The sequence below is a fragment of the Flavobacterium cryophilum genome (assembly GCF_048286555.1).
Lineage (GTDB): Bacteria > Bacteroidota > Bacteroidia > Flavobacteriales > Flavobacteriaceae > Flavobacterium.
The window spans coordinates 288,357-519,042 of record NZ_JBLVPZ010000001.1; the positions used below are offsets into that span (position 1 = coordinate 288,357).

Consider the following 230,686-nt stretch of genomic DNA (forward strand, 5'->3'; position numbering starts at 1 on the left):
TGATGGCATACTCAACTCTAAGATCATTAATGTAGCTAACAAATGTTTTTCCTTTATTTTCATTAATTACTTTAGACAAATATTTAGTATTCGTATTCAATTTCACGGCTGCTTTTTGAATTGTGATTGTTTTTTCTAAAAAAGCGCTATCTTTTTCAAATAAAGCTAACTTTTCAAGCAATTGCTTTACAATTTCTGATGAAATCCGTGATTGTTCCTCAGCAACAATCTCTTCTACAACTATTTTTGTATCCTCATTTTTTGGATTGTTAGTACTCTCGATCGGTACTGGAAACACAATGGCATCAAATCGTTTTCGGTATTGTTTTTTTAAATAATACTGAAAGCCTCCAAAACCACCAATGGCAATTACTAATAAAACCAAAACCAATATACCAACATAAGAAGTAGTTTGCTTTTTTTTCAAAGACTGAATCAGATTTTCTTTGTCAGCAAACAAATGAGGAGTATCATATTCTTTTAGCAAAACCTTATTTAAATGTTTGTAGTTTCTTTGCAACACACTATCAATACCCATAAACGTTGTAATGTATTGTAGCTGTTTTTCTTTATCACCTGTTTTTTTAAAATAATCAATCAAATAAGAATATCCACTTACAAACTCAGGTGTAATTCTTTTTCTAATTTTATACATCGAATCCACTTTTATAAAATTTTGAACCGCTTTTGATTTATTACCTAAACCAACATAGGCTTTGCCTGAATAATAATAAGAAGCCAAAACATTTCCTGTGTTTTTTATTTTAATTAATTCTGGTAAAGCTTTACTAATGCTGTCTAGAGCAGCAGAATAATTTTTTTTATCCACCTGATTGGCACCCTCATTCAAAGTAAACAAAAGTTGATATTCTTTATTTTTTGTAATTGAAGCTTCTTTATAGCCTAAAGTATTATAAAAAGTAGTAGAATCTGATTTTTTTAAAGCCTTATAACAATCCGCTAATCCAAAGATTATGTTTTGATAATCCCATGAATAATAATCCCCTCGATAATCTTTAGTACGATAATAGTTAAAACATTCCTGGTACAATTTTAAAGCTTCGCCGACCTCTCCTAATTCCTCAGATTTTGTTGTTCCAATAGCGTTTTGCACCACATAATAATAATCAATGTTTGTTTTTAAAGCTGCTTGTTCTGCCAAATTGAAATTACGTAAAGCTTCAGTAAACTTTCTCTGTTTCACCAATATGTCTGCCTTTTCGCAATAAGCAGCTGCGGGAAAAAATTTATTACTATTGTTTTTAGAATATTTTATGACACTATCTAAATACTTTATTGCTTTCAGAGGCTTGTCAGTATAATACAAAATAGCAACTAAATAATAACCTCTAGCTTTTCGGATCGATTTCTTATCCTTTTGAGCTTTCTCGAGATACACATTTGCCCAAGCTAATTGCTTTTGATAATTACCTTCTTCTTTAAAGTAATTATTATCTATGCTATCGTAAGGTAAAGAAGAATGTTTTGTAATAGGAGATTGCGACCATAAAAAAAGAGGAAATAGTACTAAAAAAACCGTTTTAATCGGTTGTAGGTAAATCATTGTAGTAAGGTTTTTACAAAAATACAGTATCTCAACTAAAATTGAAGTAAAAAAATACTTTTTTGAGAAATTTTCAAGCTATTAATCTTCAGTTACTTAAAAACTATATATGTCGAAATTCCTGAATTTCGATACGGAATTCGCGGAATTCCGATAACAACTGTTTGTCTACAGCCTTTTCTTACTCTAATTTTGGCATCAGAAAAATGACAAAGTTTCTTAGTAAGACGTTACTGTAAAAACGGAATCATTTTGTAAATTATAATCAGGCCGATTGTGAGGGAATAATACAGCTGTTTTGTAACCCTATAAAAAACAAAGCATGGGATTTGATAAAGCTAATTTGTAATCCTTAAAAACAAAGCAAACGGAATGCACAGCTGCCGGAATAAAGAATGTAAATAAAAAGAAAGTTCTCGAGAAACTCCTTTTGTCACAACAAAAAATGTTTAATTTTAAAAACGTAGAAAATGAATTTAAATAATATAAATTTAGTAGAGCTTAATGCTCAAGAAGTACAACAAGTTGATGGTGGTACGAATGGATTTTGGGTTGCTGTAGGTAATATACTGGGAATTATTGCAACTACTGGAGAAGCTATAAATAATCATCATAACTCAGAGATTGTAAGTAATTTTCAATCTTGTGCAGGTGGCGAAAAAATTTAAAAAAAAAATATGAAAAACCTTATCGAACTAGAAGAAAAAGATTTAAAAAAAATTAATGGTGGTCTTTGGATTGAATTGGCTATTGGAATTCTTGGTTCCGCAATATATGATGCTATTAAAGATCCAAAAGGTACTGTTGATTCAATTTCCCAAGGATTTAATTATACTCACAAACCTTCTTAATCTCAATAATTATAAGGTGTCGTTATTTACGACACCTTAACCTTTAAACGATACAATATGTTTTACTTAATTGATTTCCTTTTTCCAATTATTATACTTTTACTTCTTAGTTTAATATTTAAGAATAAACAACATAAATTATTATTTGTTGTTCTTGGAGTTCTAATTTATAATTTATTCGCAAAAGATTTAGCATTAGAAATTAGAGCTTTTAGATTTATTTCTTCTATTTTAGGAATTTTAGTGTTTTTTATTGTCAATATTTTTTTAAAAAGGAATAAAAAAATGGATTAAAAAGATTTGAATAATCAAAAGCTATCATTAACAATACTTTGGTAAAAAATAAAAAAATGGAATCAAAAAAAATCATACTATTCTATTTATCGTGGGAATAACATATTTAGTGTTGTTTTTTGATACAATTCTCTCGAAACAAAGTGAAAATTTTACGTTTTTGTCAATTGAGACATCAAAAGAGATAAATTTGACACTATTTTTTATTTTGGCTATCTTTTTGATTTATGCAAGTTTTAAACGAAAATAGGAATTAATTAATTGTATTCTCAATAGTATTATTTGGTCTTGTACATATTTCAAATATTAAAGATATTACATTGGCAACTAGCTATGTTTTATCCTTTTTATGTCCTTCCACAAATGATTAAGGGATATTTTATCACTAATTTGAGATTGAAATATGGCTTTTTGTGGGGGCTTTGATGCATTTTCAGTTTTTTTAAAATAGGTAAAATACTATAAATTACTAATTTGTCAGGTGTCTAGGATTTTGTATGCTATTCAAAAATGGTTTTTTCTTTTTTGATTTTCATAAAGAACGTTTTAATTAAATTTGAAATAACCAAAAGACATTGTATAATCCTTAAATTAATTTTAATGAAATTATCAAAAACCTTTTACCTTGTAATAGGTGTGTTGTTTACAATAAGCTTCTTTTATTCATTATTTGATCAACGTGACACCCACGAATTATTCGCTTGGGATGTCAATATTTGGGTTTATAGAATCTATAGATTAGCAATTGCATTGCTATTTATTAAACTATATTTTAAACAAAAAGAGGTAGATTCAAAAATTCAATAAATAACTCTCATCTCTGTAAAACATCCAAGCTCCATATAACAAAAAGCAAATGAACTTCAGTTAAGATTCCATATACACCCTCGAAAATTTTAAATTTCAGCAAAAAAATGAACCTAAGTTCAGACCCTATAAACACCCTAGAAAACCTAATTGCCAAAAATAAAACCAAGAGTATATCAATATACTTGGTGTTGATTTTGGCTATACTAATTTTTCTTGCACTATTGCCTGTTATCAAAATCGATATCAGCAGCCAGAGCCGAGGCATAGTGCGCAGTACTACGGATAATGTTCCCGTAACCAGCTTGGTGAATGGAAAAGTGACATTTGTCAATCTCAGGAACAATGGTATCGTGCAAAAAGGCGATACACTGGTACAACTTACACAAGAAAATCTGGATACGGAGAAAGCCACCAATCAGGAGGTTTCATCAACTGTTCAAGATCAGGTTCATGATTTGTCGCTTGTAGTTTTAGGCAGAAGCAATACGCTGAAAACACCTGCAGTACGGCAAGAGTGGTATAGCTATGCTAGCAAACAAAGTGAATTGCAAAGTAAAATTGCCCAAGCCAAAATAGGCTACGACCGCAACAAGCAATTGTATGAAAAAGGCGTGATTGCCAGAGCAGAATTCGAAAAATACAGTTTTGATTATACCTATGCTCAACAAGCACTTTCCGGATTCGAGAAAAATCAACGAAGCCTGTGGCAAAACAAAAAAAGAGAACTCGAAGAGCAACTGAAAAACCTAAACGGAACGCTCCAAAAAATAACCGTTGAATCTAAGAATTATGTTATTACCGCACCTTTAACGGGCACTATAGAAAACTTCTCGGGGATTCAAACCGGTTCTTTCCTAAATGCCTCACAACCCATTGCCACTATTTCGGCAGTAGATCAATTGATTGTAGAAAGTACAGTTTCACCAAACGATATTGGAATGATACAGAAAAACCAAAAAGTAAAATTCCAATTGGATGCTTTCAATTACAACCAATGGGGATTGCTGGAAGGAAAAGTGATCGACATAGACCGTAATATTACCATTCAAGGGGAACAAGCTTTTTTTAAAGTACGCTGTGGGCTGAATACTACCGCAATGCAATTGCAATCCGGTTACAAAACCCAAATTACAAAAGGAATGACACTCACTACACGTTACATCATAACCAGAAGAAGTTTGTATGAATTATTGTTTGACAAAGTAGATGATTGGCTCAATCCAAAACAGTTAACTCAGTAACCCCAAAAGGGAAATAGAATATAAAAACAATAATTTAATTCAGAGGAAGTCTTTTGTCTATTCTCTCCTATCCACTTTCTATTAATGGCCTCTATAAAAATAAAACAACATGATATCAAAGATTGTGGTGCTGCTTGTCTCGCTTCTATTGGCAATCATTACAAAGTTAATCTGCCTATAGCCAGAATTCGTCAATTTGCCAATACCGATAAACGAGGTACCAATGTGCTGGGGATAATTGAAGCTGCCGAAAAAATGGGTTTCTCTGCCAAGGGGGTAAAAGGAGGAATGGATGCTATTGATAAAATTCCACTTCCTGCTATTGCTCATGTGGTGGTCAAAGAACAACTGCATCATTATGTGGTGATTTATAAAGTTGAAAAGTCGAAGGTCGAAAGCCAATCGAAGATTACAGCAATGGATCCTGCTTTTGGGAAAATGCAAACCTACACTTTTGAAGAATTTCAAAAAATCTGGACTGGCGTATTGATTCTTTTTGCCCCGAATGATGATTTTAAGGAATACAACGAAAAAGTTTCTCCTTTAAAACGCTTTTGGCATTTGGTACAGCCACACAAAACCATCTTAGTTCAAGCTTTGGTCGGTGCAATACTTTTTACCGTTTTAGGGCTAGCCATGTCCATTTATATTCAAAAAATTACTGATTATGTTTTGGTGGAAGGCAACAGAAACTTACTGAATCTGCTGAGTGTTTCCATGATTTGCATCATCATACTGCAAGCCTACATCGGTTCTAAAAAGAGTGTTTTTGTTATGAAAACCGGGCAGTTGATTGATGCCAAATTAATTTTAGGATACTACAAACATCTGCTCCATCTGCCACAACGCTTTTTCGATACGATGCAAGTGGGTGAAATCACATCTCGGATTGGCGATGCCGTAAAAATTAGATCTTTTATCAATGAAGTGGCGATTGATATGATTGTCAATATCTTCATTGTAATTTTTTCCTTCACATTGATGTTTACCTATTATTGGAAATTGGCCCTGGTGATTCTGTTAGTAATTCCATTTTATGGAGCTATTTATTATATTTTAAATAAGTTCAATAAAAAAGTAGAACGCGTTATCATGGAGAATGCTGCCGAATTACAAACGCAATTAGTTGAAAGTGTCACGCATATCAGAACCGTAAAAGAATTTGGAATCGAAGACTTTTCGAATCTTAAAACGGAAAATAAATTTGTAAAACTATTATTTACCACTTACAAATCAGGTTTAAACAGTGTTTTTGCAGGGACTTCTACTCAATTTCTGGCTTCGATATTTACTGTTATTTTAATGTGGATTGGTTCGGGTTACGTGATTGACAGAGCCATTACTCCCGGTGAGTTATTTTCCTTTTATGCTTTGATTGGCTATTTTACTTCGCCAGTTGCTTCCTTGATTGGGATGAACAAAACGGCACAAAATGCACTGATTGCTGCTGACAGGCTTTTTGAGATAATGGATTTAGAACGGGAAGAAACAGAAAATAAAGTCGAATTGCAAAGAGAAAACATGGGAGATATAAAATTCGAAAATGTAACGTTCCGTTATGGCTCACGAACAGAAGTTTTCAAAAATTTTAACGCCATTTTCAAGAAAAATGAAACCACAGCTATTGTTGGCGAAAGCGGAAGTGGTAAAACGACATTGATCTCATTATTACAAAACTTATATCCCATTAAAGAAGGGAAAATTTATATCGGAGAGTACGACTCTCAATTTATTCATTATCAGAGCCTACGAAATTGTATCGGTGTCATTCCGCAACAACTCAATCTGTTTTCGGGAAATATTATAGAAAACATTGCTTTAGGTGATTCATTTCCGAACATACAACGTATTTTAGATTTGTCTAAACAATTAGGAATTACAGAGTTTGTGGAGAAATTGCCCAATGGTTTTGAAACCCAAATTGGTGAAAATGGAGCCATGCTCTCCGGAGGACAAAAACAACGTATTGCTATAGCTAGAGCCTTATACAAAAATCCGGAAGTGTTATTAATGGATGAAGCCACATCCTCTTTGGATACCAATTCAGAAAGAATTGTAAAAGAAGTGATTGACAATTTTAAATCTTGGGGAAAAACAGTTATTGTCATTGCCCATCGACTGAGTACCATAGCTAATGCAGATACTATTTTGGTGATGGAAAATGGCACTATAGTCGAGTCGGGAAACCACAATGCACTGTTAGAACAAAAAGGAAAGTATTTTGATTTATGGAATAAACAAGGATTGGTCTAATTAAAAAAATTGACTGCAAAACAAAAAAAGAGCCAACATCTGTTGGCTCTTAGAATATATTTCGAATCAATGATCTATTACCCATTCAATGCTTCCGCACCACCAACAATCTCTAAGATTTCATTAGTAATAGAAGCTTGACGTGCTTTATTATAAGTCAATTTCAATTGATTTCTCAATTCCGTTGCGTTATCAGTTGCTTTGTGCATCGCAGTCATACGCGCTCCGTGCTCAGAAGCAAATGAATCACGAATTCCTTTGTACAATTGTGTTTTTAATGATTTTGGAATCAAAGTCAACACAATTTCTTCTTTGGAAGGTTCAAAAATATAATCTCCAGTTGAAACTGCAACATCAGATTTTAATGGTGCTAAAGGCAAAAATTGTTCCGTTTGAACGATTTGTGTCGCAGCATTTTTAAATTGGTTGTAAATCAACTCAATTTTATCGTATTCACCAGAAACAAATTTCTGCGTTAACAGGTCAGCAATTTTAGCTACGTTATCAAAAGTCAAGTCGTCAAAAACAGCGCTTTGATTTTCAATCACTGAAAGCGTTTTACTCAAAACATCATTTCCTTTTTTGCCAATAGCAAAAATATCCACTTGTTTTCCTGCATAAAATTCAGCACGGCTTTTAGCTCCTTTAATTGCATTTGTATTAAAAGCACCTGCCAAACCACGATTTGAAGTTATTACAACTAATAATACTTTCTTGATCTCACGTTGTGTAGTAAACTCTCCTCCTATCTCACCGTCAAGTGTGGCAGAAAGATTTTGCAATAATTCCGTTAATTTTTCGGCATAAGGGCGCATTGCTGTGATTGCATCTTGTGCTTTCTTTAGCTTTGCTGCAGAAACCATTTTCATTGCCGATGTAATTTGCATCGTCGATGAAACGGAAGTAATTCTATTACGGATTTCCTTTAAATTTGCCATTGTTTTGTAAGTATGGAGATTTAAGTATTAAGTATTAAGTACCCAGAAAATCTTGATACTTAATACTCCTTACTTAGTACTTTTTAGTTATATTTTGCTGATAATTCTTTTGCTACAGTTTCGATTACATCTGTAATTTCGTCTGTTAATTTTCCTGCTTTCAACGCATCAAGAGTTGCTCTGTGTTTGTTGTTCAAGAATTCCAAGAAGTCTTTCTCAAATTCTCTTACTTTGTTCACAGGAACATTTCTCAATAAGTTTTTAGAACCAGCGTAGATAATGGCAACTTGATCTTCTACAGTATATGGATCGTTCAAACCTTGTTTCAAGATTTCAACGTTTCTTCTACCTTTTTCAATTACATTCAGAGTAACTGCATCTAAATCAGAACCAAATTTAGCAAACGCTTCCAATTCACGGAATTGTGCTTGATCCAATTTCAATGTACCGGCTACTTTTTTCATTGATTTAATTTGTGCATTTCCTCCAACACGAGATACCGAAATACCTACGTTAATTGCTGGACGAACTCCAGAGTTAAACAAATCTCCATCTAAGAAAATTTGACCATCTGTAATCGAAATTACGTTTGTTGGGATATAGGCAGAAACGTCACCAGCTTGAGTTTCAATAATTGGTAAAGCAGTCAATGAACCACCACCTTTTACGATTGATTTCAATGAATCTGGTAAATCGTTCATGTCTTTAGCAATTCCATCATCTGCAATTACTTTACAAGCACGTTCTAATAATCTACTGTGAAGGTAGAAAACGTCTCCAGGATATGCTTCACGTCCCGGTGGTCTTCTCAATAAAAGAGAAACCTCACGATACGCAACCGCTTGTTTAGATAAATCATCATAAACAATTAAAGCCGGACGACCTGAATCTCTAAAATATTCTCCAATTGCAGCACCTGCGAAAGGAGCATACACTTGCATCGGAGCTGGATCAGAAGCATTAGCAGCAACAATAATGGTATACGCCATTGCTCCTTTTTCCTCTAACATTTTAGCAATTCCTGCTACAGTTGAAGCTTTTTGTCCAATTGCAACATATATACAGAACACTGGTTTCCCAGCATCATAAAATTCTTTTTGATTTAAGATCGTATCGATACAAACCGTTGATTTACCTGTTTGACGGTCGCCAATAACTAGCTCACGTTGTCCACGACCTACTGGAATCATAGCATCTACTGCTTTAATACCTGTTTGTAATGGCTCAGTAACGGGTTGACGGAAGATAACTCCAGGAGCTTTTCTTTCCAAAGGCATCTCGTATAAGTCTCCACCGATTGGTCCTTTTCCATCAATTGGGAAACCAAGTGTGTTTACTACACGACCTACCATTTGTTCTCCTACTTTAAGAGAAGCGATACGTTGTGTTCTTTTAGCAGTTGAACCTTCTTTGATTCCTGTAGATGGTCCTAAAAGTACCACACCAACATTGTCTTCTTCAAGATTCAAAACAATAGCTTCTAATCCATTGTCAAACTCAACTAACTCTCCATATTGAACATTAGAAAGCCCGTAAACACGAGCAATACCATCTCCAACTTGAAGTACTGTTCCTACTTCTTCCAGTGTAGCACCAGATTCAAAACCTTCTACTTGCTTTCTTAATATTGCTGAAATTTCAGCAGGTTTGATTTCCGCCATCTTAATTTATAATTTAGACACTTAAATGTGCAATAAAACTAATTACTTAACTCTCTTTTTAATACTTGTAATCTGTTGGCTACTGAAGCATTGTATTGCTTATCGCCTATTCTTAAAATAAATCCTCCTATTATTGAAGCATCTACTATATTTTCAATTGTGATTTTTTTATCCGAAAGAGATGCAATTTTTGCTAAAACTTTAGCTTCCAAAGCTGCATCCATAGGAAAAGCAGTAGTTACTTTTGCAACTTCAATACCATTCAGTTCGTCAAACAATTTGTTGTATTCCAATGCAATTGCTTCTACAATTTCAAATCTTTTGTTTTCAAACAACAAATGAAAAAGTCCTTTGGTTACCCCATTTACATCAGCAAAAACTTCCAATAGTACATTTTCTTTAACTTCTACTTTAATGGTAGGATTTTCAATAAAAGTGTTCAATTCCTGATTCCCATTAATTGTCGAAGCAATTAAAGTCATGTCCTTGCTTACCTCATTGGTCACACCAATGGAGTCTGCCATATCCAAAATTGCTTTTGCATAACGAATTGCTGCTCTTGTACTTGCCATAATTGTTAGTTTAACTTAACGTCGCCTAACATTTTCTCAACTAATTTAGTTTGAGCTTCTTTGTTAGATAATTCGTCTTTCAATATTTTTTCTGCTATACTCAATGATAACGTTGAAACTTGTAATTTCAATTCTGCCATAGCTGCATTTTTTTCACTTTCAATTGCTGCTTTGGCTTGCTCGATCATTTTTAATCCTTGAGCTTGTGCTTCATTTTTTGCATCAGCAACCATTTTCTCTTTTATTTCACGAGCATCTTTAAGCATGTTGTCACGCTCTAATCTTGCCTCTTGTAAAATACGTTGGTTGTCAGCTTGAAGGTTTTGCATTTCTTTTCTAGCGTTTTCAGCAGATAGCAAGGCACTTTTGATTCCTTCTTCTCTATCATTAACGGCATCAAGAATTGGTTTCCAAGCGAATTTTTTTAACAAGAATATCAATCCAACAAATATTACTATTTGCCAAATAAACAAACCAAACGAAAAATCATTTATTAACTTATCCATTATATTTAATTATAAATTTTAAAGTATGAATTGCTTTTAATAGCAATTTGTAATGTTTTAATTTTAAAAATACTAGTTACAACCAACCGTTGTAACTAGTGTTTTATAAGTTTTAATTAAGATGCGAATAACGCAGCAAAACCAATACCTTCAATAAGTGCAGCTGCGATAAGCATAGCTGTTTGGATTTTTCCAGAAGCTTCTGGTTGACGAGCAATAGCGTCCATTGCTGAACCACCAATTCTACCAATACCTAAACCTGCTCCGATAACAATCAATCCTGCTCCTACAATAGTTGGAATTTCCATAATATATAAATTAAAAATTAAACACTCTTATTAGTAGTCTAAAGTTGTAACGTCTAATGTCATAAGGTCAAGCTGACTTTTAAACTTCCGACGTTTGACGTTCGACTTAATGGTGAGCTTCCTCGTGATGATGCTCTTCGTTTCCTGCTCCAAAATAAAGGGCAGATAACATGGTGAAAATATACGCTTGTAAAAACGCTACTAATATCTCAAGGATAGAAAGTGCAAATGCCAATCCAAAAGACAAAGTGCTTCCAATCCAACTTTTAAAAATAAACATTAAACCAATAATACTCATCAACACAACGTGTCCTGCCAAAATGTTAGCGTACAAACGGATCATTAATGAAAATGGTTTGATTATGGTCCCCAATAATTCAATTGGAGCCAAGATAAATTTCATTGGAGTTGGCACGCCTGGCATCCAGAAAATGTGTCCCCAGTAATTTTTATTAGCGGTAAAAGTGGTGATTACATACGTTAGCAAAGCTAATGATGCTGTGATTGCAATATTTCCTGTTACGTTAAATCCTAGCGGCGTTAATCCTAATATGTTCAAAAAGAAAATAAAGAAAAATATAGTCAATAAATAACTCATGTATTTTTTATATCCTTTTTCTCCAATGTTTGGAATGGCAATTTCGTCTCTGATGTACAGTACAAGCGGCTCAAAAAAGCGTCCAGCTCCAGAAGCTATTCCATTATTTTTACCGTACGATTTTGCTAAACCGGTAAACAATACAAACATTAAGATCGCTATTCCTAAAATACCGATAACACTTTTGGTTACCGATAAATCAAGTGGAGTTGCATTTGTAGGGTGACCGTGTTCTTCGGTTAAAATTCCATCCGCCTCCGTTTTGTATATTTTTTCGTGGTGCAGTACGTAGAAGTTTCCATTGTGTTCTGCCGTTTCTTCACCATGATGAAATTTTGATGATGAAAACACTTGCAAACCATTGTCCCAAAGGATAACAGGCAACGAAAAACCAAAATGCTCCCCTGTTTCTTCATCTACTGAAAAAGTAAAATCATGCGCGTCCAAAAGGTGATGATTAATAAATGTCTTGATTTTAGATTTTACATCCGTTGGTTCTGCATGAGCTCCTTCGATCGCCTCATGAGCAACTTCTGTTTTTACTTGCACAGGATCCTGTTCAGGATTTGCAAAACTGATTAAAGGAAGACACGCTACTAAAGTCGCTAATATAAATCTAAGTGGTTTGTTTGAAATCACCATAACAGTTAATTATCTTAATTTATTACGTTTCTGAAATTTGGTGCAAATGTACATCTTTTATTAATATGCAAAAGAATATAAAAATTTATTTTTGATGGATTTTTTCCTTGAATACTATAATTATTGCTTTTCATTTAATATACGTATTGTTAATATGGTTTCAATTGCTAAAAAGAGAATAAACATCATAAAAAAATTCTTTTTCTCTATTGCATTGTTTTGAATTGTAACCTGCAATATAGGCTTTAAAATCAGATAACAAACAATCATTTTAATACTAGTCGTTAAAAGAAATGACATCCCAACGTTATCAAAACTGCGTTCTTTAACTTTTAACAGAAGTACAAATACCATAATCGATAAAACCAGAAACAACATATATAAGGTTTCTATCGAATAATAAAAAGTGGCGTCATCTATATTTAAGAGATAAAAAGCTGCTCGATGCACCACATAAGCCAATCCGGCAAGTGCCAATAATGGCAGAAGCGGTTTGTATTTTTTTAAATTCATTGTGTTTGATTTTTGCCGCAATGGCACTGAGGTGCAAAGTTATTTTAATTTTTACGACCATTCAGACTTTTTCAGCTCGTTTTTAATCGTTTTTTCTTATCAGAGATTACTGCATTTTATTGATTTCATTTACCTGTCGTATCACATTGTATAGTGCTAGCGCGACGCCAACCATTACTAAAATTTTACTGTAATACACTTTTGGGTGTGGATGATTTTCGTCTAACCAGTCTCCAAGATAAGAAAACAGAAAGATGATGGCGCCCATTTGAATTGGAATATTAATCAGCGCAAGCCATTTATTCGCTCTTTTTTGGTTGGGATTGTTGTCCATCGGTATGGGTTATATTTTTTATAGTAGCCTTCATTGTACAGGCAGCGCTAAAATCAGCACCGGGCTCCACAGATAATTTTCCAGTGGTAACTTCTCCATGAATACTGGCTTTTGATTTTACATTCAGCACTTCAGTTACTTGAATTTTTCCGTCAAATTTTCCTTCAATGTCGGCATTTTTGCACGCAATATCTCCAATAACGCTTCCGGCAGGGCCAATGACAATTTTACCTCCAGATTGAAAATTACCTATCAAATTACCGTCTAATCTAAAATCAGCGTGCGAAATAATATCGCCTTTTATAGTAGTTCCTTCAACAATTCTATTGGTTTTTCCCAAAAGATCGGTGTAGGATTTTTGCTTTTTATCAAACATATTTATGGAATTTTTAGCGCTAAATAGATGTCCATAATTTTCTTGATCTGAATCACTTTGTAGTTCTCACCTGACACTACAATTGCAGGATCAATCATTTTATATTTTACATTTTCTTTTAATACAAATGCCATATCTTTTGCGTAAACTTCTGATTTTATTCCGTGAATCGTGATAAAATTTTCTTTTTCCGTATAAATATCAAAGGAATATGATAGTTTTTGCAGGTTTTCTGCAGAAATAAACATTTTGATTTTCTCCTCTATTGCTTTTGTATTAGTATCCTCTCGTGAACCTACACGGTATAAAATTTTCCAATTATTTGAATCTGTTGTATTCAACTCCATTTTCTCTAAAAACGGAATTTGACTTGATATTATTTCTTGGGCATTTTTGCCTTCTTCGGTGTTCGGATAGTTGTCCGCCACACCTTGCAATGCATTTTTGTACGCCGTTAATCCTTTTAGTTTTCCAATGGCATTTGCTTTAAGCAATTCGAATTTTGAAACAATTTCATCTCCTGAAAACTGATTAATCAATGCGTCAGCGTTTTCTAAAACAGTAACAAACTGTTCTTGTCGATATAATTTATACCACTTCGTATACGCACTTTCCGGGGTTTCATTTAACGAGGTTACATCTGAGCCTGTGCTGTTTATAATTTGTGCATAACGAGAATCTGGATATTGAGCCGATATTCTTTTTTTCATCGCTTCTGCTTTGGTTGCATCGGTGATTTGATATAGTTTATACAAATTATACGTCGACGGAAGAACCAGTTTTTCCTCTGGATTCTTGTTTAATAAGTGTTCCAGTTTAGCGATGGCCAAATTATTTTCTTTCAATTTTTCTTTATAAATAATCCCTAATTGGTAATAGGCAAAATTGCGTTCTTTACTAATACTATCTACCTCCGTTTGTGTTACTGGAAGTTGCTTTAAATAATAATCCGTGGTGTATTGCTCCACCATTTTCTCCACTGTTGATACCTCCTCAAGAGTTTCTTTGCCCACAATCAAAGAATCTGCCAACGTTGGATTGACAGTACCGGATGATAATCTCCAATTGCGATTGGGAGTTCTGTCGCCCCACGTTTTTTTGAATTCTAATTTTCCAAAAGCTACAGTCGTAGGATTATAAAAATAGAAAACAGTACCGCCTTGTTGTGCGGTAGCATTACTAATCACTGGTGGCATCATTGCTGATTTTTTAGCAGGTTGACCAGATTCCTGATTAAAAGCCGGATCAATAACACTCGTTGAACTATTTCTTTCTAGATTTTCTTGTTTTACTTTTCGTTTTTCTTCTTCAACTTTCTTGATTTCATCCGCTTCTTTTAATTTAATGATATACTGTTCATAATACGCTGTTTTATCACTCTCATTCAATGAAACAACATGTAAAATACTATCATTTCTTTTGGCAAGAGCCTCATATAGAATCACTTCGTCCAGATTACTTCTAATTTTTTGAATTTTATTAAACTCGCGCGTTTTGTCATTGAGTTTAACCAATGTACTGTCATAATATTTTGCCGCTGCAGGATATTCCGAATTTCTAAAATACATATTTCCTAAATTTCGATAATTGGACGCTACTAAATAGGAATCTTTTGAATTTGTTCGTAACGATAAGTTATAAAAATCTAACGCTTTCTTCTGCTCCATTTTTTGATCATAAAACACTGCCAGATGATGGAGAATTAAATCTTTATACGGGCGGTTTTCTCTATCATTTGCCAGTTTATCAAACGTTTTTGTAAAAGAATTGAAATCCCCGTTTTGGTAATCAAACAGTTCCGCTTTTTTAGCATGCGCCTGAATTACAAATTTCCTGTCCGCTTTTCGGTTCATATCGATCACTGATTGATACGCACTGGCAGCGCTGTCTTTGTATCCCAATTGTTGGTATAATTGTCCCAAAATAAAACGATATCGTACTCTTTCCTGCTTTACTTTGGTAAATGCTATGGCTAATTTTAGTGATGCAACGGCGCTGTCTTTTTCTTCTAAATTTAAGAAAGACTCTGCTAAAAGGGCATTTGCATCTGCAGCAACCTGTTTTTTTACGTCGTGGTCTTCTAATAATTTATTTATATTTTTTATTACTAAAGCATCGTTTCCTAAACGCATATTTGTTTTTTCTCGCCAAATTTTAGCCTCATAAATTTTGCTGCTATTGGGATATTTGTATAAAATATAATTGAATGCGTCGAGTGCCGGAACAAATCGCTGGTCGTAGTAACGGGATTTGCCAAGCATCAAATAGGCTTTCTCTCTTCCGCCTATGTTCATGGAGTGTTTTTGAATGGCTTTCGTCGCCTTAGCTTCTGCCAATTCAAAATTCGTGTTTTTAGGTTTTGTTGTGGAAGTGTAATCTTCTACAATTTGCATTTTTTCTATTGGCAGCTGTTTCCAGAAATCGTCATCATTGTTGGATTTTATTTCCTTTACTCCTTTGTCCAAACCTACCTGGCCGTTGTATAAAATATTATATTTTGTACTTAAAGCATGGGAATTTCTGGCCATAAAAGTATCCTTCTTAGTAGAACAGGCTACTAAAAAACCAAAAAATAAGAAGAAAAATAACTGTTTGAATCGATTGACTTTCAATGGAAAACGTTTTTATCAATTAACTTTTAAATGTGCTTTTTAGTATACGTACTGGTAAAAATACGTTTCTTTTTGCTATCGTGAAAATTATCGGGGTTTATTTGAGTCTTGCTTGCGTGAGGGCTGTAGCGGAAATCCTTTTTTATTCTTTTTTTAAAGAATAAAAAAGATTGAGAGGGAAAGCCCGACCCGGATTTTTTTCCGTGTCACGCCCAAATTAAACTTGGATAGACATGAATGTGGTACTATTTGATTTGACAGACTCAAAATAAACCGCTACTGCGTTAATTAACGCTCAAATTCAGCAATGCAATCGGCAAATTAGCGGTAAACTATTTTCTCAATACCTTAACGTTGCATTTTAGATAGCAAAAAACAATTCTAGTTCCTGCAACGTTTCTTGAGACGTTTGAATGTCTTTCACCACTTGGCCATTGTGCAAAGCGACTATTCTGTCACTCACCTCAACGGTATGCTGCAAATCGTGACTGGAAACCAGTACGGTTACTTCCGGATTATCAGCTAAATCCTTGATGATTTTCTTTAATCGAAATTGTGTGGTGGGGTCTAAATTAGCAAACGGCTCATCAAGAATAATCACTTCCGGATTCCCGATTAAAGTAGCTATTATCCCTACTTTTTTCTGATTACCTTTAGATAAATCGCGTAAATATTTTTTGTTTTTAAGAATTTCTCCGTTGAAAAATTCTTCATGCGTGGCCAATAATGCATCGACATCGGCTTTGTTTTGTCCACGTAAATCCCCTATAAAATAAAAATATTCTTCGGGAGTGAGGTATCCAATCAGAAAGCTTTCGTCCAGAAAAGAAGCCGTAAATGGTTTCCAGTTTTCGCTGGTGTTCACTTGTACATTGTTGTTGAGAATATTCCCTGTTGAAGGCTGGATTAAATCCAATAAAAGGCTGAAAAAAGTGGTTTTTCCGGCTCCGTTATTTCCCACTAATCCAAAGCTTTCGCCTTTTTTTATTTCTAAAGTATCTATTTTTAATACGGTTGTTCCGTTGTACGTTTTCGAAAGGTTATTTACTTGTATCATTTTTTAAAGTTTAATCGGTTAACTGGTTATTTTGGTTAATGTGACTGCTAATTATCCTTTTTGTTTGTAAGCCGCAATGGTTGCGTATTTTTCGGTTTTATAAATTTTTTCGATTAAGGAAAAAACTTTGTCTTTAAATGCAAATCCAATCACTCCCACTGACGCCACTAACGCTAATCCTAGATTGGCATTGCCAAATTTAGAACCTAACCAATACAGTAAAACAGGCAAAGCCAATTGGGGAATCGAAATCAGCATGGTTTTTATATTGAATGCTTTTTTATCGCCAAAAGCCCCTTTACCGGAACTTAAATCGATTGGCGTTTTAGTGTATGCACCGCCCAGCAAAACCAAATGGGAATTGAATCCAATATTATAAATAGCACCTACAACAATTGTTAAATATACCTGCCACCCAAAATAAAGATAGAAAGAAGCGACAGTCGTGGTAACTATTGTAGCAATTACCATCAGCCACCACTTCGAACTCAGATAGCCTTTGTAAGGAATATTTTGCGTCATCATTAACTGGTAATACGCACTGTCCCAACTGGGTACAAATTGTCCAAAAGTGATGAGAAATCCTCCTGAAACGAAAATCCCGGCAAAAATATGCATCACAGGATTATTGTAAGCTTCAATCCCATTGGTAAAGAAAAGCAAACCGTAAAAAAGGAACATCACGCTCAATCCCACGGTGGTTTTTGACCGTTTGTTTCTTTTGATTAATTTAATGTCATTTTTCAAGAAGGTTCCTATGGTTCCAAATTGGTTTAACCAAGTCAAATCCTCTGTATTGGCAACATCGTGTTTGTTAGACAATCCCGCATCCAGGTATAAGTTTTTTTTGAAATACTGGAATGTAACATAATATAAAACGATTAGAGCCACTACCGGAATGGCAAAAGCCCAATAGGTATTGAAAATAGCATTAAAAAATGGCGCCGTAAACTCGGTGATATTGAAAAGTCCGTAATAGTGTAATCCTCCTAAAATTGCTGCTATTCCTAAGAATATGGCAAATAAATTATCTTTATTACTCAGTAGAATATTCAGAAAATTATTGATAAATAGTAATGAAGACAGCGCAGCATACCAGAGTACCACGGACACTACATCATAGCCTTCGATAATTAATACTACACTAAAGGGAATCAATAAAAAACCATGCACCAAATTAAAGAAGGACAAAACGGTTTTCCCCAAGGAGAAATGAACAATGGTAGCTTTTTCAATTGGAAAAATCAACATCGGACGAATATTCATCACTGGGATTTTTTGCAACAGCAATCGGATGATTAAGTCCATCAGTATATAGTAAATCAGGAATTGATTCACGGTAACAATGGGGTCCATATTCATTTTCTTTAAAATATAAAAAGCCCCCACTCCTATTGCCAAGAAAATTAAAATGAAATAAATAGCCACAAAACCCATCAGGATTTTCAAAGCCAAATTAGTAGCGAAGGAAGCCGATCTAAAAAATGCTTTCCATTCGAGATAAAGGAATTTTTGAATCATAGTTTGGTTATTTTGGTTTAATAATAGGTACTTAAAAACAGGAAAACGTTACAAATTTTCTAATTTATATTCTGGGTAAGTATGTTTTAAATAGGCCTCTGCTTTGGAAGGAATTATTTTTAATACAATATAAATGGCCAAAGACATTGAGACTATAAACAGGCTCATGCAAAATAGTGCCAAGTCATTTGGATTTGTTGTTCTATCAATTCTAATGATATTAAAAAAATGAAAGGGCAAAATCATTAACCAGGGAAAAGTTCCATAATTAGAAATTATCTTTTCAAAAAGCCAAATTTTTCCCGTTTCCTGCTTACGTTTTTTCATTTTTCTGTTTGCAAAAAACAAAAAAGGCAGCATACTAACTATTAAAAAAAACATGGATATCCTAAAAATCTCTATTGTATAATATTTTTTAAGGAAATAAAACACTGCCAAAATCAAAAATACTGTCACTATAATTTTAGGTATCGTAAAAAACCTTCTAAAATGACTCCATACAATACGGTTGTATTTTTTTCCTAAAGTAATTTGCCGACTTTCCACCACATCCATAAAGCCAAAAACACCAAATTTTCTAAATTCTTTATTTAAAACTTCGTCAAAAGTTAGTTTAGGATTTTGTTCCCATTCGGTTTCAATGGCGTTTGCTAAATGATCGACTAATTCCGTTTGTAAATCGTAATATACCACATAATGCTGACGGATAAAAAGGTAAAGTTGGTCTATTTGTTGGTGGGTTAGTTTCATCTTCATAAAATTAAAATTCTAATTTTGGACTTGGGTTCACTAAACTCTGCATGTTTCGGATGAAATCTTCGAGTTCTGAGAGTCGGTTTACGGTTTCTTTCTGACCGCTTTCCGTGAGTTTATAATACTTACGCATGCGGTTATCCACTTTTTCGATTTCAACATCCAGCAAACCTTCGGCTTCCAGTTTGTGCAAGGCCGGATACAGAGCGCCTTCGGTGATGTTGAGTTCGCCGTGGGTAATCACCTTGACTTTCTGCGTGATTTCATAGCCGTACATCTTGCCGTTTTCTTCGAGCAATTTCATGATAATCGTATTCAGACTTCCTTTGTATAATTGTGAGTTTTTCATTTGCCTTTTCATTTTGAAAAACAAATATACATAAGAAACTTATACATAATTATATTAGGTATACAAATTTTCAAATAGTTTGAATTCAAAAAACCTATTCTGTTTACTATATTTGCAAAAAAAAAATCATGTCATCCTTTTTAAAATTAATCATAAAAGAAGTAAAACGCGAAACCAAAGACGCTGTTTCGATACTTTTTAACGTACCCGAGGAATTAAAACCAATCTATACTTTTATTGCCGGTCAATATATCAATTTAAAATTAACACTTGACGGTGCCGAAATTCGTCGGGCGTATTCTATCTGTTCTTCTCCGGAAAGTGGCGAGTTGCGCATTGTGGTCAAAGCAGTAAAAGACGGAGCTTTCTCCCAATTTGCCAACACGAAACTCAAAGCAGGCGATGTTCTTGAAGTTGGGCAACCCGAGGGGAAATTCACTTTTGAACCTCAAGCGGACCGACAAAAAAACTACGCGGCTTTTGTAGCTGGAAGCGGAATTACTCCGGTGCTGTCTATTCTGAAATCGGTGTTGAAAAACGAACCAAAAAGTTCTTTTATATTAGTTTACGGAAACAAAACGCCCGAAGAAACTATCTTTCATCAAGAATTACACGATTTACAATTGCAATATGTGGGTCGTTTTTTTGTTCATTGTGTTTTCAGTCAAGCCAAAATTGAACATGCTTTGTTTGGAAGAATTGAAAAATCGACGGTGAATTTTGTTTTGAATAATAAACACAAGGAATTAGAGTTTGATAAATTCTATTTGTGTGGGCCGGAAGAAATGATCAATATTGTCTCCGGTGTTTTAAAGGAACATAATGTCAAAGAAACCGTAATAAAATTTGAATTGTTCTCTACTTCTACCAAAGAGAACAAAATAGAAAAATCATTAGTCGGACATTCGAAAATCACCATTATGGTGGATGATGAGGAAACAACTTTCGAAATGTCACAAAAACAAACCGTTCTTGATGCCGCTTTGAAGCAAGGTATCGATGCTCCGTATTCTTGCCAAGGCGGAATTTGCAGCAGTTGTCTGGCCCGCGTTATCTCTGGAACTGCCGAAATGACAAAAAACTCCATCCTAACCGATAAAGAAATTGCTGATGGCTTGATTCTTACCTGTCAAGCGCATCCAACCTCAGAAACTATCTATGTAGATTATGATGATGTTTAAAAGATAAATTGCTTATGTATGAAACTTCTCTGAAAAGGGAAGTTTTTTTGTTTTTAGGAAGGTTGGGATTTGATTGTATTAGCGGAATTATAGTATGACTAACAATCACGCTGTTATTGAGTAAGTTTGATAGATTCCTGTTTACACAACTAATTTTGGGTAGCAAGTCCATAGTTACTAGCTAGTACTTTTTTACTAAACGATTAACTAATAATGAGCATATTAATGTTAAATTTTCCAAAAAAATATTTCAATTGTTACCAAATTTTGGTACTTTAGTAAAAAAGTAAAATCATGGGAAAGAACACATCCATCTCTTTAGGAAATCATTTTGAAACTTTTGTCGAAAAAAGTATTTCAAAAGGTCGGTTTCAAAATGCAAGTGAGGTAATTCGGGCTGGACTCCGCATGCTAGAAGAGGAAGAAGATAAAGTTTTACTATTAAAAAATGCCATTCAGGAAGGCATTGATAGTGGATTTGCAAAAGACTTTGATCCAAAAAAACACTTAGAAACATTACAAGCAAAGAAAAAAACAAATGGCTAAATATTATTTGACAAATTTAGCCGTTAACGACTTGACTGAAATCTGGGAGTATACTTATGAGGAGTGGTCAGAAAAACAAGCCAATAAATATTATAAACTCCTATTAAAATCTTGTCAGGAATTAGCAAATTACCCCAACTTTGGGAAAAATTATGAGTTAGTTCAACCAGATCTTTTAGGCTATAAAGCCAATCATCACATTATTTTTTTTAGAATTATTTCGGTCAAAGAAATAGAAATAATAAGAATACTGCACGAAAGAATGGATTTGAAAACTAAGCTTTAAATTAAAACCTCACACAATTACAAGCTTGTTTAGCTGAAAACAAAAGCATTTAAAATCAAGTTGTTAAAGAACTATAAAAAAGCATTCCACAAAAAAAGATTTTTTTGTCTTTTGTTTTCTTCTTTATCCTCGCCATATTTGAACCAATCCTTTGTTTTTTCTTCTATTAATCTTTTTAGTTCTTTTAAATCATAGGTTTTTTTGGCTACAATTGGTTTTATGTCGGATGCGTTACTGATTTCTAAATCTATTTTAGTAGCTATAAATGAAGTGTATAATCTTGGTATTGAAAGTCCTAAAATCATACCCGGTAAACCATTTATAGAACATGGACCGCCAGAAATGGTAATGTCGTCTGTGTAAAAAGCAAATACATACACGTCATCCATTATTTTGCCCACGGCTTTTCGGCAATTATAACCGGCTATTTCTCTATGTTCATTTGTGATTTTCCATTGTATGTTTGGTATGCTGTCTGTTATTACAAAATTAGTTCCTACTATTTGCTTTTGCATATTCATTTTTCCTGTTGTAAAATCAAAATACCAAGTGTTTTCTTCATCTGCATCTTTTTCGTGCTTTGGTATTCTTGTTTTTGGGCTCCATCTAACAAATTTATATAGGCTTTTATTCTCGGCAAAAGTATAGGTGAAATAGGATATTTTTAGGTCAGACAGGTTGTCTTTCATCATCTCATCCCAACTGTCATTGCTCATCGTTTTTTTGAGATTGGTATTTACTTCATATTCAATTACAGCTTTATCTATAAATAGTTGTGCTTTTGATGTAGTTGTAAAAATTAGTGTTGCAATAAAAAAAAGTATTGATTTCATATATAGATAACTTAGATAATTAGATTTTTTAAATGCTCATTATTATAATTCTTTGAATTTCGTTCAGGACCGTTACTGATTTACTTCTTTATTGTTTGACCTTTGTTTTTAAAATTCCAGGTAAAGCCTATCATAGCATATCTTTTGAGCCTATCATTTTGTTCCTCACCTATTATGTTTTCATAAACATATCTATTGATGCCTATATTTTGATTCAAAATATCTCGTACTAGGATATAAGCCGTAAACTCATCGTTTTTGAAGGTCCGTTGCAGCCTTGCATTCCACAATTGATTGGTAAGATTGGTTTGAAAATCGACCGTTTTTTGACGAGAATTTAAATTGTAGTCTGTGGACAGTTTCCATTTTTCCCTAAAATAAACCCCTATATCCAGGTCCAAATTATTAGTGTTAAATGATTTTACTTCATTGTTTTGAGAAGTACTGTTTCTGTTATTTGAAAATCTATTACTTAAACTAAATTCGTATTTCTTCTCTTTTGATTTATTTAAATAAATTGAAAATCCTGAATTTAAAGTATTGGAATTATTGATTTTGTTATTAATACTTAGTGCTGATTTGTTATAGTTAACAGATGGATTAAGATTAACTTGTAAATCTATTTTTTTTATCTTAAATCCATATCCAAAATAAAAATTTCCAGAAAAATTACCGTTTGTGTTTATGGGTGTGCTAATTGTTTTAGCGCTTTCTGGATCTATATCTTTGTTGTATGAAATTAAATTGGAAGTCGTTCTAAAAGAAATATTTTGGTAAAAATGCGATTCTGTCAAAATACTATAACTATTGTGTGATATGTTTACACTATTGGTAAAGGATTGCTTTAAATCTGGATTACCTAAAGTTTGATTGAAAAAATCTTGATTGTTTCTCAAAGGCTGTAATTGATCAATGGTAGGCTGTCTGGTTGCGCCTTGATAATTTAAACGCAAGTTACTGTTGCTTTTGTACTTATAAGAAAAATTTGCAGTTGGAAAAAAGTTAGTGTAGCTGCGCTTGTATTCTTTATTTAAAGTTTGATCTTGTAAATCAAACGAAGTAAAACCAAAACCACTTCCAAAGCTGTAATTTATTTTTTTGGCATTGTAACTCAGTTTTACATTGGGCTTGTTTGTCGTTATTGTCTGTTTGAACTGGTTTGATAAAGAATTTACAACCACATCATACTTGCCTGTAGCATCCGAATAATCATACGTTAAATAGTTGCTTTCACCAGTGTTATGAGCAACTTGATAGGCAAATTGCATTGCAAATTTCTTACCAATAGGCTCAGTATAGGTCACATTTACAGCAAGATTTTGATTTGTTTTTTCTCCTATTTTGTTTTGGTCTACATCATCCCTAGAGGAAAAAACACCTGCATCATAACTTTCGTTGGAAGACTTTAAGAAATTATTTGAATCTGTATTCAACGTGTTCCAACTACCGTTTACAGAAAATGTACGACGGGCTGTAGCGAATTTATGTTTATACAAAATACTGGCAGACAAGGATTCCTTATCCGAATTTGTATTAAATGTTTTTTCTTGTTTGTTTTTTAACAATCCGTCACCTCCCGTTGTCTCTCCGTTTGTAAATTCATCGCTTTCGGTATTATAAAAATTAGTTTTGGCGGTAAATTTTATCGAGTTTATAGAATCTAATTTTACATCGTAAATAGCATTTAGTTTAAAATTACTTCTGTTTACATTGCTTACCGTTGATCTGTTTTCGTTTAATTGGGTTTCTCCCACTTGTCTTTGGGTAAAACTGCTTTTATTGTTTGTATAAATTTGGTTATTGTATTTTGGTGATAGATTCAATGTTTGTTTATCATTCCACTTGTTGCTGTACTGCAATCCTGCGTTGGTGTTTTTGATAAAACCATTTTGAGTGTCAACATAAGGTTCTTCATCATTATTGCCACCTGTCCATTCATAACTTACATTTCCATCGTCATCCATGTTCATGCTTATATCATCCCGTGCTCCAAATTTTTCGCTGTCTTGCCAGCCAAGTCCATCTTGCCCCGTATTCCCATTTAATAAAAAAGCAGATAGTTTTCTTTTGCCTTTAAAACTGCTAAACATCAAATTGGTATTGTATCTGGAATCAGTATCTGTAAATGATTGATTTGCAGCATCTATCTTACCAAAATAACCTTTCTTTTTATCCTCCTTCAATTTTAGGTTAATTGTTTTTTTTGTGTCGCCATCATCAATTCCTGTAAACTCGGCTTGATCGCTTTTCTTATTAAAAACTTGTACTTCTTTTACTGCATCGGCTCGCAGGTTTTTTACCGCCATACCGGGGTCATCACCAAAAAATTCTTCGCCATCTACCAATACTTTTTCTACCGTTTCACCCATGGCTTTTATAACACCATTTTTATCAACTTGAATCCCCGGCAGTTTTTTTAGTAATTCTTCTACATTGGCATTAGCATCTACCTTAAAATCACTTGCCCTGTAACTGGTCGTATCGCCTTTAATTTTAATAGAACCCGTCTTTATAATTACTTCTCTAAGCGCATTAATTTTGCTCATTAAGGCAATTGTCCCCATTTTTTTTTCGTCTTCTTCAACAATTATGGCATCTACATAATCAGCATACTGGCTATGAGCTGTCATCAGTATGTAATTTCCTGCTTTTACATTTTTGAAATTAAAGTTCCCTTCCTTATCCGATCGGGTAAACTTGTATAAAATAGAGTCTTTGGGAGTTAATAAAGCAACAACCGAATTGTAAATGGGTTTGTTTTCGCTACCATCGGTTAAAAGACCCGAAAGGTTTGTTTTTTGAGAAAACGCTGAAAAAGAGAATAAGAACAAAATTGTAATTGTTACAGTAATTTTTGGCATAAATAGTTTCTATTTTTATTGTATTAGCATTTCAAGATTTCTAAAAGCAACTTAACTGAAAAAAACAATCCTCTTTCACCGCAAGTTTGCCTTCAGCGTAAAAATCTTATACACTTAAGCCAAAAATAGTATTATTCCCACTAAAAATTTAAAGTTATTTCGTTATTAAAATGTTAAAGTTATTCTTACATAAAAATAACAAAATCTTGAAAAAATTAAAATCCTCTACGAGGTTTAAATCTTCATTTATAGTTTGCAGGTATTTAAAACCTTTACGATAGAATCAACAGCAATCGATCGCATCGCCTCTGCATAACCTTCGACTTTTTTATTTCCATACACCGAAGTGGGTAATTTTGGAAACTGATTCCTATCCGAAACCAAAGCATTTTTTACAGGTTGATTAAACGGTGAAAATCCCGCATACGGATGCGTAGCGCCCCAAAGGGTAATCACTTTTACGCCCAACATTGCTGCAATATGCGCATTCCCGGAATCCATGGAAAGCATCACATCCAGATTACTAATGAGTTGCAATTCCTGTTGCAATTTTAATTGTCCCGCAATATTGATAACGTTTTTTTTGTTGGAAGCAAGCGAATCTAGAGTTTCGATTTCCTTTTTTCCACCGCCAAAAAGCAAAATAGTATGAGTTCTATCCAACGCTAATTTATCAATCACTTCCTGCATCAAATCCATCGGATAGACTTTAGAATCGTATTGTGCAAAAGGAGCAATTCCTATCCATTTTTGATTTTTTTCTCCAATTATCGCTAGAATTTCCGGACTCAAAACTGCTTTTTCAGGAAAAACTGGATGCGATAAATCAACTGTAAAACCGAGTTGTTCAAATACTTTGACATGCCTTGCAAACATCGAAGGCAGCTGCTTGAACACTTTGTTTTCGGGCTGGGTCAACGCTTTTTTTCCTGCTCTTCCTTTATCCACTGAAGCTACTTTCTTACCGCTTAAAGCAAAAAGATTTCGAATGATTTTAGACCGCAAGACATTGTGTAAATCGGCAAAAGCATCAATGTTTAAACTTTTCAAATCTTGGAACAAGCGCAACAATCCTAATAGTCCGTTGTGTCGTTCTTTTTCATCGAAAGCAAAAAAAGAAAGATTAGGAATTCCTTCAAAAAAAGGTTTGAAAAAAGGTCTGGAAACAACCGTGATTTTAACTTCCGGATGCTGGCTTACAAAAGCACGTAAAACAGGAACCGTCATAGCGACATCTCCCATTGCGGAAAGTCTCATGACGGCTATATGTTGGATTTTTTTTGACAATTAATTAATGTTTAAAAACCATTACTGTATTAAGGCTCATTAAGTTTTTCTTAATTTTCTTAATACGGTAATGGTTCAAAATATCTTGTTTTACTTCTTGTTTTGGTACAAAACAGGATTCAGATCATCATCATTGTACATTTTCATTTGTTTGTATACTTTCATGAATTTATTGCCATTTTCGATGTCTGTCAATAAATCATCAATAGCCAAAGACAAGTCCGTTCTTTGTTCCAATAAAATATTCAATTTAACTTGACATTTATCTCTATGCTCTTGTGAAGCTTCGGCACGATTAGCTTCCTCTTTCATGTGATAAATTTTTAATGCCAAAATAGACAATCGGTCAAAAGCCCAAGCTGGACTTTCTGAGTTGATTTTTGCATTGTCTTTTACGATCACCGGGCTGTATTTTTGAAGAAAATAACTGTCAATATATTCCACCATATCGGTGCGTTCTTGATTAGAAGCATCGATTCTTCTTTTTAAAGTCAAAGCAGCCACGGGATCAATATTTGGATCACGAATGATATCCTCAAAGTGCCATTGAACGGTATCAATCCAGTTTTTATGATACAACAAATGTTCAAATTTATCTTTTGGAAAAGGATTATTAATCGGTTGGTCTACATTATCAAACTGGTGATAATCTTTAATACTTTGCACGAATACGGCGTAAGCTAATTTTGAAAACATATCTTTATATTTTAAAGGACAAAGATACTTTTTTATACTTTTATAGATTATAAAAATATTTATAAGTTTAATACCAAAAACATATACATGCAAATTCATTATTTATCAGAAGACAATAGTATCCTAAATCATTTTTTAGGACAAATACGAAATGTACATGTTCACAATGACAGCATGCGTTTCCGAAGAAATATTGAACGTATTGGCGAAATAATGGCGTACGAATTAAGTAAAAAACTACAGTACAAAAGTGTCGAGATCCAAACGCCTTTGGGTCTTAAAAAAACAACTGAGATCAAAGATAAATTGGTTTTATGTTCCATTTTACGCGCTGGATTGCCCTTGCATTTGGGATTTTTAAATTATTTTGACAATGCCAAAAATGGTTTCGTTTCTGCCTTTAGACACCATCCAAACCAGGACGATTACTTTGATATTTTAGTGCAATACCAAGCTATTGCTGATATAAATGAAAAAAATCTAGTATTAGTTGATCCAATGTTAGCCACCGGTCAATCTATTGTTGCGGTTTTCAATAAATTGATGGAAAGAGGGACGCCAAAAGAAATTCACATTGCCGTTGTTATTGCCGCGCCGGAAGGCATTGCTTACCTTGAAAAGCATGTGCCCGAAAACTGTCATCTTTGGGTTGCTACATTAGATGAAAAATTAAATGAGCGCAGTTATATTGTTCCAGGATTGGGAGATGCAGGAGATTTAGCGTACGGTGAAAAATTATAACTGGGAGAAAAAAGCAAACAAACTACAAGCGATAAGCACAAATAGAACCATTTCCCGCTTCAACCTAAGCTGGGGTATTTCGATATGGCTCGCTGCCATTATTGCCAAAGGTGCAAATGTAAACAGTAACAAATCATTGCTTTTATCAGAAGAAATCACATATATAAGAATCCCAATAAAAAAAGAAGCAATAATTTTTTTAAAGGAAGTGTGCAACAATTGTGGCCTGCTGGATAAAGTCGCAAACATAGATACCACAAAAAACAATGCGATTGTGGCATAGATTGACAAAGCAGCATTTTGAAAATTGTTAGTGAAATAATTAATTTCAAAATTAATTTCTACACTTTTAACAATGTATTCAATGACGTTTAAATTGAAAATTGTGGCATAAAGTAAGAACATAATTCCCGCCACAAAAAAAGCAATGAAGGGTAATATCCAATTTCTATAATCTCTGGAAACATGGAAAATTATAGATATAAAAACTAGAACTATAAAGATTATACTCCAAAAATGAAATAATGCAGCCAGAAAAATCCACAATGAAGCATCAAATATTTTTTCTTTAGAAGCTTTTAGAGATTGCAATGAAATCAATCGGCGTAGCGCTAACAGAATAAAGAAATTAGACAATATCAAGCTTAAATTATCTAATACGGAAGGAAAGAAAAGCAGTAATAAAATGTAAAAAAAAAACGTGAACGTACTGTCTTTACTCAATCCGTTTTTTTTGGCAACAAAATCCGTAATAAAAACAGAAGCCAATAAAACGCAGAACAACATTGCCTTTTTTAAAATTAATAAAAAGGAATTCATCCAGGATAAATCTTGAAATTGGTATATAGAAAAGAAAACCAGCATTAAGATTACGACCAATGAAAAATTTAATGGTGTAGATTTTCTAAAAACACTTGTTATCATAAGGATATTTTATACTTTTGTGTTCGTAAATATAATACTTGTTTAAAAAGTAAACCCTGCAAGTTCAAAAAGATTCTTTTAAATAAGCGTTTTTAACACCCTGAGTTTCTTAAAAAACAATTAATAAAATTAATTTTATACATTATGAAAGCATTTTTCGAAGGAATTGAATACTTATTTGTAAATATTTTATTTGCTCCTCTAGACTTTTTACGCTCACTAGAGCTATCATCTTGGTTTGCTGCTAACACAATTAACTGGATTTTCATGATTATTTGTGCTTCGGCAATGGTATATTGGATCAGACAATTAAAGATTTTTGAAGACGCTGGAACAGAGAAGCAAGATACTACCGCTCACTCTTTCTTTAAATAAGAATTAAAAAAAAAGTGACCGATAATTGGAAACTATTTTAGGTCGTTTCCAATATCTTTTCTATAATACATCTTATCAAAATTTAGTTTCGCTATGTTTTGGTAAGATTTTTTTATGGCCTCTTCAAAATCATTTCCATAAGAAGTTACGGTTAGAACTCTACCTCCATTTGAGACTACATTTCCGTTATCCAGTTTAGTTCCTGCATGAAAAACAATGGAATCTTCAATGGTTTCTAATCCTGAAATTACTTTTCCTTTTTCAAAATCTTCCGGATATCCGCCAGAAACAACCATAATTGTAGTGGCACTTCTTTCGTCAATTTCCAAATCGATTTCGTCTAGTTTTCCATTGGCTACAGCCAAAAATAATTCCACTAAATCAGTTTTTAGTCTCGGGATAACCACTTCGGTTTCCGGATCGCCCATTCTCACATTGTATTCAATTACGATTGGCTCGTTGTTGACATTAATTAACCCAATGAAAACAAACCCTTTGTATGGAATTCCGTCTTTTTGAAAACCATCAATAGTTGGTTTTACAATGCGTGTTTCTATTTTTTCCATCAAAACCGCATCAACATAAGGAACTGGCGAAACAGCTCCCATTCCGCCTGTATTTAATCCGGTGTCACCTTCACCAATGCGTTTATAATCTTTGGCTGTTGGCAGAATTTTATAATTTTTTCCATCGGTAAGAACGAAACAACTTAATTCAATTCCGTCAAGGAATTCTTCGATAACGACTTTAGAACTGGCTGCACCAAATTTTTGATGCACCAGCATGTTTCGTAATTCTTCTTTGGCTTCTGCCAAATCCTGGATAATTAAAACCCCTTTTCCGGCGGCTAATCCATCCGCTTTCAAAACATACGGCGGTTGCAATGTTTCTAGGAATTCACATCCTTTTTCCACCGTTTCTGCAGTAAAACTATCATACGCGGCAGTTGGAATTTTATGTTTAATTAGAAATTCTTTTGCAAATTCTTTGCTTCCCTCCAGTTGCGCCCCAATTTTTGATGGGCCGATAACTGGAATATGACTTAATAAGAAATCGTTTAAAAAGAAATCGTAAATTCCTTTTACCAAAGGATCTTCTGGTCCCACCACAACCATTGCTACTTGTTCCTGAATAACAAACGATTTAATAGCTTCAAAATCAGTTGGATTAATGTCAACATTAGTAGCTATCGAAGCTGTTCCAGCGTTTCCTGGCGCTACAAAAAGTGTGTCACAAAGCGGACTTTGAAGCATTTTCCATGCAAAAGCATGTTCTCTTCCGCCAGAACCCAGTAGTAAAATTGTCATGTTTAGTTGTGTTTAGTTGTCGTGCAAAAATAGTTCGTTTTATGCTGAAATAATAATTTTTTTTACTTACTTTTAACGTTAGTAACGTATAAGATATGATAATTTCATTTGGATCTAAAGAAACCGAAAAAATATGGAATGGAATTGTTGTGAAGAAACCTTCAATAGAAATACAGCAAATTGGCAGGAGAAAATTAAGAATGTTGAACAATTCCCAGGATTTGACCGATTTAAGAATCCCTCCATCTAACCGATTAGAAAAATTAAATGGCACTTTAAAAGACTATTATAGTATTCGAATTAATAATCAATGGCGCATTATTTTTATTTGGAAAGACGAGAATGCAACTGAGGTAGAAATTATAGATTATCATTAAAACAGTAAAAATGGAAAAATTAAAAAATATACATCCAGGTGAAATTTTATTAGAAGAATTCCTTATCCCATTGGAAATAACAGCCTACCGATTATCGAAGGATTTGAAAATTCCACAAACCAGAATTTCTGAAATTACTAAAGGAAACCGACGCATTACGGCTGATACCGCTTTGCGGTTGAGTCTATATTTTGGTAATTCCGCAAAGTTTTGGTTAGGTCTTCAAAATGATTTTGATATTGAAGAAGAAAAAGAAAATAAAGCCGAAGAATTGCAATCCATCAAACGTTTTGACATTTCAAAAGTAGCGTGATGTTTCCACTATTCGACTTATCCTTGCAACTAAATGGTTTCCCAATGAAGGAAGCCAAAGCCGAATTACGGAAAATTGTAGCCTTTTCTGAAAAAGAACACGAGACTTTCGTTGAACATAAAAAATTGGAAATTGTTCATTTTCATTTGCAAAACAATACTTTTTACAAAGATTTAACCGGTGTAACAACTTTTACCCGCTGGGAAGATTTACCCGTTTTAAATAAGAAAAATTTACAGAAACCTTTATTGGATCGACTTTCGAACGGCTATTCTCCTAAAAACAGTTACGTAAATAAAACGTCCGGTTCCAGTGGAACTCCTTTTATTTTTGCCAAAGATAAATATTGTCATGCGTTGACTTGGGCTTCAAACATGTATCGTTTTGGTTGGTACGACATCGATTTTAATGCGTCCTTTCAAGCGCGTTTTTATGGAATTCCAATGGATTTTATTGGATACAAAAAAGAACGCTTTAAAGATTTTTTAAGCCATCGGTTTCGGTTTCCCATTTTTGATTTATCGGATACAGTTTTAGAAGGATTTTTGACTCATTTTCGAACCAAAAAATTCGATTACATCAACGGTTACACAAGTTCGATTGTTTTGTTTGCCAAATTTTTACAAAAGAAAAATATTGTATTAATAGCCATTTGTCCCTCTTTAAAAGTGTGTATGGTAACTTCTGAAATGCTTTTTGAAGAAGACAAACTCCTATTGGAAAAACAATTTGGCATTCCTATTGTCAATGAATATGGCGCTTCAGAACTGGATTTGATTGCCTTCCAGAACCCAAATGACGAATGGCAAATAAATTCCGAAACGTTGTTTGTGGAAATTTTAGACGACAATAATAAAGCAGTTCCTAACGGTACTTCAGGACGTATCGTCATTACTTCCTTATTCAATAAAGCGCATCCGTTTATCCGATACGACATAGGCGATATTGGAATTTTGGACGAAAAAAGCACGTTACAAAAACCAATTCTCAAAAAATTAATTGGAAGAACTAGTGATGTTGCTATTTTGCCAAGCGGAAAAAAGTCGCCTGGTCTTACTTTCTATTATGTGACAAAAAGTATTATTGAAGACGACGGAAACGTAAAAGAATTTGTTATAAAACAAACCAAAATAGATAGTTTTGAAATTGAATATGTGAGCGAAACCGAATTAAATTTGGCACAAATTAAAAAAATTGAACAAGCGATAGCTTTATACCTTGAACCAAATTTGAAATTTAGCTTTACCCGAAAAAAAGTATTAGAAAGAAGCAATCGTGGGAAATTAAAACAATTTAAATCGATTCTTTAATATTCTTGGAATAGTGTGGCTTTAGCAGTAACTGCGTAAATAAAAATCCAACCATGCAAAGTATAGAAACAACCAAATTCAACCGATGAAACATTCTATAAACGGCAAAATTGTGTTTTAACAGCTCATATTTGGATGCAGATATTGAATTCTCTCTGATTCTGTAATAAGCCAAACTTTCAGGAATAGGTTGTGCTGTTTTTATTTTTTTTAGAATGGTGAGCCATAACATCCAATCCTGTCGTTTACGAATAGACGAAATGGGTATTTTACCAAAGTAATTCACCTCATAGATTCCCGTTAGATTGCCCACGTAATTGCATAAAAATAACTGCCGGAAAGAAAGGTTTAATGGCGCTTCAATTCTTTTGTTGAGCGATTGCCCTGCTTCGTTAATACATTCGTAAAAGGAGAATGTAAAAGGAAGATTATGCACTTTTAAGAATTCCATTTGTAATTCTAACTTCAGAGGTTTCCACAAATCGTCTGCGTCAAGAAAGGCAATATATTTTCCAGTGGTTTTTGCCAAAGCGGTGTTTCTGGCAATTCCAGTTCCGGAGTTTGTATCGAGTTGAAAAAGTTTTATTCTGTTATCGTGAATGGACGCTTCTTTTATTATTGAAACCGTTTGATCAGTAGAGCAATCGTCTACAATAATCATTTCCCAGTTTTTATAGGTTTGATTTTGAACAGATTGAATCGTTTCCAAAATGAATTTTTCGGAGTTAAATGAAGGCGTAATTATGGATATGAGTGATTTTTCCATTTTAATATGCTTTTTCTTCTCCTTTAAAAATGTTGATAACCGTTTGGAAAATTATTTTTAAATCCAAAATTAAAGACCAATTTTCAATGTAAAAAACATCAAATTTTATTCTGTTAATCATATCAGCTTCTGTTTCAATTTCGCCACGAAAACCACTCACCTGCGCTAATCCCGTAATCCCTGGTTTAACATAATGGCGCACCATATATTTTTTAACTTTATTTCCATAAACTTTGTTTTGAGCCCAAAGATGCGGACGCGGACCTACAACTGACATTTCACCCAGTAAAACATTTAGAAATTGAGGCATTTCATCTAAACTTGTTTTGCGCATAAACTTCCCTATTTTAGTAACACGCGGATCGTTTTTTGAGGCTTCTATTTCTGTTGTTTTATTGATTTTCATAGATCGCAATTTATAGCAGAAAAATTCATGTTCATCAATTCCAGGCCTTCCTTGTTTGAAAAAGACAGGACCTCTGGATTCTAGTTTTATCAAAATCGCTAATAAAGGGATTAGCCAAGATAACAGAACTACAATAATTATCATGGAGAAAACAATGTCAAAAACCCTCTTAAATACCATTGTCGCGGGTTCATGCAACATGGTTTTCTTTAATGATAAAACGGGAAAAAATTCGTAATAATCAATTTTTAAATTTTTCGAAAAAATCTCTTTGCCATCTGGTATAAATTTTATCGTGATATTGTTTTCATCTGAAAAATCAATTAAATCTTGCAAATGCTCATTGGAAATTTCGTTTAATGAGCAATAAATTTCGTCGACACAATTTTCAATTACGAAAGGCTTTAATTCTGCCAAATTCCCTTTAATATTTTGATTTGATTTCTTATCTGAAAAGTAGCCTAAAAAACGATACCCATAATCATTTCTCGTTTCAAAAAGATTTTTTAATTCTATTGCCTCAGGAGTATAACCGATTATGACCGCGTTTCGATAATTACTTCCTGTTATTATTCTATATTCTTTTAAATAATAAAACAATAAAAATTTTGAAATCGTAATTAGTACTATAGCGGAAGCTATAAACAGCGCAACCACTATCCCATTAAACACAACTTGTTTTGAAAACGGAAAAAAAGCAATAGTTATTAAAAGAAATAAAACGCTCTGTTTGACTATTTTTGATATAATTTCAAGCGGAGTCGTGAAACGATATATCGCGTAGAATCTTATAAAAAAAGCAACTGTAACCCATCCAACTATTTGATAAATAAGAAAGTGCTCAATCTTAAAATTAAGGTCTTTAAAATAGAAAAACCCGAGAATCAAAATAACAATCAGATCTATTAAAATACTAATGGGTCTAATGTACTTTGAATACCTTCCTGTTTGAGATGCAGTCATAATTAACGAATGTAACCTGTTTGGTTTTTTATCGGTTTTTAAAAAAATTTCTGTTACTTTATATAACTGGAAAAATCTTTATGTTCTTCTTTAGAAAGTTCCTCTTTGGATAACGATTTGAAATAATCATAAGTAATTTTCATTCCTTCAGCACGGCCTACTTTGGCTTCCCAGCCTAGCAATTCTTTCGCCTTGGTAATATCAGGCTGACGCTGTAAAGGATCATTTATAGGCAAAGGATGATACACCACTTTTTGAGTAGTCCCCGTCAGTTTTATAATTTCATCTGCAAAATCCTTGATGGTAATTTCATCCGGATTACCAATATTTACTGGGTAAACATAATCGGAATGCAATAATCTGAAAATGCCTTCGACTTGGTCGTCGACATAACAAAACGAACGCGTTTGCATTCCGTCCCCAAAAATGGTTAAGTCTTCCCCACGAATTGCCTGACCAATAAAAGCGGGTATTACGCGGCCGTCGTTAAGACGCATTCTAGGTCCATACGTATTAAAAATTCTAACGATTCGAGTTTCAACGCCATGAAAAGTGTGATACGCCATCGTTATGGATTCCTGAAACCGTTTTGCTTCATCATAAACGCCTCTTGGTCCAATCGTGTTTACATTCCCATAGTATTCTTCGGTTTGTGGATGAACCAATGGGTCTCCGTACACTTCAGACGTAGATGCAATGAGGATTCTAGCCTTTTTAACACGTGCCAATCCTAAAAGATTGTGCGTTCCAAGAGAACCCACTTTTAAGGTTTGTATCGGAATTTTCAAATAATCGATTGGGCTTGCAGGCGATGCAAAATGCAGAATATAATCTAGTTGACCCGGAACGTGAACAAATTTGGTGATATCATGATGATAAAATTCAAAATGCTCCAATTTGAACAAATGTTCTATATTTTTTAAATCTCCTGTAATGAGATTATCCATTCCAATAACAAAATAGCCTTCTTTAATAAAACGGTCACAAAGATGTGATCCTAAAAATCCAGCGGCTCCAGTGATAAGTATTCTTTTCATATCGATTTTATAGTTTCGGAAGTATTTAAGTAATATATTAAAAAGTAACTAAATTACTTCATTAATATAACGCTCCTTCACCTCATAAAGAGGTCGCTGTCAAAAATAAACTTATCGTTAGGATTGTGAAAGAAATATAGGTAAAATATTTCTTTCATAACCGTTTATGTTCATTTTATTGGTTATGCATTACAAATTATTCCATTTTTTCTAAAACAAACACATTGTTGAAATAAGCGGTTTTATCTATTGGCAATAATAGACTGAACAGAATTCCAAAAAAGTTAAAAAAAACGATAAAAGGAATTAGAAAAACCTGTCTTACATTTTTATTATTAGGGAGAATATTCTTTATGTAATTTAAATTAAACTGAAAAATAACTTCTACGTAATTTCCTGTTTTAAAACTATCAATCACCTTAAACCCATTTTTTTGATACAAATATTTTAAAGCTGGTGTTGTATATCTTGCAAAATCATACGGCATTTCATGCTCTTCCCACATAAAAGGCGTCGTTATTAACGCTGTACCATTTTTCTTTAATACTCTATTAAACTCCTTTAATAATTCATCAATATTAAAAACATGTTCTAAAACCTCAGTACACAAAATAGAATCAAATCGTTCATTTTCAAATGGGATTTCTTTCCCATCATAATACGTATCTACTTCATTACAATTTTGTTCTCGTCCTACAATCATATAATCTACGCCAATATATTCCTTCACATTTACAAACAATTTCTTGTAAGGCTTAGTTCCACAACCAAAATCCAGTAAAGATCCAGTAAGTTTATCAGCATTATTTTTTATGGCGTTTCGAATTGATTTTCGAATCAGAAAATTATAATTAATGAAAAACCCAATGATCCCGGGATGAAATTTTTCTTTCTTAATCTTTTGTTTAATGAACTCTGTAGGCATTTATTTTTTTTTCAATTTTAATTCAGTAGCTGCTATCTCAAATATATAGATTCCAGTTCCGAAATGTTTTTTTTGATATTATAGTTTTCAGAATACGAATCAAAAGCATTTTTTGATAGGGTATCTAATAATTCTTCATCTTTCAATAAGTTCAAAATTTTACTTTTAAAACCCTTTATATCATCATTATCAACAACAAATCCATTATAATTATCAGTTATTAGATCTTTATTCCCATCGCAGTTGGAAACTACGCAAGCTTTAGATAATGCTATGCTTTCAATAATAGAATAGGGCATTCCTTCATATCTGGAAGTTGAAAGATAGAATTTAGAGTGATTAATTATATTAAAAACATCGGTTCTTTCTGTCCAATTTAAAAGCGTTACGTCAGTACTCATGTCCAATTCCTTCATCAAATTTTTAACGGATTCTAGCTGACCTGATACCGGACCAACACCCATGACGATTAAATGAATTTTCACTTCTTTTTTCACTTCGTGCAACACTTGTATCATTTGTTCAATATTTTTTTGATACGAGGGTCGACCAACTGTACAAATGTACTGTTCAGGCCACGTTTTAGGAATGGATAAGGGTTGTATTTTAGTGATTGGTTCAATACAATTGTTGAAAACTAGCACATTTTCTGGTTTATAACCAACGGTTTCTATGGCACGTTTTTTCTCGGACTCAGATGTGGCAAGAAGTATACTATTTCCATTGGAAAGAAGCTTTTCAATAGTCAAAAAAAAACTTCTTTTCAGACGGTTTTGCGTACTTAAATAGGAAAAAGCATGTGGCGTATAAAGTACTTTTATACCCAATATTTTTCCCGCAATCCGGCCTATTATGCCCCCTTTAGCGCTGTGAGCATGAATTAGATTTGGTTTTTCTTTTCTTAGAATTTTATACGTTTGAAATAACGATTTAGTATCATTTACTATTGAAATATCTCTAAAAATAGAAACGTTATATTCTTTTACTTTGTTCCCGTTTTTATCAAAAAAAGGTTTATTCGTATCTTTAGTTCCATGAATAACAATGTTTTCAAATGAAGTAGTATTCATGTTCTCTAAAACGAGTCGCAGATACACATCCACTCCACCGATCGCATGTAATAAATGAACTATCTTTTTTTTTGTCATTTTGTATGATGTAAAAGAATAATAATCATTCGTTATTCCTCCCGCACTTCGTATTAAAAGTAAATGTATCACAAATTTAATGATTCCAAAGTATTACTTTATATTATCGTATCAATACCTATTTTAAAAATATTTCTACTATAAATAACTACTATTACGTTTCTTTACATAAAAAAATACCGATTTTTACAAAAATTTAGATTTCTATACTTTAAAATAAATACAAATGAAAAAACAGTTTATGATTGCGACTCTTGTTGCCTTATTTTCATTGTCTTGTGGAAACAAGAAAGAGGAAATGACACAGCAAGATGCCATTGAAGAGGTTGCGCCTAAGGAATCTAACGAAGTAAAAGTTGAGCTAACTGACTTTGATCGATACGAAGGAAAAATAGTTCACGCTTCAACTGGGCAATGGTACCTAATTAAGGAAGGCGCCCGCTGGAGAACGAACTCTGTGGCTGCGACCGATGATTATATCAAATCGCTTCCTGCCGGTAAAGATTATGTTGTAAAAAATGTACCAATCGAAACACTGCAACAATTTTCAGAAGTTGGAGAAATTTACCCTCATTTAGAATTTAGAAAAGATGAAATTAAAACCGCTAACTAAGCGGTTTGTTTGTCATTCCAAAGAATATTATGCCGCAATCTGCTTGTTTTTTTGCTGAAGCCAATAACTGGCGAATATAGAAATCCATAGCCCGCTGAAAACAATTCCGTCAAAACGAAGGAGGAAATCATCGGTAAGGTTTGAAGTGAAAAACAAGAAAAAGAATGAAATTACAACTGCATTTTTTGTCTTAACTCCTACGTAAGCAATAAATCCAATATAAAATAAGGCTGCAATTGGTCCCAATATTCCAAATTTCAATAAATAATCTAAAAATTGATTGTGTGTTGGGAACTCATATTTTGCCAGAAATACTTGATTCGTTTCTTTAAAATACTTGACTAATTCGATCTTTCCATCCGAAGCTCCCACTCCAAAAGGAAGGTTTTTTAAGGACAATTCCCAAGCTGATTTCCAAATTGATACTCGGGTTACAAAGGAACTGTAAACGGCGATTTCCGGATGATCTATCGCGTCTAATTTTCCGACTTTATCCATATTCGCAAAAATCTGAGTCGAATACTTTTCTTTCATAAAAGGATTCTTTTGGATAAATAAAAATAAAACGGAACCTATTAAAAGCAGTATAATAATTGCTCTTTTGAAGATAATTGTAGGACTATATCTTTTGGAAATTTGGAAACAACCCACTGTTATAAATCCAACTAAAGTGGCTACTAATGCCATTCTGGTATTCACGTACAAGACAAAAAAGAAAGAGCTGATAAAAAACAATAAATCTCCTATTTTACGCCATTTATTATAATTTGTTTTTGAAGTTTTAAGCAAAAAATAAAGATTAGAAAATGCTACAAAAGCCAAGTGCATATTGAGAGCAGGCGCATGAATACCAATACTTTCAGAAAACACATAACCCATTTCCCAAAGATGAATTCCATTGAGATATTTAAAAAAATGCTCGGGATACAACACTATAAAACGAACAAAAAAGAATGCCATAATAAGTGTTGTACCAATGCAATAGGCTTTCAAAATTTTAAAAAATAGAATTCGCTGATAATTTCCAATTATAAATATTGGAAGGAAAAGTAATGATAGACTTTTTTCGAGTGATTTTAAACCGAGAGCATACGAATCATTCGTTCCAAAAAACAGCATTTCCATCAAAAACGGTGCTGCTATTACCAACACAATTGGTAGTTGGCTTTTTGATATCTTGATTTTTTTTACAAACAACAAATTGAAAACTACAAAAACTATCAAAAAAACAGTACACAGCTTTCTGAAAATCAACGTGATAGAAATTAAAAATAATAATAAATTAAATACTTTGTTGAATGTCTTTTCTGAAATTTTCATAGTACAATGCAAAATATATTAAAGGAAAAAGGCCTATTTTATGTCGAATGGAAGTGCCTAAATCCGGTTCAAATATACCTTGAACGATAAAATAAGCAAACAAAATTAATAAAGTCCACAACTCAAATTGATATTGTTTTCTGTTTTTTAAACATCTCGAAAACCTGACAATTAAAATATAAAAAATCAATAACTGCCAGATTACAAAAGCAAGTACCTGCGGGGACAAAACATGCTTGACTGCCTCAACTATAGGCACATTTACCGCCATAAAACCATAAACAATACCAAATGCTTCACCGTACCAAGTGTCTTGTGATATTGGCGATACAATTGCCGTATTTATATTGTTTTTATTACTGTTACTAATGACATAATTTTCCCTTGTTAGTTTAGAAATATACTCTCCCCTGATAACGCCATGACTCAGTGATAGAAAAATGGCAATTAATAAACCATAAAAAATAGTTGAAAAGGTTTTATTCTCAAATTTAATATACGATACTGCATACATCGCTATTGCGAATATTGGAAGCAATAAATAATAGGGCCTGAAAAACGAAAAACAAGCAATTAAAAGTAGTGACAAAATGATTTTAAATCTTGGTTTTTTATCAGATTGAAAGATAAAAGGAATGGTACAAAACATTAAAAAAGTTATAAATTCCTTTGTTGGCATAGACATGTATATTCCCGTGAGAAGAAAAGCAACATACACCAAACCATTTTTTACATTTAACTTATGGAAGTTTGACGGCACACCAATTTTATATAAAATGTAGGTAACTATAGGAAATTGAATAAGGGCAATGACAAAAAAAGGAAGATTTCGCAGTCCCGTAAGTTTGTAAAACATGATGGCAAATGGATAACTGCCAAACCAGCCGATTTCGTGGTGTTTGTCAAATACTATTATTACCGTATCATTAAAATATCTTGCAGGCAAAATAAAAGGTGTCAATAAAGCTATAATTAAAACACCAAAAAACAACCCTATAAATACCGCTTTGTTTCTTTTAATTTTTGTTTTCATATAAATGATCCTTCAATTTTAATCACAATTTCGTTTTTTTATATAATAAATTTACCTTCAAATATAAATTCATAAATTGTGGTAACACTGAAAACGGTAAAATTTTATAAAATCTATTTACTTTATTTACTGTGAGGTTTCTTCCTGAAGAGATCAAATTTTTCCAAATAGCAAGATCCTTAATAAGAACTTTTTTATTAGTTGGGGAAAGTTTATCAAGATGCATTAATACAACTACATAATAAAAAGACCAATAGTTTTTTATTGCCAATTGCAGTATGTCTTTATTATTTTTAATTTCAATTAATCCTTTTTTTACTGACATAAAAATATCTAAAACTACCTTTTCGTTAATATTAAATACTATCGAACCTGGCCTTAATTGCCTATACATATAAAATGATTTAGGATAAATACAATAGGTATGCAGGTGATTCATCAATTTAGCACACCATTCCATATCTTCACCAATTTTATCTAAAGTGAAAAACAAGCCATAGTCAATTAGTATTGATTTTTTAATTACTTTATTCCACGCACTTGCGGCATATAAATGATGATAAACCAAATCTAAAGCATCCTCTTCAAAATTTCCCGTAATTTGCTTTAATTTGTTTTGATTGTATTTACATTCTATTCTATTTATAGAAAAATATCTACTTTCTTCATGAATAATAATATCAACATTCGTTTTGTTGATTAAGTTATTAATCTCCTGTAATGCATTTTGTCCCACCCAAAAATCATCGCTGTCAACAAATATTATATATTCGCCCTTCGATTCTAACAGCCCTTGATTTCGAGAAGCGGATAAACCTTCGTTTTTTTTATTAATCAATACAACTCTTTCATCATTCTCATTGTACTTTGAACAAATAGCTAATGAGCTATCCGTCGAGCCGTCATTAATTAAAATTAATTCAAAATTGGAAAATGATTGCTCTAAAATACTATCTATACATTGATTCAAATACTCTTCAACATTGTAAACGGGTACAATTACGCTAAAAAGAAAGTCTCCATTTACCTTTTCCATTTAATGCAAAATAATTAATAGTTTATCTTTTTTATAAATAATTATTGCGGTAACCATATTCCAAAAAAGTAAACTAGACACAAAAGCAATTGCCGCTCCGGTAAGAGAATATTTTGGGATTAATATAAAATTAAGAATAAAATTAAGAAATACTGCCAAAATTAATACCATTTGAAAAATACGCTGTCTTCCCGTCATGTTCAAATAAATAGTGGTTATTCCAAATAGGGAAGCTATTAAGTGACCTGCCATTAATATTAAAAGCGCTTGTTTGGCTTGTAAATAATTAGGTCCGAAAAAATATAAAATACTTTCAGAACAAAAACAAACCACCGCAACAAGAGGCAGTGTAAGTACAAAAATTAGTCTGGAACTTTGTTTCATTGTATTTAAAAGAGCAGCCATATTATTATCTGTAAATTGTTGCGCAATTTTTAAAGAAACTGAAATATACACTGAATTATTAATCATAAACAAAATAGAAACGATCTTCATTGCAATGGCATAATAGGCAACCGTTTCATCGCCTTTAAATTTTTTCAAAAACACGATGTCAAAAGTCATCATCAAAAAAATAGCCAAACTGCTTACGGCCATGGGATACGATTTGTGAGCAATAAAGGAGTACGAAAATGAAGACGTATCATTTGAAAGTATTGAGTCCGCATTTTGTTTTTTGAAAAGTCGAAAAACAATACTTGTGGATACAATCGCCAGAGCAACAAATCCTATCAAAAAAGTATCTACCAAATAACTTTCCTGATGGTAATAATACAAAACAATAGCTCCTAAAATTACGGACACATACTTGAATGTATTTCTAAATAATTCAGCAATATAAATTTTGTCTAATGCTCGAATTGTTTCCGTATTGAACAACGTTATCGAATAAAAAAACAAAGCAATAATTGCCTTGGTCATCAAAACATAAGTGCTTTTATCGTTAAAAAATAAATTAATATTGTTTTGACCAATGTTACTAAAAACAACCAATACCAATAAACAAAGTATAAAAATAAGCAGTACAATCTTTTTATAAATCGCCTTTAATTTTTTGATTTCCTTTTTACTTTTTAGAATGCCTGTGAAATATAATATGGATTGATCCGTACCGAGAACACAGATGCTGCTTAAAACTAATAAAAGCACTCTTATAAAGTCGAATTGACCAATGATTTTTGGGTCGTAATTATGCGTTAAAAACAATGAAAACCCGAAAAGGGTACTTACACCTATAATTCGTAAGAACATTGTTTTTAAACTCTGTAAAACAACTGGATTTTTTTTTATTTTAATGCAACCCATATTGATTTGTTTTCAAAATTTCAGAAATTTGTATTTGTCGAATTAATTAAACCTCGGTGTAGTTTTTTTTAAAACGAAAGTAAGAAACAATTAAATCCTTTTTGATTTTTGCAATTGATTTTTATAAAATCCTGAAAATAAATAAATCAAAATAAATAAAAGCAAAAATAAAACAGGCAAAATCATTTTTAACTTTCCATTCACTGAGTTTGTATTTTCAATATTTAATGTTGCACTATTGTCTTTTATAATTTTATCTAATCCAACTAATTCTACTCTATGAGTTCCTTGTTCAATAATTAAAGTTTCTTTTGTTTTAATAACATCGTTAAGCTGCGTGTTTTCATTGTAATACACAAGCTTATCACTTTTTTGAGAACCATTTACCCTATCAGAAAATCCATTCAGAACACCATTTATTTGTGAAATGATGGTGTCATTTTGAATCATTTTTATTTGAATATTATTTACCGCTTCTTTTTGTACTTTTTTATAATACTCGGTATTGTTTAAATAATTTAATATAGGTTGAACCGTTTCTGTAGTGTCTGTTTGTTTTTTAGTTTTGAACCTTATCGTATGTAAAGTGTAATTCTTACTCGTTAAATTATCTTCGAGAATATTTTTTATATCGCCACCCTCTGCCATTAACTTGATTAATTCAAAGTTTTCTGTCTTATTTTCAATGAATTTATAAACATCTGAAATGGGCTTAATCTCAATTTTAATTATTTCTTTTGGCTTTTTTATTCCTAAAACGTTTTTTAGAAAGAAGGTGTCGCCTTCTTGTATTTTAGATTCAATTAAGTCAATTTTTGAATATAAATAATCAGCACTTCCAAAATTTGGACTAACTATAATTTGATGATCATAGGTTTTTTTTGTCGCATCTAAATAATATCCCAATCCCACTCCAAGCACCAGTAAAACCACAATTACAATCGCATTTTTCACGAAAAACTGAATACACCTGAACAAAAAGGTGTTAATCCGTTCAAATAATTTTATTATTTTTTTAGAAATTTGTGTTAAATCAATTTCCTGATCTTCTTGGTTATCGGGTTGGTTTTTGTTCATCCTATGTTTTTATTTTACGTTGAAGATTTGTTCCAATATTTTAATGGTAATCAAGTACGTAGGTTTTACACCAGTGGTCCCAAGTCCGCCTGAAGCTAATGTACTTCCTGTTTCCAGAGGGTTATCTGATGCATAATACGCATATCTCACTTTCACATCATGAGGTACACTCTTCCTGATTTTTGAGGCCGATTGAATGGCTTTTTGATAGTAAGAACCTTCCATTTCCAATCCAATAACTCCCCAAGTCGATTCATGGAAAAACTTCAATAATTCTCTGTTTTGCAACGAAGTTCCCAGTACAGTAACCATTGGGCCGGCAAAAACTGCAATGTCATTCCCTTCAAACATTTCAGCAGTCAATTCATTTTTAAAAAAATAATTATCCGCCGTTCCTTCATTAATATGCGCATTTGGAATCATAATATCGCCTTTTCCTCCTTCCAAAATTCCAGCTTTTCCCATGATAGAAACTGATTCTACATTAAGCAAAGTGGCTTTTTTATACGGTTTCAATAACTCATCAATGGTTTCGTACGCTTGCTCCCCAAAAGCATAGTCCATAACAATCAGCACTGGTTTTTTATCTCCGGTATTTGCCTTTGGAAATGATGTTTTGGACCAATTAATTTTAGCAGTGTCAAAAATCTGCACGTCTATATTTGTTCCTGAAGTGTCCGGTAATGATATCATCCCGTGTTTTAAAGCAACTACCGAAACTTGATTCCGAACTTCATTAGCGCCAGACTTGCTCAATTCCTCATAAATAAAGAAATCCGATTTGTCTTTAAACTTCGTTTTTAAAACCTCAGTGGCAAAAATAGAGTTCATCACGCTGTGCATATTGGCACTAATTACGTGAATGGGACGATCCAAAAGTTGATTGTCTTTCAAAACCTCCTTGATGTTAGTAGCCCAAATTTCCCCGTGAATGTGATGCCCCAATCGTTCTCTTAGAATAGGACTAAAGGTTATTGTTCTCTTATTATCGTCAACAATTTCTTCAATTGCCAGTTTCCCCAACCAAAAAATAACGTGCAAAAATCGATCTGGCGCCGCGGCTGAACCAAATGCGTCATAAATATCCAACACTTCCTCAAAGGGTCTTCCTAGAATATTCGCAGCATGTGAAATGGCTTTTTCTTTTTCTACAAGGGTCAATTTTTTCTTTTGAGATACTGCTTGTTCCAGTTTGAACCAATCGCGGGATACTTCACCAGCGTCATCGAGTAAAACTCTATTTCTAATTTTATGGGATTCAATAAAAATAAACGTCAAATGCGTTAGAATATCATAAATATCCGAGCGTCCGCGAGTGATTTCCACGTTCATTTGTTCCTCATCGATACGGTAACAATTGCGTCGTCTTTTTGGCGGAACAATCGCCTGAAAATGAGATTTTGAATACCCTTCTTCCGAAGTTAAATTGATGAATCTACATTCTTCTATTCCTACCGGAAGACGCTCTATAACATACAAAAGTCCATTTAATTCAACTTTTTCATCTGCAATATTTCCATATATTTCTGGGCTTAATGCCAATAATGCTTCTCTCAATGTATCTCCAGAAACACCCATTGGCTTATAAAATCCTCGATTGAAAAGATGACGCATAGTGATGTACAATTTTTCAATTGCTGCCGATGATTCTTGTGCTCTGGAGCGTGATATATTTTTTGTTTCTTTCATTCTTTAATTATTTTCTAACCCGTAAATGTAGTTTTTTTATATTTTAATTTGTTAAAGTAAGATTAATTGCAGGTTCTATTACTTTATTTTTATAATCATTTTCGCTAATTGATTTTTTTCTTTGAATCCATTTTCCTCCTCTATATTCAAACGTATTTTCTAAATCTACTGTATTGCAAATAATATTAGGAGCATATGCTACTTGCTCCTTTATTTTTTTTGAATTGCTTTCTTTATATTTGAATTTAAACTTATTGCTTTCAATAATCATTGATTCAAAAGCTATAAAAATTCCGTTTTTGGGAATAAGCAAGTTATGATTAGTTAAATCAATTTTATTTTCTCTTTTACCTTTTTTAACTTTTACAATAATATCTTTGTTTAATAAATCCAAACCTGGGCTACCTTCTTTATTTACTCCAAAAATTCTTAATTTGAAAGTGGCATTCTTTATTTCATTTTTTGTAAAAATAACAGCGTTTTTAATAAATGGCGTTCTTGAGAAATCATTATTATAATTAAATCGTTTGGCAAAAATCCATGGTTCTCTACCTGATAAATGTGAAGAACTTATGTTTTTAGAGTTTCCAATCTCTATTTCTATAGTGCCTCTACTTTTAGAAATAACCACTTCATCCAACTGAAAAGTTATTCTTTTTAAAACCACTTTTTCTGCGCCCGCAACTGTAACTTTCTTGGTTTCAAAACCCAAAGCGGAGAAAATCAAAACCTTATTTTGATCTGCTACCGTAATAGAAAATGAACCATTTTCCTCAGATGTCGATCCGATATATTCATTTTCAACCCAAATATTAACATATGGAATGGGTTTCTTACTTTCATCAAGCACAATCCCTTTAATTTGTGAATAAATGCAAGTACTCACTAACAATAACAACATCGTGAATTTTCTCATTTTCTAATTTACAAATTTTCTAATTGATCCACAATATTTCTGTCATTGGAAAGCCTGGGGATTTTATTCTGTCCGCCCAGTTTGCCTATCGATTTCATATAATCTTGGAATCCATTTTTAGCTACTTTGGTAACCACCACTTTACGCAACACTTTCCCCACAATCAAATCATCATAATACATGTTTTGTTTTCGCATCGCATTGTCTAACGCTTCCGCAAAAATTACACTGTCCTCCGGTTCGTTTTCAAATTCAATGAACCATTCGTGATACGGTAATCCTTCTACTGGCGTGATTTGTGGCGCCACCGTGAATTCATTGATGCGGATATCCGTTCCAAGAATTGCTTCCTGCAAGGCACTTTCCACTTCTTTACCAATCACATGTTCTCCAAAAGCCGAAATATAATGTTTGATTCTTCCAGATACTATGATTCTGTATGGTTTTAAACTGGTAAATTGAACGGTATCGCCAATATTATAGCCCCAAAGCCCCGCATTGGTAGAAATAATCAAAACGTAATTCAAGCCCAATTCCACTTCGCCGATGGTGTATCGTTTTGGGTTTTCAGAATGAAATTCGTCGTTTTTTATAAATTCATAAAAAATTCCGGAGTTCAAAAGCAGTAACATTCCTTTTTCCTTTTGTGAATCCTGGTACGCAAAAAATCCTTCCGAAGCCGGAAACAACTCAATACTGTCTACTTTTCGCCCTATCAAATTTTCAAATTTAGCGCGGTACGGTTCATAATTTACACCACCGTAAATAAATAAATTGAAGTTTTTGAAGAGTTCCCCAACAGGCTTCCCTCCTTTTTGATGTAATTTCTCAAAATACATTTGTACCCAGGAAGGAATTCCAGAAATCACAGCCATGTTCTCGTTGATTGTTTCCTCGACAATGGCATTCACTTTGGTTTCCCAGTCTTCGATACAATTAGTTTCCCAAGAAGGCATTCTGTTTTTTTGAAGGTATTTTGGAACAAAATGCGCCACAATTCCAGACAATCTTCCTAATTTAATTCCATTTTTTTCCTCTAACATTGGACTTCCCTGCAAAAAAATCATTTTGCCATCAACAAAATCAGCCTTTCCAGTTTCGTGAATGTAATGTAGAATTGCATTTCGAGCAGCCTCGATATGAAAAGGCATGGATTCTTTCGTCAGCGGAATATATTTGGCTCCGGAAGTAGTTCCGGAAGTCTTAGCAAAATAAAGTGGTTTTCCTTTCCAAAGGATGTTTTCAGCACCGTTCACCACTTGATCAATATAAGGTTTCAACGCTTCATAATCCCGAACAGGAACTTGTTTTGCAAAATCCTTTGCTGTTTTTATTTGGTCAAAATGATGATTAATCCCAAATTGCGTTTTCTTCGCTTCTTTGATTAATTTTTGTAAAACCTTCTGTTGCGTTTCAATAGGATTAGTAGCCCAAAGCTGTGTTTTCTGGTATATTTTTTTTGCAAATAATTTTGCAACACTTGATTTTATTGACATTTTTATCTTGATATTTTACTTTTTTGAGTTTCGACTCCCTCCCCTTCGGGGAGGGTTGGGGTGGGGATTTTCCTCTTTCACTACTTGTTCTCTCAATTCCAATTCCTGTTTTGATGCCGATAAATCAGCTGGATTAGACACTTCATCCGCAGCCGATAGTATTGAATCTTTATTGAATTTTGCATAGTCTAACTCTCCTGTCAACACTTTTTGAATTGATTGGATATAAGCTTCGTTTTTATTTAAAGCTCTTGACAAAGAGTCTGATTTTAAAGCCAGTTCCATTGCATCCATTTTTAATTTTGACGAAGAGTAACCGGGTATGAATTCTCGTAAAGGAGTAAAAGCGATAATAAAAGTAGTGACAAATGTAATAAGTATTGCTCCTAGAGTTGCCACCACAAAAACATTCATTAAGGTAAGTTTCAGTGAAAAAGTTTCTTCTAATGTGTCTTCGTTTAGGATTATTAAACGTAATTTATTGAATAATTTTTCTTTGATTTTGCGCCGTTTTAGCCTTTTTTTAGACATACTTTTTTATTATTGAACAAATATAACAATTATTGTCATTGATTGTATTTGCTTGTCTTAGTCAACTATTCCCCTCTTAAATATATTTTTAATAAATTTTTAACGCTTTTCAAACCAAATTAATGCAACAAAAAGAGTTTCCGTTCACTAATTCTATATACCTTTGCTTTAAGGTTTATTAGAAATTTGCTTCGGCAATAAATTATTCAATCATGGGAAGATTTGGTGTTACAGAAATCCTTGTTATATTAGCGATTGTTTTATTACTTTTTGGAGGTAAAAAAATCCCAGAATTAATGAAAGGTTTAGGAAGCGGATTAAAAGAATTTAAAAACGCATCCAAAGACGGTCAGCCAGCTGATAAAAAAGAAGAAGAAGAAATTAAATAAAAAAAATGCTTTTCGATTGAAAAGCATTTTTTTTTGTTTTAAATAATCATACTCAACTGAATACGTTTTCTATCTTCGTCCACTTCAGTGACTTTGACTTGAACATGCTGGTGTAATTTCACCACTTCATTCACATCGCTCACAAAACCTGCTTTAAGTTGTGAGATGTGAACTAAACCACTTTCCTTCACACCAATATCAACAAAACAACCAAAATTGGTAATGTTATTTACAATTCCAGGCAGTACCATTCCAGTTTTTACATTTTTGATCGTTTTTACATTGGGGTCAAATTCAAATACTTTGACTGATTTTCTGGGATCTAATCCAGGCTTTTCGAGTTCTTTTATAATATCTTTCAATCCCAAGAGACCTATTTCTGGTGTAGTGTAATTTTCTGGTTTTATTAAAGCCGTTTTTTCTTTATTTGCAATTAAATCATGCACCGCCAATTTCAAATCTTTGGCCATTTTCTCCACAATTCCATACGATTCAGGATGCACCGCTGAATTATCTAACGGGTTTTTAGCATTTGAAATTCGGATAAAAGCAACGCCCTGCTGATATGCTTTTTCGCCCAAACGAGGTACTTTTTTGAGTTGTTTTCGATCTGTAAATGGACCATTTTCAGAGCGATATTGTACAATATTTTCGGCTAACTTCTCTCCTATTCCACTCACATAACTCAATAAATGTTTACTTGCCGTGTTGATATTTACGCCGACCGAGTTCACGCAACGAATCACCGTATTGTCTAATTCTTCTTTCAACTTATTTTGATCCACGTCATGCTGGTATTGGCCTACGCCAATGGCTTTCGGATCAATTTTAACTAACTCCGCCAATGGATCTGAAAGTCGTCGCCCTATTGAAACCGAGCCTCGAACCGTGACATCGTAATTAGGAAATTCTTCTCGGGCAATTTTTGAGGCGGAATAAACGGATGCGCCAGCTTCAGAAACGATAAAAACTTGAACCGGTTTATCGAAAGCTATTTTCTTAATAAAAAATTCCGTTTCGCGCGAAGCGGTTCCATTTCCTATAGAAATCGCATCAATTTTATAGGAATTCACCATCGAACGGATTTTTTTCATTGCCATTGCTTCCTCTTTTTGAGGCGCATGTGGATATATGGTTTCATTGTATAACAAATCGCCTTTTTCGTCCAAACAAACAATTTTACATCCGCTTCTAAATCCGGGATCAATCGCCAAAATTCGTTTTTCACCCAAAGGCGGAGCCAATAATAACTGACCCAGATTGTTCGCAAAAACCTGAATAGAATTGGCATCAGCCTTCGCTTTGGCTTCTTGCAAAGCTTCGTTGGAAATCGCCGGATTTAGCAATCGTTTGTAACTGTCTTGAATAGCTAGTTGTACGTGCGGCGTTGTTTTATTTTGACTTTTTAAAACTAAAGCAGCTATAATATCATACGCTTCATTACTATCAACTTCAATCTTGAATTTAATAAAACCTTCATTTTCAGCACGAAGCATGGCTAATAATCGGTGCGAAGGTGCTTTAGTCAATAGTTCCGACCATTCGAAATACTGATTGAATTTCTGCGCCGCTTCAGTATCCTTTTTTGTTTTCACTACTTTGGTGGTAATGGTGGCTTTGCGTTCGTACAATCTTCGGAGTTGCTTTCGAACATAAATATTTTCATTGATCCATTCAGCAATAATATCTCTGGCTCCTTGTAACGCCGCTTCTTCATTACTAGTATTTTCATTCAAATACTTTGTGGATATTAAGTCAACATCATCATTATTTTGCGCCATGATGATTTTTGCCAACGGTTCTAATCCGTTTTCACGGGCAACATCCGTTTTTGTTTTTTTCTTTTTTTTGAAAGGCAAATAAAAATCTTCCAATTCTTGCAAATCAAAACTTTGCTGGATTTTTTTGGCTAATTCTGGACTAAGTGCATTTTGTTCCTGAATCGATTTTAAAATTGCTTCTTTGCGTTTTACGATAATTCCATACTCTTTTTGAAATTTGGCAATTTGCTCTATAAAAACCTCGTCCAGATTTCCGGTTGTATCTTTTCGATACCGCGAAATGAACGGAATGGTACAATCTTCCTGTAGTAATTGAACTGTGTTTTGAATATTAATTGCTGCTGTAGCAACATATTTTGAGATATATTGTATGTTGGTCATTTTAAATATAGGATTACAAAGTCATGTTGCTAAAATAGTATCTTTGAGTCAAAAATCCTTATTTATGTCTTTTTTATTCTGGTATTTTACCCTTATTAACGTGGTTGCTTTTTCAATAACAGGACTAGATAAATGGCTCTCCGTACAACAAAAATGGCGCATTTCTGAACGTAATTTATTGCTCACAAGTGTAATTGGCGGAACAATTGGTGCTGGATTAGCGATGCTTTTTTTTCGTCACAAAACGTCAAAAATGTCTTTTCTATGGACGTTTTTTTTAATTGGTGTGCTGCAGGTTTTTATCATTTATTTCTATGTTATAAAATCTAAATAATTATTCTTACTTATAACTTCAAAAGTGGCTTCCGGATACGCTTTTGCGAAAGCGGCGGGAATTTTGACCTTTTTGGTTTCACTCCACTTAAACTCAAATCCCGCCAATTCTTCTCCTTTTTCTTCAAGCCAATCCAGTTCTTGCTGATCATAAGTACGCCAGAAATAATTATTGGTTTTTATTTTTAGGTAATTTTGCTTTTTAACGCGTTCTACTGCCAAGTAATTTTCCCATAAATCGCCCACATCTGTCCTGGAATCTAATCGATTAAAATTATTGATAATGCCGTTTCGTATGCCATTGTCATAAAAATACCAATGACTGGATTTCACAATTTCCTTGCGAAGATTGCGACTGAATCCTTCAACTTTAAAGATAATAAACACTTTAGAAAGTAAATCTAAATAAGTAGCAACTGTATTTTTAGACATTTGCAATTGATTTGCTAATTCCTGCAGTGAAACTTCTTTTCCTACTTGATAGGCTATCAAACGCAGTAAATCATATATTTTATCGGCGTGTTTTATTCCTTCAAATACTAAAATATCTTTCAGTAAATACGAATTGATGATTTCATACAAATACTCTTTCTTATTCTCCCAATCAGGATATTGAATCAGTTCCGGATAACTTCCAAAAAGTAATCTCTCCTCTAATTTTTCTGTAGTTTGTTTGTAATTTTCGTATTGGGAATATTCCATTTGTGCCAATGGAAAAAGAAATAAGGTGTTTTTTCGTCCCACTAATGGTTCGCCAAGAGTATTGTTTAAATCAAATATAGAAGAACCTGTCGCAATGATTTTGATTCCTTCAATAGAATCTACAATTAGTTTTAGAATAAGTCCAATATCAGGAATCGTTTGGGCTTCGTCGATAACCAATAAATCAATGTTGAGTAATAATCGCTTGTAATTCGCTACAGAACGTTCTTTAAGTAAATTAGCGTCATTGATATCTTCTCCATTCAATTGTAAATAAGTCCCGTCAGGAATAGTTTGAAGGTAGTTTTTTAGTAGTTCGGTTTTTCCAACACGACGAGCACCCAGTAAAATCAATACTTTGTTAGGAAGTACTTTTTTACCAAAATCTTGAAATAGTGCTCTTTTTAAATAATTTTCCATTCTATTTGATTTAGAAACCTAAACCAAATATAATCAAAAAATAGTAATTCAGTCAATGTGTTGACTGAATTTACATTAATTCAGTCAACGTATTGACTGAATTAATGTAAATTTAGTCAATATAAAAATTCTAACAAGAAATTTTATCCACTCTTGTTTGATGTCTTCCGCCTTCAAATTCAGTACTTAAGAACGCTTCAACCATTTCTACTGCTTGTGGAATTGAAGTGTAACGAGCGGGAATACTAATAATATTTGCATCATTGTGTTGGCGAGCCAAAACTGCGATTTCTTTTATCCAGCATAAAGCCGCACGCACTTTAGACTGTTTATTCACTGTCATGGAAATTCCGTTACCGCTGCCGCAAATAACGATTCCGAAATCAGCTTTTCCCTCACTAACATCTGTAGCAACGGGGTGACCAAAATCTGGGTAATCAACACTCTCTGATGAATCGGTTCCATAATTAGTTACCTCATGTCCTTTTGCTTTAAGCATTTCAACAATTGCCTTTTTATAATCCGGGCCTGCGTGATCGTTTCCTATGGAGATTTTCATAATATAGGTATAAGTTGTGTGGTACAAATTTAATTAAAGTAATCTAGTTTTACAGAATTTTAATTTCGTTCCTGAAATTGATTATTACAATTGAAATATAGTACTAAAAATTAATATGCTTGTCTTATAAAAAAGCAATTAAAAATTGGTGTAATTCGTGTTAAAAAAATATTTAAGTTATTTACATAGAGGCAAAAAAAGGAACGTTACTACTATATTTTATAATTATCATAACACCAATACATTAGCAGTTATTAACAATGCTGTCACATCTGTAACTAACTGTAAATGACCGCAAGATTTATATTTAAAATGTTAAAAATTTACATTGTTAATAGCGAAATGCAATGGCTTGATATTCAGTTAACTTTAAATTAACATATACTGTTCATAACTTTAGATAGAATATTAGAAGTTTTTTTGGGTTGTATCGAAAAAATAAGTAATCCAAAACCCACATTAGAAATCCAAATTTAGTTGGATGAATTTTTAGAATAGTTATTAATATTAAATTATAGTTTATCAACAAATTTTTAAAAACTACTTATTTACAAATTCAATTCATTTTAGATTATTAACCGTTGTTAACTAAAATTAGAAAATACTTCACAACGAGCACTTTACTATAAAAAAACTATGTTGATAAGTCCGTATAACATCTTTTAACTTGATTTCAATACATTTTAAAATAAATTTATTGCGACTATCAACACACTATAATAACAACCAAGAAAGAATTTAAATTTAATTTTTCTTTTTGTTTATTTAAATATATGTTGACAACTTTCAAAAATTTAAACTTTCAAAAATAGATTTTAAAGATCTAATTTATTTTAAACAATCTTTAGATTGTTATTCAAGTCGTCTAAAAATCCTTGTACCTTTTCAAAATCGCTGATGTGAATTTTAAGTTTGATTCCACCATATGCAAAACTCCCAAATGGATCAACGGAAACTAAAGTTTCGTTTTCAAAATAATAATTAATTTTTTCTTGTTCCAATAAATGCTTCAGCACTACAATTTCATGCGAATAATTAAAAATTGCAATTGTTTGAAAGTCTTCCATTTTAATTGTTTTTATAAAGATACAATTATTCTTTAAAGTTATATTTTCTTTAAAACTGCTACTTCTATACCAAAAACAGTTAAGTATTTTGTAATTTTAACCTTTTAAGAACAGACATATGAGTAAAAGATTAAGAAAGCCGATAAAAAAAGAGAAAGATTACTCTGATAAAATAATAAAAATATTATCGCAAAGTGCTAATAAAGCATTCAATTATAAACAAATAGGAGCAAAGCTCGAGTTGGACGATACGCAAAGCAGAAATCAAATTATCAAAGATTTAAAGATTTTGGCTTCTCAAAATAAGATTATCGAATCAGAACCAGGGAAATATTTAGTAAAAGCAATAAGTAAAGACTATTACGAAGGTAAAATTGACATGACAGGACGTAAAACAGCTTATTTTGTTTGTCCTGAAATGGAAGAAGATGTTTTTATTCCTACCAATAATTTGAACCATGCTTTAGATAAAGATATTGTCAAAGTGTATGTTTATAATCAAAGAAAAGGTAAAAGACCGGAAGGTGAAGTGATTGAAGTAATTGAAAGACATAAAACCGACTTTGTTGGTGTTATTGACATTCAAGCTAATTTTGCTTTCGTTTCTACCGCAAATCCAAAAATGTATACCGATATTTTTATTCCCAAGGATAAAATAGGGGAGGCGGAGCAAGGCGACGTTGTTTTGGTTCATATTGAAGATTGGCCGGCCAGAGCCGATAGTCCTTTTGGTTCCGTAATAAAAGTTTTAGGGAAACCAGGAGAACACGACACTGAAATTCACGCTATTTTGGCTGAATACGGATTACCCTCAGAGTTTCCTATAGAAGTAGAAACGTTTGCACAAAAAATTGATACCTCGATAGCAGAAGAGGAAATTGCCAAACGTCGCGACATGCGAGATACGTTGACGTTTACAATTGATCCAAAAGATGCCAAAGATTTTGATGATGCACTTTCATTTAAAAAATTAGAAAACGGCAATTATGAAATTGGTATTCACATTGCCGATGTTTCGTATTATCTTCAGGAAGGAACAATCCTAGACGATGAAGCGTATCAAAGAGCGACTTCGGTTTATTTAGTAGATCGAGTAGTACCAATGTTACCGGAAGTATTGTCAAATTTTGCGTGTTCTTTACGCCCAAATGAAGAAAAATATACGTTTTCGGCCATATTCGAAATCACCGAAACATCGCAAGTAGTTAATCAGTGGTTTGGACGAACAGTAATTTACTCCGACCAACGATTCTCGTACGAGGAAGCACAATATATCATAGAAACGAAGGACGACGTTATTCCCGAAGAAATTTCAATAACTGGAAGTTCGTATCAAGTTTCTTCAGCAATTGTCGCTGCTACGCTTAAAATGGACGAATTAGCTAAAATTTTCAGAAAAAGGCGCATGGCGGATGGTGCCATTTCTTTTGATAAAGTAGAAGTCAAGTTCAATTTAGATGAAGCGGGTGAACCGCAAGGAGTTTACTTTAAGGTTTCTAAAGATGCGAATCATCTGATTGAAGAATTTATGCTTTTGGCGAATAAAAAAGTAGCAGAATTCATTGGAAAACAAAAGAAAACCTTCATTTACAGGATTCACGATGAGCCAAATGAGGATAAACTTTTTGCGATGCAAGCTGTTATTGCCAAGTTTGGACATAAAATTGATTTTAAACAAGGTTCTATTTCACAAGCTTTAAATAAATTAATGGAAGATGTAAATGGTAAAAAAGAGCAGAATTTAATTGATACACTTGCGATTAGAAGTATGAGTAAAGCCAAATATTCTACGGATAACATAGGACATTATGGTTTAGCTTTTGAGTATTATTCGCATTTTACCTCACCAATTCGTCGTTATCCGGATGTAATGGTGCACCGATTATTGCAGCATTATCTGGACGGAGGAAAATCTGTGGATGAAGAAACGTATGAAACGAAATGTGTTCATTCGTCCACTATGGAAGGATTGGCGACCAATGCGGAACGTGATTCTATTAAATACATGCAGGTAAAATACATGCAAGATCACCAGGATCAGGAATTTTTAGGCGTAATTTCGGGTGTTACTGAATGGGGAATTTATGTTGAAATTATTGAGAACAAATGTGAAGGAATGTGCAGAATCCGAGATATTAAAGACGATTATTACACCTTTGACGAAAAACAATATGCATTAACTGGCGCAACTTCTGGTAAATTATTACAATTAGGAGATGAAATTTACGTTAAAGTAAAAAATGCCGATTTAGTTAAAAAACAACTGGATTTTAATTTTTTAAGAAGAGTTGAAGAACCAATTATATAAATAAAATGAAGAATTTAGTGATTATTGCCTTAGTATTTTTAAGTCAATTAATAAATGCTCAGGTAAATAGAAATTTAGGAGATTTTGATCAAGTAAAAGTTTTTGATAAAATTAATGTAAAATTAATAGCAGCTTCAGAAAACAAAATTGTTATAAGCGGAGCGCGCGCTGATGAAGTAGAAACGGTAAATAAAAATGGCGAACTGAAAATCAGAATGCCATTTCCACAATTATTATCAGGTGATGCAATTACAGTTAAATTATATTTTAAAGATATTACAAGTATAGCCGCAAGCGAGGGAAGTTATGTTTCAAGCGAAACTGTTTTTAAACAAACACTATTGGAGTTGAATGCAAAATCTGGAGCGGAAATTAACATAGAAACAGATGTTGATAAAGTGAATGTCAAAGCAAGTGCAGGTGGAATAATTGATATTTCTGGTACAGCTACAAATCAGGAAGTTGTTATTACTTCAGGCGGAATCCTCAAAGCAATTGATTTACATACAAAACAAACAACGATAAGCGTTGCTGCAGGAGGAAAATCTGAGATATATGCCACTACATTGGTTGATGCCAAAGTGAAAGCAGGAGGCTCTATTTTTGTATACGGTAAACCAAAACAGCTTAATACGGAAGTTTTCATTGGCGGTACTATTTTAGAAAAAAATTAGTACTTTGGTTTAGATTTTATGGTATTAAATTTAGATTATTAATGATAAACGATATTTTATCTGGTATTCCTTGGGGAATTTTCCTAAGTTTTATGATTGGTCCTGTTTTTTTTATTTTACTCGAAACGAGTATTATAAAAGGATTTAGAGCTGCAGTAGTATTTGATTTAGGAGTAGTTTCCGGAGATATTGTTTTTATTGGAATTGCTTATTTAGGCAGTTACAGATTAATTCAAAGTTTAAAAGATCAACCGGCACTTTTTATTTTCGGCGGCGTACTTATGTTCGTTTATGGTATAATTTCGTTCATACAATTAAAAAAAGAGGAAAAGATAAATACAGATATTATTGATAGTGAAATAGTGAAAAAAAACTATTTGAGCCTTTTTATAAAAGGATTTTTGTTAAACATTATCAATATTGGCGTTTTAGGTTTTTGGTTGGCCATTATTATTTCAGTAGGACCAAAACTAGAAATGCAAACCTCTAGAATGATAACTTTTTTTATATCAGTAGTTGTTTCTTATTTGTTTGTCGATTGTATTAAAATTTTATTAGCTAAACAATTAAAAACAAAACTAACACCGGTAAACATCCTTAAAATTAAAAAAGGAATTAGTATTGTAATGATGGTTTTTGGAATGGTTTTAATCACTCAAGGTTGGTTCCCGGAAGAAAAAGCAATGGTTAAAAAAGCATTTGAAAAAATAGATAATTAACAGATTATAATTTTATAAAATAGTAAAAGCATTGACCATGAATTAATTATGGTCAATGCTTTTTTTATTTAAATATATAAGTTTTTTAAACCATTAAGGAATTAAGTTTCATTAATATTTAGACTTAATTTATCTTAATTCCTTAATGGTTTAAAATAGAAACTTCTTTAATTTTCCTAAAATTAGACATTTAAAAACCTCCAAATTGCTTTGAAAGTTTTAGAATATTGTCTGGATTCGAATCCTACTTTACTTAATTTTTCTTAAAAATTGGACACAAAAAAAACCTCCAAATTGCTTTAAAGTTTTTTGAATATCGTCTGGATTCGAATCCTACTTTACTTAATTTTTTTTAAAAATTGTACATAAAAAAACCTCCAAATTGCGTTGAAGTTTTTTGAATATTGCCTGGATTCGAATCCTACTTTACTTAATTTTTCTTAAAAATTGGACACAAAAAAAACCTCCAAATTGCTTTGAAGTTTTTGAATATCGTCTGGATTCGAACCATACTTTACTTAATTGTTCTTAAAAATTGGACACAGAAAAACCTGCAAATTGCTTTGAAGGTGTTTGAATATTATCTGGATTCGAACCATACTTTACTTAATTTTTCTTAAAAATTGGACACAAAAAAAACCTCCAAATTGCTTTGAAGGTTTTAGAATATTGTCTGGATTCGAACCATACTTTACTTAATTTTTCTTAAAAATTGGACACAAAAAAAACCTCCAAATTGCTTTGAAGGTTTTAGAATATTGTCTGGATTTGAACCATACTTTACTTAATTTTTCTTAAAAATTGGACACAAAAAAAACCTCCAAATTGCTTTGAAGGTTTTAGAGGCATCGTCCGGATTCGAACCGGAGTAGGAGCTTTTGCAGAGCCCAGCCTAGCCGCTCGGCCACGACGCCATTGTTAAGCGGATGGCAAAAGTACTTAAAAAGTTTAAAGTTTAAAAGATTAAAGATTAAAATTTTTAAAAAATATTTTTTTACACTTTTTCAATATTTCTTATTCAGCTTCTATATTCTTCCATTTCTATAGTAACTGCTTCAACATCACCACCAATAGGAGGGTTTAGTTTTGAAACGGCAACAATAATTCTGGAAACCTCAGGAATTTCTTCAAAAATGCGCGATATGATTCGGTGTGCCACATGTTCTAATAAGTCGGAACGAATCGCCATTTCCTCCACAACAATACTATTTAAAAGCACATAATCCACTGTATCTTTCAAATCATCGGTTAGACTGGATTTTCTAAGATCAGTCTTAATTTCTAAATTTACGGTATAGTCAGACCCAATTTTACCTTCCTCGAGTAAACAACCGTGATAGGAAAAGGTTCTGATATTTTTAAGTTTTATAATTCCCATTTTTATTTCTGTTTAATGTTTTAGGATTAAGGTGGTGGCACTATATTGTAATTTTTTACAGGTTTCTAGCGAACTTTAAACCTTTAACCTTAAACTTTTTTTATCTTTGCTAAAATAAAACAAAAAAATGTCAACTGAAGAAAAATCACTCCATTTTATAGAACAAATCATTGAAGACAGTTTATCAAACGGTTTTCCCCAAGATAAATTACGGTTCCGTTTTCCACCAGAACCTAATGGATATTTACACATTGGTCATGCTAAATCGATTTGCTTGAACTTTGGATTAGGATTAAAGTACAATGCGCCCGTTAACTTGCGTTTTGACGACACAAATCCAGCTAAAGAAGAGCAGGAATATGTTGATGCTATAAAAGAAGATTTGAAATGGTTGGGGTTTAATTGGTCGGAGGAATTATATTCTTCTGATTATTTTCAGCAATTATATGAATGGGCAGTTTTGATGATTAAAAACGGAAAAGCGTACATAGACAGTCAATCTTCTGAAGATATGGCGCTTCAAAAAGGAACGCCAACACAGCCTGGATTTGATGGACCTTATCGAAACCGTTCCATTGAAGAAAATCTTACTTTATTTGAAGGAATGAAAAATGGAGATTTTCCAGAAGGTAGTCATGTTTTGCGTGCCAAAATTGATATGACTTCCACTAATATGTTGATGCGTGATCCATTGATGTATCGTATTTTACATCGTCATCATCATAGAACAGGGAATCAATGGAATATTTATCCAATGTACGATTATGCACATGGGGAAAGCGATTATATAGAGCAAATTTCACATTCTATTTGTACGTTAGAATTTGTAATGCACAGAGAATTATACAATTGGTTTTTAGACCAAATCGATGATGACTCAAAAGTAAGGCCCCATCAATATGAATTTGCGCGTTTGAATTTGAATTACACCGTAATGAGCAAGCGAAAATTGTTACAATTGGTGCAGGAAAACATTGTAAATGGTTGGGATGATCCTAGAATGCCAACTATTTCAGGTTTGCGAAGACGAGGCTATACCGCTGCTTCTATTCGTAAGTTTTGTGATAGCATTGGTGTTGCCAAAAGAGAAAACATTATTGATTTTTCACTTTTGGAATTTTGCTTGCGCGAAGATTTGAATAAAACGGCTCCTAGAGTTATGGCAGTTTTGGACCCAATAAAATTGGTCATTACAAATTATCCGGAAGGTAAAGAAGAATGGTTGGAAGCCGAAAATAATCAGGAAGATGAAAGCGCAGGATTTAGAAAAGTCCCTTTTTCGAAAGAATTATTTATTGAAAGAGAAGACTTTTTAGAAGAGGCTCCAGCTAAGTTTTTCCGATTGAGTTTAGGTAGAGAAGTACGTTTGAAAAATGCCTACATCATCAAAGGAGAAAGTGTTGTTAAGGATGCTGCAGGAGCCATTATTGAAATTCATGTAACGTATGATGAAGATAGTAGAAGTGGAAGTGGGAGCGAAGCCAGTCAACGCAAAGTGGCCGGAACCTTGCATTGGGTTTCTATAAAACATGCGCTGGAAGTAGAAGTTCGTCTCTACGATCGCTTGTTTATTGATGAAGCGCCCGATAGTCATAAAGAGAAAAATTTCTTAGAGTTTATGAATCCTAGTTCGCTGCAAACTGTAAAAGGATTTGTAGAGCCTAGTTTAGCAACGGTTCAGTCTGGAGAGAAATTCCAGTTTCAACGCTTGGGATATTTCAATGTGGATAAAGATTCAACTAAAGGCAAAATTGTCTTTAATAAAACCGTTGGATTGAAAGATGCTTGGGAAGAAAAAGGGAAAAAAGAGGAAAATTTATTGATGAATACCCAAAAAGAAATCAATAAATATGTAAAAGAAAAAGACGAAAACAATGCCAATTTGATCTTAAACGGTATTATTGTTAACATAAAGAGTATTGATAATTACAGTTTAATCGTTCAGACTATTGTCAAAAACAGTAAGAATGATAATAACTCGTTGTTGTTTGCGAATTTAATTTTACATCATTCAGAAAAAGTACAAGTAAAAGATATTGAAGAAGAGGCCTTGAAAAAATTATACACAATGTCCTTAAAAAGTCAAATGGCGGCTGTTAGAATTTTGGCAATTGAAAATTTACAAAAGAATACAAATAATTTTAGACTTTTCGAAATTCAACTTTCAGAATTAAAAATGAACGAAAAAAACGAAAAGGTGTTGCAATTGTTAAATGAACTTACACTATAAAATTTATTTTTTAAATAGATTTTAGCAATTAAAAGCTCTCTTAAATGAGCGCTTTTCTTATTATTGTAATCACTTATAGTTTTATTGTTTTTAATATTTTTTTTCAATCGAAAACGACATTCATAGATTAATTTTAAGAAACAGTTAAAGAATATACAGTTGTACGTGTAGAATTTAAATAACTGTGCAGCAGCTTGCTTTTATATGTCTTTTATCTTGTAAAATTACACTTTAACGAGTTGTTAACGGGTTGCTGTTAATAAATCTGTATCTTTATGAAACAAACATTTAAAATAAAGAATCATGTCGAATAATTCAGGAAATACATTATTGGCTCTTTTAACAGGAGCAGCAATAGGAGCTGGAATAGGAATATTATTAGCACCTGATAAAGGTTCAGTAACGAGAGAGAAAATTAAATATGGTTTTGAGGATGTTAAAAACGAATTAAAATATAAACTTGAGAATGCATCTTTAGAAATGAAAGATAAATTTTCAATCGCAAAATTTGACTTAGAGGAAACGTACCAAGAGCTGGTTTCAGATATGAGTTACAAGACCGAGGATGTAATTTCCTTTTTAGAAGAGAAATTAGCTGAATTAAAGCGACAGAATGCTAAATTTCATAAATAATTTTGATTAAACAATTTATTAAATTCTAAAAATAAATCCATGGCTTTTGAAGAACTTAAAGAAAATACAGAAAACATTCAAGAACAAGCCAAAGCTTATTTAGAAAGCACTGCGGCATATTATAAATTACGGAGTTTTAAGGTTGCCATGAAATCAACCACCATGATTCTTAAGTTTACGTCGATTTTTATAGGTTTTAGCATGGTTTTATTATTTTGTTCTATTGCCGGAGCTATGGCAATTGGGAATTATTTTGATAATTATCCGTTAGGATTTTTAATTATTGCAGGAGGCTACCTTGTCTTGACAGGTCTTTTATTCACAATCAAAGATCGGTTTTTTGAAGGGTCAGTATTAGAGAAATTCTCTGAAATATTTTTTAATGACGACTAAACCATGGTAACAAAAAAATACTCATCTTATGCTCAGATTGACAGGGAGCTGGAAATATTAAAAATTGAAAAAGAAATCAGTTATCAAAAACTGGTTTTCGGGATCAAAAAAACCAAAGAAAGTTTTACACCGCAACATATTGTTAGTGGTGTGATAGGCTCTTCGCTGAATGCTTTTTCGGGTAAATACGGAACGTTAATAAATCTTGCAATTCCATATGTGAGTAAAGCAATTCCTTTTGTTTCTAGGACTTTTCCGAAGGTTATCAAATGGGTATCAAAATTAAAAAGAGGCTTTTAAGCCTCTTTTTTTATGAATTCAACTAACTTATTCTTCGATCTCCGGAGTTTCTGGAGCGTCTGGATTTTCAGGTATTTCTGTAATATTTGCTGCTCTTCTTGAAGCTCCCTTAGCATTTCTTTTTTTCATCAGTTCACCCACTTGATTGGAAGCACTGAAGGAAGCAATCATATTATTAAGCATGTCACTTCCAGCTTGTGGAGAATTAGGCAATAAAATCAGATTTGAATTTGCATCAGCGCCTATAGCTTGAAGCGTATCATAATGTTGTGTAACTACAATCAATGCTGAAGCTTCCTGCGAGTTTATTCCAACTCTGTTTAAAACATCGACACTTTCTACTAAACCTTTGGCAATTTCTCTTCTTTGATTAGCAATACCTTGTCCTTGCAATCGCTTGCTTTCTGCTTCTGCTTCGGCTTTGGCTACAATTCTAATTCTTGATGCTTCAGCTTCAAATTCAGCAACTGTTTTTTCTCTATCAGCCGCATTAATTCTATTCATAGCATTTTTTACTTGAATATCCGGATCAATATCCGTTACCAAAGTATTGATAATCGTGTATCCATAAGTAGTCATGGCTTCATTCAATTCTCCTTTTACAGCAATGGCAATATCATCTTTTCTTTCAAAAACATCATCCAGTTTTAGTTTTGGAACTTCGGCACGAACAACATCAAACACATAAGAAGTTATTTGATCGTGTGGATATTCCAGTTTATAAAAAGCATCATAAACAGTCTCTTTGATAACCATAAATTGTACTGAAACTTTTAGTTTTACAAAAACATTGTCTTTCGTTTTTGTTTCAATGATGACATCTAATTGTTGGATTTTTAGATTAACACGTCCTGCAATTCTGTCTATTAAAGGAATTTTCAATTGCAAACCGGATTGTCTGATACTTAAAAATTTTCCAAATCGCTCTACAACAACTGCTGTTTGTTGTTTTACCGTAAAAAATGAAGACAGTAAAATGAAAACCCCAAATACTAGTAGTATAATTAATGCAATATTCATATTATTATTTGTTTTTAGTTAAAAATTATCTCACAATTTACAAAAAAACTTTAGGTTTGTACTAGTAAATTTCAATTATGAGAAAGATAGCGCTTACTTTATTTTTAATTTTCGTTTCCATGGCCGCTTTTTCCCAATATAAATATAGGGATTCAAATAGGATAGGAATTAGTTTTGGGATCAATCAATTTACATTAAACACTGATAATTTCCAAACAAAACCTGATTTAGGTTGGAATGCGGGACTCTCAATGCGGGGAAATTTCTATAATAACTGGGACATGTTGTACACGATTCAGTTTAGCGAAAATAATTTTTCTGTTGCAACGAATACTTTGACTATGGCACAGGAAGATGTCAATTATAAATTAGCGTCGGCTCAAGTGTCTTTACAGTTGAGTTACAGGCTTATTGAAAATCATTTGAGTATTGAATTTGGACCCATTCTTCAAGTAAATGGAAAATTAAATATCGATAACACGGAGGAAAACAATGTTATTTCTGGAACAACTTTATTAGCCAAAGATATTAGGGAGATTTCAAATTTTAATTTTTATCCAACGGTTGGAATCACTTTTGGAGTTCGTCATTTCAGAGCTAATGTTTCCTATCAATATGGAGTCAATAACATGCTTGAAAACTTGAATAACAAGAATTTAGGAGTCGATTTCAAGGGAAATCCTGGAATATTAAATGGGAATTTGATAATTTATTTATAAAAAACCACAGAAATAGATAAGTAAGAAGGCTCAAAACGCACTAAAAATCATAGTGTACTTTGAGCCTTTTAGGTGAACTTTATGTTTTAAAAAATTATAAAGTCGCTATAGCATTTTGAATTCTGTTAATGGTTTCCTCTTTTCCAATTACTTCAACGATATCAAATAGGTGAGGCCCTTTCAGTGCGCCAACCAAACTCAAACGAAACGGTTGCATTACTTTTCCCATTCCAATTTCATTTTTCGTCATCCAGTCTTTTACGATTGTTTCGATATTCATTGAAGTGAAATCGGTAATTTCCTCTACTACAGCTATTAATTCCTGCATTAATGTTGGTGTTTCGGCTTTCCAATTTTTGCTGGCTTTTTCATCATACGTTGTTGGAGCCACAAAAAAGAAATCACTCATTTCCCAAAATTCAGAGACAAAGTGCGCACGTTCTTTGATTAAAGAAACCATTTTTGTTACAACACTTTCATCAACAGAAAACCCTTTTTCAGCTAAAATAGGAGCGTAGGCTTGCGCCAAAGTTGCATCGTCCTGTTTGATTAAGTATTGGTGATTGAACCATTTATTTTTTTCCGGATCAAATTTAGCTCCAGCTTTATGAACTCTGTTCAGGTCAAATGATTCCACTAATTCTGTCAGCGTGAATAATTCTTTTTCGGTTCCATCGTTCCAACCTAACAAGGCTAAAAAGTTGATTACGGCCTCTGGGAAAAATCCTTTCTCTCTGTAACCCGATGAAACGCCGTCGGCTGTTTTCCAATCCAATGGAAATACTGGAAATCCCATTTTGTCACCGTCACGTTTGGATAATTTTCCATTTCCAATCGGTTTCATAATCAAAGGCAAATGTGCAAATTCCGGGGCTTCCCAACCAAATGCTCTGTACAATAAAACGTGCAAAGGCATCGACGGTAACCATTCTTCACCACGAATTACATGCGACGTTTCCATTAAATGATCATCCACAATGTTAGCCAAATGATACGTTGGCATTCCGTCACTTTTAAACAATACTTTATCGTCTAAAAGATTCGTTTCAAATTTCACAGCACCACGGATGATGTCATGCAAATGCAACGTTTCATTCACTGGAGTTTTAAAACGGATCACATACTGTTCTCCAGAAGCAATTCTTTTAGCAGTTTCGTCAGCAGAAATTACTAATGAAGTGTCCAGTTTTTCTCGGTTATGGTGATTGTATATAAAGGTATTTCCTTGCTCTTCTTCTAATTTTCTTGCTGTATCCAAGGCTTCGGCTGTATCAAAAGCATAGTACGCATTTCCGGAATGGATTAATTTATCCGCATATTGTTGGTACAAATCTTTTCTTTCGCTTTGACGGTATGGACCAAATTTCTCGTTTTTACCTATAGTTTCGTCTGGCGCAATTCCTAACCATTCCAGTGCTTCCATGATATATTCTTCGGCACCGGGTACAAAACGGTTTTGATCCGTATCTTCAATTCTAAGGAAGAAAATGCCATTGTTTTTTTTGGCAAACAAATAATTGAATAATGCGGTACGAACGCCGCCAATATGTAAAGGTCCCGTTGGACTTGGTGCAAAACGCACGCGAACTTGTTTAGACATTGCTGTAAATTTTTTGCGAAGATACAAATTCGATTACTCAATTGGATTATTCAAAAAGGAGAATATAAGTTTGAAGAGTTTTAACATTTCTTTATTCATATAAATTATTACTTTTAATGGTTACAAAAATTAAAGCGTAAATTTTGGAAAATCGAGAATTTATTTATCAAAAATTAGAAGCTTTCATTAGGAAGTTTTATACCAACGAATTGATACGGGGAACTATTTTCTTTATCGGTTTAGGATTGTTATATTTCCTTTTTACGGTTTTTATCGAGTTTTTTCTTTGGCTTAAGCCAATGAGAAGAACCATTTTATTTTGGACTTTTATAGGAGTAGAACTGTATTTGTTGTTTCGTTTTATTTTATTTCCGCTTTTTAAATTATTTAAACTTAAAAAAGGAATCGATTACAGCCAGGCGTCAACTATTATTGGAAATCATTTTAAGGAAGTGAGTGATAAGTTGACGAATTTCCTGCAATTAGCAGATTCTGATATTCATCAAAATAAATCGGAATTATTAGCCGCTTCGATTGAACAAAAAGCAAATGCGTTGCAACCAATACCTTTTGGAAATGCTATAAATTATAATGGAAATAAAAAGTATTTTCCTTTGGCTTTAATTCCAATGCTGTTATTTGCTGTCTTTTATCTTTCTGGAAACAGCAGTATAATTTCTCAAAGTTTGAACAGAGTAGTGCATTTTAATTCCGCTTTTTTGCCGCCAGCTCCTTTTAAATTCGTTGTTTTAAATTCGAATTTGGAAACGGAACAAGGAAAGGATTTTATACTTCGAATTAAAACTGAAGGCAAGGTAGTTCCTGAGAATGCGATGATTTTTATTGATGGCGAAAGTTATTTTATGGAATCCTCTAAAGCAGGTGAATTTCAATTTAAAATTGTGAAGCCGTCAAAAAATAGTTTGTTCCACGTGGAGGGAAATGCTATTTCTTCGGTGGATTATGAATTAAAAGTAATAACCGTTCCTTCGATTGCAAATTTTCAAATGCAGTTGAACTTTCCTTCTTATTTGAATAAAAAAGCAGAAACTTTAAATGGAACAGGAAATGCAGTAATTCCGGAAGGAACGAGTGTAACTTGGAAAATAGAAACTCAAGCGACCCAAAATGTTACGTGGATGGATGGGATTTTAAAAACTTCTTTTTCAAAAAGAGGAGATACCTTTATTTTATCGAAAAGTATAGTTCAAAATACAGAGTATCAAATTCTCACTTCAAATGAGAAGGTTCAAGACTATGAGAAACTTAATTATCAGCTTACTATTATTAAAGATCAGTTTCCAACAATCAGCGTAGACAATGCACCTGATAGTTTAAAGGTCGGTAAGAACTATGTGTTAGGACAAATTTCAGATGATTATGGTCTGTCTAAACTTCAAATTGTATATTATGAAAGAGAGAAGCCACGATCCGCTAAAAAAGGAACAATTGCTATTAAGAAAAGTGCTTTTGATCAGTTCGTGTTTTCTTTTCCAAGTAACCTTCCTGTAGAGCAAGGGGTTTCTTACGATTATTATTTTGAAGTTTTTGACAATGATGGAATACATAATTTTAAAAGCACGAAGTCTTCCGTTTTTTCCAATAGGGTGGCTACAAACGAAGAAAAAGAGGAGCAAATCTTGGATCAACAAAATGATAATATTAATAGTTTAGAGAAGTCTTTAGAAAAGCAGGATAAGCAAATTTCTGAAATGGAGAAGTTGCAAAAAACCGGAAAAGAGAAAGAAAATCTGGATTTCAAAGATCAGCAAAAAGTAAATGATTTCATCAAACGTCAGATGAAACAAGAAGAGATGATGGAGGAATTCACAAAAAAAATGAATGATAACTTGGAGCAATTTAAAACCGATAAAAAGGATGAATTAAAAGAAGCGCTTCAAAAGCGAATGGATAAAGCAGAAAAGGAATCGGAAAAAAACCAGAAGCTTTTAGAGGAATTAAAAGAACTCAACGATAAAATTCAGAATGAAGAACTGCTGTCTAAGTTGGATAAATTTAAACAAAACAGTAAAAACCAAAGTAAGAATTTAGAACAGTTGGTGGAATTGACGAAGAAGTTTTATGTAGAGAAAAAAGCAGAGCAATTGGGAGACAAACTGGACAAGCTTTCTGAAAAACAAGATAAATTATCCGATGATGAAAAGGAAAATAAACTTGATAAACAGGAAGACATCAATGCTGAGTTTGACAAAATTCAAGAAGATTTAAATGATTTGGAAAAAGAAAACAAGGAATTAAAATCACCTTTGGATTTACCAAAAGACGATGCTAAAGAAAAGAGTATTGACGATGATTTAAAGAAAGCTTCTGAGGAATTGAAAAAAGACAAAAAAGATAAAGCGAAGCCAAATCAAAAAAGTGCTTCTAAAAAAATGAAAGAGATGTCGCAAAAAATGGCACAAACTTTGGAGGAAGGTGAGATGGAACAGTTGCAGGAAGATGTTGCAATGTTGCGACAAATTCTGGACAATTTATTGGCGTTTTCTTTGTCACAGGAAGACTTGATGAACCAGTTTAAAAAGCACAATTCAGGATCTCCGTCATTTAATAAAAACATCAAAATTCAACAGGATTTAAAGCAGCAGTTCAAACATGTTGACGATAGCTTATTTGCGATGTCACTGCGGAATCCAAAAATTGCGGAGGAAATCACAGAAGAAATTGGCAATGTAATTTACAACGTTGATAAGTCGTTAACCAGTTTAACTGACTCTCAAGTTCCAAAAGGGTTGTCGCACCAACAATACACTATCTCAGCCGCTAACAAGCTAGCAGATTTTCTTAGTAACATGCTTAACAATATGCAAATGCAAATGTCAGCAATGGGTTCTGGGAAACCAAAACCGGGTCAAGGACAAGGAATGCAATTGCCTGACATTATTAAAAAGCAAGAAGGTCTTGGTGAGAAAATGAAAGGCGGAATAAAAAAGGGCGAGAAAGAGGGCGATGGTCCAAAAGGGCAAAAGGGCAAAGAAGGTAAGCCTGGTGAGTCGGGTCAAGATGGAGAGGGTGGTGAAGGAGATGCGCAAGCTATAATGGAAATTTACAAAGAGCAAAAACAATTGCGCGAAGCATTGGAAAACGAACTTACTAAACAAGGATTAGGAGGCAATGGACAAAGTGCGTTGGAACAAATGAAGCAAATTGAAAAGCAATTATTGAACAAAGGTTTTAAGAATGAAACGCTCCAAAAGATTTTGAACGTGAAGCAGGAATTGCTGAAATTGAATTCAGCCATTCAACAGCAAGGAGAGGAAAATAAACGTCAGTCAGAAAGCAATAAAAAGGAGTTTAATAATCGATCTAATGCGCTGCCAGCTGCTTTATTAGATTATTTGAATAGCATAGAAATATTAAATAGACAATCCTTACCTTTGCGCTCGAATTTTAATCAAAAGGTTCAAGAATATTTTAAAATAAAATGATCAATTTTAATTACGAAACCGATTTCAATTTAGAAAACGAAGAAGCTACTGCCGCTTGGCTGGGTACTGTTATTACATCGGAAAATAAGAAAGAAGGGGAGATAAATTATATCTTTTGCGACGATGAATATTTGTACAAAATCAATGTGGAATATCTGCAACACGATACATTAACGGATATTATCAGTTTTGATTATTCGATGGGCAATGAATTGCACGGAGACATTTTTGTTTCGATCGAAAGAGTAAAAGATAATGCTGCCGACTTTAATGTTTCTTTTGAGGAAGAATTAAAGCGCGTTTTAGTACATGGTATTTTACACTACTGCGGCTATAAAGACAAAGGCGAAGCTGAGGAATTCTTAATGAGATCCAAAGAAGATGAAAAAATCGCTATGTTTCACGTGGAACAATAGTGGGTTGTAAACATTTGAAGTGTTTCACGTGGAACACCGATAGTTTGTTAAATAATTTCTTTACACTGTTTCACGTGGAACAAAAAAATACAGAATACAAAATTACACTCCTTAATTAGGATTAAATTATAAAAGAAGATGTTTCAAAATGAATACGATGTAATAGTGGTTGGCGCGGGACATGCCGGTTCTGAAGCCGCTGCTGCCGCTGCAAATCTAGGTTCAAAAACGCTGTTGGTTACCATGAGCTTGCAGAATATTGCCCAAATGTCCTGTAACCCTGCAATGGGCGGAATTGCCAAAGGACAGATTGTACGTGAGATTGATGCCTTGGGTGGGTACTCTGGAATTGTTTCTGACAGGACTGCAATTCAGTTCAAGATGCTGAATAAATCTAAAGGGCCTGCAATGTGGTCTCCGCGTGTTCAAAGTGACCGTATGCGTTTTGCTGAGGAGTGGAGAATGATGTTGGAAGGAACTCCAAATCTTGATTTTTACCAAGAAATGGTAAAAGGTTTGATTATTGAAAACGGAAAAATAAAAGGAATCCGAACATCCCTTGGAGTAGAGATTCGATCTAAATCAGTTGTGTTGACTAACGGAACGTTCCTAAATGGTTTAATTCATATTGGTGAAAAACAATTTGGTGGCGGCAGAGCAGGCGAGAGTGCTGCGTATGGAATCACCGAAGATTTAGTTGCTGCTGGTTTTCAATCGGGTCGTATGAAAACGGGAACACCTCCCAGAGTCGATGGACGTTCTTTGGATTATTCTAAAATGAATGAAGAAAAAGGAGATGCCAAACCGGATAAATTTTCCTATTCGGATGTAACGTCGCCGTTGATTCATCAGAAGTCGTGTCACATGACGTATACCTCTCTTGAGGTTCACGATATTTTAAGAGAGGGTTTTGATCGTTCTCCAATGTTTAATGGAAGAATTAAAAGTCTTGGACCTAGATATTGTCCATCAATTGAAGATAAAATTAATCGTTTTGCTGATAAGGAAAGACACCAATTGTTTGTTGAGCCGGAAGGATGGAATACGTGCGAAGTGTATGTGAATGGATTTTCCACATCACTTCCTGAGGATATTCAATTCAAGGCATTGAGTTCTGTTGTAGGATTTGAGAAAGTCAAATTCTTTCGTCCGGGCTATGCAATCGAATATGATTATTTCCCGCCTACGCAATTGAAACATACTTTGGAAACAAAACTTATTGAAGGATTGTATTTTGCCGGACAAATAAATGGCACTACTGGATATGAAGAAGCGGCTTCGCAAGGATTGATGGCTGGAATAAATGCGCATTTGAAAGTACATGAAAAAGCGCCGTTAATTTTAAAAAGAGACGAAGCATATATCGGAGTTTTGATTGACGATTTAATCACGAAAGGAACAGAAGAGCCTTATAGAATGTTTACTTCTCGCGCAGAATACAGAACGCTTTTGCGTCAGGACAATGCCGATTTCCGATTAACTCCCATGTCACATGAAATAGGTTTGGCTTCTGAAGCGCGTTTACGCAGAATGGAACACAAATTAAATGAATCAGAAAAAATGGTGGCTTTCTTCAAAGAAACAAGCGTTACCGTTGCCGAGGCAAATCCAGTTTTAGAAGCAAAGGAAACGGCACTGATTGCGCAAGGAGATAAAATGTTCAAAGTATTTTCGCGTCCGCAAATTGATTTAGACGACATGATGAAGTTTGAAAAGGTATTGGCATATGTTGCGAGCCATGATGTGGACCAGGAAATTTTGGAACAAGCCGAAATCCAAGTGAAATACTCTGGTTACATAGAAAAAGAAAGAAACAATGCCGATAAACTACTTCGATTAGAAGATGTAAAAATTCCGGAAAATTTCGATTATGAGAAAATTAAATCCATGTCAATTGAAGCAAAACAAAAATTAAGCAAAATTCGCCCTGTAACCATTTCTCAAGCTTCACGAATCAGTGGTGTTTCGCCAAGTGATGTTTCAGTGTTGTTGATTTATATGGGACGGTAAGAAAGTAGTTTACGGTCTCAGTGTTCAGTAAAAAAATGAATACATGACAATACGTTCCACGTGAAACAAAATTAAATTTGCATTATATACAAAGGGATTCAGCTGGAAACTGCAGCTGGAAACTGAAAAACAACAATATGAACATTTCAAATCAACCTCCTTTTTTAACCGTGAAAGATTATTCTGTTTCTCAGGAATTTTTCAATTTGTATCATGACGAGAAATTAGACATGCTGATTACCGCTCCACAACCCAGTTTAGAAAATTTGGGGAAGTATTACGAAAGCGTGGATTATATTTCGCACACAGACAGCAAACGATCTCTGTTTGAAAAAGCATATCATTTTGTAAAAACTATTGCACTCAGAAATAAATTGAATTTAATTAATTCATTGCAACCTAATAAAGGAAGTATTTTAGATATTGGTGCCGGAACAGGAGATTTTTTATCGGTGGCCAAAGAAAACGGTTGGCATACCATAGGAGTGGAGCCAAGCGAAAAAGCAAAAGCAATTGCAAAAAAGAAAGGCGTTTCATTTGTTGGAGAAACCAGCGAATTAGACAATCATTCTTTTGATGTGATTTCAATGTGGCATGTTTTGGAACACGTTCCAAATTTAGAAAACCAAATAAAAGAACTAAAGCGATTATTAAAACCAAACGGAACTTTGATAATTGCGGTTCCAAATTTTAAGTCATTTGATGCAAAACATTACGGAAAGTTTTGGGCTGCTTATGATGTGCCGATTCATTTTTGGCATTTTTCTAAAACGGCAATTCAGGGACTTTTCGAGAAAGAAGAAATAAAATTGGTAAAAGTACTTCCTATGAAATTTGATTCATTTTATGTTGCTTTGCTTTCGGAAAAATACAAGACAGGAACAATGAATTATATTAGAGCGTTTTTTGTTGGATTGCAATCGAATTGGAAGGCAAAGAAGAATTTAGAGTATTCTTCACACATTTACATCCTGAAAAACAATTAAAAGTCAAATTAAGCGCATTTAAGCGTGCTTTTAGACAAAGTCGAAGTCGTTACATGTATTTGTAAACTAATTCGATAATTTAAAAGATATGGACTTCGATTTTAATAGTCATTAATTATACGTTTATTAATAACGATAATAAATTCTTATAATAGAAATAGAGAGCAATTTTTAAACTTTATGTCAATGCTATCTATTTTTTTATATTTTTGTCACCAATATTTAAAAATTAGAAATTAACTAAAATGAAATCGAAGATTCACGAATACCAAAAAAGAAATATTAAAAATATGAGTAAAAAAGCATTAGTAATTATCGCACTTTCAATTTCACTTGTTGCTTGTAATAAACCAGCAGCAGTTAAAGAAGTAAAAACAGCTTACGTAGACACTTCTGAATTAATGAAAGAATATACAGAGGCAAAAGACCTTGAAGCAAAATATAAAACAAAAGCAGAAGAAAAAGGAAGACAATTAGAAGCTGAAATTGCAAGATTCAAGCAGGAAGCTGCCAGTTTTCAAACGCAAGCACAAGCAAATGGCCAGGCTTGGGCACAACAAAAGGGAGCCGAATTGCAAAAAAAGGAACAACAATTAGGCTATGCGCAACAAGCACTGTCTCAAGAATTGCAGCAAGAAAGTGGCAAAGAAATGGATTCTTTAGTAAGCGGCGTAAAAAAATTCATCAAAGCATACGGTAAAGATAAAGGGTATGCATACATCTACGGTACAGGTGATGCGGCTTCAATTTTATACGCTGAAGATAAATTTGATATCACAAAAGAGATCATCAAAGCCTTGAACGACAAATACAAAACTCCTGCAAAAACGGAAGAAACAGCAGAAGCTAAAAAATAATTTTTTTATATTAATTCAAAAATTGCCTTCGTCTACTGTTAGATTGAAGGCATTTTTTTTGGAGCTATTTCCCGCTATTCGCTATAATCTCTCGTTTAGAAAGTGTTTTTTCTTACCTGTAAAAGGAGCTTCCGCTGGTCGCTCTTTTCCAGCTAGAAAAAATCACTTTCTAAATCTCGAGGATTTCCGCTGCTATCAGGGCTAAAAAACATTCGAATTATAATCCTAAAATGTTTGCCAAGAGTTAAAAAAGTACTCCTAATTTTCAATACTTTAGCATTATATATATACGCCACATGCAAACCATTTCAGAAGCCGCCGCTTACACGTTACGATTTATCAATCAAACCCATCGATCTGTATTCCTTACCGGGAAAGCAGGAACGGGAAAAACCACGCTATTACGGGAAATTATCCAAACTACACATAAGAACACCGTTGTTGTGGCTCCAACTGGAATTGCCGCATTAAATGCGGGCGGTGTAACGATACATTCGATGTTTCAGCTGCCCTTTGGAGGATTTATTCCCGATAATTCTTCGCCTCAATTTTCTGAAAGCACTAAATTTGAAACCAAAGCGACCTTGCGCAGGCATTTTAAAATGAGTGGTTTAAAGAAATCAGTGATTCGCAATATGGAATTGTTGATTATTGATGAAGTCAGTATGCTTCGTGCTGATTTACTGGACGCTATGGATTATATGATGCAAACGGTACGAAAAAAAAACAGTGCTTTTGGTGGTGTTCAAGTGTTGTACATTGGGGATTTATTGCAGTTGCCACCGGTAATTCGGGACGAAGAATGGCGGACGCTGAAAACCTATTACAAAGGTAAATTCTTTTTCCATTCACATGTCGTGCAGCAAAATCCGCCATTATATATTGAATTATCCAAGATTTTTCGCCAAACCGACGATACGTTTATTGCGGTTTTGAATAATTTGCGTAACAACGAGATTTCGCAGCAAGACATTCAAACTTTAAACCAATATGTAAAACCGGATTTTGATTTAAAAGCCAATAAGGGATACATCACATTAACCACGCACAACAACAAGGCCGATACGATGAATGCCAAGGCTTTGGAAGATTTGGAAGGAAACACAATGGTGTATAAACCGGAAATAACGGGAGATTTTCCGGAGAAGATATTTCCCGTAGAACAACAATTACAACTGAAAGTGGGCGCGCAGATCATGTTTGTAAAAAATGATTTGTCTTTTGATAAACACTATTTCAACGGAAAAATGGGAATTATCAAATCGTTGTCGCCTCAGGAAATCTTGGTTCATTTCCCGGAAGAAAACAAAACCATAGAAGTCGAAAAATACGAATGGCAAAACATCCGCTACAAAGTAGATGAAACCACCAAAGAAATTGAAGAAGAGGTTTTGGGGACTTTTGTGCATTATCCTATCAAATTAGCTTGGGCTATTACAGTTCATAAGAGTCAGGGCTTAACATTTGACAAAGCAGCGCTTGACGTTTCGCAAGTTTTTCTTCCAGGGCAAGCTTATGTTGCGTTATCCCGTTTGCGCTCGCTAGAAGGGCTTATCTTGCTTTCTCCATTAAGGATGAACGGCATTTCAAATGATCAGGATGTGATGGATTATTCATTAAACAAAGCTTCGGATTCATTTTTAGAGAATGCCCTGCATTTTGAAACTAAAAATTTCATCCATAATTATCTGATAAACACTTTCGATTGGAGTGATTTGGCGCAGGAATGGCGCAATCATAGATTCAGTTACAACGAAAAATCAGAAATCTCGGAGAAATCCAAACATGCCGTTTGGGCCAAAAAGCAAACGGAAGTCATCGAACAGCTTTTGGATCCATCCAGAAAATTCATTTCACAATTGAATACCCTTTTTGCTCAGGAAACGGTCGATTTGAATCATGTATCGGCACGCATTCAAGCTGCTTTCAGTTATTTCCTAAAACCAATGGACGATTTGGTTTTTGAAATCCTTTGGAAACTGGAGGAAGTTAAACGCATCAAGAAAGTAAAGGCATTTTATGATGAATTAATCGTTCTGGAAGAATTGCAAACCAAAGCCGTTCTGCGCCTAATGAAGGCCAAATTATTGATTGAAACGGTTGTTGCAGGAGAAACTATTTCGAAAGAGAAATTGACGTCCTCAGAAATAAAAAAATACATTAGTCGAAAAACGGAAGTCATACAAAATCAATTCAAGGAATTAAATATCACGCTGATTGAAGACGAAAAAGACGTGGAACGCTATACTTCGAAAAAATCAAAAACAGCAGCACCTAAAAAATCAACGGTTCAGGAAACCTATGAGTTGTGGGTGGAGAAGAAATCAATTGCGGATATTGCGACAATCAGAGTGCTGACGAAACAAACAATTTACTCGCATTTTGTAAAATTGATACAAACCAAAGCGGTATCCATTTCGGAAGTTTTGCCGGAGGATAAAATGCAGGATTTAGCGGCTGCTTTTGCCGGTTACAAAGAAGAATCGCTAAATACCTTAATGGAAAAACATGGTCATAAATTCTCTTGGGAAGAAGCCAGAATGTACAAAGCGAGTTTGAACTAAAACAACAAAACGCTAAAACTAAAAAACCCTATTCCTAACCGAATAGGGTTTTGGTTTTTATAGTGATTGAATCAATATCCAAGCCTCTGGATTGTGCTTTTTATTAATTTCTTTTTTTGCTTTTTCAGCTTCAGCAAATGTGGCGTAGCTGCCATATAAAACCGGAAAATAACCGTTTTTATTAGGAGCGATTCGTTTGGCATCATATCCTAAACGATTTAAAATTCGCAACGTCTTATTGGCATTTTTTTCTTCGCGGTACACTCCAGCCATAATGTGATACGGCATTTTTATTTCGGTAGCCGATTTTACGGAAAGTGTAACAGCAGGAACAGGACTTTCGATGAAGAAAGTGGCTTGCTGAATTTTATTTTGAACTTGCTTTTGAACGGTAGTTTCAACAAGAATCGTTTCTGAGGCGATTTGGTTTTGATACATTGGATAACCAACGCTTCCCGCAAGTGCTAACCCTAATACAAAAATAGCGGCATACTTTAAATATGGATTTGCGTTTCTGGTTTCTTCAGGAACCATTGTGATGGTTGCTTTTTCTTCAATAGCTTCAATTTCTTTTTCGAAGATTTCTCTTTTAACAAGTGGTGAAATAAAAGGAGCCAACCCAAAAGAACTGGTTAAATAATTGGTTTGATCGCATGGCGTGAAAACTATATTTTTATCCGCGTTCAAACGAAGATCTCCCACATTTTTTATAGAAAAAAATTCATTTTCTTCTAGTGCTTTTTTCCAATTAAAAACTTCATATTGAATTGCGCTTACGGCATATTCATAAGAAGTTTTCTCAGCTAAAGCGATATGATTGGCTAATAAACCATCATTGTTTTTCAAATTTGCATTGAAAGCAATCATTTTTTTAGGAGGAGAAAACGAATTCGAGCTTTCGTTTCGTTTTGCCGATTGAATTTCGGTCAAAAAAGCTCCAAAACCCGGAACGGTTACACATTGATAACGGTATAAAAGCTGCGCGATGTATGGTTCGATTTTCATAGTTACAAAGTTATACAACGAAAATACTTATCAAAATTTTATTCACAATTTTTATTAACAATTCGCATAAAAATTTATACATTTCAGTCTCAAATAATTAGCATGAAAGAGCAGGATTTATTTTATTTATTGGCATTGCAAAGAATAGAAGGAGTGGGTGACATAATGGCCAAAAAACTCCTTACTCATTTTGGTTCAGCAGAAGCAGTTTTTAATTCTAAAGCATCGCAACTTGCTGCTATTGATGGAGTAGGATCTGTTTTGCTGAAAAATCTAAAGGACAAATCCGTTTTCGAAAAAGCAACTCAGGAACTGGAGTTTATAAAAGCGAATGAAATCAATGTAGTTTATTTTCAGGATGAAGATTATCCGGAACGCTTAAAACATTGTATTGATGGACCACTTTTATTATTCACATCGGGAAATATTAATTTAAAAAACAGAAGAGTAATCAGCATTGTTGGTACCCGCCAAATTACCTCATACGGTACGGAATTTTGCAGAAAACTGATAGAAGATTTGGCTCCGCTAGATCCTATAATTGTCAGTGGATTTGCCTATGGCGTTGATATTGTGGCGCATCAACTGGCAATGGAACACAATTTACAAACGATAGGCGTGGTGGCGCATGGTTTGAACCAAATTTACCCGAAAACCCATAAAAAATACGTCGCCAAAGTAGAACAGAACGGTGGTTTTATGACTGAGTTTTGGAGCTCCTCCAATCCAGATAAAGAAAATTTTGTTCGAAGAAACCGCATCGTCGCAGGAATGTCTGAGGCGACTATCGTAATTGAATCAGCGGATAGAGGTGGTTCATTAATCACAGCCAATATGGCCAATGATTACAACCGGGATGTTTTTGCGGTTCCAGGACGTGTGACTGATAAGTACAGTCAGGGTTGCAACAACCTGATAAAAACCCAAAAAGCAAACCTGCTTACCAGCGCCGCAGATTTGATTTATATTTTGAATTGGGATATTCAGAAGGAAACAAAACCCGTACAAAAGCAATTGTTTGTAGGCTTAGAGGAAGACGAGCAAAAAGTATATGATTACCTGTTAAAAACTGGAAAAGAATTAATGGATATCATTGCGCTGCGTTGTGATTTTCCTATTTATAAAATCTCTGGAATGCTGTTGAATATGGAATTGAAAGGAGTAATTCGGCCTTTGCCAGGGAAATTGTTTGAGGCGATTTGATAAAAAAAATGCAATCGTTTTTACTAATGCCTTCTGTTTTTAAGTCATTTAAATATAATGATAACTATTTTGCTTCTTTTATTAGTTTTTGATAATCTACTGTTTCAAATGTAAATTCTTGGACTTTGTTATCAGTACATTCATTTACAATCATCTGAAATTCATTAATTTTATTTTGGTCAATCATGAGCTGGTAACTAATTTTTTTCTTCTGATTTTTGTATTTAAATATGGAAACCATTTTTAATTTATCAATGATGTATATATCAACCGAAACAATTTTTTTATCTAAATCTATATAGGATAATCCATAATGAGAATCTTCTACTTTTTTAAGTTTTGAATTTAGTTTATGATTGTTTAATTCAAAGCCATAAAAATAAATTTGTTTTTTTGATAAATAAATTGATGTGTTAGTTCCCAAATCACAAGGTTCATATACATAATAATTGCCTTTATGGACATACAAAGGAACCCATTTTGCAGGTAAATCAAGAATTTTGTTATCCCTCGATTCTTTTACAAATGAACGATATTTAACATCATTTTTATTGGGTTCAATATAAATTTTGTAATTATTGTCTTTCAATAAAAAAATAGTATCTGACGCAGTTTGTGCCGATAAACCAATAGTTAATAAATATATTGAAATTGTTATTAAACAAAGGTGTATGTTTTTCATCTAATGGATTTAGTGTTATCTAAAACATTTTGGAAGGTATCTAGTTATAAATCTAAGAAAATATTTTATTAAAAAAACATTTATTTTTAATGTCTTTATTCAATATGGAACTAAAAGGAGTAATTAGACCTTTGCCGGGGAAATTATTTGAGGCGATATAAGCGAATATAAAAAAACACAAAATGGAGACGCTTCTAGCGTGACAAATAGAAAGAAAATAAATTGGTTGGTACTATATTGATGGGAAACAAAACACACTCTACTTAGTTTGTCACGCTGGAAGCGTCTCAAATTATGAGGGCAATAACAATAGACTTAAAGAACATCATTATGATAGAATACACAGAAGGTATATACAATTTTTATGTTTACATAGTGACTAACAAAAATAAAACAGTGCTATATACAGGTGTTACAAATGACCTAAAACGACGTTTGCAAGAACATAAAGAAAAAATAAATCCAAATAGTTTTACTGCACGATATAATTTTGAATTTTTACTTTATTATGAACATTTTACCTGGATACAGCTTGCGATTGCTCGTGAGAAAGAAATTAAAGATTTGAAACGAGATAAAAAAGAAATATTAATTAATACGATTAATCCAGATTGGAATTTTTTAAACGATTTATTTTAATTGTTATAGTTTGAAAAGACTCTCAAAAACTTTTGGATTCTTTTTGAATTGATACTCGGTATTATATAGATTCAAATCCCAATTTTTCTCTCACTCTTGCCAGAACTCCATTGGCAACAGCAGCTGCTTTTTGTGCACCAATCTCCAATAAAGCATCTACTTCGGCAAGATGGTTCATGTAGTAATTGTATTTTTCTCTTTCGGTTTTGAAGGTTTCAGTTATCAATTCAAACAGAGCTTGTTTGGCGTGACCGTAACCATAATTTCCACCAAGATAATTGGCGGTCATTGTGGCTATTTGTTCTTCATTTGCCAATAGCTTATAAATGGCAAATGCATTACAGGTTTCTGGATTTTTTGGATCTTCCAGTGGCGTGCTGTCAGTTTCAATACTCATCACCTGTTTGCGCAGCGATTTATCATCTAGGAAAATATTGATAATATTATTCGCTGATTTACTCATTTTTCCGCCGTTGGTTCCCGGAATTAACATACCGTCCTTTTGTATTATCGCTTCTGGAATCACGAATGTTTCTCCCATTTGGTGGTTGAAACGAGAGGCTACATCACGAGTAATTTCAAGGTGTTGCAATTGATCTTTTCCTACAGGGACAAATTGGGCATCGTATAATAAAATATCAGCAGCCATCAACATTGGATACGAAAACAAACCAGCATTGACATCTTCCAGTCTGTCGGCTTTATCTTTGAAAGAATGCGCTAATGTCAAACGTTGAAAAGGAAAAAAACAGCTTAAATACCATGACAATTCCGCTGTTTGTGGCACATCCGATTGCCTGTAGAAAACTACTTTCTCTACATTTAAACCACAGGCAAGCCAAGCTGCAGCGGTACTGTAAGTATTGGTTCGTAAGGTTTCACCGTTTTTTATTTGCGTTATCGAGTGCAAATCAGCAATGAAAAGAAAGGATTCGTTTTCAGGTTTATTTGATAATGCTATTGCGGGAATGATTGCGCCAAGTAAGTTGCCTAAATGTGGTGTTCCGGTACTTTGAACGCCTGTAAGTATTTTTGCCATTATGATTTTTTCTTAACCGCAAAGTTCGCAAAGATTTACGCAAAGTTCGCAAGGATTGTAAATTTTTTCTACTAGGTAGTTTTCCAAAGCAAATTATTTTACTAATATTTACATCCGATTTCTTACATTTGAACTTATGAGAGGATTTAAAATTATTTTTTGGGTGCTTTGGCGCGTCTGGTTTTATATTTTGATGGCCATTCCCATATTGGTAATGTTTCCTTTTTTGGTTTTGTCTATTTTGACGGAAAGCGGCTATCCCTATTTTTTTAAAATGGCTCGTATTTGGGCAAAATTTATTCTTTTTGGGATGGGATTTTATTATAAAATAGATAAAAGCCAAGAAATGGAATACCAAAAAAGTTATATGATTGTTGCCAATCATACCTCAATGGCTGATATTATGCTGATGCTTGCCTTGACTCGAAATCCGTTTGTTTTTGTAGGTAAAAAAGAACTTTCAAAAATTCCGTTGTTTGGCTTTTTCTATAAAAGAACCTGTATTTTGGTGGATCGGAATTGTTCGAAAAGTAAAATGGAAGTCTTTAATCGTGCTCAAAAAAGAATTAATCAAGGATTGAGTATCTGTATTTTCCCAGAAGGCGGTGTTCCAGATGATGTATCGATTTTGTTGGACACTTTCAAAGATGGCGCATTCCGATTAGCGATAGAACATGGAATTCCTATTGTTCCCATTACTTTTGCCGATAATAAGAAGAGATTTCCGTATACTTTTTTCAGCGGTAGCCCGGGAATTATGCGTGTTAAAATGCATTCACATTTAGAAACATTGGGAAAAACTGGCGTTGACCGCAAAGAAATTCGCGAAGAAGTACGCGAAATAATATACAATCAACTAATAGCTTTCGATTCTGATTCCATTAAAAGCTATAACTTATCCCGGAATACAATCCAATAAAAAGCGGTTTACAGTCACCAGAGTTATTGGAAAAGGTATTCAATTGATATTTAATCATTGGCTCTAAAATAATTTGAAATGATTTTATAATCTGGTAATTAAATCCTAAACCTACATTAGTGCTAAAATGGACCTGATTCAGGTTTTTTGCCTCTCCTAATTAGCTCGTTAGTTTTAGCTATAGTTTGTTTTAACGGTGAATGATTTTTTTGGAAATAAACAACAGCAGCCTTTTGATTCTTCTCTTTGTTCGAATTGATTTTAAATCTTTCAATAGATATAATCTCTTTTTCATTTGTTTTCCCTGTTTTACTATTATTAACTGCAACCGTAGGAAACTGTTGTTACTTCTAGAGGACAGCGCTCTTGTTTCTTAACTGTAAATCGGTTCGTAATTTCAAAAGTACAGCAAGTTAAGATAATAAAAACAATTGAAGCAATACATTTCTTTTCATCTTTAATAATTTAAAAGTTCATCTTATTCTTCTGTCAGTCTAAATCTTTTTATTGAAGGTGTTCTAAGAGATGAAATTTTTAAAAAAGGCTGCGTTATAAATTGAAAAAACCCGATATGCTCGGGTTTTAGTTTTTATGCTGCTGCTAATTCTTTTATTCTGGCTTTAATTTTTTCTTCAAGTTCATCTGCTAATTCCGGATTGTCTTTTATCAGCGATTTCACGGCATCACGACCTTGACCTAATTTGGTCTCACCATAACTGAACCATGATCCCGCTTTTTTGATAATCTCAAATTCTACTGCAAGATCTAAAATTTCTCCTGTTTTTGAAATTCCTTCTCCATACATGATATCAAATTCAGCGATTTTAAATGGCGGAGCGACTTTGTTTTTTACCACTTTTACTTTGGTTCTGTTTCCAAGGACGTTATCGCCATCTTTAATCTGGGTAGAACGACGGATATCTAAACGAACTGAAGCGTAAAACTTCAATGCATTTCCTCCAGTTGTTGTTTCAGGATTACCAAACATTACACCAATTTTTTCTCTCAATTGATTAATAAAGAAAACAGTACAGTTGGTTTTACTGATAGTCCCTGTTAATTTACGCAGCGCTTGAGACATTAAACGAGCGTGAAGACCCATTTTAGAATCTCCCATTTCGCCTTCAATTTCACTTTTTGGAGTCAGTGCGGCAACGGAGTCAATTACTACAATGTCAATGGCTCCTGAACGGATTAAATTTTCAGCAATTTCTAATGCTTGTTCTCCATTGTCTGGTTGCGATATGATTAAGTTTTCGATATCTACACCTAGTTTTTCAGCATAGTTTCTGTCGAAAGCGTGTTCAGCATCAATAAAAGCTGCAATTCCTCCCGCTTTTTGAGCTTCGGCAATAGCATGAAGTGTTAAGGTCGTTTTTCCAGAAGATTCTGGACCGTATATTTCTACAATTCTACCTCTTGGATAACCGCCAACGCCTAATGCTAAATCGATTCCTAAAGATCCGGATGAGATGGTTTCCACTTCTTCAATGGCTTTGTCTCCCATTTTCATCACCGTTCCTTTTCCGTATGTTTTGTCTAGTTTGTCAAGCGTAAGTTGTAGCGCTTTTAATTTGGATTCTTTCTCTGTACTCATCTTCTCTTTTACCTTTTCTTTCATCTATTTGTATTATTTTATAACTGTAATAAACTGACAGAATGATTAATTATCCTGAAAATCTCGTTCATATTCGAATATTTATTTTCGTAAAAATACTTCTTTTTTCAATGTAAATTTTCTCTTTCAAGAATATTTTAAATCTAAATTTAAATAAAAAATAAGTTGCTAATACTAGTTACAGGAACAGTGCCTTCAATTCAGTAGCTTCATGAGGATTTAATTTTCCTGCTAAAACCAAACTGAGTTGTTTGCGTCTCAATGCGGCATCAAAACGTTGTTTTTCCAGCTCTGTTTCTGGAACTATTTGTGGCACTTCTACGGGTCTTCCGGTATCATCAACCGCAACAAAAGTATAAATGGCTTCATTTGCTTTGGTTTTGTTGCCAGACTCTCTGTCTTCCACCCAAATGTCAATATAAATTTCCATTGAACTCTTAAAAGCTCTTGAAACTTTTGCCTCAACCGTAACAACACTTCCTAGCGGAATAGCTCTGTTAAAGGCGACGTGATTTACGGATGCCGTAACTACAATTCTTCGGGAATGTCTTCGTGCTGCGATACTTGCTGCGCGATCCATACGGGCCAATAATTCGCCACCAAAAAGATTATTTAATGGATTGGTCTCACTTGGTAAAACCAAATCAGTTAATATTGTCAGGGATTCTGAAGGATGTTTAGGTGTCATGTTTTTTATGTAAAAGAGAATTGTTATTTTTTAAGAATATGATTTTAGTTTAACCAATACACTGCTAATATAGCGGGTATGAAGTAGATAACAATTGTTCTCGCACCATCATAATCTTTGGCTAATCGCTGTCCGAAAAGTAACATCAACAAAGTGATACAAGAGAAAACTGCTCCGTAAAAACCAAATATTCTGCCATTATTTACGAATAATTCAATGCAACCTACTACGCACAATGTACCAGCGATTAATTCTAATATTAAAATGTTAAGCAATGCTAGTGGTACAAGGTTTTTTAATGGAGTTTTGGCAAAATGACCTTTTAACCAATCCACATTATCTTTCCAATTAAACAGTTTGTCATAACCGGATTGCAGGAAAGTAATGGCGAGAAAAATTAAAATTAAAATCGAAGTAATGTTGTTCATAGTTTTATTTTTTGTGAATTAAACGGGTAAGTCTGATTGATAAATCGGTTAAAATAATTTTTGCATTTCCGTTGCGCTCGATGTGATACATGGCCTGCGAAAGTTCGTTGAAAATATCATTTATGTTGTTGCCATTGACGAAAGGGGCAAAATTCTCTAATTTGAATTTTTCTACTTGTGACTCCATGTAAACCAGACTTTGCGTTTGATAATTGAGTAACAACGCCTGACGGAACATATCGATACAAAAATGTAAAAACTTCTTTTGGGTTTCTCTTCCTAAACCCGCAATTTGCTCGCTCCACAAAATCAAATCCTGAATGGCAGCTGCATTTCCTTTGGCTCTAAAAGCAGCACGAACCCAATCAACAAACCATTTTTCAAAAAAAACTGATTCGCTGTCCGGTTGTAATAATTGCAACGCTTTGTTATAATTTCCTTGTGCTTGATGCGCTATTTTCAAAGCTGTTTTAGACTCCGTGTTTTCTCTTGAGACTAAGGCATCGGCTATCACGGTTTCACTTAATCCGTTAAAATGCAGGACTTGGCAACGGGAACGAATGGTTTGGATTATATCTTCTTCGTTTTCTGAAATCAGGATAAAAACCGTTCTGTCTGTAGGTTCTTCCAGTAATTTTAATAATTTATTGGAAGCGGCGATATTCAATTTATCAGCCATCCAAATAATCATTATCTTATATCCGCCTTCATAAGATTTTAAAGCGAGCGATTTCAAGATTTCCTGAGCATCATCAACCCTAATCTCTCCTTGTTTATTTTTAACACCGAGCATTTGATACCAGTCAAACAAACTTCCGTAAGGATTATGTTCTAAAAACTGACGCCATTCAGTAATAAAATCTATGCTTTTGGGCTTGGTTTTTACATCTTCAGTGCTTACGGTTGGGTAAATAAAATGCAGATCCGGATGCGAAGTTTTCTGGAATTTGATATTGCAGGCTTCGTTTGAACCTGCGTTTGCCGCGTTTTGATTGCTGCAAATAATGTATTGGGCATACGCAATCGCCATGGGTAGAGTACCGCTTCCTTCAGGGCCGACAAACAATTGCGCATGTGGAATTCTTCCCAAATTAGCACTTTTTGTCAAATGACTTTTAATGTATTCTTGTCCTAAAATTTCTGAAAATTGCATAAAGCAAAGATAACAGAAAATGGTTTAGTCTAAAATTTTAGGATGCAAAGTTTCAAGAAAAGCAGGTATGAAAATGATATTAAATGCGGTTTTTTGTTAAAATTCTAATTTACTTTTATAGAATTAAAAATATTTAAAGTATTAAAAAAATGCTTTATTTGTTAATTTACATCGATTTCGTTGTCGCAAGTTGCTTTTATGTTGTTTTTCCTAATTTATTAATAATTTAAAAGCTCTATATTTGTTTTTCTTTCAAAAAAACAAACTAAAAAAATACCTGATGAAAACTTTAAATGACTTTGATTTTGCAACTAAAAAAGCAGTGATACGTGTTGATTTTAATGTGCCTTTGGACGAAAATTTTAACGTAACAGATGCGACTCGTATTGAAGCGGCAAAACCTACCATTGATGCGATTCTTGCTCAAGGTGGAAGCGTAATTTTGATGTCACATTTAGGCAGACCAAAAGGTGTTGAAGAAAAATATTCATTGAAACACATTCTAAAAACTACTTCAGAAGTGCTTGGCGTACCGGTTCAGTTTGCTTCAAATTGTATTGGTTCAGTAGCTGCAGCTGCAGCTGAAAAATTACAAGCGGGAGAGGTTTTATTGTTAGAAAATCTACGTTTTCATGACGAAGAAGAAGCTGGAGATCTTGCTTTCGCAAAAGAGTTAGCGTCACTTGGTGATATTTATGTAAACGATGCTTTTGGAACAGCACACAGAGCGCACGCTTCAACTACACTTATTGCTCAATTTTTCCCAACTGAAAAATGTTTCGGATTATTGTTAGCTAAAGAAATTGAAAGCCTGAACAAAGTTTTGAAAAACAGTAAAAAACCAGTAACAGCAGTTCTTGGTGGATCTAAAGTTTCTTCAAAAATTACGGTTATCGAGAATATTTTGGATAAAGTAGATCACATGATTATTGGTGGTGGAATGACATTTACTTTTGTAAAAGCATTGGGAGGTAAAATTGGAGATTCTATCTGTGAAGATGACAAACAAGAATTAGCATTGGAAATCTTAAGATTGGCTAAAGAAAAGGGAGTTCAAATACATATTCCAGTTGATGTTGTTGCGGCAAATGCTTTTTCTAATACTGCCGAAACTCAAATTGTAGACGTTTCAGCAATTCCGGATGGATGGCAAGGTTTGGATGCAGGACCAAAATCATTGGAAAACTTCAAAAAAGTAATTATGGAGTCTAAAACTATTCTTTGGAATGGCCCATTAGGCGTTTTTGAAATGGAAAATTTCGCTAATGGTACAATTGCCCTAGGGAACTTTATCGCTGCTTCAACTGAAAACGGAGCGTTCTCACTTGTAGGAGGTGGAGATTCTGTGGCAGCTGTAAAACAATTTGGTCTAGAAGACAAAATGAGTTACGTATCAACTGGAGGTGGCGCCATGCTAGAAATGCTTGAAGGTAAAACATTACCAGGAATAGCCGCTATACTGGACTAATTTGGAATTGCAAATAAACGTAAAACAGTTTGATTCGTGATGTTTCAAACTACAAAACGGTTTCAAAATTTAGTAAAAACCTTAGCGATGCTATTCATCGGTAAGGTTTTTTTTGCATTATAAAGCAGTCAAAATTTTTTGCAAATGAACGGAAGATTGCATTTTTAACACTATTTCTAGTATTTTTTAGATGAAACCTGTTAAGTTTGTAAAAATAAGCTTTGTAATCATTTGTAATATAGGTCTTTGATCGTAAAAATATGAGTATAAAAAATACCATTTTATCGTTTTTTCTCGTAGCATCTGCGCACTTATTTTCGCAAGAAGTAGCTGTAAATAAACACATTTTAAGAGTAGAGACAAAATTATCCTATTTAGATTCTATTAAGAAAACCTTCGTAAAAGATAACCTAGCATCTTGTGTCGACAGTTTATGGATGAAAGAAGTAGCAAGCCTAGATTTATACAACAACTTATTGGATGATATTAAAAACATTAATATTGACCAAATTGTGGATTATGAATTACCTACTGCTCTTTTAAAAGAAAGGCTGGCGGCAATGGATGCCAAATCCCCTTTCAATATCGAGTATAATCAAGGACTGGAAAATATCATTAAATCATTTCTAAAAAACAGAAAGAAATCTTTTGAGCGCTTAATGGGTTCATCAGAATATTATTTCCCGCTTTTTGAAGAAGCTTTGGCCAAACAAAATGTTCCTCTGGAGATAAAATATTTGGCTGTTGTAGAATCAGCTTTGAATCCAAAAGCAGTTTCAAAAATGGGTGCGACAGGACTTTGGCAGTTTATGTACCAAACCGGAAAACAATACGGACTGAAAATAGATTCCTATGTAGATGAACGAAGTGATCCCTTGAAATCCAGTGAAGCCGCGGCGCAGTACATGACAAATATGTATAAAATATTTGGTGATTGGGATTTAGTTTTGGCGTCTTATAATTCTGGTCCCGGAAATGTTGCAAAAGCAATTAGACGTTCTGGAGGGCAACAAAACTATTGGAACATCAGAAAAAATCTTCCCAAAGAAACGCAAGGTTATGTACCCGCTTTTCTTGCTACCATGTACATTTATGAATACCACAAAGAGCATGGAATTGTTCCTAACAGAGCCTCAGTAAAACATTTTTCCACTGATACTATTAGGATTAAGAAGCAAATGACATTCAGGCAAATATCTGATTTACTGGATGTTCCTGTGGCACAATTGCAGGTTTTAAATCCTTCATACAAGCTAAATGTGATTCCGTTTTATCGTAATGAAAATCATTATTTGAGATTACCGCAAGAAAAAATAGCCATTTTTGCATCTAATGAAGACCAGATCTACGCCTACACGCAATATGAGTTAAACAAACGGGAACGGCCATTCCAAATTGAAAAAGCAATGACGGTTAAGGATACAGCTAATTACACGATTCAGAAAATTGCACTGTCTAAAACAACCTATTATAAGGTGAAACGGGGAGATAATCTGAATATAATTGCCCGTAAATATGATGTTGAGGTGGCTGATATAAAAAAATGGAACAAACTTAAAAGTAATGCTTTGGCTTATGGAAAAAGTTTAAAAATTGTAATGGGTCAAACGGATTTTGCAGCCGTTAAGAAAGCGCCTAAAATGGATTCGGTATCGCCAGATAAAATTTCGAGCAAACCTAACATCGCTGCAGCTGAAGTACAAGCCAATAAGGAAGAAAAGACGAAAAAAACACCATATCCGGAAACGAAAGTAGCTAATGCAACAGCATTGTATGTGGTTCAAAAAGGAGATAATTTAGGAAGTATTGCTGCTAAATATGATGTTACCGTAGCCGAAATTCAACAATGGAATCGCCTTTCTAATGATAAGGTGTTATTAGGCGCATCATTGCAAATTGTAAAAAAAGAGTCGGATGGTGAAGAAGAAGTAGTTTCTGGTCCGGAACCAAAACACAGTGAATATGTTGTGCTCCAAGGAGATAATTTAGGGGATATCGCGAAGAAATTTGGAGCTTCAGCAGCGGATATAAAACAATGGAATAATTTGCCGGATAATGCGATCGTCGTAGGCGCCACTTTGATTGTTGCCAAAGATGAAATAATCTTCAATACCCATAAAGCAATGGTAAGTGCATTCAAGAAAAAAACGAATACCAACATACCTTTTACTACACAAGCGATTGATTACTATGTAAAAAAAGGAGACTCGTTGTATAGTATTTCTAAAAAATATCCAGGAGTAACCATTTCTGATTTAAAAAAATGGAACGGTATTCGCAGTGAAGAACTCAAGCCCGGAATGAAGTTAAAAATAAACGGATAATACAGTAAACTTCTATAAATTTGGGTTTTATTTTATAATTGAATAGCAATGAATAAGGCCAATTTTTTATTTCTTCTGATTTCTTTGATGCTGTTTTCCTGTAAAAAAGAAACGGAATCTTTGCCGCGAAAAACGTCCGGAAAAATCAATACTATTTCAGTTATTATTGAGGATCAGCTATGGAATGGTGATGTAGGAGACAGCATTCGAAACAAGTTTGCATCTCCAGTGATTGGATTGCCACAAGAAGAACCGCTGTTTAACATCAATCAATATCCGGTAAAGCTTTTGGAAGGTTTTATGACGGATACCAGAGCTATTATTGTAGTTAAAAAAGGCGACATAACTAAGTTTGAGATTGTTAAAGATCAATACGCATCTCCTCAGAATGTATTTCATATTTCCGGTAAAACGAGCGCGGATATTATAGCAAGCATTGAAAAAAATGCACCCAAAATGATTCAGCTGATTAAACAGTCAGAAATAGCCGAATGCCAGAAAATTAACAGTCAATCCCATATTGACCCGAAGGTTATTTCGAATAAATTCCACATTACCTTGCAGGTCCCTACCGGTTATGCATACGTACTTCAAAAAAGTAATTTTATGTGGTTAAAAAAGGAACTCATCGGGGGAAATACGAGTCTTTTAATTTATCAAGTTCCGCTCAATACCATTGACAAAGACGGGGATTTAATCTCCAGTATTATAAAAATGCGAGATTCCATCGGTAAGTTATACATCAGCGGAACCGAGCCTGATACAAATATGATTACCGAAGAGGCGTATGCTCCTTACCTTTTCAAGATTACTATTGATGATAAAGAAACCTTTGAGACTAAGGGAACGTGGGAGTTAAATAATGATTTCATGTCGGGGCCTTTTATCAATTATGCCATAATCGATAAAGAATACAATCGAATACTGGTTCTAGAAGGTTTTTGTTATGCGCCATCTAAAGAAAAACGCAATCTCATGCATGAATTGGAAGCTATTATAAAATCAGCAAATGTATTGAAAAGATAATCTTATTTTCTTTTATTTGTATAATACAAAAAAACATAAAAAAAGCATGATGTTACAATGGGAAATTAAGGCGTTTGACGCACTGACTGTTCACGAACTATACGATTTGTTACAATTAAGAAGTGAGATCTTCGTAGTGGAGCAAAATTGCGTTTATCTTGATCTAGACGGCAAAGATAAAGTGGCATTACATCTCATAGGTGAATTTGAAGGTAAAATTGTGGCTCATTCCAGATTATTCAAACCAGGAATCAGTTTTGATAATGCTTCCATTGGAAGGGTGACTGTTGCTGCGAATTACCGTGACAGAAAATGGGGACATGACTTAATGCGAGAATCAATTGCTGGAATCGCTTTGCATTTTGGCGAAAGTAAAATCACTATTGGAGCCCAGTTGTATCTAAAAAAATTCTACGAAAACCACGGATTTGTACAAACTAGCGAAATGTATCTCGAAGATGATATTCCGCATATTGAGATGAAAAGAGCGTAATTAAATTTTCACAATAACAAATTCGACTCTTCGGTCGAGTGCCTCTCCCAGACCGGTAGGAAATTTGTTTCCACATCCTAAATAGTTCATTCTTAGGCTGCTTACGCCTCTTAGGATAAGGTATTTGTATACGTTTTTCGCCCGATTTAAAGAAAGTTTTCTTTCATTGGTTTCTATATCTATAGCATCATCATACTCGCTTGGAGTACAACAAACGTGTCCTTTAATGTTGAACTGTACGTTTTTTTGTTTTTGCAGAATTCTTGAAATTTTGTCTAACTCTAGTTTGGATTGTTCCGTTAATTTACTGCTTCCTAAATGAAAAAAAATCGCGTCTAAGTAGACGCGGTCACCAACTTTATGATTGTCCTGAAAAGAATTATAAATTCCTTTTCCAAAACTGTTTTTCTTTACAAGAAACAAGTCAACACGTCTGTTTTTGGACCGGGTTTCCGTTAGATTTTCAAAAGGATCATTTTTTAAAATCACCCGACCTTTACCCTCGATAATAACAATTTTGTTTTTATTAAAACCATTAGAAGTGATTATATTTTGAACGGTTTTTACTCTGTTGACTGACAATTTATAATTGTAATCCTTATCGCCTATGTCGTCACAATAGCCATAAATCTGTATGGATTCAACTTTCGTAGTATCTACTCTTTTTATAAAATTGACAATGGTTTGAATCTGGTCGTTAAAAAGGTTGTATTTATCAAATTCAAAATATACGGTTTCTGCGGTTTTAATTTGAGCGGACAAACAACTAAATAAAAGCAAAAAGATTAGACTAAATAAGTTCTTCATTATAGTTTTAAAATAGTCTTATATTCCGAGCTGTTGTTTAAAATACTAACGGATTTCTTAATTTCCGAGTTGTTTTTAATGTAATATTGATACAATCCTTCTTGATATTGATACCGTTTAATGATTTCGTTCAAAATCAAATTTTTAATCTCTTTTTGGTTTTTATCCAGTAATACAGTCTCGCTTTTCTGCAGCGCAGTAAGCAGTTGTTGGTATTCTACAAGGATTGATTCCTCTATTTTTTCTTTTTTGGCTATAGCCAAAGTATTTTTCAAAGCGAGTTCCGTTTCGGTATCAAAAGTAAATTTCTGAACTTTTAAAAACTGTTTGAAATCAAGAAAATCGCTATCAGAAATGGTAGGGATTCGATTCCCTAAATCAGGATTTTTATAATAATAACTAGTTACATAATTAAAAATTCCGTCATTTTTTAACAATGCATCGGTTATTGGACTTGATTTTGCTTCTTCCAGTTCCACGTCGGGCTGGATACCACCTCCATCATAAACGGTTCTCCCTTTGCGAGTTTTAAAGGCATTGTAATTTTTCTCATCGGTTTTTATAGCTTTGCCATTGCTGTCTTTTCGGGTGTAATCTAACGCTTGAATACATCTTCCAGATGGCGTATAATAGCGAGAAATCGTTACTTTTAGTTGTGTACCGTATGTTAAATCCACTGGTCTTTGTACTAATCCTTTTCCAAAACTACGGGTTCCTACCACCACTGCGCGATCTAAATCCTGCAAGGCGCCAGCCACAATTTCTGATGCAGATGCACTTCTGCCATTGACAATAATGATCAACGGAATCGCAGTATCTACTGGCTCGTTGCTTGTTTTAAATGTGTTGTTGTGTTTTTCTATTTTTGATTTTGTAGTAACAATAATCTCGTTTTTTGGGACAAATAAATTACAAATACTCACGGCTTCATTTAAAAGCCCACCCGGATTATCTCTTAAATCCAATATAATTCGTTCAGCTCCGTCTTTTTTTAATTGTTCTAATGCTTCTTTGGTTTCGTATGCTGCTTTTTTATTAAAATGAGACAGTACAATATACCCGGTTTTGTCGTCGATTTTTGCAAAAAAGGGAACCGATTTAATTTCGACTTCATCAAGGACAATTTGAGTGGTGTTCATTTTGCCTTGTCGGATGTATTTGATATCAATTTTCGTGTTTTTAACACCTTTAAAAAGTTGTGAAGCATCTTCTTTAAAATCTGCTAATACTATATCTCCTATTTGAGTAATTTCGTCACCTGCTTTAAGTCCTGCTTTATCAGCAGGGAAGTTTTTGTAAGCTTCCTTGACTATCAATTTATCTTCTTTACGAGTCAGTAAAGCGCCTATTCCAGTATATTCTCCAGTGTTGTTTATTTTGAAGCGCAACACATCCTGCTCGTTGAAATAAACAGTGTAAGGGTCTAAATTGGCTAGCATTCCTTTAATGGCTTTATCCATTAAGTCTCCAGGATTCGTTTCATCAACATAATTCCTGTTCAATTCCTTGAAAAGGGTAGTGAATATCTCGATTTGCTTGGCGATTTCAAAAAAATCGTCTTTGAAGCTGGCACCAATAAACAGAAATGCCGAAGCGACAACTGGAATTATGAATTTTTTTTTGAAGAAAGAATACATTGTTTTATATTTTTTTTGTCTTAAATCTTTTTCTAATAAAGTAACCTATAGCAAACAAGATAATGATAAACGGCCAAATACTGAGTAAATTTATAAATAAACTCGAAACACTATTGAATCCCGATTTGATAGCAGTCCAAATTTTTATTCCATATGAGGCTGTTACGCCACTTTCTTCAGCGATAGATTTATAGAATTCTACAGTAATTGTACTAAATGAAACCCGGTTTTGCATATAGTTCAACTGGCCTTCTTTTGCTTCGATTTCTTCACGAATGGACGAAAGTTGTTTTTCAATTTCTAACATCTCAGAAACTTTATTTGCTTTTTTCAAAAGTTCGAGATAACGGTTTTCCAGTACTTTTTTAGCTTTTAATCGAGCATCAATGTCTATATATTCTGCGGTTACATCCTGAGATGATATTTCTTTATTGTCAAAATAAGCAACTCCTTTTGAAATATCTTTCAAAAACAAATCAAAATTTTTGCTTGGAATCCTAATTATTAATTTTCTAAAAACAGACTCATAATCCTTACCTTCAGTCTCATTTTGAATAGTAGCATTATGACTCTTTACCGCATCATGTATTTGATTATAAGTAGCTGTTAAATCATTGGTTTCAAAACGAAGGTTGCCTTCTTTGATGATTTTTTGTTCAATACTTTGATGCGTTTCTTTTGCCGTTGCATTTAAATCGGCTTTGTCATAAAGAGCATTGCCGGCTGAAGCTTCTTTTGGAGGAAGTTTTATAGTCATTAATTTTTTATCACCCGCAATATCTTCGGCAGAAATATCACTTTTTTTACAACTGGAAAAAGAAAATAATAATAGAAAAAATAAGGCTAGTGACTTCATAAACATTACATTTTAATGCTAAAAATACAAAAAATAGAATTGCTACTCTTCTTTTTTTATTTGAAGCAAAAACTTCTCAAATAATTGAATGGTTTTGCTATTGATTTCCTCATATGTCAATCGGTCTTTAGTTTGGTAAAAAAACATAAAAGAATATGGTTGATCCAGATTATCAATTAAAATGTGCTTGTTGAGCCGATAGGTTTCGCGCAACACCCGTTTAAAATAATTACGATCTACTGCTTTCTTAAAATTCTTTTTGGAAACAGAAACCCCCATTTTTATTTTTTCACTTTCGTCAAAAGAACCGGCTTTATATACCAATCGCAGAGGATATTTAGATACTGATTTCCCTTCGGTAAACAATAATCCAATGGTGATTTTACTTTTTAGCTTTTCGTTTTTTGGGTAGGTAAAGTTCATTTTAATGGAAAAAAGACATAAATTTTGATTGGCAAAGTTACAATTAAACGTTGAGTCGGTGTGTTGTTTCGGATTTAAATCCCGCTAAAAATATATTTCTTACTTTTGTGGCAAATTTTTAAAGCATGCAGCGACTAATTTCGTATCCCATTTCGATAATTTATTATTTATGTTTCGGTCTTACATTGGTAATTTTCCATCCAATTCAGTGGGTTTGCTTCAATGTCTTTGGCTATCAGGCTCATAAAAAAAGTGTCGATTATTTAAATTTTTTCTTGTTGAAATGCACGAATCTACTGGGAACAACCTACAAATTTGAAAACATAAAAAATATTCCACAAAATGTTCCACTGATTTTTGTGTCCAACCATCAAAGTATGTACGATATTATTGCTATGATTTGGTTTTTTCGCCGTTTTCATTGTAAATTTGTCAGTAAGAAAGAATTAGGTAGCGGCATTCCAAGCGTATCGTTTAACTTACGTCATGGTGGTTCTGCTTTAATCGATCGTAAAGACCCTAAACAAGCCATTCCAGCCATTAAAGGATTGTCAGAATATATTGAAAAACACAACCGTTCTGCCGTTATTTTTCCCGAAGGAACACGAAGCAAGACCGGTAAACCAAAAGAGTTTGCGCAAAGCGGGTTGAAAATTTTATGTAAATATGCGCCCTCGGCATACGTAGTTCCAGTAAGCATAAACAATTCTTGGAAAATAGTTAAATACGGGTTTTTCCCTTTAGGTTTAGGAAATCGCCTTACCTTTGTAGTGCATAAGCCGTTAGCAGTTAAAGATTATGATTTTGCTGATCTAATGAAGGAGATAGAAATAGCAGTTGTTCAAGAAATAAAAATTTAATTTATATATAATGTCAATAAAAAACATTCGATTAGAAGTAATGCAGTTTTTGGAGAAAAACGTAGATAGCTTTGTCGATCAGTATCTAATTCCAGTGGAGAAAATATGGCAACCAACAGATTTTTTGCCTAACTCCCAAAGTGATACTTTTTTTGATGAGGTCAAAGAATTACGTGAAATTGCAAAAGAATTACCATATGATTTCTGGGTGACTTTAGTAGGAGATACGATTACTGAGGAAGCTTTGCCAACTTACGAATCATGGTTAATGGACGTTGAAGGAATTGATAACGTAGAGAGAAATGGTTGGTCTAAATGGATCAGACAATGGACGGGAGAGGAAAATCGTCATGGCGATTTACTGAACAAATATTTGTATTTATCAGGTCGTGTAAACATGCGCGAAGTCGAAATGACAACGCAACACCTTATCAACGATGGTTTTGATATTGGAACCGGAAGAGATCCTTACAAAAATTTTGTGTATACCAGTTTTCAAGAATTGGCAACCTATGTTTCCCATAACAGAGTAGCGCAAATGGCCAAGAAATATGGCGATAACAAATTGTCTAAAATGTGCAAAATGATTGCTGGTGACGAGATGCGTCATCATCATGCGTACAGCGAATTTGTTACCCGTATTTTTCAAATAGATCCAAGTGAAATGATGCTTGCGTTTCAATACATGATGAAAGCAAAAATCGTTATGCCGGCGCATTTCCTGAGAGAATCCGGTGAAAAAATCAGTACTGCTTTTGAACAATTTTCTGATTCGGCGCAAAGAATTGGAGTTTACACCGCCGCTGATTATGTGGATATTATGCAAAAATTAATTGACAAATGGGAAATTGACAAAATTATCGGTTTGACAGATGAAGCAGAGAAAGCCCGTGATTATCTAATGAAATTGCCTGGTAGAATGGCAAAAATTTCTGAGAGAATGGTAATTCCACAAGAATCACATATTTTTAAATGGGTAGAGCCAGCTTTAGTGCGATAGATTCCTAAATTCTAAATATAAAGTAAAAATGTTGGGTTTTGAAGCTGTAAAACTTCAAAATTCAACATTTTTTTTAAAATTAAACAAACGATGATAAACCCCGATTTAATAAACAAAACGATACTTTTTGTTAAAGAAAAACTCGATAATGCCGAAGGCGGACATGACTGGTTCCATATCGAAAGAGTGTTTAAAAATTCCGTTCTGATTTCAAAAAATGAAACTTGTGATGTTACGATTGTAAAGCTTGGAGCTTTGCTGCATGATATTGCCGACAGTAAGTTTCACGACGGTGACGAAACTGTTGGGCCAAGAATAGCTCGAGAATTTTTGGAATCAGAAAATGTTGATCAAGAAATTATTACGCATGTAATAAATATCATTGAAAACATCTCCTACAAAGGCGGCAATTTTGAAAAGAAATTCTCTTCAATAGAATTGGATGTGGTTCAGGATGCAGACCGTTTAGATGCTATTGGCGCCATTGGAATTGCCAGAGCATTTAATTATGGAGGATTTAAAAATAGAACGCTTTATGATCCTAAAATCGCTCCAAATTCCAGTATGACAAAGGAAGAATACAAGAAGAACGATTCTCCAACGCTAAATCATTTTTACGAAAAATTATTGCTTTTGAAAGATAAGATGAATACTGAAACCGGAAAACAAATTGCACAAGAAAGACACCGTTATATGGAAGGTTTTCTGGCGCAGTTTTATGCAGAATGGGAAGGGGAGAAGTAAGTAGACAGTGTTCAGTTTTTAGTATTCAGTTTATTGACGTTGAAAAACTACTGCTCTACTAGAAAAAAATCGAATTCAGTTTTGGTATACATACAAACCATGAACTGATCACTAACTACTAATTTTAAATTTCAAATGTTTTTTCGATTGCTAATTTTTTAAATCAAAAATCAGCAATCGGTAATCAAAAATCTTAAATCGAAATTCCTTTAGCGCTCATTTCAAGAATTACATCTGAAGCGTTTTTAAAAGTTGGCGCTTGCTCAATAATGGTTCCCACTCTTTTTTTATTGAGTTTAAAGGTGATGTCATTCTCTGTCGTAAACAGCAAAGCAGTTAAAAATGGGTTATTCATATACGGAGCCAATATAATAAAAGCTTCATCAAGCGTATGGAAACTTTCTACTTCTTCGGTTTTGTAACGTGCCGTAACCGAAAGACTAAATACGTCATTTTCCAGTAAAACGGGACGCACATAAATATTTTTCAGTTCCGTGTCACCAATGGTTTTGGCAAGTGTTAATTTGGCGTAAGTGCCATTTTGGATGCTTTCTTTCACCTTTTCCCAGAAAAGTGCAAATACAGGTTGGAAGGACATAAGTTTGGTTTTAGATGGTGTGTTATATTCCGAAACGGGTCTGCAAAATTAAGTGTTGTAAATGTAACAATTCGTTTTTGAGTAAATTATTTAAAGGATAATCACTTGCAAACTAAAAAGAGAACCGATGTGGCTCTCTTTTGTTATTATTTCCCAGTAAACACTGCTTTTCTTTTCTCTAAAAATGCTGTTGTTCCTTCTTTAAAATCTTCGGTTCCAAAACATTTTCCAAAAGCTTTTATTTCGGTTTCATAGCCATTTTTTCCTTCTTTAAAATTAGCATTGACTGCTTTTATGGCTTTACCAATGGCATAAGGAGAGTTCTTGATTATTTTATTGGCAACACTGACACAATAGTCTAAAAGTTCGGCTTCAGGAACTACGTGATTCACCAGCCCAGTTCTGTAGGCATCCTGTGCGGTTACCATTCCTGCAGTCATAATCATTTCCATTGCGCGTCCTTTTCCTATCAATTGTGGCAAACGCTGTGTTCCTCCATAACCCGGAATGACGCCTAGCGAAACTTCAGGCAATCCCATTTTTGCATTTTCCGAAGCGACTCTGAAATGACATGCGATCGCCAATTCTAATCCGCCACCTAATGCAAAACCATTAACGGCTGCTATTACGGGTTTTTTTAGATTTTCTATAAAATCAAATAATTTTTCTTGCCCTTCAGCCGCCAGTTGTGTTCCTTCTTCAATCGAAAAATCAGCAAATTCTGAAATATCTGCACCAGCCACGAAAGCTTTTTCACCGCTTCCTGTTAAAATAATTACCCGAATTTCATCATTTTTTGCTAATGTTTTGAATACTTTGTGCAAATCAGAAATGGTAGCAACATTCAACGCATTTAATTTTGTAAGACGATTAATAGTAATGGTCGCGATGTTGTTTTCGGTTGCAATTAAAATATTTTCGTAGTTCATAAGAGTAATTTTAAGAGTTAATTATAGGAAGCGAAACAATAAAAGTAGTTCCTTTTCCAAATTCAGTTTCAAAGGTAATCGTTCCTTTATAATTTTCGATAATGTTTTTTATAATTCCAAGACCAAGCCCCATTCCGCTGCTTTTTGTGGTGAATTTGGGTTCGAAAATGCGGGCGATGTCTTTGGGCTGAATACCTATTCCGTTATCGGCAACGGTAATTAGAACGTTGTTTAATTCTTTTCGTACAATTACAATGATGGACTTTTTGTCCTGTTGTTCGGGAATAGACTGAATGGCATTCTTTGCTAAATTCGTGATAATTCGAATGAGTTGTGTTCGGTCGATTTTCGAAATAATTTCGGGAGAATCGCTTTTAAATTCGATGTATTCTTCATTAAAAATGTCCATGGCAAGTTCTACCACCTCCACCACATTCAAGGTTTCATTTTGTTGTGCGGGCATCGATGCAAAATTGGAAAAAGCCGAAGCAACCGCACTCATCGTATCGATTTGTTGGATTAAGGTTTCGGAGTAGTCATTCATTTTCTGCTTTACATTCGGATCCGTTGGGTCAAATTTTCGCTGAAAACTCTGCACTGTTAATCGCATTGGCGTCAGCGGATTCTTGATTTCATGAGCCACCTGTTTCGCCATTTCGCGCCAAGCTTCTTCGCGTTCGCTTTGTGCTAGTTTAATGGCACTTTTTTCTAATTCATCCACCATTGCGTTGTACGCTTTAATCAAAAGATTAATCTCTTTACTGTTGGCTTCCAGAACAATTTTTTCGTTTTTTTGATTCAAACTCGTTTCGCTTAACTTGTCGGAGATTGTTTTTAACGATTTAGTAATGTATGACGAAAGAAAATAGGCCAATGCAAAAGCCACAATAAGCATAAAGGAATACACTTGTCCCAAACGAATCAAGAAGTTCTTTAATTCATTTTCATAATAGCCATCGTCCTCCACATAAGGCAGGTTTAAAACTCCTAACGGTTTGAATTTGTCGTCTTTAATTTGGCTGAAGGCCGAGCGGTTCTTTTTACCCTCAATAGTTTTAATGTCCACATATCTTTTTTCAATGGAAGAACGAACGAGTTTTAAAATGTATTTGGGAATTGGCGGCGCCACTTTATCGACAGAAAATGATTCTTTGGAGGATTTCAATAACTTTCCATCCAAACTGTAGATGTTGATTTCAATGTTATGAATGTGTGCTAATTCATGAATTTTATCTTTAAAAATCAAATCTAAATTATTGGAATTTAAAGGGTAAGTTGTCGTCGAAAGCACATAGTTGATGTGTTCTTTTACGGCATTTTCATTGCGTTCTAATCGTTCTTGATGGTATTCTTTGGCTTCGTTTTTAAACTGAATTATGGAAATGGAAGCTAATAAAACCGAAGCCATTATAATCAATACAATCATCGAAAGGAAGATCCTGATTCGTAACGAAAACATTGACATTTTGAAGCTTTTAAACATAGTATTCACATTTTCAGTATTCAGCTTAACCAAGGATCACTTATACCTGATCACTATTTTTGTCCCTGATTTTTTTATAAAATTTAAACCCCAACATAATCAAAATCGAAAAAAGAAAGATTCCAATTACACCATAAATCCAGTTAACAGCATTTTTTAAAACTACTAAAAAAACCACAGCAAAAAGGATAATCGTTGCGCCTTCATTCCACAATCGCATAAAAGTTGTAGTGTATTTTACCTCGTCATTTTGCAGTTGTTTGAATATTTGATGGCATTTTACATGGTATAAATACAACACAAATACAAAGCCAAGTTTTACATGCATCCAAGGCATTTGTAGCCAAGAACGCCCTAAATCAGTAAAAAATAACATCCAAAATGCAAAAATACTTGCTAAAACTGCTGATGGCCAAGTGATAATGTACCACAAGCGGTACGTCATTATTTTGTATTGTTTTTGTAAAATTTCTTTCTCAGGCGAAGGTTTTTGTGCCGCTTCAATTTGGTAAACAAACAAACGAACGATGTAAAATAATCCTGCAAACCAGGTAATTACAAAAATGAGGTGTAGCGATTTAAGGTGATTATAGTATTCCATCTTTAGTTTGTATCTGTTTTGTATTCATTTCTTTTTTTAGAAAATAGCCCGTTAACACTGTTGATAAAACATCAGCAATTGGGAATGCAATCCACACGCCAAAAATACCTAAAAAATTTGGTAGAATCAGCACTAACGGAATCAGGAAAAATCCTTGTTTGCTTAACGTCAAAAGCAATGCTTTTTTTGCCTTTCCGGTAGCTTGAAAATAGGCTGCGCCAATTAATTGAACGGCTATGATTGGCGAAGCCGCAAAAACCCAGCGCAATGCTTCGGGAGTTTGGGCAATAACGAGTGGATCTGTAGTAAAGACAGCGACTATAGGTTTTGCAAAAATTAGAATAATCACAAAAATTAGAGAGGCTAAAAAGGCCGCATATTTGATCGAAAGCTGTACACTTTCTTTCACTCTTTCATAATTTCCGGCACCGTAATTAAAACCTGCGATCGGCAGAAATCCTTGCGTAATACCCAGAATAGGAAATAAGGCAAACATCAACATTCGGCTGATTATGCCATAAATAGCAACGGATTGTTCGCCGCCATACGTGTATAAAGTATGATTTAGGATTATTGCCAAAATACTAACGACTCCTTGTCTTGAAAAAGTCACAAAACTCAATTCGGTAATTTCCTTTACAAGAGGAATATTAAACTTGAAATGCCTGATTTTTAGTTTTAGTTCACTTTTAAAATAAAAGAACCAAAACACAAATAAGAAGCATGAAAAATAGGATACGGCTGTCGCCAAAGCAGCGCCAAACATTCCTAAATCCAAATATTTTATAAAAATAATATCTAATATAATATTTATGAAAGCGGGAATAATCATTGCTACCATGGCAAATTTAGCCTTGCCTTCGGCCCGAATAACGTTGTTCCCCATCATGCAAAGTGCCAAAAACGGGACACTGATGATTATGGGAAAGAAGAATTCTCTGGCGGGTTCCATTATCGCTCCTTTCGCACCAAAAAGCATCAGCATTTCGGTGCTGAAAAAAAGACCAAATAGCACAAAAACAGATGCCAATAAAAAAGTCATTATGATTTGATTGCCAAAGGTGTGCAATGCTTTTTCTTTATGATCAGCTCCCAAGGCTCTGGAAAGTACGGAGCCTCCGCCCACACCAATGGCCATTCCCAAAGAAGAAATTAAAAAGGTGATGGGTAAAACTACGGTTACCGCCGCAATGGCTAGAGAGCCAATCCATTGTCCAACAAATATGGTGTCAATTAAAATATTAACGGACATGAATAAAATGCCAATAGAAGATGGAACCGCTTGCTTTATCAAGAGTTTTTTGATGTCTTGAGTTCCTAACTCATCGGCGGTAACAGCCATTTAAGCATTTATTTTCTCTGAGTCAGCTTTAACGGATAATGGGGAGTTCGACCAATTCGAAATCCAATTGCTTACTGTTTGACACCAATCGTCACTGTCATTCAAACACGGAACTGCCAAAAATTCCTCACCACCGTGAACTTTAAACTGATGATTGGCTTCCATGGCAATTTCTTCTAAAGTCTCCAAACAATCGGATACGAAAGCAGGGGTTACAACGGCAAGTTTTTTAATTCCTTTTTCAGGCATTTTGTTTACTTCCACATCCGTATAAGGTGTCAACCATTTGTCTCCCGCCAATCGAGATTGGAAAGTCTGGCTGTATTTTCCTTCGGGGATTCCCAGTAATTTTACGACTTGTTTGGTCGTTTCATAGCATTGGTGACGGTAACAAAATTCATGTGCCGGTGACGGTGTGTTGCAACAAGAACCGTCAATTTTACAATGTGATTTGGTGATATCGGTTTTGCGAATGTGACGCTCCGGAATTCCATGGTAAGAGAATAATAAATGATCGTAATCAAATCCTTCTAAATGCCCTTTGATGGAATCAGCCAGGTTTTTGAGATAATCCGGTTTATTATAAAATGCGGGTACGATAGTAAATTTCATTTCTGGGAAATGTTTTTTACGCAAGTCTTCGGCTAGTTCTAATATGGTAGTTGTAGATGCCATTGCGTGTTGTGGGTACAATGGGAAAAGCAATACTTCATTAACGCCTTGGTCGTGCAGTTCTTGTAGACCAGACAAAAGTGAAGGATTTCCGTAGCGCATCGCCAAGGAAACAGGAACGTCAACCAGTTGTTTTACTTTCGCGTGCATTCTTTTGGAAATAACTACAAGAGGAGAACCTTCATCCCACCATATTTTTGCGTAAGCGGCTGCGGATTTTTTAGGTCTTGTTTGTAAAATTATTCCACGTACTAATAATGCTCGCAACAAAAACGGAACGTCAATTACGTATTTGTCCATTAAAAATTCATCTAAATATGGTTTAACATCCTTAGGAGTTGGACTTTCCGGCGAACCTAAATTAACTAATAATACACCTTTCATATTGTCTTTTTTTGTTGGTACAAAAGTAAATAAACTTACTTTTTTATAAGTTGCGATTAACTATTTTTTATTTATTGTTTAATGTAAGAAATCGATTGTTTACGACATATTTGGGTTAATGGACATCAGATATTTTTTAGGCGTGGTGGCAAATTTCTTTTTGAAAGCCGCTATAAAATGACTTCCGGTGCTGTATCCTATTTTCAATCCTACTTCGTTTACATTATAGGAACCACTGTCGAGTAGTTTTCGAGCAAAATCCATCTTGTAGTCAAATAGAAAACCATAAACTGTATCGCCATAAATTTGTTTGAAACCCATTTTCAGTTTCTTTAAATTCAAACCTATTTCATCGGCTAATTGCTGTAATCCTGGTGGTTCGGCCATATTGGCAATAATGATTTCTTTGGCTTTCCTAATCTTCAAAACATTATCCTCATCAATTAAAAACGGACATTGTTCTGCGTTTGGATCTTCGGTTCTATTGAAATACAAGCTTAGTAACTCATATCCTTTTCCTTTGTAATACAAGTTTTTTATTGACGGGTGCAAGCTATAATGAAACAATTGAGACAAAACAATTGCCATCGACGGGCTAACATTCCCTTCATTATAATATTTTTTGTCCTTATTATCAGCACTTAAAAACGTGATATAATCCGCTTCGGAAGAAAACAAAGCATGAAATTTTTTGATCGAAATAATTACGGATATCACCCATGAATTTGGCGCTAATTCTAGGTTTAAAGGCAATTCTTTTTGTGGATTATATAAAAGTAACGATTTTTCTTCTTTTAATTCCAAAGCATAATTCCCTTGATTAAAAATGAATTTTGCATTTCCTTTTAATCCAAAATGAAACTGAATCAATCCGCTGCTGACTTCACGTTGGGCTTGAAAGACATCGGTGCCGTCATTCTGAAAGCGAATTAAGGTAAAATCATCTTCAATTTTTATTATTTCTTGAGAACTCATAGCGATGTTTTTTTAATACAAAAATGATAATTATCAGGTTGTTTTATTTAGAAACGCTCTAAATAGGACAGTGAAAAGAAGCCGTTTCTGGTACAAAAATAGGGGTTTTTATAATAAAATAACGATTTAAATCCAAAAAATCATGTAGCGATACAAAAAGTACTTCTAGCGTTACTTTTATAAATACTATAGTTCTAATTTTGTTTCACTTTCTGGAAAAGTGCAAATATGGAAAACAATAACACATTAAAGCATCATTATTTTTACTCCGTTGGATTGAGTTACAAAAAAGCAGATGCTGAGATTAGAGGTAAGTTTAGTTTAGACGCCGCTGCAAAAACGCGTTTACTGGATCAAGCCAAGAATGAAGGAATAGAGAGTTTAATAGTCACTTCTACCTGCAACCGAACTGAAATTTACGGTTATGCGGAACATCCATTTCAATTAATCAAATTAATTTGTGAGAATAGTCAAGGCTCTGTTGAATCCTTTCAAAAGGTAGGTTTTGTTTATAAAAATCAAGAAGCCATAAGCCACATGTTTCGTGTAGGAACCGGCTTAGACAGTCAAATACTTGGTGATTTTGAAATTATTGCCCAAATAAGGAATTCATTTTCACAGTCAAAATCGTTGGGTTTAGCCAATGCTTTTATGGAACGATTGGTGAATGCCGTTATTCAGGCAAGTAAAAAGATAAAAACAGAAACGGAAATTAGTTCTGGAGCTACTTCGGTTTCTTTTGCCGCGGTACGTTACATTATCAACAATGTGCAAGACATTGGAAACAAAAACATCTTATTGTTTGGTACAGGAAAAATTGGGAGAAATACGTGTGAAAATTTAGTAAAACATACTAAAAACGAACACATTACGCTAATCAACAGAACCAAAGAGAAAGCGGAGAAATTAGCCGGAAAATTAAATTTAATTGTAAAAGATTATTCGGAACTCCATTTGGAATTGCAAAAAGCAGATGTTGTTGTGGTAGCAACAGGAGCACAAAATCCAACAATTGACAAAGCGATTCTGAATTTAAAAAAACCATTGTTGATTCTGGATTTATCCATTCCGAAAAATGTAAATGAAGATGTAGAAGAGATCGAGGGCGTTACGCTGATTCACATGGATTATCTGTCACAACTAACGGATGAGACTTTAGAAAACAGGAAAAAACACATTCCTGCTGCTGAGGCTATCATTGAAGAAATAAAAGAAGAATTTATAACTTGGACCAAAGGCAGAAAATTTGCCCCGACAATCAATGCTTTGAAAGCAAAATTAAATGCGATAAAAAATTCAGAATTGGATTTTCAAAGCAGAAAAATTTCCAATTTCAATGAAGAACAAGCAGAGATTATCAGCAATAGAATTATCCAAAAAATAACCACACACTTTGCCAATCATTTGAAAGATGATGATACTATGGTAGATGAAAGTATCGAATGGATTGAGAAAGTTTTTAAAATTGGAGTGACTACAAAATAATGAGTAAAACGATACGCATAGGAACCCGCGATAGCGAACTCGCGCTTTGGCAAGCCCACAACGTCGAAAAAAGACTAAATGATTTAGGGTATAAAACTGAAATCATAGCAGTAAAATCACAAGGAGATATCATTCTTGACAAACCACTTTACGAATTAGGAATTGTAGGGGTTTTTACAAAAACGCTTGATATCGCGATGATCAACGGTCAGGTTGATATTGCGGTGCATTCGATGAAAGATGTTCCGACCGCTTTACCAATAGGAATTGTTCAGGCAGCAGTTTTGGAAAGAGCAAGTACCTTGGATATTTTGGTACACAAAGGAAACCTTGATTTTCTTAATGGACAAGGAACAATCGCCACCGGAAGCTTGCGTCGTCAGGCACAATGGCTAAATAAATACCCGACTCATAAAGTAGTTGATTTACGCGGAAACGTCAATACTAGAATGCAGAAATTGCAGCAAAGTGATTGGAACGGAGCTGTTTTTGCGGCAGCAGGATTAGAAAGAATCAACTTGAAACCTTCGAATTATATTGATTTGGATTGGATGATTCCGGCACCGGCTCAAGGCGCAATGCTGGTCGTTGCGATGCAAAAAGATGCTTTTACCCGTGATGCTTTATCACAGTTAAATCATATTGAAACCGAAATTGTAACTTATATTGAACGACAGTTTTTAAAAACCTTAGAAGGAGGCTGTACAGCTCCCATTGGGGCTTTAGCCAAATATAATGAAGAAGAGGATACCATTCATTTTCAAGGTGTTTTGTTTTCGCTTGACGGAAAAGAAAAGATTGAAATCGATAAAATTGTTCCTATCGAAGAATGGAAGAAATTAGGGTTTTATGCTGCTCAGGAAATTCTGAATAATGGCGGAACAAAATTGATGACAGAAATTAAAAATAATTTGAAGAAATAATGAGCCAAACAAGCATTTTATCCACTAAAACATTGTCGGCAGAACAAAGGCAAGTATTTCTTGATGCGAATTTTGATCTTTTAGAACAAGATTTCATCGAAATAAAAAACAACCTTTTTGAACTAAATACAATCAACAACAATTTAATTTTTAGTAGCCAAAATGCTGTTTTAAGTTTGATGGAACAAAACGGTTGGGAAGTTTTAAAGACCAAACCTGTTTTTTGTGTAGGGATAAAAACCAAGGAATTACTTGAATTACATGGCTTTACAGTTGATGTTTATTTGGATTACGCCTCTGAATTAGCCAAAATAATCACTTTAATTTACAATAAGGAAAGCTATACTTTTTTGAGCGGAAATTTGCGTAAAGAAACGTTGCCTGAAGCATTAAAAAATGCTGGAATAACTTTTAACGAAATCGAAGTTTATCAAACAACTTTGGCACCTTTTAAAATATCAGACCAAGAAAATTTTGACGGAATTCTATTTTTTAGCCCATCTGCCGTTGAAAGTTATTTGACAAATAATAAAATCAAGAATGAAGTTTGTTTTTGCGTAGGCACTACTACAGCATCAGCATTAGAAACAAAGAAAATTAAAAACATAGTAATTGCCGAAACGCCGACTATCGAAGAGGTGATTTTGGAAGTTATTGAATATTACACACCGGAAAGCATCTAGCAATCTGCTAAAATTTAAATACATGATTAAGAACGACCTATTTTTAAGAGCACTAAAAGGAGAAACAGTACAACGTCCACCAGTTTGGATGATGCGTCAAGCTGGAAGGTATTTGCCGGAATTCATCGCTTTGCGTGACAAATATGATTTTTTTACCCGTTGTCAAACTCCAGAATTAGCTGCCGAAATTACGGTTCAGCCAATACGAAGAATTGCTCCGGATGCAGCTATTTTGTTTTCGGATATTTTGGTAATTCCTCAAGCAATGGGAATTGAAGTGTTGATGAAAGAAAACTTCGGTCCGTTTTTGCCAAATCCAATACGCACGATTCAAGATGTGGAGAAAGTAATCGTTCCAGATGTTCAGGAAACATTAGGATACGTTTTTGAGGCGATCAAATTGACCAAAGAAATGTTGAATGATGAGGTGCCGTTAATCGGTTTTGCAGGATCTCCTTGGACAATTATGTGTTACGCCGTGGAAGGGAAAGGTTCTAAAAGTTTTGATATGGCGAAAGGATTTTGTTTTCAACATCCAGAAGCTGCTCATGTTTTATTGCAAAAAATCACGGATACCACTATTTTATATCTAAAAGAAAAAGTAAAAGCGGGAGTAAACGCCCTTCAAATTTTTGACTCATGGGGCGGAATGTTATCTCCAGTGGATTATCAAGAATTTTCCTGGAAATACATCAACCAAATCATTGAAGCATTGGCCGATGATGCCCCGGTAATTGTTTTCGGAAAAGGATGTTGGTTTGCATTAGGCGAAATGGGAAAAAGTAGAGCTTCGGCAATTGGAGTAGATTGGACGTGTTCTCCAAGAAATGCGAGATATTTGTCTGGTGGAAATATCACTTTACAAGGAAATTTTGATCCATCCAGATTATTGTCTCCAATTCCGGTGATAAAGAAAATGGTACACGAAATGATTGACGAATTTGGAAAAGACAAATACATTGTGAATTTAGGTCACGGAATTTTGCCAAATATTCCTGTGGATCACGCCAAAGCGTTCATTGATGCGGTGAAGGAGTATAATCAGTAAAATTTATTTTACGACATCTCCTGCGAGGTTTTTTTAACCTTGTAGGTATGTTGGAGAACATCAGCCTAAAAACAATACCTACAAGGTTAAAAAAACCTTGCAGGATTGTAAATATAAAAGCCAAAATATGAAATTAGAAGTTTTAGAAAAAGATGGTTATTATCATATTTATAATAGAGGAATAAACGGGTGTTTAATTTTCGAAAATGATGAAAATAAAAATTTCTTTTTAAAACAGCTTTCAAAATATTTATTAGATAAAATCTCAATATTTGGATATTGCTTAATGGAAAATCATTTTCATTTGGCTATCCGATTAAATGAAGATGAAGAAATAGTGACACAGGCATTTTCTAATTTTTTTAATTCTTATGCTAAAGCTTTTAAGAAACAGACACACAGAACCGGAAGTTTATTTGAAAAACATTTTAAGAGGATAAAACTAAACGATGAGAATTACTTGAAGCAATTAATAGTATATGTACATTCGAATCCGAAGCATCATTTCGATTTAAAATTTCAGGATTATAAGTATTCTTCATATCAAGCTTTTATTTCAAATAAAGAAACAAAAATAGAGAAAGAAGAAGTGTTGAAGCAGTTTGGCGGTCTGGAAAATTTTATTTTTTGTCATAATCAAAAAAATGATCTTTTAACTGAAAAACATACGGTTGAATAATATTGTGGCAATCCTGCAAGGTTTTTTTTAACCTTAGAAATGTTTGATTAAGATTATTATTCGTAGTTATACCTACAAGGTTTTGGAAGCCTTGCAGGAAAGTATAAAAAATAATAAAGTTAATTTGAAAAATGCTAAACAAAAGATTGCGAGACTAGGAAAACAGATGTTTTCGTTTAGAATTAATAGTAAAATAGCTGTTGCAAAAGCAAATTTATAATGAAAGAACAATTTTATTCCTACATACAAAACCTTCAAGACCAAATCTGTAAAGGATTGGAAGCAGTTGAAGGTCAAGCCAAATTCCGTGAAGACCTTTGGGAACGTCCGGAAGGCGGAGGAGGAAGAACACGCGTGATAGAGAACGGTTACGTTTTCGAAAAAGGCGGTGTTAATATTTCGGCAGTTCACGGGAAATTACCGGAAGCCATGCAAAAGATGTTCAATGTGGGTGAAGCTGATTTTTTTGCCTGCGGACTGAGTTTGGTTTTGCATCCAAAAAATCCAATGGTCCCAACCGTTCACGCGAATTGGCGTTATTTCGAAATGTACGATGACAACGGAAATGTGATCCAGCAATGGTTTGGTGGCGGACAGGATTTAACACCGTATTACCTGTTTGAAGAAGATGCAATTCATTTTCATCAAACCTGTAAAACAGCCTGTGATAAACACAATCGGGAGTTTTATCCAAAATATAAGAAACAATGCGATGATTATTTTTGGAACGCGCATCGCAATGAAGCACGCGGAATTGGCGGATTGTTTTTCGATTATTGCAAAGCAACGTCAGAGAAGAGTATGCAAGATTGGTTCAACTTTGTTTCAGAAGTTGGGAATAGTTTCCTTGAAGCTTACGTTCCTATTGTAGAAAAAAGAAAAGACTTAACATACACTGCAGAAAATAGAACGTGGCAGGAAATCCGTCGTGGCCGTTATGTAGAATTTAATTTGGTTCACGACAAAGGCACTTTATTTGGTTTAAAAACAAACGGAAGGATTGAAAGTATCCTGATGAGTTTACCGCCACATGTGCAATGGGTATATGACCATCACGCAGAAGCGGGAAGCGAAGAAGAAAAATTAGTCAACGTATTAGAAAATCCAAGAGATTGGCTTTAAATAGTTGAACCATTAAGAAATTAAGGTTCATTAAGGTTTTAAACTTAATTTCCCTTAATTTCTTAATGGTTAAAAAAATAAATTAAAGTTTAACTTTAAACGAAAATAATATGTTCCCATTACAAAGAGGCAGAAGATTAAGAACGAACGAATCCATAAGAAGTTTAGTTCGTGAAACGACATTAAGTCCAAGTGATTTCATGTTTCCGATGTTTATTGCAGAAGGAGAAAATTACAAATTGGAAATTCCTTCCATGCCCGGCATTTTTCGTCGTTCCATCGATTTGACGGTTAACGAAATTCATGAATTATTTGCTTTAGGTATTCGTGCGGTCAATATTTATGTAAAAGTCAGTGAAAATTTAAAAGATAATACGGGGGTTGAGGCCTGGAATCCGAACGGATTAATGCAAAATGCCATTCGTGCCATCAAAGCTGCTTGTCCTGAAATGATTGTAATGCCAGACGTAGCTTTGGATCCTTATTCTATTTTTGGACATGACGGAATTATTGCAAACGGCGACATAGAAAACGATTCGACGAACGCAGCCTTGGTAAAAATGGCCGTTTCTCATGCGCAAGCCGGAGCTGATTTTGTAGCACCATCGGACATGATGGATGGACGCGTACTGCGTTTGCGGGAAGGTCTTGATGCTGGCGGTTACCATAACGTAGGCATCATGAGCTATTCGGCAAAATACGCTTCTGCATTTTACGGACCGTTCCGTGATGCGTTAGACAGCGCGCCCGTTGACAGTGAAAATATTCCAACAGATAAAAAAACATACCAGATGGATTATGCCAATCGCATCGAAGCCATCAAAGAAGCATTGTGGGACGTAGAAGAAGGCGCTGATATGGTCATGGTAAAGCCGGGAATTGCCTATTTAGACATCGTGCGAGAAATCAAAAACGCGGTAAATGTACCAGTAACAGTCTACCACGTTTCGGGCGAATATGCGATGATTAAAGCCGCAGCCGAAAAAGGTTGGCTTGATCACGATAAAATCATGATGGAACAATTAATGTGTATCAAACGCGCTGGAGCGAGTTTAATTTCGACTTATTTTGCCAAAGAAGCGGCAATACTTTTAAATAAATAGAAAATGAAAAAATGTTTAATAATAGCGATTTTGCTGCTTTCCAACACCATTTTTGCACAAGTTGAGGTAGTTTCTACTTTCATCGAGAAATGGGATAATTCTAAAGATTATTTAGTGGCCGTTGCACAAGCCATGCCGGAAGACCAATATGATTACAAGCCTTCAACCCGTGAAATGTCATTTAGAGAACAATTATTTCACATACAAGATAACATGAATTTGTTGAGCACAACGCATTTTTCGGGACAGAAATATGTAAAAAAAGAAGCGGTAAACGGCCTTTCAAAAGCGCAAATAATTCAAGAAATAAAAACCTCGTTTGATACGGCAAAGACATTTGTACAAAAAACCAAAGATGCTGAATTATCCCAAAAAGTAGATTTTTTTGCTGGTCCAAAATCAAAATTGCAAATACTCAATTTGATGCAAGATCATGTTACCCATCACAGAGCGCAAATTTTAGTATATTTGAACCTGAATCAAATTCAACCACCCAGATATATTGGGTGGTAAAATAGTAATATATAATAAAAGAAATTATCATGAGAAAGACATTGTTTTTATTTGCCGTTTTAGCCTTTGCTTCTTGTAAAAAAGAAGAAGTCAAAAAAGAACCTTTGTACCCAACATCCACCGAGGTAGTTGTACAAACTCCAGAGGAATTAGGGGAGGAAATTTTTAAAGGAAAAGGAAATTGCGTTGCTTGTCATCAAGTAGACAAGAAAGTGGTTGGGCCAAGCTTGCAGGATATTGCAAAGATTTATAAAGATAAAAACGCAAGCATCGTAACGTTTTTAAAAGGCGAAGGGGAACCTATTGTTGACCCAAGCCAATATGAAGTTATGAAAGCAAACTTCGTTATTACCAAGGCCATGTCTGATGACGAATTGAAAGGTTTAGAAGCATACGTATATTCAAGTTTGAAATAATTTAGGGATTTTTAGGAGCTAATCCCGCTCTACGCTGATCTTTATGTTTTTAAAGGAAAAACATAAAGGATGCCGCTGCTATCGGGGCTAACATACAAGAACCATTCGTCTCTGCGAATGGTTTTTTTATGTTCAAAAGGTTTTAGGCGTATTTATTTCTGAACTTTGTTACTTCTTCCTGTACAATTTGGTTAATTTTTTTATCTTTAAAATATGGAAACAGCATACATTAAAACGCCTTTAGGAATTGCCACAATCATAGGCGATGAAAATGGAATATCCGTAATTTCTGTTGCTGAAGAAGGCGTGATTTCAGAAAGCGTTTCAACGGTTTTGCAGGAAGCGGTTTTACAACTTCAAGATTATTTTGAAGGAACAAGAATTGATTTTGATTTTAAATGCAACCCAAAAGGAACCGCTTTCCAGCAAAAAGTCTGGAAATCTTTATTGGACATTCCATATGGGAAAACCAGAACATATCTCGAACAATCCAAAATTTTGGGTGATGTAAAAGCCATTAGAGCTGTTGCTTCTGCCAACGGGAAAAATCCGCTTTGGATTGTTGTTCCGTGTCACAGGGTAATCGGTACAGACGGATCGTTTACAGGATATGCAGGCGGTCTGTGGCGAAAAAAATGGTTGTTGGAACACGAGAATCCAACGACACAGCAAAGTTTGTTTTAGTTTTTTGTCAATAAATTCTTTATATTCGTTTAAGAAAATCCGTGATAATCTGTAATATTCTCACCATTTGCGTGCCATAAAAATGATAGAAAAAATAAACCTCAATAACATTCTGTTCCTTGACATAGAAACCGTTCCGGAAGCGGAAGATTTCAATGCACTAGATTCTGAAATGAAAGACCTTTGGGAACACAAAACCCAATACCAGCGCAAAGACGAATATACCCCGGAGGATTTTTACGACCGTGCAGGAATTTGGGCCGAGTTTGGAAAAATTGTTTGTATTTCGGTGGGTTATTTTACCATCAAAGGCGATATTCGAAATTTTAGAGTGACTTCTTTCTTTGGAGAAGAAAAGAAACTATTATTGGATTTTAATAATTTGCTGAACACTCATTTCAATCAGCCACAACACGTTTTGTGTGGTCACAATGCCAAGGAATTTGATATTCCATTCCTTGCCCGACGCATGATTATCAACCAAATTGCTATTCCAAACAAGCTGAATTTATTTGGAAAAAAACCATGGGAAATTCCACATTTGGACACGTTGGAATTATGGAAATTTGGTGATTATAAACATTATACATCGTTGAAATTGATGTGTAAAGTTCTCGGGATTCCTTCTCCAAAAGGCGATATCGATGGCAGTCAAGTAGGTCATGTTTTTTACGTAGATAAAGATATTGATCGCATTGTAACCTATTGTGAAAAAGACACTATTGCCGTGGCGCAGATTTTCCTTCGATTGCGTAGAGAAGAATTGTTGATTGAGGACGAGATTATTCATGTGTAGATGAAGGAACACAGATTGCACAGATTTACACAAATTTAATCTGTGTTAATCCGTGCAATCTGTGTTTGAATTTTTTGTGCTTTGTATGCTTAAATAATTACATTTACAAAAATTATAAATTATGGTATTGAGTAGATTTTGGTTGGTCATTTTTATTTCAGCAATTGTATTTGTAGTGTTTAGTTTGTTTTCTGGTGACAGTTATACTATTGACCACGTTTTGAACGGAAAGAAAGATGATCCAATTCTGGTTTCGGAAAAATTTATAGAAGAACTCCCTGCCTTTATTATCGACAGCATCAAAAAAGCGCCAGAACAAACCATGATTATCAATCGGGACACGCTAAATGCCGACACCACTTATGTTTTTAAAAACAAAACCGTAAAAATATATAGCGGTGTTCAAAAATCAGACGGTTTATTGCCGACTTGTAAAAGTACTCTGCTAGATTTAATCATTCCACTGATTGCTTATTTGGCTTTTTTCTGTGGATTGATGGAGCTTTTAATCATTTCCGGAGCATCTGGAAAATTAGCGAAAGCATTGAGTCCTGTTTTTGTAAAAGTGTTCCCCAGTATTCCTAAAAACCATCCTTCGATATCCTATATGACCTTGAATTTCGCTGCCAATTTCTTAGGATTAGATTCTGCTGCAACGCCTTTTGGTCTAAAAGCCATGGAGAGTTTACAGGAAATAAATCCAGAGAAAGATAAGGCCAGTGATGCGCAAATTATGTTCATGTGTTTACATGCTTCAGGACTTACTTTAATCGCTACTTCTATTATAGGATACCGTGCTGCTGCAAATGCAAGCAATCCTGCTGATGTGATGTTGCCCTGTATTATCACTTCTTTTATCGGTACGATTGCAGCCTTTTTAATTGTTGGAGTGAAACAAAAAATTAATTTCAGGAGTGCTTCTTTGGTTATTGTATTGATGACATTAATAGCTGGAATTGTTGGTTTGTTGATGTATGTAAATCATTTGGATTTAATTGGGAAAAACTATTTTACGGCTAATCTTTCTGCTTTGATATTAATTGGAATTATTGCTTTTACGTTGATTTTTTCCTTTCTTAACGAGAAGAAATTCGCAGAAGCGTCTACGACAGTTTTTGATTCTTTTGTTGTGGGTGCAAATAATGGTGTAAAAACAGGAGTGACTATTTTTCCTTATGTATTGGGGATGTTAGTCGCCATTTCGTTATTTAGAAACAGTGGTTTGTTTGAAATTATCAGCAATTGGATTGCTTTCATTTTTTCTAATATGGGAGTAAATAAGCAAATTACGGACGCCCTACCAGTTGCCTTACTTCGTCCCTTTAGTTCTGCCGGATCAAGAGGATTTTTAATTGACTCAATGAATACTTTTGGTGCCGATTCCCTAACAGCACGATTGAGTAGTATTTTTCAGTGTAGTGCCGAAAGTACGTTTTATGTGATTGCAGTTTATTTTGGTTCCGTAAATATTAAAAACACACGTTATGCCCTAGGAACGATGCTTCTAGTCGATTTAATTTGTGTGATTACGGCTATTTTTGTTGCAACATGGTTTTTTTAAAAGAAAAAAACAAGAGCAGATGCGATTTATAAAAAGGCAGTTAGGTATTGTCATATAAAGAAAAACCACAATCTCAATTGCTATTGAGATTGTGGTTTTTGTGTATTTTAAGAGCAGGGCTTAATCAATAACCATTTCTGGAACGTCACCTTCAATAATTAAATCAGCTTCAGTAGAAACCACGATATGTTCGACGGTTACACCCGGTGCTCGCTCCAGTAATTTGAATCCTTGCGGTGTTATTTCTAAAACGGCTAGTTCAGTAACGGCTTTTTCAGGCATTGTTACTTCTTTTTTGCAAACCATTGCAAGAATATTTCTCTAAATGTATCTCCAATAGGGATTATTTCTTTTTCAATAAAAATTCGATTTCTTTCGATACTTGTTATTTTATTTAAATTAACGATAAAGGATTTGTGAACTCTCATAAATCCTTTATCTTCTAAATTTACGGCTAACTCTTTTAAGTTTTCTAGAACTATTATTTTCTCATTTTGAGTGTGGAGCATCACATAATCTTTTAAGCCTTCAATATATTTAATCTCATTATAGGAAATTTTTACCCACCTACTATCTGTTTTAACAAAGAAAAATAAATTTTCTTCTTTTGGTTGAGGTATTTCTTTGTAGCTTGGAACGTTATTGCTAACAAGTAATTTAATTTTTTGAGCAGCTTTGTAAAATTGATCAAATGTAATGGGTTTTAAAAGATAATCTACGGTATTAAACTCATATCCTGCCAGAGCAAATTCTTTATAGGCTGTAGTAAATATAATTCGTGTTTTATCGGTTATTATTCTGGATAATTGCATGCCATTAATTTGTGGCATTTGAATATCTAGAAACAGTACATCAATAGTATTTGTTTCTAAAAAAGGTATTATATCCAATGGATTTTTGCTTACAAAAACTAATTCTAAAAAGGGGACATTATTAGTATAGTTCCTTAATAGCCCTAAGGCTAATGGTTCGTCATCTATTATTGCACATTTTATTTTCATAATTCTAATTCTAATTCAATCGAAAATAGATTTTCGGTTTGCTTTATGTTCAATTTGTATTTGTTCGGGTAAGTGATTTGTAGTCGTTTTTTAATGTTTTCTATTCCGATCCCTGTTGAGTCATCTTTTAAGTATTTACTGATTTTATTGGAAACAGCAAATTTTATTTTGCCGGAATCTGCCTCAAAAAAAATACTAAAAGGAATCTCTGTGTCAGATAGCTCTCCATGTTTAAAAGCGTTTTCAATAAATGGAATTAACAGCATAGGTTGAATTAAAGCATCGTGGCTTACACTTTTATGAATGATGATGTTTAATGGCTCATTTAGTCTTATGCTTTCCAATTCAATATAATTTTCGATGTATTCCCATTCTTTTAGAATTTCAATATTCATCTGAGTACTGGTTTGATTTATATATCGCAATAATTTACTCAAGCTCTCAATAGCAATTAGGGATTGATTTGATTTAGAATAAACTAATGAATAAATGTTGTTTAATGTGTTAAAGATGAAGTGTGGGTTCATTTGCGATTTTAAGAAGCTAATCTCTGCATTTGTTTTTTCTGATCGAAGTGTGTTGGCTTCATTTGTTGTTTTTAATGAATAGTCTAAAATCCAGATTAATGAGCTTGTTAAGATAGAATTAGCGCCATAATAGAGATTGTCAAATAAGTAATAAGTGATTGATATATCTGTGTTATAATTTCTAAAATTTAATAATTTCGGATATATGATTTCTTCAATTGCAAAGCGAAATAACCCAAAAAATATGAAGCTAATAAGCATTAATATAAATACAATTTCAATCTTTTTTGGATTAAAAAATTGAGGCAAAACAACCCAATAATGAGTGTAGAAAGTAACTAGATTTACAGTTAAAAAGGATAAAAATAAATAAGTGCTAATAGTATTAAAGGCTATTCCGTCATTACTGTAGACATATTGATAGTTGAAGCAAAATACCAACCAAAAAAATAAGTGAATTGTTATTAAAACTGATTTTTTCATTTTCAAATATACAGAAAACTTCTGTGTTCTAATGGGAGATTTTCGACCAACACCTACATTTTGATGATAAGTGTTTAATGCCATAATTAGGCATGTTTGTCGAAAAGAGAAGTCCCTATATGAAGCGTCATCATATTTTTGGACATTATAAACATTAAAACTTTTAAGCATGAAACTAAACTCAGTAATTCTAGTAGTAAGTTTGTCGTTAGTAAGTATTTCTTTTTTCGCTCAGAATAAAATTTTGGATTCAAACTCAAAAATTAAAGTATTGAACGTAGGTACTTTTCACATGAGTGAAACTAATGATGCAACCAAAACCGATTTTAATGAAGACGGAGCAAAAGAACAAGATGAAATTAGGAAGCTGAATGAAATGATCGCTAAGTTCAAGCCAACCATTATTTGTGTGGAAATCACACCAGAAAACCAAGATGGATTAAATTTGGCTTATCAAGAATATTTGAAAACGGCGGAAGATTTAGAAACAAATTGGAGTGAGGTCAGTTTGGTCGCTTTTGAGGTTGGACGTTTAAGTAATGTGAAAAAGCTTTATGGCATTGACCATAAAATGGGATACAACTATACTATTGGAGAAGAAATTGTAAATGCAATCGATTCAGTAACATATCGAAACTACGTGAATAATCCATTGAAAGAGTCACCCGAATTGAGTCGGAAAATAGATCATCTTTCACTTATCGATAAGATGAGGACAATAAACAATCCAAAATATCAAGATTTTCTCTTGAATATAAATGCAGATATTCTAACTTATGTTGGTACGGAAAAAGGATTCGAGGGAGCAGACGAGGCATCTAAACTGTATAAAAGAAATTTAAGAATGTTTTCAAACATAAATAGGATACCCATGAATGAAAATGACCGAGTTTTTATACTTTCAGGCGGACTGCACGCTTCTTATTTTGCAGATTTTATGAAAAGAAGTCCGAAATATGAATTGGTTTCAGTTTCTGATTATTTAAAATAAATAATATCTTTTTTTTGTAAAACGTTAACGACTAAATCTGTTGTATTTAGCAAAGGCTGTTTATTAGACAGCCTTTGTTATTAATCCTTCGAGGTAATTAATCAATATCCATTTCTGGAATTTCTCCTTCAATAATTAAATCAGCTTCGGTAGAAGCCAGGATATGTTCGACGGTTACACCCGGTGCTCGCTCCAATAATTTGAATCCTTGCGGTGTTATTTCTAAAACGGCTAGTTCAGTAACGACTTTTTTAACACACCCTACACCAGTTAAGGGTAAGGTACATTTTTTAAGTATTTTAGATTCTCCTGCTTTGTTAACGTGCATCATGGCCACAATAATATTCTCGGCAGAAGCCACTAAATCCATTGCGCCACCCATTCCTTTAACCATTTTACCAGGGATTTTCCAATTGGCAATATCACCGTTTTCGGCAACTTCCATGGCACCAAGGATTGTTAAGTCAACATGTTGTCCACGAATCATCCCAAAACTGAATGCGGAGTCAAAGAAACTTGCTCCAGGCAAAGTCGTTATGGTTTGTTTTCCTGCGTTGATTAAATCAGCATCTTCATCGCCTTCAAAAGGAAATGGACCCATACCGAGAATTCCGTTTTCACTTTGAAATTCGACGTCAATTCCTTCTGGAACATAATTAGCGACCAATGTTGGAATTCCGATTCCAAGATTCACGTAATAGTTGTGTTTTAATTCTTTTGCAATGCGTTGTGCAATTTGATTTTTATCTAAAGCCATAATTAGAAAATTTTTCTTACGGTTCGTTGTTCAATTCTTTTTTCATATTTCACACCTTGAAAAATTCGATTTACGAGTATTCCTGGAATATGGATTTCGTTTGGATCTAAAGTTCCTGCGGGTACTAATTCCTCGACTTCGGCAATGGTAATTTTTGCCGCTCCGGCCATACATGGATTGAAATTTCTTGCAGTTCCTTTGAATATCAAGTTTCCGGCTTCATCGCCTTTCCATGCTTTTACGATGGCAAAATCAGCACTGAAAGCGTGTTCCATAACATGCATTTTCCCGTTGAATTCGCGAACTTCTTTTCCTGCGGCTATTTCAGTTCCATAACCGGCTGGTGTGAAAAACGCGGGGATTCCAGCTTGTGCCGCACGGCAACGTTCGGCTAAAGTCCCTTGAGGAATAAGATCCACTTCGAGTTCGCCGGAAAGCATTTGGCGTTCAAATTCGGCGTTTTCGCCTACGTAAGAAGAAATCATTTTTTTGATTTGACGCTTTTGCAACAGCAATCCAAGTCCAAAGTCATCAACACCTGCATTGTTTGAAATACACGTTAAATCCGTAGTTTCTTTTTTTACTAATTCGGCAATGGAATTTTCGGGAATACCACATAATCCGAAACCGCCTAGCATGATGGTCATCCCGTTTTCAATTCCTTGAAGGGCTTCCTGAACGTTGTTTACTTTTTTGTTAATCATAGTTTGTTTTTTAGCCCAGATGGAAACGGCATCCTTTTTATTTTGTCTCGTTCTCAAAACGAGACAAGATAAAAAGATATAGTGTACAGCTGGAAATAGCTCCTAATTCCAAATTTAGTCGAGAGAAATAATGAAATTACAATTCAAATTCTTCGGTATCTTGTTCTACAATTGTCGTGTCTATTACCTTTTTAGGAACGTAACAGTCTACTTTTATAGATAGATTTGCTGGTCTTTCAAAGGCTGCCTTGGAAACTTTAAGAGCAGGATCAGCATAGCACAGTTTCATGAAATAACCCCAAACTGGTAATGCGGCTGTGGCTCCCTGACCGTAAGTAATGCTTTTGAAACGAGCAGAACGGTCCTCGCAACCTACCCAAACTCCCGTTACAAGATTAGGAACCATTCCCATAAACCAACCATCAGACTGGTTTTGAGTAGTACCTGTTTTTCCCGCAATTGGATTCCTAAACGAATAAGGATAACCCGTCCAGCGGTTGTCTCCGTTACCGCCACCAGTGGTGCGTAAACGATCTCCAGAACCACCTTCAGTTACTCCTTCCAATAATTTTATAACTGCATAAGCAATGTCTTTGTTTAAAACATCATGCGATTCGGGTATTGGCTCGTAAATGATAACGCCACTTTTATCTTCTATTTTAGCTATAAATTGAGGTTTCATATAAACCCCTTGATTGGCAAAGGTGCTATAGGCGGCAACCATATCTTCAACGGTTATTTCTACAGCTCCTAATGCAATGGATGGTTGGTTTACAATTTCGGATTTAACGCCTAATTTATGGGTTAAATCGATTACGGCTTCCGGACCTACTTTATCAATTAATTTTGCTGATATAGTATTTATGGAATTTGCCAATCCTCGTTTTAAGGTAACCATTCCGCGGTATCTGTTGTCAGAGTTTCTAGGTTCCCAGTCCTCGGTAACATTGTGACGCCCTTTTCTGATTATAACGGGCCCATCAAGAATCGAGTCGCAGGGAGACATATTCAATTGCTCGATAGCCGTGGCGTACACAAAAGGTTTGAAAGTCGAACCAACTTGTCTGGCACCTTGTCCTACGTGATCGTATTGAAAATATTTGTAGTCGATACCGCCAACCCAAGCTTTGATATTACCCGTTTGTGGTTCCATTGCCATCAATCCAGATTGCAAAAAGTGTTTGTAATACCGAATAGAATCCAACGGCGTCATGATCGTGTCTTTTTCTCCTTTCCAAGAAAATACAGTCATTTCTGTTTTTTCGCTAAACGATTTTATAATTTCTTCCTCGCTTTTATCCATTGATTTCATCACCGCCCATCTGTTCGAGGATTTCATAGCTTGATTTAGAATACGCTGTGTTTCAACCGAAGAAATATTGACAAAAGGCGCGTTTTTATTGCCCTTAGATTGAGCGAAAAACTCTTCTTGTAGATTTGCCATATGGGCTGTCACCGCTTCTTCAGCATGCAATTGCATTCTGGAATCAATGGTGGTGTAAATTTTTAGACCGTCTTTATAAATGTCATAATCAGAACCATCTGACTTTTTATTTTCCTCGGCCCATTTTTTCATGTAGTCACGCAAATATTCTCTAAAATATGTAGCCGTACCATCTTTATGTGTTTCTAATTTAAAATCTAATTTGATCGGTAAGCTTTGAAGTCTTTCTTTCTCGTCTTTCGAAATGATTTTTCCTTTTTCCATTTGTAAAAGCACCACGTTTCTGCGGTTTTTTACCCCTTGAGGGTTTCTGATAGGATTGTATAAACCGGAGTTTTTAAACATCCCCACTAATATTGCCGATTCACTGATGGTTAAATCCTTTGGTTCTTTAGAAAAATAGGTTTTTGCCGCAGAACTTACTCCAACAGAATTATTGCCAAAATCATATACGTTACAATACATGGCAATGATTTCATTTTTAGTGTATTGTCTTTCTAATCGAATAGCGATAATCCATTCTTTTATTTTTTGTACAATTCTAAAAGGCAGAAATTTGGACCCTTCGCCGTGGAACAATTGTTTGGCTAATTGCTGTGTTAACGTACTCGCTCCGCCGCTTGTTCCTAAATTAGAGATAGCTCTCAGAGTTCCTCTTCCGTCAATACCGGAATGTTCATAAAAACGGGCGTCTTCAGTTGCGATTAGTGCTTGTACCAAGTTTTTTGGTAAGTCTGAATACCGTAATTGAGACCTATTTTTTTCGAAATACTTCCCTAAAACCACACCGTCAGCCGATATGATTTCGGTAGCTAAGTTTGAATCGGGATTTTCTAAATCTTCAAAAGAAGGCATCGAACCGAAGATTCCCCATGAAGCAAATAAGAAAAATAAACCTACAGCAGCCACGCCTATAAAGAATATTTTCCAAAATTGCTTTTGATAGTGCGCAATGTCTTTTACATTTCCTCTTGCTGGATTGTTATTTTTTTTGATAGCCATAATACTATTTTATTCTTTTTTTTCTATTCTAAAACCTACTTCTGTTATTCCGTCTAAGGCCGTTACGCCGGGAATTTTACCGTTTTCTCTAACAGCCTGTTTGATATACACTTTGTACTTTGATCGGAACCTGACATTTTCCTTGTAAAAGAGTTTGCTTTCTTTTATATCCGAAAAACCATTGCCTAATAGTGTTCCGTCCGAATCTGCCATCTGATATTCAAGTGTGTCCACTTTTGTGAAACCGTTAGGTAATTCCAAGGCCACAATTAAAAACAGATTATTATACTGATAATTGCTGTTATCTCTAACATTTATAAATAAATTATATCGTTTTGTGGAGTCTAATTCGGGTAAAGTGAAGGTAACAATGCTGTCTTTGTGCCACGCACTACCAACAGATTTATATTCATCAAAAACCCTTTTTTTATCACAAGAAGAAAAGAGAATTACCACCAAAAGAAGTAAAGCGCTATTTTTTATCCACATTTTTAGTAATAATTATTGGTTTTCTTGGTTCAACAGGCTTTTTGTCATTTGAATTCTGACGGTTAGTAATGTTGTTGGTTGCAGGCGCTTTGATGGTATTTGCCGCCGTTCCATTTTCACTGGCCGGTTTGCGTTTTTTATGCTGTTTTTTCTTTGGTTTCGGCTGGTCAAAACGAGTCAGACTTTCCTGACCCATTGCATTATTGAAATTTTTCTCTGGCTCAACAATTAGCTCGATAGCATAATCTTCTAACGAGGAAACTTTGTTTTTTAATTTGTTTTCGGCAACAATTTCCTTGACGTGTTCGATTTTTAGAACATGCCAATTGGCAAAATTATTGGTGTAAGCGAACCACATTAATCCCTTAAAAATATCTTGTTTTTGGCAAATCGCGTCTCCTTTTTCAGTCACCAATTTTGTCTCGAAATCGGGAAAATCTTTCAACGCATCCATGTATGTATCCAATTCATAGTTCAGGCAGCATTTTAGTTTACCGCATTGACCCGCTAGTTTTTGTGGATTTAATGACAGTTGTTGGTATCGTGCCGCGGAGGTGTTGACACTTCTAAAATCGGTTAGCCAAGTTGAACAACACAATTCTCTTCCGCAAGAACCTATTCCGCCTAATCGAGCGGCTTCCTGACGGAATCCCACTTGTTTCATTTCAATACGAGTACTGAATTCTTTCGCAAAATCTTTAATTAGTGCACGAAAGTCAATACGGTCATTTGCTGTGTAATAAAACGTGGCTTTTGATCCATCCCCTTGAAATTCAATATCAGAAATTTTCATTTCCAGTTTTTGAGCAATCGCCAGTTCGCGGGCACGAACCTTCATAGGCTCTTCTTTGTCCCTTGCTATAGACCAAATGTCAATATCTTTTTGGGATGCTTTTCTGTAAATTTTTGGAATTTCATTGCCCAGGTAATTAGCACCTTTTTTCTTCATTTGAATTTTAACTAATTCTCCTGTCAAAGTAACAATTCCTATATCATGACCCGGGGAAGCAACAGTAGCAACGATGTCGCCCATGCTTAACGTTAATTTCTCGGTATTGCGGTAAAATTCTTTTCTTCCATTTTTAAAACGTACTTCAACACAGTCAAAAGGGGCGTCGCCATTAGGCAAACTCATATTAGATAACCAATCGAAAACCGTTAATTTATTGCAGCTATCGGTGCCGCAAGTCCCATTATTTTTACAACCCTTAGGTGAACCACCATCAGTAGTTGAACAACTTGTACATGCCATAATTTTATATGTAGTGTTGCGACGAGCACAACTTAAGTTCTTAAAACGTTTAAAGCGTAAAGATAGTATTTTTTAATTTTACGTCACAATGCCTATTTGCGCCAATAAATCATAAATTTTTAATAAAAAAACCCATTACAATTGAGCTGTAATGGGTTAAATCCAAATCAATTTTTAATAAAAAATTTAGGTTTCTTTCACCGAAATTATTTTGACCGGACAGGCTTTTGCCGCCAATTCACAGCGTTCAACAATCGTGTGGTCGTGTGATTTTAAAGTAAAAAAACCTTTGGTATTTTGCGAATGAATCAAAACTGATTTTCCGTCTTTCTTGGACATTTGAAACTGAACCGGCGCCATTTCAACGCAATAATTACAGCCAATGCATTTGTCCCTTTGTAACGTAACAATAACCATTAGGCTTCTACAATTTTATATAATTTGTCTGACATTCGGATTCTGAAAGGTAGTTTTAAAGTGCAATCATCGCCCTTGGTGGCTTTGTCAGCCGTAACATCATTGACAAACATTTCGTTGATAATCATTTCCTGCGCTCCGGTGCTTGGTCCTGTCACCAGAATTTTATCTCCAATTTTGATGTCGTAAGCTTCAATTTTGAATTGACCAATGTTGGCTTTCGGGAAATAATGGGTTCCTTTGCCCACATAGACTTTTTTCTGTGTAGCCATCGATCCGGAAACATCACTCCATTCGCCCAATTCTTGTCCGAGATAATAACCGGACCAAAAACCACGATTGTAAACGGTGTTTAAAGCTTTCATCCAATCTGCTACTTTTTCTTTAGAAAACGAATCTTCATAATAACTTTCAATGGCTTCCCGATAGGTTTTAATAACGGTGGCAACATATTCAGGAGCACGGCCACGGCCTTCAATTTTTAACACCTTAATACCGGAATCAATGACTTGGTTCAAAAAATCTATGGTGCATAAATCTTTTGGAGACATTAAATATTCGTTATCGACTTCGATTTCAAAACCGGTTTCCTGATCAATAACAGTGTATTTCTTGCGGCAATTTTGTTTACACGCACCACGATTTGCGGAGGAATTGTTGGAGTGTAAACTCAAATAACATTTTCCTGAAACGGCCATACACAAAGCGCCATGACCAAAGATTTCGATCTCCACTAAGTTTCCGTTAGGGCCTTTAATCTGTTCTTTTTCGATTTGAGCGGTGATGCTTTTTACTTGACGTAAACTCAATTCTCGACTCAAAACCATCGTGTCTGCAAATAGGCTGTAGAACTTTATGGTTTCAATGTTGGTCACATTTAATTGAGTTGAAATATGGACCTCCATTCCGATGCCTCTCGCCATAGCGATAACCGCCTGGTCAGAAGCGATAACCGCAGTGATATTAGCTTCTTTGGCTTTGTTTAATAATGTTTTTACGACGGATAAATCGTGATCGTAAATGATGGTGTTCAAGGTCAAATAACTTCGAACATTTTTAGCTTCGCAGCGTTTTGCTATTTCCGGTAAATCGTCCATGGTGAAATTTACCGTTGCGCGTGCTCGCATATTCAGTTGTTCTACGCCAAAGTAAACGGAATCCGCTCCGTTGTCTATTCCAGCTTGAAGCGACTCAAAGTTCCCAGCGGGAGCCATAAGTTCTATTTTGTTATTCGATGTCATTTTATTTTTTTTCTTATGATTGTCTCCAACCGTTGAAATGGTTGTCTATGGTTTAATGCTTGACTCATTTTGTGCATAGCCCATGGTTTCAATCGTGGGTAACGTAATGGACGTAATGAATCACCACATTGTTTTTTTTATAATTGGTTCCACACAATTATCTCCAACCGTTGAAACGGTTGGCTATGGTTCCATGTTTGTTCTCATTTTGCATATAGCCCACGGTTTCAATCGTGGGTAACGTAATGGACGTAATGAATCCCCACATTGTTTTTTATGTAATTGGTTCCACACAATTATCTCCAACCGTTGAAACGGTTGGCTATGGTTTCATGTTTGTTCACATTTTGTGCATAGATTACGTTTCAATCGTGGGAAGAGTTTAATCCATGTAATTTTATAAATTCGTCATATTCATCTTGAGAATTTTTTTTTAAATGATGTTGCTTTTGATTCTTTATATAATTATAAACGGCTTCTAATTGAGATTCACTAACGGAGTAAGCGGCATAGCCTGTTTGCCAAGCAAATTTTTCAAGCATTAAATTCTCTCCATTTATAGAATGTGAAGAGCTGCCTTTAATTTGTTTTATTACGTCTGCAATTGATTTTTGTGGATTTAATAAAAATAAGGCGTGAACGTGATCAGGCATTCCATTAATGATTCTGACGGGACATCCAAAGTCAATTAATTCCTGTCGGATGTATTCATATACTTGTTTCTCTATTGAAAAATCTATTAATTCGTGACGATTTTTGGTTGCCCAAATAGCATGAATCCATATTTTATTAAAAGAATGCGGCATATAATTAGTTTTAAATTTCCACTAATCTACAATTTTATATAATTTGTCAGATAACCGAATTCGGAATGGCAATTTAAAGGTACAAATGTCTCCTGAAATAGCGATTTTAGCATTGAGATCGTTAACAAACATTTCTTCAATTATCATTTGTTGTTCTCCAGTTGTAGTCCCATTAATCAAGACTGTATCACCAATTTTGATTTCTCCTTCTTCAATCAGAAATTGAGCAACGCTTGGTTTTGGAAAAAAGTGAGTTCCTTTTCCAATGTATTGTTTTTTGATCTTTATTTCTTTTTTGAGAATGGTAGCCACTCTGCGAGCAATTTTTGACTCAGCCAATTCACTAAGATTCAGAACTGCTGCTAATGGATCTTGATTATTTTTGAAAGTCAAAACGTCTGATTTTCCTTTTTTGAAAATCTTATTTCCGTTTTTAATGCCTCTGCGAATGGCTTTTTGTTCTTCTTCCGACAAGTGAATTACATCCACACATTCAGCAGAACAGCAACCTTCCATTTTTTCTTTGCAAGAGTCACATTGGATAAAAAGTAAATGGCAGCCTTCGTTCACGCAATTGGTATGCACATCACAAGGTGCGCCACATTGATGACATTGCGAAACAATATCGTCTGTGATTCTTTCGCCCAAGCGGTGATCAAATACAAAGTTTTTCCCAATGAATTTACTTTCTAAACCTTCGGCTTTTACCTGACGGGTGTATTCGATAATTCCGCCTTCGAGTTGGTATACGTTTTCAAAACCTTTGTGTTTGAAATAAGCACTGGCTTTTTCGCAGCGAATTCCTCCGGTGCAATACATCAGTAATTTTTTGTCTTGTTTGTGTTCCGCAAGTTGCTCTTCGATAATGGGTAATGATTCCCGAAAAGTATCCACATCTGGTTTTATAGCTTTGGTAAAATGTCCAATTTCACTTTCATAATGATTTCGCATATCGACCACGATCGTGTTTGGATCTTCTAGAAGTTCATTGAATTCCTTAGCTTTTAAATGAATTCCGATATTTGTCACATCAAAAGTTTCATCGACTAAACCGTCAGCCACAATCTTATCACGGACTTTTACGGTGAGTTTCAAAAACGAGTGATCGTCTTGTTCTACGGCAATATTTAATCGGATTCCTTTCATGAAATCATAGACCTCGATCGAATCTTTGAACGCATAGAAATGATCAGCAGGCAATGATAATTGGGCGTTGATTCCCTCACTGGCTACATAAATTCGACCCAGAACTTCAAGAGCGTTCCACACCAGAAATAATTCGTTACGAAATTGTGTTGGATTTGAGATTTGCGCATAAGCATAGAAAGACAACGTAAGACGTTGTTTTCCGGCATCATCAATCATGATGGCTCTTTCCTCTGCGCTTAATGTGTTATACAGTTGCATGCTATAAACAGTTTTAAGTTGAGAAATATATTTTTTGCAAAAGTAGGCAAAAGGTTCAGAGGGGCAAAGTTTTTAAGGAACTAAGGTCCACAATCAATAACAAGGCATGCTTAATTCACCTGAATGCCTTAATGGTTTAATTTTTTAGCTTCACTGAATCTTCGATGTCCAGCTTTTCGCTATATCTCTTGTTTCCGCTATCGCTACAACAAGAGGATGCCGCTGCAAACGAAGTTCACTGAACTCCTATAAAAATATAATCCAGTGAAGTAATCTGGGCTAGATATTTGCGGTAAATTGAATGTTTAGTTTTCCGAAATTGTAATTACCGCTTCGAGCCACACGAAAGGATTCGTGCAGGAGCGCGGATTTTCAGCCTAGTTTGCTAGACGTTAAGCGATGTCTTTACGTTATTAGTATTATAAATTATCTCATCTCGCTTATGAGTTTATTCCATCTTTCTTTATGTTCATATTTTAAAGAATTATCGTCTTCTAAAAGATTTACGTAATTTTCAATGAATTCGAATGAATTCGTAAGAAGTCGAAGATAATATTTAAGAGTTGGCATAATTCCATTTACAATAACTTGACACCCATGAACATTTTTTATGCTTTGAACTTCAACTTCAATTTTTTCCCATTCGTCTTTATTAACTGTAGCAGTTGATAATATGTAATATCTGTCTACAGGTGTAGTTTGAAATTTAGAATAAGCATCTTGAACAAGTTGTAAAGTAATGGGAATTCCGTATTTAACTTCTACAGCTTCGAACTCTCTGTTTTTTTCATTTAAAATATCAATGTCACCAATTCGGCCACTGCTTTTATCCGATGACGTATGATTTTCTAATGGTAATAATTGTTTGTTTTCAAATCTTTTAGTTTCATTTATTAAACATTCATAAGCGGCATAAATTGCTAAAACTGGTAAACGTGATGCTCCATCTGCCTTATAAGAACTACTAAAATGTTTATCGAGTAAATTTAAGATTGAACTAATTGACAAAGTTGTTGGTTTTGCCAAATCTATAGTTTGTTTATTACGCTGTATAATTAACCCTTGAATTAGGTAATTTAAGTATTCTTTACAATTAGCTCTGTTTTCAATATTGTCTAAAACATCTAAAAACACGACCTTTAATTCTTTTGGGCTAATTGCCCCTGTAAAATTTTTATTGAAAGGCATTTTTTGTTCAAAAGAACGAGTAAGCCAACCACTTCCAGATTGCATTGCAGGAAATTTTTGAACTTTTAAAAAAGGGGTGATGTTTTTTTGATCATAAGTTCTTCCAGCATATCCATCATCAATACTTGCTTGGTGTTTCCTAATGTCTTGATCTGGATTAAAATGTTTGTATGTTAAACTAGTCATAACAACAGCCAAACAAGCTTTAGCTTGCTCGGAATACTTTAAAATTATATCAAGTAAATCTTTTTCATTCTGTTTAAGTATAGAAGTAATTGTTTCTTTAGAGCCAATCGTAGACATTGCCTCATTGTAAAGTTTATTTAAAAATTCGTTAGGTGTTTGTATAGCCATTATAAAAGTTGTGTTTTGATTTGCTTCATTATTTCTTTGACCATTGGAACGCAAACACTATTTCCGACTTGTCTATATAATTCACTTAAATTATTTATTTTAATAAATTTTTCTGGGAATCCCATTATTTTATAACACTCATTTATTGTTAACTTTCGAACTTGTCCATTATCATAAATCCAAAATCGTCCTGAACTCTCTTGTGAAGGTAAAGCAGGATGTAAACCATCGGAAGAATAAATTCTATTAGGTTGTTTGTGAACTCGTGAAAGATTTTCGGTTCCAGGTCTAACTCCTGCTTTTCTAATAGTTTTATTTCTATAACCGATAAATATTAAACCACTTGCTTGAGTTTTATATTCTGGAATTAATGTATATGCTTCATTTAAATACTCAAATTGCACATCTTTATCAAGAAAACCCTTTAAAATTGGTTTCGGTTTTGTTTTAATTTTTGAAAAGTCAAAAGTTTTCTTTTTATGTCCAATAATTATAATTCTTTCACGATTTTGAGGAACACCAAAATCGGAAGCATTTAGTATTTCAAATGAAGTTTTATATCCAAGTTCTTCTAAATGTTTTAATATTGTTTTTAAAGTGCGTCCTTTATCATGATGAACTAAATGTTTTACATTTTCAAGCAAAACAACTTTTGGTTCTCTTAATTCTATAATTTTTAAAACATTATAGATTAATGTTCCTCTGGTATCTTCAAACCCTTTCATTTTACCTGATATACTGAATGGTTGGCACGGAAATCCGGCCATTAAAACATCATGTTTGGGAACAATATTTAAATCAAGTTTGGTTATATCTCCAAAAGGAACTTCTCCGAAATTAATTTCATAAGCTCTTTGTGCATGATAATTAAATTCAGAAGTGAATACACATTTTCCATTTATTTCCTGTGTTGGTATTCTAAATCCACCAATACCTGCAAATAAATCGATGAATGTAAAATCATAATTTATTGGCGGTGGGAATGGAACATCAAATTGCATTGGTAGTAGTTGTTGCATTTGGGGTTCTTCAACAAAATTCAAATCATCGGATATTTTTTTTAAATATTTGGTTGCAGGTTCAAAATAATGTTGAGAAACACCATTTATATGATTTTGAAAATAATGCGTAAGGTGGGCCATACCGATATTATTTTCGCGTTCAACTTCGATTTTCAATTTGTTTTTTATTGTTGAATAACTAACCATAAATTAATTTAATTTAATTTCTTGCTGCGCAATTTACAAAATCGAAAAATTATTTGAAGCCAAAATATATTTTATTATTAAAAGGTTATAATACAAAAATTGAAAATATTACTACTTGACTTTGTGTTGAAATAAGGTTTCACCTAACTATTTAATACCATCAAATATACACCTCTTTTTCTAGCACCAAATATCTTTTAGCCTAGATAGCAGTGGAAATCCTTTTTTATCCGCTTTTTAGCGGAAAAAAAGATTGTAACGAATAGCTGGAAAAAGCTCCAAATAAAAAACATGTAAAGTTCACAAAGTTTATAAATAAAAAACCCTCTCAGAGTTCTAAACTCGGAAAGGGTTAATGCATTCTAAATAGAATTTTTAGCAATACTCGTTGAAAGCGTCTTTTAAGTTTTCAGCAATCAATTCCGCTGGGCGACCTTCAATGTGGTGACGCTCTAACATGTGGACTAATTCTCCGTTTTTGAACAAAGCCATACTTGGCGATGATGGAGGAAAAGGGAACATGTGTTGTCTGGCAGCATCAACTGCATCTTTGTCAACTCCTGCAAAAACAGTGATTAAATGGTCTGGTTTTTTAGCGCCATCTAAACTCATTTTTGCTCCTGGACGTGCGTTTCTGGCAGCACAACCACAAACCGAATTTACAACTACAAGTGTTGTTCCTTCTAATTTTATTGCGTTATCTACTGCTTCAGCACTATGTAAATCTTGAAAACCTGCAGCGGTTAATTCCTCTTGCATCGGTTTTACCATTTCTTCTGGATACATATCTTTTTTATTTTAAATAAATAATAACTTCAAGTTGCAAAGTTACAAAGTTTACAATCAAGAATAGGAGTTGAATTATAAAGTTTTGTTATAGTTTGATTGCTATTTCAATGATTTGAAAGCCACATGAAAAATAGCTTTAATGAATAGCATTTTTGGGCATTTTAAAATTACTTCAATGTCTTCCTTAAGTGAAGTTTCCTCGTCCAAGAATTTAAAAATTAATGTTGGATTTCCTTTTTTGAACATCGAAGAAAAGATAGAAGAACCCAATTCGTTTTTTCGATCCAAAATGTCTAACAAAAGCAAATCGTAAAACCAGAATCTGGTTCTTTTATGAAATTTAGTGAAGTCGGTTTCCCTTTCCAGAAAGGCCACCAATTCACTTGATTTTTTATCAGAATTTTTGAATGTATAGCCGGTGCTTGCTTTCGTCCATCCGCCAGAAGTGCCAATATTGATTGTGTTTTTCGTATTTGCTTTCCAAAAAGGGTAACAGGTCATGGGAATGCTGCCTTGCTCTTTTTCGACAATTTCATACGTTGTAATGCCAAGTTTTTCGATGTATTGCTGTATTTCGTTTTCGTATTCCGCCGTCTTTAAATGCTGGTGTGAAAACAAGGTGTATTCTAGTAAAGCTTCAGTTGTTGATGTTGGCAACACGTACATAAAACGGGTATTTCCTTTTTGCTCCACCGAAAAATCCATGAAAGTAGCTTGCTCCGGATTGAAAACAGGCTGCTCACTTTTGATAAACCAACCAATAAAATGCTGCTGCAGTAAAGGATATTTGGTCTGACTTGCTGCTTTTTGTTTGTTGTAAATGCTGTTGAATAATTTCGAGCACGAAAAGGATTCACTTTCGGTCTGTACCAAAATTATAGTTTCAGATTCTTCGATTTCCAATACTTTTTCATGGATGAAAGTGATGTTTTCTTGTTTCGAAAGTAAATCAAATACCTGCGTGTAAAAATCCAGCCCTTTAACCATATTGTAGCGGTACGGTTTCAAGTCTAAATTCCGACGAAAATCTGCATTGGCAAACAAAGCCGAATCCCATTTTTTGGAAATAGATTTTTCCCAAACCGAATCGTTGGTTTTCCAAAAACACCACGTTCTGTCGTTGTTTTTTTTAGTATTTTCATCCAATAATAAAATACTTGTATCCTTAAATTTTCCGGATTGCACCATTTTATACAAGGTCATCAAAGCCGATAATCCTGCACCGGTAAAAATATAATCGTAGTGTTTCATTTGGTAATTTGACATTTCCCCAAAAATAAACAATTTTATTCTTTTAGTTTCTCTAAAATCAGCTTTAATTCTTTTGGCTTTAAGTAGCCGCTGTGCTGAAAAATAACCTCATTTTCACTATTCAAAACACATAAAACAGGAAAATTCAGTTGCTTATTTAGTGTTCCCAATGCGATGGCCAGCTCATGGATTCCAAAATTATTTCCAGTTGGCTTGAATTGAAAAGTAGTTTTATTGAAAACTACGGTTCGTTTTTCCTCGGCATTAAAATTAACAAAATAGAAAGCAGAGTTGAGCTCCTTAACGATTGCCTCATTTTTGAAAGTGGTGTTTTTCATGGCATGACAAAACTGGCACCAATCGGTTTGAATAAAAACAATCGTATTTCTCTTTTCGATCGTTTGCAAACTGTCGATTTGTTCGAATGAAACCGAATGCAACTGAGCAAATCCTGCGGGAATCGCACAGGATAAAAGCAATAGTATGGCAAGTTTATTTTTCATTATCGCAATGTATATCGAAGTCCAAAAAAACTTCTAATTCCTTGATTGGGTCCATACACATACGTCGTGTCAAATGTCAAACCATACGGGTTTTCAGGCGTTGCTAGCACTTGTCCGTTCGAGTCGTATGTTACGTTTTTATCAAATGGATCATTTGTTCTCGCAATCAAAAACGGGTTATTTTGTTTGGGCAAAAAGTTCAGTAAGTTTTTAATTCCAACATAGAATTCAACGTTTTTTAAACCAGAATAGGTAAATTGAATGTTTTGCAAACTGTACCAAGGTGATTCTGGAGCACGAGGATCTAAAGTGCCTAAAAGCGGCAGCTGCATAGGGCTGTACACATTTCCAGTGTAATCCACATTCAAATCGATAGCTTGAATTTTATAGGAAACGCTCCAAGTTGCTGTGAATTTTTCGGTTAGAAAAGGTGTTTCTTTTCGGCCATTTTCAACGTTTTTGTTGTCTAGCAAAGAAGCGCCGGTGATGATTTTTAATCCATTTGGGAAATTGAAATCGATATTCATACTGATTCCTTGACTTATCGCGTAACCATTGATGTTGTCGTAAATAATTTTGTTGGGATCAGTAGCATAATCCGAAACAATTTTATTGCTGAACCGCGTATGGAAAAAGGAAGTTTCAATGCCAATAAAGGTTCCGTTGTCGAAATTTATTTTCTTGATATAATTCAAATTGGCATTTATCGATTGTTCTGGTTTCAAATTATTTGCGATTACAATTTCACGAGCACCGGTCAAAGCAGCGTGATCTTCGGTAAATAAATTCACCACTCTAAAACCCGTTCCGGCATTCAAGCGAATAATATTATTATCGTTCAGTTTCCATTTATAGGCGATTCTTGGCGTTAAGATACTTCCGTGAAACGAGTTGTAATCGTAACGCAGTCCCAGCAACAACTTGTGTTTTTCAGTGAATGTAATTTCGTCTTGAACAAAAATTCCCGGCAACCATGTTTTTTCAGGGTTGTTGTTTCCCAGTTTTGAAGTTGCCGCCGTATTGTCATCGTAATAATTGTATCGGGTAGCAATTCCGGTAAGCAGATCATTTCTTCCTATTTTTTTGTCCCAAGTTAGCTGTAAAAAACCAATTTTTTGGTTGGCAATATAACTTGTTGTTCCGTAGCGACTGTCTTGAAAATGTACATTCCCTGAAAAGGAAAGCATCAGTTTTTCCGGAAATGGCAATTGGTAACTTCCAATCAACTCGGCTCGTTTGGTATAAATGCTTTCGCCATAGATGTCGTCTCCGCCACGGTGTTTTTTCTCCCAACGCACATCACCGCCAAAACGGTCTTCATAAACGCCACGTGCCGCAATGGTAAACAATCGGTTTTCCGTTCTGTTAAAAGTCCATTTTTGAAAAAGGGAAATTCGGTCAGAAAGCGTCACATCGGTAAAATTGTCGTTATCGTTGTCTATTTTTTGATTGTATCTGAAATAATTTAAACCTAAAAGAGCTGTCGCTTTCTTGCCTACATTGATTTTTAGTCCTAAATCAACATTGGTTTCCAACCAAGAAGTAGAAAACACATCTGCAGAGAATAGGGGAGCGTTTTTTGGGTTTTTGGTAATGATATTGATCAAACCACCCACGGCTTCACTACCGTATAAAGAAGAAGCGGGACCTTTCACGATTTCTATTCGTTCCACCAATGAATTTGGAATTCCGGATAATCCATACACCGTAGACAAACTGCTTACTATGGGCATTCCGTCAATTAAAACTAGGGTGTACGGACCTTCCAGCCCATTGATGTGAATGTCTCCCGTATTGCAAACCCCACAATTAAGCTGCGGTCGTACCCCATTTACATTTTGTAAGGCTTCATAAATACTGGCTGTTGGATTTTTCTTGAAAAATATTGGGGAATAAACTTCGACAGGAACGGCGCTTTCTAATCTTTTTACCGCTTTTAATGTTCCAGAAACTACCACTTCATTGAGTTGGTTTTCAGTATTTAAAAGTTCAAAATCCAAAATGTTGTTTTCATTTTTTTTGATTGTTATGCTCTTTTTTAGAGTTTGAAAACCTGCAGCGATAATTTGAATTTTATAACTTCCTTCATCAATATTCACGATGCTGTACTTGCCTAAACTATCCGTTTGGGTGGCGTATTTTGTTCCAATTAAAAACACACGGGCCTCCGAAATCCCTTTTTTTTCTGATGAAACAAATCCTGAAAGATTTATTTTTTCTTGGGCATAGCCAAAGTGAAACATCAAAAAAACCCCTAACGCGTATATTTTTTTCACGACACTTAAATTAAGTTTAGGCAAAGCTAAAAATTATATTTTACAAAACAAATTTTTTAATTACATTTGTATCAATAACTTAATGTCATGACTAAATCTTTAGAAGAAGTAAACCAATCCGTTTCCACACTAAACAAGAAATCAGTATTCCGAAAAATCCTTGCTTTTTTTGGTCCGGCTTATTTAATCAGTGTTGGATATATGGATCCGGGAAACTGGGCGACGGACATTGCGGGCGGTAGTCAGTTTGGATATGCCTTGCTTTGGGTTTTATTGATGAGTAACATTATGGCGTTATTGTTGCAAAGTTTAAGTGCCCGACTGGGGATTGTTACCCAACGTGATTTGGCGCAAGCCTCGCGAGAAACCTATTCGCCGTTTATCAATTATATATTGTATTTCCTTGCCGAGATTGCCATTGCAGCCTGTGATCTTGCCGAGGTGTTAGGAATGGCGATCGGTATTAATTTACTCTTTGATATTCCGTTGATTGAAGGTGTTTTGATTACAGTTTTAGATACCTTTTTGTTATTGTTCTTAATCAATAAAGGTATCCGTAAAATGGAAGCTTTTATCATTGTATTGGTTGCTATTATTGGATTTTCCTTTATTTTTGAAATGATATTTGCCCAGCCAGAACTGGAAAAGGTGTTGTTTGGGTTAATTCCTTCGATGCCCAGTGAAGCGGCACTTTATATCGCTATTGGAATTATTGGCGCTACAGTGATGCCGCACAACTTATACTTGCATTCCTCTTTGGTGCAAACCAGAAAATTCGAGAGAACTACCGCGGGGATTAAACAGGCTTTAAAATACAACTTTATCGATTCTACGATTGCACTAAACTTAGCTTTTTTAGTGAATGCCGCCATTTTAATATTGGCTGCAGCCACTTTTTATAAAAACGGAATGTTTGAAGTGGCCGAAATTCAGGATGCTCACCGTTTTTTGGAACCACTTTTAGGAAGTAAATTGGCGCCTGTATTATTTGCAATAGCCTTGATAGCTGCTGGGCAAAGTTCCACAATTACAGGAACGCTGGCTGGTCAAATTGTAATGGAGGGCTATCTTAATTTACGCATTCAGCCGTGGGTTCGAAGAATTATTACACGATTAATTGCCATTATTCCTGCAGTTATTGTAATTACTATATATGGCGAAAGTGTCACCGGAAAACTATTGATTTTGAGTCAGGTTATTCTGAGTTTACAACTGGGTTTTGCCATTATTCCGTTAATTCATTTTGTAAGTGATAAATCAAAAATGAAAGGATTTCATATTGGAAAAATCACCCAAATCGCTTCTTGGATTATTGCTACAATTATAGTTTCATTAAACGCTAAATTAGTTTTTGATGAAATTACAGGATGGCTGGCAACATCCAAAAATCCACTTTTGTTGTGGTTAACAGTAGTTCCTTTAGCCATAAGTTTCTTGATTTTGTTACTTTATATTGTGTTTAAACCTTTTATTACCAAGGCTAAAATAGATATTCAAAATCATTCGCCGCATAATTTAAAATTGAAACTTTCTAAATCCGAAAATTACACTAAAAAGAACATCGCGGTCTCCGTAGATTTTTCCGCTGCAGATGAAGTGGCATTAAATAACGCTTTTGAGTTAGGCGGAATAGGAGCAACATACACATTGATTCACGTGGTAGAAACCGTTGGCGCTATGATTTATGGCGAAAACATTGATGATCACGAAACTTTAATTGACGAAAAATTATTAGAGCAATACAAAGTAATGCTCACCGAAAAAGGATATAAAGTAGCAACACAGTTAGGCTTTGGAAAACCTAATAAAGTGATTCCGGAAATTATCAACAAAGGAGAATTTGACATTTTGGTTATGGGAACTCACGGTCACACCGGATTTAAAGATCTAATCTTTGGAACCACGGTGAATAAATTGCGCCACAAAATTGCTATTCCGTTACTTATCGTAAAAAATTAAATTCTTGTGTTAAATTTGTTTCAGTATCAGAAGCATTAACTTCGTAAGCTGGTTTCGCTCGTGGTCTGTTATCAGTTAAATGTGTTATTTTTAAAGAGAAAAAAACAACGGATTTATACTGCTGGGCTTGGTCATCTGAAATCAAAAATATTAATCCTCAATCTAAAATTCAATGACATTTTCAGAAGAAAATTATCTTAAAACCATATACCACCTTACCATTATTTCAAATTCAGAAATAAGCACCAATGCCATTGCCGAAAAAATGGAAACCAAAGCTTCGTCAGTGACGGATATGCTCAAGAAATTAGCCGAAAAAGACTTGGTCAATTATAAAAAATACCAAGGTGTTTCCTTGACAGAACAGGGGAAAAAAGCAGCAAAAATGATCGTAAGAAAGCATCGCCTTTGGGAAGTTTTTTTAGTAGATAAACTAGATTTTTCTTGGGATGAGGTTCATGATATTGCGGAACAATTAGAACATATTAAATCTGAAAAACTAATCAACAAACTAGATGATTTTTTGGGAAATCCCACTGAAGATCCGCATGGAGACCCAATTCCTGATGCAAATGGACAAATCGTTAAAATAGAAAAACAATTGCTTTCCGAACTGCGCGAAAATCAGGCAGGAATTTGTGTTGGCGTTAAAGATACCTCGTCAGAATTTTTGAAATATTTGGATAAACAGGGAATTGCATTGGGTTCTAGAATTGAAATCGTAGGAAGAGAAAGTTTTGATTTGTCTTTGAAAATAAAAGTGGTCAACAAGGATTTGACAATTTCCAATAAAATTGCCAGTAACCTTTTTGTAACATTAACGTAGCTCTTTTGGCGTACTCTTTTGATAAATTATTTTAAAATAAAGAACATGAAAAATTCTCTGTTGTTGTTACTTTTGATTTTTGGCACGATAACTTTTGCCCAAAACAGGAAAACCGAAAAAGTTAAATACCTAAAGATAAGCCAGAAAAAATGTCTTAAAAAAAAGGGATTCAATTTAGTTCTGAAAGAAATTGTTTCTGATTCTCGTTGCCCGAAAGGCGTGACGTGTATCTGGGCCGGAGAAGCTTCGGTTGTAATTTCGGTTTATAAAGATTCAAAATTAGTTGAGATCCATCCGATGGTTTTTTCGATGAAAAATGAAGAAGAAAATAAACAATGGTTTTCTAAATATTTGCCTGAAAAGCAGAGAAATATAAAAAACCTGAATGTTGTACCTTATCCGAAAGAAGGTGTTATAATTAAATCGGAAAGCTATTTTGTAAAAATTGGGTATGTAAAATAATAGTGCAATCTCTTGCTTAAAATCCAAATGAGCAAAATACTGTGTAAACCTCTGTACGTTGTCAATTTAATAACGAAAACTGTGTCGTTTTAAGCCGGGCGGTGTAGAAGTTAAGTAGTGCTCGCTTAATTCTGTTTTAATAGCGAAATAAAGAGATGCAACGTTATTACTGACTTTAATGGTTTTTTTATAATTTTTTGACAACAGTGACCCTTAGTCTCGTTGTTGATGATGGCTTTTTAGGTTTGTTTAAGTAAATTTAGATTTAAAACAGAAAAACGGTTATTTTAACCGCACCCGCAGTCAGTGCCGCTACCGCAGTTTTTACCCGAATTTTTCTTTTTAAAAAAGAATTTTTTAAGCAAAAAAGCAAGGGCAATTCCCAAAGCAATAAAAGCAATTATTTCTTGAATATCCATATTATAAAATTAACAAAAGCAATTCGAATGGTTTGCTTTTTACAGTTAAACTAATGTCAAATTTTTTAGAACTGTGCCATTATTCCAAAGTTAAAACTAAAAGGCATTCCAGGTCTTAATCCTGCAGGCACGCGTGATACCGCATATTCTCTGTCCAGTGCATTAATGATATTAGACATCAGACTCAAGTTTTGAGTCAAACGGTATTTTGCGGATAAATCAACTATAAAATTACTGTTTACTTTATTTTGAGCCGCAAAAGTTCCAGTTCCTGCCAATGTTCTAAAAGCATCAACATATTTCCCACTGATCGCCAGATTAAATTTTTCTGTTTCGAAAGCTGCCACTATAGCGAATTGATTTTTTGCAATATATGGAATCTCATCGCCGCTTTGTACCTCTCCCCAGACTGGACTATTAAAATCACTTTTTAAGTTAGTATCTGTTAAAGTATAGGAAAAGCTAATAGGAAGTTTATATCCTTTCTCGTTATTGTTAAGTACTTCATATGTCGCTAAAAATTCAATTCCTTTCACGATAGCTTCCCCCGCATTAAATAAATCGCCAGTTCCGCTTCCTCCGCCTGACATATTATCCGCACCTTGTAAATTTGAAAAATCATTATAATATCCGATCAATTCTCCGGAAAATGCGTTTTTGCGAAAGCGAAATCCAAGTTCAGAATTGATACTGTTTTCAGCATCTTCTCCAACTTTAGCTCCCGGAGGTGAAAAACCTTTGTGGACGCTCGTAAACACATTGTAATCTTCATTGATGGTGTATAGAATTCCCATTCCTGGAATCCATACATCAGAACGATTATTGGCTCCTACAATATTAGTTCCCGCTCTTGAAATATCCTTACTGCCGTAATTTATGGATTCTAAATTGATATTTTCATATCGAATTCCAGGTGAGAAAGTAAATTTGTCGTAGGTTATCGTATATAAAATATGAGCAGCAATTGCTTCAGCTTTTGTAATTCTATTTGCATCTGTTCCTGGTGTTCCGTTTGAGGTTCTATTCATTACGCCATTTTGCATGGCATATCCGTCAACCCATTGAAAACGATCTTCGTAATCTTCGTGGTAGCGAAAGCCAAAATCAATATCGTGTTTAAGGGTTTTTGTTCCAAAATTATAATTAGCTACTGATTGGATTCCTTTTGCCTCGTAACTGCGGTTGTTAGCTTTTACGATCAAAGCATTATCTACCGTATTGCTTGCTCCGGTTAACGCTAAATATTCGGCATTATAAGTCGTTGGATCAATTAAAATCGAATTAATTCCCACTTTTGTTGTGCCTAATTGTAAGGCATCGAGTTTGTACCAATTCCGAGCAAAATTATTTTGGTATGCCTTTGTTGTAATATTAAATTTCTGGGATGGTTTTATGTAATGCGTGAACATTATTTGTTTGTGCTCAGTATCAATAAAATCTTCATTGGATCCGGCGTATCTTCTAAACGGATTATTATTGTAATCGTTATCGGTTAAACCCAAATAAGTTTCATTTGCCAAGTCTTCGCTGTACTGAACTTTTGCAGTCAGGGATTGGAAAACTCTAGCATCTGCATCGGTATTAATTCTAAATTTGGCAACATAATCTTTTCCTTCGAAACCAGTATTTTTAGAACTATTGTCAATTTTTTTAAATCCATCCGAATCGCGGTTGTTGTATTCTAAAACGTACCCGAAGTTCTTTCTTTCATCGCCAATATTTACATAGGTTTTTTTTGTATTGAAACTTCCAATACTCGCAACAACTTTAGCAGAAAAACGATTCGGAATTTGAGTAGAAACCATATTGATAGCCCCACCAGTGGTGTAAGGTCCGTATTGAATCTGGCTGCCACCTTTTAAGATCTCAAAAGATTGCATTCTATTTACAGTTGGAAAATAATAAGCGGCGGGTGCTGAATAAGGAGCGGGAGCAATTAAAACACCATCTTCCATGAGCGTAATTTTACTACTGCGGTCCGGACTGGTACCTCGCATTCCAATGTTTGGCCTAAGGCCAAAACCTTCTTCTTCCTGAATAGTAAGCCCTGGAACGGTTCTTAATATCCTGGAGACATCATCATAATTGAATGTTTTTAGTTCTTTTGGAGTGATAAAATAAGTAGCGCCTGCTTTGTTTTTGGCTTTGAATTTACTTCCAACAATTGCATCTGTTGTAATTATAACTTCTTTCAGATTTTCAATACTGTCATTTTGAGTTTTTGACAGTTCTTTTTGTTGTGAAAACAGAACTGACGTCGTCAATAATAAAGTCGCAATTATACTATTTCTCATTGTACTTGGATTTATTCTACGTTGCAAAAGTAACTCTAAATCTTATTTAGACAAAATAAAAATAGTATAAATTTAAAATTTAACGTTTGCGGACGATATTACGAATTCTTTATTGGTTGTTGATTACTTATCGAGAAACAATAGATGTTGTAACACCACTTTAAGCTTTAAAAAGAGGCAGGATTCGCTCCAAATAATTTAAGCGCAATACTATAAAAGATTTGTTTTCGTCTAAAGTGTTTTATTTCAGAATTTGATAGGCAATTAAAGCCACCAGATAAGCAAATCCAGACATGAAGATCAATTGTCCAGCCGGCCATTTCCATGAATTGGTTTCTTTTTTTGTCACCGCAAGCGTACTGGCACATTGCATGGCAAATGCGTAAAACAACAGCAACGATATTCCTGAGGCAAAGTTGAAAACCTTTTCTCCGGTCACCGGATTGATCTCGGCTGCCATTTTGTTTTTAATTGTCACTTCATTATCACTTCCACCTACGCTGTAAATTGTAGCCAATGTCCCTACAAATACCTCTCTTGCAGCAAAGGAACTAATAACGGCAATTCCTATTTTCCAGTCGTATCCTAAAGGTGAGATCGCGGGTTCAATGGCTTTGCCCATTATACCAATATAAGAATTTTCCAATTTTTGTGAAGCTACTGCATTCTCAAATTCTGCTGCTGATAATGGATTTTGCTTGGTGTTATTTGTCACAATTGATTCTGCATCATTAAATTTTTCGCCCGGACCGTACGATGCTAAAAACCACAACACAATAGAAATCGCTAAAATGATTTTTCCGGCTCCAAAAATAAAAGCTTTAGTTTTCTCAATGACATTGATTGCCACATTCTTGAAAAGCGGTAATTTATAATTAGGCATTTCTACCACAAAGTATGTTTTTCCTTTTATTTTAAGAATTTTATTCAAAATATAAGCTGAAAAAATAGCCATTCCAAAACCCAAAAGGTACAATAACATCAAGGTCATTCCTTGCATGTTCATAAAACCAAAAAGGCGGGTATCCGGAATTACCAAACCGATGATAATGGCATACACAGGCAATCTGGCAGAACAGGTGGTAAATGGAGTTACAAGTATAGTAATTAATCTTTCTTTCCAGTTTTCAATATTTCGGGTAGCCATAATCGCAGGAATAGCGCAGGCGGTACCGGAAATAAGCGGCACCACACTTTTGCCCGATAAACCAAATTTTCTCATTATTTTATCCATTAGGAAAACAACTCGGCTCATGTACCCGCTTTCTTCCAGAATCGAAATAAACAAAAACAGGAACGCAATTTGCGGTATAAATATTAAAATTCCGCCAATCCCGGGAATGATGCCCTGTGAAATTAAATCGGTTAAAACTCCTGCCGGCAGTTCTTGGGCAGCAAATGTGCTCAATGAAGCAAAAGAAGCATCTATAAAGTCCATTGGAATTTTAGACCATTCGAAAATAGATTGGAAAATAACGAACAAAATCAGAAAGAATATAACATATCCCCAGACTTTATGAGTCAAAACGCGATCCAGTTTGCTTCGGAAATCTTTAGCAATAGAGGCGTCAATTTTTAATCCTTCTTTCAAAACAGTATTGATGAACTGATAGCGTCTTATCGTTTCTTTTTGCTGCAAACGCTTTAAATCTGAATGTGATTTAGTAAACGAACTTCGAATTTCATTACGATCTAAATTAAGGAAGTTTACATCTTGCGTGATCACCAACCATAATTTATACAACAGTTGAGTGGGAAATGTTTTGCGAAGCGTATCAAAATATTCAGGATCAATGCTTGAGGCGTTTAAACACGGTTCGCTGGAAATGGTTTTGTAACTGACAACCAATTTTTTTAAAGCATCAATTCCAAAACCTTTTCTAGAACTGATCAGTGCAATTTTTGTTTTTAAATGCTCTTCAAGAAAAGGAATGTCTAATGTAATTCCTTTAAATTTCATCCTATCCGCCATGTTGATGACTAATATTGTGGGAATTTCAAGGTCTTTTATTTGGGTAAAAAGGAGTAAGTTTCTTTTTAAATTTTCAACATCAGTAACTACTAGCGCTACGTCAGGATATAATTTATCGTTTTTATTCAGTAACAGTTCTATAACAACATTTTCATCAATCGAACTTGCATTCAGGCTGTACGTTCCGGGCAAATCCAGAATATTAGCTTTAACATTGTTGGGTAATTTACAAAAACCAATCTTTTTTTCAACCGTAATTCCCGGGTAGTTCCCAACTTGTTGATTGAGTCCTGTCAACTGATTAAAGACGGAAGTTTTCCCCGTGTTAGGATTCCCAATTAAAGCAACATTGATATTTTGATTGGTCATTATAAGTTGTTTGTTAATATTTCAACTTCAATCTCACGGGCGGTTTCCACCCGAATAGCAACGTGTGAACCATTAATATTAAGATATAGAGGATCGCCGAAAGGAGCAATTTGAAGGAGTTCAACCATATTGCCCGGCAAACAACCCATTTCTAGTAATTTCAACGGAACAATGTCAATATCAAAATCTTTGATAATGGCTTTTTCACCTTTTTTTAGAGAATGTATCGTTGTTCGCAAGTCTTATTTAGATTGAATTAAGATTGCAAAAGTACATATTATATAACTAAAAAAAATGATAATTATCAATTTTGTACTTTTTTTAAATATTTTTAAGAAGGGGATTGTGGTTAGTTTTACTCGGTTTTCAATCAGATTATAAGCGACTTATGCAGCCTTCAAAGCGTATTATTGATTACTCAAAAAAGTAATATCTTCGATTAATCGTTTCATGTCCTCTTTGTTAGTACCGTCATAAAAACCACGAACTCTTTTTTTAGTATCGACCAAAACAAAATTCTCGGTATGAACCATATCATATAATTCACTTGGTTTTCCCAGTTTCACCGCCAAATAAGATTTTCTGGCCATCGCGTAGATTTCTTTTTTGTCTCCGGTCACTAAGTTCCATTTGTGATCATCAACATGATATTTTTTGGCGTAAGCCTTCAAAACGGGAACGCTGTCAGTTTCTGGGAAAACCGTATGCGATAATAATTTCACCTTTGGATTAGTAGCAAAAGCTGCTTGAATCTCTGATAGATTGGTGGACATTTTTGGACATATAGAGCCACAAGTGGTAAAAAAGAAATCAGCAACGTATATTTTTCCTTCGTAATCTCTTTGGGTAATGGTTTTTCCGTTTTGATTGGTAAACGAAAAATCAGCGATGGTATGGTATTTGCTTTTGTATTGGATGGTGCTATCTACTAATTCAGGATTTACATCCGCGGGATTATAAATAGGAAGTGTCTTTTTTGGCTTTAGGGCCGAATAAAATAAGGATAAAGTGATTGCCGAAAAAACAATGAAAACTCCTAAAATGAGTCGGTATTTTTTGAAAAATTGTAACATAATGCTATTTTGGTGCAAAAATACGAAAACGGGAATTGGTTTTAATTCAAATTAACACAATCTTATTCCTGATGCATGATTCGAAAAGAAACATGAAAATAATATCCTTCTCGATTAAACCTTTTGTATTTTCAGGAGTCTAATAAAAATGTATTGGTAAATAATGGATTTTAACTATAAATGAAAAATTTTATTAATAGCTTTGTTAATATAACTAAAAAACTAAAAAAAATGAAAAAAATTAGCAATAAGCAATTGCTTTTTGTGATTCCTGCAATTATGGGTTTTGCGGTGGGTCAGGCACAGAATGCTCCGGTAACTAAAGAACCGGGAATCAATGTTAATTACATGGACAAGGACGTAAAGCCAAGCAATGATTTCTTTCGTTATGTAAACGGAACCTGGTTAGATAATACCGAAATTCCAAGTGACAGAACGCGTTGGGGTAGTTTTGATGAGTTGCGTCAAAAAACGGATGCTGATGCTTTGGCGATTTTAAAAGAAGCGACAACAAATCCTAGTTACAAATCGAATACTGATCAAGGCAAGGCGGTTAATTTATACAAATCTATATTAGATACTGTAGGAAGAAACAAGTTAGGTATAGCGCCACTGAAACCTTATTTGAAGAAAATAGCTGCGGTTAAAAACACCAAAGATTTACAAGCATTATTGATCGAGATGGAACCTATTGGCGGCATTGGCTTTATAGGCGCCGGCGTAGGAACTGATGCAAAGAACAGCAGTAGAAACGTCATTAACTTAGGTCCTGGAGGCGTTGGATTACCAGACAGAGATTATTATGTTTCTGAGGATGCCGATTCCAAAGAGAAACGTGCTAAATATGTTTTACACGTGGCAAAAATGCTGCAATACCTTGGTGATAAACCGGCAATTGCTACAAAGAATGCCGAAAAAATTCTGGCACTCGAAATTGCCATGTCTAAACCAAGATTAGACCGAGTAGAACGCAGAGACCGTCGCAAGTCCTATAATCCAATGACATTGGCTGATTTGAGCAAATTAACGCCATCGATCAACTGGAATACTTATTTTACAAAAATTGGGTTGGCAAAAGTAGATACCGTTATCGTATCACAACCTAAATACATGACGGCGCTAGAAGCTATTTTTAAAGAGAATAAAGTTGAAGACTGGAAAGCCTACATGCGTTGGAGTTTGTTAAATAGCGCTTCAAGCCAATTGTCAACTGAAATCGAAAATGCAAACTGGGAGTTTTACGGACGTACGTTGACGGGTGCAGTAAAACAAAGACCACGTGACGAAAGAGCACTTCAAACTATCAACGGAACGGTTGGAGAAGCTTTAGGGAAATTATATGTTGAGAAAAAGTTTCCGGCTGAAGCCAAGGCCAAAGCGGAGAAAATGATTAAAAATATATTTATTGCTTTCGAAAACAGAATCAATAATTTGTCTTGGATGTCCGCAGAAACAAAAGTAAGTGCGATTGCTAAACTGCATAAATCAAGAATTAAAATTGGTTATCCTGATAAATGGAAAGATTATTCAGCCTTGACTATCAAAAGTCCAGAAGAAGGCGGGACTTATTTTGAAAACGTTAAAAATATGTCGCAATGGCGTTTCAATGAAAATATTGCTGAATTAAAGAAACCAGTTGATAAAGAAAAATGGGGAATGTCTCCGCAAACGGTAAATGCGTATTTCAATCCTTCTAATAACGAGATTGTATTCCCGGCAGCGATTTTACAACCACCTTTTTACAATTACCAAGCGGATGAAGCGGTAAATTATGGTGGAATCGGAGGCGTAATCGGTCACGAAATTTCACATGGTTTTGATGATTCAGGATCACGTTACAACGCTGATGGAAACTTAGTAGACTGGTGGACAGCAGAAGATTTAAAACAATTCTCAGCTTTAACAGGAGCGCTTGCCGCTCAATACAGCGCTTTACAACCTATTCCGGGAACTTTTGTAGATGGTAAATTTACTTTAGGTGAAAATATTGGAGATTTAGGAGGCGTAAATGCCGCTTATGATGGTTTACAATTGTATTTGAAAGAAAACGGAAATCCGGGATTGATCGACGGATATACTCCGGAACAACGTTTCTTCATTTCGTGGTCTACAATCTGGCGTTCAAAAATGCGTGATGAAGCTTTGAAAAACCAAGTAAAAACTGATCCGCATTCTCCAGGAATGTACCGTGCTTATGTTCCATTGCAAAATATAGATACGTTCTATAAAGCGTTCGATATTCAAGCAAATGACGGCATGTATATTGCACCTGAAAAGCGTGTAAGAATCTGGTAATTGGTTTTTAAGAACAACAAGAAATCCCATTCGTTGAATTGAATGGGATTTCTTATTTTAGAGCGTTTTGACACTGGTTTTTCTGGCTTTTCGTAACGAATAATTGACCATATATAATCCAAACAACGTAACCCCACCTCCGATTGCAATAGGTGCATTAAGCGCTTCACTAAAAATCATAGCTCCTAATAGTACGGCAACAATTGGGTTGATATACGAATACACGCTACTAATTTCGGCAGGAAGATTTTGAAGTGCATAGATAAAAGCAATGAAGGTAAGAATCGATCCAAAAATGACCAAATAACCAATAGACCACCACGATAACGCGGGAATAGCGTTTAAACTAACGGAAGTTCCGGTTGCGCCTGTATAGGCAAAAAGCAAGATACTGGACAAGAACATTTGTATCCCTAAACTAAAATAGGGATTAAAAGTTGCTGCTTTTTTCTTCGTGTACAACGTTCCAAAGGCCCAAGTTAAAGTAGAAATTATGGAAATTATAATTCCAAATCTAAAATTTGGAATTAGGAAATCGTGCAAGTGGTCGTAAAAAATAACACAAACGCCACTAAAACTAACGATCAAGCCTACAACTGATATTCTGGACAAATGTTCTCCTCTAAAAAAAGTAATTATAACAATCCACAAAGGAACAATTGCTCCAATGATTGCCCCAAGTCCGCTGCTTATGTACTTTACACCCCAAGTACTCAGAGCATTGCTCAACATAAAATTCAAAATACTGAGAATAATGATTGTTTTCCATTGCTTTCCTTTTGGCCAAGGCGCTTTTTTAAACAGGAAGAAAGAAATATAAAGAAATCCTCCAAGAAATTGTCTAATGGCTACCAACTGTAATGCGGGCATGTGTTTTACACCTTCTTTTGAAGCAATCCAAGTAGTTCCCCAAAAAAAACTAACCCAGCATAAAGCTAACATCGGCAATCCTATGGCATTAATTTTAGACGAAACAGCATTCTTAATTTTAGTTCTCACGTTATAAATTTGGTTTGGTAAAAGTATAATTTAAAACGTTTTTTACCCTATCACTCCAAATTATTTTTCCACCAAAATTATCTTTATTATTAAATTTTGGCAAAGCCAAATTCAAGTCCCGTGCTTTTTGAGTGTAATACATTTCTCGTGAAGGATGAAATGGAGCGACCGCATTAAAGGTTTCATTCCAAGCATTCATTTCTATAATTTTTAAAATTATTCCAACACAATCTTGCTGATGGATTAAATTTATGGGAGCCTTCGGATTGTCTAAATTTTCACGACTGGCCAGAAAATGTATCGGATGACGGTCTTCGCCAATTAAGCCTCCAAAACGCAATACTGTCGTTTCGAAATGACTGTTGTTTTGCAAAAGCTGTTCGGTCTCCAATAATTGTTTGCCGCTTTCAGTATCCGGTTTTGGAAGTGTTTCTTCCGAAACAGTAGTATGCGAATTGCCATAGACGGATGTTGAACTGATGAAAAGCACTTTTTTTACCGACGACTTTTCTATAAACGGAATTGTATTTCTGATTTTTTTTACAAAATTTTCTTGCTCTAAATCGCGAAGTTTTGGCGGGACATCAATGATTAAAATTTCAGAATTTTCTAGAAATTCAGTTAGGTTCCCGGTGGTTTTATTTTCTGAAAGTACAATTTGAAAAGGAGTAATTCCTATATTTTCCAATAGTGCTAATTTCGCTACCGAAGTCGTCGATCCTTTCACGGAAAATCCTTTTGAGAGTGAGGCTATTGCCAGAGGCATACCCAGCCATCCACAACCCATAACACTAATTTTTGTCATTTTTTTAAAAATTATTGGACTTTAATACTGTCTTTCACGACTGTTGGACTATTTTTAACAAGTGGTTTTGTCATACCATTACCTAAAATATCAAGGACCACTGGACCCGGCTTTATTTTTTGTTTAATGACTACTGCATCATTCAAAACAAAAGGCGTTGGCATCATCCAATTTTCTCTTTTTGTTATTTCAAATAAAGGGTTTGTCAATAAATCAAAAGAACTTTCCATCAGATCCATATCTAAAATCGTCGAAGAATTTACGCTGAACTGCATTTCTAAAGGTGCGTTTCCAACGACATAATAACTCAATATTTTCTTTCCCTTGCGTTGGTACAGTGAATTTTTTTGACCTAATGTGGTCACGCCATTTGCTTTAAAATTATGAATTGTCATTTTTTCATTGGCAAAAATATCATAACGATTGACGTTTCTATTCGGGGAGATTTTTATTTTCAAATACCTTTGATTGCCAGCCACTCGGTCTTCCAGAAATGTGATACTTGGTTTCAGAATGTCTTTTTTAGGACCTTCGGCGGCGTACGTAAAACCGGAATTGTATTTGCTAAATAATGGGGTTTCATTTAAAGCAGTTGCGCTTTTAGGGTCTTCACCTAAATATCTTTTGGTCCAAGAATCAAGATTGGTGTCATAGGTTACCCAATGGGCTTTGTCCGTATCGACATTGTAGACATACAGCAGGCTGTTTGATTTGGCTTTTCCATATTCGTACCCTGATTCAAAATGTGCTTTCGCAAAAAAGCCAATGGCAAGGATAAAAAACACGATGGACCAAATTCCTTTTTTGGCGAAAGCCCCAAAAACAGGCAACAACAATCCGAATGTCAAAACAGTAAGGATAGCGCTACCAAACAGCACTTTTAATCCTAAACCAATAGGAAACATTTGGATAAAAGGGGCTATGAGTATTAAAGCCGGAATGCTAAAAACAAGACTTAGGATTTTACGTCTTTTTTGGGTGGTGATAAATGCAGCAAATATAAATAATCCAAAATAGACAGGAATAATCAAGAAGCCGGCTCCTTTTAAAACAAATGCGAGCGTTCCATTAATCACAATCCAAATAAATAATGGTGCTACGTAATGATTCTTGGTTACTTTCTTAGCAGAAAAATAGTGGTAAAATGCTAAAGTTATCGCCAAAGCCAAAAACACAAATGCCGCAATGTAAGCGTGCCCGTTGTAGGTGAATCCGTTAAGTAAATCATTGTATTGTGGGTATACTATTAGCAATGCTTTCCAACCAAAAAAAGTAATTACCCCAGTACTGATTAGGGATCCTAAAAACGGAATAAATCCTTTTGCAATTTCGCGGAACGATAAGATACGCTTGGCTCTTCCTAAAAATAAGATGAAAATAAAAAATGCCAATGCGATTATCACCATTGGTAAAACCCAGCTAAAAGGATAACTTATAAAAGTAAACGGAATGGTAAAATAGACGTAATCTTCGCTAGCTTGTGTAGTGCGTAAATCAGTATTTGAGAAATAATTCAGAAGTGGCATCAAATAAGAACCTTGATGTGCCAGTGTATTTTTGTTTAAATGACTGATGTCATCTTGAGCAGTGTGATAGTTAAAATGGTCATCGATAAACGCAAAATTATATCCTTGAATATTGCCTTGTTCTCTGAAAACAGTTAAATCAGTGTCATTAGGCAACATTTTATAAATACTGTACATCAAGGAATTAGAAACTGGAAAAGTCGCATGTGCAGCAGCGAACTCTTTTACTAATCCAGCATTTGCCTCGTTAGTTTCCATCAACATATAACTGGGGCCGGAGGAACCACGTGCTTCAAAATTAAGTACTAAGCCTATTTCTTTTGCCCAATGGTGTTTTGTGACAAATAATGCTGCGCCATTTAATCCTAATTCTTCCGCATCTGAAAAGAGAATGATAATGTCATTTTTATGCGGGGTTTTGGAATATAAAAAAGCACGAACACTCTCCAGAATTGTTGCTACACCCGATCCTGCATCACTTGCCCCTTTGGAGTACGAATGGGGCGCACTGTCATAATGGGATAGCAACAACAGGGCTTTAGAATTAGCAGTTCCTTTTATGCGAGCTAAAATGTTTTTTGATTGTACCAGAGTTCCCCAGTCACTCAAGGTGTATCCTTGCTGAACGGAAGTTTGCAGTCCTAACTTGTTCAGTTCTTTTATGAGATAATTAGCAACCACTTCATGTTCTTTAGATCCTACATAATGGGGCTGTTTTGAAATAGCTTCAACTTGTTTTAAAGCTCTGTTAGTCGAAAATTCAGAAAGAGAACCTTCTTTATTTGAAGTCCAGTGCGGCATCATTGTAAAGTAAATCAATCCCAGAATCCCAAGAATAAATGAGCTGGCAAAAATAGAGGAATAATCTTTTTTCATAGTAGGTAAGTAGGTAAGTAGATTGGGGTTGGGGGCGTTTAGATGTCTTTTTTGACGAGCATATAAAAATCATTGTCCAAAAGCATGTAGCCTTGGTCATAAAGGAAATAGTAGGTATTTCCTGTTTTGGTTTGTAATACGTTGGTGAAAAACTCAAAATCAAAACCTTTACTTAGGAGTTTTGCCCGCGTAGTTTTTGATTTTCCTTCAACATTCAGCTCAGCCATAATGCGGTAATTCTTGCGCAGCTTATTGTTAATGTTACGCATAAAATTAGTGCTGTCTTTGTTAATTTTATTATTGTAGGCGTTGCGGCAACCGTCACTACAGAATTTTTTATCCTCGCGGCCTACAATCTTCTCTCCACATTCTAAACAGGTTTTATTCATGGATTGATTTTTTTAATTTCGTATAGATCAGTTCTGCGATCTTTCAGGATACGTACACTTCCGTGTTCATGAAGTTCTTTTAATAGCTTCAGATCTACGTCGACAATAAGTGTCATCTCCGTATTTGGAGTTGCTTCTGCTTTTATTCCGTTACTTGGAAAGGCAAAATCCGAGGGCGTAAATACCGCCGATTGCGCATATTGAATATCCATGTTGTTCACCTTTGGGAGATTTCCAACACAGCCGGCTATGGCAACATAGCATTCGTTTTCTATTGCTCTCGCCTGAGCACAATGCTTGACTCTGGTGTAGGCATTTTGGGTATCAGTCAAGAACGGCACAAATAAAATATTCATGCCTTCATCAGCCATTAATCTGGAAAGTTCCGGAAATTCTACATCGTAACAAATCATGATACCTATTTTTCCGCAATCAGTATCAAAAGTTTTAATTTGTGATCCGCCCGTCATTCCCCAGTGCTGCACTTCATTAGGCGTCACATGAATTTTAGCATACATCTCTGAGGTTCCGTCTCTTTTGCAAAGAAAACCAACATTATACAACATGCCGTTTTCTAAATACGGCATACTTCCGGTGATGATATTTATATTATACGAAATGGCAAATTCCTGAAAGCGCTTTCGAATGGGTTCTGTATGTTTGGCTAATTCTCTAATGGCTTCGGCTTCTGATAAATGATTATAATCCGCCATTAATGGTGCTGCAAATAATTCAGGGAAGAGTGCAAAATCACTTGCATATCCGGAAACTACATCTATAAAAAACTCACATTGTTCGAATAAAGCTTCCAAATTATTCAACTGACGCATTTGCCACTGCACCAATCCCAATCGAATAACACTTTTTTCGAGATTTATTAATTTTGGACTTTCATCATAATAAATATTGTTCCATTCCAGTAAAACGGCAAATTCTTTAGAATCAGTGTCGCCTTCCAGATAATTTTTCATTATTCGGATTACGTGAAAATCATTACTCAACTGAAAAGAAAGTACCGGGTCGTGAAGTTCTTTTCTTTTTACTTTTTCAATATAATTTTTTGGAGTAAGTTTCTCCGCATGTTGTCCATAATTTGGAATTCTACCTGCAAAAACAATAGCTTTCAAATTTAATTGTTCACACAACTCTTTACGGGTGTCATATAAACGTCTCCCCAGGCGCAATCCTCTGTAACTTGGATGAATGAAAATGTCGATACCATACAATACATCCCCAAGTGGGTTATGAGTCGAAAAAGTATAAGCACCTGTTATTTGCGAATAATTGTGATTCTTATCCACTAAACTTTCATCCACTCGCAATGATAATGCAGAGCCTACTACTTTCCCATCCACTAGTATCACTAATTGTCCTTCAGGAAAAATACTTAATAATTTTTCGATGTGATGCTCTCTCCAGTAGGAACCTACCATTTCTGGATAAGATTCTACCATCGATTTTTTCAGTTCGGTATAATCCTCGAATTTTAAATTACGTAACTCTACTTTGTTTATTTTGGCTTGCATAAAAATTTTATTTTAATCAAATATAACTAAAACTTTCCATTTACAAACGGTTACAAATAATTACAACCGAAAGTAAATAGTTAGTAACCGAATATTTTTTCGAAGGCAACGCACCTTTGCAATGTTGATTTGAAAGACCAATTCAACAAAACATACACTAACATTTAAATAGTATACGCCATGAACACATTAAGAAACAAAGTACAATTAATTGGACACGTAGGAAATGACCCAGAAATCAAAACTTTTGATGGAGGAAAAAAACTAGTCAATTTCACATTAGCGACCAATGAAAGCTACAAGAACGATAAAGGAGAAAAAGTAGAGGAAACACAATGGCATAAATTAGTTGCGTGGGGTAAAACCGCGGACATAATCGAAAAATATGTTGCCAAAGGAAAAGAAATTGCCATTGAGGGGAAATTGACACATCGAAATTACGAGGATAAAAACGGCGAAAAACGCTATTTTACAGAAGTTGTTGTAAATGATGTGCTTCTATTGGGGAAATAGTTTTTCAGTTTATAGTGAGCCGTGCCGGTTTTCGATAGCAAGAATTGAATTGTTGTAAATCAGGACTCGAATCCAAATAAAAACCATCGATACGTCGATGGTTTTCTATTATCTATTAGAGCTGTATGCTGATACTACCCATTATTTTTGTTTGGTAAATCAAATTTTGGACAATTTTCGCAACGTTTATTTTCTCCTTTTTTATATTTTTCGCAACACTTGGACTTCAGGCTTTCTTTACCAGAACCATTTTTAAGGAACTTTTTTATATCCTTTTTCGTATCCTTATTTTTCTTCTTTTTACTCAATTTCTAAATAATTAAAATCAAGTTAGATTCTAAATAATATTTGATTATTTGGGTATGTTATCAAATGTTAGTTGTTGCATATCTCTGTCAAAAAGATACAGACCGCCTTTGTCGTCACCAATCAGGTTTATTTTATCCAAAATAAGTTTTGCCTGCGCTTCTTCTTCAATTTGTTCGGCTACATACCACTGCAAAAAGTTGTGTGTGGCATAATCCTTTTCGGAAAACGAAACGTCAACCAGTTTGTTAATCGAATCCGAAACAAAAATTTCATGGTTGTATAGTTCTTCAAACATTTCCTTAAATGTTCCGTAGCTTATTTTAGGTGCTTTTAATTCGCTTACCTTAGCATGACCGCCTCGTTCATTGATGTAGCGGACTAGTTTGAGCATGTGTACTCTTTCTTCTTCAGATTGTGCATACATAAATTTTGAAACACCTTCTAAACCATGAGTTTCTGCCCATGAAGCCATAGAAAGATAGGTTTGGGATGATTCAGCTTCAATTCGAATTTGATTATTCAGCGCGTGTTCAATTGTATTTGATAGCATATTAATAAGTTTTAAGTAAAGTTACAAAAAACTTAAGCTACTGATTCATACTGTCTTGAAAAAAATCTACAAATTTACCTACATGCATGCCATCAATTAATCCATGATGTACATGAATTGACATTGGCATTGTTCTTTTCCCGTTTTCAGAAATTTTCATTTTCCCGAAAGAAATTTTTGGGCAACTGTCGGGAGTAGCAAAACTCCGGGCATGCGATAATGCAGTGAAATTGAGCCATGGAATCGCCGAAAAATGGATTACATTATCATCGGTAAATGTTCGGGTAAAAAGACCAGTCGTGTGCTGTATTCGTTCAATTTCCGCCTTTGCATTCATATTAAATATTTCAAAATCAACATGGTATTCTATTAACGAAAATCCAAAACTGCCATCTTCACGACCTATAGTCGCCGAAGCATTAATCTGGTCGCATACATATATCTGGTCGTCCGAAATTCTATAGCGAAACGATTCGGTGCTATTGACAGCAACCAATGTTTTATATAAATAATAGATAAAAAAGGAAGCCTTTAATGATTTTGCAGTTGAATAGGCTTTTGTGCATTCGATCTCAACTGTCGCGCCAAAGAACGGTTCTTCAAATTGTCTGAAAAAATGGAAATGTTCTTTTCTAGGCCATTTCGCTATATCTAAAAGTGTTCTCAAGCTTTTGTAATTTTATTTTTGGTTCAAAAGTACTGTTAATTATTGGGATCCTGAATTCATACGGGTGCTTACTAATCCTAAAATAGTTCAGTGCTAATATTGGACGATTATTGTCATTAAAACTAAAAATAGCAGCCATAAAAAAAGCCCTAAAAGAAAATTCCTTTAGGGCTTTATGATATAAAAAAGTAGCTTATTTAACTCTAAAAGTAACTCTTCTAACTAATTTTCTTGCATTTTGTGAATCGATATCTACTGAAGTATCTTCACCAGCAGCAACTACATTTAATCTAGATGCATCAACATTCGCTTTCACTAAAGTGTTTTTCACGTTGTTAGCTCTTGCACTAGATAATTTATCATTGTAATCAGATCTTCCAACTTCATCTGCATGACCTACAATATCAATTGTAGCAGTAGGATTGTTTCTCAAGTAGGTTAATATGAAATCAGTACCTTCTGTAGAAACGTTAGTTGGAGTAGATTTATCAAAGTCAAAATAAACAGCAACATAACCACCGTTAATTAAGCTTGTAATCAATTCATTGTTTGTTAATAGCGGAGAATTGTCAGTAGTACTACCGTAATTTTTCAAGATGTACGCTTCTGTTTCATCAGGAACATTATTGTTGTTTTTGTCAATTGATCTTCCTTTAGTATCAACCATTGTTCCTGCAGGCGTGTTTTGCTCTTCGTCTAAATAATCAGCTACACCATCTTTATCAGAATCTAGCATTTTATTTTCAATAGCCATAAATCGGGCATCAATTGCGTCGAATCTACCTTCATTGTCAATAACCCAGTCAGCATGTTTTTCGTTTTTACCTAAGTAAACAGTTAAACCTACAGTACCATTAAAAAGTACACCGCCGAAACCACGAGATCCTACTGTACTTGCACCATCAAAAGTACGGTTTTGTTTAGCATTAAGAATTGTTGTAAAATCTCCAGTCAACGCAATTCTATTAGATAATTTAATTTGACCAGTAACACCAGCAATAAAATTACCCATTCTGTCAGTTCCTGAAAAGTTATCAGATTCACCAAAACCTAATCCAAAACCAGCGTGACCTAATAAACCAAGAGTATTTGTCCAAGTTTCAAAACTCATGATTCTTCCTAAGTTAGCAACTCCTTGTAAATCAGCTCTGTAGTATTGAGAATCAAATCCTATTGAATTTTCACCTTCTTTAAAACTGTTATATCCAAAATCAGCTTTCAGACCAAATTTGTTATTGAACATGTAACGCACACCTAAATCAGCTACATAAGCACTAGTAACAGCAGTTCTATATCCAGCAGTCATAGGTCTCATCGGTTTGTTTAAACCTGCAGCTAATTCAACAGACCATTTGTTAAAGTCATTTCCTGTACTTGCGCTTTCTACATTTTCAGTTTGAGCACTTAAAGTTGTCATTGCAGAAGCAAAAACTAACGTAAGTATGATTTTTTTCATAATTTTTTTCTTTAAATTCGATACAAATTTACATCACAATTTTTAATTAAAAAACATCAACAGTTAATTATATAAAGATTAATACTAATCTTATAAAAAATAAAAACCCATTAATACTGTAATTTTCTAAAAATCAATGACTTGGCAAATATATAAATTTTTTTTATTTTTTTTAAAAAAATGTTAAAAAAATTAATTTGCACGCACTTACTTTGGTTGAACACCTTTTTTTAAAGTATCTGAGGAATAATTTGAATCAAAAAATGTTGTCCGAAATGATCTGCTTTAATTTTTAATTGCTTTATTCTGCACTAGTTTAGCGATTTACTTTTAACTGGGTTTTGCATTATTTCAGTCTTTTTAGAACATCAGTTATTTTTTCGAAAGCACTGAAGTTTACATGTTCCACTTTATGATCGATTTTTTCATGTGCCCAAGTCGTGTGAAACGGAATATGTACGGCGTGGCCACCAATGGCTAGAACCGGTAAGACATCTGATTTTAAAGAATTTCCAATCATAAAAAATTCTTCTGGCTGTATCTCCAGTCGTTTAATCAGGTCCGTATAATCAATTTCTTGTTTGTCTGACATCACTTCGATATGGTGAAAATAATGACCTAAACCTGAATTGTGCAATTTTCGGCGTTGATCCAATAAATCGCCTTTGGTGGCAACCACTAATTTGTATTTTCCGTGTAAAGCGTTTAAAGTCTCCTCCACGCCATCCAATAAAACAATTGGCTTCTCGAGTAATTCTTTTCCATATTGAATAATTTTTGCAATGATTTCAATTGGAAGTGTATTGTTTGAAATATTCATTGCAGCTTCAATCATCGAAAGTATATACCCTTTGATTCCGTAGCCGTATAATTTTAGATTGTCAATTTCTACTTTAAATAGTTCTTTGGAAATTCCTTGATGCGACAGATAATCTTCCATCAAACCACAGAATTTTGTCTCGGTTTCATCAAAATAGGTTTCATTGATCCACAAGGTGTCGTCTGCATCGAAGGCAATTACTTTTAGGTTCATGGTTTTATGTTTTACCGCAAATTCGCAAATTTCAATGTAAAAGTTGAAAAAATAATTTGCAAATTTGCGGTTGATTTTTTTTAATTTATCGTTTCTCCATTTGCAACGCCATCTGTGTCAGGATTTACAAAAACCAATTTCCCTTCGGTATTTGTCGTCATCAAAATCATTCCTTGACTCTCCACACCACGAAGATTTCTTGGAGCCAAATTCACTAAAACAGTAACTTTTTTTCCTATGATTTCTTCTGGTTTGAAACTTTCAGCAATTCCAGAAACGATGGTGCGCACGTCAATTCCGGTGTCTATTTTCAAAATCAAAAGCTTGTTGGCTTTTGGCATTTTTTCGGCTTCCAGAATCGTTCCTGTACGAATGTCCATTTTAGCAAAATCCTCAAATTGAATCGCTTCTTTCTGTGGTTCGGCTATTTTATTTTCTGCTTTGTTGGCGGTTTTAGTCGCCTCCAGTTTGTCTATTTGTTTTTGGATTTCCTCGTCTTCAATTTTGGCAAACAATAATTCCGCTTCGCCAATTTGGTGTCCTGCCAGAATCAAATCAGAAGTTTGAGCAATAGTATTCCAGTTCAATGGACTTGTTATTTTCAGAATTCTTGATAATTTTTTAGCTGTAAATGGCAAAAACGGTTCGCAAAGTGAGCTCAACGCAGCAGCAATTTGCAACGCTACATACATTTGCGTTTGCACGCGCTCCGGATTGTCTTTAATTACTTTCCAAGGCTCTTCATCCGCCAAATATTTATTTCCTAAACGAGCCACATTCATCAATTCACTCAATGCTTCACGGAATCTGTAACGCTCCAGAGAACTTGAAATCACCGCCGGATACGCTTTTAATTCGGTCAAAGTCGTTTCATCCACTTCTGAAAGTTCATTTGGAGTAGGAACAATTCCATTGTAATATTTATTGGTTAAAACCACGACACGGTTAATGAAATTCCCATAAATCGCCACCAATTCATTGTTGTTTCTCGCCTGAAAATCTTTCCAGGTAAAATCATTATCCTTGGTTTCCGGCGCATTCGATGTCAACGCGTAACGCAAAACATCTTGCTGATTTGGGAATTCTTCCAAATATTCGTGCAGCCAAACCGCCCAGTTTTTAGAAGTCGACAATTTGTTTCCTTCCAAGTTCAAAAATTCATTTGCAGGTACATTGTCCGGCAAAATATAGCTTCCTTCGGCTTTTAACATCGCAGGAAAAATGATGCAATGGAAAACAATATTATCTTTCCCAATGAAGTGAACCAGTTTTGTATCCTGATCTTTCCAGTACGGTTCCCAATCTTTTCCTTCGCGCAAAGCCCATTCTTTAGTAGATGAGATGTATCCAATTGGTGCATCAAACCACACGTATAATTTTTTTCCTTCGGCACCTTTAATAGGAACGTCAATTCCCCAGTCCAAGTCACGAGTTACTGCACGAGGTTCTAATCCGCCGTCAATCCACGATTTTACTTGCCCGTAAACATTCGGTTTCCAGTCGTTTTTATGTCCAACAAGAATCCATTCTTTCAAGAAATCTTCATAACGATCCAAAGGCAAAAACCAGTGTTTCGTTGATTTCATTATTGGTGTTTCTCCCGTAATTGTCGATTTTGGATTAATCAAATCCGTAGCATTCAAGGTGGAACCACATTTTTCGCATTGATCACCGTAGGCTTCTTCGTTGCCACATTTAGGGCATGTTCCCACCACAAAACGGTCTGCCAAGAATTGGTCTGCTTTCGCATCATACAATTGCTCGGTCACCTCCTCAATAAAATCACCTTGTTCATACAATTTTCTAAAAAATTCCGAAGCCGTATCATGATGGATTTTAGCCGAAGTTCTAGAATAATTATCAAATGAAATTCCAAAATCAGAGAATGATTTACGGATAATTCCGTCGTATTTATCGATCACTTCCTGTGGCGTAATGCCTTCTTTTTTGGCTTTCATCGAAATAGCCACGCCGTGTTCGTCACTTCCGCAAACAAACAAAACGTCTCTTCCCTGTAATCTTAAATATCTGGAATATATGTCAGAAGGCACGTAAACACCCGCCAAATGGCCAATGTGAATCGGTCCGTTTGTGTAAGGCAATGCCGCTGTAATGGTATATCTTTTTGGATTCTGTATCATGATTCTATTTTATAGAGCGCAAAAATAAGCAATAGAATTTTTATTTGAAGCTATTTCCCGCGATCCGTTGCAAATATATTCACTGAACTCCGCTGTAAATAAAAGTTAGGTGAAGTAATCTTTCTATTTTTGGCAGCAAAAATAGAAAGGATTTTCACTGCAGACGAAGTTCACTGAACTCCGCTGAAAATAGAAATTAAGTGAAGTAATCGGGGCTCATTTCGTATTGCGACAATTTTTTATGAGAAGTATATTTAGTTAATTAACAATACTGACAGATTCAAAAACTTAAGATCAGCAATATAACGCTCTAAAAAATAGTATTATATTTACATTTTTTTACTAAAATATTTTAAATCTAAACGCCTACAATTAAATTCAACAATTTATTAAGATGAAAAAAATAACGATACTGTTACTGTTTTTATGTGTTTTTTCTGTTCATTCCCAAACTCAAAAAGAAGTTTCCAGCGATTGGACTTCTTTTAACCAAACTATAAGCATTCAAACTGCTGTGTCAAAAAAGTTTAAAGTAATCGCCTCTGTAAAAATGGAGTCCGAAGACCCGATGGCATGGGCTGGGGTTTGGGCTAGGGTAGATACTAAAAATGAAGAAGATGGCTTTTTTGATAATATGAGTGATAGACCAATTAAAGCAAAAGCGTGGCAATCCTATACTGTTGAAGGAATTATCGATGCAAATACTAAATCATTAAGTTTTGGGGGCTTGTGTTTATATAATGGAAAATTTTATTTCGATAAATTTGAATTGCTAATTGAAAATGAAAAAGGCATTTTTGAACCAATTACGGTTTTAAATGCCAGTTTTGAAACTCCTGTTACGAATGGTGATATTCCAAAATGGGGCTTAGGGATATCCAAAAACAAAATAGTTAAAGTCAAAGAATATAAAATTATATCTGATAAGGGTAACGTTGATGGAAAGTTGGTTTTATTGATGGAGGGAAGTGGTATAAAAATAAAAGAGACTGGAAAGATCGGTAATGTTGAAGGAGCTTCACCTCAAATTGGCGCAATGATTTCGATGCTTGAAGATTTAAAAGACCGTGTTGAAAACACAGTCAAAAATATGGATAAATACGAAATTGATTATTTACATGATGAAGAAGCGAATAGGATTGGGGCTTTGGTTATGCATTTAGCGGCAGCCGAGGCTTATTATCAAGTTGTCACTTTTGAAAACAGAGAATTTAATCCAGAAGAAAAGAAAAAGTGGGGTTTGGCTTTAGATTTAGATAAGGGTGGTCGTGATGAGATTAAAGGGCATGACATACAGTATTATTTAGATCTATATAATGAAGTTAGAGCAAAAACGATAACCGAGCTAAAAAAGAAAGATGATGCTTGGTTTGCTATAGAACATAAAAAATATGGTGTAACAAACCAATATTGTTGGTTTCATGTTATGGAACACCAATCCAGTCATTTAGGGCAAATTTTATTTTTGAAGAAAAGGATTCCGCCGCAAATGGCGGTGGATTTAGAACAAAAGATTAAAAACTAACTTAGTAAAATTTTATCAATAGCACATCAATTACGAAAGCCACGTTTTTAATGTGGCTTTTTTTATATTTGCAAACGTAATTAAAGAAGACTGCAAATCATGCCAAAAGGACCCGAAAAAAACACCAAAAATAAGGCTTTACACACCAAATTGCTAAATCGAAAAAAGACTAAACTTCAAGAGGAGAAAAAAGAAAAAGCATTACGTTTGAAAGCATTGGTTACAAAAATGAATCAGAAAAAGAGTAGTGATGAATCTGACGTCAATTGAATGATAACGCTAATCAATCAGCGCTGATCTTTGTAATCCGTGGAACAAAAAAGCATTTCGTTTCTGTAATAATTTGTCAGATGGCACAAGTTTATCGACTTTAACTTTATTACGGTAAGCCGCTACAATTTTAGTTTCCTAAATTTTCGATTTCGATTTTTAAATTTTCTAAGTGACGATTAAGGATTGCCCAAACTATTGAATTATCAATGCTGTCATAAGCGTGAACCAAGCGGTTTCTAAAGCCAATGATTTGATTTCCATTTTCAATTACAAATTCATTTTCCATCAGTCGTAATTTATTCAGAGCTTCTCCAATAATGACCAACTGTCTTTCAACGGCACTTTGAGTTTTTCGGTCTTTGTCATACATATTGAAATCGGTAATTTCAAAAGTAAATTCGCGAATTAAGTTTATCGCCATTAAGACGTCAGAAAGATACTTTTTGCTCTTTTCCGTCATAAAGTAAAATTTTTGTAGTGTCTATATTTTTTCTAAGAATTGGATTTTTAATAGATGAATTAGTCAATAAATCAACTTTTCTTTGAAAAAATTCTTCAAGTTTGTCCCAAATATCCATCAAATTTTCACCGCGCTCGATAGGGTCTTCAGTATCAATTTCGATTAGTAAATCTATATCGCTAGTTTCATCATTGAAATTTTCGGTCACAGCTGAACCAAAAGCATAAATATTTTTAACATTATGACTTTTGCATAATGTCAAAAATTCGGCTAATTTCATTTGTATAGACTCTTTCATTTTCATATTGCTAAGATAACTTATTTTTTTCAAAAAAAACAGCTTCTATTTTGAGTGTTCCCGTGCGTTTCACAAACCGTAATTACAGCAAAAATCATTTTTACTTAGAAGTATTGTCTTTGACAAAGGGAATATAAAATTTCTTTTCTGTAATAATTTACCCGAAATTTACAGCAAATATTCAAACACAAAACCTATGGAATTCGGTAGAATAATTATTTCAGAAACTGCCTTTAATAGTGAGAACCTCCAAGATGTAATTCACTCTAATATTTCGGTAATCAATTTAATGCGAGAGGAAGGTGTGAACGATGATTTGATTCATGAAGACGCTGTAATGAGTTATTATTTAGATTATTATGCCTCACAATATACCGAAGGAAATTTTGCTCAATTTGTATACAATTCGGGTTGGGACAAAGAACTAAACGAATTGATAGAAGAAGGTTTGGCTTTGATTGGCGCCGAAAAACATTTGGAATTGTTTCAACAGCAATCCAAAAAAGTGAAATTGATGAGTAGCGTCAAACTGAATAAATTCCTGAAGGGGAAACTGGAAGGTGTAAATCCTATTCGAGATTTACTTAACAACGACACTTTTTTCGAAATTGAAGAAAACTTGGTTACCTTGAATGCTGATTTTTTAAAAACACATCCCGATTTCGAAGTCCTTTCTGTAGATGACATGTTTGCCGCCTTAGAAGAATTCGTGGGACATGAGATTAAAAGAGCGTAAACTAAGTCAAAAGTCGCAAGTCATAAAGTCTTAAAGGTGTTTTGTATTGCACTCAATTGTCTTTTTAACATTAAATAAAGGGTGCCTAAATAAGGTTGTTTCCTAGCGCTTGACTTTATGACTTTATGACTTTCGACTATTGACTATTTTTTTGTCCCTATCTTATCAAACATTTTCTTAAATTTGCTTCCATTATTATATATGTTAGCGTTATAAAAATCAAGCTATGTTACAAATCGCATTTATTAGAGAGAATCAAGAAAAAGTAATCACCGCTTTGGCAAAGAGAAACATCGATGCTACAAGTGTTGTTGATGAAGTGGTACAACTGGATGAAAAACGTCGCGCTACGCAAGTGGAGCTAGACGGAATTTTATCCGAATCTAATAAATTATCCAAAGATATTGGCGAATTGATGAAAGCTGGAGAGAAATCGAAAGCCGCAATCTTGAAAGAAAAAACAGTTTTATTAAAAGAAAAAAGCAAGAAATTAGCAGAGACTGCTGATGTACTTGCCGGAGAACTTTTAGAAAAATTATATACGTTACCCAATCTTCCTGCTGATATTGTTCCCGTTGGAAAAACGCCGGAGGAAAATCTAAATGTTTTTGAAGAAGGAGAGATTCCGGTTTTGCATGAAGGCGCACAACCCCATTGGGAATTGGTAAAAAAATACGACATCATCGATTTTGAGCTTGGAGTAAAAATCACTGGAGCAGGATTTCCGGTGTATAAAGGAAAAGGAGCACGATTACAGCGCGCTTTGATCAATTATTTCTTGGATAAAAATACTGCTGCAGGGTACAACGAAGTTCAGGTTCCGCACATGGTAAATGAAGCATCGGCTTATGGAACGGGACAATTGCCGGACAAAGAAGGGCAAATGTATCATGATAAAACAGATGATTTATATTTAATTCCAACGGCAGAGGTTCCGGTGACCAATTTGTTCCGTGATGTAATCTTAAACGAAAACGAATTGCCGGTTTTGACTACCGCTTACACGCCATGTTTCCGCCGTGAAGCGGGTTCTTATGGCGCGCACGTACGTGGATTGAACCGTTTGCATCAATTTGATAAAGTAGAAATTGTTCGTGTAGAGCATCCGGATAAATCATACGAAGCGTTAGATGGAATGGTGGAACACGTAAAAAGCATATTACAAGAACTAAAATTACCCTATAGAATATTGCGTCTTTGTGGCGGTGATATGGGTTTCACAGCAGCTTTGACCTATGATTTCGAAGTGTTTTCTACCGCGCAGGACCGTTGGTTAGAAATCAGTTCAGTTTCTAATTTTGAGACATTTCAAGCGAATCGTTTGAAATTGCGTTTCAAAGACAAAGACGGAAAAAACCAATTGGCACACACCTTAAACGGAAGCGCATTGGCTTTGCCAAGAGTTTTGGCTGGGATTTTAGAAAATTACCAAACGCCGGAAGGAATCGTAATTCCAGAAGTATTGCGTCCGTATTGCGGGTTTGATATTATAAATTAGTAGTCAGTGTTCCGTTGTGTAACGATCAAATAGGAATACGCCATTATAACACTACTGTTTAAAACTAAGGAGGTTTGATTGTGAATTTTTTAGGTGTTAAGAATTAAATATTTATTTTTTGAGTACGCATGCTGAAAACTAAAAAACGGAACACTGAATACTTTTGAAATGAAACAATTATTTCTACATATCACGCTGTTTTTCTCGCTATTTGCTTTCGCCCAGAACGAACAATTAGCGCAGTATTATTATGATAAAGGCGATTTTGAAAAAGCAAAAATCAGCTATGAGGAACTGCTGCAAGAGATTCCATTAAATTCCCAGTATTTTTTACGGATAATAGATTGTTCTCAGCAATTACAACAGTTTGAAAGTGCCGAAAAAGCCATCCAAGAACGATTTGATAAGTACAATCAAGGAAATCTTCTGGTAGAATTAGGATATAATTTTCAGTTGCAAAAAAATGATGCCAAAGCTACCATTTACTATGATCAGGCATTAGATCGAATCAGAAAAAATCCAAATGAAGTTTACGGAATATCAAGCGCTTTTGAGAAAAAAGTGTTACTCGATTACGCGCTGAAATCCTACCAAACCGCGACTGAATTAGAGCCGAATTTAAATTTCAATTATCAAATAGGACTACTTTACGGCCAGTTGTCAAATATGGAAATGATGATTTCCACTTTTCTGGATGAAGCGTTTGCCAGTCCTCAAAACTCCATTAGAATCCAAAATCAACTGGTTCGTTTTATGGCTGACCAAGGTGACGCAAACTTCAATGAAATATTACGCAAAGCATTAATTCTAAGAACCCAAAAAAATCAAGATCTCTTTTGGAATCATTATTTGAGTTGGTTTTATGTCCAACAAAAAGAGTTCGAAAAAGCATTTATTCAGGAAAAAGCCATTTATAAACGCAATTCGGAATCGCTTGCTAATATTGTAAATTTAGGGCAATTGGCAATTGAAGACGAGAATCAAGAAGCAGCTAAAGAAATTTTGAGTTTTGTATTGGAAAACACACAAGATTTAGAATTGCTTATTCAAGCGAATTCGTATCTGATAAGCATGAAAATTGAAAAAGCATCCGAAAACGAGTTTACTGCCATCAGCACAGAATTAGACGGCTTGTTGAAACAATTTGAGATACGTCCTTTTACCTTATCTTTGCAGCTGATTCAGGCACATTTCACGGCATTTAATTTAAAAAAACCTGAGGAAGGAAAGGCAATAGTCAAGAGAGCGCTGGAAATGCAATTGAATGATTATGAAGCGGCTAATGCCAAAATGGAACTGGCCGATATTTTGCTGTACGAAGAAAAATTCAATCAGGCTTTAATTTATTATTCGCAAATTGAATTGGATTTAAAAAATGATGTTGTGGCGCACGAAGCCAGTTTGAAAGCCGCAAAAACCAGTTATTTTAAAACTGATTTCGCCTGGGCTTTGAAACAATTTACAGAATTGAAATCGGCAAATACCCAGTTGATTGCCAATGACGCTTTGGAATACTTTCTATTAATCAACGACAATACGGTAGCTGATTCGACGCAAACGGCACTGAAACAATTTGCCAAAGGAGATTATCTGTTGTATCAAAACAGGACTCAGGAAGCGGTAACTCAGTTTCAATCGATTTTAAAAAACTATAAAGGGCAGGAAATAGAGGCCGTGACCTTGTTGCGATTAGGGAAAATATATGAAAAGAAAGGCGATTTTGCTTTGGCTTTAAGCCAATACCAAACGATTATTGACCAGCATAGCGACGGAATTTACGTTGATGAAGCGCTGTACTTTTCGGCAGAAATTTATAACAAGCAATTATTGCCTGAAAAAGCGAAACCACTATATGAAAAAGTGTTGTTCAATCATCAGGACAGTATTTATTTTGTGGAAGCCAGGAAGAAATTCAGGCAATTGCGAGGCGATCCTAATTTATAAAAAAGATTATTTGTTTATGCGATTAACCAATTAAACAAATCAACGATTAAACAGTTAAAAATGATACTATACAACGTTACCACAAACATACATGAAAGCGTTCACGATCAATGGATGATCTGGATGCAACACAAGCACATTCCTGAAATACTGGCTACTGGGAAATTTTCCTCGGCAAGAATGGTGCGGGTTTTAATCGAAGAGGAAATGGGCGGCGTAACCTATTCGGTTCAATATGCCACAGAAAGTAAAGAAACCTTGGCGAAATATTACCAGGAAGATGCACCAGCTTTTCGTGAAGAAGGATTGAAACTATTTGGAGATAAGATGCTTGCTTTTAGAACAGAATTAGAATTGATTGCAGATTATTAGAGTCATTGCGAGGAACAAAACCATCACCCTCAGGGTATCGTTTTGAACCACAATCTTGAAAACAGGAAATTGCGAGTTCAAGTCAGATTGTAAAAAGATGAAATTGGAGATCGCAATTTGCGACCTCCAATTATAAAAAACATAAAAATTTCATTTTATGGGCGATAAAATTTCAATAATTCCAGATGACACACTAAGATTTATTTTATCAGAAATCAAAAAGTAATGATAGATCGTGATTTGGCAACACTTTACGGGGTTGAAACAAGGGTTTTAAAGCAAGCTGTACGAAGAAATTTGAATAGATTTCCAGAAGATTTTATGTTTGAATTATCTAAAGTAGAATTTGAGAATTGGAGGTCACAAATTGTGATCTCCAATTCTGAAAACATGGGTTTGCGATATGCACCGATGGCTTTTACAGAACATGGAGTATTAATGTTATCGAGAGTTTTGAATAGTGAAAAAGCAATTCAAACCAATATTTAGATAATGCGGATATTTACAAAGACGAGGCAATTGCTCTCCGATAATTCAGACTTACGCATGGATTTTGAAATAATGAAAAAGAAAATTGAAAATCAGGGAAAAAATATAGAACTTGTTTTTCAATATGTAGATGAACTTTATGGAAAAGAAAGAAATAGTTCCAGAACGAGAAAAAATAGGATATAAAAAATAGTCGTCAGTATTAATTTTGCGATGACTTTCTACATTTTAATTAAATACACTTTCTGCCTTCGTGGCAGCTAAAACTAACAATATAATGCGATCGCTTTGTGCCTCGCAATGACAATATGGAAAAAGTAAAAGCCAAAAAACACCTAGGACAGCACTTCTTGAAAGACGAAAGCATTGCAAAAGACATTGCTGACACGCTGAATTTAGAAGGATATGATGACGTCCTGGAAATAGGTCCAGGAATGGGAGTTTTGACAAAATATTTGTTGGATAAGCCAGTCAACACGTACGTTATTGAAATTGATACCGAATCAGTGACGTATTTGGATGAAAATTATCCAAAATTAAAAGATCGAATCATTTCTAAAGATTTCTTAAAATACAACATCAACGAAATTTTTGAAGGGAAACAATTCGCAATTATTGGGAATTTCCCATATAATATTTCGACTCAAATAGTTTTTAGAGCTTTGGAATATCGCCATCAGATTCCGGAATTTGCAGGAATGTTCCAGAAAGAAGTAGCACAACGTATTTGTGAAAAAAAGGGAACAAAAGCGTATGGAATTTTATCGGTTTTGGTACAGGCTTTTTATGATGCCGAATATTTATTTACGGTAGACGAAAATGTTTTTATTCCGCCGCCAAAGGTAAAATCGGGAGTTTTACGTTTGCGCAGAAAAAAAGATTACAGTTTGCCTTGTGGCGAAAAATTGTTTTTTACAGTGGTGAAAACAGCCTTCCAACAACGACGCAAAACATTACGAAATAGTTTAAAAACCTTAAATTTGTCGGATAGTTTGAGAGAAGATGAAATTTTTGACCTTCGACCAGAACAATTAAATGTAGAACAATTCATAGCACTTACCCAAAAAATAGAAGCCGATGGAATTTAAAATCAGCAAAGAATTAATTCAGGAATTAGAGGTACTCATTCAAAATAAAAACGACCAGCAACTGGAAGTATTGTTGAATGATATGCACCATGCTGATATTGCTGAAATTCTGGATGAGCTTGATTTTAATGAAGCGACTTATATTTTTAAAGTTTTAGACAGTGAAAAAACAGCCGAAATTCTTCTTGAACTAGAAGATGATTTGCGGGAGAATATATTAAGCAGGCTTTCGCCAAAAGAGATTGCGGAAGAACTAGATGAGTTGGAAACTAATGACGCAGCTGATATTATTGCGGAGCTTTCCAAAGATTTGAAAGCTGAAGTTATATCAGAACTTCAGGATGTTGAGCACGCCAAAGATATTGTTGACTTATTGCGTTTTGACGAAGATACTGCAGGTGGAATTATGCATAAGGAATTAGTTAAAGTCAATGAAAATTGGAACGTCCTCACCTGTGTAAAAGAAATGCGCATTCAGGCTGAAAATATCTCCAGAGTTCATTCGATTTATGTGGTGGATGATGAAGACCGATTGAAAGGGCGTTTGTCGCTCAAAGATTTATTGACTACTTCTTCCAGAACACCGGTAAGTGACGTGTACATTCGGAAACTAAACTCGGTTAAAGTAGATACTGAAGATGTTGAGGTGGCGCGAATCATGCAAAAATACGATTTAGAAGCCATTCCAGTAGTAGATGAATTAGGTCGATTAGTAGGCCGAATCACCATTGACGACATTGTTGATGTAATCAAGGACGAAGCGGATCAGGATTATCAATTAGCGGCGGGTATTTCCCAGGACGTTGAAGCGGATGACAGCATCTTTGAACATACAAAAGCACGATTGCCTTGGTTGGTTTTGGCACTTTTGGGAGGATTCATCACCGTAAAAGTGTTGGGGTTGTTTGAAGGAGCCATGCTCGAACATGGAAATTTATTCTTTTTTACGCCACTTATTGCTGCTATGGCGGGAAATGTAGGGGTGCAATCATCGGCAATTATTGTGCAGGGCTTGGCAAACAATTCATTGAGCGGATCCTTGTTTAATAGATTGATCAAAGAAGTGTCACTAAGTTTATTAAACGGAGTGATTCTGGCTATAATATTGTTCTTGGGAAGTCATTTTCTATTGAATGTTGAAATCATTGTAGGGATTATTGTGACTATAGCATTAATGTCTGTAATTATAATTGCCTCGTTAATTGGAACTTTTATCCCATTATTACTGGATAAATTTGGAATTGACCCTGCATTAGCGACTGGCCCGTTTATCACTACCAGCAATGATATTTGCGGAATTTTGATTTATTTTTCAATTGCAAAAATGATTTTGGGGTTTTAAGAAAGAACCAAGAATAGAGAGCAAAGAGGAAAGAAATTGTAGGACAATTTCAAAACGTTATTTTAGTTTTTTGTGAAGTAAAACGGAATAAAAAATAAGACAAGAAACGATAGAAATTAAAAGTAAATTAGATTCGAATTTTTATAAAAGAATCAAAAAGATATAATAAAAACTTACACTTTCCCATATTGACTCCCTCTCCTTTGGAAAGGGCTGGGGAGAGGAAAACTACAACCAGCATGAAAGTACACATCATTGGCGGAGGAAACTTAGGTGTTTCGATTGCATTAGGATTATCAAAATTTTCGCCGGAAAACCAAGTCACTATCACCCGAAGAAATACCTCAAGCATTGTATATCTTGAAAAATTAGGAGCGACCGTTTCCACGAATAATACGCATCAGATTCAGGAAGCCGATATCATAATTTTGACCATAAAACCATACCAAGTAGATACGGTATTAGCCGAAATCCTTTCGGTGATTTCCAATAAAATTATCGCATCGGCGGTGAGCGGATTGTCGATAGAAAATTTACAAAACAAAATTGGCGCTGCCAATAGTGCGATCCGAATCATGCCCAATATTGCGGCACAGTTTGGCGCTTCGGCAACCTGTATTGCATATCATGAAAAAGACAAGGAGAAAGCGCAAGATGTAGTTTCCCTTTTTCAAAGTTTGGGAACAGCTCCTATCATTGACGAAAAATTAATGGATGCGGCAACGGTTCTGGCGGCCAGTGGAACTGCTTTTGCGTTGCGGTACATTCGAGCCTCGATGCAAGCTGGAATCGAAATTGGATTTGACTGGCAAACCGCTTTGGCCATCTCTGCACAAACCGTAAAAGGCGCTGCACAAATGCTGCTGGAAGAAAAAGTACACCCAGAACAATTAATAGATCGTGTCACTACACCACAAGGCTGCACGATTGCGGGATTAAACGAAATGGAAATGCACGGATTCAGTTCGTCCTTGATACGAGGAATCAAAACTTCGTTGAAACAAATTAAAGGATAAGAGGCATTAGGACGATACATTATCGTGGATACGGGTGAGACCCCCACATTGCCGCAGGCAAATGTTTTATTTCAATTCCTCAAAAATTCTTGTTTTATTTTCGTGTAAACACCTCCAATAAATACTATATTTAAAAAAAACACCATGAAAAAACTACTGCTTTTAACCCTTACTTTAATTTCAGCCTATACGATAAATGCGCAACAAGACAAACAAAAACAGCTGCTCAAACATGTGGTTATGTTTGGATGGAAACCAGGGACAGAAGCCGCAGCAATTGACAAAGTGATTGCTGCTTTCGGGAACTTGAAGCATAAAATCAAATTAGTCAAAGCGTATGAATGGGGAATTAATAACAGTCCCGAAAATTTAAATAATGGTTTAACGCATTGTTTTGTGCTGACCTTCAACAGTGAAGCGGATAGAGATGCGTATTTGATTCATCCGGCTCACAAGGCGTTTGTGTCAGTTTTGAATCCAGCGCCAGATAAAGTTACGGTCTTCGATTATTGGACTAATAAATAAAGGTCAGGCATGATCAGTAAAATGAATTTAGCGTATAAATAGCCAAATCCTAATCATGAGTTTCCGTAAAAAAGGGTGTTTAGCTTTAAAACTAAACACCCTTTTTTATTAGAGAAATTAATTAATCTATTGGTCAAATCATCATTTTTTTGCTTTAGCGGGTTTCAAATTAAATTTCAACCATAAAAAGCCAATCGTTCCCGCAATAAAGGAAGCGATCAAAATCGCAATTTTAGAGTACGTAATTACTTCTTCGCCATCGTTTTTAAACGCAAGTAATGTTATAAAAATAGACATTGTAAAGCCTATTCCACCTAGCATTCCTGCTCCAAAAATGCTGCTCCATTTTAGGTCTTTAGGTAACTTGCAAATTCCTATACTCACAGCAATAAATGAGAATAGCCAGATTCCCAATGGCTTTCCTACCACGAGACCCAGTATGATTCCAATCGTGTTAGGGTGAGTCAATTCTTCATGCCAATTAGAATCTATGGCAATACAAGTATTTGCGATAGCAAATAAAGGAAGTATAAAAAATGCCACAGGTTTGTGTAAAAAATGCTGCAAGCGATACGAAGACGTTTTTTTGCCTCCATTACCAAACGGAATTACAAAGGCTAATAATACTCCGGTTATCGTTGCATGAACACCTGAATTTAGCATAAAATACCACATTGCTGCTCCACCAATCAAATAAGGAATAAGACTATGCACTTGTCTTCGGTTCAAGATAAATAAACCACCCATAATAGCAAGAGCGATGAACAAATTTATATAGGCAATCGTATCTGTGTAAAATATGGCAATAACCAAGATGGCGCCTAAATCATCAATGACAGCAAGCGCAGTCAAAAATATTTTGAGTGATGTAGGTACGCGTTTTCCTAGAAGAGACAGAATACCAATTGCAAAAGCAATATCAGTTGCCATAGGAATTCCAGCACCATTTTGTGTAATAGTTCCATAATTAAACACCAAAAAGATTCCGGCAGGGACGGCCATTCCGCCCAACGCTCCAAAAAGAGGTAACGTCGCCTTTTTAATACTGGATAATTCTCCTTGATATATTTCCCGTTCTAATTCTAAACCTATTAAAAGAAAGAAAATAGTCATCAAGCCGTCATTGATCCAATGCGTCACCGAATTATTTGCAATACTGGTTTCCCAAAAAGCAATGTACTCGTTTTGAATGGGTGAATTGGCTAGTAAAAGAGAGAGTATGGTTGCGAAAAGCAATAATAGCCCACCGGCTTTTTCGCTTTCAAAAAAAACATTGAAGGTTTTTGTTAGTTTCATTTTTAGTTTTTCATTTATTATAACCATTCCGATTATAATAAAAATTGAGATTGCTAATTTACGATTTTACAGGCTAATTTCCTTTGATAAAATAATAAACCGTAATTTTTTTATTAATTTTGAAGTATTAAAAAAGTACATTTTATGAACATCAAAATTCTTCACATCGACAGTAATAACGCTTTGCTTTGGGATCAATTGCAGCAATCCGGATTTATAAATCACAGTGATTTCACCTCGTCAAAAGAGGAAATTGAAGCCAAAATACAAGAGTATCAGGGAATTGTTATACGGAGCCGTTTCAAAATTGACAAAACATTTTTAGACAAAGCCATTAATTTGCAGTTCATCGCACGAGTGGGAGCCGGTTTAGAAAGCATTGACTGCGATTATGCAAAGTCCAAAAACGTTACACTTATCGCTGCACCGGAAGGAAATCGAAACGCCGTTGCCGAACATACATTGGGAATGATTTTATCTCTTTTTAATAAATTGAATGAAGCCGATAGCGAGATACGATCTGGACATTGGAACCGTGAAAGCAACCGCGGTCATGAACTTGACGGAAAAACAGTGGGAATTATTGGTTACGGAAACATGGGAAAATCATTCGCCAAAAAATTGCGTGGTTTTGATGTGCAAGTCCTTTGTTATGATATTCAGGAAAATGTAGGTGATGTCAATGCGAAGCAGGTTTCACTAACAGAATTTCAGCAAAAAGTGGATGTTGTTAGTTTGCATATTCCTTGGACTCCCGAAACAAATAAAATGATTGACAGTGATTTTATTGCTGGATTTTCCAAGCCTTTCTGGATAATAAACTCGTCTCGTGGCAAGAATATTGTCACTGCGGATTTAGTTGCTGCATTGCAATCTGATAAAATTCTAGGAGCTGGTCTGGACGTTTTGGAATATGAAAAATTATCCTTTGAAACCCTTTTTAATGATAAACACACACCTGAAGCTTTTCAATATTTGTTGAAAGCTAAGAACGTGATTCTGACACCACATATTGCTGGTTGGACATTCGAAAGCCACGAGCGATTGGCACAAGTAATAGTTGATAAAATAAAAGCAAAGTATTTTGGTCAACCTAAAGTTGCCTTGGCGGAGAAACGGGTTACGGGAATTGGCGGCTTCTTTTTTAAATCAAATAATCCCAAAGAATTGGTATCTTGGTATGAAAAACATTTGGGTTTAAAAACAGATGACTATGGTTCCACTTTTTGGTGGAAAGACAAAGAGGGGAATGATTGTTCTACGCAATGGTCGCCGTTTGCAATGGATACCACGTACTTTGCTCCAAGCGAAAAACAATTCATGCAAAACTTCAGAGTAACTGATTTAGAAAATTTGTTAAAAAAATTATCGGAGGAAGGTGTAACAATTGTGGGCGATATGGAGTCTTATGAGTATGGAAAATTTGGATGGATTCTCGATATCGAAGGAAATAAGATAGAACTTTGGGAACCAATTGATGCTGCATTTCAATAATTTTTATATTTTTAACCACTGAAAAATAACCTTTTAACAATTAAGCTATGGAAAATACAAAAATTGAAGAATGGAATAATCCGCGACCAGTTGAAAAAGACAATAAAAAACTTGCAGCAGGAATTCTTGCTATTCTTTTAGGAGGATTCGGTATTCATAAATTTATTTTAGGATATACAAAAGAAGGAATTATTCAATTTTTCCTCAGTTTTTTATGTGGTTTAGGAGCATTGATCGGAATTGTTGAAGGAATACTATATTTAACAAAATCAAACGAAGAATTTTATCAGACGTATCAAGTAAATAAAAAAGGTTGGTTTTAAAACATAAAAAATTCCCGATTTTTTCGGGAATTTTTATATAATCTGCAGTCAATCTTCTTTTTCACTTAGTTTTCTTTCCAGTTCGGCCTGAAATTCTTCCATTACGGGTTTCATGGTACTTTCCGGAATATCAGCGATCCTGATATACATCAAACCGTCCACGGCGTTATTAAATAGAGGGTCTACATTAAAAGCGACTACTTTTGCATTTTGTTTAATGTATTTTTTAATCAAAACCGGTAAACGCAAATGTCCTGGTTCCAGTTCATCAATAATTTTATCAAACTTATTTAGATCTGATTCGGCTTCGTCAAATATGAAATCTTTGTCGGCATCTTTTAGTTTTACTTTGTAGGCTTTCTTTGGGTGGATGTATTGTGCAATGTAAGGATCATAATAATTCGATTTCATGAATTCGATCATCAATGATTTTGAGAAATCAGAAAATTGATTGCTAATACTTACTCCGCCCAGCAAATATTTATGCTCGGGAAAACGCAAAGTAGTGTGCATAATTCCTTTCCAAAGCAAGAAAAGCGGCATAGGTTTTTGTTGATATTCTTTGATGATAAATGCTCTGCCCATTTCAATCGACTTGTGCATCATGTCATGTAATTCCGGTTCAAATCGAAAGAGGTCATTCAAATAGAACCCATTTATCCCAAATTTTGGATAAATTTCAGAACCCAGTCCCATCCTATAAGCTCCCGCAATTTTATTGGCATCACTGTCCCATAAAAAAAGATGGTGGTAATATTGGTCGTGCTTGTCTAAATCAATGGATTCATTAGTTCCTTCGCCCACTTCTCTGAAAGTAATTTCTCGGAGCCGCCCTATTTCGTGCAGAATATTGGGTATTTTTTTTGCCTCGGCGAGAAAGACTTCATAATTTTTACTTAGTAAAAGGCGACAATCAGTGCTCCGTAAAGCCTCTACTTCCTTAATCATTTTCTCTTGATTAGCCGCAGTGACAATCTTTTTGGGACTTTTTGGCAATTTCAAAGTTGGTGTTGGTAAAAAAGGACTTTCCTTTTCGAAAGGATTTGCCAACATGTAGGTTTTCTTTCTTAAAAACTCTGAATATTCCTCTATAGTGGTGTGCTCATTTTGTTCATTTACTGAAATTGGTTTGCCAATACGCACTTTTATCACACGATGTTTTTGACTAAACACTTCCGAGGGTAGTTTTGCCGTTCTAAAAGTGCTGCTTATTTTTGAAAGAAGATAAAATAATCGACTATTTTTAGCGTGAAAATAAATAGGGACAACGGGAACCTGCGCTTTTCTGATTACTTTAATAGCCCCTTCTTCCCAAGGTTTATCTACCATTAATTTCCCGTCTTTATACGAAGAAACTTCCCCCGCAGGAAACATTCCTAATGGTTTCCCATCGCTTAAATGACGCAATGTTTCTTTTATTCCTACCACGCTAGACTTGGCATCTTTGTGATTTTCAAAAGGATTCACCGGCATGATGTATTTCTTGAGAGGCTCAATTCGATGCAAAAGGAAATTGGCGATAATTTTGAAACTAGGTTCTCTTTCGAGCATTAATTTCAGTAACAAAACGCCATCAATACCTCCCAACGGATGGTTAGAAATGGTGATGTAAGCACCGTCCTTTGGTAAACGTTTTAAGTCCTCTTCCGGAATTTCAAATTTTATTTGTAGATCATTTAATATTCCGTTTAAAAACGCAACGTCTTTTAAATGTTTATTTCTGTCGTATACTTTATTTAAGGTAGAGATTTTTAGAACCTTCATTAGCATCCAGCCTGAAAAAGTACCCAAAACCCCGTACTTATCTGCATTTATCGCTTGTGAGACTTCTTTGGCGGTTACTAAACCCATGTATTTTCTGTTTTTTTAGAGCGAGAAACAAAGATAGCAAAAAACTCCATTTTCTCTATTTTTCTGAATCAAACTTCTAGTTTTTTGTTACATTTGAAATCCACATTCAAACAATAAAATTTTTTCCGATAAAATAAAAAAGTGGATTGCTGGCAACCGCAGGTAAAAATAATTTTTCGGGAGAGACTCAAAAAAAAAAGTAATGAGAATTATTTCATACAACGTAAACGGAATCAGAGCAGCCATTTCAAAAGGATTTATTGATTGGTTGCAACTCGCAGATCCGGACATTATTTGTCTTCAGGAAATTAAGGCAACCAGAGACCAAATTCCGGTTGAAGATATTGCAAAAGCGGGCTATCCGTACCAATATTATTATTCAGCAAGCAAAAAAGGATATAGCGGCGTGGCTATACTTTCTAAAATTAAACCCAACAATGTGGTTCATGGAACCGGAATTCACCACATGGATTTCGAAGGACGGAACCTTCGGGCTGATTTTGATGATTTTTCAGTGATGAGTTTGTACCTGCCATCGGGGACAAATATCGATCGATTGGACCATAAATTCACCTTTATGGATGATTTTCAAAACTACATCAACGAACTCAAAAAAGAAACGCCAAATTTGATGATTTGCGGCGATTATAACATTTGTCACGAGGCAATCGATATTCATGATCCGGTCCGAAACAAAAATATTTCCGGGTTTTTACCGCAAGAAAGAGCTTGGCTCGACGGTTTCATGAAGTCTGGATTTGTCGATAGTTTTCGCCATTTCAACAGTGAACCGCACCAATATTCATGGTGGAGTTACCGCGCCGGAGCAAGAGGAAACAACAAGGGTTGGCGTATCGATTACAATTTAGTTAGTGATTCTTTGAAACATAAATTAAAAAGAGCCGTTATTTTATCAGATGCCGTGCATTCGGATCATTGTCCAATTTTGGTCGAAATCTAGTAACATTTTCAGGAGCTACTTCCCGCTATCCGTTACAATCTTTCTAGTCCTGAACTTGTTTCAGGATCCTGAAACAAGTTCAGGACTAGAAAGGATTTTCACTTTTATCGGGGCTATGGCATTCAAATACCATTGGCATTTTTGCTTTCAAAACAACACAATAGAAATTTTATAAATACCAACAAAATGATTAAAAGAGTTTCCATCGGATTAGTAGTATTGGCACTTTCAACCTCTTGTGTATCCAAAAAGATATACAACGACTTAGAGAGTAAGTTCACCGATTTAAAAAAAGAAAACAGAAGTTTAGCGGATGAAAATACCGATTTGCTAAAAGCTAAAAATCAAGTAGAATTAGACCGCGACGGGTTAAAAACTGATTTAAGCAAATCCAAAGCGGAACTGAATAAACTGAAAGCAGATTATGCCGCGGCTCAAAATAAATTTAATGTCTTACAGGATTCTTATGTCGCTTTAGAAAAAAACAGTGGTGACGCGTTGCAAACCAATATGAAAAAAAATAGGGATTTATTGGAGCAGTTAGATGAGAAAGGAAAAGCATTGGCATTAGAACAAGAGCGACTGAGCAAAAGCGCACAACGTCTGCAAGAATTAGAAGACTTGATTGCAGCCAAAGAAGCTAGCATGAGAAAATTAAAAGAGACGCTGTCTAACGCCTTGAATAGTTTTGAAGGAAAAGGGTTGACAGTAGAACAAAAAAACGGAAAAGTATATGTTTCTATGGAGAACAAACTCCTTTTCAATTCTGGAAGTTGGGCCGTAGGTTCTCAAGGGAAAGAAGCGGTGATTGAAGTAGGAAAAGTTTTGGGTGACAACCCAGACATATCAGTATTGATAGAAGGACATACGGACGATGATGCTTTCACGGCTTCAGGTCCAATTGCTGATAACTGGGATTTGTCCACCAAAAGGGCGACAGCCATAGTTGCTATTTTGAGTGAAAATAAAAAAATCAACAAACAAAATTTAACGGCGGCAGGACGAGGAGAATTTTCGCCATTAGCGAGTAATTCAACTGCAGAAGGAAAAGCTAAAAACCGTAGAATCGAAATAATTCTTACGCCGAGATTAGACGAAATCGCCGAATTACTGAATGAAATAAATTAAGGTCCAAACATCAAAGGATAGAAAGGTTCAGAGTGTATGCTTTGAACCTTTTTTTGTTCTTTACGGGATATTTTATAAAACAACGTCCAGTTTTATAAGTTTAATCATTAAGGAATTATGAAAATTAAGCCTTGATTCTTAATTAAACTTAAGTTTCGTAATGGGTTAAAAAAAGAACCTTTTCCCAACCGCTAATTCACTAATTTTATCTTTGGTTTCAGGGATTTTTAATTCGCGAATCCGCGGTTAAATTTTTTTAACTTCGTGTAAACTTTTCTCAATTTTCTGTTAACACCAAAGCTTAACGCCAAACTAATTTTATCTTTGTTATCGAAAATAAATTACAATTTCCTTAAATATGAAATACACAACATTACCAAATACTGATGTAAAAGTCAGCAAAATTTGCCTTGGTACGATGACTTTTGGGCAACAAAACTCAGAAACTGATGGTCATGCCCAGATGGATTACGCCTTTGACAAAGGGATTAATTTTTTTGATACGGCTGAGATGTATTCAATTCCAGGACGTCAGGAGACTTACGGTAGTACGGAGAAAATTCTTGGCACCTGGTTTAAAAAATCAGGTAAAAGAGAAGATATCGTTTTGACATCCAAAATTGCGGGACCCAATCCAAATTTTGGATACATGAGAGAGAAATTAGATTTCTCACCAGCCAGTATTAAGTATGCATTGGATCAAAGTTTATTGCGCCTGCAAACGGATTATATTGATGTGTACCAATTGCACTGGCCGGAACGCAAGACAAATTATTTTGGGCAACGCGGTTTTAAAGCGCAGGACGATGCCTGGGAAGATAATATTCACAATGTACTTGAAACATTAGACGGCTTTGTCAAAGCAGGAAAAATAAACCATATCGGACTGTCAAATGAAAATCCGTGGGGAATTATGCGTTTTTTAGAGGAAAGTAAATACAACAATCTGCCAAGAATAAAAACGATTCAAAATCCGTATTCGTTATTAAATAGACTTTTTGAAAACGGTTCCGCTGAAATTTGCCTGAGAGAAAATGTTGGTTTATTGGCGTATTCTCCGATGGCTTTTGGGGTTTTGTCCGGTAAATTCCTTACGGGTGAAGACCATCCAAATGCCAGAATCAAGTTATTTCCGCAGTATTCCAGATACAGCAGTCCACAATGCACTGAAGCCACGCGGATGTATCAGGAAATTGCCAAGAAAAACGGATTGACCTTGACGGAATTGTCGTTGGCATTTATAGAACAACAACCGTTTGTAACCAGCACGATTATTGGCGCAACGACATTGGAACAATTAAAAGAAAATATTAATACAATTCAAGTATCACTTTCAGATGAAATCTTAAAGGCGATTGACGAAGTGCAAGCAGTGATTCCTGATCCGGCTCCTTAAATGAAAAAACCCTGTCTGATTTTAGAAATTGGACAGGGTTATTTTCAACATTACAGATCAAATTCATCATCAACCGACAAAGAATCCACTTTTATTTGCGTTGAATCTTGTATTTTGAATTTGATAAAAGATTTTGCAGGTCCTGAAATCAATATTGGTAAGGATTTGTAAATCGTGTCTTCAGGAGTCAAAAGTCCTCTTCGAAACATAATATTGGTTAAGAACAATTCTTGTTTTACAGCAAAATCTTTCAACATCCCTTGATCGTTGAACTGATACATGAATTTTTTTGGACTTGGAATAATTCGGGCGAGATACAAGCATTCGTTCAGTGATAATTCCGAAGGTGTTTTTTGGAAATAAAACTGACTTGCTTCGCCAATTCCATATACATTTGGACCCCATTCGATAATGTTAAAGTACACTTCGAGCATGCGTTCCTTGCTCACAATCCGGTTATTTTCCAGAATATAAACCAATAGAATTTCTTCCAATTTACGTGATATTGTTTTCTCCCTACTCAGAAAAGCATTTTTCACTAATTGCATGCTTATGGTACTGGCACCACGGGAAAATTTTTTGGTTCGTATGTTTTTGACGATGGATTGTTTGAATGCTTCGCTGATGAAACCACGGTGCGAAAAGAAAGAAGGATCTTCGGTAGTTAAAACCGACTTTCGTAAATAGGGTGAAATTTGGTCTAAAGACGTATAATTTGGATTGGCCGCACCAACTAAAACCGGGCGTTGCAACACATTTTTGATAAGAGCCCGATACACAAATTCGCCGTTGAGTTTGTTGAGATTGGCTTCGCCATATTTGGTAATTTTTAGATTTTCTTTCTTCAATTTACTGTCAAAAACCAGCTGATTGGGTTTGTTAGAGTTGAATGCGAAATCCAATTTGTAATCAAAAATACCAGTAGCTTCCATTCCTTTAAAGTGGGTAAATAAGCCTTCAGGAAGCGACGTGATGAAATCCTGCGCTTTCATTTTTGGGATGGTTACTTTGAGTTTGTAAATCGTGTCTTTTTCAGTTTCATAAGCCACGTAAGGATGAAACTTTATTTTATTCAGCTGAACCGTTGAGCTGCTGTCAATGGAAATAAAATCAGGACCCAAAAGAAAACGATAGTCAAATTTGGCGTTTTTAAGAATAACGTCTTTGCTTGCAATTTTCGGGTGGTTGAGTTTTAAATTGGCAATAGCCATAAACCCATCAATATGCAATTCGTTACCATTTCTCTCTATGTTTTGAATATTCAAACGAATGGAATCAAAGCTTGATTTCAGGTTGAACCGCTCGTCTAAATAAGGCATTTTGATTGCGCCTGTGTCAATATTAACGAAACGAATGTCGGCTTTTTTATTTCTTGGATCGGCAAATCCTTTGATTCTCCATCGTTGCGAAATCGTATTGGTTTGAACTTTAATCGAAGTTTCAAGTTGTTTGTTGACCAATCGCAATTTTTGGAAATTTATGGTTGCTTTATTCCCGTTATCATTAAGGCGAAAAGACAGATTGTCCAGAATCATATCCGTCGGAACTAAATTCAGTGCTTTTGAGATGATTCTATAGGCAAACTGGGCGTAATCTCTTTTCTCATCGCGTAATTCTGTTTGATTGTTTTTTTTTAGAAAGGCATCGTAGTTTGTTAATTTCCCTTTTTTTATTAGTTGTACAAAACCATTTTGAATTTCTAAAGTTCCAAGTTGCAAGTCGCCGGTAATCAAATGCCAGAAATTGACACTGGTTTTTAATTTTTGTATTTTAAAAAGGGTATCGGCATTTTTTGGAACCAAAATGATTTCAGTAAGATTTAGACCTGATAATCCTTCAAAAGAAGCTTTTTTTATCGTAAAATCGCTATTGTATTCTACTTTCATTTCATTAGAAACTTTCGCCATTGTTTGTTGTAAAACGGCATCTCTAAATATATAAAAGACAATAATTAAAGTGACAAATAGTACTAAAAGTATATTTAAGGCAAGAATTATGTTTTGTTTTCTGGTTCTCATAAACAATCGGTCGTCTTATGGAATTCAATGTGTGAATTAATTCGTAAAGTAAAGAAAAAACTTGTATGGATCTTGTTTACTCTTGGAGATTGGCATTTTTTTATGTTTTAACCTTTTAAACATAAAAAACTACAACATTTTTGATGTTGTAGTTCCCAGAATTATATTTTAGTAAAGTTGATAGGAAATGCGAGGTTTATATAAAAATGCAATTGGCGTAAATTTAAGAAATATAAAATTTCTTAACTTTAGCCACAATCTCATTTAAGGTCATTTTGTCGGCGGTTTCAACTGCTTTTAGTTTATGGGTAAATAATTTTTCGTCCTGAATTTTTTGTTCCAGTCTAATCTTTGCTTCAGCCGGGCCAAAAACAAAGAGTTCATCTGCTCCTTTGACGTAGGCTAAAACTTCTTTAATGAAAAAATCCATTTGTTCTTTTTTTCGGTTTTCGAATTTTGTTTCATTGTTGCCGTGATGAACTCCGGAAAAGTTTCCTTTATCGCCTTCCTTATCGTGGTAAACGCGGTTTTCAACATCAGATTCTATTTCGAAAATTTTTTCGTTATTACCCGCTTCAAGTGTAATTATAATTGCCTTTGAGGTGTCTATCCAGATGCCAGTTTGTCTTTTCATGTCTCTATTTTTTTTTAGTTATAAAAAGGTTTAGTATTACAATTTCAAAAATTAAAAAATCCAAAATCAAAATTACATTATTTGAAGTTTTTTTGAACAAAACCGAATTATAAATTTACAAATTATTAATTATAAGCATCCCAAAATTTAGTTATAAGTTTGTTTTTATATAAAGATTAATAAACTAATTATAAACAGATTACACTATAAATTTGGAATATTAGTTTGCGCATTTTCATCAACTTTACCGATAAATTTTGTGTAGCAATTTTGTTTTTTATCATAGAAGGTACAGCGGAAGTTAAAGTAAAAATAGTTCAAATGGCTCAATGGTGATCGTCAATTTTAGCATCTATTTAAATCTAGAGAATTACTTTTTAACTATTTTATTTCTGATCACTGGTATGGACGGATTGCAAATTTGCGCTTACGATCATTCAAATCGTTGTGGACGAGTTTTCAGGTTTCAGGATAAATTCTTTATTGAAATTTGTATTGCAAAATTTAATTAGTAACCACCAAAGGAAACCTCAGATGTCGTTTTCAAGTTGAAATCTGAGGAGTAAAATTTCTTTTAAATTTGTTTTCTATCCAAACAACTCACTTGCCACGTCTTCAATTTTGGCTACTAATCGAATTTTAATCCCTGTGTTTTTTAGCGTAATTTTATTGTATTTGGATACAAAAATGGTTGAAAAACCTAATTTTTCCGCTTCCTGAATGCGTTGGTCCACACGGTTTACCGGACGTATTTCACCGGAAAGTCCCACTTCGCCAGCAAAGCAAAAATCTTTATTAACCGCAATATCTTCATTCGAGGATAAAATAGCGGCAACTACAGCCAAATCGATCGCTGGATCATCCACTGAAATTCCTCCTGTTATGTTCAGGAATACGTCTTTGGCGCCAAGCCTGAAACCGGCTCTTTTCTCTAATACGGCCAGAATCATATTGAGTCTTTTGGCGTTATAACCCGTCGTGCTTCGTTGCGGTGTTCCATAAACTGCGGTGCTTACCAAGGCTTGGATTTCAATCATCAACGGGCGCATGCCTTCTAATGTGGAGGCAATAGCGGTTCCGGATAATTCCTCATCTTTATGTGAAATCAATATTTCCGAAGGATTAGAAACTTCGCGCAACCCATTGCCTAACATTTCATAAATACCAATTTCAGCTGTGGAACCAAAACGGTTTTTTAACGAACGTAAAATACGATACACGTGATTTCGGTCACCTTCAAATTGCAAAACCGTGTCCACCATATGTTCTAGGATTTTTGGTCCTGCAATGTTTCCGTCTTTGGTGATATGGCCAATCAGAATCACGGGAATATTAGTTTCTTTGGCGAATTTAATTAGTTCGGCGGTGGTTTCCCGAATCTGAGAAATACTTCCGGGAGTGGATTCAATATAATCCGTATGCAGCGTTTGAATGGAATCAATAATCACGATTTCCGGTTGTATGGCTTCAATTTGCTTAAAGATATTTTGTGTTTTGGTTTCCGTAAGAATATAGCAATTGTCGCCGCTTGGGGTGATTCTTTCGGCACGCATTTTTATTTGCTTCTGACTTTCTTCGCCCGAAACATATAAGGTTTTATACGGTAATTTTAAAGAGATTTGGAGCAATAGCGTGCTTTTTCCAATACCGGGTTCCCCGCCCAAAAGAATTAATGAGCCAGGAACTATTCCGCCACCCAATACGCGATTGAGTTCAGCGTCAGTGGTGTCCATACGGATTTCCTGAGCAGAATCAATTTCGTTTATCCGTAACGGTTTTGGTGCTTTACTGCTTGAAGCAGCTTCGCTTTTCCAAGCTGTTTTTTCTTGTTTCTGTATAATTTCCTCCGCAATGGTATTCCATTCTTTGCAAGAATTGCATTGTCCTTGCCATTTGGCATATTGTGCGCCACAGTTTTGGCAAAAAAAAGTTGTTTTTACTTTTGACATTATTTTTTTGGTGTTTGACTGATCATATCGTCGTATTTTTCCATCATCATGTTTTTTGATAGCTCGCCAATTTCCTCTAATTGGGATCCACTTTGGTAGCGTTTTGCGGCTTTTTTCGGGTCTCCCATTTTTTCATACATTAAACCCAATTCATAATCGGCTAGCATTGATTTTGGGTAATTTTTATTGGCAATTTCAGCTAATTTATCCAATTCTGGATAGGCTTTATTTTTTAAAATTGCTGCTTCAATGGCTTTGAAATCGTTGACACGAATCGGTATTTTTAAGCCGAAATTTTTCGATATACCAACGTATTTATTAATCAAATAATCCACATAACCGGACTGAAGTACAGTAATTTTTTCGCTGTATTCATTAGATGAAATAGGTTTATAGGTATCAAAAAATTGGTACAAGGCATTTGGAATAGAATACAGCACAAGCGAATAATGTGATGCGCCCTTAAAATTATCGAACTTGTAATTTAATGCGGGATTAGTAACCTGTTTTATGTTCTCGTCTAGTTTTTTTATAGACTCTTGAATTTTTTTTATGTCACCATCCCCATTGGATTGATAATAAAAAACAGGTTGTTTTAAAATTGAAAGTTTTTCTGGAATGCGGTTTTCCATATCAGGAGCCAGTTCCGGACTCAATGAAATATATCCATTGAATATAGGATTGTCTTTATACAGAAAAAAGTTTAGAAATCCCGCCGTAGTGTCGTGTCCCGCAATCATTCGGAATGGTGCAACTGGGTATTTTTTTTCGATGAACGGAAGCAGTTCTGCGCCAATAAACTCAAAGAATTTTGCGCCTTTTCCCGTCGGAACTCCATCTTCTTCATCATAAGTGCTGTCGTCAATGCGTTCGTTATTTTTATTTTGGCTTATGCCAACGACAATCATTTCTGGCAAATCATCCCAGTAAGCGCCGTAGTTGATAGCGCCGTAAAATGGGTCAAATAAGTAATCGCCATCGAGTAAAACAAGTATCGGGTACTTTTTATTTGGGTTCTTTTCGAAAGAAGGAGGTAATCCAATTGTAATTTCCCGGCTTTCGCCAAGCACTTGAGAATCGAAAGCAATTGTAGTTTTTTGTGAAAATACGGAAATAGAAAAGAGTAATAAGAGTATTAGTTTTTTCATGATTTGGTTCGTTTTGGAAATTATATTATACTCTAAATAAAGCAAGCAATATAAACATTATTACTTTTAATTGAAAACGTTAACCAGTAATTATTAAGAATGCGCTTTGATTTCAAGGGCGGAATCAGCGTTTATTTGTCAGGTACAACAGCGTTAAATAAAATAGCCACTGATTCACCGATTTTAAAATACAAAATCAGCGAATCAGCGGCTAAAAAATAGGTGTTGTTTTTTTTTCGAATAGAAATTAAGTCAACGAATTGTCATTTTCATTCGGAAAAATAACCCATGGTTTGAAGGTTTTTGCTTCTTCAAAATCCATGTTTGCGTAGGAAATGATGATGATGATATCGTCTTTTTGCACTTTTCTGGCAGCAGGTCCGTTGAGTGTTATGGTTCCTGAATTTTTTTCGCCTTTGATCGCGTAAGTATCAAAACGTTCTCCGTTGTTGATGTTTACGATAGAGACTTTTTCGCCCTCAAGAATATTGGAAGCTTCTAGTAATGCCTCGTCAATAGTGATGGATCCGATGTAATTTAAATCGGCGCCAGTTACTTTAACGCGGTGAATTTTTGATTTTAATACTTGAATTTGCATGCTACAAAAGTAAATTAATTTAATGAAATGGTGTCAATCAATCGAATGTTATTGACATGTACCGCAATAAACGCACGGTATTTTTTATTTTTATTTTTTCGAATACACGGTAAAAGAGTGGTTTCATCAGCAATTACAAAATATTCTAACGTGAAGCGCGTGTGCTTGTTGAATGATTTTTGAACCCATTCTGAAATTGTGGTGCTACTATTGGTTGCAAATTTTTCTTTTACTGCGGTTAGAATTTTATAAATAATTGCTGCTTCGTCTCTTTCCTGCGCTGATAAACGTTCGTTTCTGGAGCTCATGGCTAAATTATTCGATTCTCTATATATTGGACAACCTATCACGTTTACATTTAAGTTGTTTTTGGCAACCATTTTAATGACAATCTGTAATTGTTGAAAATCTTTTTCACCAAAATAAGCATTTGTAGGGTCTACTATTTCAAAAAGATGTTTTACAATGGTGCCTACGCCATTAAAATGTCCCGGTCTGAATTTGCCTTCCATTTGATTTTCAAGTCCATCAAAATCGAAAGATTGAGCACGTGGTTTTCCGTCATAAATGTCTTCAACAGATGGGGCGTATAAAATTATATTTGGATTTAAAGCAGTAAGTTTTTTCACGTCTTCTTCCAATGTTCGTGGGTATTTTGCTAAATCGTCAGAATTGTTAAATTGTGTTGGATTTACAAAAATACTCACGACAGTATTTTCATTTTCCAGCAATGATTTTTGAATTAATGCCAAATGACCTTGGTGTAAAGCGCCCATAGTAGGAACAAATCCAATCGTGGAATGGACGGTTTTTATGGATTTCAAATAGTCGATTAAAGATGCTTTTCCGTAGAAAATATGCATGACAGTATTATTAAAATTAAATGCAAACTTACTATTTTAGTTAATAACTGCATAAAATTTTGTAATTTTGCATGGTTTTTATTGCCAATAAATTAAGTAAATTACAATATGAAAGATAAGAGGATATTATATGTATCATCTGAGGTGGTGCCTTATCTCGCTGAAAATGAGGTCTCTTTAATGTCTTATGACGTGCCGAAAATGATCAATGATCAAGGTGGACAGATAAGAATTTTTATGCCAAGGTATGGAAATATTAACGAGAGAAGACATCAATTGCACGAAGTAATTAGACTTTCGGGGATGAATTTAGTTGTGAACGACTTGGATATGCCTTTAATTATTAAAGTGGCTTCGATACCAAAAGAAAGAATACAAGTTTACTTTATTGATAATGATGAGTATTTCAAAAGGAAAGCCACATTTGCTGATGAAGAAGGTGTGATGTATCCCGATAATGATGAACGTGCCATTTTCTTTGCAAAAGGCGTGGTTGAAACCGTAAAAAAACTCAATTGGGTTCCCGATATTATTCACGTTCATGGATGGATGGCCGCTATGTTGCCCATTTATATGAAACATTTTTACAAAAATGAAGCATTGTTCTCAGAGACAAAAATTGTTACATCGGTTTACAGTCAGTCTTTTGAAGGTACTTTAGATAAAGAGATGATTAATAAAGTGAAATTTGACGGTATTCCTGATGAGGCGATTTTGGATCTAGAGGTTCCAGACTATGAAAACATTATTAAGGCTACCATAAAGCATTCTGATGCGGTGATTATTGCCTCAGAAAACCTGTCTCCAAGTTTAACAAAATTTATAGAATCTTCAGGAAAACCTTTTTTACCTTTCGCGGCGAAAGATGCATTCGCGGAAGCGTATACTAATTTCTACAGAAACGAGGTTCTTTAAATTAAACTTTTTTATTAAATATGTACAATAATTCTTTTTTTAAGAAAATTCTGTTAGTTGCGAGCGTTGTTTTTTTATATTCCTGTGATAAAGATTATAATGAAATAGGAGGGGATTTAATTGGTGAAAACAATTTTGATCTCAAAAAAGAAACGTACGGAGTTTTAGCTTACAATCAAAAAACAGGGCCAATTCAATCGAATGATCTTACTGTAAATCCATTGGGAATTTATAATAACCCAAATTTTGGAGAAACAACGGCCAATTTTGGTACTCAATTGACTTTGCCTGCAACGATAACAACGATTGGTTCAAGACCTTATATTGAAAGTGTAGTCTTGACAATTCCATATTATTTTGATGCGTTAAAAACGATTACAAAAACAGATGGCAGTCGCGATTATGTATTAGATTCTATATATGGTGCTGATAAGGCCGTGATGAAACTAAGTGTTTTCGAGTCGGGTTTTTATATGAGAGATGCAGATCCTGTGGGTGGATTTAAACAGCCTCAAAAATATTTTACAGATCAAAATGCTGAATTTGATAATGTAAAAAAACCAAATCGTTTAAATGATGATTCCAATGTGGCTCAAAACAATGCGTTTTTCTTTGATCCAGCGGAACATGTTGTGACCACAACAGATTCAATTACAAAGGTGGTTACTACTGTACGAACTCCTCCGGGAATGCAATTGAATTTGAACAAAGGTTTTTTTAAGACAAAAATAATTGATGCGGTTGCAAATGGAAAATTAGCTACAAATGATGTTTTCAAAGAGTACTTCCGAGGACTTTATTTTAAAATGGAAAAATCAGGAAGTAGTGCTGGAAATTTAGCAATGCTGAATTTTAAAGCAGGAAAAATCACTTTAAAATATATCGAAGATTTATCAACAACAACGGGTGGTGTGACTAGTATTACACGAGTTAAAAAAACTATAGTTCTTGACATGACCGGTAACTCAGTGAGTTTGTTGAATACTGATTTTGCTAGTAGTGGACTTGCTTATAATGCATTGCCAACTACTGGAAATACAACTCAGGGTGATGATAAGTTGTATCTAAAAGGTGGTGAAGGATCTGTAGCCGTGATTAGCCTTTTTAATACTCCAGGAGAGTTAGAAGCGATAAGGAATAGCGGATGGCTAATCAATGAAGCCAATTTGGTTTTTCATATTGATGCAGCTGCTATGGCTAATAATTATGAGCCACAAAGAATTTATTTATATGATTTTAATAATAACCGACCAATTGTTGATTATTTTGTAGATGCTACAACAAATAGTAGTAATGCTAAAAAATCAAAAACCATTTTTGATGGTAATATAAACACCACTAATAAAAGAGGAGTTACGTATAAAATTAGAGTCACAAATCAAATAAGAAATCTTATCAAGTACAAAGATTCAACTAATGTTAAATTGGGATTGGTCGTTACGGAAGATATTGCAACAATAGTTTCTCATAAGTTAAGAACACCAAACGCTTTTATTTCTGGAGCGCCAAAAGCAGCTGTGATGAATCCATTAGGGACTATTTTGTTTGGAGGTAAATCCACGGTTCCGGATGACAAGAGATTGAAGCTTGAAATTTATTATACAAAACCTAATTAAGTAAAAATATGTGTGGAATAGTTGGATATATTGGTTTTAGAGAAGCGTATCCTATTGTAATAAAAGGATTGAAGAGACTCGAATATAGAGGTTATGACAGCGCTGGTGTAATGTTGTATGACGGTGAAAATTTAAAACTTTGTAAAACAAAAGGAAAGGTTTCGGATCTTGAGGAGAAAGCTGCTACAGCAATTACAAAAAATGGGACAATCGGAATAGGGCATACACGCTGGGCAACTCATGGTGTTCCAAATGACGTAAATTCTCATCCTCATCTTTCTAATTCAGGAGACTTGGCAATAATTCACAATGGGATTATTGAGAATTATGCACCTTTAAAAGCAGAATTAATAAAACGGGGTTACATTTTTCATTCAGATACGGATACTGAGGTGTTAGTAAATCTTATTGAAGAAGTACAGACAAAAGATAATTTAAAACTGGGAAAAGCTGTTCAGGTTGCTCTGAATCAAGTAGTGGGAGCCTATGCAATTGCCGTTTTTGATAAAAAAAACCCTAACGAAATTGTTGCTGCCAGATTGGGAAGTCCATTAGCAATTGGCGTAGGAGAAGGAGAATATTTTATTGCGTCAGATGCTTCGCCTTTTATAGAATACACAACTAACGCGATCTATCTTGAAGATGGCGAAATGGCAAATATTAGATTGCATAAAGCTATGAAAATTAGAAAAATTAAAGATGATTCTTTAGTTGATCCATATATTCAGGAGCTTCAAATGAACTTAGAGCAAATAGAAAAAGGTGGTTACGATCATTTTATGCTCAAGGAAATTTATGAACAACCAAGTGTAATAAAAGATACGTACCGCGGAAGACTACATGCCAATAACGGGATTATTCAAATGGCAGGAGTTGAGGATAATTTAGAAAAATTCCTTAATGCCGACAGAATTATAATCGTGGCTTGTGGAACGTCTTGGCATGCAGGTCTAGTTGCCGAATACGTTTTTGAAGAGTTTGCACGTATTCCGGTAGAAGTAGAATATGCTTCAGAATTTAGATATAGAAACCCTATAATAAATAGTAAAGACGTAGTTATTGCCATCTCACAATCTGGAGAAACTGCAGATACAATGGCTGCAATAAAACTAGCCAAAGAACACGGAGCATTTGTGTTTGGTGTATGTAACGTAGTGGGTTCTTCTATTTCTAGAGAAACACATGCCGGAGCGTACACACATGCGGGACCAGAAATTGGTGTGGCTTCTACCAAAGCTTTTACGACACAAATTACAGTGTTGACCATGATTGCATTACGTTTAGCAAAAGCCAAAGGGACTTTGTCGAATAGTGATTTTCACACCTATTTACAAGAATTGGAAATTATTCCTGAAAAGGTTCAGGAGGCTTTAGAAACGAATGACAAGGCAAAAGAAATTGCTATGGTTTTTAAGGATGCTCCTAATTGTCTATATTTAGGACGAGGGTATAACTTTCCTGTAGCTCTTGAAGGCGCTTTGAAACTTAAAGAGATATCCTATATTCATGCTGAGGGATATCCAGCAGCCGAAATGAAACACGGACCGATCGCATTAATTGACGAGCATATGCCAGTTGTTGTTATTGCGCCAAAGCAGGGACACTATGACAAAATTGTAAGTAATATTCAGGAAATAAAATCCAGAAGCGGAAAAATTATAGCTGTTGTCACGAAAGGGGATACGCAAGTGCGTCAATTAGCGGATTATGTTATTGAAATCCCTGAAACGTCAGACGCTTTGTCGCCATTGATTACTACAATTCCATTACAGCTTCTGTCTTATCATATTGCTGTTATGCGTGGTTGTAATGTTGATCAACCTCGTAATTTAGCAAAATCAGTAACTGTAGAATAAATTTTTTTATAAAACAGTTATTATAGTACTATTTTAATATAAGCCTCGAAAGATTTTCTTTCGGGGCTTTTGTTTTAATTACTATTTTTTATATCGGGACTTTTTAAATGCTTAAAAAGAGCAATGAAAACGTTAATTTCCATCGCTTTTATCACTTTTATCAAATATCTAAAATATAATAAATTTTTTGTGATAAATGTATTTTTTATATGCATGCATAATGATATTCTATTAATATTGCATTATTTTTAACATATATAATAATAAAAAATAAATATAGAATAAGTATAAATGAGGCAAAATATCTGCTAAATATGAAATATTTTAGGGGCTTTTTTATTAATATCAAAAATATTTGTACTTTGGCATCATAAACCAACAAACTTTAACCCAATGAGAGTGTATTTACTTTTTTTGTCATTGTTTTTTTGTAGCCTTACTTTTGCTCAAAATTCAATTTCAGGTATTGTTACAGACAGTAACAACCAACCTATTCCTGGAGCCAATATTAAAATTGTTGGCGACTCTTCGGGAACGATTACCAATTTAGATGGTTCTTTTACGTTACAGTTCGCTAAACAACCCCCTTTTATCATTGAGGTTACAAGTGTAGGGTTTGGAACTCAAAAAATTACTGTTTCGTCTGTCAATCAAAAAATCGTAGTAATTCTTTTAGATGAAGAGAACAAACTAGATGAGATCGTAGTTTCTGCGTCAAGAACTCCAGAGCGAGTGATTGAATCACCGGTTACTATTGAGCGAATGGGTATTCAACAAATAAAAAGCACTACAGCACCTACATTTTATGATGGATTAGAAAATCTTAAAGAGGTGCATTTTAATACCAGTAGTATCTCCTTTAAGTCCATTAATACCAGAGGTTTCAGCACTGTAGCGAATACTCGTTTCATGCAATTAGTAGATGGAATGGATAATTCTTCTCCTGCATTAAACTTTGTATTAGGAAACTTAATAGGCCTTTCGGACATCGATGTTGCTAATGTTGAGTTGCTTCCAGGAGCGTCTTCGGCACTTTATGGAGCAAATGCCTTTAATGGTATTTTGTTTATGAATAGCAAGAATCCTTTCACAAATCAGGGAATTAGTACCTACGTAAAATACGGGCAGACTACGCAAGATGCTGCTGGGACAAATGACTATTTTGATTTTGGATTGAGAGCAGCGACTGCTTTTAGTAAACATTTTGCGGCCAAAGCAAATTTTAATTTTTTGAGAGCAACAGAGTGGATTGCTGCTGATCAAAGAAGTATGACTGGTGGTTCAATAGGACATGCAAACAATCAAAACTATGATGGTTTAAATTTATATGGTGATGAGGTTACGACTTTTATTACGAATGTAGGTCAGGTAAGTAGAACGGGATATCGAGAGCAAGATTTAAATGACAATAAAGTGAAAAGTGTAAAAGCTGATTTCTCTTTGCACTTTAAACCATGGGAAGGGGAAACAGAAATCATATTGCAACATAAAGTAGGATTGGGAAGTACTATCTATCAAGGTGCAAACAGATATGCGTTGGACGATTTTTTCTTGCAACAATCTAAATTAGAAATAAGAGGGAAAAATTTCTTTGTACGAGGATATATTACAGATGAGGATGCTGGAAATTCTTATGACATGCGTTTTGCTGCTTGGAATGTTAATAGAGCGGCAAAATCTGATACGGAATGGTTTACAAATTACGCAACGGCTTATCAGCTTTCTGGTGCTGTTTTAGGAACTAATGCTCAACAATCAGCTGCAAATGCAAGAAATTATGCGGATTACAATATCAAACCAACAGGTCTTCCATTTTTGGCTACTCCAACAGGGAGTGCTAGATTTGAGCCTGGTTCTGTTCAGTTCAAAAATGCTTTAGCAGTTGCAATATCTGAACCAGACCTTACTAAAGGAGCTAAATTTATCGATCAGTCAAAGCTGTATCATTCTGATGTAAATTATAATTTTAAAGAATTAGTAAAATTTGCTGAGATTCAATTAGGAGGTTCATTCCGACAATATGAAATGAATTCGCAAGGAACAATCTTCACTGATTTTGATGGCCCTTTACGTTATAATGAATATGGAGCTTACGGGCAACTGACTAAGAAATTTTTGGATGACCGATTGAAATTTACAGGATCAGCACGTTATGATAAAAGTCAAAATTTTGACGGGAATATTTCTCCTCGAATCTCTTTAGTTTATTCAGCTGGTGCATCTAAAAGACATAATTTTAGAGTTTCATATCAAACGGGCTTCAGAAATCCAACCACGCAAGATCAATATATTGGTCTTGACTTAGGACCATTCGCTTTAATTGGTTCAGCTCCAGAGAATTTAGATCGTTTTACAGAGGTTAGGTCCGTTAGTGGTGCAGGTCAGGCATTAGGAATTCCTGCAACTTTAACATTGACAGGGCAAAACGCTTATAATAATTCATATACGTTGACTTCTGTTCAGGCTTTTAGTGCGGCAATTGCAGCAAACCCCACTAATGTTCCAGCAGCAGCAGCTTTGTTGCGAGCGGCTAATATAGGATTAGTAAAACCGGAAGAGGTTCAGGCTATTGAAGTGGGTTATCGTTCCATCGTTAACAATGATTTGTCAATTGATATAAACGGTTACTTTAATTTATATAATGACTTTATGAATACTTCAAGGGTAATTAGTCCATATTATGGGGATGTCAATACTACTTTTGATTTTGGTAATCCTGCAACTTTGGCTGCGCTTTCGGCTCTAAGTAACGGCGACAGAAGAGTGTACCAGGTCTATACTAATACTACTGCAAAAATTACATCGTTAGGTTTTGGTGTAGGTTTGTCTAAAAAAGTGTACAAGGATTTTGAAGTTGGTGTAAATTATAACTATGCTGAGTTTAATTTTAATCAAGAAGAGGATCCTAGTTTTATAGCTGGTTTTAATACTCCTAAACATAGAGTAAAAGCGTCTATTGGTAATACTAGATTGTTTAAAAACTTTGGTTTTAACGTTAATGCAAGATACAATACGGAGTATTTATGGCAATCTTCTTTTGCTGACGGAATAGTGCCTGAAAATACAGTTTTAGATGCGCAAATTAATTATGGTTTTCCTAAATTAAAGTCGGTGCTTAAAGTTGGTGCTACTAATATTGGCGGAAAGGATTATATTCAAGTAATAGGAGCAGGTGCAATAGGGCAACAATGGTTTGCTTCTTGGACAATCAACCCATAATTTAAATAAGGTCAATAATTTTAAAAAATATATCATGATAAAAAATTTCAAATGGCTGTTGTTGATTTCGCTAACCTTCGCAGCATGTAATAACGATGATGTGGCGGTTGTTGAAGAGCCACTAACGGCTGGTACAGCAGATTTCTCTAAATATGTGGCTTTAGGAGATTCATTTGCAGCGGGATATAGTGATGGCGCTCTTTTTAAAGCCGGTCAAAAAAATTCATACCCAAATATTCTAGCAGAACAATTTGCTTTAGTTGGCGGAGGTGTTTTTACAAATCCATTTATGGCAGATGACAATAGAGGAGGTTTTTCCATTGGAGGTAATCAAATTCCTCAATTTCCAACACGGTTGTATTTTAATGGAGCCGCACCTGTAAATGTTAACGGTGTTTCAGGAACAGTTCTTGGTGCTAGTATTTCTGGAGCTTATGGTAATATGGGTGTTCCTGGAGCCAAGGCAATACATTTAGGAATTGCAGGTTACGGACAGGCTAACCCATATTTTGGACGATTTGCAAAAACAGCAATGTCAAGTGTGCTAAAAGATGCTACGGATCAAAATCCAACCTTTTTCTCTTTATTTATTGGAGGGAACGATGTGTTAGGATATGCGACTAATGGTGGAATACCTACTTCTCAAGATCCTGTTTCAGGAAATGATATTACACCAGCGGCAACTTTTAATACCGCTTATAATGCTTTAGCAACTGCTCTTGCAGCTGGAGGAAGAAAAGGTGTTGTTGCTAATTTACCTTATATCAACAATCTTCCGTTTTTCACGACAGTTCCTTATAATCCGGTTCCTTTAGATGCTGCAACTGCAGCGCAGTTAAACACACAGTTGTTGGGGCCAGTAAAACAAATTCTTACGGCTCTTGGCGCTGGAAGCAGAATTAAAACATTAACGGCTTCTGCTACGAATCCTTTGTTGATAAGAGATGAAACGTTGGTGAACTATAGTGCGCAGATTACTAGGGAACTTGTGGCGGCTGGTGTTCCAGTTGCTCAGGCAGGTTTGATGGGCAATCTATATGGACAGGCACGTCATGCTAATGGAGGTGCAAATGTTGCTAATAAAGATTTTATATTACTTACCACAAGAACCGTTATTGGAACATCGCAAGTTGGAGTTCCTCCACCTTTTAATACCGTTGGGGTAACGTATCCTTTACAGGACAATAGAGTTTTAACAGCTTCGGAGGTTTCTGAAATAAAGTTAGCCACTGATGCCTATAACGTGACTATAAAAGCTGCGGCAGATGCAAACAGTTTGGCTTTTGTTGATACAGCTGCAATATTAAATCAGTTGAATAATGGAGGAATTCGTTTCGGTACTTTTCACATGACTGCTGCTTATGTGACTGGTGGTACTTTTTCTTTAGATGGAGTTCATCCAAGTCCTAGAGGCTATGCTTTGATTGCCAATAAATTCATAGAGGCTATAAATGCTAAATACGGATCTAATTTGAAAGGAGTTGATTTAGGTTTGTACGGCATTCAATTTCCGGCAATTATTCCGTAATTAACTTGTAATTTTTTTAATAAAATAACCACCCGTTTTGTGACGTGGTGGTTATTTGTTTTTGAGGATATTGCCATATTTTATCTATTGTGAAGCCTTTTCTCGATTACCTACTAAAATTATCCTTTTTTTTATAAAAAAAATTATTGATTTTATATTTTAAAAAATTATCTTTGCACACTGAAAAAAGTGTCTAATCGATCAATTTCGATAAGCTGTATTTCATAAACCTAAATAGCTATTTAATAAATACATAAGTAATGTCTAAAGTAATAGGAAAAGTTGCCCAGATCATTGGCCCAGTAGTTGACGTAGTTTTCAACGGTAAGGATGTTGAACTTCCAAAAATTTATGATTCATTAGAAATCACAAAAAAAGATGGTACTTTATTAGTACTTGAAGTACAATCTCACATTGGTGAAAACACAGTGCGTACCATTTCGATGGACTCAACAGATGGTTTGAGTAGAGGTTATGAAGTAGTTGGAACAGGAAATCCTATCCAAATGCCAATTGGTGCTGATGTTTACGGTCGTTTATTCAACGTAATTGGAGATGCCATTGATGGTTTAGGAAACTTGCCAAAAACAGGAGAAAACGGTATGTCTATTCACAGACAAGCGCCAAAATTTGAAGATTTATCTACTTCTTCTGAAGTTTTATTCACAGGTATTAAAGTAATTGATTTAATTGAGCCTTACTCAAAAGGGGGGAAAATTGGATTGTTCGGTGGTGCTGGAGTTGGTAAAACAGTATTGATTCAGGAGTTGATTAACAATATCGCAAAAGGACATGGTGGTCTTTCCGTATTCGCAGGAGTAGGAGAAAGAACACGTGAAGGAAATGATTTACTTCGCGAGATGTTAGAGTCAGGAATTATAAAATACGGGGATGAATTCATGCACTCCATGGAAAATGGAGGATGGGATTTATCTAAAGTAGATATGCCAGGAATGAGAGAGTCTAAAGCTACTTTCGTTTTTGGACAGATGAATGAGCCTCCAGGAGCTCGTGCTCGTGTAGCGCTTTCTGGATTGTCTATCGCTGAATATTTCCGTGATGGTGCAGGAACTGATCAAGGGAAAGATGTATTGTTCTTTGTGGATAATATCTTCCGTTTTACACAAGCAGGTTCTGAGGTTTCGGCACTTTTAGGTCGTATGCCATCTGCGGTAGGGTACCAACCAACATTGGCTACTGAAATGGGTGCGATGCAAGAGCGTATTACATCTACTAACAAAGGTTCTATTACATCGGTGCAAGCGGTTTACGTTCCTGCAGATGATTTAACAGATCCGGCTCCGGCTACAACTTTTGCTCACCTTGATGCTACTACTGTATTGTCTCGTAAAATTGCTGAGTTAGGTATTTATCCTGCAGTGGATCCATTGGATTCTACTTCAAGAATCCTTACGCCTCAAATTTTAGGTGATGAGCATTATGACTGTGCACAAAGAGTAAAAGAAATTTTACAAAAATACAAACAATTACAAGATATCATCGCGATCCTTGGTATGGAAGAATTATCTGAAGAAGATAAATTAGCCGTTTCAAGAGCGCGTCGTGTTCAACGTTTCTTATCTCAACCTTTCCATGTTGCGGAGCAATTTACAGGATTGAAAGGTGTTTTAGTTGATATTAAAGATACTATCAAAGGATTTAATATGATTATTGACGGTGAATTAGATCACTTGCCAGAATCCGCTTTTAACCTTAAAGGTACTATTGAAGAAGCAATCGAAGCTGGAGAAAAAATGTTAGCGGAAGCATAAATTAGTGTTCAGTATTCAGTCTCAGTATTCAGTACTGTGACTGTAAACTGAGACTTTAAACTAAAAAATATGTTATTAGAAATAGTTTCACCAGAAGCAAAATTATTTTCAGCAGAAGTAACTTCGGTTACATTGCCCGGAGTTGATGGAAGCTTTCAAATTTTGAATAACCACGCACCAATCGTTTCTATTTTAGGAAAAGGTGTCGTGAAAATTACAGCTTCTAGTTTTGCTTTCGCAAAAGAAGTAGTAGGTAAATTCACTAAGTTAGATGATCAAAATTATACGCTAGCAATCACTTCAGGAACCATTGAAATGAAAAACAATAAAGTTATTATTTTAGCGGACTAAAGTAATCTCGATTATAAAATATAAAAGCCTAACAGAATTGTAGGCTTTTTTTATGTCCAATCCCAAAGCATAATATTCCAAACAATTCCATATTCTTCATAAGTATCAATTATTTTGAACCCAGCTGCTTCGTGTGCTGACATGGAACGAAGGTTTATAGCCGCAACTTCAGTGATTAAGTAATCAAATTGATGTTGCAGTTCCTCTTTGTAAAAATGATAAAGCCCTTTGAATATCCCTTGTTTTCTATAGTTTTTATCTACGCAAATTTGCCCCATTACAACGTAGGTTTTGTCTTTGGGTACTAATTCATCAATTCTTTCAAACATGGGGATCAGAGCCTCAATTTCGTTCCTAAAGCTAGAAAACATCACCAAAGCAAAACCCGCCATGGCGTTATTATCTTTAGCGATAATATGCGCACAAGCTGAATTCATTTGTTCTAATAAGGCAATACAATGTTGTACGGTAACAAATCCTTCCTGAAGTTTCTCTTCACAACTTATGTTTTGAGAACTGTTTTGTATTTGTAGTGTTCTGATTTGTTTCAATTCGTCAATAGTTGAGGCTCTTTTATAGAGTATAGGTTTCATTTGATTTTATGAATCACGGATTAATGGATGGTATTTTACTATCTGTAATTATAAAATTAGCAAATCTTTGATTATACGAAATGGATTTGGATCTTATTTTTCGCTTAATTTCAAATTCATTTCGGCATAATATTTTTCATTATATTTTCCGGCAATCACAAGGGCTCCGGAAATTAGTATAAGATTTTTGATTATGTATTGTCCAGCCAAAGTAGGGCAATAAGGAAAAGCATCAAAACAGATTGTTTTTAGAATAAAAACAGGAAAAAATGTAGCCGCCATATGAAGTAATAATAATACAATCGTAAAAGGGATGAATCGTTTTATCAGTAAACCTAGGCCTATAATTACTTCGCAAAAACCAAGAATTGGAATGAATATTTCGGGTTGAAACCAATAAACGGTTTGTTCTACTAATTCACCTGCCGGACTCATCCCGAAAATTTTCAAAGCACCAAACCAAACGTAAATTATTGCCAGAGCAATTCGCATCATATTGATACTGTGTTTTTCCATTTTTTTACTAAATCTAAAATAAAAGGAGTTGAATGTACGGATCATGCTGTGTGTTTATTTTAGTTTTGTTTAAATTTTTATGGAAACCGTGCCTGAAAGTGTTCTCCCATCTGATGGCCAAATTCCTGGTCCTGGGTAAAATTGCGGCCGTTTTGTGAAATAATGTTTATTTAGGATATTGTTAGCATTGATCTGAACTTTAATTTTATCGGTTAATTGTATTGCCAGATTTAAATCGAGTAATTGATAGGAAGGAACTATGCCGCTTGCGCCACTAATTGATGGTTTAACGGTGTTTAAAGCGTCAGCAAAACTATCAGAAGTGTAACTATAAAGTGCTGAAAGACTAACGACAGCGTACGTAAGAGTAAATCCATTTCTACTAATCCATTTTGGAACACTTTCTACTTTATTTCCACTAACATTAGTATTGGTAGTGCCGGACTTTATAATTGCATCCTGATAATTCGCATTCATATAGGAAGTGGAGTTAAAGACGGACAAACTCGCTTGGTTTCCTATATAGAAATCTTTTTGCAAAAATAATTCGACTCCTTTGGTTCTGGAATCTCCAATGTTTGTTTTGAAAATAATTAGATCGCCTTGTGAGTTGGTTTGCGCAATGCTTCCCAATCGATTATTGTACTGAAGGTAAAAAACGGTTGCATCCCATTTTAAGGACTTCCATTTGCCTCTAAAACCAGTTTCAGCATTATAACCGTAAGCATCTTTTAGATTTTTATCGGAGACTTCATAAATAGAAGTAGGAATAATATCTTTGAATATTACAGGCCGATACGCTTGCGATGCACCTCCATAAAAATTTATATTTTCGGTTATATCATATTGTGCACTTATACCAAATAAGGGAAAATTATGTTGGATGGAGTTTTGTAATTCGGCATCGGAGTAATACGCGGTAGTTCCTGTCATTTTGGTTTTTCCCATTTCTATTCGTGCTCCTGTGTTTACGGAAAATCTATTCGAGAACAACCAGCGATTTTCAATAAATACAGCAGTGTTATTCGTTTTAAAATGAAGGTCTCTTCCCCATCCCGGAGTGACTAACGATAAGTCAAAGTCAGTTCCAGTTGTTCCTTTGCCTTGCTGTTGGCGGTGCAAATCGTTATTCATGAACTGAATTCCTGTTGTAAACGTATTGGTGTGATTAAAAAATTTATAGGAATGAAGTACCCTGAGTTCTGTTGTATAACTATTGAAGCGGTCAATGTCAACTTGGCGATTGGTGTATTGAAGTGTTGATGCTTGAACAGCATCATCAATAGTTGCTGGTTTGTCAAACAACACACTGTTTCTGGATCCGAGAACGGCAGATGATGTAAGCTGTAATTGTGTTTTTGGAGCAATTTTCCAATCTATTGTCATTGAAGGTATATGAATATTAGGATTGTAATAATTTCTGGATCGAGTGGACATTTTCGGGTTACGGTTAAATAGTTCATCCGTTAGCGGACCAGCAAGATGAGTGACGTAATTGGAGTGTGTCCACTCTAACTTGAAATGTAGGTTCGTAGAAGGATCATAGAAAAATGACATTGCTTCAGCATTATACTGCGAATCACTATTGTCTCTATAACCTGTAATCCATTTTTTGTTTATCCAAGTACTGTATCTGAATTTTCCAATTTTACCGGACGCCCCATTGTACGTACTAACCAGTCCATAAGAACCAATTGTATTAATAGTTTCAAATGTAAAAGCTTTGGTGGAATCTGGTTGTTTACTAATGTAATTAAGCATACCGCCAAACTGCGCGCCGTATTGCAAAGATCCCGTTCCTCTTAATAATTCAATGCGTTCCACGGCTTCCATGGGAATGTTGTAATGGCTTGCGGGATACCCATACATATCAGAGTTGGTAATGATTCCATCTTTACGAATGTTAAATTCCCAACCGCGGTGTGGATCAAGGCCACGAACCGCAATGTTCATTTGATTGCCTGTGCCATCCATATCATACACAAAAACACCTGGAACTTTCGCAAAAATTTGCCGACCATATTTTTCCGTCAGTGCACTATTTTTTTTAGTCATGTCAATGACTTCATTTTTCTTGCCAGAATAAATGTACGTTCCTTGTATTGGGGCGAGTCGAAGAATATCCTGTTTTGTCCGAATTGCTTCAACTTTTACAGGGTTAAGATTGTTGATTTTTGTAGAGTCTATTGGTGTTTGAGCCAGAATTGGGAGTGTAAAAAACAAGACTGTTAAAATAAATATTGTTGGTCTCATTTTGTTCTTTTTAAGGTTGTAAAACATGTTTACTATTATATTATTGGATCGTGCTTTTAATTTTAAGATGTTGATTTAAAATTAGTTTTTTATAAAAAAAGGTAAGTTGTAATCTTATTTATAAAAAAAGCCTAACGGGTTTCCAACGTCTGTTAGGCTTCGGTTGATAAAAAATATTAAAACAAACCATTAAAACAAATTATCAACTTATATTTTAATTATTCCGCTCCATCTATTGTAGCTCTTGCGACAGCAAAGCCACCTACTTTTTCACCTAATTCAAGTCCTTTTTCACAATCACTTCTATAATGAATGGCGCCAAGCAAGCGAGAATCAGAAGCCTGTTTTGCCATAGTGGAAAAATTTTGCGCTTTTGCAGGAATAATATGCGATAAAACGACACAGGCAGCACCACTGAAGGTAGAGTGACCCGATACATAAGCGGGAAAATTTGGAATTCCAGTTAATGTTTTGATGGATGGATCCATCTGACAAGGCCTTGGATTAAAATAAAAGTATTTTGCATCCCAGCAACTGATAGCCGCATCCATCATGGCAATATTCAATAACGCCATATTTCTGGCCCATCGTACTTCACTGTAATTTTGGGTTACAAATTCTTCAGCTGCAATAGCATTCCAGTGGCCTGGCGGTGTGTACGTACCCACGCCATCAGCCCAAAAGGTGACAATTTCCATATTTTTTCTTGTAGCATTTTTGCTATTGGTTTTTACTTCAGCTAATTCTTTTGCAAATTGTTCCGATTTCGTGGAAGGCGGTGGAACCGGTCGACTGGCGATAACCATTTCAGGTGTCATTAAAAATGATTTTACTTTACCAAACATTGGCAACATCGGTGGTCTTGCAGGAAAATCTAAAGATTTCCAAGGCATTTCTCCAGTGGCAGCGGTTTGCGTCTCCAGTTGTGTCCAAAGAACCGGATTGCCAATAGCTGCGCCAGCACCATCAGTAGACGCTCTGGCGATAAACTTAGCGGCAATTTTTCTGCCTAAAATAATTCCAGCATCCACATCACTTCGAACATTGGCACCACTAATTATGCGATAAATTTTTTGTTCTTCTGCTTTTTCTTGTATGTAAGCGATTTCTGTTGGGAATAATAATTTTAACAGTTCAACAGTTACTCCTGCTAAAACCGCATCTTCGGATGGATAAGAAGGCAAGCTACTTTTTGGGATTAAAACGGGCAAAGTTGCATCAACCATAAAAGGCGCTGCTCTATTGTATAGTTTTTTATAGTGCCAAGTAGCAATCATCGCATCGCATTGTGCGGCACTCACATACGCGTACGCTCTGGCCGCATAAGGAGGGTTTGAAAACGGAAATTGAGGATTCGAAAACGGATTTGCTCCCGAAGGTGCAGGATACGTTCCATCTTGATTTTGATACGGAGGACGATTGTGTCGGGCCACTAATGTTCTCATGATTTCGTTCCAGCGTAATACCCCTCCGGCACTCCAGTATTTTATTATTTTGTGCTGTTCCGGAGTTATGTTTTGTTGATAACTTTTTATTTCGTTAATTTCTCTCGCATATGCAGCGGTATTAGCTGCTACCGGTGCGTCCAGCAAGAATTCATCGGGTGTAGTCAATAAGAATGTTTTCCAAGTCCCTGCAAGTACATCTGAATTGGTCGGATTCAATTGAGAGAATTGCTCGTTGCGTTCTGCTAACTCATCACTACAAGAGTAGTGTAACGCAAGTAATAAAACCAAAAGAGTATTTGAGGCTATTTTTTGTATTTTATTTTTCATCTTGTTGTGTTGTTTTTTTTAAATTAATGACGTAAAATAAACCGCCATAAAAAGTATTGGCTTGCCCTACATTTCTCCCTTCAGTGACAAAATTGCAGCCCCCTATAATAGATAATGCCGGTATTTTTTTTAGTGTATATTTAGTATTCAAGCCTATTTTTAATGCATTCATCGTATTGCTGGGAAAAGGCATGCTGTTGGTAGTAATGTCAAATCCTCCAGATTGAGTAACCCAATTGTCTAGGATCACTTCCGTTATTAGTCTGTTAGAGCGATACCCAATTCTAAAGTTTACCGAAATCGCATCTGGCATATCAACTTCATTAGTGTAGTGCATTTCGGTAGTGTAGTAGGCATTTCGGTCAATGGTAATATTGGCTCTTTTTACATAAGCGCCTGATATAGTTGTAAAAAAATGGCCTCTTTGGTAATCACCCATTATTCGTAAAGAAGCCGTCTTGCTCTGTAATCCTAGGCTTAATGGAAGATAATCAGCTGGGTAATCAGATACGGGAGCCGAAAGTCCTGCGAGAGCATATAAAGAATAAGTAGCTTTTCCAATTGTTTTTTCAAACGGCATGTATTTTACCGTAAATGATATATCCTGCAATCCTTTTTGACTTTCCATTGTTCCTGCAGAGGCGACCGTTTCTACGTAAGGGAGACTAAAAATAAGGTTCAATTTATCAGAAACGCCATAGTTTCCCATTAGAGCCACTGACGTTGTGGATACAGTACCAAAATTGAGGTTTTCTCTTTTAAATGTTCCTTCCCAATACTTGTCCCAGCTACTGTATTGGTATATTGTTCCAAAACAAAAATTACCTTTACTCATCATAATTCCATCAATCTCTGTTTGAGCATTCATAAATAAAGGCGCCAACAGCAGGCAACTCAAGTAAAATTTTTTCATTAAAAAATGGTTTCGGTTATTAATTTGATATTTTAATATTTAAAAAGGTGTTCTGTTATTCTCATTGTGTTGCATTCTTGACAAACTTCTTTTTTAAATCGGATTGTAAACCCGAGGTAATCGTGTAATCTGCAAATGCCGCATCCTCTTACGCAGGAGTACCTAGAGTGGCTGAATTTTCTTTGACGTTAACACAATATGTACAATTGAAAACCACTGCAAATGATTTTGAAGCAAACAGAACGATTTTTTTTATTCGGAGTTCACTATGTTTTTACGGTTTAAACGAAAGGATATAGTCCTAATTGTTTAAAAAAATTGACAAAAAAATAAAATAATAATGTGAATTTGATTGGCGAATCAATGATTTTCTTGAAGGAATAAGGTACTTCTCGCCGTAAATTTATACCAGTAGAGCAAACACTATTCAATTTTAATAGCAACCCAGAGGAGCTATATTATTTTTAAATAATCAAAACTAAAAACCATTAGGTATCACTATGGATTCAGTATTGAAATGTTTCTGGTATAAAATCTAAATTAAACGAAATCAGGTGGAGTGTAGGGTAAGATAAAATGTCCCGAGCGCAAAGACTCTTTCGGATTTTTATTAAATGCAACAAGTTCAGTTTCTTTTTCAGTTGAAAAAGACATACAAATGGCTGTATTGGCTACGTAATCTTTTAGGAAAGATTTTAGTAATTTTTTAACTGGAGACTCTTTTGATGAGGATCCGTTGAATAATTGATTATCAACAATATCTTTTAAATCCTGGCTTATTGCATCTTGGTGAGAATTGCGCAAGTAATACAAGCTTAAGATGTTGTTTTGAATTCTTTTCTTGAAAATATGATAGCTTTTGTTGTTGATAACCACATCTTCATTTACATATTCAAAATCAGTGTCTTCAATAAAAGAATATAAAGTTGCATTTAATTGGATTATTTGAAACTCAGAATCCTGTCTTTTTTCCATAGAAGATACCCAAGCTTGCTCTTCTTGATAAGCAAACATCAGATAGTATCCCATCACGTTGTAAAACAACGTTACTAATAAGAAAAGTGATGCAATTCGTTTCATATTTGTCGAAAGTAGAAAACTATTTAATAAGTTAACTTCTTCAATATTAATTTTAAGTTTTTTTTAACATAAATTTATGAAAAATATAAATCGAAACCGTTTTCGTAAAATTTTATGGATATATTTTTTATTATTGTATTTCAATTGTTAATTTATATTGTAATTCATTTATGTAAATACTGAAATGAGTTCCATAATTAGAATTATTGTATCAAAATTTACGAATTAGAACAAATCAGCAAACAAAATTAGAGCAAAATTCATAATCCGAAAAAGATGCTTATTTTTACGGACTATGAAACATTTTCCAGAGAATCTATCGGCTAAACTCGCATTCCGAAAGCAGAATAATACGTTGCGACAATTGCCTGTGTCAAGTAAAAGGATTGATTTTTCATCCAATGATTACCTTGGTTTTTCTCAATCGGCAACTATTTTTGAGGAAACGCATCAGTATTTAATAAACAATAAAATCATTCAAAACGGAGCAACGGGTTCTCGATTATTGTCGGGTAATCATAAACTGTATCCCAAAACAGAAGATTTCATTGCTCAGTTCCATCAATCCGAAACCGCATTAATTTTTAATTCGGGCTACGATGCCAATATTGGTTTTTTTAGTGCAGTTCCCCAAAAAGGAGATTTAATTTTATACGATGCATTGTGCCATGCTTCTATTCGTGACGGAATTCAACTATCGAATGCCAAAGCTTATAAATTCAATCACAATGATTTTGAAGATTTAGAAAAGTTGATTGTACGGAATCCAAACACCACTATTTATATCGTCACCGAATCTGTTTTTTCTATGGATGGCGATTGCCCAGATTTGGGAGAATTAGTTTTGCTTTCAAATAAACACAATTGCTATTTAGTTGTTGATGAAGCGCATGCTTTGGGAGTTTTTGGTTCTAAAGGCGAGGGGTTTGTTCAAATGTTAGGCCTGCAAGATCATGTTTTTGCCCGCATTATGACTTTTGGAAAAGGGTTGGGATGTCATGGAGCAGCGATTTTAGGTTCGGTTGAATTGAAAGACTATTTGGTAAATTTCGCCCGAAGTTTTATTTATACCACAGGACTTTCGCCATATTCCGTTGCCACGATTTTGGTTGCGTACCAGCATTTAAAAAAAGATTCGGCTTCAATTTTAAAACTAAGAGAAAATATTATTTTTTTCAATCAGCAGAAAAATCTGTTGAGTTTAAAACCACTTTTTGTCCGAAGCAAATCGGCCATACAATCAGCCATTATTCCCGGAAATGAAAGAGTCAAAACCCTCGCTGGTCAATTTCAGGAAAAGGGATTTGATGTAAAAGCGATACTTTCACCTACGGTTCCAGAAGGTCAAGAACGTCTGCGTTTTTGTTTGCACAGCTTTAATTCGACTGAAGAAATTTCAGAAGTGTTGCGATTGTTAAGTACTTTTGTGTTTATGGGACATTGATTTTACATTTCTTATTGAAGAGTTTTTGGTGTGTAGTCATAATTGTGTAATTGGAACACGGATGACACAGATTAAACTGATTGTCACAGATTTTTAAATTTAATTTTAAATAATTACAGATAAACACAAATTAATTATGACTAATTTTTTACACAAAAGTTTAAGTGATTCGATTCTTAAAGTTTATTATGAAGTCTATAATGAATTAGGTTTTGGATTTCTAGAGAAAGTATATCAAAACGCTATGTATTTTGAGTTGAAATCACAAGGTCACAAAGTAGAGGCTCAAAAGCAAATTAAAGTATATTATAAAAGTCAATTGGTAGGCGACTATTTTGCGGACTTGTTGATTGAAGACTCTATTATTCTTGAGCTTAAAGCCTGTGGATGTTTGATGGACGAGCATAAAGCCCAACTTTTAAATTATCTAAAGGCAACTGAGGTAGAAATTGGATTGTTATTGAACTTTGGAACAACTCCTGAATTCAAAAGGTCTATTTACACCAACGATAGAAAAAAACTAATATAAATTTTTAAAAATCCGTGACAATCAGTTAAATCTGTATCATCGGTGTGCTAATTATTATGAAACTATTTATAACAGGAATTGGAACTGATGTGGGTAAGACCATCGCGTCAGCCATTATAACAGAAGCTTTAGAAGCCGATTATTGGAAACCCATTCAAGCCGGAGATTTAGAAAACTCCGATAGCCATAAAGTTAAATCATTTTTGTCTAATAAAAAAACAGTGATTCATCCTAATAGTTATGCTTTGAATACTCCGGCAAGTCCACATTATGCTGCTGAGCTGGACAGAATTACGATTGATTTAAATAAAATCTTCGAACCCAAAACAGAAAATCATTTGGTCATTGAAGGCGCAGGAGGTGTCTTTGTTCCTTTAAATTCAAATGATTGCGTAATCGATTTGATTCAGCCCGATTATAAAGTGGTTGTGGTTTCCCGTCATTATCTGGGAAGTATCAATCATACCTTAATGACCATTGAAGCCCTACAAAACAGAATGATTACAGTTGCAGGAATTCTTTTTTCAGGCGATGAAAACAAAGCTACTGAAGAAATAATCCGGAGTAAAACGGGTGTAAAATGCATTGGAAGAATAGAACAAGAACCCTATTTTGATAAAAATGTAATTAAAGAATATTCGGATCTATTTAGAGAAAATCTATTGAGTTTATAAAAAATAAGAAGAAAGAAGAAATAATCAAGATTTGTTTTTTGTGTTTTTCTTACTTCTTTTATCGGGCTTCTTTTATCTTTGCAAAATGAATTTAACAGAAAGAGACCGCCAATATCTTTGGCATCCGTATACCCAACACAAAACGGCAGCGTTGCCAATTGCCATTAAAAAAGGAAAAGGTGCTTTACTTTGGGACGAAAATGATAAAGAATATATTGATGCAATTGCTTCTTGGTGGGTGAATCCATATGGTCATTCGAATACAATAATTGCCGATGCAATTTATAAACAGCTTACTACATTAGAACATGTATTGTTTGGTGGATTTACACATGAACCTGCTATTTTGGTAGCCGAGAAGTTGATGGAAATTTTACCGATTAACCAACAAAAAATATTCTTTTCAGACAACGGTTCAACTGCTGTTGAGGTTGCAATTAAGGTAGCGTTGCAGTATTTTTTCAATAAAGGTGAAAAAATAACTACCATAATTGCGTTCGAAAACGCTTTTCATGGCGACACTTTTGCGGCAATGGCTGCCAGCGGAATATCCTTTTACACCCAAGCTTTTCAAGGAATGTTTATAGATGTGGTTCGGATTCCGGTTCCGGTTAAAGGATTAGAGCAGGAAAGTTACGATGCGTTACAGTTGGTTATTAAAAACAACAGTTGCGCGGGTTTTATATTTGAGCCCTTGGTTCAAGGAGCCGCAGGAATGGTGATGTATGAGCCCGAATCATTGGATCAATTGATGCGAATTTGTCAGGAAAATAAAGTGCTTACCATTGCTGATGAAGTGATGACGGGATTTGGAAAGACGGGAAAGACTTTTGCAACGGATTATTTGGTAGAAAAACCCGATATGATGTGTTTGTCCAAAGCGTTGACCGGAGGAACTATTCCTATGGCGATTACTACTTTTACTCAGGATTTATTCGATGCTTTTTATGATGATGATATTAATAAAGCGCTGTTTCACGGGCACACATTTACAGCAAATCCTACAGGTTGTGCGGCAGCATTGGCCAGTTTAGAATTGTTGCAAACCAATGAAATGCAAGCGAATATCATTCGTGTAAATCAAAATCATTTGGACTTTCAAGAACGAATTAAAAGTCATCCTAAAGTAACTACCACTCGTGTGCTCGGAGTTATTTTTGCATTAGAAATAAAAACGGAAAGTTCCGCCAGTTACTATGGAACTTTGCGCAACAAACTCTATGATTTTTTTATCGAAAACGGGGTGATTTTGCGTCCTGTTGGTAACATTGTATACATATTACCACCTTACGTTATCACGGACGAACAGTTGCAAAAAGTGTATGAGGTAGTCGAAAATGCTTTGGAAATAGTTTAAATTCGCATAAATTTTTTTACAAATAGTCACAAAAAAACGAAAAAAACAAAAAGATGTTTTTATAAAAAGCAATTTTTTTATTTGAACTTGGTGGACCTCTGTGGAAATTATTTGTTAATCTTCGTGCATTAAAATAAAATATCTTGTCAACACCAATCTCCATAACTGCAATAGCTTCGATATCTCCTTTGGGCAGTGACTCAAAAACGATTTGGAAAAATTATCTTAATGACAATCATTGTTTTTCAGAGCACATTTTAGACCGTAAGAAAACTATCGTTGGCAGGCTTGATAGTGAATCAGCGCAGGTTGTTGCTGCTTTGCGAGCCTCAGATAACAAATATAAATCCTTAGACAAATCGGTTTTGTATGCCATGGCAGCTTCAAGAAAAGCGATGCAAAATGCGGGTTGGACTCGAAACGATATTTTCGGAATCAATATTGGTTCATCTCGAGGTGCAACAGATTTATTCGAAAAACACTATCAGGATTATTTAAAGACTGGAAAAGCACAAACTTTAGCATCACCAACGACGACCTTAGGAAATATTTCTTCTTGGGTGGCGCATGATTTGCAGAGTTCAGGTCCTGAAATATCGCATTCTATTACGTGTTCTACAGCTTTACACGCCGTAGTAAACGGAGTGGCGTGGCTTCGGGCAGGCATGGCTGATAAATTTATGGTTGGTGGAAGTGAAGCGCCATTAACTGATTTTACGATAGCCCAAATGCGAGCCCTGAAAATTTATTCGAATAGTACCGAAGCATATCCAAATCGTGCACTTGATTTAAAAAAGAAACAAAGTACAATGATTCTAGGCGAAGGTGCCGGAGTATGTTGTCTCGAAATAGGTAAAGCCGAAAACGCATTGGCGTATATCGAAGGAATTGGGTATGCTACGGAAATTTTGGAACATAATATTTCTATTTCGGCCGAAGCAACCTGTTTCCAAAAATCCATGAAAATGGCGTTGCAAAACACTAAAGTATCCGAAGTTGACATTGTTGTTATGCATGCTCCGGGAACTGTAAAAGGAGATGTGACGGAGTATAAAGCCATTGAGAAAATCTTTGGCGATAACCTTCCTTTGTTGACTACCAATAAATGGAAAATTGGGCACACTTTTGGGGCATCTGGGATTTTGAGTATGGAACTGGCTATTTTGATGATGCAACACAATAAGTTTATAGGAATTCCTTTTGCAGAAGTACAAATACAAACAAAGCCCATAAAAAAAGTACTGATTAATGCCGTTGGTTTTGGCGGAAACGCGGTGAGTATACTTTTGAGTCTGTGATTTTGAGCACTTATTTTATTGGTCTTGTGAATTTTCCAGCTCTTTAACTTTCTCGTACACTAAATTGCTTTCAAACCCTTTTCTAAGTAAATAATCACAGAATTTCTTTCTTTTTTTCAGCATATTTGTTTCCCGAATTGTTTCCCAATGTCTTTCTGAAGCTTTGTGGAAAGTTGCGGTATACTCGTCAATAGTAATTTCTTTAAGCGCGAGATTGATGTTGTATTGCGTTATTTTTCGAAATTTTAATTCATTGACAATTCTAATTTTACCCCAATGTTTGATGCGGTGCTTTCCTCTGGCAAAACTACAAGCGAAGCGTTCTTCATTGAGAAAGTTTTCGGAGATAAGATGCACCATGATCGTGTCGATTTCGTCGGATTCCATTTTCATACTTCGCAATTTTTGAACTACTTCTTCGTGACAGCGTTCCTGATAGGCGCAGTACTGTTCTATTTTATGGATGGCCACTTTTACAGTATAAATCGGGTTCATTTTTTGTCTTTATAATGGTGAATTTAGCACTTTATTACTGATTTAAAAAGTTCGCCTTTTGTGAAAAATAATTGGTTGTAAATTGAAATTTTTACTGTGTTCTAAATTCAGCATTTTAACAAGAAAGTTGTTTTTTTAATTCTGCAAAATTGCATTATGACGGATATATTAACCGATAAACGATTTTATTATGGGAAGTAAATTTGTTTTTTTTAATTTGTTTTTATTGTAAGTTTTTTCTTTTGAAAAAAGCAGAAGTTAAGAATTGAATTTATTTTTAAATACGTCTTAAAAAACATGATCAAAAAATTACTCTTTCCCCTTTTTTTACTTTTAGTTCATACTGTAGTTTTAGGTGCAAATATCTCAAGTACAGCATCAGGAGGTAATTGGTCAGATCGAACAACTTGGGTTGGAGGAGTGGTTCCTACATCGTCGGACAATGTTACTGTTGTTTCGGGAAGTAATATAACTCTTGATACAAATATCAATATAGGTAACGCAACTTATACTTTTAATGGTAATGTTACTGATAATGGTTCCCATACCCTGACAGCTACAGCATCAAGCGGAAAATTAATAATTTCGTCCAATAGCATAACAACTTTTGGAGGTTCAGCTTCATGGAACGGTTCAACTATTACAATTAATACTGGGTCAAGTCTTATTGTTGGTGCATTAACAATTGGTAATGGGACAACAATCAGTATTGGGGGTAGTCTTATTGTAAATGGCAACGTGGACGATAATAACAATGGAAGTGGGGGTTTTACTGTTACCGGATATGTACAAGTATATGGAGATTATACAGCTCCTGTTGGAGGTGTTAGTGTGAGTGGAGCAGGGGTTTTTCAAACTTCGGGATCAATAAATACCACTGGCGGTTCAACAGTAGGTGGTTCTCCTAATAACTGTACTACTGGTCCCTGTTCCAGCGGTTCCATTAGTTGCGGTGATGGAACTAATTCTTATTCTTCGGCAGTTTCTCCAACAAATCAGGTACTATGTTCTGGTCAGACAATTTCTCCCATATCATTTGTTAGTGGTACAACGGTGACGTCCTATCAATGGCAAAGCAGCACAACTACTGGAGGAACTGGATTTACGAATATTGGAGATGCAAACAATAATAATTATATACCCCCTATGCCTTCTGTTACCACGTGGTACCGAATGAAATATTCGACTTCAAGCTGCCCAGATTTGATTTCACCGTCATCTAAGATATCTTTAAATAATAACACTGCTCCTGTTGCTGGGACAATAGCAGGAGGGAATCGTAGTTATTGTTTAAATTCAAATAGCACTACAATGACATTAAGTGGTTATACGGCTACAGGATTTCAGTGGCAATCCTCGAGTGATAATAGTACTTTTGCTAATATTAGTAGTGCTACATCAGCTTCGTATACAGCTACAAATGTGAGTTCAACGACATATTATCGTGTAGTTGTTTCTAATGGTTCTTGCAATGTCGTTAATTCTGCAAGCGTTGTTATCACAAAAATTTCAACTACGGTAGGTACGCCAACAGCGATAACTATTTCCGCCGGAACCGAGCCTAGCTGTCAGTTGATCAATGGGACAACGACAACTACTTATGCCACAACGGCAACAAGTAATATTGGTTTTAACTGGAGTTTGAGTAATTCTTTAGCAGGTGTGATGAATGCAACGACAGGTGTAATGACTTGGGCAAACGGATTCTCAGGAACAGTAAATATTCAAGTAACTGCAAGTGGCTGTAGTAGTACATCCTCTCAAGTTACGAGAACAGTAACAATAACGCAAACAGTAACTATTAACCCCTTTTCACCAACCACAACTACTCGCTGTCAGGGAGCAGGAATTGTTACTACAACGACGACAGCAAATAATTCAACAGGTATTACATATAGTTTGGATGCAACTACTGCCGCATTTTTAGGCAATAGTATCAATCCATCAACAGCTGCTGTAACTTATGCAGCAGGTTGGCGTGGAACAACCACTATCAAGGCAAGTGCCGCAGGATGTAATGGTCCTGCAACGACAACAGTAACTGTTACAGTAAATCCCCTGCCCGATAATACAGCAAGTACTGGTTTTACGGGAGGTTCATTTTGTATTGGCAGTCAAGCCACAATAACGTTTGACGCAAATAATGGTTCAGGAGTACTTCCTTATAATTTAGTATATAAAAATGATATTAATTCAGCTACTTCGACTGTAACTATTACAACTGATAGTCCAACGGCGTTCAACTTAAGTCCTAATCCAACTACTACAACCACGTATACGTTATTGTCAATCACTGATGCAAATGGGTGTGTGAATTTATCTCCAGCTAATTTCACAGCCAAAACTACAATTCTGTCTTTACCATCAAGCCCAACAATAGGAACAGTTACCCAACCAACATGTGCGGTAGCCACAGGAACGATAACGGTAACTGCGCCAACGGGGATGAACTATAGTATTGATGGTTCAACATACACAAACACGTCGGGAATTTTTACTGCAGTCGCAGCAGGAAGTTATTCAGTCACTGCAAAAAATTCTTCCGGTTGTATTTCGGCAGTAACAAATGTTACGATAATAAGTGCCGCTAAAACTTGGAATGGTTCTTCAAGCATCGATTGGAATACAGCTGCTAACTGGACTCCTAATGGCGTGCCAATTTCATCTAATTGTGTTATTATACCAAATGTACCAAATTTCCCAATTATTTCAGGAACCAATTTTGTGGCTTTTGCCAACACTTTAACTATTTCCAATGGAGGTTCATTAGTAGTAAATCCCACAAATACAATTACTGTAACCGATTTTGTAAACGTGAACTTAGGTGGTTTTTTGACCTTTGAAAACAACGCCAGTTTAGTCCAAATTAATGATGCTGCCGTTAATACTGGGAAGATAGTTTATAAACGTACAACCACTGTTATGGCAAATAATTATGATTTTCAATATTGGGGTTCCCCGGTTGTTGACCAAACATTAGGTGCTATTTGGATGGCGAGTACTTGGCCTGATACTTTCTATAATTTTGATTCACAAACAACTGATAATTGGGTTCGGAATGTTGCCGGAGACATTATGATTCCCGGAAAAGGTTATATTACCCGTGCTCGTAATGGGCAATCGGGTATCGATTATAATAATGTAAGTTCAATATTTACTTTAGGTGGAACGTGGACTGCGAAATTTTATGGAGTTCCTAATAATGGAATTGTGTATGCTACAAATATCATCAGTGGTAATAATTGTGTTTTGGGAAATCCATATCCATCAGCTATAGATGCGGATAAATTTTTAAATGCCAATGCAGGTCTTGATGGGACAATTTATTTTTGGACACATAATACTAAAATTGCCAATAATGCCTACACATCAGATGATTATGCTGCTTATAATGGAGTCGGCGGTGTTGCGGCTGTTAAATCGATAAGTCCTGGACCTAACCAAAATATACCTTCTGGAAAAATTGCAGCTGGCCAAGCTTTTTTAGCAACTGCTAAATCGTCTAGTAATGTTGTTTTTAATAACAGTGTGCGCTTAGATAACAGCGGCAACAGATTAGATAATTCCCAGTTTTTTAAGATAAAGGCAAACTCAAAAACTACAAATACAATTGAAAAAAATCGCATTTGGCTCAATCTAACCAATACTCAAGGCGTTTTCAAGCAAACCTTGGTAGGTTATGTTTCGAATGCCACTAATGGATATGACAGTAGTTTTGATGGAGAGAGTTTTGATGGGAATGATTTTGCTGATTTTTATAGCATCAACGAAGATAAAAATTTAACGATACAAGGCAGGGCTTTGCCTTTTGAAAAAAATGATGCTATACCTTTAGGTTACAGCTCTACCATAAAAGGTGTTTTTTCAATAGCTATTGATCAAGTCGACGGAGTGCTCGTTTCTCAGGATGTTTTCATTGAGGACAAGAGTACTAATACTATTCAAAACTTGAAACAGGGACCCTATAGTTTTTCTACAGAGGTGGGGACTTTCAAAAATCGGTTTGTATTGCGCTATATTAATACCAGCAAAACTTTACGAACAGGAACTTTTGAAGCAGCTGAAAATACAGTTTTGGTTTCTAATACGAATAAACAAATAAAAATTAATTCATCTGATGAAATTATAAACAAAATTCAAGTTTTTGACATGTTAGGCAAATCAATATATCAAAAAAGTGATGTTAACAGCAGTGAATTCGTAATAACTAATTTAGCAATGGATCTTCAGATAGTGCTTGTTAAAATTGTATTGCAAAACGGTACAACGATGACGAAGAAAATCGTCAACTGAGACGTCTCAATAATAAGACGTCAAACTAAAAAATTGAATAAAATGGAGGTAAATTTAAAACGGATCACCTTTATGAATTTTAGAGTTCGTTAACAATTTTATATTTAATTTTTGTGAGCACTAAGTACGTATTCTTTAATTTTATAGTTTATCCCTTTTCTTTCCCTTTAGTTTTTGAAGCAAAATATATATAAAACTCGCAGTAATTAACGGGTAGGCTGCTTTGAATACGGTTATAGTTTTTGGCGGAAACGCTCGGATACTTTAAAAATCCGGCTTTGCCGTATTTCATTACCATTTCCATATTCTTTAAGTGTTTACAATATTTTACCATTGTTAAGTTTGCAAATGTATCCTTTCGTTGGTTGTAAAGTGAGCCATTTATCGAAATTCGGGCGGTCAAAGCCAACATTTTCGCCACAGATTTATGAATAGGAATTTATGAAAATCGTCTTTTAAAATGGTTTAACACTTTCTATTTCAATCAGATTTATTTTCATGGATAAAAACAAAAAAAATGCTCTTAATTTTTAGATTAAGAGCAAATTAGAAAAGCTTTAATTAGGAAAAATCTATTCTTTTTCTTTACCCGATGCTTCAAGATTTCTTTCAATTGTATGTCCGGGTCTTGACCATTTTGGTTTTTCACCTAATGGTGCAAATTGAGAGTCTTCAGCTTCAACGGTTTGTGGTTGAGAAACTTTTGTGAATGGTTTTTGTGGATTTAAACCTAACATTTCGAACATTTTCATGTCTTCACTTACATCTGGATTTGGTGTAGTGAGTAACTTATCCCCAGCAAAAATTGAATTGGCACCAGCAAAGAAACACATAGCCTGACCTTCACGGCTCATATTCATTCTGCCGGCTGATAAACGCACTTGAGTTTCCGGCATGATAATTCTCGTGGCGGCTACCATTCGAATCATTTCCCATATTTCTACTGGTTTCTCTTCTTCCATCGGAGTTCCCTCAACAGCTACCAACGCATTTATTGGCACAGATTCTGGTTGTGGGTTCAATGTAGAAAGTGCTACAAGCATTCCTGCTCTGTCTTCAATGCTTTCTCCCATCCCAATTATTCCGCCACTACATACAGTAACATTCGTTTTACGAACATTCTCTATGGTCTGTAATCGGTCTTCAAATCCTCGGGTTGAAATTACTTCTTTATAATATTCTTCAGAGGTGTCTAAATTGTGGTTATAGGCATATAAACCTGCTTCTGCCAATCGGTGTGCTTGGTTTTCCGTAATCATTCCAAGGGTACAGCACACTTCCATATCCAGTTTGTTTATGGTGCGAACCATTTCAAGCACTTGGTCAAATTCAGGGCCGTCTTTTACATTTCTCCAAGCTGCTCCCATACATACACGTGAAGATCCGCTTGATTTTGCTCGAAGAGCTTGCGCTTTCACTTGGCTAACAGACATTAAATCATTGCCTTCAATTGCAGTATGGTACCGGGCTGCTTGTGGACAATAGCCGCAATCCTCCGGACATCCTCCGGTTTTTATTGACAATAAGGTCGAAACCTGCACCACGTTTGGATCATGGTGTTCTCTATGTACCGAGGCTGCTTCAAAAAGCAAATCCATCATAGGTTTATTGTATATTTCGATAATTTCGTCTTTTGTCCAATTGTGTTTTGTAATACTCATCGATGCGATTTTTTGCTGGTTCAAAAGTAGTTAAATTGTTCTAAAGAAGCAATGGAATAATATTGAAAAGCCGATTGCAAAATTTTTATAACTAAAAAGATTTAGAGGTAAACTGAAGTTTCCTAATTTATATGTTACCGGAGTATGAGTTTAGATGCCAATATATTTCTAATGAAAATGAGGTAGATTTTAAAAAAGAAAGAAAACGATACTGTTGTGAACACTAAATTTAATTGTCCTTGCGACCTTATTTAAATAAACAAAATATAGTTAAACAAGTAAATTTGGTTATGATTCAGCGCCGTGTTTGTCTGAAGCATAACGGGTGTCCCAGTACAGCATCAGGATAAAGGTGACAATTACAGCAGATACGATTCCTTCAAATAATAAAGAAATGGAATATGTCATTACAGATGGTTCGCCTCCAAATAAGAAAGTTTTTGACAATGACCCAACATATGCGTCTCCACCTTTGATATAACTGTATGCAATTAAACCAATAATGCTCAAGAAAATTCCTATAAGTGCTGTTAAAAGTGCCGAAACAGCATTAGTAACTAGTACGGTTTTCCCATCGGCGAAATTTGATTTTACTGTTTTGTAAGTACCAAAAAATACAAATAGAACATTAAACAAACGTAATAAATAAATATCCGCTAGGCCTAAAAGCTCCATTAATAAGAAATAAAGTCCAATTCCAATGAAAATAATAAATCCGTTTACTAATTCTTTAGGTAGTTTCATACGGCCAGTTTTAAAATTTAAGAATCATACCTTTATGAGAAAAAGGGTATATTATACCAAATTTACAGAAAAAATAATAAATTTTTATGAAAAACATAAAAGATTTTTATCCCGATTTAAAATTTATGCAAGAGACTGATTGCTGTTTTTTTGTCTTTTTTAAGTTGTTCTTTTAGGAGATCTACCGATTCAAATTTCTGTTCTGAACGAATCCGCTGCAGTATTGAAACTCTGATCTTTTGATTGTACAAATCAGAATTAAAATCGAAATAATGAATTTCAATAGATTGTTTTTTCCCATTAACAGTAGGATTAAAACCAATATTCATCATTCCAAAAATGGTCTGTCCATCAAGTAAGCTTTTTACAATATAAACTCCGTTTTTGGGAATTAATTTGTAATTCTCTACGATTTTTAAGTTGGCCGTTGGGAAACCGATGGTTCTTCCTAGTTGTTTTCCTTTGACAACATTTCCCGTTAGGAAGTAGTCGTATCCTAGATAATCATTAGACAATGCCATATCTCCTTCTAAAAGGGCATTTCTGATTTTTGTAGAACTCACCGAAATGGCATTGATTTCCTGAACTGATATTTGCTCTACCTCAAAACCATATTGTTTTCCGAAAGCAATAAGATCATCAATGTTCGCTGTTCTATTTCTTCCAAATCGATGGTCGTGACCAATAACTATTTTTTGGATATGAAATCGATCAACAAGAATGCTACTCACAAACTCTTCGGCAGTTAATCTTGAAAAAGCTTCATCAAATGGATGGATAACAAGATTTTCAATACCAATCTTTTCAAGCAAATCTATTTTTTCGTCTATCGTATTGAGTAATTGTATATCAGAATGTTCTTGCAATACCATTCTGGGATGAGGGAAAAAAGTAAGAACTAAACTTTCAAATTTTTGATTTTCAGTATTTTGGGCTATTTTTTTCAAGATTTTTTTATGCCCAATATGTACTCCGTCAAAAGTGCCTAAGGTTAGAATTGTTTTTTTTGTGGAGCTGAAATCGTTTATAGAATGGAAAATCTTCAAAGCAAGTGTTTTATAATGGTGCAAATTTAAGGTATCTATTTTAAAAGTAACCGAATGACAAATTGATTTTCAGAATAATTTTAATAAAAAATAAGGAATTAAGGTTATTAAAAATAAAATACTACTGAATTTCCCAGTATTTAATTTAAAATATCGCTTAATTGAATCCGACATTAACATAAATACTTTAATTTTGAGGATTAAATATTATCAAATTATGAAAAGATTTATACTGTTTTTTATAATTATTTTTTCAGCTACAGCAATTCATGCGCAAGAAGGTACGTATTGGAAAAAAATTGCTCAAGATAACGGTGGCGTTTCTGATAGAAGCGATGTTAAGTCAATTGCTGCTAATCAGTTATTGTTTAATTTAAATGAAGTTGCTATAAAAAAATCTTTGGAATTACTCCAAAATAAAACAGCTACAAACGGCAAAATTGAAATAACTATTCCAAATATGAATGGTGATTTAGAGCGATTTTTAGTTTGGGAATCTTCTAATTTTGAACCGGAACTGCAAACGCAATTTCCTGATATAAGAGCGTACAACGGTATTGGAATTACAGATCGAAATGCTGCTCTTTATTTTAGTTTATCACCAAAGGGAATTCAGAGCATGATTCTAAGAGGGGATAGTGGTTCTGAATTTATTGAACCATATTCTAAAGATAGTACTGTTTATGTGCTTTTTGGTTCCAAAAACAGAAATAAAGGTAGTTTGCCCTTTACCTGCAAAACGGAGAATATAGTTTTAAACAAACAGTTGCTAAATACAACAGTCAAAATTTCAGCGAATAATAAAGTTTTTAAAACCTTAAGATTGGCTTTATCATGTACGGGAGAATATACGGCGTATCATGGAGGTACTATTCCTTTAGCTTTAGCAGCTATGAATGCCACGATGACAAGAGTCAATGGTGTATTTAATAAAGACCTCGCCATAAAATTACAGATTATTGCTAATAATAATCTCATAATTTATACCGATGCCGCTACAGATCCTTATTCTGATGCTATGACTGGAGTAGGAGGTGCCTGGAAACAGGAATTGCAGACTAATTTAACAAAAGTTATTACCAATGACGGATATGATATAGGACATCTATTTGGTGCTTCGGGCGGTGGAGGTGATGCAGGTTGTATAGGTTGTGTATGTGTAAATCCTTCCAATGGTAATTCGTTTGCAAAAGGGAGCGCCTATACATCACCAAGTGATGCGAAACCAGAAGGAGATACGTTTGATATTGATTTTGTCGCCCATGAAATGGGACATCAGTTAGGAGCAAATCATACCTTTTCTTATGAAATTGAAGGAACGGGTAAAAATGTAGAGCCGGGAAGTGGTTCTACCATTATGGGGTATGCAGGAATTACCTCGGATTATGATGTTCAGGCTAATTCTGACGATTATTTTGCGTACGTCAGTATTTTACAAATTCAAATTAATCTTTTGTCAAAAACATGTCCTGTAAACACGGCACTTAGTAACAGCCCTCCAATAATTAACGCTGGCTTAGATTTTACAATTCCTAATGGCACGGCATTTATATTAAAAGGTTCAGGATCTGATATAAACGGTAATGCCGTTACTTATAGCTGGGAGCAAAATGATACCGCTATAACAACCAGTGGCGTTAATAGCGTAGCTTTTCCTACTAAAATTGACGGGCCTCTTTTTAGGTCTTTATATCCAAGCAGTTCGCCAATTCGCTATATGCCTGCTTACAGCACGGTATTATCCAATAAATTAACTACAACGTGGGAATCCGTTTCTTCAGTTGCTAGATCTCTTCATTTTACATTAACAGGGAGAGATAATGCTGCGCTTGGAACTGCCCAGACTAATACTGACGAAATGATTGTTAACGTAAGCGGAACAATTGGCCCATTTGAGGTTACATCACAAAACACAGAAAATTTAAGTTGGGGCCAAGGTACAAATCAAACAATCACTTGGAATGTGAGTGGATCAAATGTTTTAGGTGGCAGCAATACTGTAAATATCAAGCTTTCTACTGATGGAGGTGTGACGTTTTCAACAATTTTAAGTGCCAATTCCCCAAATGACGGATCAGAAACAATAGTGGTACCCAATATTACAGCAACTAATTGTAGGATTTTAATTGAACCTACCGCAAATATTTATTATGCGTTGAACAGCAAATCCTTTGCGATTGGTTATTCAGTTGCTTCATCATGTACCACATATACGTTTTCAACTCCAATAATAATTCCGGATGCGCGAGGAACGTATACTACAAGAACGATAACAGTTCCAGCTTCAACCGGAACGACATCCGATGTGAATTTCGCCGTAGGTCTGACGCACTCGTATTTGTCTGATGTACAAATGGAGATTGTAAGTCCGTCAGGTACTACTGTAAGATTATTTGATAGAAATTGCGGAAGTACGAACAATGCTTTACTACTTAATTATGATGACTTAGGAAATTTGCTTGTTTGCGGTAGTACTACTTCTCAAACCGTTTCTCCATTTGAGCCATTAGCAGCTTTTAATGGGCAAAATCCACAAGGAGTCTGGACTTTTAGGGTGCGAGATGTGGATGCTACAAAGACAGGAGCTGTAGATCAGGCATCGATAACAATTTGCACGAAAATATTTACTTTAGCAACGCTGGACTATGAAATCAATGATTTTGCTGTATATCCTAATCCAAATAGAGGAAATTTTAATGTAAAATTTACCGCTACATCAGCTTCCGAAGTGAAGGTATTGGTACATGATTTGTTGGGCAGAAAGCTTTTTGAAAATAAATTTGAAAACGAGTCCAATTTTAATAAAAATATACAATTGAAAAATGCGCAACCGGGACTTTATTTATTAACAGTGATTGACGGAGACCGAAAAGAGGTGAGAAAAATTGTGATTGAATGATCAAAATAAAATTACTAAAAAAAGGGAAACATTTTAAAATGTTTCCCTTTTTTTATTTGCCGTTAAATGCGGTCATAGTGTTTTCTAAGCCAGCGGTTCCAAATGATTTTATAATCTCTGAGGCGAGTTCTAATCGTTCTGGAAGTGCCAATTTCTCTGCATCATCCCAATCTCCCAGTACGTAATCCACTTGTTTTCCTTTTTTAAATTCGTCGCTGATCCCAAAACGGAATCGAGTGTAGTTTTGCGTATTCAGGACAAGATTGATGTTCTTTAATCCGTTGTGTCCGCCATCGCTTCCTTTCGGTTTGATACGTATGGTGCCAAAGGAAAGATTTAGATCATCCGTGATGACTAAGATATTTTCCAAAGGGATGTTTGCTGCCGTCATCCAATATTGTACTGCTTTGCCACTCAAATTCATGAACGTGTTTGGTTTTAAAAGGAAAAATTTTTTCCCTTTAAATTTATATTCAGCCACTGCGCCCAATTTTACCGTTTCAAAAGAGATTCCTTCATTACGAGCCAAAAAATCGACTATTTTAAAACCGATGTTGTGTCTTGTGTTTACATATTCGGCGCCAATGTTACCGAGTCCTACTATTAAAAATTTATTACTCACGCTTTCTGTATTGTTTTTTTGGTGTTCGTGAACCTCTGGTTTTATACAATCCGTATTGTTTTCTTTTTTTGTTGATGAGAATAAATTTGAAATCCATTTTATCATGTTGCAAAAATAGACTTAATTAGAGTATCGGACTATTAGATTTGTAGAAAATCGCTATTGAGAACAAAATAGTTCTGAGTAGCCCTGATGGGAGTGGCATCCTTTTTATCCTGAACTTGTTTCAGGATCCTGAAACAAGTTCAGGATAAAAAGATAGAATGGACAGCAGGAGGAGTGTTGTTCTGAAAACGCATAGCCGTGCTACTAAATAGAATCTGAAACGAGTTCAGATTAAATAAAAAAAGCACCAGTTTTACAACTGATGCTTTCTTGAATGATTGAAAAAATATTATTTTTTCTTTCCTTTTACTGGAGCTTTCGCTGCTTTTGCTGCCTCTTGAGCTGCTTTCATAGCAGCACGAGAAATCTTCACTTGACAAATTACTGTGTTGTCTGGGTGCATGATTTTGTAGTCTGGAGAAGCCACTTTAGTAACATATAGTTTGTTACCCATGTCTAGTGCAGTAATATCAGCTTCGATAAAATCTGGAAGATTTTTCGGCAATGCTTTTACTTTAAGTTTACGTGTGTTCAAACGTAAATCTCCACCAGCCATAACTCCTTTAGAGTTACCAACGATTTTTACTGGAACTTCCATAGTAATTTCTTTGTCATCAAATAATTGAAAGAAATCAATGTGTAAAATCTTGTCAGACACCGGGTGAACCTGAATGTCTTGTAAAATTGCGTTAAATGATTTTCCTTCACCAAGATCGATCTCAACTGTGTGAGCGTTTGGAGTGTAAACCAAGTTTTTGAAAGCCATAACTTCTGCTGAGAAATGAACTGCCTGATTTCCTCCGTATAATACGCAAGGAACCAATCCAGCATTACGTAGGGCTTTAGTTGCTACTTTACCCACGCTTTCTCTTTCTGATCCTTTAATTGTAATCGATTTCATTGTAAAAAAAATATAGTTATTAAATAATATTACTTGATTGGCTTTTAGCTTTTGGCTATCAGCATGACTTTATAACTTCAAAACATTTGACTTTACGTCTAATGCATTACATTATAAATTTTCCACTAATGGAATTGTTGTGGTGCACCATGTGCATGACTTCAGCAAAAAGAGGTGCACAACTCAACACTCTTATTTTTTTTGATTCTTTCTTTAACGGAATAGTATCGGTAACTATTAATTCTAATAATTTAGAATTTTCTATTTTTTCGTAAGCATCACCAGATAAGATCGCGTGGGTACAAATCGCTCTTACGCTCAATGCTCCTTTTTCGATCATTAAATCTGCGGCTTTCGCCAAAGTGCCTCCGGTGTCAATCATGTCATCTACTAAGATTACATTTCGGCCTTTTACCTCACCAATTAATTCCATGGTGTCAATAATGTTGGCTTCTTTTCTTTGTTTGTAACAAATTACTACGTCAGATTCTAAAAATTTAGAGTAGGCATACGCTCTTTTTGAACCACCCATATCTGGAGAAGCAATCGTCAAATTGTCCAATCCTAAACTTTTAACATACGGCATAAATATTGTCGATGCAAAAAGATGGTCTACCGGTTTTTCAAAGAATCCTTGAATTTGGTCGGCGTGCAAATCCATTGTCATTACTCTCGTTGCGCCTGCAGCATCTAATAAATTAGCGACTAATTTAGCTCCTATCGGAACTCTCGGCTTGTCTTTTCTATCTTGTCTTGCCCAGCCAAAGTACGGTATTACTGCGGTAATGTGTCTTGCCGAAGCGCGTTTTGCAGCATCAATCATTAGTAACATTTCCATTAAATTATCAGCAGTTGGAAAAGTAGAACAAACAATGAAAACGCGTAAACCCCTGATAGACTCTTCATAAGAAGGCTGAAATTCACCGTCGCTGTACTTTGACATGGTAATTTTCCCTAAAGGAATTCCGTACTGCTCTGCTATTTTTTCTGCAAGATAGACACTTTGTGAACAAGCAAAAATTTTAGCTTCTGGTTCTAGGTGTGACATTTAATTTGTTGTTTTATTCCGCTGCGCTCCATACAATTTGGCTTTTTAATTCGTATAAAGCCTGATGTTTGTATACGCCTCGGGTGTAGTTAGTTGTGTGTTGTGTTTTTAACGAGGTGCAAATTTATAAAATTTATTCAACTCTGAAAGGAAAAAATTAAGTATTTTTAGTTGAACATTTAATATTATTTTTTACATTTGCACCGTGTTAAAGGAATTGATGGTTGATTTAAACACAATCACCTCTTTTATTGCGTTGAAATAACTGTTGTTATTTCATGTCTAGCTAAGCCCGGATGGCGGAATTGGTAGACGCGCTGGTCTCAAACACCTGTGGGAAACCGTGCCGGTTCGACTCCGGCTCCGGGTACATTAAAAGTCCGTAATAGTATTGTTTGTCAATACTTTACGGGCTTTTTTTATTCTGATTGCCAAACCAATGCCAAACCATTTTGAAAATTCAAAAAATTTATTCCTTTTTTGATTTAAAAAAACCACTCGATTAGGAGTGGTTTTATATTTTTAAATCGTTACGTTATTGGAATTTGGAAATAATATTGTAGTTCTTCAGGGGATAGCAATTCACTATTAACAATTGTATCTTTAATTTTAACTAAATCATCAGGATCTAAACTGCCTAAACATCTACAAAATTTATTTTGATACAGGTTGTTTAATTGTGTTTGTGATATTATTTCATAATGTTCACACCCAACAAAAGAATCGTGGCTTAAAAATCGATTTTTATTTTGAGTTATTTTTATTTGTAATGGTAGTAAATGAGGTTTAACTCTGGTTATAAAATCAATACTTGAATTTATAAAAACTGAATAAGTATATGTCCCTTCAGATGTTATTCCCGTAATTATGCAATACTTAGGGTGGTCTATTTTTTCAAATGTTATTGCAAAAACATCACCAATATTAACAGATGACATTTTCTATACTAAATTTAGTATTACCTCTATCTTTTAGCATATTGATATACTCATCATTCTCTCCCCTTTCAAGTAATATGTTTTCAAAAGACATTGTATCATCTTTAACGGTATTTTCCCACGCATAATCATGTGATATGTCTTTAATGGCACCATAACTCATATTAGCGTATTTAGTTATTGAATTGTTTAAATATTCAATATCTTTTTTAGAAAGAGTGTTTAAATTGGCTTGTTGTTTACTTACAACGAAGTTTTTGTCAACGACATCGAAATATTGTGAAAAACGACCATCATCTTTAAAAAAACCATCACCTCGAACAGATTTGAAAATATCATAAAGATTTGAAGGTACAGGACCCGCATTCATTGCTATATAATGATCCCCGCTTATTGTTCTTCCGTAATCAGCAAATAATTCCCTGTCGGAAAAATATAGAATTTTAAAAATTTTATGAAAATCTTTTCTTTCTATTCTTTCGACAATATATAAAACTGCATTTATAGTTTTACGCTCGTTGAATTGTATGTTAAAGTCGTCTCTCATAGTATGGTACAAATATACAAATTTGCATCACCAAAATTGTTATGTCGTATTTGACATAACAAAAGAAACAACCTATTCTAAATAAGAAATATTTACTTTTCCTTTGTTTATATGTGTTTACAGATTTTTACTGTCATTTTAAAGGCAGTAATTTAGAATGAGTTTAAAGAAAATAATTGGATTAAATATAAAAACCTCTCATTTCTGAAAGGTTTCGCTTTTATGTTTCAAACTGCGGATAAGATGGCGATTATTATTATTATCATGATTATGAGTTGTGGTTTAATGTCCTTTGATTCTTTTTTCATTTTAGTAATTATCTTGAATTATTGTTTCTTTTACCTACTTAGAATCCTCTTACACTTTTACTAACTAAATCACATGGGGTCACTTAAAATAATATTGCTTTTTTTCTAATTTCTAGTTACTGCCCAACAAAATTGGTTTTAACTCCGAAATTTTTATATCATATTCATCTTTATTTATTAATCCTAAATCTAAATACTTTTTCAAATCCTCAATTTTCAATAAGGCTTGTTCTTTAGTGTAAATATAATTTGAAATCAATGGTTTTAAAATTTCCCCATGACTCAAATTTTTAGACAAAGACTCATAAACCATTTCGCCTTTTGCATTTTTAATTGAAAGTAATGTAATTCTATTATAGTTACCTTGATCTTCTCTCATCCAATTAAGAAAAAGAACTTCTTTATTATTAATCAAATTATCCGGTATTTTTTTTTCGTTTTTAATTTCTTTATCTCTTGAATTATAATCTTTAGCCGCATCTATTATAATATATTTTTTTGCACCTATTAACGCTTCTAACAAATCTGCTTTATTAAGGTGAGGCGCCCAGCCCCCAACATTTTCAATGACAATATATTTGTAATTATTTGAATTATTAATGAGATAATCAGTAGTTATTGTAGAGTAATTATTTTTTAGAGCCTCATTGTAAGCGGAATTATTAGAGGCTTGTGCCTCAGATTCATTTGCTCTTGCTATTCTATTTGCGACTGCATCTTGTGAAATTCTGTTTAATGCCTCTCCCATTGGATTTGGCTTACTTACATTAACATTTAAAGTGCTATACTGACTGAAACTTTTTTGTACTGCTAATACCATAATTAGTGTTAATATTCCTTTTTTCATTTCTTAAGATTTAAATTAATATTAACAAAGCGTACTTTTCTGTTTATCAGTAAATAAACGATTAATAAACAAGAACTGCAATACCCACTTTTAGTGATATTTAAAAAGTGACTTATTGTATATTTCTTTTAGTAATTTTTAAAAATGCGTAGAAAATTAACTTGTTCAATAGGGTAAATTTTAACCTGTTTAATATTCTTATTACTCTTTGTGTTCCTGATGTTATGCGTATTATATTAAAAATATATCTTTCTTACTAAATCATTAATGGTATTATCAATAATCCTAATAACTTCATGATCAGAATAGTACTGAGTATTTTCAACGGCTAAAAACTTCAAATCTTCAATCTTGTGTTTTATATTTGCTTCAATTTTTTCTTTGATTTTTTGATCCTCTAAACCATCAACAGCATAATCAATAATCTTAATAACTTCTAAAGCAGGATAGTACTGCATGTTTTTAATCATTCCAAATCGCAAATTTTTAATCTTGTATTTTATATTGTTTTCAATTGTATCAACAGTTTTTTGATAAAGTATTTTGTTTGGTTCTTTTCCTGTATATTTTTTATTCATTATTTTGTTTTAAATCCCGTATATGTGTAAAACATTTAATTGGGTTGGTTGATAAATTTTTTTTTGCTTGTTAGTTGTGTTGTTGCTTTTATTCCTGATATTGTGTGCAATCTCTTTTATTTGTATTTCCGCACCCGCCGTCAGCCAACGTTTTGACAAATATTGTCTTTTGATTTGTTCAAAGATTTGCTTATCTGTTTTATAATAGTATTTTAATCCAGTATGAGAGAGTTGAATACTATTCCTTTTTTGCATGGAGATATTAAATCCGGTCACTTTGCAAAATACATTTTTAATCTTAGTGCTTTGAGTATTGTTTTGGGCGCGTATTCGACTATTATATAGTGTCGAAATCGCACCTTTTTTACTGTTTTCTTGGGGTGTCGAAATCGCACCTTTTTTTAATACTTCTAGTTTTTCAAATATGATTTTTTCTAATTGTTTTTTTAAATGGTTTCCTGTTTTGTCTATAAGTTTATAATACTTTATTTTCTCTTTATAAAATGTATTCCTTTTGTTGTCTTGTTTTATTCTATACCAATGAGACTGCGTTAATAAAGTGTTTAATTTTGAAACTTCTTTTACATTCAAATTTGTAAAATCAATTTTATCATAGAGTATTAATACATTTTGAAACTCTGTTATCAATTTATCAATTAACAAATAGTAAACCCTTACATTTAATAAGTCGGATAAATTAAATATCTCTAATTTATTGATATATGCACTTTCTCTGCTTTTCACCTCAAACCTTAATGTATTGATGTTGCAAAATTCCGGAAATTGTAAACCCTTTGCGTATGCCTTTACTATCTTATTATTATTTGCTCTGCCGGTTGTTTTATTAAATGAATGACTTTGCTTGCTAAATTGATATTCCGGATTTGGAATAAATAAATTTTGCTCATGATAACTTAAAAATGAAATTAAATCTTTTATACATATTGGGGAAACAATATTTAATCCAAATTCTAAATTTATTATTTTTAATTTTTCCCAATCTATTTTGAATGTGTTTTTAAACTCTAAAAGTATTTTTATACAATTCACTATATTAAAATCGTTTGCATTGTGCAAATTGCTGTTAAAATGGTAGTGAGGTAAGAAACTAATTTTTAATCGTTTGTTAGCATAAAAACAAAATATTACCCCTTTGTATTGGTACTTGTCTTTGGTATTTAATACTTCGGGATCGTATCGGTTAAATATATTCTCATTACTCATATATTCTAATAACGGATTCGTTTTAAAATAATTAATTATAATTTTATCGTCTGTGTCTAGTTTTAGAAAGTCAATCATTTTTCACTATCTTTGTTATGGTTTTTTACAATGCCTGTTAAAAACTGAACTTTTGAACAAAGTACAAACGAGCTCTTGAACAAGGCTCGTTTTTTTTGTTTTCAGTATTAGTTTATTAATTTCAGTACTTCGCTTAGATTGGCTGTATAATAGTCCTTGAAGTAGTAAACCGTCATTTCTCTTTCGTAGTTCGAAAGTTTAACAATCAATAAATCTTCCTTTCGGTTGTTTACGCCTTTGTCGGCGAAGTAAATTCCAGGAGTAGAGGTCTTAAAAAGGCCTGTGAAGTTTTCCCATCGTTTACCGGATCTGATTTTTAACCAAAAGTGAGGAGCCGATTTTGCAAAACCTCTATCGACGACGATATTAATTAAACTAGAAAGTATTTGATTTTCGCTATCGACCTCAACAAGTTCGTAATGTTTGGTAGTTTTAAATTTACCCTCGTTTATTTCTTTGTAAATGTGGGTTATCGGTTTAGGGATGTTGCCTGTTGTACTCATGCTCTTAAACGTTTAAAGGTTTAAGACTTCCTTCGACTTCTGAACGGAGGAAGTAAACACGCGATCCAATTCCTAATGGATTTAGTCGTTTTGATTTGCACCAGTTATGCACCGTGCTAATATCTACACTCAACATTTTTGATACTTCCGCCCTTGTTAAATACTCCTTTGGCTGAATAGGAGCAAAGTGTTTTAAAAACTCTTGTAATTGTGTTTTAACGCCATCGTTAATTTGGTTTTGTAGTTCCTGTGGTGTTGTTGCCACGAATTGGATTGATTGCATATCTTTTATCGTTTAAATTAGATATGCAAATAAATAGAAACAAGAACCCCACCAATTCACAAGTGGGGAATTGGTGGGGTTATAATTTAACGTTTTAGGGTTGAAATATGTCTAAAGTCTACTTTGTTTTTCTTTTTTCTAATTGATTGTTTCTATAA

Annotated in this window: 209 protein-coding genes, 2 tRNA genes and 2 pseudogenes (2 of these 213 only partly in view); 88 read left to right on the forward strand and 125 right to left on the reverse strand. The window is 34.6% G+C overall.

Features of this window, described 5'->3' with window-relative positions; translation table 11 throughout:
* On the reverse strand, positions 1 to 1,564 hold the 5' portion of the coding sequence (locus ACNQGJ_RS01330; RefSeq protein WP_417970840.1) for a helix-turn-helix domain-containing protein. 158 nt of this gene lie to the left of the window's left edge; only the first 1,564 of its 1,722 coding nucleotides appear in the window; it begins with the start codon at positions 1,562 to 1,564; the stop codon falls past the left edge of the window.
* A 470-nt stretch (positions 1,565 to 2,034) separates the two neighbouring features.
* Here ACNQGJ_RS01330 and ACNQGJ_RS01335 point away from each other — a divergent pair, with 470 nt between their 5' ends.
* The 4 genes from ACNQGJ_RS01335 to ACNQGJ_RS01350 all read left to right on the forward strand — a co-directional run bounded on the left by ACNQGJ_RS01335 (position 2,035) and on the right by ACNQGJ_RS01350 (position 7,013).
* A complete protein-coding gene (locus ACNQGJ_RS01335) occupies positions 2,035 to 2,232 on the forward strand; it encodes a hypothetical protein (RefSeq protein ID WP_417970838.1) in 198 nt (65 codons plus the stop codon).
* A gap of 9 nt (positions 2,233 to 2,241) precedes the next feature.
* Positions 2,242 to 2,415 (forward strand): hypothetical protein, encoded by a 174-nt coding sequence (locus tag ACNQGJ_RS01340; RefSeq protein ID WP_417970836.1) that lies wholly within the window; start codon positions 2,242 to 2,244, stop codon positions 2,413 to 2,415.
* A gap of 1,208 nt (positions 2,416 to 3,623) precedes the next feature.
* Positions 3,624 to 4,760, forward strand: a complete 1,137-nt coding sequence (locus tag ACNQGJ_RS01345) for an HlyD family secretion protein (protein WP_417970834.1) — start codon at positions 3,624 to 3,626, stop codon at positions 4,758 to 4,760.
* A gap of 84 nt (positions 4,761 to 4,844) precedes the next feature.
* The gene (locus tag ACNQGJ_RS01350; protein ID WP_417970832.1) at positions 4,845 to 7,013 is read left to right on the forward strand and encodes a peptidase domain-containing ABC transporter; all 2,169 of its coding nucleotides are present in this window, start codon (positions 4,845 to 4,847) and stop codon (positions 7,011 to 7,013) included.
* A 77-nt stretch (positions 7,014 to 7,090) separates the two neighbouring features.
* On the opposite strand, the gene atpG is transcribed toward ACNQGJ_RS01350, so the two are convergent.
* From atpG to ACNQGJ_RS01420, 14 genes are all read right to left on the reverse strand, one after another.
* The gene (atpG, locus tag ACNQGJ_RS01355; RefSeq protein WP_417970830.1) at positions 7,091 to 7,951 is read right to left on the reverse strand and encodes an ATP synthase F1 subunit gamma; all 861 of its coding nucleotides are present in this window, start codon (positions 7,949 to 7,951) and stop codon (positions 7,091 to 7,093) included.
* A gap of 83 nt (positions 7,952 to 8,034) precedes the next feature.
* A complete protein-coding gene (gene atpA, locus ACNQGJ_RS01360) occupies positions 8,035 to 9,612 on the reverse strand; it encodes a F0F1 ATP synthase subunit alpha (protein WP_126455013.1) in 1,578 nt (525 codons plus the stop codon).
* Positions 9,613 to 9,650: 38 nt separating this feature from the next.
* Entirely contained in the window at positions 9,651 to 10,184 is a 534-nt protein-coding gene (gene atpH / locus ACNQGJ_RS01365; protein WP_417970828.1) for an ATP synthase F1 subunit delta, read from the reverse strand.
* A 5-nt stretch (positions 10,185 to 10,189) separates the two neighbouring features.
* Entirely contained in the window at positions 10,190 to 10,690 is a 501-nt protein-coding gene (locus tag ACNQGJ_RS01370; RefSeq protein ID WP_417970826.1) for a F0F1 ATP synthase subunit B, read from the reverse strand.
* Between the two features lie 116 nt (positions 10,691 to 10,806).
* Positions 10,807 to 10,998: an ATP synthase F0 subunit C gene (gene atpE / locus ACNQGJ_RS01375; protein WP_073353856.1), complete on the reverse strand. Its 192-nt coding sequence runs from the start codon at positions 10,996 to 10,998 to the stop codon at positions 10,807 to 10,809.
* 106 nt (positions 10,999 to 11,104) lie between these two features.
* Positions 11,105 to 12,238 carry a F0F1 ATP synthase subunit A gene (gene atpB, locus ACNQGJ_RS01380; protein WP_417970824.1) on the reverse strand — a complete coding sequence of 378 codons (1,134 nt, stop codon included), beginning with the start codon at positions 12,236 to 12,238 and terminating at the stop codon, positions 11,105 to 11,107.
* A 120-nt stretch (positions 12,239 to 12,358) separates the two neighbouring features.
* Positions 12,359 to 12,751, reverse strand: coding sequence for a hypothetical protein (locus tag ACNQGJ_RS01385; protein ID WP_417970822.1), 393 nt, complete (start codon positions 12,749 to 12,751; stop codon positions 12,359 to 12,361).
* A gap of 106 nt (positions 12,752 to 12,857) precedes the next feature.
* Positions 12,858 to 13,085 (reverse strand): AtpZ/AtpI family protein, encoded by a 228-nt coding sequence (locus tag ACNQGJ_RS01390; protein WP_417970820.1) that lies wholly within the window; start codon positions 13,083 to 13,085, stop codon positions 12,858 to 12,860.
* Complete coding sequence (locus tag ACNQGJ_RS01395) at positions 13,051 to 13,461, reverse strand: bactofilin family protein (protein ID WP_417970818.1); 411 nt, start codon at positions 13,459 to 13,461, stop codon at positions 13,051 to 13,053. Before ACNQGJ_RS01395 ends, ACNQGJ_RS01390 begins: the two co-directional genes overlap by 35 nt.
* Before the next feature lie 2 nt (positions 13,462 to 13,463).
* Positions 13,464 to 16,073 carry a type IX secretion system periplasmic lipoprotein PorW/SprE gene (gene porW, locus ACNQGJ_RS01400; RefSeq protein ID WP_417970816.1) on the reverse strand — a complete coding sequence of 870 codons (2,610 nt, stop codon included), beginning with the start codon at positions 16,071 to 16,073 and terminating at the stop codon, positions 13,464 to 13,466.
* A 361-nt stretch (positions 16,074 to 16,434) separates the two neighbouring features.
* Positions 16,435 to 17,130: an ABC transporter ATP-binding protein gene (locus ACNQGJ_RS01405; RefSeq protein WP_417970814.1), complete on the reverse strand. Its 696-nt coding sequence runs from the start codon at positions 17,128 to 17,130 to the stop codon at positions 16,435 to 16,437.
* A gap of 51 nt (positions 17,131 to 17,181) precedes the next feature.
* The gene (locus ACNQGJ_RS01410; RefSeq protein WP_417970812.1) at positions 17,182 to 18,651 is read right to left on the reverse strand and encodes a DUF5687 family protein; all 1,470 of its coding nucleotides are present in this window, start codon (positions 18,649 to 18,651) and stop codon (positions 17,182 to 17,184) included.
* 48 nt (positions 18,652 to 18,699) lie between these two features.
* Positions 18,700 to 19,401: a hypothetical protein gene (locus tag ACNQGJ_RS01415; RefSeq protein WP_417970810.1), complete on the reverse strand. Its 702-nt coding sequence runs from the start codon at positions 19,399 to 19,401 to the stop codon at positions 18,700 to 18,702.
* A gap of 10 nt (positions 19,402 to 19,411) precedes the next feature.
* Positions 19,412 to 19,753, reverse strand: coding sequence for a PadR family transcriptional regulator (locus ACNQGJ_RS01420; protein ID WP_417970808.1), 342 nt, complete (start codon positions 19,751 to 19,753; stop codon positions 19,412 to 19,414).
* 128 nt (positions 19,754 to 19,881) lie between these two features.
* Here ACNQGJ_RS01420 and ACNQGJ_RS01425 point away from each other — a divergent pair, with 128 nt between their 5' ends.
* From ACNQGJ_RS01425 to ACNQGJ_RS01435, 3 genes are all read left to right on the forward strand, one after another.
* Complete coding sequence (locus tag ACNQGJ_RS01425; RefSeq protein ID WP_417970806.1) at positions 19,882 to 20,934, forward strand: 2Fe-2S iron-sulfur cluster-binding protein; 1,053 nt, start codon at positions 19,882 to 19,884, stop codon at positions 20,932 to 20,934.
* Between the two features lie 294 nt (positions 20,935 to 21,228).
* The gene (locus tag ACNQGJ_RS01430; protein WP_417970804.1) at positions 21,229 to 21,480 is read left to right on the forward strand and encodes a type II toxin-antitoxin system ParD family antitoxin; all 252 of its coding nucleotides are present in this window, start codon (positions 21,229 to 21,231) and stop codon (positions 21,478 to 21,480) included.
* Positions 21,473 to 21,766, forward strand: a complete 294-nt coding sequence (locus ACNQGJ_RS01435; protein ID WP_417970802.1) for a type II toxin-antitoxin system RelE/ParE family toxin — start codon at positions 21,473 to 21,475, stop codon at positions 21,764 to 21,766. The genes ACNQGJ_RS01430 and ACNQGJ_RS01435 overlap by 8 nt, the downstream gene beginning before the upstream one ends.
* Before the next feature lie 71 nt (positions 21,767 to 21,837).
* Here ACNQGJ_RS01435 and ACNQGJ_RS01440 read toward each other — a convergent pair whose 3' ends face one another.
* The 4 genes from ACNQGJ_RS01440 to ACNQGJ_RS01455 form a co-directional block, all read right to left on the reverse strand.
* Positions 21,838 to 22,599 (reverse strand): GLPGLI family protein, encoded by a 762-nt coding sequence (locus ACNQGJ_RS01440; RefSeq protein WP_417970800.1) that lies wholly within the window; start codon positions 22,597 to 22,599, stop codon positions 21,838 to 21,840.
* A gap of 80 nt (positions 22,600 to 22,679) precedes the next feature.
* Positions 22,680 to 25,460 carry an outer membrane beta-barrel protein gene (locus ACNQGJ_RS01445; RefSeq protein WP_417970798.1) on the reverse strand — a complete coding sequence of 927 codons (2,781 nt, stop codon included), beginning with the start codon at positions 25,458 to 25,460 and terminating at the stop codon, positions 22,680 to 22,682.
* Positions 25,461 to 25,706: 246 nt separating this feature from the next.
* Positions 25,707 to 26,717, reverse strand: a complete 1,011-nt coding sequence (locus tag ACNQGJ_RS01450) for a glycosyltransferase family 9 protein (protein ID WP_417970796.1) — start codon at positions 26,715 to 26,717, stop codon at positions 25,707 to 25,709.
* 120 nt (positions 26,718 to 26,837) lie between these two features.
* Positions 26,838 to 27,443, reverse strand: a complete 606-nt coding sequence (locus tag ACNQGJ_RS01455; RefSeq protein ID WP_417970794.1) for a DUF4254 domain-containing protein — start codon at positions 27,441 to 27,443, stop codon at positions 26,838 to 26,840.
* An 87-nt stretch (positions 27,444 to 27,530) separates the two neighbouring features.
* Between ACNQGJ_RS01455 and upp the strand changes: the two genes are divergently transcribed.
* The gene (upp, locus tag ACNQGJ_RS01460) at positions 27,531 to 28,184 is read left to right on the forward strand and encodes a uracil phosphoribosyltransferase (protein WP_417970792.1); all 654 of its coding nucleotides are present in this window, start codon (positions 27,531 to 27,533) and stop codon (positions 28,182 to 28,184) included.
* Here the strand turns inward: upp and ACNQGJ_RS01465 are convergent.
* The gene (locus ACNQGJ_RS01465; RefSeq protein WP_417970790.1) at positions 28,179 to 29,108 is read right to left on the reverse strand and encodes a DUF6427 family protein; all 930 of its coding nucleotides are present in this window, start codon (positions 29,106 to 29,108) and stop codon (positions 28,179 to 28,181) included. The two genes, upp and ACNQGJ_RS01465, sit on opposite strands and share 6 nt — an antisense overlap.
* A gap of 144 nt (positions 29,109 to 29,252) precedes the next feature.
* Between ACNQGJ_RS01465 and ACNQGJ_RS01470 the strand changes: the two genes are divergently transcribed.
* Positions 29,253 to 29,483 carry a DUF6341 family protein gene (locus ACNQGJ_RS01470; RefSeq protein WP_417970788.1) on the forward strand — a complete coding sequence of 77 codons (231 nt, stop codon included), beginning with the start codon at positions 29,253 to 29,255 and terminating at the stop codon, positions 29,481 to 29,483.
* Between the two features lie 32 nt (positions 29,484 to 29,515).
* On the opposite strand, the gene purD is transcribed toward ACNQGJ_RS01470, so the two are convergent.
* Positions 29,516 to 30,790: a phosphoribosylamine--glycine ligase gene (gene purD / locus ACNQGJ_RS01475; RefSeq protein ID WP_417970786.1), complete on the reverse strand. Its 1,275-nt coding sequence runs from the start codon at positions 30,788 to 30,790 to the stop codon at positions 29,516 to 29,518.
* Between the two features lie 95 nt (positions 30,791 to 30,885).
* Between purD and ACNQGJ_RS01480 the strand changes: the two genes are divergently transcribed.
* Genes ACNQGJ_RS01480 through ACNQGJ_RS01490 form a run of 3 tightly spaced genes read left to right on the forward strand, consistent with a single transcriptional unit; the run spans position 30,886 to position 32,790 of the window.
* A complete protein-coding gene (locus ACNQGJ_RS01480) occupies positions 30,886 to 31,167 on the forward strand; it encodes a type II toxin-antitoxin system RelE/ParE family toxin (protein WP_417970784.1) in 282 nt (93 codons plus the stop codon).
* A gap of 10 nt (positions 31,168 to 31,177) precedes the next feature.
* Positions 31,178 to 31,480, forward strand: a complete 303-nt coding sequence (locus ACNQGJ_RS01485) for a HigA family addiction module antitoxin (protein ID WP_417970782.1) — start codon at positions 31,178 to 31,180, stop codon at positions 31,478 to 31,480.
* Positions 31,480 to 32,790, forward strand: coding sequence for a phenylacetate--CoA ligase family protein (locus tag ACNQGJ_RS01490; RefSeq protein WP_417970780.1), 1,311 nt, complete (start codon positions 31,480 to 31,482; stop codon positions 32,788 to 32,790). The genes ACNQGJ_RS01485 and ACNQGJ_RS01490 overlap by 1 nt, the downstream gene beginning before the upstream one ends.
* Here the strand turns inward: ACNQGJ_RS01490 and ACNQGJ_RS01495 are convergent.
* The 5 genes from ACNQGJ_RS01495 to ACNQGJ_RS01515 all read right to left on the reverse strand — a co-directional run bounded on the left by ACNQGJ_RS01495 (position 32,774) and on the right by ACNQGJ_RS01515 (position 38,035).
* Positions 32,774 to 33,556 (reverse strand): glycosyltransferase family 2 protein, encoded by a 783-nt coding sequence (locus ACNQGJ_RS01495; protein WP_417970778.1) that lies wholly within the window; start codon positions 33,554 to 33,556, stop codon positions 32,774 to 32,776. The two genes, ACNQGJ_RS01490 and ACNQGJ_RS01495, sit on opposite strands and share 17 nt — an antisense overlap.
* Before the next feature lies 1 nt (position 33,557).
* Positions 33,558 to 34,925 carry an undecaprenyl-phosphate glucose phosphotransferase gene (locus ACNQGJ_RS01500; RefSeq protein WP_417970776.1) on the reverse strand — a complete coding sequence of 456 codons (1,368 nt, stop codon included), beginning with the start codon at positions 34,923 to 34,925 and terminating at the stop codon, positions 33,558 to 33,560.
* A 53-nt stretch (positions 34,926 to 34,978) separates the two neighbouring features.
* The gene (locus tag ACNQGJ_RS01505; RefSeq protein ID WP_417970774.1) at positions 34,979 to 35,962 is read right to left on the reverse strand and encodes a UDP-glucuronic acid decarboxylase family protein; all 984 of its coding nucleotides are present in this window, start codon (positions 35,960 to 35,962) and stop codon (positions 34,979 to 34,981) included.
* Between the two features lie 196 nt (positions 35,963 to 36,158).
* On the reverse strand, positions 36,159 to 36,887 hold the full coding sequence (locus tag ACNQGJ_RS01510) for a class I SAM-dependent methyltransferase (RefSeq protein WP_417970772.1): 729 nt from the start codon (positions 36,885 to 36,887) through the stop codon (positions 36,159 to 36,161).
* A gap of 32 nt (positions 36,888 to 36,919) precedes the next feature.
* Positions 36,920 to 38,035 (reverse strand): glycosyltransferase, encoded by a 1,116-nt coding sequence (locus tag ACNQGJ_RS01515; protein ID WP_417970770.1) that lies wholly within the window; start codon positions 38,033 to 38,035, stop codon positions 36,920 to 36,922.
* 226 nt (positions 38,036 to 38,261) lie between these two features.
* Here ACNQGJ_RS01515 and ACNQGJ_RS01520 point away from each other — a divergent pair, with 226 nt between their 5' ends.
* Positions 38,262 to 38,648: a hypothetical protein gene (locus ACNQGJ_RS01520; RefSeq protein WP_417970768.1), complete on the forward strand. Its 387-nt coding sequence runs from the start codon at positions 38,262 to 38,264 to the stop codon at positions 38,646 to 38,648.
* A 27-nt stretch (positions 38,649 to 38,675) separates the two neighbouring features.
* Here ACNQGJ_RS01520 and ACNQGJ_RS01525 read toward each other — a convergent pair whose 3' ends face one another.
* The 9 genes from ACNQGJ_RS01525 to ACNQGJ_RS01565 form a co-directional block, all read right to left on the reverse strand.
* Positions 38,676 to 39,800: an O-antigen ligase family protein gene (locus ACNQGJ_RS01525; protein ID WP_417980298.1), complete on the reverse strand. Its 1,125-nt coding sequence runs from the start codon at positions 39,798 to 39,800 to the stop codon at positions 38,676 to 38,678.
* Positions 39,801 to 39,930: 130 nt separating this feature from the next.
* Entirely contained in the window at positions 39,931 to 41,001 is a 1,071-nt protein-coding gene (locus tag ACNQGJ_RS01530; RefSeq protein WP_417970764.1) for a hypothetical protein, read from the reverse strand.
* Between the two features lie 22 nt (positions 41,002 to 41,023).
* Positions 41,024 to 42,037, reverse strand: coding sequence for a glycosyltransferase family 2 protein (locus ACNQGJ_RS01535; RefSeq protein ID WP_417970762.1), 1,014 nt, complete (start codon positions 42,035 to 42,037; stop codon positions 41,024 to 41,026).
* The gene (locus tag ACNQGJ_RS01540) at positions 42,038 to 43,288 is read right to left on the reverse strand and encodes an MATE family efflux transporter (RefSeq protein WP_417970760.1); all 1,251 of its coding nucleotides are present in this window, start codon (positions 43,286 to 43,288) and stop codon (positions 42,038 to 42,040) included. It lies immediately after the preceding gene.
* 144 nt (positions 43,289 to 43,432) lie between these two features.
* Entirely contained in the window at positions 43,433 to 44,419 is a 987-nt protein-coding gene (locus ACNQGJ_RS01545) for a hypothetical protein (protein WP_417970758.1), read from the reverse strand.
* Between the two features lie 9 nt (positions 44,420 to 44,428).
* The gene (locus ACNQGJ_RS01550) at positions 44,429 to 46,108 is read right to left on the reverse strand and encodes a DUF6909 family protein (RefSeq protein ID WP_417970757.1); all 1,680 of its coding nucleotides are present in this window, start codon (positions 46,106 to 46,108) and stop codon (positions 44,429 to 44,431) included.
* A 43-nt stretch (positions 46,109 to 46,151) separates the two neighbouring features.
* Entirely contained in the window at positions 46,152 to 47,024 is an 873-nt protein-coding gene (locus ACNQGJ_RS01555) for a carboxypeptidase-like regulatory domain-containing protein (protein WP_417980300.1), read from the reverse strand.
* An 8-nt stretch (positions 47,025 to 47,032) separates the two neighbouring features.
* On the reverse strand, positions 47,033 to 48,520 hold the full coding sequence (locus ACNQGJ_RS01560; RefSeq protein ID WP_417970753.1) for a GH3 auxin-responsive promoter family protein: 1,488 nt from the start codon (positions 48,518 to 48,520) through the stop codon (positions 47,033 to 47,035).
* Between the two features lie 15 nt (positions 48,521 to 48,535).
* Positions 48,536 to 49,051, reverse strand: coding sequence for a peptidase (locus ACNQGJ_RS01565; protein ID WP_417970751.1), 516 nt, complete (start codon positions 49,049 to 49,051; stop codon positions 48,536 to 48,538).
* A 212-nt stretch (positions 49,052 to 49,263) separates the two neighbouring features.
* Here ACNQGJ_RS01565 and tatA point away from each other — a divergent pair, with 212 nt between their 5' ends.
* Positions 49,264 to 49,440: a twin-arginine translocase TatA/TatE family subunit gene (gene tatA, locus ACNQGJ_RS01570; RefSeq protein ID WP_417970749.1), complete on the forward strand. Its 177-nt coding sequence runs from the start codon at positions 49,264 to 49,266 to the stop codon at positions 49,438 to 49,440.
* A gap of 38 nt (positions 49,441 to 49,478) precedes the next feature.
* On the opposite strand, the gene ACNQGJ_RS01575 is transcribed toward tatA, so the two are convergent.
* Positions 49,479 to 51,602, reverse strand: a complete 2,124-nt coding sequence (locus ACNQGJ_RS01575) for a Tex family protein (protein ID WP_417970747.1) — start codon at positions 51,600 to 51,602, stop codon at positions 49,479 to 49,481.
* Between the two features lie 64 nt (positions 51,603 to 51,666).
* On the opposite strand from ACNQGJ_RS01575, the gene ACNQGJ_RS01580 reads away from it, so the two are divergent.
* Positions 51,667 to 51,936 carry a DUF1294 domain-containing protein gene (locus ACNQGJ_RS01580; protein ID WP_417970745.1) on the forward strand — a complete coding sequence of 90 codons (270 nt, stop codon included), beginning with the start codon at positions 51,667 to 51,669 and terminating at the stop codon, positions 51,934 to 51,936.
* Here the strand turns inward: ACNQGJ_RS01580 and ACNQGJ_RS01585 are convergent.
* From ACNQGJ_RS01585 to ACNQGJ_RS01595, 3 genes are all read right to left on the reverse strand, one after another.
* Positions 51,915 to 53,057, reverse strand: coding sequence for an ATP-binding protein (locus ACNQGJ_RS01585; RefSeq protein ID WP_417970743.1), 1,143 nt, complete (start codon positions 53,055 to 53,057; stop codon positions 51,915 to 51,917). The two genes, ACNQGJ_RS01580 and ACNQGJ_RS01585, sit on opposite strands and share 22 nt — an antisense overlap.
* Positions 53,058 to 53,187: 130 nt before the next feature.
* Positions 53,188 to 53,616, reverse strand: a complete 429-nt coding sequence (rpiB, locus tag ACNQGJ_RS01590) for a ribose 5-phosphate isomerase B (RefSeq protein ID WP_417970741.1) — start codon at positions 53,614 to 53,616, stop codon at positions 53,188 to 53,190.
* An 833-nt stretch (positions 53,617 to 54,449) separates the two neighbouring features.
* Positions 54,450 to 54,683, reverse strand: a complete 234-nt coding sequence (locus tag ACNQGJ_RS01595; RefSeq protein WP_417970739.1) for a DUF2007 domain-containing protein — start codon at positions 54,681 to 54,683, stop codon at positions 54,450 to 54,452.
* Positions 54,684 to 54,801: 118 nt separating this feature from the next.
* Here ACNQGJ_RS01595 and rnr point away from each other — a divergent pair, with 118 nt between their 5' ends.
* From rnr to ACNQGJ_RS01610, 3 genes are read left to right on the forward strand one after another with little or no spacing between them, the layout of a single operon-like run.
* Positions 54,802 to 56,991, forward strand: coding sequence for a ribonuclease R (gene rnr, locus ACNQGJ_RS01600; protein ID WP_417970737.1), 2,190 nt, complete (start codon positions 54,802 to 54,804; stop codon positions 56,989 to 56,991).
* A gap of 5 nt (positions 56,992 to 56,996) precedes the next feature.
* A complete protein-coding gene (locus ACNQGJ_RS01605) occupies positions 56,997 to 57,665 on the forward strand; it encodes a head GIN domain-containing protein (RefSeq protein ID WP_417970735.1) in 669 nt (222 codons plus the stop codon).
* Positions 57,666 to 57,706: 41 nt separating this feature from the next.
* A complete protein-coding gene (locus tag ACNQGJ_RS01610; RefSeq protein ID WP_417970733.1) occupies positions 57,707 to 58,384 on the forward strand; it encodes a LysE family translocator in 678 nt (225 codons plus the stop codon).
* An 843-nt stretch (positions 58,385 to 59,227) separates the two neighbouring features.
* Here the strand turns inward: ACNQGJ_RS01610 and ACNQGJ_RS01615 are convergent.
* Together ACNQGJ_RS01615 and folB are read right to left on the reverse strand one after the other, a co-directional pair.
* Positions 59,228 to 59,298, reverse strand: a tRNA-Cys gene (locus ACNQGJ_RS01615).
* 104 nt (positions 59,299 to 59,402) lie between these two features.
* Positions 59,403 to 59,762, reverse strand: a complete 360-nt coding sequence (gene folB / locus ACNQGJ_RS01620) for a dihydroneopterin aldolase (protein WP_417970731.1) — start codon at positions 59,760 to 59,762, stop codon at positions 59,403 to 59,405.
* Between the two features lie 127 nt (positions 59,763 to 59,889).
* Here folB and ACNQGJ_RS01625 point away from each other — a divergent pair, with 127 nt between their 5' ends.
* The 4 genes from ACNQGJ_RS01625 (at position 59,890) to ACNQGJ_RS01640 (ending at position 63,318) form a co-directional block, all read left to right on the forward strand.
* Complete coding sequence (locus ACNQGJ_RS01625; protein ID WP_417970729.1) at positions 59,890 to 61,992, forward strand: glutamine--tRNA ligase/YqeY domain fusion protein; 2,103 nt, start codon at positions 59,890 to 59,892, stop codon at positions 61,990 to 61,992.
* 303 nt (positions 61,993 to 62,295) lie between these two features.
* Positions 62,296 to 62,625 carry a YtxH domain-containing protein gene (locus ACNQGJ_RS01630; protein WP_417970727.1) on the forward strand — a complete coding sequence of 110 codons (330 nt, stop codon included), beginning with the start codon at positions 62,296 to 62,298 and terminating at the stop codon, positions 62,623 to 62,625.
* 39 nt (positions 62,626 to 62,664) lie between these two features.
* Complete coding sequence (locus tag ACNQGJ_RS01635) at positions 62,665 to 63,018, forward strand: competence protein (RefSeq protein WP_417970725.1); 354 nt, start codon at positions 62,665 to 62,667, stop codon at positions 63,016 to 63,018.
* A gap of 3 nt (positions 63,019 to 63,021) precedes the next feature.
* Positions 63,022 to 63,318: a DUF6327 family protein gene (locus tag ACNQGJ_RS01640; protein ID WP_417970723.1), complete on the forward strand. Its 297-nt coding sequence runs from the start codon at positions 63,022 to 63,024 to the stop codon at positions 63,316 to 63,318.
* A gap of 27 nt (positions 63,319 to 63,345) precedes the next feature.
* Here ACNQGJ_RS01640 and ACNQGJ_RS01645 read toward each other — a convergent pair whose 3' ends face one another.
* A complete protein-coding gene (locus ACNQGJ_RS01645; protein WP_417970721.1) occupies positions 63,346 to 64,338 on the reverse strand; it encodes an SPFH domain-containing protein in 993 nt (330 codons plus the stop codon).
* A gap of 77 nt (positions 64,339 to 64,415) precedes the next feature.
* Between ACNQGJ_RS01645 and ACNQGJ_RS01650 the strand changes: the two genes are divergently transcribed.
* A complete protein-coding gene (locus ACNQGJ_RS01650) occupies positions 64,416 to 65,057 on the forward strand; it encodes an outer membrane beta-barrel protein (RefSeq protein ID WP_417970719.1) in 642 nt (213 codons plus the stop codon).
* A 94-nt stretch (positions 65,058 to 65,151) separates the two neighbouring features.
* Here ACNQGJ_RS01650 and gltX read toward each other — a convergent pair whose 3' ends face one another.
* Positions 65,152 to 66,657, reverse strand: coding sequence for a glutamate--tRNA ligase (gltX, locus tag ACNQGJ_RS01655; RefSeq protein ID WP_417970717.1), 1,506 nt, complete (start codon positions 66,655 to 66,657; stop codon positions 65,152 to 65,154).
* Between the two features lie 143 nt (positions 66,658 to 66,800).
* Here gltX and ACNQGJ_RS01660 point away from each other — a divergent pair, with 143 nt between their 5' ends.
* The 6 genes from ACNQGJ_RS01660 (at position 66,801) to ACNQGJ_RS01685 (ending at position 76,936) form a co-directional block, all read left to right on the forward strand.
* Entirely contained in the window at positions 66,801 to 70,103 is a 3,303-nt protein-coding gene (locus tag ACNQGJ_RS01660) for a hypothetical protein (RefSeq protein ID WP_417970715.1), read from the forward strand.
* A complete protein-coding gene (ybeY, locus tag ACNQGJ_RS01665; protein ID WP_417970713.1) occupies positions 70,100 to 70,519 on the forward strand; it encodes an rRNA maturation RNase YbeY in 420 nt (139 codons plus the stop codon). The genes ACNQGJ_RS01660 and ybeY overlap by 4 nt, the downstream gene beginning before the upstream one ends.
* A gap of 138 nt (positions 70,520 to 70,657) precedes the next feature.
* On the forward strand, positions 70,658 to 72,529 hold the full coding sequence (gene mnmG / locus ACNQGJ_RS01670; protein ID WP_417970711.1) for a tRNA uridine-5-carboxymethylaminomethyl(34) synthesis enzyme MnmG: 1,872 nt from the start codon (positions 70,658 to 70,660) through the stop codon (positions 72,527 to 72,529).
* A 137-nt stretch (positions 72,530 to 72,666) separates the two neighbouring features.
* Complete coding sequence (locus ACNQGJ_RS01675; protein WP_417970709.1) at positions 72,667 to 73,515, forward strand: class I SAM-dependent methyltransferase; 849 nt, start codon at positions 72,667 to 72,669, stop codon at positions 73,513 to 73,515.
* A 245-nt stretch (positions 73,516 to 73,760) separates the two neighbouring features.
* Positions 73,761 to 74,372 (forward strand): OmpH/Skp family outer membrane protein, encoded by a 612-nt coding sequence (locus tag ACNQGJ_RS01680; RefSeq protein WP_417970707.1) that lies wholly within the window; start codon positions 73,761 to 73,763, stop codon positions 74,370 to 74,372.
* A gap of 296 nt (positions 74,373 to 74,668) precedes the next feature.
* On the forward strand, positions 74,669 to 76,936 hold the full coding sequence (locus ACNQGJ_RS01685; protein WP_417970705.1) for a helix-turn-helix domain-containing protein: 2,268 nt from the start codon (positions 74,669 to 74,671) through the stop codon (positions 76,934 to 76,936).
* 57 nt (positions 76,937 to 76,993) lie between these two features.
* Here ACNQGJ_RS01685 and ACNQGJ_RS01690 read toward each other — a convergent pair whose 3' ends face one another.
* Positions 76,994 to 77,941, reverse strand: a complete 948-nt coding sequence (locus ACNQGJ_RS01690) for an HU domain-containing protein (RefSeq protein WP_417970703.1) — start codon at positions 77,939 to 77,941, stop codon at positions 76,994 to 76,996.
* A gap of 102 nt (positions 77,942 to 78,043) precedes the next feature.
* Between ACNQGJ_RS01690 and dprA the strand changes: the two genes are divergently transcribed.
* Positions 78,044 to 79,144, forward strand: a complete 1,101-nt coding sequence (gene dprA / locus ACNQGJ_RS01695) for a DNA-processing protein DprA (RefSeq protein WP_417970701.1) — start codon at positions 78,044 to 78,046, stop codon at positions 79,142 to 79,144.
* Between the two features lie 64 nt (positions 79,145 to 79,208).
* Here dprA and ACNQGJ_RS01700 read toward each other — a convergent pair whose 3' ends face one another.
* Positions 79,209 to 79,826 (reverse strand): hypothetical protein, encoded by a 618-nt coding sequence (locus ACNQGJ_RS01700; protein ID WP_417970699.1) that lies wholly within the window; start codon positions 79,824 to 79,826, stop codon positions 79,209 to 79,211.
* A 330-nt stretch (positions 79,827 to 80,156) separates the two neighbouring features.
* On the opposite strand from ACNQGJ_RS01700, the gene ACNQGJ_RS01705 reads away from it, so the two are divergent.
* The gene (locus ACNQGJ_RS01705; RefSeq protein WP_417970697.1) at positions 80,157 to 80,465 is read left to right on the forward strand and encodes a GIY-YIG nuclease family protein; all 309 of its coding nucleotides are present in this window, start codon (positions 80,157 to 80,159) and stop codon (positions 80,463 to 80,465) included.
* Positions 80,466 to 80,526: 61 nt separating this feature from the next.
* Here ACNQGJ_RS01705 and trpS read toward each other — a convergent pair whose 3' ends face one another.
* Complete coding sequence (gene trpS, locus ACNQGJ_RS01710; RefSeq protein WP_417970695.1) at positions 80,527 to 81,504, reverse strand: tryptophan--tRNA ligase; 978 nt, start codon at positions 81,502 to 81,504, stop codon at positions 80,527 to 80,529.
* Positions 81,505 to 81,640: 136 nt separating this feature from the next.
* Here trpS and ACNQGJ_RS01715 point away from each other — a divergent pair, with 136 nt between their 5' ends.
* The gene (locus ACNQGJ_RS01715) at positions 81,641 to 82,423 is read left to right on the forward strand and encodes a lysophospholipid acyltransferase family protein (protein ID WP_417970693.1); all 783 of its coding nucleotides are present in this window, start codon (positions 81,641 to 81,643) and stop codon (positions 82,421 to 82,423) included.
* Positions 82,424 to 83,012: 589 nt separating this feature from the next.
* Here the strand turns inward: ACNQGJ_RS01715 and recA are convergent.
* The 4 genes from recA to ACNQGJ_RS01735 form a co-directional block, all read right to left on the reverse strand.
* Positions 83,013 to 84,020, reverse strand: a complete 1,008-nt coding sequence (gene recA, locus ACNQGJ_RS01720; RefSeq protein ID WP_417971369.1) for a recombinase RecA — start codon at positions 84,018 to 84,020, stop codon at positions 83,013 to 83,015.
* Positions 84,021 to 84,219: 199 nt separating this feature from the next.
* Positions 84,220 to 84,729 carry an acyl-CoA thioesterase gene (locus ACNQGJ_RS01725; RefSeq protein WP_417970691.1) on the reverse strand — a complete coding sequence of 170 codons (510 nt, stop codon included), beginning with the start codon at positions 84,727 to 84,729 and terminating at the stop codon, positions 84,220 to 84,222.
* Positions 84,730 to 84,773: 44 nt separating this feature from the next.
* A complete protein-coding gene (locus tag ACNQGJ_RS01730; RefSeq protein WP_417970689.1) occupies positions 84,774 to 85,157 on the reverse strand; it encodes a DoxX family membrane protein in 384 nt (127 codons plus the stop codon).
* A 4-nt stretch (positions 85,158 to 85,161) separates the two neighbouring features.
* On the reverse strand, positions 85,162 to 86,310 hold the full coding sequence (locus ACNQGJ_RS01735) for a DNA polymerase III subunit (protein ID WP_417970687.1): 1,149 nt from the start codon (positions 86,308 to 86,310) through the stop codon (positions 85,162 to 85,164).
* Between the two features lie 280 nt (positions 86,311 to 86,590).
* Between ACNQGJ_RS01735 and ACNQGJ_RS01740 the strand changes: the two genes are divergently transcribed.
* From ACNQGJ_RS01740 to ACNQGJ_RS01755, 4 genes are all read left to right on the forward strand, one after another.
* Entirely contained in the window at positions 86,591 to 87,778 is a 1,188-nt protein-coding gene (locus ACNQGJ_RS01740) for a phosphoglycerate kinase (RefSeq protein WP_417970685.1), read from the forward strand.
* A 260-nt stretch (positions 87,779 to 88,038) separates the two neighbouring features.
* Positions 88,039 to 90,102, forward strand: coding sequence for a LysM peptidoglycan-binding domain-containing protein (locus tag ACNQGJ_RS01745; protein WP_417970683.1), 2,064 nt, complete (start codon positions 88,039 to 88,041; stop codon positions 90,100 to 90,102).
* Between the two features lie 48 nt (positions 90,103 to 90,150).
* Complete coding sequence (locus ACNQGJ_RS01750) at positions 90,151 to 91,128, forward strand: DUF4837 family protein (RefSeq protein WP_417970681.1); 978 nt, start codon at positions 90,151 to 90,153, stop codon at positions 91,126 to 91,128.
* Between the two features lie 46 nt (positions 91,129 to 91,174).
* Positions 91,175 to 91,621, forward strand: a complete 447-nt coding sequence (locus ACNQGJ_RS01755) for a GNAT family N-acetyltransferase (protein ID WP_417970679.1) — start codon at positions 91,175 to 91,177, stop codon at positions 91,619 to 91,621.
* Here ACNQGJ_RS01755 and ACNQGJ_RS01760 read toward each other — a convergent pair whose 3' ends face one another.
* The 4 genes from ACNQGJ_RS01760 to rnpA are packed head-to-tail and all read right to left on the reverse strand — an operon-like array spanning position 91,622 to position 95,344.
* Complete coding sequence (locus ACNQGJ_RS01760; RefSeq protein ID WP_417970676.1) at positions 91,622 to 92,428, reverse strand: OmpA family protein; 807 nt, start codon at positions 92,426 to 92,428, stop codon at positions 91,622 to 91,624.
* Positions 92,428 to 94,065 (reverse strand): S41 family peptidase, encoded by a 1,638-nt coding sequence (locus tag ACNQGJ_RS01765; RefSeq protein ID WP_417970674.1) that lies wholly within the window; start codon positions 94,063 to 94,065, stop codon positions 92,428 to 92,430. Before ACNQGJ_RS01765 ends, ACNQGJ_RS01760 begins: the two co-directional genes overlap by 1 nt.
* A gap of 4 nt (positions 94,066 to 94,069) precedes the next feature.
* Positions 94,070 to 94,921, reverse strand: coding sequence for a DUF4349 domain-containing protein (locus ACNQGJ_RS01770; RefSeq protein WP_417970672.1), 852 nt, complete (start codon positions 94,919 to 94,921; stop codon positions 94,070 to 94,072).
* Between the two features lie 42 nt (positions 94,922 to 94,963).
* Positions 94,964 to 95,344, reverse strand: coding sequence for a ribonuclease P protein component (gene rnpA / locus ACNQGJ_RS01775; RefSeq protein WP_417970670.1), 381 nt, complete (start codon positions 95,342 to 95,344; stop codon positions 94,964 to 94,966).
* A 125-nt stretch (positions 95,345 to 95,469) separates the two neighbouring features.
* On the opposite strand from rnpA, the gene ACNQGJ_RS01780 reads away from it, so the two are divergent.
* From ACNQGJ_RS01780 to ACNQGJ_RS01790, 3 genes are all read left to right on the forward strand, one after another.
* Entirely contained in the window at positions 95,470 to 96,204 is a 735-nt protein-coding gene (locus ACNQGJ_RS01780; protein ID WP_417970668.1) for a lysophospholipid acyltransferase family protein, read from the forward strand.
* Between the two features lie 10 nt (positions 96,205 to 96,214).
* Positions 96,215 to 97,204 (forward strand): acyl-ACP desaturase, encoded by a 990-nt coding sequence (locus ACNQGJ_RS01785; RefSeq protein ID WP_417970666.1) that lies wholly within the window; start codon positions 96,215 to 96,217, stop codon positions 97,202 to 97,204.
* A 90-nt stretch (positions 97,205 to 97,294) separates the two neighbouring features.
* A complete protein-coding gene (locus ACNQGJ_RS01790; protein ID WP_417970664.1) occupies positions 97,295 to 97,948 on the forward strand; it encodes an HD domain-containing protein in 654 nt (217 codons plus the stop codon).
* 193 nt (positions 97,949 to 98,141) lie between these two features.
* Here ACNQGJ_RS01790 and ACNQGJ_RS01795 read toward each other — a convergent pair whose 3' ends face one another.
* From ACNQGJ_RS01795 to ACNQGJ_RS01825, 7 genes are all read right to left on the reverse strand, one after another.
* Positions 98,142 to 98,546: a hypothetical protein gene (locus ACNQGJ_RS01795; RefSeq protein ID WP_417970662.1), complete on the reverse strand. Its 405-nt coding sequence runs from the start codon at positions 98,544 to 98,546 to the stop codon at positions 98,142 to 98,144.
* Positions 98,547 to 98,692: 146 nt separating this feature from the next.
* The gene (locus tag ACNQGJ_RS01800) at positions 98,693 to 99,475 is read right to left on the reverse strand and encodes an enoyl-CoA hydratase/isomerase family protein (RefSeq protein ID WP_417970660.1); all 783 of its coding nucleotides are present in this window, start codon (positions 99,473 to 99,475) and stop codon (positions 98,693 to 98,695) included.
* A gap of 10 nt (positions 99,476 to 99,485) precedes the next feature.
* Positions 99,486 to 100,901 (reverse strand): sensor histidine kinase, encoded by a 1,416-nt coding sequence (locus ACNQGJ_RS01805; RefSeq protein ID WP_417971367.1) that lies wholly within the window; start codon positions 100,899 to 100,901, stop codon positions 99,486 to 99,488.
* Between the two features lie 97 nt (positions 100,902 to 100,998).
* Positions 100,999 to 101,559 carry a CopD family protein gene (locus ACNQGJ_RS01810; RefSeq protein WP_417970658.1) on the reverse strand — a complete coding sequence of 187 codons (561 nt, stop codon included), beginning with the start codon at positions 101,557 to 101,559 and terminating at the stop codon, positions 100,999 to 101,001.
* Entirely contained in the window at positions 101,546 to 102,901 is a 1,356-nt protein-coding gene (locus ACNQGJ_RS01815) for an MATE family efflux transporter (RefSeq protein WP_417970656.1), read from the reverse strand. Before ACNQGJ_RS01815 ends, ACNQGJ_RS01810 begins: the two co-directional genes overlap by 14 nt.
* Positions 102,902 to 103,957 carry a ferrochelatase gene (gene hemH, locus ACNQGJ_RS01820; RefSeq protein WP_417970654.1) on the reverse strand — a complete coding sequence of 352 codons (1,056 nt, stop codon included), beginning with the start codon at positions 103,955 to 103,957 and terminating at the stop codon, positions 102,902 to 102,904.
* A 99-nt stretch (positions 103,958 to 104,056) separates the two neighbouring features.
* A complete protein-coding gene (locus tag ACNQGJ_RS01825; RefSeq protein ID WP_417970652.1) occupies positions 104,057 to 104,932 on the reverse strand; it encodes an AraC family transcriptional regulator in 876 nt (291 codons plus the stop codon).
* 228 nt (positions 104,933 to 105,160) lie between these two features.
* Between ACNQGJ_RS01825 and hemA the strand changes: the two genes are divergently transcribed.
* The 12 genes from hemA to ACNQGJ_RS01885 all read left to right on the forward strand — a co-directional run bounded on the left by hemA (position 105,161) and on the right by ACNQGJ_RS01885 (position 115,945).
* On the forward strand, positions 105,161 to 106,417 hold the full coding sequence (gene hemA / locus ACNQGJ_RS01830; protein ID WP_417970650.1) for a glutamyl-tRNA reductase: 1,257 nt from the start codon (positions 105,161 to 105,163) through the stop codon (positions 106,415 to 106,417).
* Positions 106,417 to 107,340 carry a hydroxymethylbilane synthase gene (hemC, locus tag ACNQGJ_RS01835; protein WP_417970648.1) on the forward strand — a complete coding sequence of 308 codons (924 nt, stop codon included), beginning with the start codon at positions 106,417 to 106,419 and terminating at the stop codon, positions 107,338 to 107,340. The genes hemA and hemC overlap by 1 nt, the downstream gene beginning before the upstream one ends.
* Entirely contained in the window at positions 107,340 to 108,023 is a 684-nt protein-coding gene (locus ACNQGJ_RS01840) for a uroporphyrinogen-III synthase (RefSeq protein WP_417970646.1), read from the forward strand. The genes hemC and ACNQGJ_RS01840 overlap by 1 nt, the downstream gene beginning before the upstream one ends.
* Positions 108,024 to 108,045: 22 nt before the next feature.
* On the forward strand, positions 108,046 to 109,071 hold the full coding sequence (gene hemE / locus ACNQGJ_RS01845) for a uroporphyrinogen decarboxylase (protein ID WP_417970644.1): 1,026 nt from the start codon (positions 108,046 to 108,048) through the stop codon (positions 109,069 to 109,071).
* Positions 109,072 to 109,198: 127 nt separating this feature from the next.
* Positions 109,199 to 109,750 carry a transposase gene (locus ACNQGJ_RS01850; RefSeq protein ID WP_417970642.1) on the forward strand — a complete coding sequence of 184 codons (552 nt, stop codon included), beginning with the start codon at positions 109,199 to 109,201 and terminating at the stop codon, positions 109,748 to 109,750.
* A gap of 219 nt (positions 109,751 to 109,969) precedes the next feature.
* A complete protein-coding gene (gene hemF, locus ACNQGJ_RS01855) occupies positions 109,970 to 110,872 on the forward strand; it encodes an oxygen-dependent coproporphyrinogen oxidase (RefSeq protein WP_417970640.1) in 903 nt (300 codons plus the stop codon).
* Positions 110,873 to 110,982: 110 nt separating this feature from the next.
* Positions 110,983 to 111,975: a porphobilinogen synthase gene (hemB, locus tag ACNQGJ_RS01860; RefSeq protein ID WP_417970638.1), complete on the forward strand. Its 993-nt coding sequence runs from the start codon at positions 110,983 to 110,985 to the stop codon at positions 111,973 to 111,975.
* A 3-nt stretch (positions 111,976 to 111,978) separates the two neighbouring features.
* The gene (locus ACNQGJ_RS01865; RefSeq protein ID WP_417970636.1) at positions 111,979 to 112,488 is read left to right on the forward strand and encodes a DinB family protein; all 510 of its coding nucleotides are present in this window, start codon (positions 111,979 to 111,981) and stop codon (positions 112,486 to 112,488) included.
* 29 nt (positions 112,489 to 112,517) lie between these two features.
* Positions 112,518 to 112,904 carry a c-type cytochrome gene (locus ACNQGJ_RS01870; protein ID WP_417970634.1) on the forward strand — a complete coding sequence of 129 codons (387 nt, stop codon included), beginning with the start codon at positions 112,518 to 112,520 and terminating at the stop codon, positions 112,902 to 112,904.
* A gap of 213 nt (positions 112,905 to 113,117) precedes the next feature.
* Positions 113,118 to 113,588: a methylated-DNA--[protein]-cysteine S-methyltransferase gene (locus ACNQGJ_RS01875; RefSeq protein ID WP_417970632.1), complete on the forward strand. Its 471-nt coding sequence runs from the start codon at positions 113,118 to 113,120 to the stop codon at positions 113,586 to 113,588.
* Positions 113,589 to 113,670: 82 nt separating this feature from the next.
* On the forward strand, positions 113,671 to 114,384 hold the full coding sequence (locus tag ACNQGJ_RS01880) for a 3'-5' exonuclease (RefSeq protein ID WP_417970630.1): 714 nt from the start codon (positions 113,671 to 113,673) through the stop codon (positions 114,382 to 114,384).
* Positions 114,385 to 114,505: 121 nt separating this feature from the next.
* A complete protein-coding gene (locus ACNQGJ_RS01885; RefSeq protein WP_417970628.1) occupies positions 114,506 to 115,945 on the forward strand; it encodes a nucleoside recognition domain-containing protein in 1,440 nt (479 codons plus the stop codon).
* A gap of 120 nt (positions 115,946 to 116,065) precedes the next feature.
* Here the strand turns inward: ACNQGJ_RS01885 and ACNQGJ_RS01890 are convergent.
* The 3 genes and pseudogenes from ACNQGJ_RS01890 to ACNQGJ_RS01900 form a co-directional block, all read right to left on the reverse strand.
* Positions 116,066 to 116,221 (reverse strand): annotated as a pseudogene (locus ACNQGJ_RS01890) (succinyl-CoA--3-ketoacid-CoA transferase); the annotation flags it as partial.
* 8 nt (positions 116,222 to 116,229) lie between these two features.
* On the reverse strand, positions 116,230 to 116,946 hold the full coding sequence (locus tag ACNQGJ_RS01895) for a LytR/AlgR family response regulator transcription factor (protein WP_417970626.1): 717 nt from the start codon (positions 116,944 to 116,946) through the stop codon (positions 116,230 to 116,232).
* Positions 116,943 to 118,040 (reverse strand): sensor histidine kinase, encoded by a 1,098-nt coding sequence (locus ACNQGJ_RS01900; protein WP_417970624.1) that lies wholly within the window; start codon positions 118,038 to 118,040, stop codon positions 116,943 to 116,945. Before ACNQGJ_RS01900 ends, ACNQGJ_RS01895 begins: the two co-directional genes overlap by 4 nt.
* A gap of 85 nt (positions 118,041 to 118,125) precedes the next feature.
* Between ACNQGJ_RS01900 and ACNQGJ_RS01905 the strand changes: the two genes are divergently transcribed.
* Positions 118,126 to 118,947, forward strand: a complete 822-nt coding sequence (locus tag ACNQGJ_RS01905) for a DUF5694 domain-containing protein (RefSeq protein WP_417970622.1) — start codon at positions 118,126 to 118,128, stop codon at positions 118,945 to 118,947.
* A 97-nt stretch (positions 118,948 to 119,044) separates the two neighbouring features.
* Here ACNQGJ_RS01905 and ACNQGJ_RS01910 read toward each other — a convergent pair whose 3' ends face one another.
* The 15 genes from ACNQGJ_RS01910 to ACNQGJ_RS01980 all read right to left on the reverse strand — a co-directional run bounded on the left by ACNQGJ_RS01910 (position 119,045) and on the right by ACNQGJ_RS01980 (position 136,002).
* Positions 119,045 to 119,704: a CoA transferase subunit B gene (locus ACNQGJ_RS01910; protein ID WP_417970620.1), complete on the reverse strand. Its 660-nt coding sequence runs from the start codon at positions 119,702 to 119,704 to the stop codon at positions 119,045 to 119,047.
* 2 nt (positions 119,705 to 119,706) lie between these two features.
* On the reverse strand, positions 119,707 to 120,408 hold the full coding sequence (locus tag ACNQGJ_RS01915) for a CoA transferase subunit A (RefSeq protein ID WP_417970618.1): 702 nt from the start codon (positions 120,406 to 120,408) through the stop codon (positions 119,707 to 119,709).
* Between the two features lie 136 nt (positions 120,409 to 120,544).
* Positions 120,545 to 122,854: a penicillin-binding protein 1A gene (locus ACNQGJ_RS01920; RefSeq protein ID WP_417970616.1), complete on the reverse strand. Its 2,310-nt coding sequence runs from the start codon at positions 122,852 to 122,854 to the stop codon at positions 120,545 to 120,547.
* A gap of 9 nt (positions 122,855 to 122,863) precedes the next feature.
* Complete coding sequence (locus tag ACNQGJ_RS01925) at positions 122,864 to 123,343, reverse strand: gliding motility lipoprotein GldH (RefSeq protein WP_417970614.1); 480 nt, start codon at positions 123,341 to 123,343, stop codon at positions 122,864 to 122,866.
* Positions 123,327 to 124,595 (reverse strand): PSP1 domain-containing protein, encoded by a 1,269-nt coding sequence (locus ACNQGJ_RS01930; protein WP_417970612.1) that lies wholly within the window; start codon positions 124,593 to 124,595, stop codon positions 123,327 to 123,329. Before ACNQGJ_RS01930 ends, ACNQGJ_RS01925 begins: the two co-directional genes overlap by 17 nt.
* 186 nt (positions 124,596 to 124,781) lie before the next feature.
* Positions 124,782 to 125,012 carry a ferredoxin gene (locus ACNQGJ_RS01935; RefSeq protein ID WP_417970610.1) on the reverse strand — a complete coding sequence of 77 codons (231 nt, stop codon included), beginning with the start codon at positions 125,010 to 125,012 and terminating at the stop codon, positions 124,782 to 124,784.
* The gene (locus ACNQGJ_RS01940; protein ID WP_417970608.1) at positions 125,012 to 126,253 is read right to left on the reverse strand and encodes a peptidase U32 family protein; all 1,242 of its coding nucleotides are present in this window, start codon (positions 126,251 to 126,253) and stop codon (positions 125,012 to 125,014) included. Before ACNQGJ_RS01940 ends, ACNQGJ_RS01935 begins: the two co-directional genes overlap by 1 nt.
* A gap of 365 nt (positions 126,254 to 126,618) precedes the next feature.
* Entirely contained in the window at positions 126,619 to 127,059 is a 441-nt protein-coding gene (tnpA, locus tag ACNQGJ_RS01945; protein WP_417970606.1) for an IS200/IS605 family transposase, read from the reverse strand.
* 21 nt (positions 127,060 to 127,080) lie between these two features.
* Positions 127,081 to 128,466, reverse strand: coding sequence for an oxygen-dependent tRNA uridine(34) hydroxylase TrhO (gene trhO, locus ACNQGJ_RS01950; protein ID WP_417970604.1), 1,386 nt, complete (start codon positions 128,464 to 128,466; stop codon positions 127,081 to 127,083).
* Positions 128,467 to 128,892: 426 nt separating this feature from the next.
* A complete protein-coding gene (locus ACNQGJ_RS01955) occupies positions 128,893 to 130,008 on the reverse strand; it encodes a hypothetical protein (protein WP_417970602.1) in 1,116 nt (371 codons plus the stop codon).
* Complete coding sequence (locus ACNQGJ_RS01960) at positions 130,008 to 131,186, reverse strand: DNA cytosine methyltransferase (RefSeq protein WP_417980303.1); 1,179 nt, start codon at positions 131,184 to 131,186, stop codon at positions 130,008 to 130,010. The genes ACNQGJ_RS01955 and ACNQGJ_RS01960 overlap by 1 nt, the downstream gene beginning before the upstream one ends.
* Positions 131,187 to 131,591: 405 nt before the next feature.
* Positions 131,592 to 132,002, reverse strand: coding sequence for a BrxA/BrxB family bacilliredoxin (locus ACNQGJ_RS01965; protein ID WP_417970596.1), 411 nt, complete (start codon positions 132,000 to 132,002; stop codon positions 131,592 to 131,594).
* A gap of 102 nt (positions 132,003 to 132,104) precedes the next feature.
* Entirely contained in the window at positions 132,105 to 133,271 is a 1,167-nt protein-coding gene (locus ACNQGJ_RS01970; RefSeq protein WP_417970594.1) for a lycopene cyclase family protein, read from the reverse strand.
* A gap of 20 nt (positions 133,272 to 133,291) precedes the next feature.
* The gene (locus ACNQGJ_RS01975) at positions 133,292 to 133,759 is read right to left on the reverse strand and encodes a thioredoxin family protein (protein ID WP_417970592.1); all 468 of its coding nucleotides are present in this window, start codon (positions 133,757 to 133,759) and stop codon (positions 133,292 to 133,294) included.
* Positions 133,759 to 136,002, reverse strand: coding sequence for a TonB-dependent receptor (locus ACNQGJ_RS01980; protein ID WP_417971365.1), 2,244 nt, complete (start codon positions 136,000 to 136,002; stop codon positions 133,759 to 133,761). The genes ACNQGJ_RS01975 and ACNQGJ_RS01980 overlap by 1 nt, the downstream gene beginning before the upstream one ends.
* Positions 136,003 to 136,122: 120 nt before the next feature.
* Here ACNQGJ_RS01980 and ACNQGJ_RS01985 point away from each other — a divergent pair, with 120 nt between their 5' ends.
* The 3 genes from ACNQGJ_RS01985 to ACNQGJ_RS01995 all read left to right on the forward strand — a co-directional run bounded on the left by ACNQGJ_RS01985 (position 136,123) and on the right by ACNQGJ_RS01995 (position 139,282).
* The gene (locus tag ACNQGJ_RS01985) at positions 136,123 to 137,994 is read left to right on the forward strand and encodes an Nramp family divalent metal transporter (protein ID WP_417970590.1); all 1,872 of its coding nucleotides are present in this window, start codon (positions 136,123 to 136,125) and stop codon (positions 137,992 to 137,994) included.
* 172 nt (positions 137,995 to 138,166) lie between these two features.
* Positions 138,167 to 138,820, forward strand: a complete 654-nt coding sequence (locus tag ACNQGJ_RS01990) for a metal-dependent transcriptional regulator (RefSeq protein WP_417970588.1) — start codon at positions 138,167 to 138,169, stop codon at positions 138,818 to 138,820.
* Between the two features lie 45 nt (positions 138,821 to 138,865).
* The gene (locus tag ACNQGJ_RS01995; protein ID WP_417970586.1) at positions 138,866 to 139,282 is read left to right on the forward strand and encodes a hypothetical protein; all 417 of its coding nucleotides are present in this window, start codon (positions 138,866 to 138,868) and stop codon (positions 139,280 to 139,282) included.
* A 287-nt stretch (positions 139,283 to 139,569) separates the two neighbouring features.
* Here ACNQGJ_RS01995 and ACNQGJ_RS02000 read toward each other — a convergent pair whose 3' ends face one another.
* From ACNQGJ_RS02000 to ACNQGJ_RS02020, 5 genes are all read right to left on the reverse strand, one after another.
* A complete protein-coding gene (locus ACNQGJ_RS02000) occupies positions 139,570 to 139,701 on the reverse strand; it encodes a FeoB-associated Cys-rich membrane protein (protein ID WP_417970585.1) in 132 nt (43 codons plus the stop codon).
* A 65-nt stretch (positions 139,702 to 139,766) separates the two neighbouring features.
* Complete coding sequence (locus ACNQGJ_RS02005; RefSeq protein ID WP_417970583.1) at positions 139,767 to 141,995, reverse strand: TonB-dependent receptor family protein; 2,229 nt, start codon at positions 141,993 to 141,995, stop codon at positions 139,767 to 139,769.
* A 241-nt stretch (positions 141,996 to 142,236) separates the two neighbouring features.
* Positions 142,237 to 144,336, reverse strand: a complete 2,100-nt coding sequence (gene feoB, locus ACNQGJ_RS02010) for a ferrous iron transport protein B (RefSeq protein WP_417970581.1) — start codon at positions 144,334 to 144,336, stop codon at positions 142,237 to 142,239.
* Positions 144,336 to 144,575, reverse strand: a complete 240-nt coding sequence (locus ACNQGJ_RS02015) for a FeoA family protein (RefSeq protein ID WP_417970579.1) — start codon at positions 144,573 to 144,575, stop codon at positions 144,336 to 144,338. Before ACNQGJ_RS02015 ends, feoB begins: the two co-directional genes overlap by 1 nt.
* Positions 144,576 to 144,743: 168 nt before the next feature.
* Complete coding sequence (locus ACNQGJ_RS02020) at positions 144,744 to 145,409, reverse strand: SCO family protein (RefSeq protein WP_417970577.1); 666 nt, start codon at positions 145,407 to 145,409, stop codon at positions 144,744 to 144,746.
* A 231-nt stretch (positions 145,410 to 145,640) separates the two neighbouring features.
* Here ACNQGJ_RS02020 and ACNQGJ_RS02025 point away from each other — a divergent pair, with 231 nt between their 5' ends.
* Positions 145,641 to 147,704, forward strand: coding sequence for a M13 family metallopeptidase (locus tag ACNQGJ_RS02025; protein WP_417970575.1), 2,064 nt, complete (start codon positions 145,641 to 145,643; stop codon positions 147,702 to 147,704).
* Between the two features lie 57 nt (positions 147,705 to 147,761).
* Here the strand turns inward: ACNQGJ_RS02025 and ACNQGJ_RS02030 are convergent, their stop codons facing one another.
* From ACNQGJ_RS02030 to ACNQGJ_RS02050, 5 genes are all read right to left on the reverse strand, one after another.
* The gene (locus ACNQGJ_RS02030) at positions 147,762 to 148,703 is read right to left on the reverse strand and encodes a DMT family transporter (protein WP_417970573.1); all 942 of its coding nucleotides are present in this window, start codon (positions 148,701 to 148,703) and stop codon (positions 147,762 to 147,764) included.
* A 1-nt stretch (position 148,704) separates the two neighbouring features.
* The gene (locus ACNQGJ_RS02035; protein WP_417970571.1) at positions 148,705 to 149,508 is read right to left on the reverse strand and encodes an SDR family oxidoreductase; all 804 of its coding nucleotides are present in this window, start codon (positions 149,506 to 149,508) and stop codon (positions 148,705 to 148,707) included.
* A gap of 11 nt (positions 149,509 to 149,519) precedes the next feature.
* The gene (locus ACNQGJ_RS02040) at positions 149,520 to 151,838 is read right to left on the reverse strand and encodes a M28 family peptidase (RefSeq protein ID WP_417971363.1); all 2,319 of its coding nucleotides are present in this window, start codon (positions 151,836 to 151,838) and stop codon (positions 149,520 to 149,522) included.
* Between the two features lie 110 nt (positions 151,839 to 151,948).
* Positions 151,949 to 152,299, reverse strand: a complete 351-nt coding sequence (locus tag ACNQGJ_RS02045; protein WP_417970569.1) for a hypothetical protein — start codon at positions 152,297 to 152,299, stop codon at positions 151,949 to 151,951.
* Positions 152,296 to 153,825, reverse strand: a complete 1,530-nt coding sequence (locus ACNQGJ_RS02050) for a carbon-nitrogen hydrolase family protein (protein WP_417970567.1) — start codon at positions 153,823 to 153,825, stop codon at positions 152,296 to 152,298. Before ACNQGJ_RS02050 ends, ACNQGJ_RS02045 begins: the two co-directional genes overlap by 4 nt.
* 180 nt (positions 153,826 to 154,005) lie before the next feature.
* On the opposite strand from ACNQGJ_RS02050, the gene ACNQGJ_RS02055 reads away from it, so the two are divergent.
* A complete protein-coding gene (locus ACNQGJ_RS02055) occupies positions 154,006 to 154,338 on the forward strand; it encodes a single-stranded DNA-binding protein (RefSeq protein ID WP_417970565.1) in 333 nt (110 codons plus the stop codon).
* Between the two features lie 352 nt (positions 154,339 to 154,690).
* Here ACNQGJ_RS02055 and ACNQGJ_RS02060 read toward each other — a convergent pair whose 3' ends face one another.
* From ACNQGJ_RS02060 to metG, 5 genes are all read right to left on the reverse strand, one after another.
* A complete protein-coding gene (locus ACNQGJ_RS02060) occupies positions 154,691 to 155,197 on the reverse strand; it encodes a ferritin (RefSeq protein WP_417970563.1) in 507 nt (168 codons plus the stop codon).
* A gap of 37 nt (positions 155,198 to 155,234) precedes the next feature.
* On the reverse strand, positions 155,235 to 155,864 hold the full coding sequence (locus ACNQGJ_RS02065; protein WP_417970561.1) for a CatA-like O-acetyltransferase: 630 nt from the start codon (positions 155,862 to 155,864) through the stop codon (positions 155,235 to 155,237).
* 193 nt (positions 155,865 to 156,057) lie between these two features.
* Positions 156,058 to 157,320 carry an OmpA family protein gene (locus ACNQGJ_RS02070; RefSeq protein WP_417970559.1) on the reverse strand — a complete coding sequence of 421 codons (1,263 nt, stop codon included), beginning with the start codon at positions 157,318 to 157,320 and terminating at the stop codon, positions 156,058 to 156,060.
* 346 nt (positions 157,321 to 157,666) lie between these two features.
* A complete protein-coding gene (locus ACNQGJ_RS02075; protein WP_417970557.1) occupies positions 157,667 to 158,353 on the reverse strand; it encodes an HAD family hydrolase in 687 nt (228 codons plus the stop codon).
* Between the two features lie 80 nt (positions 158,354 to 158,433).
* On the reverse strand, positions 158,434 to 160,494 hold the full coding sequence (metG, locus tag ACNQGJ_RS02080) for a methionine--tRNA ligase (RefSeq protein WP_417970555.1): 2,061 nt from the start codon (positions 160,492 to 160,494) through the stop codon (positions 158,434 to 158,436).
* 394 nt (positions 160,495 to 160,888) lie between these two features.
* Between metG and ACNQGJ_RS02085 the strand changes: the two genes are divergently transcribed.
* Both ACNQGJ_RS02085 and ACNQGJ_RS02090 read left to right on the forward strand, forming a co-directional pair.
* A complete protein-coding gene (locus ACNQGJ_RS02085) occupies positions 160,889 to 162,019 on the forward strand; it encodes a DinB family protein (RefSeq protein WP_417970553.1) in 1,131 nt (376 codons plus the stop codon).
* Positions 162,020 to 162,118: 99 nt separating this feature from the next.
* Positions 162,119 to 162,289 (forward strand): hypothetical protein, encoded by a 171-nt coding sequence (locus ACNQGJ_RS02090; protein WP_417970551.1) that lies wholly within the window; start codon positions 162,119 to 162,121, stop codon positions 162,287 to 162,289.
* Positions 162,290 to 162,419: 130 nt separating this feature from the next.
* Here ACNQGJ_RS02090 and ACNQGJ_RS02095 read toward each other — a convergent pair whose 3' ends face one another.
* Together ACNQGJ_RS02095 and ACNQGJ_RS02100 are read right to left on the reverse strand one after the other, a co-directional pair.
* Positions 162,420 to 162,752 carry a HepT-like ribonuclease domain-containing protein gene (locus ACNQGJ_RS02095; RefSeq protein WP_417970549.1) on the reverse strand — a complete coding sequence of 111 codons (333 nt, stop codon included), beginning with the start codon at positions 162,750 to 162,752 and terminating at the stop codon, positions 162,420 to 162,422.
* Complete coding sequence (locus ACNQGJ_RS02100; RefSeq protein ID WP_417970547.1) at positions 162,721 to 163,050, reverse strand: nucleotidyltransferase family protein; 330 nt, start codon at positions 163,048 to 163,050, stop codon at positions 162,721 to 162,723. The genes ACNQGJ_RS02095 and ACNQGJ_RS02100 overlap by 32 nt, the downstream gene beginning before the upstream one ends.
* Positions 163,051 to 163,246: 196 nt before the next feature.
* Here ACNQGJ_RS02100 and ACNQGJ_RS02105 point away from each other — a divergent pair, with 196 nt between their 5' ends.
* The 9 genes from ACNQGJ_RS02105 to ACNQGJ_RS02145 all read left to right on the forward strand — a co-directional run bounded on the left by ACNQGJ_RS02105 (position 163,247) and on the right by ACNQGJ_RS02145 (position 172,060).
* A complete protein-coding gene (locus ACNQGJ_RS02105) occupies positions 163,247 to 163,786 on the forward strand; it encodes a DMP19 family protein (protein ID WP_417970545.1) in 540 nt (179 codons plus the stop codon).
* 226 nt (positions 163,787 to 164,012) lie between these two features.
* On the forward strand, positions 164,013 to 165,284 hold the full coding sequence (gene serS, locus ACNQGJ_RS02110) for a serine--tRNA ligase (protein WP_417970543.1): 1,272 nt from the start codon (positions 164,013 to 164,015) through the stop codon (positions 165,282 to 165,284).
* A gap of 168 nt (positions 165,285 to 165,452) precedes the next feature.
* A complete protein-coding gene (locus ACNQGJ_RS02115; protein ID WP_417970541.1) occupies positions 165,453 to 167,228 on the forward strand; it encodes a tetratricopeptide repeat protein in 1,776 nt (591 codons plus the stop codon).
* Positions 167,229 to 167,288: 60 nt separating this feature from the next.
* Entirely contained in the window at positions 167,289 to 167,600 is a 312-nt protein-coding gene (locus ACNQGJ_RS02120) for a DUF4286 family protein (RefSeq protein ID WP_417970539.1), read from the forward strand.
* 225 nt (positions 167,601 to 167,825) lie between these two features.
* Complete coding sequence (locus tag ACNQGJ_RS02125; protein WP_417970537.1) at positions 167,826 to 168,089, forward strand: ORF6N domain-containing protein; 264 nt, start codon at positions 167,826 to 167,828, stop codon at positions 168,087 to 168,089.
* Positions 168,090 to 168,397: 308 nt separating this feature from the next.
* Positions 168,398 to 169,177, forward strand: coding sequence for a 16S rRNA (adenine(1518)-N(6)/adenine(1519)-N(6))-dimethyltransferase RsmA (gene rsmA, locus ACNQGJ_RS02130; RefSeq protein WP_417970535.1), 780 nt, complete (start codon positions 168,398 to 168,400; stop codon positions 169,175 to 169,177).
* Positions 169,167 to 170,519, forward strand: coding sequence for a magnesium transporter (gene mgtE / locus ACNQGJ_RS02135; RefSeq protein ID WP_417970533.1), 1,353 nt, complete (start codon positions 169,167 to 169,169; stop codon positions 170,517 to 170,519). Before rsmA ends, mgtE begins: the two co-directional genes overlap by 11 nt.
* Before the next feature lie 239 nt (positions 170,520 to 170,758).
* Positions 170,759 to 171,535 (forward strand): pyrroline-5-carboxylate reductase, encoded by a 777-nt coding sequence (gene proC, locus ACNQGJ_RS02140; protein ID WP_417970531.1) that lies wholly within the window; start codon positions 170,759 to 170,761, stop codon positions 171,533 to 171,535.
* Positions 171,536 to 171,679: 144 nt separating this feature from the next.
* On the forward strand, positions 171,680 to 172,060 hold the full coding sequence (locus ACNQGJ_RS02145; RefSeq protein WP_417970529.1) for a Dabb family protein: 381 nt from the start codon (positions 171,680 to 171,682) through the stop codon (positions 172,058 to 172,060).
* A gap of 141 nt (positions 172,061 to 172,201) precedes the next feature.
* On the opposite strand, the gene nhaA is transcribed toward ACNQGJ_RS02145, so the two are convergent.
* The gene (gene nhaA, locus ACNQGJ_RS02150) at positions 172,202 to 173,356 is read right to left on the reverse strand and encodes a Na+/H+ antiporter NhaA (protein WP_417970527.1); all 1,155 of its coding nucleotides are present in this window, start codon (positions 173,354 to 173,356) and stop codon (positions 172,202 to 172,204) included.
* Between the two features lie 144 nt (positions 173,357 to 173,500).
* On the opposite strand from nhaA, the pseudogene ACNQGJ_RS02155 reads away from it, so the two are divergent.
* A pseudogene (locus ACNQGJ_RS02155) lies at positions 173,501 to 174,439 on the forward strand (2-hydroxyacid dehydrogenase); the annotation flags it as partial.
* Positions 174,440 to 174,897: 458 nt separating this feature from the next.
* Positions 174,898 to 175,173, forward strand: coding sequence for a TM2 domain-containing protein (locus ACNQGJ_RS02160; RefSeq protein ID WP_417970525.1), 276 nt, complete (start codon positions 174,898 to 174,900; stop codon positions 175,171 to 175,173).
* A gap of 48 nt (positions 175,174 to 175,221) precedes the next feature.
* Here the strand turns inward: ACNQGJ_RS02160 and ACNQGJ_RS02165 are convergent, their stop codons facing one another.
* Positions 175,222 to 177,024, reverse strand: coding sequence for a GNAT family N-acyltransferase (locus ACNQGJ_RS02165; protein WP_417970523.1), 1,803 nt, complete (start codon positions 177,022 to 177,024; stop codon positions 175,222 to 175,224).
* A gap of 202 nt (positions 177,025 to 177,226) precedes the next feature.
* Between ACNQGJ_RS02165 and ACNQGJ_RS02170 the strand changes: the two genes are divergently transcribed.
* The 3 genes from ACNQGJ_RS02170 (at position 177,227) to ACNQGJ_RS02180 (ending at position 180,509) form a co-directional block, all read left to right on the forward strand.
* A complete protein-coding gene (locus ACNQGJ_RS02170) occupies positions 177,227 to 177,985 on the forward strand; it encodes an exodeoxyribonuclease III (RefSeq protein ID WP_417970521.1) in 759 nt (252 codons plus the stop codon).
* Between the two features lie 186 nt (positions 177,986 to 178,171).
* Positions 178,172 to 179,113, forward strand: a complete 942-nt coding sequence (locus ACNQGJ_RS02175; RefSeq protein ID WP_417970518.1) for an OmpA/MotB family protein — start codon at positions 178,172 to 178,174, stop codon at positions 179,111 to 179,113.
* A 358-nt stretch (positions 179,114 to 179,471) separates the two neighbouring features.
* Entirely contained in the window at positions 179,472 to 180,509 is a 1,038-nt protein-coding gene (locus tag ACNQGJ_RS02180) for an aldo/keto reductase (protein ID WP_417970516.1), read from the forward strand.
* 50 nt (positions 180,510 to 180,559) lie between these two features.
* Here the strand turns inward: ACNQGJ_RS02180 and ACNQGJ_RS02185 are convergent, their stop codons facing one another.
* The 6 genes from ACNQGJ_RS02185 to panC all read right to left on the reverse strand — a co-directional run bounded on the left by ACNQGJ_RS02185 (position 180,560) and on the right by panC (position 187,719).
* On the reverse strand, positions 180,560 to 182,527 hold the full coding sequence (locus ACNQGJ_RS02185; RefSeq protein ID WP_417970514.1) for a transglycosylase domain-containing protein: 1,968 nt from the start codon (positions 182,525 to 182,527) through the stop codon (positions 180,560 to 180,562).
* Between the two features lie 223 nt (positions 182,528 to 182,750).
* Positions 182,751 to 183,161: a hypothetical protein gene (locus ACNQGJ_RS02190; protein ID WP_417970512.1), complete on the reverse strand. Its 411-nt coding sequence runs from the start codon at positions 183,159 to 183,161 to the stop codon at positions 182,751 to 182,753.
* Between the two features lie 587 nt (positions 183,162 to 183,748).
* A complete protein-coding gene (gene radA, locus ACNQGJ_RS02195; protein WP_417970510.1) occupies positions 183,749 to 185,110 on the reverse strand; it encodes a DNA repair protein RadA in 1,362 nt (453 codons plus the stop codon).
* On the reverse strand, positions 185,110 to 186,258 hold the full coding sequence (locus ACNQGJ_RS02200) for an alpha/beta hydrolase (RefSeq protein WP_417970508.1): 1,149 nt from the start codon (positions 186,256 to 186,258) through the stop codon (positions 185,110 to 185,112). Before ACNQGJ_RS02200 ends, radA begins: the two co-directional genes overlap by 1 nt.
* 247 nt (positions 186,259 to 186,505) lie before the next feature.
* Entirely contained in the window at positions 186,506 to 186,856 is a 351-nt protein-coding gene (gene panD, locus ACNQGJ_RS02205; RefSeq protein WP_417970506.1) for an aspartate 1-decarboxylase, read from the reverse strand.
* A gap of 14 nt (positions 186,857 to 186,870) precedes the next feature.
* Positions 186,871 to 187,719 (reverse strand): pantoate--beta-alanine ligase, encoded by an 849-nt coding sequence (gene panC / locus ACNQGJ_RS02210; RefSeq protein WP_417970504.1) that lies wholly within the window; start codon positions 187,717 to 187,719, stop codon positions 186,871 to 186,873.
* A gap of 108 nt (positions 187,720 to 187,827) precedes the next feature.
* Here panC and ACNQGJ_RS02215 point away from each other — a divergent pair, with 108 nt between their 5' ends.
* The 7 genes from ACNQGJ_RS02215 to ACNQGJ_RS02245 all read left to right on the forward strand — a co-directional run bounded on the left by ACNQGJ_RS02215 (position 187,828) and on the right by ACNQGJ_RS02245 (position 198,976).
* A complete protein-coding gene (locus ACNQGJ_RS02215; protein WP_417970502.1) occupies positions 187,828 to 188,634 on the forward strand; it encodes a glycogen/starch synthase in 807 nt (268 codons plus the stop codon).
* Between the two features lie 20 nt (positions 188,635 to 188,654).
* Entirely contained in the window at positions 188,655 to 190,250 is a 1,596-nt protein-coding gene (locus ACNQGJ_RS02220) for a DUF4270 domain-containing protein (RefSeq protein ID WP_417970500.1), read from the forward strand.
* A gap of 8 nt (positions 190,251 to 190,258) precedes the next feature.
* Positions 190,259 to 192,106: a glutamine--fructose-6-phosphate transaminase (isomerizing) gene (gene glmS / locus ACNQGJ_RS02225; RefSeq protein WP_417970498.1), complete on the forward strand. Its 1,848-nt coding sequence runs from the start codon at positions 190,259 to 190,261 to the stop codon at positions 192,104 to 192,106.
* A gap of 393 nt (positions 192,107 to 192,499) precedes the next feature.
* Complete coding sequence (locus ACNQGJ_RS02230; protein WP_417970496.1) at positions 192,500 to 195,325, forward strand: carboxypeptidase-like regulatory domain-containing protein; 2,826 nt, start codon at positions 192,500 to 192,502, stop codon at positions 195,323 to 195,325.
* 34 nt (positions 195,326 to 195,359) lie between these two features.
* Positions 195,360 to 196,853 carry a G-D-S-L family lipolytic protein gene (locus tag ACNQGJ_RS02235; RefSeq protein WP_417970494.1) on the forward strand — a complete coding sequence of 498 codons (1,494 nt, stop codon included), beginning with the start codon at positions 195,360 to 195,362 and terminating at the stop codon, positions 196,851 to 196,853.
* Positions 196,854 to 197,113: 260 nt separating this feature from the next.
* Entirely contained in the window at positions 197,114 to 198,625 is a 1,512-nt protein-coding gene (gene atpD, locus ACNQGJ_RS02240; protein ID WP_073204939.1) for a F0F1 ATP synthase subunit beta, read from the forward strand.
* A 69-nt stretch (positions 198,626 to 198,694) separates the two neighbouring features.
* On the forward strand, positions 198,695 to 198,976 hold the full coding sequence (locus tag ACNQGJ_RS02245; RefSeq protein WP_417970492.1) for a FoF1 ATP synthase subunit delta/epsilon: 282 nt from the start codon (positions 198,695 to 198,697) through the stop codon (positions 198,974 to 198,976).
* 50 nt (positions 198,977 to 199,026) lie between these two features.
* Here ACNQGJ_RS02245 and ACNQGJ_RS02250 read toward each other — a convergent pair whose 3' ends face one another.
* The 6 genes from ACNQGJ_RS02250 to ACNQGJ_RS02275 all read right to left on the reverse strand — a co-directional run bounded on the left by ACNQGJ_RS02250 (position 199,027) and on the right by ACNQGJ_RS02275 (position 206,106).
* Positions 199,027 to 199,569, reverse strand: coding sequence for a GNAT family N-acetyltransferase (locus tag ACNQGJ_RS02250; RefSeq protein ID WP_417970490.1), 543 nt, complete (start codon positions 199,567 to 199,569; stop codon positions 199,027 to 199,029).
* Positions 199,570 to 199,662: 93 nt separating this feature from the next.
* The gene (locus ACNQGJ_RS02255) at positions 199,663 to 200,085 is read right to left on the reverse strand and encodes a DoxX family membrane protein (protein WP_417970488.1); all 423 of its coding nucleotides are present in this window, start codon (positions 200,083 to 200,085) and stop codon (positions 199,663 to 199,665) included.
* A 69-nt stretch (positions 200,086 to 200,154) separates the two neighbouring features.
* The gene (locus ACNQGJ_RS02260; protein WP_417970486.1) at positions 200,155 to 202,338 is read right to left on the reverse strand and encodes a TonB-dependent receptor family protein; all 2,184 of its coding nucleotides are present in this window, start codon (positions 202,336 to 202,338) and stop codon (positions 200,155 to 200,157) included.
* A 218-nt stretch (positions 202,339 to 202,556) separates the two neighbouring features.
* Entirely contained in the window at positions 202,557 to 204,113 is a 1,557-nt protein-coding gene (locus tag ACNQGJ_RS02265; protein ID WP_417970484.1) for a vanadium-dependent haloperoxidase, read from the reverse strand.
* The gene (locus tag ACNQGJ_RS02270; protein ID WP_417970483.1) at positions 204,103 to 205,026 is read right to left on the reverse strand and encodes a transporter family protein; all 924 of its coding nucleotides are present in this window, start codon (positions 205,024 to 205,026) and stop codon (positions 204,103 to 204,105) included. The genes ACNQGJ_RS02265 and ACNQGJ_RS02270 overlap by 11 nt, the downstream gene beginning before the upstream one ends.
* Positions 205,027 to 205,566: 540 nt before the next feature.
* A complete protein-coding gene (locus tag ACNQGJ_RS02275; protein WP_417970481.1) occupies positions 205,567 to 206,106 on the reverse strand; it encodes a hypothetical protein in 540 nt (179 codons plus the stop codon).
* 295 nt (positions 206,107 to 206,401) lie between these two features.
* On the opposite strand from ACNQGJ_RS02275, the gene ACNQGJ_RS02280 reads away from it, so the two are divergent.
* The 5 genes from ACNQGJ_RS02280 to ACNQGJ_RS02300 all read left to right on the forward strand — a co-directional run bounded on the left by ACNQGJ_RS02280 (position 206,402) and on the right by ACNQGJ_RS02300 (position 211,408).
* Positions 206,402 to 207,550: an aminotransferase class I/II-fold pyridoxal phosphate-dependent enzyme gene (locus ACNQGJ_RS02280; protein ID WP_417970479.1), complete on the forward strand. Its 1,149-nt coding sequence runs from the start codon at positions 206,402 to 206,404 to the stop codon at positions 207,548 to 207,550.
* Positions 207,551 to 207,686: 136 nt separating this feature from the next.
* On the forward strand, positions 207,687 to 208,079 hold the full coding sequence (locus tag ACNQGJ_RS02285; RefSeq protein ID WP_417970477.1) for a GxxExxY protein: 393 nt from the start codon (positions 207,687 to 207,689) through the stop codon (positions 208,077 to 208,079).
* 56 nt (positions 208,080 to 208,135) lie between these two features.
* On the forward strand, positions 208,136 to 208,753 hold the full coding sequence (gene bioD, locus ACNQGJ_RS02290) for a dethiobiotin synthase (RefSeq protein ID WP_417970475.1): 618 nt from the start codon (positions 208,136 to 208,138) through the stop codon (positions 208,751 to 208,753).
* 85 nt (positions 208,754 to 208,838) lie between these two features.
* Entirely contained in the window at positions 208,839 to 210,110 is a 1,272-nt protein-coding gene (bioA, locus tag ACNQGJ_RS02295) for an adenosylmethionine--8-amino-7-oxononanoate transaminase (RefSeq protein ID WP_417970473.1), read from the forward strand.
* A 143-nt stretch (positions 210,111 to 210,253) separates the two neighbouring features.
* Entirely contained in the window at positions 210,254 to 211,408 is a 1,155-nt protein-coding gene (locus ACNQGJ_RS02300) for a beta-ketoacyl synthase N-terminal-like domain-containing protein (RefSeq protein ID WP_417970471.1), read from the forward strand.
* A gap of 15 nt (positions 211,409 to 211,423) precedes the next feature.
* On the opposite strand, the gene ACNQGJ_RS02305 is transcribed toward ACNQGJ_RS02300, so the two are convergent.
* Positions 211,424 to 211,903: a regulatory protein RecX gene (locus tag ACNQGJ_RS02305; protein WP_417970469.1), complete on the reverse strand. Its 480-nt coding sequence runs from the start codon at positions 211,901 to 211,903 to the stop codon at positions 211,424 to 211,426.
* Positions 211,904 to 212,200: 297 nt separating this feature from the next.
* Between ACNQGJ_RS02305 and ACNQGJ_RS02310 the strand changes: the two genes are divergently transcribed.
* Entirely contained in the window at positions 212,201 to 216,196 is a 3,996-nt protein-coding gene (locus tag ACNQGJ_RS02310; RefSeq protein WP_417970467.1) for a T9SS sorting signal type C domain-containing protein, read from the forward strand.
* Positions 216,197 to 216,768: 572 nt separating this feature from the next.
* Here the strand turns inward: ACNQGJ_RS02310 and bioB are convergent.
* From bioB to ACNQGJ_RS02325, 3 genes are all read right to left on the reverse strand, one after another.
* On the reverse strand, positions 216,769 to 217,857 hold the full coding sequence (gene bioB, locus ACNQGJ_RS02315) for a biotin synthase BioB (RefSeq protein ID WP_417970465.1): 1,089 nt from the start codon (positions 217,855 to 217,857) through the stop codon (positions 216,769 to 216,771).
* A 288-nt stretch (positions 217,858 to 218,145) separates the two neighbouring features.
* A complete protein-coding gene (locus tag ACNQGJ_RS02320; protein ID WP_417970463.1) occupies positions 218,146 to 218,601 on the reverse strand; it encodes a hypothetical protein in 456 nt (151 codons plus the stop codon).
* Between the two features lie 116 nt (positions 218,602 to 218,717).
* A complete protein-coding gene (locus tag ACNQGJ_RS02325; RefSeq protein ID WP_417970461.1) occupies positions 218,718 to 219,647 on the reverse strand; it encodes a bifunctional riboflavin kinase/FAD synthetase in 930 nt (309 codons plus the stop codon).
* A gap of 217 nt (positions 219,648 to 219,864) precedes the next feature.
* Between ACNQGJ_RS02325 and ACNQGJ_RS02330 the strand changes: the two genes are divergently transcribed.
* On the forward strand, positions 219,865 to 222,546 hold the full coding sequence (locus tag ACNQGJ_RS02330; protein ID WP_417970459.1) for a zinc-dependent metalloprotease: 2,682 nt from the start codon (positions 219,865 to 219,867) through the stop codon (positions 222,544 to 222,546).
* Positions 222,547 to 222,598: 52 nt separating this feature from the next.
* Here ACNQGJ_RS02330 and pth read toward each other — a convergent pair whose 3' ends face one another.
* The 3 genes from pth to ACNQGJ_RS02345 all read right to left on the reverse strand — a co-directional run bounded on the left by pth (position 222,599) and on the right by ACNQGJ_RS02345 (position 225,222).
* Positions 222,599 to 223,273 (reverse strand): aminoacyl-tRNA hydrolase, encoded by a 675-nt coding sequence (gene pth, locus ACNQGJ_RS02335; protein WP_417970457.1) that lies wholly within the window; start codon positions 223,271 to 223,273, stop codon positions 222,599 to 222,601.
* Positions 223,274 to 223,562: 289 nt separating this feature from the next.
* Positions 223,563 to 224,174, reverse strand: a complete 612-nt coding sequence (locus tag ACNQGJ_RS02340; protein WP_417970455.1) for a 50S ribosomal protein L25/general stress protein Ctc — start codon at positions 224,172 to 224,174, stop codon at positions 223,563 to 223,565.
* Positions 224,175 to 224,280: 106 nt separating this feature from the next.
* The gene (locus ACNQGJ_RS02345; protein ID WP_417970453.1) at positions 224,281 to 225,222 is read right to left on the reverse strand and encodes a ribose-phosphate pyrophosphokinase; all 942 of its coding nucleotides are present in this window, start codon (positions 225,220 to 225,222) and stop codon (positions 224,281 to 224,283) included.
* Between the two features lie 290 nt (positions 225,223 to 225,512).
* Between ACNQGJ_RS02345 and ACNQGJ_RS02350 the strand changes: the two genes are divergently transcribed.
* Positions 225,513 to 225,592: transfer RNA gene (locus tag ACNQGJ_RS02350), tRNA-Leu, on the forward strand.
* 160 nt (positions 225,593 to 225,752) lie between these two features.
* Here the strand turns inward: ACNQGJ_RS02350 and ACNQGJ_RS02355 are convergent.
* From ACNQGJ_RS02355 to ACNQGJ_RS02390, 8 genes are all read right to left on the reverse strand, one after another.
* Positions 225,753 to 226,160 carry a hypothetical protein gene (locus ACNQGJ_RS02355; RefSeq protein WP_417970451.1) on the reverse strand — a complete coding sequence of 136 codons (408 nt, stop codon included), beginning with the start codon at positions 226,158 to 226,160 and terminating at the stop codon, positions 225,753 to 225,755.
* The gene (locus ACNQGJ_RS02360; protein ID WP_417970449.1) at positions 226,147 to 226,707 is read right to left on the reverse strand and encodes a Panacea domain-containing protein; all 561 of its coding nucleotides are present in this window, start codon (positions 226,705 to 226,707) and stop codon (positions 226,147 to 226,149) included. Before ACNQGJ_RS02360 ends, ACNQGJ_RS02355 begins: the two co-directional genes overlap by 14 nt.
* A gap of 420 nt (positions 226,708 to 227,127) precedes the next feature.
* Positions 227,128 to 227,862, reverse strand: coding sequence for a hypothetical protein (locus ACNQGJ_RS02365; protein ID WP_417970447.1), 735 nt, complete (start codon positions 227,860 to 227,862; stop codon positions 227,128 to 227,130).
* Positions 227,863 to 228,098: 236 nt separating this feature from the next.
* The gene (locus ACNQGJ_RS02370) at positions 228,099 to 228,440 is read right to left on the reverse strand and encodes a hypothetical protein (protein ID WP_417970446.1); all 342 of its coding nucleotides are present in this window, start codon (positions 228,438 to 228,440) and stop codon (positions 228,099 to 228,101) included.
* A gap of 9 nt (positions 228,441 to 228,449) precedes the next feature.
* Positions 228,450 to 229,490 (reverse strand): hypothetical protein, encoded by a 1,041-nt coding sequence (locus tag ACNQGJ_RS02375; RefSeq protein ID WP_417970444.1) that lies wholly within the window; start codon positions 229,488 to 229,490, stop codon positions 228,450 to 228,452.
* Between the two features lie 359 nt (positions 229,491 to 229,849).
* Positions 229,850 to 230,245 (reverse strand): hypothetical protein, encoded by a 396-nt coding sequence (locus ACNQGJ_RS02380; protein ID WP_417970442.1) that lies wholly within the window; start codon positions 230,243 to 230,245, stop codon positions 229,850 to 229,852.
* A 4-nt stretch (positions 230,246 to 230,249) separates the two neighbouring features.
* The gene (locus ACNQGJ_RS02385) at positions 230,250 to 230,528 is read right to left on the reverse strand and encodes a helix-turn-helix domain-containing protein (RefSeq protein ID WP_417970441.1); all 279 of its coding nucleotides are present in this window, start codon (positions 230,526 to 230,528) and stop codon (positions 230,250 to 230,252) included.
* Positions 230,529 to 230,646: 118 nt separating this feature from the next.
* Positions 230,647 to 230,686: the end of an RteC domain-containing protein gene (locus tag ACNQGJ_RS02390; RefSeq protein WP_417970439.1), read on the reverse strand. 758 nt of this gene lie beyond the right edge of the window; only the last 40 of its 798 coding nucleotides appear in the window; its start codon lies beyond the right edge, outside the window — the gene reads right to left on this strand; it ends in the stop codon at positions 230,647 to 230,649.

Excerpts from the sequence above, each read along its gene's own strand:
- ACNQGJ_RS01335 (WP_417970838.1), top strand. The coding sequence starts at position 2,035 with ATGAATTTAAATAATATAAATTTAGTAGAGCTTAATGCTCAAGAAGTA.
- ACNQGJ_RS01340 (WP_417970836.1), top strand. The coding sequence starts at position 2,242 with ATGAAAAACCTTATCGAACTAGAAGAAAAAGATTTAAAAAAAATTAAT.
- ACNQGJ_RS01345 (WP_417970834.1), top strand. The coding sequence starts at position 3,624 with ATGAACCTAAGTTCAGACCCTATAAACACCCTAGAAAACCTAATTGCC.
- ACNQGJ_RS01350 (WP_417970832.1), top strand. The coding sequence starts at position 4,845 with ATGGCCTCTATAAAAATAAAACAACATGATATCAAAGATTGTGGTGCT.
- atpG (WP_417970830.1), bottom strand. The coding sequence starts at position 7,951 with ATGGCAAATTTAAAGGAAATCCGTAATAGAATTACTTCCGTTTCATCG.
- atpA (WP_126455013.1), bottom strand. The coding sequence starts at position 9,612 with ATGGCGGAAATCAAACCTGCTGAAATTTCAGCAATATTAAGAAAGCAA.
- atpH (WP_417970828.1), bottom strand. The coding sequence starts at position 10,184 with ATGGCAAGTACAAGAGCAGCAATTCGTTATGCAAAAGCAATTTTGGAT.
- ACNQGJ_RS01370 (WP_417970826.1), bottom strand. The coding sequence starts at position 10,690 with ATGGATAAGTTAATAAATGATTTTTCGTTTGGTTTGTTTATTTGGCAA.
- atpE (WP_073353856.1), bottom strand. The coding sequence starts at position 10,998 with ATGGAAATTCCAACTATTGTAGGAGCAGGATTGATTGTTATCGGAGCA.
- atpB (WP_417970824.1), bottom strand. The coding sequence starts at position 12,238 with ATGGTGATTTCAAACAAACCACTTAGATTTATATTAGCGACTTTAGTA.
- ACNQGJ_RS01385 (WP_417970822.1), bottom strand. The coding sequence starts at position 12,751 with ATGAATTTAAAAAAATACAAACCGCTTCTGCCATTATTGGCACTTGCC.
- ACNQGJ_RS01390 (WP_417970820.1), bottom strand. The coding sequence starts at position 13,085 with ATGGACAACAATCCCAACCAAAAAAGAGCGAATAAATGGCTTGCGCTG.
- ACNQGJ_RS01395 (WP_417970818.1), bottom strand. The coding sequence starts at position 13,461 with ATGTTTGATAAAAAGCAAAAATCCTACACCGATCTTTTGGGAAAAACC.
- ACNQGJ_RS01405 (WP_417970814.1), bottom strand. The coding sequence starts at position 17,130 with ATGATACAAGTAAATAACCTTTCGAAAACGTACAACGGAACAACCGTA.
- ACNQGJ_RS01410 (WP_417970812.1), bottom strand. The coding sequence starts at position 18,651 with ATGATTCAAAAATTCCTTTATCTCGAATGGAAAGCATTTTTTAGATCG.
- ACNQGJ_RS01415 (WP_417970810.1), bottom strand. The coding sequence starts at position 19,401 with ATGAAACTAACCCACCAACAAATAGACCAACTTTACCTTTTTATCCGT.
- ACNQGJ_RS01420 (WP_417970808.1), bottom strand. The coding sequence starts at position 19,753 with ATGAAAAACTCACAATTATACAAAGGAAGTCTGAATACGATTATCATG.
- ACNQGJ_RS01425 (WP_417970806.1), top strand. The coding sequence starts at position 19,882 with ATGTCATCCTTTTTAAAATTAATCATAAAAGAAGTAAAACGCGAAACC.
- ACNQGJ_RS01430 (WP_417970804.1), top strand. The coding sequence starts at position 21,229 with ATGGGAAAGAACACATCCATCTCTTTAGGAAATCATTTTGAAACTTTT.
- ACNQGJ_RS01435 (WP_417970802.1), top strand. The coding sequence starts at position 21,473 with ATGGCTAAATATTATTTGACAAATTTAGCCGTTAACGACTTGACTGAA.
- ACNQGJ_RS01440 (WP_417970800.1), bottom strand. The coding sequence starts at position 22,599 with ATGAAATCAATACTTTTTTTTATTGCAACACTAATTTTTACAACTACA.
- ACNQGJ_RS01445 (WP_417970798.1), bottom strand. The coding sequence starts at position 25,460 with ATGCCAAAAATTACTGTAACAATTACAATTTTGTTCTTATTCTCTTTT.
- ACNQGJ_RS01450 (WP_417970796.1), bottom strand. The coding sequence starts at position 26,717 with ATGAGACTTTCCGCAATGGGAGATGTCGCTATGACGGTTCCTGTTTTA.
- ACNQGJ_RS01455 (WP_417970794.1), bottom strand. The coding sequence starts at position 27,443 with ATGTTTTCAAAATTAGCTTACGCCGTATTCGTGCAAAGTATTAAAGAT.
- upp (WP_417970792.1), top strand. The coding sequence starts at position 27,531 with ATGCAAATTCATTATTTATCAGAAGACAATAGTATCCTAAATCATTTT.
- ACNQGJ_RS01465 (WP_417970790.1), bottom strand. The coding sequence starts at position 29,108 with ATGATAACAAGTGTTTTTAGAAAATCTACACCATTAAATTTTTCATTG.
- ACNQGJ_RS01470 (WP_417970788.1), top strand. The coding sequence starts at position 29,253 with ATGAAAGCATTTTTCGAAGGAATTGAATACTTATTTGTAAATATTTTA.
- purD (WP_417970786.1), bottom strand. The coding sequence starts at position 30,790 with ATGACAATTTTACTACTGGGTTCTGGCGGAAGAGAACATGCTTTTGCA.
- ACNQGJ_RS01480 (WP_417970784.1), top strand. The coding sequence starts at position 30,886 with ATGATAATTTCATTTGGATCTAAAGAAACCGAAAAAATATGGAATGGA.
- ACNQGJ_RS01485 (WP_417970782.1), top strand. The coding sequence starts at position 31,178 with ATGGAAAAATTAAAAAATATACATCCAGGTGAAATTTTATTAGAAGAA.
- ACNQGJ_RS01490 (WP_417970780.1), top strand. The coding sequence starts at position 31,480 with ATGTTTCCACTATTCGACTTATCCTTGCAACTAAATGGTTTCCCAATG.
- ACNQGJ_RS01495 (WP_417970778.1), bottom strand. The coding sequence starts at position 33,556 with ATGGAAAAATCACTCATATCCATAATTACGCCTTCATTTAACTCCGAA.
- ACNQGJ_RS01500 (WP_417970776.1), bottom strand. The coding sequence starts at position 34,925 with ATGACTGCATCTCAAACAGGAAGGTATTCAAAGTACATTAGACCCATT.
- ACNQGJ_RS01505 (WP_417970774.1), bottom strand. The coding sequence starts at position 35,962 with ATGAAAAGAATACTTATCACTGGAGCCGCTGGATTTTTAGGATCACAT.
- ACNQGJ_RS01510 (WP_417970772.1), bottom strand. The coding sequence starts at position 36,887 with ATGCCTACAGAGTTCATTAAACAAAAGATTAAGAAAGAAAAATTTCAT.
- ACNQGJ_RS01515 (WP_417970770.1), bottom strand. The coding sequence starts at position 38,035 with ATGACAAAAAAAAAGATAGTTCATTTATTACATGCGATCGGTGGAGTG.
- ACNQGJ_RS01520 (WP_417970768.1), top strand. The coding sequence starts at position 38,262 with ATGAAAAAACAGTTTATGATTGCGACTCTTGTTGCCTTATTTTCATTG.
- ACNQGJ_RS01530 (WP_417970764.1), bottom strand. The coding sequence starts at position 41,001 with ATGAAAACAAAAATTAAAAGAAACAAAGCGGTATTTATAGGGTTGTTT.
- ACNQGJ_RS01535 (WP_417970762.1), bottom strand. The coding sequence starts at position 42,037 with ATGGAAAAGGTAAATGGAGACTTTCTTTTTAGCGTAATTGTACCCGTT.
- ACNQGJ_RS01540 (WP_417970760.1), bottom strand. The coding sequence starts at position 43,288 with ATGTTCTTACGAATTATAGGTGTAAGTACCCTTTTCGGGTTTTCATTG.
- ACNQGJ_RS01545 (WP_417970758.1), bottom strand. The coding sequence starts at position 44,419 with ATGAACAAAAACCAACCCGATAACCAAGAAGATCAGGAAATTGATTTA.
- ACNQGJ_RS01550 (WP_417970757.1), bottom strand. The coding sequence starts at position 46,108 with ATGAAAGAAACAAAAAATATATCACGCTCCAGAGCACAAGAATCATCG.
- ACNQGJ_RS01555 (WP_417980300.1), bottom strand. The coding sequence starts at position 47,024 with ATGAGAAAATTCACGATGTTGTTATTGTTAGTGAGTACTTGCATTTAT.
- ACNQGJ_RS01560 (WP_417970753.1), bottom strand. The coding sequence starts at position 48,520 with ATGTCAATAAAATCAAGTGTTGCAAAATTATTTGCAAAAAAAATATAC.
- ACNQGJ_RS01565 (WP_417970751.1), bottom strand. The coding sequence starts at position 49,051 with ATGTCTAAAAAAAGGCTAAAACGGCGCAAAATCAAAGAAAAATTATTC.
- tatA (WP_417970749.1), top strand. The coding sequence starts at position 49,264 with ATGGGAAGATTTGGTGTTACAGAAATCCTTGTTATATTAGCGATTGTT.
- ACNQGJ_RS01575 (WP_417970747.1), bottom strand. The coding sequence starts at position 51,602 with ATGACCAACATACAATATATCTCAAAATATGTTGCTACAGCAGCAATT.
- ACNQGJ_RS01580 (WP_417970745.1), top strand. The coding sequence starts at position 51,667 with ATGTCTTTTTTATTCTGGTATTTTACCCTTATTAACGTGGTTGCTTTT.
- ACNQGJ_RS01585 (WP_417970743.1), bottom strand. The coding sequence starts at position 53,057 with ATGGAAAATTATTTAAAAAGAGCACTATTTCAAGATTTTGGTAAAAAA.
- rpiB (WP_417970741.1), bottom strand. The coding sequence starts at position 53,616 with ATGAAAATCTCCATAGGAAACGATCACGCAGGCCCGGATTATAAAAAG.
- ACNQGJ_RS01595 (WP_417970739.1), bottom strand. The coding sequence starts at position 54,683 with ATGGAAGACTTTCAAACAATTGCAATTTTTAATTATTCGCATGAAATT.
- rnr (WP_417970737.1), top strand. The coding sequence starts at position 54,802 with ATGAGTAAAAGATTAAGAAAGCCGATAAAAAAAGAGAAAGATTACTCT.
- ACNQGJ_RS01605 (WP_417970735.1), top strand. The coding sequence starts at position 56,997 with ATGAAGAATTTAGTGATTATTGCCTTAGTATTTTTAAGTCAATTAATA.
- ACNQGJ_RS01610 (WP_417970733.1), top strand. The coding sequence starts at position 57,707 with ATGATAAACGATATTTTATCTGGTATTCCTTGGGGAATTTTCCTAAGT.
- folB (WP_417970731.1), bottom strand. The coding sequence starts at position 59,762 with ATGGGAATTATAAAACTTAAAAATATCAGAACCTTTTCCTATCACGGT.
- ACNQGJ_RS01625 (WP_417970729.1), top strand. The coding sequence starts at position 59,890 with ATGTCAACTGAAGAAAAATCACTCCATTTTATAGAACAAATCATTGAA.
- ACNQGJ_RS01630 (WP_417970727.1), top strand. The coding sequence starts at position 62,296 with ATGTCGAATAATTCAGGAAATACATTATTGGCTCTTTTAACAGGAGCA.
- ACNQGJ_RS01635 (WP_417970725.1), top strand. The coding sequence starts at position 62,665 with ATGGCTTTTGAAGAACTTAAAGAAAATACAGAAAACATTCAAGAACAA.
- ACNQGJ_RS01640 (WP_417970723.1), top strand. The coding sequence starts at position 63,022 with ATGGTAACAAAAAAATACTCATCTTATGCTCAGATTGACAGGGAGCTG.
- ACNQGJ_RS01645 (WP_417970721.1), bottom strand. The coding sequence starts at position 64,338 with ATGAATATTGCATTAATTATACTACTAGTATTTGGGGTTTTCATTTTA.
- ACNQGJ_RS01650 (WP_417970719.1), top strand. The coding sequence starts at position 64,416 with ATGAGAAAGATAGCGCTTACTTTATTTTTAATTTTCGTTTCCATGGCC.
- gltX (WP_417970717.1), bottom strand. The coding sequence starts at position 66,657 with ATGTCTAAACAAGTTCGCGTGCGTTTTGCACCAAGTCCAACGGGACCT.
- ybeY (WP_417970713.1), top strand. The coding sequence starts at position 70,100 with ATGATCAATTTTAATTACGAAACCGATTTCAATTTAGAAAACGAAGAA.
- mnmG (WP_417970711.1), top strand. The coding sequence starts at position 70,658 with ATGTTTCAAAATGAATACGATGTAATAGTGGTTGGCGCGGGACATGCC.
- ACNQGJ_RS01675 (WP_417970709.1), top strand. The coding sequence starts at position 72,667 with ATGAACATTTCAAATCAACCTCCTTTTTTAACCGTGAAAGATTATTCT.
- ACNQGJ_RS01680 (WP_417970707.1), top strand. The coding sequence starts at position 73,761 with ATGAAATCGAAGATTCACGAATACCAAAAAAGAAATATTAAAAATATG.
- ACNQGJ_RS01685 (WP_417970705.1), top strand. The coding sequence starts at position 74,669 with ATGCAAACCATTTCAGAAGCCGCCGCTTACACGTTACGATTTATCAAT.
- ACNQGJ_RS01690 (WP_417970703.1), bottom strand. The coding sequence starts at position 77,941 with ATGAAAATCGAACCATACATCGCGCAGCTTTTATACCGTTATCAATGT.
- dprA (WP_417970701.1), top strand. The coding sequence starts at position 78,044 with ATGAAAGAGCAGGATTTATTTTATTTATTGGCATTGCAAAGAATAGAA.
- ACNQGJ_RS01700 (WP_417970699.1), bottom strand. The coding sequence starts at position 79,826 with ATGAAAAACATACACCTTTGTTTAATAACAATTTCAATATATTTATTA.
- ACNQGJ_RS01705 (WP_417970697.1), top strand. The coding sequence starts at position 80,157 with ATGATAGAATACACAGAAGGTATATACAATTTTTATGTTTACATAGTG.
- trpS (WP_417970695.1), bottom strand. The coding sequence starts at position 81,504 with ATGGCAAAAATACTTACAGGCGTTCAAAGTACCGGAACACCACATTTA.
- ACNQGJ_RS01715 (WP_417970693.1), top strand. The coding sequence starts at position 81,641 with ATGAGAGGATTTAAAATTATTTTTTGGGTGCTTTGGCGCGTCTGGTTT.
- recA (WP_417971369.1), bottom strand. The coding sequence starts at position 84,020 with ATGAGTACAGAGAAAGAATCCAAATTAAAAGCGCTACAACTTACGCTT.
- ACNQGJ_RS01725 (WP_417970691.1), bottom strand. The coding sequence starts at position 84,729 with ATGACACCTAAACATCCTTCAGAATCCCTGACAATATTAACTGATTTG.
- ACNQGJ_RS01730 (WP_417970689.1), bottom strand. The coding sequence starts at position 85,157 with ATGAACAACATTACTTCGATTTTAATTTTAATTTTTCTCGCCATTACT.
- ACNQGJ_RS01735 (WP_417970687.1), bottom strand. The coding sequence starts at position 86,310 with ATGCAATTTTCAGAAATTTTAGGACAAGAATACATTAAAAGTCATTTG.
- ACNQGJ_RS01740 (WP_417970685.1), top strand. The coding sequence starts at position 86,591 with ATGAAAACTTTAAATGACTTTGATTTTGCAACTAAAAAAGCAGTGATA.
- ACNQGJ_RS01745 (WP_417970683.1), top strand. The coding sequence starts at position 88,039 with ATGAGTATAAAAAATACCATTTTATCGTTTTTTCTCGTAGCATCTGCG.
- ACNQGJ_RS01750 (WP_417970681.1), top strand. The coding sequence starts at position 90,151 with ATGAATAAGGCCAATTTTTTATTTCTTCTGATTTCTTTGATGCTGTTT.
- ACNQGJ_RS01755 (WP_417970679.1), top strand. The coding sequence starts at position 91,175 with ATGATGTTACAATGGGAAATTAAGGCGTTTGACGCACTGACTGTTCAC.
- ACNQGJ_RS01760 (WP_417970676.1), bottom strand. The coding sequence starts at position 92,428 with ATGAAGAACTTATTTAGTCTAATCTTTTTGCTTTTATTTAGTTGTTTG.
- ACNQGJ_RS01765 (WP_417970674.1), bottom strand. The coding sequence starts at position 94,065 with ATGTATTCTTTCTTCAAAAAAAAATTCATAATTCCAGTTGTCGCTTCG.
- ACNQGJ_RS01770 (WP_417970672.1), bottom strand. The coding sequence starts at position 94,921 with ATGAAGTCACTAGCCTTATTTTTTCTATTATTATTTTCTTTTTCCAGT.
- rnpA (WP_417970670.1), bottom strand. The coding sequence starts at position 95,344 with ATGAACTTTACCTACCCAAAAAACGAAAAGCTAAAAAGTAAAATCACC.
- ACNQGJ_RS01780 (WP_417970668.1), top strand. The coding sequence starts at position 95,470 with ATGCAGCGACTAATTTCGTATCCCATTTCGATAATTTATTATTTATGT.
- ACNQGJ_RS01785 (WP_417970666.1), top strand. The coding sequence starts at position 96,215 with ATGTCAATAAAAAACATTCGATTAGAAGTAATGCAGTTTTTGGAGAAA.
- ACNQGJ_RS01790 (WP_417970664.1), top strand. The coding sequence starts at position 97,295 with ATGATAAACCCCGATTTAATAAACAAAACGATACTTTTTGTTAAAGAA.
- ACNQGJ_RS01795 (WP_417970662.1), bottom strand. The coding sequence starts at position 98,546 with ATGTCCTTCCAACCTGTATTTGCACTTTTCTGGGAAAAGGTGAAAGAA.
- ACNQGJ_RS01800 (WP_417970660.1), bottom strand. The coding sequence starts at position 99,475 with ATGAACTACGAAAATATTTTAATTGCAACCGAAAACAACATCGCGACC.
- ACNQGJ_RS01805 (WP_417971367.1), bottom strand. The coding sequence starts at position 100,901 with ATGATTGTATTGATTATAATGGCTTCGGTTTTATTAGCTTCCATTTCC.
- ACNQGJ_RS01810 (WP_417970658.1), bottom strand. The coding sequence starts at position 101,559 with ATGGAATACTATAATCACCTTAAATCGCTACACCTCATTTTTGTAATT.
- ACNQGJ_RS01815 (WP_417970656.1), bottom strand. The coding sequence starts at position 102,901 with ATGGCTGTTACCGCCGATGAGTTAGGAACTCAAGACATCAAAAAACTC.
- hemH (WP_417970654.1), bottom strand. The coding sequence starts at position 103,957 with ATGAAAGGTGTATTATTAGTTAATTTAGGTTCGCCGGAAAGTCCAACT.
- ACNQGJ_RS01825 (WP_417970652.1), bottom strand. The coding sequence starts at position 104,932 with ATGAGTTCTCAAGAAATAATAAAAATTGAAGATGATTTTACCTTAATT.
- hemA (WP_417970650.1), top strand. The coding sequence starts at position 105,161 with ATGGAAAACAATAACACATTAAAGCATCATTATTTTTACTCCGTTGGA.
- hemC (WP_417970648.1), top strand. The coding sequence starts at position 106,417 with ATGAGTAAAACGATACGCATAGGAACCCGCGATAGCGAACTCGCGCTT.
- ACNQGJ_RS01840 (WP_417970646.1), top strand. The coding sequence starts at position 107,340 with ATGAGCCAAACAAGCATTTTATCCACTAAAACATTGTCGGCAGAACAA.
- hemE (WP_417970644.1), top strand. The coding sequence starts at position 108,046 with ATGATTAAGAACGACCTATTTTTAAGAGCACTAAAAGGAGAAACAGTA.
- ACNQGJ_RS01850 (WP_417970642.1), top strand. The coding sequence starts at position 109,199 with ATGAAATTAGAAGTTTTAGAAAAAGATGGTTATTATCATATTTATAAT.
- hemF (WP_417970640.1), top strand. The coding sequence starts at position 109,970 with ATGAAAGAACAATTTTATTCCTACATACAAAACCTTCAAGACCAAATC.
- hemB (WP_417970638.1), top strand. The coding sequence starts at position 110,983 with ATGTTCCCATTACAAAGAGGCAGAAGATTAAGAACGAACGAATCCATA.
- ACNQGJ_RS01865 (WP_417970636.1), top strand. The coding sequence starts at position 111,979 with ATGAAAAAATGTTTAATAATAGCGATTTTGCTGCTTTCCAACACCATT.
- ACNQGJ_RS01870 (WP_417970634.1), top strand. The coding sequence starts at position 112,518 with ATGAGAAAGACATTGTTTTTATTTGCCGTTTTAGCCTTTGCTTCTTGT.
- ACNQGJ_RS01875 (WP_417970632.1), top strand. The coding sequence starts at position 113,118 with ATGGAAACAGCATACATTAAAACGCCTTTAGGAATTGCCACAATCATA.
- ACNQGJ_RS01880 (WP_417970630.1), top strand. The coding sequence starts at position 113,671 with ATGATAGAAAAAATAAACCTCAATAACATTCTGTTCCTTGACATAGAA.
- ACNQGJ_RS01885 (WP_417970628.1), top strand. The coding sequence starts at position 114,506 with ATGGTATTGAGTAGATTTTGGTTGGTCATTTTTATTTCAGCAATTGTA.
- ACNQGJ_RS01895 (WP_417970626.1), bottom strand. The coding sequence starts at position 116,946 with ATGAAAATAAAATGTGCAATAATAGATGACGAACCATTAGCCTTAGGG.
- ACNQGJ_RS01900 (WP_417970624.1), bottom strand. The coding sequence starts at position 118,040 with ATGGCATTAAACACTTATCATCAAAATGTAGGTGTTGGTCGAAAATCT.
- ACNQGJ_RS01905 (WP_417970622.1), top strand. The coding sequence starts at position 118,126 with ATGAAACTAAACTCAGTAATTCTAGTAGTAAGTTTGTCGTTAGTAAGT.
- ACNQGJ_RS01910 (WP_417970620.1), bottom strand. The coding sequence starts at position 119,704 with ATGGCTTTAGATAAAAATCAAATTGCACAACGCATTGCAAAAGAATTA.
- ACNQGJ_RS01915 (WP_417970618.1), bottom strand. The coding sequence starts at position 120,408 with ATGATTAACAAAAAAGTAAACAACGTTCAGGAAGCCCTTCAAGGAATT.
- ACNQGJ_RS01920 (WP_417970616.1), bottom strand. The coding sequence starts at position 122,854 with ATGGCTATCAAAAAAAATAACAATCCAGCAAGAGGAAATGTAAAAGAC.
- ACNQGJ_RS01925 (WP_417970614.1), bottom strand. The coding sequence starts at position 123,343 with ATGTGGATAAAAAATAGCGCTTTACTTCTTTTGGTGGTAATTCTCTTT.
- ACNQGJ_RS01930 (WP_417970612.1), bottom strand. The coding sequence starts at position 124,595 with ATGGCATGTACAAGTTGTTCAACTACTGATGGTGGTTCACCTAAGGGT.
- ACNQGJ_RS01935 (WP_417970610.1), bottom strand. The coding sequence starts at position 125,012 with ATGGTTATTGTTACGTTACAAAGGGACAAATGCATTGGCTGTAATTAT.
- ACNQGJ_RS01940 (WP_417970608.1), bottom strand. The coding sequence starts at position 126,253 with ATGACATCGAATAACAAAATAGAACTTATGGCTCCCGCTGGGAACTTT.
- tnpA (WP_417970606.1), bottom strand. The coding sequence starts at position 127,059 with ATGCCGCATTCTTTTAATAAAATATGGATTCATGCTATTTGGGCAACC.
- trhO (WP_417970604.1), bottom strand. The coding sequence starts at position 128,466 with ATGCAACTGTATAACACATTAAGCGCAGAGGAAAGAGCCATCATGATT.
- ACNQGJ_RS01955 (WP_417970602.1), bottom strand. The coding sequence starts at position 130,008 with ATGGCTATACAAACACCTAACGAATTTTTAAATAAACTTTACAATGAG.
- ACNQGJ_RS01965 (WP_417970596.1), bottom strand. The coding sequence starts at position 132,002 with ATGTATCCAGAAGAAATGGTAAAACCGATGCAAGAGGAATTAACCGCT.
- ACNQGJ_RS01970 (WP_417970594.1), bottom strand. The coding sequence starts at position 133,271 with ATGTCAAATTACCAAATGAAACACTACGATTATATTTTTACCGGTGCA.
- ACNQGJ_RS01975 (WP_417970592.1), bottom strand. The coding sequence starts at position 133,759 with ATGAAAAATAAACTTGCCATACTATTGCTTTTATCCTGTGCGATTCCC.
- ACNQGJ_RS01980 (WP_417971365.1), bottom strand. The coding sequence starts at position 136,002 with ATGTTTCACTTTGGCTATGCCCAAGAAAAAATAAATCTTTCAGGATTT.
- ACNQGJ_RS01985 (WP_417970590.1), top strand. The coding sequence starts at position 136,123 with ATGACTAAATCTTTAGAAGAAGTAAACCAATCCGTTTCCACACTAAAC.
- ACNQGJ_RS01990 (WP_417970588.1), top strand. The coding sequence starts at position 138,167 with ATGACATTTTCAGAAGAAAATTATCTTAAAACCATATACCACCTTACC.
- ACNQGJ_RS01995 (WP_417970586.1), top strand. The coding sequence starts at position 138,866 with ATGAAAAATTCTCTGTTGTTGTTACTTTTGATTTTTGGCACGATAACT.
- ACNQGJ_RS02000 (WP_417970585.1), bottom strand. The coding sequence starts at position 139,701 with ATGGATATTCAAGAAATAATTGCTTTTATTGCTTTGGGAATTGCCCTT.
- ACNQGJ_RS02005 (WP_417970583.1), bottom strand. The coding sequence starts at position 141,995 with ATGAGAAATAGTATAATTGCGACTTTATTATTGACGACGTCAGTTCTG.
- feoB (WP_417970581.1), bottom strand. The coding sequence starts at position 144,336 with ATGACCAATCAAAATATCAATGTTGCTTTAATTGGGAATCCTAACACG.
- ACNQGJ_RS02020 (WP_417970577.1), bottom strand. The coding sequence starts at position 145,409 with ATGTTACAATTTTTCAAAAAATACCGACTCATTTTAGGAGTTTTCATT.
- ACNQGJ_RS02025 (WP_417970575.1), top strand. The coding sequence starts at position 145,641 with ATGAAAAAAATTAGCAATAAGCAATTGCTTTTTGTGATTCCTGCAATT.
- ACNQGJ_RS02035 (WP_417970571.1), bottom strand. The coding sequence starts at position 149,508 with ATGACAAAAATTAGTGTTATGGGTTGTGGATGGCTGGGTATGCCTCTG.
- ACNQGJ_RS02040 (WP_417971363.1), bottom strand. The coding sequence starts at position 151,838 with ATGATGCCGCACTGGACTTCAAATAAAGAAGGTTCTCTTTCTGAATTT.
- ACNQGJ_RS02045 (WP_417970569.1), bottom strand. The coding sequence starts at position 152,299 with ATGAATAAAACCTGTTTAGAATGTGGAGAGAAGATTGTAGGCCGCGAG.
- ACNQGJ_RS02050 (WP_417970567.1), bottom strand. The coding sequence starts at position 153,825 with ATGCAAGCCAAAATAAACAAAGTAGAGTTACGTAATTTAAAATTCGAG.
- ACNQGJ_RS02055 (WP_417970565.1), top strand. The coding sequence starts at position 154,006 with ATGAACACATTAAGAAACAAAGTACAATTAATTGGACACGTAGGAAAT.
- ACNQGJ_RS02060 (WP_417970563.1), bottom strand. The coding sequence starts at position 155,197 with ATGCTATCAAATACAATTGAACACGCGCTGAATAATCAAATTCGAATT.
- ACNQGJ_RS02070 (WP_417970559.1), bottom strand. The coding sequence starts at position 157,320 with ATGAAAAAAATCATACTTACGTTAGTTTTTGCTTCTGCAATGACAACT.
- ACNQGJ_RS02075 (WP_417970557.1), bottom strand. The coding sequence starts at position 158,353 with ATGAACCTAAAAGTAATTGCCTTCGATGCAGACGACACCTTGTGGATC.
- metG (WP_417970555.1), bottom strand. The coding sequence starts at position 160,494 with ATGATACAGAATCCAAAAAGATATACCATTACAGCGGCATTGCCTTAC.
- ACNQGJ_RS02085 (WP_417970553.1), top strand. The coding sequence starts at position 160,889 with ATGAAAAAAATAACGATACTGTTACTGTTTTTATGTGTTTTTTCTGTT.
- ACNQGJ_RS02090 (WP_417970551.1), top strand. The coding sequence starts at position 162,119 with ATGCCAAAAGGACCCGAAAAAAACACCAAAAATAAGGCTTTACACACC.
- ACNQGJ_RS02095 (WP_417970549.1), bottom strand. The coding sequence starts at position 162,752 with ATGACGGAAAAGAGCAAAAAGTATCTTTCTGACGTCTTAATGGCGATA.
- ACNQGJ_RS02100 (WP_417970547.1), bottom strand. The coding sequence starts at position 163,050 with ATGAAAGAGTCTATACAAATGAAATTAGCCGAATTTTTGACATTATGC.
- ACNQGJ_RS02105 (WP_417970545.1), top strand. The coding sequence starts at position 163,247 with ATGGAATTCGGTAGAATAATTATTTCAGAAACTGCCTTTAATAGTGAG.
- serS (WP_417970543.1), top strand. The coding sequence starts at position 164,013 with ATGTTACAAATCGCATTTATTAGAGAGAATCAAGAAAAAGTAATCACC.
- ACNQGJ_RS02115 (WP_417970541.1), top strand. The coding sequence starts at position 165,453 with ATGAAACAATTATTTCTACATATCACGCTGTTTTTCTCGCTATTTGCT.
- ACNQGJ_RS02120 (WP_417970539.1), top strand. The coding sequence starts at position 167,289 with ATGATACTATACAACGTTACCACAAACATACATGAAAGCGTTCACGAT.
- ACNQGJ_RS02125 (WP_417970537.1), top strand. The coding sequence starts at position 167,826 with ATGATAGATCGTGATTTGGCAACACTTTACGGGGTTGAAACAAGGGTT.
- rsmA (WP_417970535.1), top strand. The coding sequence starts at position 168,398 with ATGGAAAAAGTAAAAGCCAAAAAACACCTAGGACAGCACTTCTTGAAA.
- mgtE (WP_417970533.1), top strand. The coding sequence starts at position 169,167 with ATGGAATTTAAAATCAGCAAAGAATTAATTCAGGAATTAGAGGTACTC.
- proC (WP_417970531.1), top strand. The coding sequence starts at position 170,759 with ATGAAAGTACACATCATTGGCGGAGGAAACTTAGGTGTTTCGATTGCA.
- ACNQGJ_RS02145 (WP_417970529.1), top strand. The coding sequence starts at position 171,680 with ATGAAAAAACTACTGCTTTTAACCCTTACTTTAATTTCAGCCTATACG.
- nhaA (WP_417970527.1), bottom strand. The coding sequence starts at position 173,356 with ATGAAACTAACAAAAACCTTCAATGTTTTTTTTGAAAGCGAAAAAGCC.
- ACNQGJ_RS02160 (WP_417970525.1), top strand. The coding sequence starts at position 174,898 with ATGGAAAATACAAAAATTGAAGAATGGAATAATCCGCGACCAGTTGAA.
- ACNQGJ_RS02165 (WP_417970523.1), bottom strand. The coding sequence starts at position 177,024 with ATGGGTTTAGTAACCGCCAAAGAAGTCTCACAAGCGATAAATGCAGAT.
- ACNQGJ_RS02170 (WP_417970521.1), top strand. The coding sequence starts at position 177,227 with ATGAGAATTATTTCATACAACGTAAACGGAATCAGAGCAGCCATTTCA.
- ACNQGJ_RS02175 (WP_417970518.1), top strand. The coding sequence starts at position 178,172 with ATGATTAAAAGAGTTTCCATCGGATTAGTAGTATTGGCACTTTCAACC.
- ACNQGJ_RS02180 (WP_417970516.1), top strand. The coding sequence starts at position 179,472 with ATGAAATACACAACATTACCAAATACTGATGTAAAAGTCAGCAAAATT.
- ACNQGJ_RS02185 (WP_417970514.1), bottom strand. The coding sequence starts at position 182,527 with ATGAGAACCAGAAAACAAAACATAATTCTTGCCTTAAATATACTTTTA.
- ACNQGJ_RS02190 (WP_417970512.1), bottom strand. The coding sequence starts at position 183,161 with ATGAAAAGACAAACTGGCATCTGGATAGACACCTCAAAGGCAATTATA.
- radA (WP_417970510.1), bottom strand. The coding sequence starts at position 185,110 with ATGTCAAAAGTAAAAACAACTTTTTTTTGCCAAAACTGTGGCGCACAA.
- ACNQGJ_RS02200 (WP_417970508.1), bottom strand. The coding sequence starts at position 186,258 with ATGAAAAAACTAATACTCTTATTACTCTTTTCTATTTCCGTATTTTCA.
- panD (WP_417970506.1), bottom strand. The coding sequence starts at position 186,856 with ATGCAAATTCAAGTATTAAAATCAAAAATTCACCGCGTTAAAGTAACT.
- panC (WP_417970504.1), bottom strand. The coding sequence starts at position 187,719 with ATGCATATTTTCTACGGAAAAGCATCTTTAATCGACTATTTGAAATCC.
- ACNQGJ_RS02215 (WP_417970502.1), top strand. The coding sequence starts at position 187,828 with ATGAAAGATAAGAGGATATTATATGTATCATCTGAGGTGGTGCCTTAT.
- ACNQGJ_RS02220 (WP_417970500.1), top strand. The coding sequence starts at position 188,655 with ATGTACAATAATTCTTTTTTTAAGAAAATTCTGTTAGTTGCGAGCGTT.
- glmS (WP_417970498.1), top strand. The coding sequence starts at position 190,259 with ATGTGTGGAATAGTTGGATATATTGGTTTTAGAGAAGCGTATCCTATT.
- ACNQGJ_RS02230 (WP_417970496.1), top strand. The coding sequence starts at position 192,500 with ATGAGAGTGTATTTACTTTTTTTGTCATTGTTTTTTTGTAGCCTTACT.
- ACNQGJ_RS02235 (WP_417970494.1), top strand. The coding sequence starts at position 195,360 with ATGATAAAAAATTTCAAATGGCTGTTGTTGATTTCGCTAACCTTCGCA.
- atpD (WP_073204939.1), top strand. The coding sequence starts at position 197,114 with ATGTCTAAAGTAATAGGAAAAGTTGCCCAGATCATTGGCCCAGTAGTT.
- ACNQGJ_RS02245 (WP_417970492.1), top strand. The coding sequence starts at position 198,695 with ATGTTATTAGAAATAGTTTCACCAGAAGCAAAATTATTTTCAGCAGAA.
- ACNQGJ_RS02250 (WP_417970490.1), bottom strand. The coding sequence starts at position 199,569 with ATGAAACCTATACTCTATAAAAGAGCCTCAACTATTGACGAATTGAAA.
- ACNQGJ_RS02255 (WP_417970488.1), bottom strand. The coding sequence starts at position 200,085 with ATGGAAAAACACAGTATCAATATGATGCGAATTGCTCTGGCAATAATT.
- ACNQGJ_RS02260 (WP_417970486.1), bottom strand. The coding sequence starts at position 202,338 with ATGAGACCAACAATATTTATTTTAACAGTCTTGTTTTTTACACTCCCA.
- ACNQGJ_RS02265 (WP_417970484.1), bottom strand. The coding sequence starts at position 204,113 with ATGAAAAATAAAATACAAAAAATAGCCTCAAATACTCTTTTGGTTTTA.
- ACNQGJ_RS02270 (WP_417970483.1), bottom strand. The coding sequence starts at position 205,026 with ATGAAAAAATTTTACTTGAGTTGCCTGCTGTTGGCGCCTTTATTTATG.
- ACNQGJ_RS02275 (WP_417970481.1), bottom strand. The coding sequence starts at position 206,106 with ATGAAACGAATTGCATCACTTTTCTTATTAGTAACGTTGTTTTACAAC.
- ACNQGJ_RS02280 (WP_417970479.1), top strand. The coding sequence starts at position 206,402 with ATGAAACATTTTCCAGAGAATCTATCGGCTAAACTCGCATTCCGAAAG.
- ACNQGJ_RS02285 (WP_417970477.1), top strand. The coding sequence starts at position 207,687 with ATGACTAATTTTTTACACAAAAGTTTAAGTGATTCGATTCTTAAAGTT.
- bioD (WP_417970475.1), top strand. The coding sequence starts at position 208,136 with ATGAAACTATTTATAACAGGAATTGGAACTGATGTGGGTAAGACCATC.
- bioA (WP_417970473.1), top strand. The coding sequence starts at position 208,839 with ATGAATTTAACAGAAAGAGACCGCCAATATCTTTGGCATCCGTATACC.
- ACNQGJ_RS02305 (WP_417970469.1), bottom strand. The coding sequence starts at position 211,903 with ATGAACCCGATTTATACTGTAAAAGTGGCCATCCATAAAATAGAACAG.
- ACNQGJ_RS02310 (WP_417970467.1), top strand. The coding sequence starts at position 212,201 with ATGATCAAAAAATTACTCTTTCCCCTTTTTTTACTTTTAGTTCATACT.
- bioB (WP_417970465.1), bottom strand. The coding sequence starts at position 217,857 with ATGAGTATTACAAAACACAATTGGACAAAAGACGAAATTATCGAAATA.
- ACNQGJ_RS02320 (WP_417970463.1), bottom strand. The coding sequence starts at position 218,601 with ATGAAACTACCTAAAGAATTAGTAAACGGATTTATTATTTTCATTGGA.
- ACNQGJ_RS02330 (WP_417970459.1), top strand. The coding sequence starts at position 219,865 with ATGAAAAGATTTATACTGTTTTTTATAATTATTTTTTCAGCTACAGCA.
- pth (WP_417970457.1), bottom strand. The coding sequence starts at position 223,273 with ATGATAAAATGGATTTCAAATTTATTCTCATCAACAAAAAAAGAAAAC.
- ACNQGJ_RS02340 (WP_417970455.1), bottom strand. The coding sequence starts at position 224,174 with ATGAAATCGATTACAATTAAAGGATCAGAAAGAGAAAGCGTGGGTAAA.
- ACNQGJ_RS02345 (WP_417970453.1), bottom strand. The coding sequence starts at position 225,222 with ATGTCACACCTAGAACCAGAAGCTAAAATTTTTGCTTGTTCACAAAGT.
- ACNQGJ_RS02355 (WP_417970451.1), bottom strand. The coding sequence starts at position 226,160 with ATGTCATCTGTTAATATTGGTGATGTTTTTGCAATAACATTTGAAAAA.
- ACNQGJ_RS02360 (WP_417970449.1), bottom strand. The coding sequence starts at position 226,707 with ATGAGAGACGACTTTAACATACAATTCAACGAGCGTAAAACTATAAAT.
- ACNQGJ_RS02365 (WP_417970447.1), bottom strand. The coding sequence starts at position 227,862 with ATGAAAAAAGGAATATTAACACTAATTATGGTATTAGCAGTACAAAAA.
- ACNQGJ_RS02370 (WP_417970446.1), bottom strand. The coding sequence starts at position 228,440 with ATGAATAAAAAATATACAGGAAAAGAACCAAACAAAATACTTTATCAA.
- ACNQGJ_RS02380 (WP_417970442.1), bottom strand. The coding sequence starts at position 230,245 with ATGAGTACAACAGGCAACATCCCTAAACCGATAACCCACATTTACAAA.
- ACNQGJ_RS02385 (WP_417970441.1), bottom strand. The coding sequence starts at position 230,528 with ATGCAATCAATCCAATTCGTGGCAACAACACCACAGGAACTACAAAAC.